221 protein-coding genes, 3 tRNA genes and 1 pseudogene (2 of these 225 running past the window's edge) are annotated in these 230,128 nt (G+C 64.3%); 123 read left to right on the top strand and 102 right to left on the bottom strand.

Annotated features, from left to right (window positions below; all coding sequences use genetic code 11):
• The 3 genes in view from AC1D75_RS03350 to AC1D75_RS03340 are tightly spaced (at most 9 nt apart) and all read left to right on the top strand, a layout consistent with a single transcriptional unit that may run on beyond the window.
• Positions 1-940: the final stretch of a DUF6049 family protein gene (locus AC1D75_RS03350; protein WP_495513888.1), read on the top strand. It extends 1,637 nt beyond the left edge of the window; the window shows 940 of its 2,577 coding nt (coding positions 1,638-2,577); its start codon lies beyond the left edge, outside the window; the stop codon is at positions 938-940.
• Complete coding sequence (gene murJ, locus AC1D75_RS03345; protein WP_495513887.1) at positions 937-4,815, top strand: murein biosynthesis integral membrane protein MurJ; 3,879 nt, start codon at positions 937-939, stop codon at positions 4,813-4,815. The genes AC1D75_RS03350 and murJ overlap by 4 nt, the downstream gene beginning before the upstream one ends.
• Positions 4,816-4,824: 9 nt before the next feature.
• The gene (locus tag AC1D75_RS03340; protein WP_495513886.1) at positions 4,825-5,439 is read left to right on the top strand and encodes a DNA-3-methyladenine glycosylase I; all 615 of its coding nucleotides are present in this window, start codon (positions 4,825-4,827) and stop codon (positions 5,437-5,439) included.
• Between the two features lie 7 nt (positions 5,440-5,446).
• Here AC1D75_RS03340 and AC1D75_RS03335 read toward each other — a convergent pair whose 3' ends face one another.
• On the bottom strand, positions 5,447-5,911 hold the full coding sequence (locus AC1D75_RS03335) for an NUDIX hydrolase (protein ID WP_495513885.1): 465 nt from the start codon (positions 5,909-5,911) through the stop codon (positions 5,447-5,449).
• 290 nt (positions 5,912-6,201) lie between these two features.
• Between AC1D75_RS03335 and AC1D75_RS03330 the strand changes: the two genes are divergently transcribed.
• Positions 6,202-7,113, top strand: a complete 912-nt coding sequence (locus AC1D75_RS03330) for a phosphodiesterase (RefSeq protein WP_495513884.1) — start codon at positions 6,202-6,204, stop codon at positions 7,111-7,113.
• A gap of 10 nt (positions 7,114-7,123) precedes the next feature.
• Here AC1D75_RS03330 and AC1D75_RS03325 read toward each other — a convergent pair whose 3' ends face one another.
• From AC1D75_RS03325 to AC1D75_RS03315, 3 genes are all read right to left on the bottom strand, one after another.
• Positions 7,124-8,560, bottom strand: coding sequence for a stealth family protein (locus tag AC1D75_RS03325; RefSeq protein WP_495515967.1), 1,437 nt, complete (start codon positions 8,558-8,560; stop codon positions 7,124-7,126).
• Positions 8,561-8,858: 298 nt separating this feature from the next.
• Complete coding sequence (locus tag AC1D75_RS03320) at positions 8,859-9,587, bottom strand: pyrimidine reductase family protein (RefSeq protein ID WP_495513883.1); 729 nt, start codon at positions 9,585-9,587, stop codon at positions 8,859-8,861.
• A complete protein-coding gene (locus AC1D75_RS03315) occupies positions 9,584-10,090 on the bottom strand; it encodes a flavin reductase family protein (RefSeq protein ID WP_495515966.1) in 507 nt (168 codons plus the stop codon). Before AC1D75_RS03315 ends, AC1D75_RS03320 begins: the two co-directional genes overlap by 4 nt.
• Before the next feature lie 174 nt (positions 10,091-10,264).
• Between AC1D75_RS03315 and sigM the strand changes: the two genes are divergently transcribed.
• Positions 10,265-10,855 (top strand): RNA polymerase sigma factor SigM, encoded by a 591-nt coding sequence (gene sigM / locus AC1D75_RS03310; protein WP_495513882.1) that lies wholly within the window; start codon positions 10,265-10,267, stop codon positions 10,853-10,855.
• On the opposite strand, the gene AC1D75_RS03305 is transcribed toward sigM, so the two are convergent.
• The gene (locus AC1D75_RS03305; RefSeq protein ID WP_495513881.1) at positions 10,850-11,584 is read right to left on the bottom strand and encodes a TetR/AcrR family transcriptional regulator; all 735 of its coding nucleotides are present in this window, start codon (positions 11,582-11,584) and stop codon (positions 10,850-10,852) included. The genes sigM and AC1D75_RS03305 overlap by 6 nt on opposite strands.
• 97 nt (positions 11,585-11,681) lie before the next feature.
• On the opposite strand from AC1D75_RS03305, the gene AC1D75_RS03300 reads away from it, so the two are divergent.
• The 3 genes from AC1D75_RS03300 (at position 11,682) to AC1D75_RS03290 (ending at position 14,614) form a co-directional block, all read left to right on the top strand.
• A complete protein-coding gene (locus AC1D75_RS03300) occupies positions 11,682-13,187 on the top strand; it encodes an MFS transporter (RefSeq protein WP_495513880.1) in 1,506 nt (501 codons plus the stop codon).
• 4 nt (positions 13,188-13,191) lie between these two features.
• Positions 13,192-13,758: a G/U mismatch-specific DNA glycosylase gene (gene mug, locus AC1D75_RS03295; protein ID WP_495513879.1), complete on the top strand. Its 567-nt coding sequence runs from the start codon at positions 13,192-13,194 to the stop codon at positions 13,756-13,758.
• Between the two features lie 88 nt (positions 13,759-13,846).
• Positions 13,847-14,614, top strand: a complete 768-nt coding sequence (locus AC1D75_RS03290; RefSeq protein WP_495513878.1) for an RsmA family anti-sigma factor — start codon at positions 13,847-13,849, stop codon at positions 14,612-14,614.
• Between the two features lie 171 nt (positions 14,615-14,785).
• Here the strand turns inward: AC1D75_RS03290 and AC1D75_RS03285 are convergent.
• Positions 14,786-15,292, bottom strand: a pseudogene (locus tag AC1D75_RS03285) (phosphatase PAP2 family protein); the annotation flags it as partial.
• A 210-nt stretch (positions 15,293-15,502) separates the two neighbouring features.
• Between AC1D75_RS03285 and trxB the strand changes: the two are divergent.
• From trxB to AC1D75_RS03270, 3 genes are all read left to right on the top strand, one after another.
• The gene (trxB, locus tag AC1D75_RS03280) at positions 15,503-16,504 is read left to right on the top strand and encodes a thioredoxin-disulfide reductase (protein ID WP_495513877.1); all 1,002 of its coding nucleotides are present in this window, start codon (positions 15,503-15,505) and stop codon (positions 16,502-16,504) included.
• A 67-nt stretch (positions 16,505-16,571) separates the two neighbouring features.
• Positions 16,572-16,904 (top strand): thioredoxin, encoded by a 333-nt coding sequence (trxA, locus tag AC1D75_RS03275; protein ID WP_495513876.1) that lies wholly within the window; start codon positions 16,572-16,574, stop codon positions 16,902-16,904.
• Positions 16,905-17,086: 182 nt separating this feature from the next.
• On the top strand, positions 17,087-18,265 hold the full coding sequence (locus tag AC1D75_RS03270; protein WP_495513875.1) for an N-acetylmuramoyl-L-alanine amidase: 1,179 nt from the start codon (positions 17,087-17,089) through the stop codon (positions 18,263-18,265).
• A gap of 58 nt (positions 18,266-18,323) precedes the next feature.
• Here the strand turns inward: AC1D75_RS03270 and AC1D75_RS03265 are convergent, their stop codons facing one another.
• The 9 genes from AC1D75_RS03265 to rpmH all read right to left on the bottom strand — a co-directional run bounded on the left by AC1D75_RS03265 (position 18,324) and on the right by rpmH (position 24,988).
• A complete protein-coding gene (locus AC1D75_RS03265; RefSeq protein WP_495513874.1) occupies positions 18,324-19,055 on the bottom strand; it encodes a hypothetical protein in 732 nt (243 codons plus the stop codon).
• Positions 19,056-19,275: 220 nt separating this feature from the next.
• Positions 19,276-20,328 (bottom strand): ParB/RepB/Spo0J family partition protein, encoded by a 1,053-nt coding sequence (locus AC1D75_RS03260; RefSeq protein ID WP_495515965.1) that lies wholly within the window; start codon positions 20,326-20,328, stop codon positions 19,276-19,278.
• Between the two features lie 98 nt (positions 20,329-20,426).
• The gene (locus tag AC1D75_RS03255) at positions 20,427-21,422 is read right to left on the bottom strand and encodes a ParA family protein (protein WP_495515964.1); all 996 of its coding nucleotides are present in this window, start codon (positions 21,420-21,422) and stop codon (positions 20,427-20,429) included.
• Positions 21,423-21,433: 11 nt separating this feature from the next.
• The gene (rsmG, locus tag AC1D75_RS03250) at positions 21,434-22,126 is read right to left on the bottom strand and encodes a 16S rRNA (guanine(527)-N(7))-methyltransferase RsmG (protein ID WP_495515963.1); all 693 of its coding nucleotides are present in this window, start codon (positions 22,124-22,126) and stop codon (positions 21,434-21,436) included.
• A gap of 134 nt (positions 22,127-22,260) precedes the next feature.
• Positions 22,261-22,830, bottom strand: coding sequence for a Jag family protein (locus AC1D75_RS03245; RefSeq protein ID WP_495513873.1), 570 nt, complete (start codon positions 22,828-22,830; stop codon positions 22,261-22,263).
• Positions 22,831-22,878: 48 nt separating this feature from the next.
• Positions 22,879-24,072: a membrane protein insertase YidC gene (yidC, locus tag AC1D75_RS03240; RefSeq protein ID WP_495513872.1), complete on the bottom strand. Its 1,194-nt coding sequence runs from the start codon at positions 24,070-24,072 to the stop codon at positions 22,879-22,881.
• Positions 24,073-24,076: 4 nt separating this feature from the next.
• Positions 24,077-24,433 carry a membrane protein insertion efficiency factor YidD gene (yidD, locus tag AC1D75_RS03235; RefSeq protein ID WP_495513871.1) on the bottom strand — a complete coding sequence of 119 codons (357 nt, stop codon included), beginning with the start codon at positions 24,431-24,433 and terminating at the stop codon, positions 24,077-24,079.
• Positions 24,433-24,801, bottom strand: coding sequence for a ribonuclease P protein component (rnpA, locus tag AC1D75_RS03230; RefSeq protein ID WP_495513870.1), 369 nt, complete (start codon positions 24,799-24,801; stop codon positions 24,433-24,435). Before rnpA ends, yidD begins: the two co-directional genes overlap by 1 nt.
• Before the next feature lie 43 nt (positions 24,802-24,844).
• The gene (rpmH, locus tag AC1D75_RS03225; protein ID WP_495513869.1) at positions 24,845-24,988 is read right to left on the bottom strand and encodes a 50S ribosomal protein L34; all 144 of its coding nucleotides are present in this window, start codon (positions 24,986-24,988) and stop codon (positions 24,845-24,847) included.
• Between the two features lie 443 nt (positions 24,989-25,431).
• Between rpmH and dnaA the strand changes: the two genes are divergently transcribed.
• The 11 genes from dnaA to AC1D75_RS03170 all read left to right on the top strand — a co-directional run bounded on the left by dnaA (position 25,432) and on the right by AC1D75_RS03170 (position 39,421).
• Positions 25,432-27,069: a chromosomal replication initiator protein DnaA gene (dnaA, locus tag AC1D75_RS03220; protein ID WP_495513868.1), complete on the top strand. Its 1,638-nt coding sequence runs from the start codon at positions 25,432-25,434 to the stop codon at positions 27,067-27,069.
• 653 nt (positions 27,070-27,722) lie between these two features.
• Positions 27,723-28,892 carry a DNA polymerase III subunit beta gene (dnaN, locus tag AC1D75_RS03215; protein ID WP_495513867.1) on the top strand — a complete coding sequence of 390 codons (1,170 nt, stop codon included), beginning with the start codon at positions 27,723-27,725 and terminating at the stop codon, positions 28,890-28,892.
• A 159-nt stretch (positions 28,893-29,051) separates the two neighbouring features.
• A complete protein-coding gene (gene gnd / locus AC1D75_RS03210) occupies positions 29,052-29,945 on the top strand; it encodes a phosphogluconate dehydrogenase (NAD(+)-dependent, decarboxylating) (protein WP_495513866.1) in 894 nt (297 codons plus the stop codon).
• Between the two features lie 20 nt (positions 29,946-29,965).
• A complete protein-coding gene (gene recF / locus AC1D75_RS03205) occupies positions 29,966-31,141 on the top strand; it encodes a DNA replication/repair protein RecF (protein WP_495513865.1) in 1,176 nt (391 codons plus the stop codon).
• Positions 31,138-31,734: a DUF721 family protein gene (locus AC1D75_RS03200; protein ID WP_495513864.1), complete on the top strand. Its 597-nt coding sequence runs from the start codon at positions 31,138-31,140 to the stop codon at positions 31,732-31,734. The genes recF and AC1D75_RS03200 overlap by 4 nt, the downstream gene beginning before the upstream one ends.
• 403 nt (positions 31,735-32,137) lie before the next feature.
• A complete protein-coding gene (gene gyrB / locus AC1D75_RS03195; protein WP_495515962.1) occupies positions 32,138-34,174 on the top strand; it encodes a DNA topoisomerase (ATP-hydrolyzing) subunit B in 2,037 nt (678 codons plus the stop codon).
• A 47-nt stretch (positions 34,175-34,221) separates the two neighbouring features.
• The gene (gyrA, locus tag AC1D75_RS03190; RefSeq protein WP_495513863.1) at positions 34,222-36,708 is read left to right on the top strand and encodes a DNA gyrase subunit A; all 2,487 of its coding nucleotides are present in this window, start codon (positions 34,222-34,224) and stop codon (positions 36,706-36,708) included.
• 100 nt (positions 36,709-36,808) lie between these two features.
• Positions 36,809-37,882, top strand: coding sequence for a DUF3566 domain-containing protein (locus AC1D75_RS03185; protein ID WP_495513862.1), 1,074 nt, complete (start codon positions 36,809-36,811; stop codon positions 37,880-37,882).
• 67 nt (positions 37,883-37,949) lie between these two features.
• A tRNA-Ile gene (locus AC1D75_RS03180) sits at positions 37,950-38,023 on the top strand.
• Between the two features lie 169 nt (positions 38,024-38,192).
• Positions 38,193-38,265: transfer RNA gene (locus tag AC1D75_RS03175), tRNA-Ala, on the top strand.
• Between the two features lie 229 nt (positions 38,266-38,494).
• On the top strand, positions 38,495-39,421 hold the full coding sequence (locus AC1D75_RS03170) for an LLM class F420-dependent oxidoreductase (RefSeq protein ID WP_495513861.1): 927 nt from the start codon (positions 38,495-38,497) through the stop codon (positions 39,419-39,421).
• A 105-nt stretch (positions 39,422-39,526) separates the two neighbouring features.
• Here the strand turns inward: AC1D75_RS03170 and AC1D75_RS03165 are convergent, their stop codons facing one another.
• Entirely contained in the window at positions 39,527-40,252 is a 726-nt protein-coding gene (locus AC1D75_RS03165; RefSeq protein WP_495513860.1) for a DUF4190 domain-containing protein, read from the bottom strand.
• A gap of 28 nt (positions 40,253-40,280) precedes the next feature.
• Positions 40,281-40,895: a hypothetical protein gene (locus tag AC1D75_RS03160; RefSeq protein ID WP_495513859.1), complete on the bottom strand. Its 615-nt coding sequence runs from the start codon at positions 40,893-40,895 to the stop codon at positions 40,281-40,283.
• 104 nt (positions 40,896-40,999) lie between these two features.
• On the opposite strand from AC1D75_RS03160, the gene AC1D75_RS03155 reads away from it, so the two are divergent.
• Together AC1D75_RS03155 and AC1D75_RS03150 are read left to right on the top strand one after the other, a co-directional pair.
• Entirely contained in the window at positions 41,000-41,536 is a 537-nt protein-coding gene (locus AC1D75_RS03155; protein ID WP_482136547.1) for a peptidylprolyl isomerase, read from the top strand.
• Positions 41,537-41,590: 54 nt separating this feature from the next.
• Positions 41,591-42,430: a rhomboid family intramembrane serine protease gene (locus tag AC1D75_RS03150; RefSeq protein ID WP_495513858.1), complete on the top strand. Its 840-nt coding sequence runs from the start codon at positions 41,591-41,593 to the stop codon at positions 42,428-42,430.
• 16 nt (positions 42,431-42,446) lie between these two features.
• On the opposite strand, the gene AC1D75_RS03145 is transcribed toward AC1D75_RS03150, so the two are convergent.
• Positions 42,447-42,908: a PH domain-containing protein gene (locus tag AC1D75_RS03145; RefSeq protein WP_495513857.1), complete on the bottom strand. Its 462-nt coding sequence runs from the start codon at positions 42,906-42,908 to the stop codon at positions 42,447-42,449.
• Between the two features lie 161 nt (positions 42,909-43,069).
• Positions 43,070-43,360 carry a cell division protein CrgA gene (crgA, locus tag AC1D75_RS03140; RefSeq protein WP_495513856.1) on the bottom strand — a complete coding sequence of 97 codons (291 nt, stop codon included), beginning with the start codon at positions 43,358-43,360 and terminating at the stop codon, positions 43,070-43,072.
• Positions 43,361-43,505: 145 nt separating this feature from the next.
• On the opposite strand from crgA, the gene AC1D75_RS03135 reads away from it, so the two are divergent.
• Positions 43,506-44,147: an aminodeoxychorismate/anthranilate synthase component II gene (locus AC1D75_RS03135; RefSeq protein ID WP_495515961.1), complete on the top strand. Its 642-nt coding sequence runs from the start codon at positions 43,506-43,508 to the stop codon at positions 44,145-44,147.
• A 30-nt stretch (positions 44,148-44,177) separates the two neighbouring features.
• Here AC1D75_RS03135 and AC1D75_RS03130 read toward each other — a convergent pair whose 3' ends face one another.
• The 4 genes from AC1D75_RS03130 to AC1D75_RS03115 all read right to left on the bottom strand — a co-directional run bounded on the left by AC1D75_RS03130 (position 44,178) and on the right by AC1D75_RS03115 (position 48,083).
• Entirely contained in the window at positions 44,178-44,720 is a 543-nt protein-coding gene (locus AC1D75_RS03130) for a hypothetical protein (protein WP_495513855.1), read from the bottom strand.
• Entirely contained in the window at positions 44,717-45,115 is a 399-nt protein-coding gene (locus AC1D75_RS03125; protein ID WP_495513854.1) for an MmcQ/YjbR family DNA-binding protein, read from the bottom strand. The genes AC1D75_RS03130 and AC1D75_RS03125 overlap by 4 nt, the downstream gene beginning before the upstream one ends.
• 228 nt (positions 45,116-45,343) lie before the next feature.
• Complete coding sequence (locus AC1D75_RS03120; protein ID WP_495513853.1) at positions 45,344-47,338, bottom strand: FAD-dependent oxidoreductase; 1,995 nt, start codon at positions 47,336-47,338, stop codon at positions 45,344-45,346.
• Between the two features lie 40 nt (positions 47,339-47,378).
• Positions 47,379-48,083 carry a maleate cis-trans isomerase family protein gene (locus tag AC1D75_RS03115; RefSeq protein WP_495513852.1) on the bottom strand — a complete coding sequence of 235 codons (705 nt, stop codon included), beginning with the start codon at positions 48,081-48,083 and terminating at the stop codon, positions 47,379-47,381.
• 232 nt (positions 48,084-48,315) lie between these two features.
• On the opposite strand from AC1D75_RS03115, the gene AC1D75_RS03110 reads away from it, so the two are divergent.
• Complete coding sequence (locus AC1D75_RS03110) at positions 48,316-49,143, top strand: TauD/TfdA dioxygenase family protein (protein ID WP_495513851.1); 828 nt, start codon at positions 48,316-48,318, stop codon at positions 49,141-49,143.
• Positions 49,144-49,189: 46 nt separating this feature from the next.
• Positions 49,190-49,978: an SDR family NAD(P)-dependent oxidoreductase gene (locus AC1D75_RS03105; protein ID WP_495513850.1), complete on the top strand. Its 789-nt coding sequence runs from the start codon at positions 49,190-49,192 to the stop codon at positions 49,976-49,978.
• 33 nt (positions 49,979-50,011) lie between these two features.
• Here the strand turns inward: AC1D75_RS03105 and AC1D75_RS03100 are convergent, their stop codons facing one another.
• Positions 50,012-51,487, bottom strand: a complete 1,476-nt coding sequence (locus tag AC1D75_RS03100; RefSeq protein ID WP_495513849.1) for an MFS transporter — start codon at positions 51,485-51,487, stop codon at positions 50,012-50,014.
• 254 nt (positions 51,488-51,741) lie between these two features.
• On the opposite strand from AC1D75_RS03100, the gene AC1D75_RS03095 reads away from it, so the two are divergent.
• The gene (locus AC1D75_RS03095; RefSeq protein WP_495513848.1) at positions 51,742-52,392 is read left to right on the top strand and encodes a TetR/AcrR family transcriptional regulator; all 651 of its coding nucleotides are present in this window, start codon (positions 51,742-51,744) and stop codon (positions 52,390-52,392) included.
• A gap of 111 nt (positions 52,393-52,503) precedes the next feature.
• On the opposite strand, the gene AC1D75_RS03090 is transcribed toward AC1D75_RS03095, so the two are convergent.
• The 8 genes from AC1D75_RS03090 to AC1D75_RS03055 all read right to left on the bottom strand — a co-directional run bounded on the left by AC1D75_RS03090 (position 52,504) and on the right by AC1D75_RS03055 (position 62,799).
• A complete protein-coding gene (locus AC1D75_RS03090) occupies positions 52,504-53,019 on the bottom strand; it encodes a DoxX family protein (protein ID WP_482136564.1) in 516 nt (171 codons plus the stop codon).
• 105 nt (positions 53,020-53,124) lie between these two features.
• Positions 53,125-55,026: a Stk1 family PASTA domain-containing Ser/Thr kinase gene (pknB, locus tag AC1D75_RS03085; RefSeq protein ID WP_495513847.1), complete on the bottom strand. Its 1,902-nt coding sequence runs from the start codon at positions 55,024-55,026 to the stop codon at positions 53,125-53,127.
• The gene (locus AC1D75_RS03080; protein ID WP_495513846.1) at positions 55,026-56,411 is read right to left on the bottom strand and encodes a protein kinase domain-containing protein; all 1,386 of its coding nucleotides are present in this window, start codon (positions 56,409-56,411) and stop codon (positions 55,026-55,028) included. Before AC1D75_RS03080 ends, pknB begins: the two co-directional genes overlap by 1 nt.
• 4 nt (positions 56,412-56,415) lie before the next feature.
• Positions 56,416-57,915 (bottom strand): peptidoglycan D,D-transpeptidase FtsI family protein, encoded by a 1,500-nt coding sequence (locus AC1D75_RS03075; protein ID WP_495513845.1) that lies wholly within the window; start codon positions 57,913-57,915, stop codon positions 56,416-56,418.
• On the bottom strand, positions 57,912-59,339 hold the full coding sequence (locus AC1D75_RS03070; RefSeq protein WP_495513844.1) for an FtsW/RodA/SpoVE family cell cycle protein: 1,428 nt from the start codon (positions 59,337-59,339) through the stop codon (positions 57,912-57,914). Before AC1D75_RS03070 ends, AC1D75_RS03075 begins: the two co-directional genes overlap by 4 nt.
• Positions 59,339-60,808 carry a PP2C family protein-serine/threonine phosphatase gene (locus AC1D75_RS03065; RefSeq protein WP_495513843.1) on the bottom strand — a complete coding sequence of 490 codons (1,470 nt, stop codon included), beginning with the start codon at positions 60,806-60,808 and terminating at the stop codon, positions 59,339-59,341. The genes AC1D75_RS03070 and AC1D75_RS03065 overlap by 1 nt, the downstream gene beginning before the upstream one ends.
• Entirely contained in the window at positions 60,805-61,266 is a 462-nt protein-coding gene (locus AC1D75_RS03060) for an FHA domain-containing protein FhaB/FipA (protein WP_495513842.1), read from the bottom strand. Before AC1D75_RS03060 ends, AC1D75_RS03065 begins: the two co-directional genes overlap by 4 nt.
• Before the next feature lie 156 nt (positions 61,267-61,422).
• Complete coding sequence (locus AC1D75_RS03055) at positions 61,423-62,799, bottom strand: FHA domain-containing protein (RefSeq protein ID WP_495513841.1); 1,377 nt, start codon at positions 62,797-62,799, stop codon at positions 61,423-61,425.
• Between the two features lie 369 nt (positions 62,800-63,168).
• Between AC1D75_RS03055 and AC1D75_RS03050 the strand changes: the two genes are divergently transcribed.
• The 5 genes from AC1D75_RS03050 (at position 63,169) to AC1D75_RS03030 (ending at position 68,905) form a co-directional block, all read left to right on the top strand.
• Positions 63,169-63,251 (top strand) — tRNA-Leu (locus AC1D75_RS03050).
• A gap of 691 nt (positions 63,252-63,942) precedes the next feature.
• Entirely contained in the window at positions 63,943-65,139 is a 1,197-nt protein-coding gene (locus AC1D75_RS03045; protein ID WP_495513840.1) for a CaiB/BaiF CoA transferase family protein, read from the top strand.
• Entirely contained in the window at positions 65,136-65,948 is an 813-nt protein-coding gene (locus AC1D75_RS03040) for a cyclase family protein (RefSeq protein WP_495513839.1), read from the top strand. The genes AC1D75_RS03045 and AC1D75_RS03040 overlap by 4 nt, the downstream gene beginning before the upstream one ends.
• Positions 65,945-67,387 (top strand): MmgE/PrpD family protein, encoded by a 1,443-nt coding sequence (locus AC1D75_RS03035; protein WP_495513838.1) that lies wholly within the window; start codon positions 65,945-65,947, stop codon positions 67,385-67,387. Before AC1D75_RS03040 ends, AC1D75_RS03035 begins: the two co-directional genes overlap by 4 nt.
• Before the next feature lie 45 nt (positions 67,388-67,432).
• Positions 67,433-68,905 carry a dihydroorotase gene (locus AC1D75_RS03030; protein ID WP_495513837.1) on the top strand — a complete coding sequence of 491 codons (1,473 nt, stop codon included), beginning with the start codon at positions 67,433-67,435 and terminating at the stop codon, positions 68,903-68,905.
• Between the two features lie 118 nt (positions 68,906-69,023).
• On the opposite strand, the gene AC1D75_RS03025 is transcribed toward AC1D75_RS03030, so the two are convergent.
• Both AC1D75_RS03025 and AC1D75_RS03020 read right to left on the bottom strand, forming a co-directional pair.
• Complete coding sequence (locus tag AC1D75_RS03025) at positions 69,024-69,875, bottom strand: HpcH/HpaI aldolase/citrate lyase family protein (RefSeq protein ID WP_495513836.1); 852 nt, start codon at positions 69,873-69,875, stop codon at positions 69,024-69,026.
• 18 nt (positions 69,876-69,893) lie between these two features.
• The gene (locus tag AC1D75_RS03020; protein ID WP_495513835.1) at positions 69,894-70,667 is read right to left on the bottom strand and encodes an IclR family transcriptional regulator; all 774 of its coding nucleotides are present in this window, start codon (positions 70,665-70,667) and stop codon (positions 69,894-69,896) included.
• A gap of 475 nt (positions 70,668-71,142) precedes the next feature.
• Here AC1D75_RS03020 and AC1D75_RS03015 point away from each other — a divergent pair, with 475 nt between their 5' ends.
• Genes AC1D75_RS03015 through AC1D75_RS02955 form a run of 13 tightly spaced genes read left to right on the top strand, consistent with a single transcriptional unit; the run spans position 71,143 to position 83,196 of the window.
• Entirely contained in the window at positions 71,143-72,363 is a 1,221-nt protein-coding gene (locus tag AC1D75_RS03015; RefSeq protein WP_495513834.1) for an ABC transporter substrate-binding protein, read from the top strand.
• Positions 72,360-73,379 (top strand): branched-chain amino acid ABC transporter permease, encoded by a 1,020-nt coding sequence (locus tag AC1D75_RS03010; protein WP_495513833.1) that lies wholly within the window; start codon positions 72,360-72,362, stop codon positions 73,377-73,379. The genes AC1D75_RS03015 and AC1D75_RS03010 overlap by 4 nt, the downstream gene beginning before the upstream one ends.
• Entirely contained in the window at positions 73,376-74,422 is a 1,047-nt protein-coding gene (locus AC1D75_RS03005) for a branched-chain amino acid ABC transporter permease (RefSeq protein WP_495513832.1), read from the top strand. Before AC1D75_RS03010 ends, AC1D75_RS03005 begins: the two co-directional genes overlap by 4 nt.
• Complete coding sequence (locus tag AC1D75_RS03000; RefSeq protein WP_482136589.1) at positions 74,419-75,150, top strand: ABC transporter ATP-binding protein; 732 nt, start codon at positions 74,419-74,421, stop codon at positions 75,148-75,150. Before AC1D75_RS03005 ends, AC1D75_RS03000 begins: the two co-directional genes overlap by 4 nt.
• Complete coding sequence (locus tag AC1D75_RS02995; RefSeq protein ID WP_482136590.1) at positions 75,143-75,844, top strand: ABC transporter ATP-binding protein; 702 nt, start codon at positions 75,143-75,145, stop codon at positions 75,842-75,844. The genes AC1D75_RS03000 and AC1D75_RS02995 overlap by 8 nt, the downstream gene beginning before the upstream one ends.
• 59 nt (positions 75,845-75,903) lie before the next feature.
• Positions 75,904-77,211 carry an MmgE/PrpD family protein gene (locus AC1D75_RS02990; protein WP_495515960.1) on the top strand — a complete coding sequence of 436 codons (1,308 nt, stop codon included), beginning with the start codon at positions 75,904-75,906 and terminating at the stop codon, positions 77,209-77,211.
• Positions 77,212-77,226: 15 nt separating this feature from the next.
• Entirely contained in the window at positions 77,227-77,865 is a 639-nt protein-coding gene (locus AC1D75_RS02985) for an aspartate/glutamate racemase family protein (protein WP_495513831.1), read from the top strand.
• A complete protein-coding gene (locus AC1D75_RS02980) occupies positions 77,862-79,223 on the top strand; it encodes an FAD-dependent oxidoreductase (RefSeq protein WP_495513830.1) in 1,362 nt (453 codons plus the stop codon). The genes AC1D75_RS02985 and AC1D75_RS02980 overlap by 4 nt, the downstream gene beginning before the upstream one ends.
• Positions 79,216-79,728 (top strand): hypothetical protein, encoded by a 513-nt coding sequence (locus AC1D75_RS02975; protein WP_495513829.1) that lies wholly within the window; start codon positions 79,216-79,218, stop codon positions 79,726-79,728. Before AC1D75_RS02980 ends, AC1D75_RS02975 begins: the two co-directional genes overlap by 8 nt.
• Positions 79,729-79,756: 28 nt before the next feature.
• The gene (locus AC1D75_RS02970; RefSeq protein WP_482136595.1) at positions 79,757-80,113 is read left to right on the top strand and encodes an EthD domain-containing protein; all 357 of its coding nucleotides are present in this window, start codon (positions 79,757-79,759) and stop codon (positions 80,111-80,113) included.
• Positions 80,110-80,859, top strand: a complete 750-nt coding sequence (locus tag AC1D75_RS02965) for a hypothetical protein (RefSeq protein WP_495513828.1) — start codon at positions 80,110-80,112, stop codon at positions 80,857-80,859. The genes AC1D75_RS02970 and AC1D75_RS02965 overlap by 4 nt, the downstream gene beginning before the upstream one ends.
• The gene (locus tag AC1D75_RS02960) at positions 80,856-81,818 is read left to right on the top strand and encodes an LLM class flavin-dependent oxidoreductase (RefSeq protein ID WP_495513827.1); all 963 of its coding nucleotides are present in this window, start codon (positions 80,856-80,858) and stop codon (positions 81,816-81,818) included. Before AC1D75_RS02965 ends, AC1D75_RS02960 begins: the two co-directional genes overlap by 4 nt.
• Before the next feature lie 4 nt (positions 81,819-81,822).
• Positions 81,823-83,196, top strand: a complete 1,374-nt coding sequence (locus AC1D75_RS02955; protein ID WP_495513826.1) for an MmgE/PrpD family protein — start codon at positions 81,823-81,825, stop codon at positions 83,194-83,196.
• A 13-nt stretch (positions 83,197-83,209) separates the two neighbouring features.
• Here the strand turns inward: AC1D75_RS02955 and AC1D75_RS02950 are convergent, their stop codons facing one another.
• Positions 83,210-83,980 (bottom strand): IclR family transcriptional regulator, encoded by a 771-nt coding sequence (locus AC1D75_RS02950; protein ID WP_495513825.1) that lies wholly within the window; start codon positions 83,978-83,980, stop codon positions 83,210-83,212.
• A 149-nt stretch (positions 83,981-84,129) separates the two neighbouring features.
• Here AC1D75_RS02950 and AC1D75_RS02945 point away from each other — a divergent pair, with 149 nt between their 5' ends.
• From AC1D75_RS02945 to AC1D75_RS02875, 15 genes are all read left to right on the top strand, one after another.
• Positions 84,130-84,489: a Dabb family protein gene (locus tag AC1D75_RS02945; protein WP_495513824.1), complete on the top strand. Its 360-nt coding sequence runs from the start codon at positions 84,130-84,132 to the stop codon at positions 84,487-84,489.
• Positions 84,489-85,157 carry an isochorismatase family protein gene (locus AC1D75_RS02940; protein WP_495513823.1) on the top strand — a complete coding sequence of 223 codons (669 nt, stop codon included), beginning with the start codon at positions 84,489-84,491 and terminating at the stop codon, positions 85,155-85,157. The genes AC1D75_RS02945 and AC1D75_RS02940 overlap by 1 nt, the downstream gene beginning before the upstream one ends.
• Before the next feature lie 354 nt (positions 85,158-85,511).
• Positions 85,512-86,582 carry a class I SAM-dependent methyltransferase gene (locus tag AC1D75_RS02935; protein ID WP_495513822.1) on the top strand — a complete coding sequence of 357 codons (1,071 nt, stop codon included), beginning with the start codon at positions 85,512-85,514 and terminating at the stop codon, positions 86,580-86,582.
• Complete coding sequence (locus AC1D75_RS02930) at positions 86,579-86,893, top strand: hypothetical protein (protein ID WP_495513821.1); 315 nt, start codon at positions 86,579-86,581, stop codon at positions 86,891-86,893. The genes AC1D75_RS02935 and AC1D75_RS02930 overlap by 4 nt, the downstream gene beginning before the upstream one ends.
• A 93-nt stretch (positions 86,894-86,986) precedes the next feature.
• Positions 86,987-88,549 (top strand): ABC transporter substrate-binding protein, encoded by a 1,563-nt coding sequence (locus AC1D75_RS02925; RefSeq protein WP_495513820.1) that lies wholly within the window; start codon positions 86,987-86,989, stop codon positions 88,547-88,549.
• A 59-nt stretch (positions 88,550-88,608) separates the two neighbouring features.
• Positions 88,609-89,667 (top strand): class I SAM-dependent methyltransferase, encoded by a 1,059-nt coding sequence (locus AC1D75_RS02920; RefSeq protein WP_495513819.1) that lies wholly within the window; start codon positions 88,609-88,611, stop codon positions 89,665-89,667.
• Positions 89,664-90,743 (top strand): ABC transporter ATP-binding protein, encoded by a 1,080-nt coding sequence (locus AC1D75_RS02915; protein ID WP_495513818.1) that lies wholly within the window; start codon positions 89,664-89,666, stop codon positions 90,741-90,743. The genes AC1D75_RS02920 and AC1D75_RS02915 overlap by 4 nt, the downstream gene beginning before the upstream one ends.
• Entirely contained in the window at positions 90,740-91,834 is a 1,095-nt protein-coding gene (locus AC1D75_RS02910) for an ABC transporter ATP-binding protein (RefSeq protein ID WP_495513817.1), read from the top strand. The genes AC1D75_RS02915 and AC1D75_RS02910 overlap by 4 nt, the downstream gene beginning before the upstream one ends.
• A gap of 13 nt (positions 91,835-91,847) precedes the next feature.
• On the top strand, positions 91,848-92,132 hold the full coding sequence (locus AC1D75_RS02905) for a hypothetical protein (RefSeq protein WP_495513816.1): 285 nt from the start codon (positions 91,848-91,850) through the stop codon (positions 92,130-92,132).
• On the top strand, positions 92,129-93,061 hold the full coding sequence (locus tag AC1D75_RS02900; RefSeq protein WP_495513815.1) for an ABC transporter permease: 933 nt from the start codon (positions 92,129-92,131) through the stop codon (positions 93,059-93,061). Before AC1D75_RS02905 ends, AC1D75_RS02900 begins: the two co-directional genes overlap by 4 nt.
• The gene (locus AC1D75_RS02895) at positions 93,058-93,969 is read left to right on the top strand and encodes an ABC transporter permease (protein WP_495513814.1); all 912 of its coding nucleotides are present in this window, start codon (positions 93,058-93,060) and stop codon (positions 93,967-93,969) included. The genes AC1D75_RS02900 and AC1D75_RS02895 overlap by 4 nt, the downstream gene beginning before the upstream one ends.
• Entirely contained in the window at positions 93,966-95,450 is a 1,485-nt protein-coding gene (locus tag AC1D75_RS02890) for an aldehyde dehydrogenase family protein (protein WP_495513813.1), read from the top strand. Before AC1D75_RS02895 ends, AC1D75_RS02890 begins: the two co-directional genes overlap by 4 nt.
• Positions 95,451-95,523: 73 nt before the next feature.
• Positions 95,524-97,260 (top strand): nitrilase-related carbon-nitrogen hydrolase, encoded by a 1,737-nt coding sequence (locus AC1D75_RS02885; RefSeq protein WP_495513812.1) that lies wholly within the window; start codon positions 95,524-95,526, stop codon positions 97,258-97,260.
• An 8-nt stretch (positions 97,261-97,268) separates the two neighbouring features.
• Positions 97,269-99,440 carry an FAD-dependent monooxygenase gene (locus AC1D75_RS02880; RefSeq protein ID WP_495513811.1) on the top strand — a complete coding sequence of 724 codons (2,172 nt, stop codon included), beginning with the start codon at positions 97,269-97,271 and terminating at the stop codon, positions 99,438-99,440.
• Complete coding sequence (locus AC1D75_RS02875; RefSeq protein WP_495513810.1) at positions 99,416-100,171, top strand: maleate cis-trans isomerase family protein; 756 nt, start codon at positions 99,416-99,418, stop codon at positions 100,169-100,171. The genes AC1D75_RS02880 and AC1D75_RS02875 overlap by 25 nt, the downstream gene beginning before the upstream one ends.
• 114 nt (positions 100,172-100,285) lie before the next feature.
• Here the strand turns inward: AC1D75_RS02875 and AC1D75_RS02870 are convergent, their stop codons facing one another.
• The 4 genes from AC1D75_RS02870 to AC1D75_RS02855 all read right to left on the bottom strand — a co-directional run bounded on the left by AC1D75_RS02870 (position 100,286) and on the right by AC1D75_RS02855 (position 103,335).
• Entirely contained in the window at positions 100,286-101,389 is a 1,104-nt protein-coding gene (locus tag AC1D75_RS02870) for an alpha/beta hydrolase (protein ID WP_495513809.1), read from the bottom strand.
• Between the two features lie 101 nt (positions 101,390-101,490).
• A complete protein-coding gene (locus AC1D75_RS02865) occupies positions 101,491-102,300 on the bottom strand; it encodes a cytochrome c oxidase assembly protein (RefSeq protein WP_495513808.1) in 810 nt (269 codons plus the stop codon).
• Positions 102,297-102,845: a DUF2243 domain-containing protein gene (locus AC1D75_RS02860; protein ID WP_495513807.1), complete on the bottom strand. Its 549-nt coding sequence runs from the start codon at positions 102,843-102,845 to the stop codon at positions 102,297-102,299. The genes AC1D75_RS02865 and AC1D75_RS02860 overlap by 4 nt, the downstream gene beginning before the upstream one ends.
• Positions 102,846-102,963: 118 nt before the next feature.
• A complete protein-coding gene (locus AC1D75_RS02855) occupies positions 102,964-103,335 on the bottom strand; it encodes a nuclear transport factor 2 family protein (protein ID WP_495513806.1) in 372 nt (123 codons plus the stop codon).
• A gap of 82 nt (positions 103,336-103,417) precedes the next feature.
• Between AC1D75_RS02855 and AC1D75_RS02850 the strand changes: the two genes are divergently transcribed.
• Entirely contained in the window at positions 103,418-103,909 is a 492-nt protein-coding gene (locus tag AC1D75_RS02850) for a winged helix-turn-helix transcriptional regulator (RefSeq protein WP_495513805.1), read from the top strand.
• A 6-nt stretch (positions 103,910-103,915) separates the two neighbouring features.
• On the opposite strand, the gene AC1D75_RS02845 is transcribed toward AC1D75_RS02850, so the two are convergent.
• Complete coding sequence (locus AC1D75_RS02845) at positions 103,916-105,244, bottom strand: lipase family protein (RefSeq protein ID WP_495513804.1); 1,329 nt, start codon at positions 105,242-105,244, stop codon at positions 103,916-103,918.
• Positions 105,241-106,515: a hypothetical protein gene (locus AC1D75_RS02840; protein WP_495513803.1), complete on the bottom strand. Its 1,275-nt coding sequence runs from the start codon at positions 106,513-106,515 to the stop codon at positions 105,241-105,243. Before AC1D75_RS02840 ends, AC1D75_RS02845 begins: the two co-directional genes overlap by 4 nt.
• Before the next feature lie 276 nt (positions 106,516-106,791).
• Between AC1D75_RS02840 and AC1D75_RS02835 the strand changes: the two genes are divergently transcribed.
• Entirely contained in the window at positions 106,792-107,484 is a 693-nt protein-coding gene (locus AC1D75_RS02835) for a hypothetical protein (protein ID WP_495513802.1), read from the top strand.
• A 22-nt stretch (positions 107,485-107,506) separates the two neighbouring features.
• Here the strand turns inward: AC1D75_RS02835 and AC1D75_RS02830 are convergent, their stop codons facing one another.
• From AC1D75_RS02830 to AC1D75_RS02810, 5 genes are all read right to left on the bottom strand, one after another.
• The gene (locus AC1D75_RS02830; RefSeq protein WP_495513801.1) at positions 107,507-108,952 is read right to left on the bottom strand and encodes a fatty acid desaturase family protein; all 1,446 of its coding nucleotides are present in this window, start codon (positions 108,950-108,952) and stop codon (positions 107,507-107,509) included.
• 14 nt (positions 108,953-108,966) lie between these two features.
• Positions 108,967-110,064, bottom strand: coding sequence for a ferredoxin reductase (locus AC1D75_RS02825; RefSeq protein ID WP_495513800.1), 1,098 nt, complete (start codon positions 110,062-110,064; stop codon positions 108,967-108,969).
• A 207-nt stretch (positions 110,065-110,271) separates the two neighbouring features.
• The gene (locus AC1D75_RS02820; protein WP_495513799.1) at positions 110,272-111,195 is read right to left on the bottom strand and encodes an SDR family oxidoreductase; all 924 of its coding nucleotides are present in this window, start codon (positions 111,193-111,195) and stop codon (positions 110,272-110,274) included.
• Between the two features lie 112 nt (positions 111,196-111,307).
• Complete coding sequence (locus AC1D75_RS02815; protein WP_495513798.1) at positions 111,308-112,681, bottom strand: MFS transporter; 1,374 nt, start codon at positions 112,679-112,681, stop codon at positions 111,308-111,310.
• Positions 112,682-112,706: 25 nt separating this feature from the next.
• On the bottom strand, positions 112,707-113,603 hold the full coding sequence (locus tag AC1D75_RS02810) for an alpha/beta fold hydrolase (protein WP_495513797.1): 897 nt from the start codon (positions 113,601-113,603) through the stop codon (positions 112,707-112,709).
• 126 nt (positions 113,604-113,729) lie between these two features.
• Here AC1D75_RS02810 and AC1D75_RS02805 point away from each other — a divergent pair, with 126 nt between their 5' ends.
• Positions 113,730-114,227, top strand: a complete 498-nt coding sequence (locus tag AC1D75_RS02805; protein ID WP_495513796.1) for a DUF6328 family protein — start codon at positions 113,730-113,732, stop codon at positions 114,225-114,227.
• A 14-nt stretch (positions 114,228-114,241) separates the two neighbouring features.
• Here the strand turns inward: AC1D75_RS02805 and AC1D75_RS02800 are convergent, their stop codons facing one another.
• Positions 114,242-114,400: a hypothetical protein gene (locus AC1D75_RS02800; protein ID WP_482136623.1), complete on the bottom strand. Its 159-nt coding sequence runs from the start codon at positions 114,398-114,400 to the stop codon at positions 114,242-114,244.
• 45 nt (positions 114,401-114,445) lie between these two features.
• On the opposite strand from AC1D75_RS02800, the gene AC1D75_RS02795 reads away from it, so the two are divergent.
• Positions 114,446-115,315 carry an SCO6745 family protein gene (locus AC1D75_RS02795; RefSeq protein WP_495513795.1) on the top strand — a complete coding sequence of 290 codons (870 nt, stop codon included), beginning with the start codon at positions 114,446-114,448 and terminating at the stop codon, positions 115,313-115,315.
• A 20-nt stretch (positions 115,316-115,335) separates the two neighbouring features.
• Entirely contained in the window at positions 115,336-115,737 is a 402-nt protein-coding gene (locus tag AC1D75_RS02790; RefSeq protein WP_495513794.1) for a nitroreductase family deazaflavin-dependent oxidoreductase, read from the top strand.
• A 15-nt stretch (positions 115,738-115,752) separates the two neighbouring features.
• Here AC1D75_RS02790 and AC1D75_RS02785 read toward each other — a convergent pair whose 3' ends face one another.
• Positions 115,753-116,160, bottom strand: a complete 408-nt coding sequence (locus AC1D75_RS02785; protein ID WP_495513793.1) for a YccF domain-containing protein — start codon at positions 116,158-116,160, stop codon at positions 115,753-115,755.
• A gap of 63 nt (positions 116,161-116,223) precedes the next feature.
• On the opposite strand from AC1D75_RS02785, the gene AC1D75_RS02780 reads away from it, so the two are divergent.
• Positions 116,224-116,439: a hypothetical protein gene (locus AC1D75_RS02780; RefSeq protein ID WP_495513792.1), complete on the top strand. Its 216-nt coding sequence runs from the start codon at positions 116,224-116,226 to the stop codon at positions 116,437-116,439.
• 6 nt (positions 116,440-116,445) lie between these two features.
• Here the strand turns inward: AC1D75_RS02780 and AC1D75_RS02775 are convergent, their stop codons facing one another.
• Together AC1D75_RS02775 and AC1D75_RS02770 are read right to left on the bottom strand one after the other, a co-directional pair.
• Complete coding sequence (locus tag AC1D75_RS02775; protein WP_495513791.1) at positions 116,446-117,090, bottom strand: response regulator; 645 nt, start codon at positions 117,088-117,090, stop codon at positions 116,446-116,448.
• Positions 117,078-118,199: a sensor histidine kinase gene (locus tag AC1D75_RS02770; RefSeq protein ID WP_495513790.1), complete on the bottom strand. Its 1,122-nt coding sequence runs from the start codon at positions 118,197-118,199 to the stop codon at positions 117,078-117,080. The genes AC1D75_RS02775 and AC1D75_RS02770 overlap by 13 nt, the downstream gene beginning before the upstream one ends.
• 264 nt (positions 118,200-118,463) lie before the next feature.
• On the opposite strand from AC1D75_RS02770, the gene AC1D75_RS02765 reads away from it, so the two are divergent.
• The 5 genes from AC1D75_RS02765 (at position 118,464) to AC1D75_RS02745 (ending at position 124,258) form a co-directional block, all read left to right on the top strand.
• Positions 118,464-120,614: an MMPL family transporter gene (locus AC1D75_RS02765; protein ID WP_495513789.1), complete on the top strand. Its 2,151-nt coding sequence runs from the start codon at positions 118,464-118,466 to the stop codon at positions 120,612-120,614.
• Between the two features lie 52 nt (positions 120,615-120,666).
• Positions 120,667-121,986: a helix-turn-helix domain-containing protein gene (locus tag AC1D75_RS02760; RefSeq protein WP_495513788.1), complete on the top strand. Its 1,320-nt coding sequence runs from the start codon at positions 120,667-120,669 to the stop codon at positions 121,984-121,986.
• A 293-nt stretch (positions 121,987-122,279) separates the two neighbouring features.
• The gene (locus AC1D75_RS02755; RefSeq protein ID WP_495513787.1) at positions 122,280-122,942 is read left to right on the top strand and encodes a DUF8020 domain-containing protein; all 663 of its coding nucleotides are present in this window, start codon (positions 122,280-122,282) and stop codon (positions 122,940-122,942) included.
• A 165-nt stretch (positions 122,943-123,107) separates the two neighbouring features.
• Positions 123,108-123,881: an SDR family NAD(P)-dependent oxidoreductase gene (locus AC1D75_RS02750; RefSeq protein WP_495513786.1), complete on the top strand. Its 774-nt coding sequence runs from the start codon at positions 123,108-123,110 to the stop codon at positions 123,879-123,881.
• A gap of 23 nt (positions 123,882-123,904) precedes the next feature.
• Positions 123,905-124,258 (top strand): Fe-S protein, encoded by a 354-nt coding sequence (locus AC1D75_RS02745; protein ID WP_495513785.1) that lies wholly within the window; start codon positions 123,905-123,907, stop codon positions 124,256-124,258.
• Here the strand turns inward: AC1D75_RS02745 and AC1D75_RS02740 are convergent.
• From AC1D75_RS02740 to AC1D75_RS02715, 6 genes are all read right to left on the bottom strand, one after another.
• Entirely contained in the window at positions 124,248-125,342 is a 1,095-nt protein-coding gene (locus AC1D75_RS02740) for an NAD(P)H-dependent amine dehydrogenase family protein (protein WP_495513784.1), read from the bottom strand. The two genes, AC1D75_RS02745 and AC1D75_RS02740, sit on opposite strands and share 11 nt — an antisense overlap.
• 60 nt (positions 125,343-125,402) lie before the next feature.
• Complete coding sequence (locus AC1D75_RS02735; protein WP_495513783.1) at positions 125,403-126,143, bottom strand: glucose 1-dehydrogenase; 741 nt, start codon at positions 126,141-126,143, stop codon at positions 125,403-125,405.
• A gap of 141 nt (positions 126,144-126,284) precedes the next feature.
• Entirely contained in the window at positions 126,285-126,947 is a 663-nt protein-coding gene (locus AC1D75_RS02730; RefSeq protein ID WP_495513782.1) for an alpha/beta hydrolase family protein, read from the bottom strand.
• Positions 126,948-127,033: 86 nt separating this feature from the next.
• A complete protein-coding gene (locus AC1D75_RS02725; RefSeq protein WP_495513781.1) occupies positions 127,034-127,834 on the bottom strand; it encodes a UbiA family prenyltransferase in 801 nt (266 codons plus the stop codon).
• Positions 127,835-127,852: 18 nt separating this feature from the next.
• Entirely contained in the window at positions 127,853-129,031 is a 1,179-nt protein-coding gene (locus AC1D75_RS02720; protein ID WP_495513780.1) for an alkaline phosphatase family protein, read from the bottom strand.
• A 49-nt stretch (positions 129,032-129,080) separates the two neighbouring features.
• Positions 129,081-129,734 carry a hypothetical protein gene (locus AC1D75_RS02715; protein ID WP_495513779.1) on the bottom strand — a complete coding sequence of 218 codons (654 nt, stop codon included), beginning with the start codon at positions 129,732-129,734 and terminating at the stop codon, positions 129,081-129,083.
• A gap of 161 nt (positions 129,735-129,895) precedes the next feature.
• On the opposite strand from AC1D75_RS02715, the gene exaC reads away from it, so the two are divergent.
• A complete protein-coding gene (exaC, locus tag AC1D75_RS02710; RefSeq protein ID WP_495513778.1) occupies positions 129,896-131,419 on the top strand; it encodes an acetaldehyde dehydrogenase ExaC in 1,524 nt (507 codons plus the stop codon).
• Between the two features lie 53 nt (positions 131,420-131,472).
• Entirely contained in the window at positions 131,473-131,883 is a 411-nt protein-coding gene (locus AC1D75_RS02705) for a DUF779 domain-containing protein (protein ID WP_482136641.1), read from the top strand.
• Positions 131,884-131,901: 18 nt separating this feature from the next.
• Here the strand turns inward: AC1D75_RS02705 and AC1D75_RS02700 are convergent, their stop codons facing one another.
• Positions 131,902-132,918: a serine hydrolase domain-containing protein gene (locus AC1D75_RS02700; protein ID WP_495513777.1), complete on the bottom strand. Its 1,017-nt coding sequence runs from the start codon at positions 132,916-132,918 to the stop codon at positions 131,902-131,904.
• 445 nt (positions 132,919-133,363) lie between these two features.
• Positions 133,364-133,873, bottom strand: coding sequence for a TetR/AcrR family transcriptional regulator (locus AC1D75_RS02695; RefSeq protein ID WP_495513776.1), 510 nt, complete (start codon positions 133,871-133,873; stop codon positions 133,364-133,366).
• A 142-nt stretch (positions 133,874-134,015) separates the two neighbouring features.
• On the opposite strand from AC1D75_RS02695, the gene AC1D75_RS02690 reads away from it, so the two are divergent.
• Together AC1D75_RS02690 and AC1D75_RS02685 are read left to right on the top strand one after the other, a co-directional pair.
• Positions 134,016-134,756 (top strand): SDR family oxidoreductase, encoded by a 741-nt coding sequence (locus AC1D75_RS02690; RefSeq protein WP_495513775.1) that lies wholly within the window; start codon positions 134,016-134,018, stop codon positions 134,754-134,756.
• 134 nt (positions 134,757-134,890) lie between these two features.
• Positions 134,891-136,006, top strand: a complete 1,116-nt coding sequence (locus tag AC1D75_RS02685) for an HPP family protein (protein WP_495515959.1) — start codon at positions 134,891-134,893, stop codon at positions 136,004-136,006.
• Here AC1D75_RS02685 and AC1D75_RS02680 read toward each other — a convergent pair.
• Positions 135,942-137,243, bottom strand: a complete 1,302-nt coding sequence (locus AC1D75_RS02680) for an MFS transporter (RefSeq protein WP_495513774.1) — start codon at positions 137,241-137,243, stop codon at positions 135,942-135,944. The genes AC1D75_RS02685 and AC1D75_RS02680 overlap by 65 nt on opposite strands.
• 39 nt (positions 137,244-137,282) lie before the next feature.
• Between AC1D75_RS02680 and AC1D75_RS02675 the strand changes: the two genes are divergently transcribed.
• Positions 137,283-138,167 (top strand): LysR family transcriptional regulator, encoded by an 885-nt coding sequence (locus tag AC1D75_RS02675; protein WP_495513773.1) that lies wholly within the window; start codon positions 137,283-137,285, stop codon positions 138,165-138,167.
• A gap of 12 nt (positions 138,168-138,179) precedes the next feature.
• Here the strand turns inward: AC1D75_RS02675 and AC1D75_RS02670 are convergent, their stop codons facing one another.
• The gene (locus AC1D75_RS02670; protein WP_495513772.1) at positions 138,180-138,590 is read right to left on the bottom strand and encodes a PPOX class F420-dependent oxidoreductase; all 411 of its coding nucleotides are present in this window, start codon (positions 138,588-138,590) and stop codon (positions 138,180-138,182) included.
• A gap of 88 nt (positions 138,591-138,678) precedes the next feature.
• The gene (locus tag AC1D75_RS02665) at positions 138,679-139,491 is read right to left on the bottom strand and encodes an SDR family oxidoreductase (protein WP_495513771.1); all 813 of its coding nucleotides are present in this window, start codon (positions 139,489-139,491) and stop codon (positions 138,679-138,681) included.
• Between the two features lie 299 nt (positions 139,492-139,790).
• Here AC1D75_RS02665 and AC1D75_RS02660 point away from each other — a divergent pair, with 299 nt between their 5' ends.
• The 6 genes from AC1D75_RS02660 (at position 139,791) to AC1D75_RS02635 (ending at position 146,498) form a co-directional block, all read left to right on the top strand.
• A complete protein-coding gene (locus tag AC1D75_RS02660; protein WP_495513770.1) occupies positions 139,791-140,501 on the top strand; it encodes an alpha/beta hydrolase in 711 nt (236 codons plus the stop codon).
• Between the two features lie 186 nt (positions 140,502-140,687).
• Complete coding sequence (locus tag AC1D75_RS02655) at positions 140,688-141,029, top strand: hypothetical protein (protein WP_495513769.1); 342 nt, start codon at positions 140,688-140,690, stop codon at positions 141,027-141,029.
• Positions 141,029-143,341 carry a TPR repeat domain-containing protein gene (locus tag AC1D75_RS02650; protein WP_495513768.1) on the top strand — a complete coding sequence of 771 codons (2,313 nt, stop codon included), beginning with the start codon at positions 141,029-141,031 and terminating at the stop codon, positions 143,339-143,341. Before AC1D75_RS02655 ends, AC1D75_RS02650 begins: the two co-directional genes overlap by 1 nt.
• Positions 143,342-143,429: 88 nt before the next feature.
• On the top strand, positions 143,430-144,140 hold the full coding sequence (locus tag AC1D75_RS02645) for a hypothetical protein (protein ID WP_495513767.1): 711 nt from the start codon (positions 143,430-143,432) through the stop codon (positions 144,138-144,140).
• 302 nt (positions 144,141-144,442) lie between these two features.
• Positions 144,443-145,069, top strand: coding sequence for a hypothetical protein (locus tag AC1D75_RS02640; protein ID WP_495513766.1), 627 nt, complete (start codon positions 144,443-144,445; stop codon positions 145,067-145,069).
• Positions 145,070-145,286: 217 nt separating this feature from the next.
• A complete protein-coding gene (locus AC1D75_RS02635; RefSeq protein WP_495513765.1) occupies positions 145,287-146,498 on the top strand; it encodes an HNH endonuclease in 1,212 nt (403 codons plus the stop codon).
• Between the two features lie 182 nt (positions 146,499-146,680).
• Here AC1D75_RS02635 and AC1D75_RS02630 read toward each other — a convergent pair whose 3' ends face one another.
• Entirely contained in the window at positions 146,681-147,634 is a 954-nt protein-coding gene (locus AC1D75_RS02630; protein WP_495513764.1) for an alpha/beta hydrolase family protein, read from the bottom strand.
• A gap of 176 nt (positions 147,635-147,810) precedes the next feature.
• Here AC1D75_RS02630 and AC1D75_RS02625 point away from each other — a divergent pair, with 176 nt between their 5' ends.
• The 8 genes from AC1D75_RS02625 to AC1D75_RS02590 all read left to right on the top strand — a co-directional run bounded on the left by AC1D75_RS02625 (position 147,811) and on the right by AC1D75_RS02590 (position 159,121).
• Positions 147,811-148,734 (top strand): ABC transporter ATP-binding protein, encoded by a 924-nt coding sequence (locus AC1D75_RS02625; protein ID WP_495513763.1) that lies wholly within the window; start codon positions 147,811-147,813, stop codon positions 148,732-148,734.
• On the top strand, positions 148,731-149,519 hold the full coding sequence (locus AC1D75_RS02620; protein WP_495513762.1) for an ABC transporter permease: 789 nt from the start codon (positions 148,731-148,733) through the stop codon (positions 149,517-149,519). The genes AC1D75_RS02625 and AC1D75_RS02620 overlap by 4 nt, the downstream gene beginning before the upstream one ends.
• Before the next feature lie 51 nt (positions 149,520-149,570).
• Entirely contained in the window at positions 149,571-149,867 is a 297-nt protein-coding gene (locus AC1D75_RS02615) for a putative quinol monooxygenase (protein WP_482136657.1), read from the top strand.
• A gap of 107 nt (positions 149,868-149,974) precedes the next feature.
• A complete protein-coding gene (locus tag AC1D75_RS02610) occupies positions 149,975-151,105 on the top strand; it encodes a sensor histidine kinase (RefSeq protein WP_495513761.1) in 1,131 nt (376 codons plus the stop codon).
• Positions 151,102-151,713 (top strand): response regulator transcription factor, encoded by a 612-nt coding sequence (locus tag AC1D75_RS02605; protein WP_495513760.1) that lies wholly within the window; start codon positions 151,102-151,104, stop codon positions 151,711-151,713. The genes AC1D75_RS02610 and AC1D75_RS02605 overlap by 4 nt, the downstream gene beginning before the upstream one ends.
• A gap of 355 nt (positions 151,714-152,068) precedes the next feature.
• Entirely contained in the window at positions 152,069-156,652 is a 4,584-nt protein-coding gene (gene gltB / locus AC1D75_RS02600) for a glutamate synthase large subunit (protein ID WP_495513759.1), read from the top strand.
• On the top strand, positions 156,645-158,111 hold the full coding sequence (locus AC1D75_RS02595; protein ID WP_495513758.1) for a glutamate synthase subunit beta: 1,467 nt from the start codon (positions 156,645-156,647) through the stop codon (positions 158,109-158,111). Before gltB ends, AC1D75_RS02595 begins: the two co-directional genes overlap by 8 nt.
• Positions 158,112-158,212: 101 nt before the next feature.
• A complete protein-coding gene (locus AC1D75_RS02590) occupies positions 158,213-159,121 on the top strand; it encodes a cutinase family protein (RefSeq protein WP_495513757.1) in 909 nt (302 codons plus the stop codon).
• A gap of 438 nt (positions 159,122-159,559) precedes the next feature.
• On the opposite strand, the gene AC1D75_RS02585 is transcribed toward AC1D75_RS02590, so the two are convergent.
• The 6 genes from AC1D75_RS02585 to lysX form a co-directional block, all read right to left on the bottom strand.
• Positions 159,560-160,408 (bottom strand): alpha/beta fold hydrolase, encoded by an 849-nt coding sequence (locus AC1D75_RS02585; protein ID WP_495513756.1) that lies wholly within the window; start codon positions 160,406-160,408, stop codon positions 159,560-159,562.
• 30 nt (positions 160,409-160,438) lie between these two features.
• On the bottom strand, positions 160,439-161,470 hold the full coding sequence (locus tag AC1D75_RS02580) for a hypothetical protein (protein WP_495513755.1): 1,032 nt from the start codon (positions 161,468-161,470) through the stop codon (positions 160,439-160,441).
• Positions 161,471-161,574: 104 nt separating this feature from the next.
• On the bottom strand, positions 161,575-163,008 hold the full coding sequence (locus tag AC1D75_RS02575; RefSeq protein ID WP_495513754.1) for a sensor histidine kinase: 1,434 nt from the start codon (positions 163,006-163,008) through the stop codon (positions 161,575-161,577).
• The gene (locus AC1D75_RS02570; RefSeq protein WP_495513753.1) at positions 163,005-163,670 is read right to left on the bottom strand and encodes a response regulator transcription factor; all 666 of its coding nucleotides are present in this window, start codon (positions 163,668-163,670) and stop codon (positions 163,005-163,007) included. Before AC1D75_RS02570 ends, AC1D75_RS02575 begins: the two co-directional genes overlap by 4 nt.
• Before the next feature lie 66 nt (positions 163,671-163,736).
• Positions 163,737-164,471, bottom strand: coding sequence for a hypothetical protein (locus tag AC1D75_RS02565; protein ID WP_495513752.1), 735 nt, complete (start codon positions 164,469-164,471; stop codon positions 163,737-163,739).
• A 17-nt stretch (positions 164,472-164,488) separates the two neighbouring features.
• Positions 164,489-167,839, bottom strand: a complete 3,351-nt coding sequence (gene lysX / locus AC1D75_RS02560) for a bifunctional lysylphosphatidylglycerol synthetase/lysine--tRNA ligase LysX (RefSeq protein WP_495513751.1) — start codon at positions 167,837-167,839, stop codon at positions 164,489-164,491.
• A 63-nt stretch (positions 167,840-167,902) separates the two neighbouring features.
• On the opposite strand from lysX, the gene AC1D75_RS02555 reads away from it, so the two are divergent.
• The 3 genes from AC1D75_RS02555 to AC1D75_RS02545 are packed head-to-tail and all read left to right on the top strand — an operon-like array spanning position 167,903 to position 170,227.
• Positions 167,903-168,124, top strand: coding sequence for an RNA-binding S4 domain-containing protein (locus tag AC1D75_RS02555; protein ID WP_495513750.1), 222 nt, complete (start codon positions 167,903-167,905; stop codon positions 168,122-168,124).
• A gap of 49 nt (positions 168,125-168,173) precedes the next feature.
• Positions 168,174-168,662 (top strand): ribonuclease E activity regulator RraA, encoded by a 489-nt coding sequence (gene rraA, locus AC1D75_RS02550; RefSeq protein ID WP_495513749.1) that lies wholly within the window; start codon positions 168,174-168,176, stop codon positions 168,660-168,662.
• 11 nt (positions 168,663-168,673) lie between these two features.
• On the top strand, positions 168,674-170,227 hold the full coding sequence (locus AC1D75_RS02545) for a succinic semialdehyde dehydrogenase (RefSeq protein WP_495513748.1): 1,554 nt from the start codon (positions 168,674-168,676) through the stop codon (positions 170,225-170,227).
• A gap of 35 nt (positions 170,228-170,262) precedes the next feature.
• On the opposite strand, the gene AC1D75_RS02540 is transcribed toward AC1D75_RS02545, so the two are convergent.
• The 6 genes from AC1D75_RS02540 to AC1D75_RS02515 all read right to left on the bottom strand — a co-directional run bounded on the left by AC1D75_RS02540 (position 170,263) and on the right by AC1D75_RS02515 (position 174,295).
• Complete coding sequence (locus tag AC1D75_RS02540) at positions 170,263-170,808, bottom strand: hypothetical protein (protein ID WP_495513747.1); 546 nt, start codon at positions 170,806-170,808, stop codon at positions 170,263-170,265.
• A 112-nt stretch (positions 170,809-170,920) separates the two neighbouring features.
• Positions 170,921-171,844 carry a copper resistance D family protein gene (locus AC1D75_RS02535; protein WP_495513746.1) on the bottom strand — a complete coding sequence of 308 codons (924 nt, stop codon included), beginning with the start codon at positions 171,842-171,844 and terminating at the stop codon, positions 170,921-170,923.
• 4 nt (positions 171,845-171,848) lie between these two features.
• Positions 171,849-172,361: a copper resistance CopC family protein gene (locus tag AC1D75_RS02530; protein WP_495513745.1), complete on the bottom strand. Its 513-nt coding sequence runs from the start codon at positions 172,359-172,361 to the stop codon at positions 171,849-171,851.
• Complete coding sequence (locus tag AC1D75_RS02525; RefSeq protein ID WP_495513744.1) at positions 172,358-173,044, bottom strand: YcnI family copper-binding membrane protein; 687 nt, start codon at positions 173,042-173,044, stop codon at positions 172,358-172,360. Before AC1D75_RS02525 ends, AC1D75_RS02530 begins: the two co-directional genes overlap by 4 nt.
• Positions 173,045-173,117: 73 nt before the next feature.
• Positions 173,118-173,489, bottom strand: coding sequence for a hypothetical protein (locus AC1D75_RS02520; RefSeq protein WP_495513743.1), 372 nt, complete (start codon positions 173,487-173,489; stop codon positions 173,118-173,120).
• Positions 173,490-173,599: 110 nt separating this feature from the next.
• Positions 173,600-174,295 carry a DUF6474 family protein gene (locus AC1D75_RS02515; RefSeq protein WP_495513742.1) on the bottom strand — a complete coding sequence of 232 codons (696 nt, stop codon included), beginning with the start codon at positions 174,293-174,295 and terminating at the stop codon, positions 173,600-173,602.
• A gap of 142 nt (positions 174,296-174,437) precedes the next feature.
• On the opposite strand from AC1D75_RS02515, the gene AC1D75_RS02510 reads away from it, so the two are divergent.
• A complete protein-coding gene (locus AC1D75_RS02510; RefSeq protein WP_495513741.1) occupies positions 174,438-176,075 on the top strand; it encodes a TM0106 family RecB-like putative nuclease in 1,638 nt (545 codons plus the stop codon).
• 37 nt (positions 176,076-176,112) lie between these two features.
• On the opposite strand, the gene AC1D75_RS02505 is transcribed toward AC1D75_RS02510, so the two are convergent.
• Complete coding sequence (locus AC1D75_RS02505; protein WP_495513740.1) at positions 176,113-176,943, bottom strand: hypothetical protein; 831 nt, start codon at positions 176,941-176,943, stop codon at positions 176,113-176,115.
• Positions 176,944-177,211: 268 nt separating this feature from the next.
• Here AC1D75_RS02505 and AC1D75_RS02500 point away from each other — a divergent pair, with 268 nt between their 5' ends.
• The 3 genes from AC1D75_RS02500 to AC1D75_RS02490 are packed head-to-tail and all read left to right on the top strand — an operon-like array spanning position 177,212 to position 179,431.
• Complete coding sequence (locus AC1D75_RS02500) at positions 177,212-177,745, top strand: helix-turn-helix domain-containing protein (RefSeq protein ID WP_495513739.1); 534 nt, start codon at positions 177,212-177,214, stop codon at positions 177,743-177,745.
• Between the two features lie 31 nt (positions 177,746-177,776).
• The gene (locus tag AC1D75_RS02495; protein WP_495513738.1) at positions 177,777-178,304 is read left to right on the top strand and encodes a hypothetical protein; all 528 of its coding nucleotides are present in this window, start codon (positions 177,777-177,779) and stop codon (positions 178,302-178,304) included.
• Positions 178,295-179,431 carry an MAB_1171c family putative transporter gene (locus AC1D75_RS02490; protein ID WP_495513737.1) on the top strand — a complete coding sequence of 379 codons (1,137 nt, stop codon included), beginning with the start codon at positions 178,295-178,297 and terminating at the stop codon, positions 179,429-179,431. The genes AC1D75_RS02495 and AC1D75_RS02490 overlap by 10 nt, the downstream gene beginning before the upstream one ends.
• A gap of 80 nt (positions 179,432-179,511) precedes the next feature.
• Here the strand turns inward: AC1D75_RS02490 and AC1D75_RS02485 are convergent, their stop codons facing one another.
• The 6 genes from AC1D75_RS02485 to AC1D75_RS02460 form a co-directional block, all read right to left on the bottom strand.
• Positions 179,512-180,531 (bottom strand): zinc-dependent alcohol dehydrogenase family protein, encoded by a 1,020-nt coding sequence (locus AC1D75_RS02485; protein ID WP_495513736.1) that lies wholly within the window; start codon positions 180,529-180,531, stop codon positions 179,512-179,514.
• Between the two features lie 171 nt (positions 180,532-180,702).
• Complete coding sequence (locus AC1D75_RS02480; RefSeq protein WP_495513735.1) at positions 180,703-181,464, bottom strand: SDR family NAD(P)-dependent oxidoreductase; 762 nt, start codon at positions 181,462-181,464, stop codon at positions 180,703-180,705.
• Positions 181,465-181,528: 64 nt separating this feature from the next.
• Entirely contained in the window at positions 181,529-182,257 is a 729-nt protein-coding gene (locus AC1D75_RS02475; protein WP_495513734.1) for a TMEM165/GDT1 family protein, read from the bottom strand.
• A 180-nt stretch (positions 182,258-182,437) separates the two neighbouring features.
• Complete coding sequence (locus tag AC1D75_RS02470; RefSeq protein WP_495513733.1) at positions 182,438-182,995, bottom strand: peptidase; 558 nt, start codon at positions 182,993-182,995, stop codon at positions 182,438-182,440.
• A 269-nt stretch (positions 182,996-183,264) separates the two neighbouring features.
• Positions 183,265-183,867 carry a superoxide dismutase gene (locus tag AC1D75_RS02465; protein WP_495513732.1) on the bottom strand — a complete coding sequence of 201 codons (603 nt, stop codon included), beginning with the start codon at positions 183,865-183,867 and terminating at the stop codon, positions 183,265-183,267.
• Positions 183,868-184,069: 202 nt separating this feature from the next.
• A complete protein-coding gene (locus AC1D75_RS02460; RefSeq protein ID WP_495513731.1) occupies positions 184,070-184,234 on the bottom strand; it encodes a hypothetical protein in 165 nt (54 codons plus the stop codon).
• 172 nt (positions 184,235-184,406) lie between these two features.
• On the opposite strand from AC1D75_RS02460, the gene AC1D75_RS02455 reads away from it, so the two are divergent.
• The 5 genes from AC1D75_RS02455 to AC1D75_RS02435 all read left to right on the top strand — a co-directional run bounded on the left by AC1D75_RS02455 (position 184,407) and on the right by AC1D75_RS02435 (position 192,609).
• On the top strand, positions 184,407-185,567 hold the full coding sequence (locus AC1D75_RS02455; protein ID WP_495513730.1) for an iron-containing alcohol dehydrogenase: 1,161 nt from the start codon (positions 184,407-184,409) through the stop codon (positions 185,565-185,567).
• Positions 185,568-185,707: 140 nt separating this feature from the next.
• Positions 185,708-187,261 carry a DUF3375 domain-containing protein gene (locus AC1D75_RS02450; protein ID WP_495513729.1) on the top strand — a complete coding sequence of 518 codons (1,554 nt, stop codon included), beginning with the start codon at positions 185,708-185,710 and terminating at the stop codon, positions 187,259-187,261.
• The gene (locus AC1D75_RS02445; protein ID WP_495513728.1) at positions 187,258-188,058 is read left to right on the top strand and encodes a DUF4194 domain-containing protein; all 801 of its coding nucleotides are present in this window, start codon (positions 187,258-187,260) and stop codon (positions 188,056-188,058) included. Before AC1D75_RS02450 ends, AC1D75_RS02445 begins: the two co-directional genes overlap by 4 nt.
• Positions 188,055-191,510, top strand: a complete 3,456-nt coding sequence (locus tag AC1D75_RS02440) for an ATP-binding protein (RefSeq protein WP_495513727.1) — start codon at positions 188,055-188,057, stop codon at positions 191,508-191,510. Before AC1D75_RS02445 ends, AC1D75_RS02440 begins: the two co-directional genes overlap by 4 nt.
• A gap of 16 nt (positions 191,511-191,526) precedes the next feature.
• Positions 191,527-192,609 (top strand): winged helix DNA-binding domain-containing protein, encoded by a 1,083-nt coding sequence (locus AC1D75_RS02435; RefSeq protein WP_495513726.1) that lies wholly within the window; start codon positions 191,527-191,529, stop codon positions 192,607-192,609.
• A gap of 5 nt (positions 192,610-192,614) precedes the next feature.
• Here the strand turns inward: AC1D75_RS02435 and AC1D75_RS02430 are convergent, their stop codons facing one another.
• The 5 genes from AC1D75_RS02430 to AC1D75_RS02410 all read right to left on the bottom strand — a co-directional run bounded on the left by AC1D75_RS02430 (position 192,615) and on the right by AC1D75_RS02410 (position 196,490).
• On the bottom strand, positions 192,615-193,094 hold the full coding sequence (locus tag AC1D75_RS02430; protein WP_495513725.1) for a hypothetical protein: 480 nt from the start codon (positions 193,092-193,094) through the stop codon (positions 192,615-192,617).
• A 110-nt stretch (positions 193,095-193,204) separates the two neighbouring features.
• On the bottom strand, positions 193,205-194,032 hold the full coding sequence (locus AC1D75_RS02425) for a helix-turn-helix domain-containing protein (protein WP_495513724.1): 828 nt from the start codon (positions 194,030-194,032) through the stop codon (positions 193,205-193,207).
• 13 nt (positions 194,033-194,045) lie between these two features.
• Positions 194,046-194,807 carry an ABC transporter permease gene (locus AC1D75_RS02420; RefSeq protein WP_495513723.1) on the bottom strand — a complete coding sequence of 254 codons (762 nt, stop codon included), beginning with the start codon at positions 194,805-194,807 and terminating at the stop codon, positions 194,046-194,048.
• A 9-nt stretch (positions 194,808-194,816) separates the two neighbouring features.
• Positions 194,817-195,629: an ABC transporter ATP-binding protein gene (locus AC1D75_RS02415; RefSeq protein ID WP_495513722.1), complete on the bottom strand. Its 813-nt coding sequence runs from the start codon at positions 195,627-195,629 to the stop codon at positions 194,817-194,819.
• Between the two features lie 117 nt (positions 195,630-195,746).
• Positions 195,747-196,490, bottom strand: a complete 744-nt coding sequence (locus tag AC1D75_RS02410; protein ID WP_495513721.1) for a VOC family protein — start codon at positions 196,488-196,490, stop codon at positions 195,747-195,749.
• A gap of 73 nt (positions 196,491-196,563) precedes the next feature.
• Between AC1D75_RS02410 and AC1D75_RS02405 the strand changes: the two genes are divergently transcribed.
• The 5 genes from AC1D75_RS02405 to AC1D75_RS02385 all read left to right on the top strand — a co-directional run bounded on the left by AC1D75_RS02405 (position 196,564) and on the right by AC1D75_RS02385 (position 201,154).
• Positions 196,564-197,430, top strand: a complete 867-nt coding sequence (locus tag AC1D75_RS02405) for a S49 family peptidase (RefSeq protein WP_495513720.1) — start codon at positions 196,564-196,566, stop codon at positions 197,428-197,430.
• Between the two features lie 594 nt (positions 197,431-198,024).
• Positions 198,025-198,387, top strand: a complete 363-nt coding sequence (locus AC1D75_RS02400; protein WP_495515958.1) for a rhodanese-like domain-containing protein — start codon at positions 198,025-198,027, stop codon at positions 198,385-198,387.
• On the top strand, positions 198,384-199,448 hold the full coding sequence (locus AC1D75_RS02395; RefSeq protein ID WP_495513719.1) for a DUF4328 domain-containing protein: 1,065 nt from the start codon (positions 198,384-198,386) through the stop codon (positions 199,446-199,448). Before AC1D75_RS02400 ends, AC1D75_RS02395 begins: the two co-directional genes overlap by 4 nt.
• Positions 199,376-200,230: a glycerophosphodiester phosphodiesterase gene (locus tag AC1D75_RS02390; protein WP_495513718.1), complete on the top strand. Its 855-nt coding sequence runs from the start codon at positions 199,376-199,378 to the stop codon at positions 200,228-200,230. Before AC1D75_RS02395 ends, AC1D75_RS02390 begins: the two co-directional genes overlap by 73 nt.
• A 9-nt stretch (positions 200,231-200,239) precedes the next feature.
• Positions 200,240-201,154, top strand: a complete 915-nt coding sequence (locus AC1D75_RS02385) for a DUF5926 family protein (protein ID WP_495513717.1) — start codon at positions 200,240-200,242, stop codon at positions 201,152-201,154.
• Between the two features lie 79 nt (positions 201,155-201,233).
• Here the strand turns inward: AC1D75_RS02385 and AC1D75_RS02380 are convergent, their stop codons facing one another.
• Positions 201,234-201,773, bottom strand: coding sequence for a ferritin (locus AC1D75_RS02380; RefSeq protein WP_495513716.1), 540 nt, complete (start codon positions 201,771-201,773; stop codon positions 201,234-201,236).
• Positions 201,774-202,382: 609 nt separating this feature from the next.
• Here AC1D75_RS02380 and AC1D75_RS02375 point away from each other — a divergent pair.
• Complete coding sequence (locus AC1D75_RS02375) at positions 202,383-203,582, top strand: lipase family protein (RefSeq protein ID WP_495513715.1); 1,200 nt, start codon at positions 202,383-202,385, stop codon at positions 203,580-203,582.
• Here AC1D75_RS02375 and AC1D75_RS02370 read toward each other — a convergent pair.
• The 5 genes from AC1D75_RS02370 to AC1D75_RS02350 all read right to left on the bottom strand — a co-directional run bounded on the left by AC1D75_RS02370 (position 203,568) and on the right by AC1D75_RS02350 (position 208,526).
• Entirely contained in the window at positions 203,568-204,977 is a 1,410-nt protein-coding gene (locus AC1D75_RS02370) for an MFS transporter (RefSeq protein WP_495513714.1), read from the bottom strand. The two genes, AC1D75_RS02375 and AC1D75_RS02370, sit on opposite strands and share 15 nt — an antisense overlap.
• Entirely contained in the window at positions 204,961-205,389 is a 429-nt protein-coding gene (locus AC1D75_RS02365) for a MarR family winged helix-turn-helix transcriptional regulator (protein WP_495513713.1), read from the bottom strand. The genes AC1D75_RS02370 and AC1D75_RS02365 overlap by 17 nt, the downstream gene beginning before the upstream one ends.
• A gap of 115 nt (positions 205,390-205,504) precedes the next feature.
• Complete coding sequence (locus tag AC1D75_RS02360; protein WP_495513712.1) at positions 205,505-206,908, bottom strand: LCP family protein; 1,404 nt, start codon at positions 206,906-206,908, stop codon at positions 205,505-205,507.
• 10 nt (positions 206,909-206,918) lie between these two features.
• The gene (locus AC1D75_RS02355; protein WP_495513711.1) at positions 206,919-207,725 is read right to left on the bottom strand and encodes a CPBP family intramembrane glutamic endopeptidase; all 807 of its coding nucleotides are present in this window, start codon (positions 207,723-207,725) and stop codon (positions 206,919-206,921) included.
• 36 nt (positions 207,726-207,761) lie between these two features.
• Positions 207,762-208,526, bottom strand: a complete 765-nt coding sequence (locus AC1D75_RS02350) for a DUF2470 domain-containing protein (RefSeq protein ID WP_495513710.1) — start codon at positions 208,524-208,526, stop codon at positions 207,762-207,764.
• Between the two features lie 111 nt (positions 208,527-208,637).
• Here AC1D75_RS02350 and pheA point away from each other — a divergent pair, with 111 nt between their 5' ends.
• Both pheA and AC1D75_RS02340 read left to right on the top strand, forming a co-directional pair.
• Positions 208,638-209,555, top strand: coding sequence for a prephenate dehydratase (gene pheA, locus AC1D75_RS02345; RefSeq protein WP_495513709.1), 918 nt, complete (start codon positions 208,638-208,640; stop codon positions 209,553-209,555).
• The gene (locus tag AC1D75_RS02340; protein WP_495513708.1) at positions 209,552-210,214 is read left to right on the top strand and encodes a histidine phosphatase family protein; all 663 of its coding nucleotides are present in this window, start codon (positions 209,552-209,554) and stop codon (positions 210,212-210,214) included. Before pheA ends, AC1D75_RS02340 begins: the two co-directional genes overlap by 4 nt.
• Positions 210,215-210,252: 38 nt before the next feature.
• On the opposite strand, the gene AC1D75_RS02335 is transcribed toward AC1D75_RS02340, so the two are convergent.
• Together AC1D75_RS02335 and AC1D75_RS02330 are read right to left on the bottom strand one after the other, a co-directional pair.
• Entirely contained in the window at positions 210,253-210,603 is a 351-nt protein-coding gene (locus AC1D75_RS02335) for a metallopeptidase family protein (protein WP_495513707.1), read from the bottom strand.
• A 3-nt stretch (positions 210,604-210,606) separates the two neighbouring features.
• Positions 210,607-211,803 (bottom strand): septum formation family protein, encoded by a 1,197-nt coding sequence (locus AC1D75_RS02330; protein WP_495513706.1) that lies wholly within the window; start codon positions 211,801-211,803, stop codon positions 210,607-210,609.
• Positions 211,804-211,985: 182 nt separating this feature from the next.
• Between AC1D75_RS02330 and AC1D75_RS02325 the strand changes: the two genes are divergently transcribed.
• Both AC1D75_RS02325 and serS read left to right on the top strand, forming a co-directional pair.
• Positions 211,986-212,327 carry an ankyrin repeat domain-containing protein gene (locus AC1D75_RS02325; protein ID WP_495515957.1) on the top strand — a complete coding sequence of 114 codons (342 nt, stop codon included), beginning with the start codon at positions 211,986-211,988 and terminating at the stop codon, positions 212,325-212,327.
• Between the two features lie 10 nt (positions 212,328-212,337).
• Positions 212,338-213,594, top strand: coding sequence for a serine--tRNA ligase (gene serS / locus AC1D75_RS02320; RefSeq protein WP_495513705.1), 1,257 nt, complete (start codon positions 212,338-212,340; stop codon positions 213,592-213,594).
• Positions 213,595-213,598: 4 nt separating this feature from the next.
• Here serS and AC1D75_RS02315 read toward each other — a convergent pair whose 3' ends face one another.
• Positions 213,599-214,018, bottom strand: a complete 420-nt coding sequence (locus AC1D75_RS02315) for a MerR family transcriptional regulator (RefSeq protein WP_495513704.1) — start codon at positions 214,016-214,018, stop codon at positions 213,599-213,601.
• Between the two features lie 32 nt (positions 214,019-214,050).
• Here AC1D75_RS02315 and AC1D75_RS02310 point away from each other — a divergent pair, with 32 nt between their 5' ends.
• The 3 genes from AC1D75_RS02310 to AC1D75_RS02300 all read left to right on the top strand — a co-directional run bounded on the left by AC1D75_RS02310 (position 214,051) and on the right by AC1D75_RS02300 (position 216,177).
• Positions 214,051-214,671 (top strand): NAD(P)H-dependent oxidoreductase, encoded by a 621-nt coding sequence (locus tag AC1D75_RS02310; protein WP_495513703.1) that lies wholly within the window; start codon positions 214,051-214,053, stop codon positions 214,669-214,671.
• 91 nt (positions 214,672-214,762) lie between these two features.
• The gene (locus tag AC1D75_RS02305) at positions 214,763-215,674 is read left to right on the top strand and encodes a hypothetical protein (RefSeq protein WP_495513702.1); all 912 of its coding nucleotides are present in this window, start codon (positions 214,763-214,765) and stop codon (positions 215,672-215,674) included.
• On the top strand, positions 215,671-216,177 hold the full coding sequence (locus AC1D75_RS02300; RefSeq protein WP_495513701.1) for a hypothetical protein: 507 nt from the start codon (positions 215,671-215,673) through the stop codon (positions 216,175-216,177). Before AC1D75_RS02305 ends, AC1D75_RS02300 begins: the two co-directional genes overlap by 4 nt.
• Before the next feature lie 15 nt (positions 216,178-216,192).
• Here AC1D75_RS02300 and AC1D75_RS02295 read toward each other — a convergent pair whose 3' ends face one another.
• Complete coding sequence (locus AC1D75_RS02295) at positions 216,193-216,834, bottom strand: endonuclease (RefSeq protein WP_495513700.1); 642 nt, start codon at positions 216,832-216,834, stop codon at positions 216,193-216,195.
• A gap of 191 nt (positions 216,835-217,025) precedes the next feature.
• On the opposite strand from AC1D75_RS02295, the gene AC1D75_RS02290 reads away from it, so the two are divergent.
• Positions 217,026-217,358: an HNH endonuclease gene (locus AC1D75_RS02290; RefSeq protein WP_495515956.1), complete on the top strand. Its 333-nt coding sequence runs from the start codon at positions 217,026-217,028 to the stop codon at positions 217,356-217,358.
• On the opposite strand, the gene AC1D75_RS02285 is transcribed toward AC1D75_RS02290, so the two are convergent.
• Positions 217,336-218,514 (bottom strand): zinc-dependent alcohol dehydrogenase, encoded by a 1,179-nt coding sequence (locus AC1D75_RS02285; RefSeq protein WP_495513699.1) that lies wholly within the window; start codon positions 218,512-218,514, stop codon positions 217,336-217,338. The genes AC1D75_RS02290 and AC1D75_RS02285 overlap by 23 nt on opposite strands.
• Positions 218,515-218,752: 238 nt before the next feature.
• On the opposite strand from AC1D75_RS02285, the gene AC1D75_RS02280 reads away from it, so the two are divergent.
• Together AC1D75_RS02280 and AC1D75_RS02275 are read left to right on the top strand one after the other, a co-directional pair.
• Positions 218,753-219,508 (top strand): SigB/SigF/SigG family RNA polymerase sigma factor, encoded by a 756-nt coding sequence (locus tag AC1D75_RS02280; protein WP_495515955.1) that lies wholly within the window; start codon positions 218,753-218,755, stop codon positions 219,506-219,508.
• A gap of 126 nt (positions 219,509-219,634) precedes the next feature.
• Positions 219,635-220,036 (top strand): ATP-binding protein, encoded by a 402-nt coding sequence (locus AC1D75_RS02275; protein WP_495513698.1) that lies wholly within the window; start codon positions 219,635-219,637, stop codon positions 220,034-220,036.
• Between the two features lie 33 nt (positions 220,037-220,069).
• Here the strand turns inward: AC1D75_RS02275 and AC1D75_RS02270 are convergent, their stop codons facing one another.
• Together AC1D75_RS02270 and AC1D75_RS02265 are read right to left on the bottom strand one after the other, a co-directional pair.
• Entirely contained in the window at positions 220,070-221,563 is a 1,494-nt protein-coding gene (locus tag AC1D75_RS02270; RefSeq protein WP_495513697.1) for an FAD-dependent oxidoreductase, read from the bottom strand.
• 102 nt (positions 221,564-221,665) lie between these two features.
• Positions 221,666-223,228, bottom strand: coding sequence for a Rieske 2Fe-2S domain-containing protein (locus AC1D75_RS02265; RefSeq protein WP_495513696.1), 1,563 nt, complete (start codon positions 223,226-223,228; stop codon positions 221,666-221,668).
• Between the two features lie 94 nt (positions 223,229-223,322).
• On the opposite strand from AC1D75_RS02265, the gene AC1D75_RS02260 reads away from it, so the two are divergent.
• Positions 223,323-224,093, top strand: coding sequence for a lysophospholipid acyltransferase family protein (locus tag AC1D75_RS02260; RefSeq protein ID WP_495513695.1), 771 nt, complete (start codon positions 223,323-223,325; stop codon positions 224,091-224,093).
• Here the strand turns inward: AC1D75_RS02260 and AC1D75_RS02255 are convergent.
• Positions 224,081-224,530, bottom strand: coding sequence for an ATP-binding protein (locus AC1D75_RS02255; RefSeq protein WP_495513694.1), 450 nt, complete (start codon positions 224,528-224,530; stop codon positions 224,081-224,083). The genes AC1D75_RS02260 and AC1D75_RS02255 overlap by 13 nt on opposite strands.
• A 47-nt stretch (positions 224,531-224,577) precedes the next feature.
• Positions 224,578-225,006, bottom strand: a complete 429-nt coding sequence (locus AC1D75_RS02250) for an STAS domain-containing protein (RefSeq protein WP_495513693.1) — start codon at positions 225,004-225,006, stop codon at positions 224,578-224,580.
• Positions 225,007-225,206: 200 nt separating this feature from the next.
• Between AC1D75_RS02250 and AC1D75_RS02245 the strand changes: the two genes are divergently transcribed.
• Both AC1D75_RS02245 and AC1D75_RS02240 read left to right on the top strand, forming a co-directional pair.
• The gene (locus tag AC1D75_RS02245) at positions 225,207-225,965 is read left to right on the top strand and encodes a lysophospholipid acyltransferase family protein (RefSeq protein ID WP_495513692.1); all 759 of its coding nucleotides are present in this window, start codon (positions 225,207-225,209) and stop codon (positions 225,963-225,965) included.
• 1 nt (position 225,966) lies between these two features.
• The gene (locus tag AC1D75_RS02240) at positions 225,967-226,797 is read left to right on the top strand and encodes an HAD family hydrolase (RefSeq protein WP_495513691.1); all 831 of its coding nucleotides are present in this window, start codon (positions 225,967-225,969) and stop codon (positions 226,795-226,797) included.
• 84 nt (positions 226,798-226,881) lie between these two features.
• Here AC1D75_RS02240 and AC1D75_RS02235 read toward each other — a convergent pair whose 3' ends face one another.
• A complete protein-coding gene (locus tag AC1D75_RS02235; RefSeq protein ID WP_495513690.1) occupies positions 226,882-228,936 on the bottom strand; it encodes an N-acetylmuramoyl-L-alanine amidase in 2,055 nt (684 codons plus the stop codon).
• 270 nt (positions 228,937-229,206) lie between these two features.
• Between AC1D75_RS02235 and AC1D75_RS02230 the strand changes: the two genes are divergently transcribed.
• A protein-coding gene (locus AC1D75_RS02230; protein WP_495513689.1) for a SpoIID/LytB domain-containing protein crosses the window boundary here: on the top strand, positions 229,207-230,128 show its 5' portion. The gene runs 713 nt beyond the window's last position; 922 of the gene's 1,635 nt are visible here — the first part of the coding sequence; it begins with the start codon at positions 229,207-229,209; its stop codon lies off the right edge, out of view.

Raw genomic sequence — 230,128 nt, 5'->3', positions numbered from 1 at the left:
GGCCGTGTTGTCCACGATGACCCAGCTGCTGACGTCCAACCTGGGTGTCCCGCGACCGCTCGAGACCCTAGGCGCCGACCTGACAGCCACCGCCACCGCACCGGCCGGGGCCCGACTGATCGCACCGGCAGGCGCCGAGATCACCGGCCCGCCGGAGCAGATCATCACCGCCGTCGGATCGGACACCACCCAGACCTGGGACCTGCAGGAGTCGATGGTCGCGCGGTCCGATGTCCCGATCACGCCGCAGGCGTACATGGCTCCGCTTCGTGAAGACCTGCTCCGTGCGATGGCATCGGTCTCGCCCCAGGATCAGCGGGCCGCCACGGAGGCCGGTGAGATGCGGACCTCTGCGGTGGCGATCACGATCGCGGGGATTCGCGGCGGCGTCGGCATCCTCGATCCCGGCGGCCGTTTCACCCTGGCCTCCGAACGGAGCCCGCTGCTGCTGGTCATCCGCAACGACCTCCCGGTCGCGATGCGTGCCCGTCTCTCGGTCTCGGCCCCGGCCGGGATGACGGTCGGGGACCTCGGCGTCATCGAGATACCGGCGCAGGGAACGCGGCAACTGCAGATCCCGACCCGGGCCGACCGCTCCAAATCCATGACCGTGCAGATCGGTTTGGTCACATCAAGCGGTGTCCCATTGGGTAGTCCGATCGAATTGTCAGTACATTCCAACGCATATGGACAACCGCTTTTCATCATCACGATCTGTGCCGGGGTGCTCCTGGTACTCCTCGCCGGCCGACGGCTCTGGCATCGATTCCGCGGCGAACCCGATCCCGCTGACCTCGACAGACCCGAACCAGACGAGCGCGAGCGTCTGATGGCCGACAGTCGCGCTCTCCACAGCGGGGGCATCGGCACCTGGGCTTCGCCGGAGCCAGGGCACCGGCCAGGAGACAACCCCGGACGGCCTGACGGGGACAATCGATGACCGATCAGCCACCACCACCCCCGCCGCCCCGGCGCCGGCCACCACCGCGGCCCATGCCGGGTCCGGGAACAGGTCCGCGCCCACCGTCGGGCCCACCACCGGGATTCCGGCCCGCACCCCACGGAGGTCCGGCGCCACAGCCACGACCTCCCGGCGACGCCCGACCGACTGCCGGTGACCCTGCGTCCACGCGTGGGCGGGTGAACCGGGCCACTGTGGCGCCGGTCACCGTCGACCCCAAGCCCGACGAGCCGACCGCCACCACGCCGCGTCAGCCGTCCGACGACAGCGTCATGCGAACCAGTGGTTCGATCGCGCTGGCCACCCTCGTCTCACGTATCACCGGTTTCGTCCGGACCGTCCTGGTGCTGGCCATGCTCGGTGCAGCGGTCGCGTCGTCGTTCCAGGCCGCCTACGTGCTGCCGAACATGATCGCCGAGGTTGTCCTCGGTGCGGTCCTGACCGCGATCGTCATCCCGGTCCTCGTCCGCGCCGAACGCGAAGACGCCGACGGGGGAGCCGGGTTCATCAACCGGATCTTCACCCTGACGGTCGTCTTACTCGGGGCCGCCACCCTCGTCGCGGTGATCGCTGCGCCGCTCCTGACCGCCCTGAATCTCGGTGACGGCAAGGTCAACCGGGATCTGGCGACCGGACTGGCCTACCTGCTGTTGCCCGCCATCCTGTTCTACGGACTGTCGGCCCTGTTCATCGCGATCCTGAACATGAAGGGCCTGTTCAAGCCGGGCGCCTGGGCACCGGTGCTCAACAACATCGTTCAGATCATCACCCTGATCGCCTATGCCGCCAGTCCCGGTGAGATCTCCCTGGACCCGGTCCGGATGGGCGATACCAAACTGCTGATCCTCGGTATCGGCACCACACTCGGCGTGGTCGCGCAGACGCTCATCCTCGTACCGGCGATCCGCCGCAGCGGTGTGAAACTGCGCCTGCAGTGGGGTCTGGACGACCGACTCCGCAAGTTCGGCAACATGGCCGTGGCGATCGTCCTGTACGTCGCGGTGTTGCAGGTCGGTCTGATCGTCACCTATCGGATCGCCTCGGCCGCGAGCGCGGACGGTGTCAGCGTCTACGCCACCCAGTGGCAGTTGTTGCAGTTGCCCTACGGCGTCCTGGGCGTGACGATCCTGACCGCGATCATGCCGCGACTGTCCCGCAACGCCGCCGCCGACGACACCCACGCGGTGATCGACGACCTGTCGCTCGCGACCCGCCTGACGATGGTCTCACTGGTTCCGGTCATCGCATTCATGACGTTCTTCGGTCCCGCCATCGGTGTGGCCGTCTTCAACTTCGGGAAGTTCAACGCAGAGACCGCCTCCCAATTGGGCAGTGTCCTGTCGTGGGGCGCGTTCACGATGATCCCGTACGCGATGACGCTCGTGCAGCTGCGTGTGTTCTATGCCCGCGAGGATGCCTGGACGCCGACCTACATGGTTGTCGGGATCACCGCGGTCAAGGTCGCCGCGTCGTACCTCGGCCCGGTGCTGTTCGACGACCCGGACGACATCATCCGCTGGCTCGCCCTGTCCAACGGTCTGGGCTATCTGGTCGGCGCCGTTGTCGGACACTTCCTGTTGCGCAGCCGCCTCGGTGGCGCCCGGATGACCAACGTCGGCCGAACCGTGTCGTGGACCCTGGTGGTCTCCGTCGGATGCAGCGCGCTGGTGTGGGCACTGGCCGAGATCTCCGGGCTCGACCAACTCTCCACCGATCACGGCAAATTGGGGTCGATCGCCTACCTCGGTCTGGTCGGGATCGTCACCATCTCACTGATCTACATCGTGCTGACATTGCTGCGAGTGCCCGACGTGCTGACCGTCGTGGTCGTGGTTCGACGTCTGCTTGGCCGCTTCATCCCGGCCATCGCACCGGCACCCGAACCCGAGACCGAGGGTGCGGCCACGATGACGGTCCAGTTCCCGCGGATCTCGGGCGAGGAGTCTGTTCCGTATTCTGGTCAGGTCGAAGTTATCCGACGCTTCGATCGGGGTACATCGAGCTGGCAGGCCTACACGGTCACAAGCGGCGGCGCTGCCGGAACCAACTTCCGTCAGCCACAAGACCTGCGGTATCGAAGGAAAGGAGTGGGTGCTTTGGGTAAACAGGATGCCGACAGCAAGTCGGTCGAGGCGCCCACGTCGCCACGCCCGTCCGTCGGTGCGCCGGGTCTCGATGAGACCGCGCAGATGAACCTCGCCGATGTGGCAGCAGCCGGCAAGGCCACACCCGAAGCGCCGACCGGGGCCCGTCCACCGGCGCCCGCCCGGCCGCGGGTTCGCCGGGGCCCCAGGCTCGTTCCGGGAGCTGCCGTCGCCGGCGGCCGGTACCGACTGCTGCAACACCACGGCGGATCGCGCGGTCTGCAGTTCTGGCAGGCCCGCGACATCAACCTCGACCGCGACGTGGCACTGACCTTTGTCGACGCCGAACAGGCCGCTCCGCTACCGGAAGCCGGTGTGCGGATCGATCCCCGTGACGAGGGCCCGCAGGCAGTGCTGTCGCGGACCCTGCGGCTCGGCCGGATCAACTCGCCCGGCATCGCGCGGGTCCTGGATGTGGTCCGCGGATCATCGGGCGGAATTGTTGTCGCCGAATGGATCCCCAGCTCGTCGCTGGCCGACGTCGCGAAGTCGAATCCGTCGCCGGTCGGCGCCGCTCGCGCGGTCCGCGCACTGGCCGCCGCGGCCGAGGCCGCACATCGCAACGGTGGCGCCCTGTCCATCGATCATCCCGAACGCGTCCGGATCAGCCAGGAGGGCAATGCTTTTCTGGCGTTCCCCGGTACGCTCGCCGACTCTGACAAGTCGTCGGACGTGCGCGGCCTCGGGGCTGTTCTCTACGCCCTCCTGCTGGCCCGCTGGCCGCTCGACGCCGAGACCGGGGTCGAACTCGCCACCAGCAGGCAATCAGCCGAACAGATCGGTGGTCTGGCGCCTGCCGCGCCGGGCAACGACGGTCTGCCACGTGAACCCCGGGCGCAGCGCCCCGACATCCCGTTCGAGATCTCCGCGGTCGCGGCCCGGGCCCTGGAGGGCAACAGCGGGATCCGCACCGCGGCCACGGTCCAGCACGTTCTCGACCAGGCAACGGTTCTCGACCAGCAGACCGACCTGATCGCCCAGGTCGGGACCGACGGCAAACCGGTGAACTCGTCGCCGCGCGCGACACCGAGGATGCTCGGTGGGGGCGGAGACGACGACACCAAGAAGCCGCGTTCGGTGCGCACCATGGCGATCCTGGCAGGCGCGGGATTGTTCATCCTCTTTCTCGTCATCGCGGTGGTCGTCTGGGCGACCAACGCTTTCGGCGGAGACGACGAGACCCCGGACATCGACTCGATCTTCTCCACCTCGGCAGGTCCGTCCGGTGAGGCGGCCCCACAGGCTCCGGCTCCGGCTCCGGCTGCAGCAGGACCGGTGGGCCTGACCGCCGTCACGATGCTCGACTACTCCGATCAGGTACCGGACGGCCGGACCAACCTGAACAACGTGATCAGCGGGCAGGCGCCGGCGTGGAAAACCGATGAGTATCGCGGTGGCGCCAAGTTCGGCAACCTCAAACCCGGTCTGGGCCTGATGTTCACCCTCGATCGGGATGCGACGCTCTCCGAGGTCATCGTGCGGTCACCGACGCCGGGCATGCAGCTGGAGATCCGCACCGCGAACTCCGTTCAGACGGCGTTCGAGGCCACCACACTGGTCGGGGCGGCCACGCTCGAGGGCCAGGAGACCCGGATCCCGATCAGCGACGCCAAGCCGGGGAAGTACGTCCTGGTATGGCTGACGTCCCTGCCACGCAACGACAGTGGGCGCTACCAGGGTGCCATCAGCCAAGTGTCGATGACGGGCTAGTACCCCGCTGTGACCGACGACCTGCCGGTGGGTGCGGTGCGCTGTGAGGATGGGCTGATCCGGCCCGCCTGGGCCGCACAGACGGGTTTGATGCGCGAGTACTACGACACCGAGTGGGGCATGCCGGTCTCCGGCGAGAACGCCCACTTCGAACGTCTTGCGCTGGAGGGGTTTCAGGCCGGACTGTCGTGGGCGACCATTCTGCGCAAACGTCCGGCGTTCCGGGAGGTCTTCGCCGACTTCGATGTCGACACCGTGGCCGGTTACGGGGAACCCGAGGTCGCCCGACTGCTCACCGACGCCCGCATCATCCGGCACCGGGGCAAGATCGAGGCCACCATCGGGAACGCACGGGCCGCCCAGAATCTGCGCGCCGACGGCGGTTTGGTCGACTTCCTCTGGTCGTACAAGCCGGAGACGACCCCGCGCCCGCGGACCATGGCCGAGGTGCCGACCACCTCGCCCGAGTCTGTTGCGATGTCCAAGGCATTGCGGGCAAAGGGTTTTCGATTCGTCGGCCCGACCACCATGTATGCGCTGATGGAGGCCATCGGGATCGTCGACACCCATTTGATGGACTCGTTCCGGCGGGGGAGTTCCGGCGTATGGACCGATCCCCACTAGTCGTCGGCTACCGCTGATCCGCTGCGCCGAGGCGACGGACGAGGTCGGCCAGGTTCGTCGGGAAGATCAGTTCGGTGCTGGACTCCAGCTCGGCTGGTGACCACCAGCGGTGGTCGAGGATCGTGTGCCGCTCGAGTTCGGTCCAGCCGATCGAATGCGGCTCGAATGCCGGCACGTACGCGACGAAATAGACCTCCACCTGATGGATGGGTTCCCCGGCGAAGACGACGTCGAACTCGCGGTGCATCACGGGCCCCGACATCACGTCCACCCGATGACCGGTTTCCTCGAACACCTCACGCCGGGCGGTCTGCTCATCGGTCTCGTCGCCTTCGCGGCCGCCCCCGGGGGTGAACCACCATGTCCCGCCTGACGAGTTCATCGGATCGACCCCACGGAACAGCAGGATTCGGCCGACCTCGTCGATCAGGATCATCCTCGCGGCCTGTCGACGACGTCCGGTCACTCCCATCGTCCACCCCCTTCCGGCGTTCACCAGCCTGCCAGACCCGATGCGGGCGCACTGAGCTCAGCCCCGGGATCTCGCTGCGAACCACCCGCCGTAACCGACCGTGCCGGCAGTCACCGGGCCACCGACGCGTCTCCGGAAGCAACCGCAGATGTTCATCTGCTGTCCTGGCGACGTCCGCGTTCAGGGTTTCTCGATGTGTTTCGCTAGTGTGTGTTGGTGACGGTTGTCAGCCCGGGCGTCCGCCCGACACAACCGCAGCAGCGCAGGGCCGATCGGAAGCGAGTGCGTTGATGGTGGCTCGAACGGCCGAATACCCCAGGCCGAATCACTGCATAGTGCACATCAGCGACACCCATCTGATCGACGGTGACGGCGATCTGTACGGCGGTGTCGACAGCAAGGCGCGGTTACGCCAGATCCTCACCGAACTCACCGGATCCGGTGTCGCGATCGATGCACTGGTCTTCACCGGTGACCTGACCGACAAAGGCGATCCACGCGCCTATGAGACGCTGCGCGGCATGGTCGAACCCGTCGCCGACCGGCTCGGAGCCGAGCTCATCTGGGCGATGGGCAATCATGACGATCGCGCCGTCTTCCGAGTGGAACTGCTCGACCAGCCGCCGGACACCGGGTCCATCGACATGGTGCACGACGTCGGCGGTCTGCGGATCATCACCCTGGACTCAACCGTCCCCGGCCTGCACCACGGCGAGGTGACCGACGCTCAACTCGCTTGGCTCACAGATCTTTTGGCGACACCTGCCGAACACGGCACCATTCTTGCGATGCACCACCCACCCGTGCCGTGTGTACTCGATCTCGCGGTCCTCGTAGAACTACGCGATCAGCACCGACTCGCAGATGTGTTGCAGGGCAGCGATGTCCGCTCCATCATTGCCGGACATCTGCACTATTCGACCAACGCGACGTTCGCCGGGATACCGGTCTCCGTGGCCGCAGCCACCTGCTACAACCAGGATCTCAACGTGCCGGCCGGGGCGATGCGCGGCCGCGACGGGGGACAAGGCTTCAACCTCATCCACGTCTACGACTCCACCGTCGTCCATTCAGCCGTACCCATCGGCACGTATGCGACTGTGGGCGAATATGTTTCACCCGACGAGACCGCGCGCCGACTGGCCGCAGCCGATATCCGGATCGCCGAGAGCACCCGGCGAAGCCCGGTCAGCCGGAACTAGCGTCGGGGCACTAGTCCGACGCCGCCCCTGCCGCCGTCTCCCATGGTGCGGCGATGGGGAAGTAGCGGTCGAGGAAGCCGATCACCGTCTGGGTGCGGAGTTCCAGATCGACCTCGGGGGTACTGCCGTCGTTGAGACAGAAGAAGTCGACGGCCCGCCGCGGCAGCATCTTCCCCATGGCCTTGAGTCCCGCCACGGCGGTCGTGTCGATGTACTTGACCTTGGCGTCTTTCTGCACCACAGCGCGACCGGTCATGAGCGCGTAGTAGTGGTACAGCGAATTGGTCACCGAGATATTCGAACTGGTGCGAAAAGCGCTGGCGGCGGTGGCGGCGAACTCCTCGGGGAATTCTTTTTCCATCTCCTGTAACACGCTCTTGCGCAACGGAGTTGCCGCATGTTCGAGGTGCCGCGTCGTCATCAGTCCGAATCGGTTCTGAAGCAAACGGCGGTTGACCCTGGCGGCATTCTCGAAACCACTGCGGTCGGCGTCGCTGTAGCCGAGTCCGATCCGCGTGGTCGCCTCGATGAACATGCTCACCCCTCCCGAGGAGAAGAACGCCTGCGGTCCGACCGGACGTCCGAAGAACATGTCGTCGTTGGAGTACAGGAAATGCTCGGACAACCCCGGGATGTGGTGGAGCTGGCTCTCGACGGCCTGAGAGTTGTGCGTCGGCAGAACCGACGTGTCGACGAAGAACTCCTCGCTCGGGACGAAGGTCACCCGAGGATCGTCGGCCAGCCACGCCGGGCGCGGTGAGTCGGTGGCGACGAAGATCCGGCGAATCCAGGGCGCGTACATGTGGACCGAGCGCAACGCATACTTCAGTTCGTCGATCTGGCGGTACCGCGCGGCCGACGCATCCCCTTCTCCGACAATGTAATTCTGCATTCGCTTGGCCCGCTGAGCCTGGAACTCCGCCGATGACCCGTCGACCCAGGAGAAGACGATGTCGATGTCGAAATTGATGTCGGAGGCATGTCCGGCGAACATGTTCTCGATGGTGGGCCAGGTCAGACCGTAGCGCTCGACGGTCCCACGGACGGCTTCGTCCGTCGGAATGGTCCGCCGGGTCAACGAATTCTCGATCGGCAGGGTGATCTCGGTGTCATCGAAAGACCACAGCTCTATCTGCACGGCGGTCGCAGCGCCGTAGTGCAGCCCGCTCTTCGGTTCGACGCGCGGTCGATAGAGCCGAAAGATTCTTGCTTTCGTGGATTGCGACAGTTTCCCATCGCCTACCAGTACCGCCTTACCCCGTTCTGCATCAACAGTTTTCGAGTAGAACGGTTCCCGCTCGCAAGCGGCGACCATTGCTGCCTTGAAGGCGGCGCGGTCCGGCCATGCGATCGCGATCACCGGTCGTTCGTCGTTGCCGCGCACCAGGAGGTAGGCGATCTCGGCAGCGTCGAGGACACCACGGATGAACAGCAGATCCTCGACCATCGCCTCTTGCGGAGTGGTCGACGAGATGGCGAGCGCGTACCGACCTTCGAAGCCCACGACGTTCGGCTGTTCCCGCAGGCGGGCCACCGACGCGGCAGACTCCCGGACGACCGATTCCGGGGTCTCCGGCTCGGGAGGGACGAGGTAGATCTCATGGGGTGCGGGGGATGAAGTGATGGCATTCCTTCCGGGGACGGCATACGGCCGAGAGATCCCCGGAATCTCACCAGTGTAGATCGTCTCCCGACCGCAGCCCGAATGCTGATCTCGATCCCGCTTGCGTAGGCGGCCCACCAGGTCAGCGAACGTATCTCAGGAACAAGAAATTGTCGTGTGCGAGGGCATGCGCGAGCGTCAGGCCACGCGGCTCGGCGAGTCGACCCACAGGGCGCGCCCGAGGGGTATGTTCTTGGAGCCCTGCGAATTTCGGCGCCACCGTCAAACACAATTCGTCGACCAGGTCGGCAGCGGCAAGCGCGTCCAGCAATGTCGGACCGCCCTCGCACAGAATGTGTTTCATCCCACGATCTTTCAGCGCCGCGATTGCCGCCGGAAGGTCGACGGACTCATCGCCGACAGCGATCACGTCGGCTCCGTAATCCTGCGCCCTGGTTCGCGCGCGGGTGGTCGTGACGATGATCGGCGGGGGAGTGGCACCTATCAGTCGTGAGGTTTCGGGTAAGACACCGGTATTGGTGACCACCGCGATCGGCGGTGCGGTCATCGCCCCGCGCTGTTCACGTACCCGCTGGTAGGCGTCTTTCAGGACCACCGGCCCGTAGTTCTCGGCACGCACGGTGCCGGCCCCGACCAACACCACGTCGGCGAAGATTCTCAGAGCCTTCAACAAGGCTTGGTCGGTGGCACCCGAGATCTGGCGTACCCGCCCGTCGAACGCCGCTTCCCCGTCCAGGCTCGTCACCATGTTCGCCCGGACACCCACGGGCGGATCCCCGTACCAGTCGACGGCCAGCGCCGTGATGTCCACCTCACCCGAGGGCAACAACCGAACCTTTGAATCGTTCATGCGTCGTGTCCTGGCTCGAGGTCTCGGACATCGGAGAAACTCACCAGTTCCTGGGTGGCCGCGGGCGTTGTCGCACCGTCAAACGGTTCCACCAGCATTCCTTCGTGGTCCCCGGCGTCGATTCTCCGGACGATTCGGCCGACGAACCACGCGGCCGCATCATCGAGGATCGGCAACCCATGCGGGCCTTCATGCCACTGGCATCGTTTGAACTTGTCCACCTCGTCGCCGGTTTCCGAACCGAACAGGCGCGCGAGGTCGAGGTCCTTACGAGCAAGGACATGCACGGCGAGATACTCCGCATCCTGAGCGACCCCAAAGGTGTGATTGCTCTTGGACACGCCGACGAAGAACCGGGACGGACTGATGCTGGCCTGGCTCGCAAAGCCGACCAGACAGCCTGCCATACGATCCGAAGCGCGGGTCGTCACAACAAACATCGGATAATTCAACTGGCCCACCAGCTGCTCGAAAGCGGGCTCAGAGGATTCCTTTTCATTCACCACTTGCTCATCCTTCGTCACACCAATCACAAACGTTCCTGGACACGTTCTGCTTGCAGTGTCTCCGGGTGGAGTAGAACGCAAACCTCACGGACTCATTTCCCCTGCCGACGGGGGGATACGGATTTGGCGTCTGCCATCGCGTGGAACGTTTGCCTCCATTAGTCTCCACCCATGGCCGAGTGGGGGGAGGTCTGTGGGGATGATGCACGGACTGATGAGGAATTGCTTGCGGCTCACGTGGAGGGGGACTCCGATGCGTTCGGGATACTGATCACGCGGTTGCGGGGTCATTTGTGGGCGGTTGCGCGCCGGACCTCGCATTCTGACGAGGATGCGGCGGACGCTCTGCAGGATGCACTGCTCAACGCACACCGGATGGCCCATCGGTTTCGGGCCGACGCCAAGGTCAGCTCGTGGATGCACCGCATCGTGGTCAACGCATGTCTCGACCGGATTCGCCACAACAAGTCGCGCCTGACAGTGCCGCTACCGGAGTTCGACATCTCCGAGCTGGCAGATCCTCACGACCAGCACGGTGACGTCGACCTGTCGGTCTCGATCGGCCGAGCCCTCGACGCCTTGCCTGCGGATCAGCGAGCAGCCATCGTGGCGGTCGACATCGAGGGATATTCGGTGGCCGAGGCATCGGCGATCCTGGGTGTGCCCACCGGGACGATCAAGAGTCGTTGTGCGCGGGGACGCGCCAAACTTGCTGTGGCGCTGGGACATCTGCGATCTTCGGCCGAAGAGGCCAACTCATAGGCTGTCCATCCGGGCCTCGAGGCCGGCAAAGATGACCTCGAGACCGAAGGTGAGTTCTTCTGTGTAGTAGTCGCCTGGCGTGTTCGCCTCGTCTGTCACCGCCTCGACCAGGTGCGGATAAACCTCGGGGGCAGCAAGTTTCACGATCGATGCCTCAAAGGCACCGTCGTCGGCGGTGACGCCGCGCTCCGTGACCGCACCCAACTGGATGGACTGGCGGACATGATTACGCACAAATCCGTCGACGAGCAGAAGGGACGACAATTTCTGTTGGCCCGACATCGATGTCCCGTCGAAGGCCCGGAGTCCACATTCGGTCCAGCTCAACAGATTTGGGGTGATCGGCGCGGTGTGCATCGGCGCCGTCACGATCCAGGATCGGGATAGGAACACCGTCGCGATCCCGCGCGCCCACCTCTCGAGTCGGGTGCGCCAGTCTCCGGTGGCGGTCAAGGCGGGATCGGCGCGGCCGAAGGCGACGTCGAGCATCACCTGCTGCAGTTCCTCCCGGGAATCGACATAGCGGTACAGCGACATCGTGGTGAGCCCGAGGACCTCCGCGACCGCCTTCATCGTGACCGAGTCCCAGCCCCGCTCATCGGCAAGCGCCACCGCCGCGGCTCCGATGTCTCCGATGGACAGCGACGGCTTGGGGCCTCGACGACCGAGGACCTCCCGTCCCCAGAGGAGCTGCATATGACGCGGCATCGGTCGATCGTCGGTGGTCATGAGGCGATCCTACTAACTGCTTGCCAGATACACAGTTAGCTGCCTAATATCCGTGTACCGCATAAACAGTATTGTTCGTACACAGTTTGGATACCGGATGCCCACCACCCGCTCACCGTGGCTCGCTCTCACGGCCCTGTGCCTCCCGATGCTCATCGTCTCGATGGATGTATCGGTCCTGTTCTTCGCTGTACCGTTCATCTCCGCAGATCTCGATCCGTCGCCCGCGCAACAACTCTGGATCTTCGACATCTACGGATTCGTCCTGGCCGGCCTGCTTCTGACCATGGGCGCGGTTGCCGACCGGGTCGGACATCGCCGCCTGCTGCTCATCGGGGCAATCGGCTTCAGCATTGCCTCGCTGCTCGCGGCCTATGCGACCAGCGCCGAGATGCTCATCGGGGCCCGGGCGCTCCTTGCCGTCTCCGGCGCCACACTGATGCCGTCGACGCTGGCCCTGGTCCGGCACATCTTCATCGACGACACCCAGCGAGCGAAAGCCGTCGCCACCTGGACCGCCGTGATGACCGGGGGAGTTGCGGTCGGCCCGATCATCAGTGGTGCACTGCTGGAACACTTCTGGTGGGGATCAGTGTTCCTGATCAACATTCCGGTGATGGTGCTGCTGCTCGTTGTGGCCCCGATCCTGCTCCCGGGTGACACCGGTGACCGGGCGCGTCGGATCGACATCGTGAGCTCCCTCCTGGCACTGGTCACCATCCTCCCGATCATCGAGGGCATCAAGACGCTCGCGTCCGACGGTTGGGGTCCGGTGCGCGTCGGCTATCTGGTTGTGGGAGTTGCTGCCGGCGTGATGTTCGTGCGCCGCCAACAGCACCTGGCCGAGCCACTGGTCGACCTGACCCAATTTTCCGATCGGCGCTTCTCCACCACCATCTGGATCAACATGATCGCCATGTTCGGCATCCTCGGCAACGCCATCATCGTTACGCAGTACCTGCAGTCGGTCCTCGGTCAGTCGCCGCTGGTCGCGGCACTCTGGAGTCTGCTGCCCTCGGTCGCAATCGCCTTTGTCGCACCATTGACCGCGATCCTGGCCACCCGGGTCGGTCGGCCGCCGGTGATGATCGGCGGGCTACTCGTGGCCGGTGGCGGCTTCGCAATATTGGCGATGTTCACCACAACCGACTCGCTGATCACCGGCCTGATCGGCGCGACATTCCTGGCCGGTGGTCTGGTCGCCACCAGTGCCATGGTCTACGACTACGTGGTCGGGGTTGCGCCCGCGGAGCGCGCGGGTGCCGTGGCCGGACTGCTGGAGACCACCACCGAACTCGGCGGAGCGCTCGGCATCGCGATCCTCGGCAGCGTCGTGAACATGGTGTACCGCAACACATTCGACTACTCGTACCCCGTGGACAACTCCGCGCGAGAGAGCCTGGGTGGTGCCCTCGCCGCAGTCCGGACATCATCTGTGGCAACCGGTGACGAGTTAGCGGCCGCGGCACGGACCGCGTTTGTGCACGGTTTCGTGGTTGCCTCGGTGGTCGGTGCAGTCGTTCTCGTACTCACCGCACTGGCCGCCATCCTCCTGCTCCGTCGACCCACCGACGCCGCGACTGCCCCGGCTGCGGTCTACTGAGGACATGGGTTTCACACACGCCGAACTCGAGTCGTATCGTGATGCAGTCATCCCGGACCTGGTCGGGCCCGACTGCCGACTGTTGTTCGTCGGGATCAATCCGGGATTGTGGACAGCTGCGACCGGTGCCCACTTCGCCCGCCCTGGCAACCGCTTCTATCCCGCGTTGGCCCGCGCCGGAATCGTCGATCGGGTGATCGACGCATCGGAGGGCTATCGCGAAGAGGATCGGAAACTGTTGTTGGACAGCGGTATCGGTATCACCAACCTCGTGCGTCGAGCAACGGCCCGTGCGGATGAGCTGACTCCCGAGGAACTCCAGACCGGTGGCGAAGAACTGATCGCGACGGTCCGCGCGGTGTCGCCGAAGATCATCGCAGTTGCCGGAATCACCGCATACCGCACCGCATTCGGGGAACGGAAGGCGGCGGTAGGTCTTCAGGATCGGACCATCGGCGACATCCCGGTGTGGGTTGTCCCCAACCCCAGCGGACTCAACGCCCACGCCACCATCGACTCACTTGCCGCCGACTACCGCGAGCCGGCCAGGGCCGCGGGAATCGTACGATGACAACTGGTCCACCGAACTTCCGATACCGAGGGAACCGACCGTGCCGCGACGACGTCCTAGCTGAGTATCGAGATGACTGGCCATCGAGATGACGAGGGAAGCAGGGGTCCGCACGATGTTCGGTATCGGCAACCGAGACCACCCAGACAGTGAGTTGCTCGACCCGCCCTACCCCGTAGATGTCATCGCTGACCTGCACGCGGGGGTATACCCCGAAGACTTCGCGAAACTGCTGAAACCTCGGGTACTCGCCGATCCGGACGCCGGTGCCATCTGGTCGGCGCTCGAGGCCACCACTGCCCAGTTGGCCGAGCTACCCGCCTCACCGATCCCGGTCCCGCCGTTCGCACAGGAGCGGATCGATCAAACACTGACTGCACTGGCCGAGGCCGACCGCGGGGGTGCACAGGTCACCTGGCTATCGCGCCGTCGCGGCGCCGTCGCGGCATCGCTCGCGGTAGCCGCCGCGGTGGTCGGGATCGCAGTCGCGGCCACCTTCTCCTTCACGGCCGATTCCCGGGACTCCGAGCGGGCTCCGGTGGCCACGGCCACCGAAGCCACCGACACCCTGACCCCCACCGGCCTGTCGACGGCCACACTTCTCAGCGTCCTCGGCAGCACCGAGAATGAGGGATTCGTGGATCAGGCAGCGCAGGATCGGTGTCTGCTCGCCAATCGAATCGCGCCGTCGACCCAAGTATTGGGGTCCGGATCAATCAACAACGCCGGCGGCCGTGCCGTGGTAATCCTGCTGGCCACCGGCACGATGGGGACGTTCGACGCGCTGGTCGTCGGGACCGACTGCACCACGGGGAACCCGGCGACGATCAGCCGCACCACCATCGGCGACAAGTGAGGCGATCGCCACTGCGGCGACCAGACCGACCGGGGCAACGGCCAGATGTCCGGTGGCCACAGCCCACACCAACGGTCCCACGGCTGCCACCAGGGCGGTGATCGCCCCGACCAGCAGACGATTGCCGCCGTGACTCCGTCCCCGTCCGGTCGACCCGGGCACCAGGTGCATGAGTGCGGCCGCCAGTAGCACCGAGCCGATGAGGTCGCTGGGACGGTGCCAACCCCAGACCATCAGATCCTGCGACACCAGGGTCAGCCACCCGACGCCGGCGATAGCCGCAACCGGAGCGATCGAACGGGGCGCGGCCCGCACGATCGCGGCCACACAACCAGCGGCGGCCGCAGCGTGACCGCTGGGGAAGGTGTTGGCCACCCATCCGAGCCCGTCGAAGTCGGGGCGGGTCAGCAGATCATCGCGCAGAAACTGCGTGAGCAGGATCCCGACAACCGGAAGCACAAGCAGCACAATAATACTGAGCCGACGGCGGGCCAGCAGACCCAATCCGATGATCGCCGTGGCCGACACCACCCACAACCTCAGGTCGGTGACCGAACCCAGACCGACAATGTGGGGGAGATCAGCAGTGGCACCGGTCCCGCGTAGGGATAGGAAGGCCCGTTGATCGGCCCGCTGACCGACTGCGGTGTGCACCGCGACCAGGTAGGTGGCGACCATTGCGGCCGTCAGCGATACGACCCACAACACCGACGACAGCGAGAGCTGTCCTCGGGATGCACGAAGTGGCGACGACCGATACATACGCTCCATGGTGCCGCAGAAGCCTGTGAGTCTTCTCAGGCGCTGCGTCACAACCGTGTCCGGGAACAGAAGCCCTTAGGCTGATGTTTATAAAGCTGTCACCCAGTGAAGGAAAGTGGAGCATCGATGACCTCAGCAGGTACCGACACCGTCTACGACGTGATCATCATCGGATCAGGTCCGGCCGGCTACACGGCAGCCGTTTACGCAGCTCGTGCGGATTTGTCGCCCGTTGTATTCGAGGGCACACAGTTCGGCGGCGCTTTGATGACCACCACTGAGGTCGAGAACTTCCCGGGCTTCCAGAAGGGTATCCAGGGTCCCGAGTTGATGGAGGAGATGCGCGAGCAGGCGATCCGTTTCGGCGCTGACCTGCGCATGGAGGACGTCGACGCAGTCCGCCTGACCGGCGACATCAAGGAGATCGACGCCGGTGGCGAGACCTATCGCGCCAAGGCGGTCATCCTCGCCATGGGGGCAGCGGCCCGTTACCTCGACGTACCCGGCGAGCAAGAACTGCTCGGACGTGGCGTTTCGGCCTGTGCGACCTGTGACGGCTTCTTCTTCCGCGACCAGGACATCGCCGTGATCGGCGGTGGCGACTCTGCGATGGAGGAGGCAACCTTCCTCACCAAGTTCGCACGCTCCGTCACCGTGATCCACCGTCGCGAGGAGTTCCGTGCGTCGAAGATCATGCTGGATCGGGCTCGCGCGAACGACAAGATCCGCTTTGTGACCAACACAACGATCGGTCGCGTTCTCGGTGAGACGTCGGTGACCGGCCTCGAGCTGGTCGACACCGTCACCGGTGAGACCTCGAACCTCGACGTGACCGGCATGTTCGTCGCGATCGGACACGACCCCCGCAGTGAACTGGTCAAGGGCCAGGTCGACCTCGATGCCGACGGCTATGTCCTGGTCGACGGTCGCACGACCTACACCTCGCTGCCCGGTGTCTTTGCGTCCGGCGACCTGGTTGATCACACCTATCAGCAGGCCATCACCGCCGCCGGCTCCGGATGCGCCGCGGCCATCGACGCCGAGCGCTGGCTCGCCGACCAGGCAGATTCGACCGCACCCGAAGTACCGGAAGCCGTCGGAGCAGTGTCGGCCGCCGCCGGGGCCTGAACCGCCCACCAATCGCAGGATCCGTTCATTTGAACGGCCTGCACGTAGCTGTGAAAAGGAGAACACAATGGGAGCAAACACCGTGGTCGTCACCGATGCCACGTTCAAGGAACAGGTACTCGGAGCCGACAAGCCGGTCCTCGTAGATTTCTGGGCCACCTGGTGCGGACCGTGCAAGATGGTCGCCCCGGTCCTCGAGGAGATCGCCGGCGAGAACTCCGGGAAGATCACCGTCGCCAAGCTCGACGTGGACCAGAACCCCAACGTGGCCAGGGACTTTCAGATCATGTCGATCCCGACCATGATTCTGTTCGAAGACGGTAAGCCCACCAAGACCATCGTTGGCGCGAAGGGCAAGGCAGCTCTGCTGCGCGAGCTCGACGGGGTCATCGGCAAGTAATATCGCCTCAGGGCGCAACGGCCAGACATCAGCAGCGTGACCTTAAAGGTTCCGTTCTGGTGCCTGGCCGTATTGGCTCTGTCATCCGATTGCTGAGACACTTGCAAACGAGTTCGTGTCCCGGCTCATCGAGGTCCGTATTGTCGTCAGTTCGTGTTGTTGTTAGAAGGAAGGCCACTCCGATGCCGTTGTTCCGGTTGGGGGATCACGGATCCGCTGTCGCCGAAATACGGGCAATCCTGACCAATCAGGGTTTGCTGGCCGACACCGTTCCCCTGTTGGGTCGTGTGGTCGATACAAACGGTTGGGCGCCGCCCGAAGCCGTCTTCGATGCCGAAACCGACCAGGCCGTTCGGGCATTTCAGCAGCAACGTGGCCTGCTTGTCGACGGAATCGTCGGCCCGGCCACCTTCGGAGCACTTCATGAGGCCTCGTATCGCCTCGGCGCCCGCGTTCTGTTCTATCAACTGTCGGCCCCCATGCACGGCGACGACGTGGCAACGCTGCAATCTCGACTGCAGAATCTCGGTTACTACACCGGCCTGGTCGACGGCCACTTCGGTGGCGACACCTACGCCGCGCTGTGCAACTACCAGAGCGAGTTCGGACTCAGTGCCGACGGCATCTGCGGACCGGCCACTTTGCGATCCCTGGAACTGCTCGGAACCCGTGTCACCGGTGGTTCTCCCCACGCCATTCGCGAAGAGGAGCACGTCCGTCGTCTCGGACCGCAGCTGTCCGGCAAACGCATTGTCATCGATCCCGGCTCCGGTGGTGACCATCCCGGTGCCGATCCGGCCGAATCGGCCATCGAAGCCGAGATCCTCTGGGATCTCGCGCGCCGTCTCGAGGGCCGGATGATCGCGGCAGGCATGGAGACCTTCCTGTCGCGTGCCGAGGATCAGAACCCGTCGGACGAAGAGCGCGCCGAGATCGCGAATTCCATTGGCGGCGATCTACTTATCGCGTTGCGCTGTGCGCACTACCCGAACAGCCTGGCCAGTGGTGTGGCCTGCTTCCACTTCGGAACCCCGCATGGATCGACGTCCACGATCGGCCGTTCGCTCTCGGGCTTCATCCAGCGCGAGATCGTTGCCAGAACCGAACTGCGAGACTGCCGCTCGCATGAACGTACCTGGGACATCCTGCGCCGCAGTCGGATGCCTGCGGTCCAGTTGGACATCGGCTACATCAGCAATCTTCACGACGCCACCGAGCTGAGCAACCCAGCGGTACGCGACACGATCGCGGAGGCAATTCTTGTCGCGGTCAAGCGCCTGTACCTTTTGGAACGCGACGACCAACCCACCGGCACCTACACGTTTGCCGGATTGCTCGCGTCCGAACAGATCCCGCGCTAGTCCAGGTTCCGCACCGGGTTGCACGGAACCCGTTCGGCCCCGGAAATATTCGAACGAGTCAGGGCTGAGTCAGCGCCGTAGTGTGCCCGCGTCGTCCAACGGTCACCGCGGTACGTTCCCGACCGGCCACGTCGATGGCGGCCATCACAACCAACTTCTCGAGTGCGCTCTCGACGCCGGCTTTCCAGCCGAGGTCGCTGTCGAGCTCCAGCCGCAACCGGGGGAAGCGGTGGTGTGCTGACACCACGTCGAAGCCTGATTCTTTGAGGAACTCCGCGTCGATCATGCAGCGCGGGCAAATGGTCTCGTCGCCGACGATCTCGCCGTTGCCCTGTTCCACGCTCAGGTCGGCGCGTTCGGATCGCACGATCCCGAACGCCTCGACCGCGCGCACTCCACGACGGGTGAGGTCGACGATGACAGCCCGCACCAGATCCTCGGCGGCATTGTCATGACCGGGGTCCACCCACATCGAGGAAAGGATCACAGCGTCGGCGGAAACCGGCGAAGTGGGGAAGAGGGCCGAGCGGGGGACGCTGAGTGGGGAACCGTAGAACGCGGCTCCGACCACCTTGCCGGTCTTGCGGTTGATCGCAACCTGTCCGCACGTGCCCCACTCGAGCAGGATCATCGAGACCCACGCCTCTTTGTCGAACTCGCTCGCGAAGGGTTCTCCACCCACCGTGTCGGGGATCAGCTTCGGTTGCATCTCCCAGAACACACAGCGCCGACCGTGCACGGGAAGTGACTCGAACCCGTCCATGGTGAGCGGCGTTATCGTTACCGACACGGACCCGCCGCCTCCTGAAAACACGTCATTGGACCAAATACTGCGAAGAACACGTCTCAGCATATGCGATGACGGAATCCAGTTCGCATCGAGCGATGGTGAACGCCAATTCTGTTGTCACAACACGTCTTTCATCAATATCAGAGCCTATTGTTCGCATTGTTGTCACTGTGACGTTTCACCCGCACCCACCGGTACCCGAGATTTCGCGGTGAATTTTCTAACTCTGCGCGATGATGTCCACCAGCCGCTCGAGATCGCCAACCGACCCGAATTCCACCGTAATCTTGCCTTTGCGCTTGCCCATCGCGACCGTCACGCGGGTATCGAGCTTGTCCGAAAGTCGCTCGGCCACGTCCTGCAGGCCCGGCATCTGCATCGGTTTGCGTTTCTGAGGAAGGGGAGTGGTCTTACCGTCGTCGCGGTTGGCCAACGTCACTGCTTCTTCGGTCGCACGCACCGACATACCCTCGGCAACAATCCGGGCCGCCAGAACTTCCTGTGCGTCCGCTCCGGCCTCGAGTGAGAGCAGCGCCCGCGCATGACCCGCCGACAGCACGCCTGCGGCAACCCGGCGCTGGACCGGGATGGGAAGGCGGAGCAGCCGGATCATGTTGGTGATCACCGGGCGTGAGCGCCCCAGTCGGCTCGCCAGTTCATCGTGGGTGACGCCGAACTCTTCGAGCAGCTGTTGGTACGCGGCTGCCTCTTCCAGAGGATTGAGCTGCACGCGGTGGATGTTCTCCAGCAGTGCGTCGCGCAGCATGTCGCCGTCGGCGGTCTCCCGGATGATTGCCGGGATCTTCTCCAGACCGGCTTCCTGGCTCGCTCGCCAACGGCGCTCACCCATGACGAGTTGGTACTCGGCAGTGCCTTCGGGTTCGGCCAGCCGGCGCACCACGATCGGCTGCATGAGCCCGAACTCGCGAATGGAGTGGACCAGTTCGGCCAATGCCTCTTCGTCGAACGCCGTCCGCGGCTGTTGCGGGTTGGGCTGAATCCGACTGGGTTCGATCTCTTCGTAGATCGCCCCCACATCATCGATTCCATCCGGATCGGTGATGGATGGGGGAGTGGGTACCGGAGCACTCGCCGTGTCTGTGCCGGTCGGCTTACCCTGTTTGTCGCCACTACCGGTGTCGCTGACGGTGTCGCCTGCGATGTCACCGGTGGACGATGCTGCCGTGGTACGGCCGCTACCGAACATCACGTCGGTGGCGGCCGAACCCATCTTCGGCCCGTCGGCGGGACCGGTGGGAATCAGTGCGGCCAGGCCACGTCCGAGACCACCTTTGCGTGGTGCGGCTTTTGCCGGCTTGGCGGCGCCCGTTGCTTTCGCGGGGTTCGCTTTCGCAGAGTTCTTGTTGTCGGTCACTGCCGGCCCTCCACATCTTCTCGTTCAGATCGCAACGCCAATTCACGACCGGCGTCCAGGTAACTCATTGCTCCACGTGAACCCGGGTCGTACTCGATGATCGTGCTGCCGTATCCCGGGGCCTCAGAGACCTTCACGCTGCGTGGAATGACGGCGTTGAGCACTCGGTCACCGAAGTGCGCACGGACGCTCTCAGCGACCTGATCGGCAAGCTTCGTCCGGCCGTCATACATCGTCAGGACCACGGTCGACACATGCAACGCGGGGTTCAGATGGGCCTGCACCAAGTTGATGTTCGAGAGCAACTGACTCACGCCCTCGAGAGCGTAGTACTCGCACTGGATCGGGATCAGGACCTCTTGGGCCGCGACCATCGCGTTGATCGTCAGCAGGCCGAGGGACGGCGGGCAGTCGATCAGGACGAAGTCGAAGTCATAGCGATCGAGCGTCTCGCGGTCGAGTGCATTCCGGAGGCGATTCTCACGGGCCACCATCGACACCAACTCGATCTCGGCGCCGGCCAGATCCAGTGTCGCCGGGACACAGAAGAGATTCTCGTTACTGGAGCTCTGGACGATGGTGTCTGCGAAATCGACCTCACCGATAAGGAGCTCGTACACCGACGGAACGCCCGAACGGTGATCCACACCGAGCGCCGTACTCGCGTTGCCCTGGGGATCGAGATCGATCACCAGGACCCGGAGCTGGTGGACCGCCAACGCTGCCGCCAGATTGACCGCCGTGGTGGTTTTGCCGACGCCGCCCTTCTGGTTGGCGATCGTGATGATCCGAGTGCGCGCGGGGCGGGGGAGGGAACCCGAACCTCCCGGCGTCAGTACCCGGCTGGCACGCTCGGCCGCCGCGGCAATAGGGGTGTCGTAGTGGGGTTGGGGTCTGGCCTCATATCCGGTGGTTTCACGTGAAACCGTTTCACGTGAAACATTCGGTTCATTGGACACGCTATCGCTCCTTCGGCTACGCCTACCGAACATTCTGCGCTCTGTCACCGACGTCCACCAATTCGAGTGGCAACAACAACTGTTGTCGGCGTTTCGAGTATCCCAGAACCACATGTCTCGACATGAAGGTTGGACAGTCCGATTCGCCCCAGGGTTCCCTGGTGCTCGGAAATCTCGTCCGCAGCCGACGATCCCTTGATCGCCATCAGTCGGCCGCCGGGCCGCAGTAGGGGAACGCACCACTTGGCCAACCGGTCCAGAGGGGCAACCGCTCGCGAGGTCACGACATCGGCACCCCCGACAATCTTCTTGACCGTCTTTTCCTCGGCACGCCCGCGGACGACTTGCACATCCAGACCGAGCTCCTCGATGACTTCCTCCAGAAAGGTCGCACGGCGCAACAGCGGCTCGACCAATGTCATCCGCACCGTCGGCTTGGCTATCGCCACGGCCACACCCGGCAAGCCGGCACCGCTGCCGATATCAACCACATTCTCGCCGTCGGTCAGGAGGTCTCCGATCACGGCGCAATTCAACACGTGACGGATCCACAGCCGGTCCACTTCCCGCGGTCCGATCAGCCCGCGCTCAACCCCGGCGCCGGCCAAGCTCGACCAATATCGTTCTGCGAGCGGTAAGCGTTCACCGAACACCGCTTGAGCGGCAGCCAACGTCTTCTCACCCTCGGGACCATCAAACTCTGCTGACAACGTCATCCTCCGTTTCACGTGAAACATCACCGCGTTCTTGGTGCGGGGCACCGAACGCGGACGAGCAAACTACATCGGTGTAACTAGTGCAGCACCAAACATCGACAACGCAATGGGCCCCGGCGAAACCGCCGGGGCCCATTGCATCAAACACTGGAAGATCAGGACTTGAGCACTACAACACGGCGGTTGGGCTCGGTGCCTTCGCTCTCGGAGTACACACCGTCGACAGCGGCGACCGCGTCGTGGACGATCTTGCGCTCGAAGGGGGACATGGCGTCGAGGGTCTCGCGCTCACCGGTCTCGAGGACACGCTCGGAAACCTCGGTACCCAGCTTGGCCAACCGCTCCCGACGATCAGCACGCCACCGAGCCACGTCCAGCATGAGCCGACTGCGATCACCGGTGGTGCGCTGCACCGCGAGCCGTGTCAGCTCCTGGAGCGCATCGAGGATCTCACCGTTCTTGCCGACCAGCTTCACGAGATCGGATCCACCGTCGATGCTGACGATCGCCCGATCCCCGTCGACATCAAGGTCGATGTCCCCGTCGAAATCGAGGACGTCGAGGAGCTGCTCGAGGTAGTCGCCGGCGATTTCGCCTTCTTCTACCAATCGCTCCTCATCGGACATCTCCGGCTCATCCGACGCCGAATCCTCGGTGGCAGTGTCATCGGCAGCAGTCTCATCGTTCACGTCTTCGACAGCGACGTCTTTGGTCTCTGCACTCATCGCAATACCTCGCTTTGTACTCTTCCGGGGAGCTGACCGCGCATTGTGTCAGCGCCTTTTCTTACGTCGTGGTTGGTTACCGCTCGGGCGTCCACCGGCAGGCTTCTTCGCATTGTTCGAAGCGGGGGAGCCGGCGGCCTTGGTCTTGTCGGGAGTCTTCTTGACACCCGGAGAATCCTTGGCCGCAGTCTTGCTGTCGTCCGCGACGATCTCATCATCGTCGGTGTCTGAGTCACCCTTGGACAGATCGACAGCGTCTACCTTGGCGGTGTCGGCCGCCTTACCCTTGGCAACGGGCTTTGCACCCGGCTTCGGCTTGGCGGACACAGCCGGCTTGGCGCCGGGTTTCGGTGCATTCTGCGACCGCTTCTCCAGCTTCGCAGCCTTCTCTTCTTCTTCTTCCTTTTCGATCCGACCGAAGACGAGGTGCTGCTGTCCGTAGGTCCAGAGGTTGTTCGAGACCCAGTAAAGGAGGATCGCGACGGGGAAGAAGGCACCGGACACCAGGATGCCCAGGGGGAAGACGTAGAGCGCGAGCTTGTTCATGATCCGCGTCTGCGGATTCTCCATCGCCGCTTCGCTCTGGCGTGCCACGGAGGCGCGAGAGTTCATGTGCGTCGCAATGGAGGAGATGATGACCAGGGGGATCACCAACATGATGATGTTCGCGCGGGTGAAGTCGATGACCCCGTTGGCGCTGAACGCCACCCATTCGGTCTCGGGCTGGCTGATTGCGGCCGACAGCGGCACACCGAACAGACGGGCGTCGAGGAAGTTCTGAACGAGTTCAGGACTGAAGATGTAGTTGGCGGTGTTCCGGGTCTCTTCGGCCGTCATACCCAACTGACCGAAACCGGTGCCCATCCGGTTGAACGAGCGCAACACGTGGAACAGACCGATGAACACCGGGATCTGCGCCAGCATCGGGAGGCAGCCCAGGAGTGGGTTGAACCCGTGTTCCTTCTGGAGCTTCTGCATCTCCTCGGTCATCTTGACCCGGTCTTTGCCGTACTTTTTGCGGATCGCCTGCATCTGCGGCTGGATCTCTTGCATCTTCCGCGTGGTGCGGATCTGCTTCACAAATGGCTTGTACAGGATGGCGCGAAGGGTGAAGACCAGGAAGATGACGGAGAGCGCCCACGAAATGCCGTCCCAGCCCGGAGTATCTGGCAGGACCTGGCTGAACAGCCAGTGCCACACCCACATGATTGCCGAAACCGGCCAGTAAATGAAATCGAGCACGTCGTCAGTTCCTCACTGTTACAACACAATTCGGCTCTGCAGCCGAAGAAGATCGGTCCAGATCCTGTTCGCTGCCCGATGTCGCATAATCATCGGGTTCAGCGCGGTGCTCCGGGATCGGGTCGTAGCCCGGTTTGTGCCAGGGTCCACATTTCGCAAGCCGCACGATGGACAGCAGACCGCCTCGGAAGAATCCGAACTCGGTCAGCGCCTCGACGGCGTAGGTACTACAGCTGGGTTCAAAACGGCAGGTCGGCAACCGCATGGGGGAGACCCATGTGCGATAGAGCTCGATCAGGAAGATGACAGCCCGGCGCGGCCACATCGCCACCACGTGACGAAAACCCGCTGCCGCGCTCATCACGCAGTCGATTCGATACGGCGTTGCGCCTTACTCAATGCACTGACAAGTTGCTGTTCCAACTCTGGCTCCGAACAGGTGGCACTACCGGGCAACGCCCGGACAACCACCATTGTGGTCGGCTCGCACTGGGCGAGCAACGACCGGCAGGCCGCACGCAGCCGGCGTGACACCGCGTGACGGGTCACGGAATTGCCCACCGTCTTGCCCACGATCAATCCGATTCGTGGTCCGCCGGTGGTGACAAAATCCGGGTGCGACGGCCTGTAAACATGCGCAACCACATCACGCCGACCAACCCGCACCCCATTTTTCAGAGTGCGGGTGAAGTCCGATCGCCGGGTGATCCGGTTGGGCGGAGCCAACACGAGTTGCTGCGGCCTGCTACGCGGGCTGCGGTTCCGTGCCGACTCAGGCCGTCAAGCTCGAGCGTCCCTTGCCGCGACGTGCATTGACGATCGCGCGTCCAGCGCGGGTACGCATACGCAACCGGAAGCCGTGCACACGTGAACGACGACGGTTGTTTGGTTGGAAAGTCCGCTTGCCCTTGGCCACGGCCAAATCTCCTCATGGTGATGGGCTCGCTTACACAATTTGAGCCCAGCTTGTTAATCGGTGGTCTGTTCGCTACCTCGAAGCATCGGACGAGCAAGCTACCTTTGTACGGGTTCGCTCACCGCAGCCGGAATCGACGTTTGGCGACCGTTCGAGACTACTGATGACGGGCGGGCGGGTCAAACCGCCGGAGAAAGTGCCGAACCGCCCCCGACCTGCGATATCGACGATCGACACGCCTCAGACCGACGGATTCTTGCCTTTACCTGCAACATGTGGTTTTCGGTTGTGACCCCTGACCAATGTCTGTTAACTTCACCGAAGCTATCCACCCGGGGCGGAATCGCGATCACCCATCTGGGGTTCGTTGTTGTCTCGCTGTTGTTCCACACCTGTGGATAACGGTGTGGACAATTGGTGACGAACCACCAGGAGGGATGACCATGCCAGCCGATTCCGATCACGATTCTTTCACGGTGATCTGGAACAAAGTCGTTACCGAGCTCAACGATGACAGCACCGGAAACCGACTTCCACTCTCGAAACAACAGAAGGCCTGGCTCTCGCTGGTCCGCCCGTTGACGCTTGCCGAGGGCTTTGCACTTCTGACCGTTCCGACCCAGCGTGTGCAGGAACAGATCGAACGCGGACTACGCGAGCCGATCGTGACCGCGCTGAGCCGGCATCTGGGCTATTCCGTCGACCTGGGTGTGCGGATCGACCCGATCGCCGCCGCCGACACCCTCTTCGATCCTTATGAGGCCGATCGGGCGAAATCCGAGCGGGCCGAGAACAAAAAGTCTGCCGGGCAGCCGGCAGTCGGTCCCGGGTCCGTCCCGCCAGGACCCGCCGGACCCGGTCAGGTTCCGACAGACCCCGCGGGACCCGCAGGCGTACGCGCCGAAGAGGGTGACGGCCGGTATCTGCAATCCGTACCGCCGCTCCCTCCCGAGACCTTCGCCTCCCGCGACCGTGATCTCGGTCGCACCGGGGCCGCCGAGTGGTCCGGGTATTTCTCCGCGGCATCGTCGAAGTCGGATTCGAGCGCCGACTCGAGCCTGAACTCGAAGTACACCTTCGACACCTTCGTCATCGGCGCCTCCAACCGCTTCGCGCACGCCGCGGCCGTGGCCATCGCCGAGGCTCCGGCCCGCGCATACAATCCGCTGTTCATCTGGGGTGAATCGGGACTGGGCAAGACACATCTGCTGCATGCCGCCGGTCACTACGCGCAGCGACTGTTCCCCGGTATGCGGGTGAAGTACGTCTCCACCGAAGAGTTCACCAACGACTTCATCAACTCGCTTCGTGATGACCGCCGGGTTGCATTCAAGCGCCGGTACCGCGACATGGATGTGCTGCTCGTCGACGACATCCAGTTCCTGGAAGGCAAAGAAGGTATCCAGGAAGAGTTCTTCCATACCTTCAACACCCTGCACAACGCGAACAAGCAGATCGTCGTTTCGTCCGATCGGCCTCCCAAACAGCTTGCAACACTTGAAGATCGACTCCGTACCCGCTTCGAATGGGGTCTGATCACCGATGTTCAGCCGCCGGAGCTCGAGACCCGAATCGCCATCTTGCGCAAGAAGGCGCAGATGGATCAGATCCGGGTACCCGACGATGTGCTCGAGCTGATCGCCTCGAAGATCGAGCGGAACATCCGAGAACTCGAAGGTGCGCTGATCCGCGTCACGGCGTTCGCCTCGTTGAATCACTCTGAACTCGACACCGCGCTGGCCGATGTGGTGCTCCAAGCCCTGCTACCGGACTCGGCAAGCCTGGAGATCACCGCAGCCACAATCCTCGCCGTCAACGCCGAGTACTTCGACATCAGTCTCGAGGAACTCCGCGGACCCGGTAAGACCCGGTCCATCGCGCAGGCCCGTCAGATCGCCATGTACCTCTGTCGTGAGCTCACGGACCTCTCACTGCCGAAGATCGGTGAGACCTTCGACCGTGACCACACAACCGTCATGTATGCCGACAAGAAGATCCGTAAGGAAATGGCCGAGCGCAGGCGCGTCTACGACCAGGTGCAGGAACTGACCGCGCGGATCAAACAGCGCTCACGTCGCTAGACAACAGCACTACAGAGAAGACCCCACAGTGGGCGGCCTGATGGCCGCCCACTGTTTTGTTGTGCGCCCCCGGGCCCACGGTCTGCGGCACGTGAGCGCCTGGTTCAACCGTCGTCGGGAGCAGTCATCAAACGGACGCACGACGCGTCCAAACCACCACACCCTCAACCTCTGGTCGAGACTTTGGATCCGTGCGATCTCACAAATCGGCGTCCGCCGCGTCGCCGCCAGCCTGTGTACAACTCCGTGGATAACTCCGAATTTCTGTGGATAAGCGGTGGACGTTTCCACAAACTCCGAGGTCTGTGCACATGCCGGCCATGTTGGTCCACCAGTCGCCAAGAATTCGCTACCAGCCCCTCAGCCGTCCTCACCTGGCAAATTTGGTACCTGTCCACAAATTCACAGCGCCTACTACGAATAAGAATTTATCTATCAACAAAACTCTTTAAAAGCAGTGCTGTGCACAAACTGCTCCACACGCGCTGCCGGCAAACCATCGGTCGATGTCTTCGAGCACCCCCATCGGCACCGAATACTTGGGATCCGCCTTAGAGTGGAGACCCTGACGCCTGCGCTCGTCGGATGTTCTGCGTCCGCAGGCAACCTGATGCGCATCGGAAAGTTCAATCAAGAAGGGCAAGCTGGAGACTATGAAGTTTCGGGTGACTCGTGACGAGTTTGCAGATTCGGTCGCGTGGGTTGCGCGCAGTCTGCCCAGCCGACCGCCGGTTCCGGTGCTCGGTGGAGTCCTGCTGACCGTGACCGATGCGGGTCTTTCCGTATCGGGATTCGATTTTGAGGTATCTGCGCAGGTCAACGTGTCAGCGGAGGTCGCTGATGAGGGCCAGGTCCTCGTCTCGGGCAAATTGTTGGCCGACATCACCCGTGCCCTGCCCGCCAAACCGGTCGACGTCCAGCTCGACGGCACCCGCGTTGCGATCGTCTGCGGTAGTGCAAAGTTCTCGCTGCCCACGATGCCCGTCGAGGATTACCCCCAGCTCCCGGACGTTCCCGACAAGACCGGATCGATCCCGGCGGATGTCTTCTCCGAGGCAATCACGCAGGTTGCCATCGCAGCCGGCCGCGACGACACGTTGCCGATGCTCACCGGAATCCGGCTCGAGATCGACGGCACGAAGGTTGTCCTGGCGGCCACTGACAGGTTCCGGCTCGCTGTCCGAGAGCTCACCTGGACCCCTGAGGTCCCCGACACGACCTCCGCGGTCCTGGTCCCGGCCAAGACGTTGTCGGAAGCGGCAAAAACCGCAGGAGCCGACGGCAGCTCTGCTGTGGGTTTGGCATTCGGTTCCGGTGGCAGCATCGGTGCCGACGGCCTTCTGGGCATCGTCGGTTCCGGACGACGGACAACCACCCGTCTCCTCGATGCCGAATTCCCGAAGTTCCGGCAGTTGTTGCCCGCGACTCACACCTCCGTCGCGTCGATCGAGATCGCGCCGCTGACCGAGGCCATCAAGCGTGTGGCCCTTGTCGCCGAGCGTGGCGCCCAGGTGCGTCTCGAGTTCGGTGAGGATTCGGTGCTTCTCACCGCCGGTGGCGATGACGCCGGCCGCGCCGAGGAGCAGGTCGACGTGAAGTTCTACGGTGAACCGCTCACCATCGCCTTCAATCCCGGATATCTGTTGGACGGACTGGGATCGCTGCACTCGTCGACGGTTGACTTCGGGTTCACCACCCCGTCGCGGCCCGCCGTGCTGCGTCCGGGCGCCGACAGTGAGCCATCCCCTGACGGCAACGGTGCCTACGCCGCCCCGAACAGCGAATACACATACCTGCTGATGCCGGTTCGTCTGCCTGGCTGAGTCGCCTGCTGACACGGTGTTCGGGGCGAGAATCTGCGCAGACCTGACCGAATCGGATCAGAATGAGGGAGGCGCAGACAGAGTCGAGTCAGACGATGAGCGTCGGCCCGGCGGAGATTGTCCGCGAGCACCGTGATCGGCACACAGATGGGGACGACCATGCAGATTGGTTTGGTGGGACTGGGAAAGATGGGTGGCTTCATGCGCACCCGGGTCCGCGACGCCGGCATCGAAGTGGTGGGCTACGACCCGAGACCGGAAGTCTCGGACGTGGCCTCGCTCACCGAACTCGCCAGTGCGCTCGCCGCTCCCCGGATCGTGTGGGTGATGGTGCCTGCGGGTGAACCGACACGCTCGACAGTGAGGGCACTGGCCGATGTCCTGTCTCCGGGAGATCTGGTCATCGACGGCGGCAACTCCAAATACACCGATGATGCAATCAATGCAGAACTGTTGGCCGCCAACGGAATCAAGTACATCGACTGTGGTGTATCGGGTGGTGTCTGGGGTCTGGAGAACGGCTACGGATTGATGTGCGGTGGCGCGAAGGAAGATGTGGAGAGGGCGATGCCCATCTTCGATGCGCTTCGCCCACCAGGAGAACGTGCCGATGGATTCGTCCATGCAGGCAAGGTCGGCGCCGGGCATTACGCCAAGATGGTGCACAACGGTATCGAATACGGACTGATGCACGCCTACGGCGAGGGCTACGAAATACTCGACGCCGAACCACTCATCGAAGACGTCACCGGAACCCTCCGTGCCTGGACCAACGGCACCGTGGTGCGCTCGTGGCTTCTCGAACTCTTGGTCAAAGCTCTCCAAGAGGACCCCGGATTGTCTGAAATGACGGACTACACAACAGATTCCGGCGAAGGAAAATGGACTGTCGAGGAAGCGGTCAAACATTCGGTGCCTGCCAACGTGATCTCCGCGGCCCTGTTCGCCCGCTTCGGTTCCCGTCAAGAAGGTGGTTCGCCCGCCCTCAAGGCGGTCTCGGCACTGCGTCAACAGTTCGGTGGACACTCGGTGGTCCAGAGGTCGACGACATGACCGGGAGTTGATCCGACGAGGTGTATGTCCGCAATCTGACGCTGCATGATTTCCGTTCCTGGGAACATGTGTCAGTCGAATTAACGCCCGGCACAACGCTTTTCGTCGGAAGAAACGGATTTGGCAAGACCAATCTACTCGAGGCCCTTTACTACCTGTCGGGCTTGCGATCGCATCGCGTCAGCACCGATCAGCCGTTGATCAGGTCTGGTGCGGAGCAGGCCAGGTTGTCCGCGACCGTGGAAAACGACGGCCGGGAATTGACAGTTGACCTGCTGATCGTCGCGTCCAAGGCCAACAAGGCCGCGATCAACGGTGCACCCCGCCGTCGTCCGCGGGACATCCTGGGGATCCTGCGCACCGTGATGTTCGCTCCGGAAGACCTGTCGCTGGTGCGCGGCGACCCGGGGGAGCGGCGACGATTCGCCGACGAACTCACCGCCGCTCGTGGCCCCCGGTGGGCGGCGGCCAAGGCCGACTACGATCGCGTGCTGCGGCAGCGGGCCGCTCTACTCAAGACCGCGTCGGCGGCGCTGCGTCGGGGTGGCGGCGAGGCCGACTCGGTCATCAGCACGCTCGATGTCTGGGATGCTCAGCTCGCCGAGTACGGGGCGCAGGTCACCGCGGCCCGAATAGATCTCGTCGCTGAACTCGGACCTCATGTGCGCCAGGCATATTCGACGATCGCTCCGCAGTCTCGGCCGGCATCGCTGCACTATCGTTCGTCGGTGTCGGAGAATGTCATCCCGGCCGACGGGGAGAAGGCCGACCTCGAGTACATCGAGGCAGTGATGCTGAACGATCTGTCGATGCTGCGTAAAAAAGAGATCGAACGGGGTGTCTGTCTGGTCGGACCCCACCGCGACGACATCGATCTGATGTTGGGCAATGAACCCGCAAAGGGGTTCGCCAGCCACGGAGAATCGTGGTCGATGGCGTTGTCGCTGCGACTGGGTTCGGTGGAACTGGCCCGTGCCGACGGGGTCGAACCGGTCCTCATGCTCGACGATGTGTTCGCCGAACTCGATGCCAAACGCCGGGAGAAGCTGGTCGAGGTGGCCGAAGGTGCCGAGCAGGTGTTGGTCACCGCGGCGGTGGCAGACGACATCCCGACGCAGATCGGTGGCCGCACCGTTGCGGTCAACATCGTCGAATCCGAAGGTGTCCGGACGTCAGAGTTGGTGGTGCAGGGATGAGCGAGAGCGATTCGAATCGACCTCCCGGTGGTGCCGACACGCCGCAGGGTGGTGAGTCCGGCAACAAAAACCCGGCCCCGAGCGGCTACGACATGGCCCGCAAGGCGCTCGAAGATGCTCGCGCAGCGGCCCGGGCCGCCGGAAAATCGGTTGGACAGGGCCGGGCGTCACCGGCCGCCCGCAAGCCCGGATCACGCCGACCCACCCGTCGCGGCTGGACCGGTGCCGGACCGGATCAGTACGACCCGCAGCCGTTCGGGCGGCTCGTGGGCGGTCTGGCCGGGCGTCGCGGCTGGAGCGACAAGATCAGCGAAGGTACCGTTTTCGGGTCCTGGGATCGCATCGTCGGCGAAGAAATTTCATCGCACGCTCAGCCAAAAGCATTGCAGGACAAAGTTTTGCATGTAACCGCTGAATCGACGGCCTGGGCCACCCAGTTGCGGTTGGTCCAGTCACAGATCATCGCGAAGATCGCGGCGGTGGTTGGCGACAATGTGGTGACCAGTCTGCGGATCACCGGCCCGCAGGCTCCGTCCTGGCGTAAGGGTGAGCGCCACGTACGCGGCCGCGGACCGCGGGACACCTACGGATAGAACCGGCAGCGGGGCCGATGTCGGCAAAGGGCGAGAAACCCGTCGCAACGAACGTTGGACCCCAAAGTTGTCGGTCAGACTAGGACTCTGTCGAAAAACTCCGCCAGAAGAGACGTGAGGGGTGCGGCAGGGCTATCTCTTGTCGCCTCACCCAGTAGTATGTAGAGAGTTGCCCCGAACCGGGGCAGACCGCCGCGTGGAGAACCCCCGGAACAGGCAGACATCTGTGACTGCCGGGTGCGTGCTGCGTGGTGAATCATTGGCGATGTAAGGAGCGGACGCACTCGTGGCCGACAGCACCGAACCCCAGCAACCGGCAGCCTCGGATCCGGCGAAGAACCCGGAACCGGCAAAGAAAGCCCCGGCAAAGAAGAAGGGGAACAGCGAATACGGTGCGGACTCGATCAGCATCCTCGAGGGTCTCGAGGCGGTCCGGAAACGGCCCGGTATGTATATCGGATCCACCGGAGAGCGAGGACTCCACCATCTGATCTGGGAAGTTGTCGACAACTCTGTCGATGAGGCGATGGCCGGATACGCCACGCGTGTCGATGTCACCCTGCGAGCCGATGGCGCCGTTCAGGTTGTTGACGACGGCCGTGGCATCCCGGTTCAGATGCACAAGACCGGAGTCCCCACCGTCGAGGTCGTCATGACCCAGTTGCACGCCGGTGGCAAGTTCGACTCCGATTCCTACGCTGTCTCCGGTGGTCTGCACGGCGTCGGTATCTCGGTGGTCAACGCGCTCTCGACCAAAGTCGAACTCGAGATTCAGCGTGACGGCTATTCGTGGTCGCAGACTTACAAGAACGCAATCCCGGAGCCACTGGTCAAGGGCGAGCCGTCCAAGAAGACCGGCACCCTGGTCCGCTACTGGGCCGATGACTCGATCTTCGAGACCACCGACTACAACTTCGACACCATCGCCCGACGACTACAGGAAATGGCCTTCCTCAACAAGGGTCTGACCATCACGCTGACAGATGAGCGTGCAGCCACCGTTGCGGTCGGTGATGCCGACGACGTCGACATCGCCGAGGCACCCAAGTCCGAAGACGAACTGGCCGAAGAGGCAGAGAACACCGAGCTCGCCGACGACGTCCCGGTCGACGCCGAGGGCAAGCCCGAGGTCCACAGCAAGAAGAGGCGCACCCGCACCTATCACTACCCCGGTGGTCTGGAAGACTTTGTGGCGCACCTGAACCGGACCAAGCAGGCGATCCACCAGTCGATCGTCGGCTTCACCGCCAAGGGAACCGGTCACGAGCTCGAAGTGGCCATGCAGTGGAACAACGGCTACGCCGAGTCGGTGCACACCTTCGCGAACACCATCAACACCCATGAGGGTGGTACCCACGAAGAGGGTTTCCGTGCCGCGCTGACCACCACCGTCAACCGCTACGCGCTGGACAAGAAACTGGTGAAGGAAAAAGACGGCAAACTCACCGGTGATGACATCCGTGAGGGTTTGGCCGCGGTCATCTCCGTGAAGGTCGCCGATCCCCAGTTCGAGGGCCAGACCAAGACCAAGCTCGGCAACACCGAGGTCAAGAGCTTTGTGCAGAAGGTGAGCAACGAACACCTCTCGCACTGGTTCGAGGCAAATCCCGCCGAGGCCAAGATCATCATCAAGAAGGCACTCGATTCCGCACAGGCTCGTCTCGCCGCCCGAAAAGCGCGAGAGTTGGTGCGCCGCAAGAGCGCAACCGACATCGGTGGTCTGCCGGGCAAGCTTGCCGATTGCCGCAGCAAGGATCCCAGCAAGTGTGAGGTCTACATCGTGGAGGGCGACTCGGCCGGCGGTAGCGCCAAATCCGGTCGAGATTCGATGTACCAGGCGATTCTGCCGCTGCGCGGAAAGATCATCAACGTCGAGAAGGCGCGGATCGACCGGGTTCTCAAGAACACCGAGGTCCAGTCGATCATCACAGCGTTCGGCACCGGTATCCACGACGAGTTCGACATCTCCAAACTCCGGTACCACAAGATCGTGCTGATGGCCGACGCCGACGTTGACGGACAACACATCTCGACCCTGCTGATGACGCTGCTGTTCCGCTTCATGCGTCCGCTAGTGGAGCACGGCCACGTCTATCTGGCACAGCCACCGCTGTACAAGCTCAAGTGGCAGAAGGGTGCGCCTGCGGAGTTCGCATATTCCGATCGTGAGCGGGATGGACTCCTCAAGGCAGGCGCTGAAGCCGGCAAGAAGATCAACAAAGAAGACGGCATCCAGCGCTACAAAGGTCTGGGCGAGATGAATGCGAAGGAACTGTGGGAAACCACGATGGATCCCGCGGTCCGAGTTCTCCGTCAAGTGACACTTGATGACGCTGCAGCCGCCGACGAGCTGTTCAGTGTGTTGATGGGTGAGGACGTGGTTGCGCGCCGCAGCTTCATCGCGCGCAACGCGAAAGACGTTCGCTTCCTGGACGTCTGACCGGCGTCGTCACTCACCCACCAGCCTGATACAACGAAAGCGAAACGATGACCGACACCACCTTGCCGCCCGACAGTGGCGAAGGCGACCGCATCGAACCGGTAGACATCCAGCAGGAGATGCAGCGCAGCTACATCGATTACGCGATGAGCGTGATCGTGGGCCGCGCCCTGCCCGAGGTCCGCGACGGCCTCAAGCCCGTACATCGCCGGTTGCTCTACGCCATGAACGACGCCGGATTCCGCCCGGACCGCAGCTACGTCAAGTCGGCCAAGCCGGTCGCCGAGACGATGGGTAACTATCACCCCCACGGTGATACCGCGATCTACGACGCGCTGGTCCGTCTGGCCCAGCCGTGGTCGATGCGTTACCCGCTCGTCGACGGCCAGGGCAACTTCGGTTCGCGTGGCAACGACGGCGCCGCCGCCATGCGTTACACCGAAGCGCGGCTGACGCCGCTCGCCATGGAGATGTTGCGTGACATCACCGAGGAGACAGTCGATTTCACGCCGAACTACGATGGCAAGACTCAGGAACCGACGGTATTGCCGTCGCGTATCCCGAACCTGCTGATCAATGGTTCGAGTGGTATCGCCGTGGGTATGGCCACCAACATCCCGCCGCACAACCTCGGTGAAGTGGCCAACGCCATTTTCTGGGCCCTGGACAACTACGAAGCCGACGAGGAAACCACCCTCGCCGCGTGTATGGATGCCATCAAGGGACCGGACTTTCCCACCTCGGGACTCATCGTGGGCGGTCAGGGTATTCGAGATGCCTACACCACCGGTCGTGGCAGTGTGCGGATGCGCGGTGTCGTGGAGATCGAAGAGAACAAGGGCTCGACCACCCTCGTCATCACCGAACTGCCGTACCAGGTGAACCCGGACAACATGATCCTGTCGATCGCCGAGCAGGTGAACGAAGGAAAACTCAAGGGCATCAGCAAGATTGATGACGAGTCTTCGGATCGTGTGGGTATGCGCATCGTGGTCACCCTGCGGCGTGACGCGGTGGCCAAGGTTGTTCTGAACAACCTCTACAAGCACAGTCAGCTGCAGACCAGTTTCGGTGTGAACATGTTGTCCATCGTCGACGGCGTACCGCGAACCCTGCGGTTGGACAGGATGATCCGGCTGTACGTGGCCCACCAGATCGAGGTCATCGTACGGCGCACCAGGTACCGCCTGCGCAAGGCCGAAGAGCGCGCCCACATCCTGCGTGGTCTGGTCAAAGCCCTTGACGCACTTGATGAAGTGATTGCACTCATCCGGCGTTCACAGACGGTTGATCTGGCCCGTACCGGATTGATCGACCTGCTCGACGTCGACGAGATCCAGGCCGACGCGATCCTGGCGATGCAGTTGCGGCGCCTCGCCGCCCTCGAGCGACAGAAGATCGTCGACGAGTTGGCGGAGATCGAAGTCGAGATTGCCGATTACCAGGACATCCTCGCCAGGCCTGAGCGTCAGCGCGCCATCGTGCGTGACGAATTGGCCGAGATCGTCGAAAAGTTCGCCGACGAGCGCCGGACGAAAATCATTGCCGCAGACGGTGATGTCTCGGACGAGGATCTGATCGCCCGTGAAGACGTCGTGGTCACGATCACCGAGACCGGTTACGCCAAGCGCACCAAAACCGATCTGTACCGCAGCCAGAAGCGTGGCGGCAAGGGCGTGCAGGGCGCGGGGCTGAAGCAGGACGACATCGTCCGGCACTTCTTCGTGTGCTCCACACACGACTGGATCCTGTTCTTCACCACCAAGGGCCGGGTCTACCGCGCGAAGGCATACGAACTCCCCGAGGCCAACCGCACCGCCCGCGGACAGCATGTCGCCAACCTGCTGGCCTTCCAGCCCGAGGAGCGCATCGCTCAGGTCATCCAGATCAAGAGCTACGAGGATGCCCCGTACCTGGTGCTGGCGACGCTCAACGGCCTGGTCAAGAAGTCCCGTCTGGTCGATTTCGATTCGAACCGTTCCGGCGGCATCTTCGCGATCAACCTGCGTGGCGAAGACGAACTCGTCGGTGCCCAGTTGTGCAGTGCCGAGGACGATCTCCTGCTGGTGTCGACCAAGGGCCAATCCATCCGGTTCTCCGCGACCGATGATGCGTTGCGGCCGATGGGTCGGCAGACCTCGGGTGTCCAGGGCATGCGCTTCAACGACGAGGACCAGTTGTTGTCGCTGAACGTGGTCCGCGAGGGCACCTATCTGCTGGTGGCGACTTCCGGTGGTTACGCCAAGCGCACCGCAATGGACGATTACCCGGTGCAGGGTCGTGGCGGCAAGGGTGTTCTGACCATCCAGTACGACAAACGTCGTGGTGCGCTGGTCGGTGCACTGATCGTCGACGACGACAGTGAGCTCTACGCGATCACCTCGGGCGGCGGCGTGATTCGTACCGCGGCCCGTCAGGTCCGCAAGGCCGGGCGCCAAACCAAGGGCGTCCGCCTGATGAACCTGGACGAAGGAACTACGCTCTTGGCTATTGCCCGTAACGCTGACTTGCCGGACGAACCGGTCGAGCAGTAGAGCGGGCCTGCTGGCCAGAAGTTGGCCAGGAGAGCTGTTGCACTGAACGGTCGGAGCAGGCGAAGTGCTCCGCGAGACGAAGCCGAAGGCAAAGGAACGCATGAGCACACCCAATGAGCCCACGGAACCCAACACCGAAGGCGACTCGGCCGGGACCCCTGGGCCAGTGCAAAAGCCGGCTTCGTCGAACGGGGCGGGCACCCCGGCCCCTGTTCCCGGGACCAATGGTGTTCGGCCTGCCGTCTCGGTGCAGGATCAACCGCCGCGGGGACCCGACACAGGTCCCACCAAGGCACAGACCGGCGGCGATGAGACGAAGGCGAACCCGGTGACACCGCCACCACCGGGACCGGTACAGGGTCGTCCGACAGGTACCGGTCCGGGTGGGGTGCCGCCGTGGCGGCGTGGCGGGGGCGGTGCTCCCGGTCCGGGTCAGCAACCTCCTCAGGGTCCGCCGGGTGGTCCGGGCAAGCCGCCGCCTCCGGCAGGCAGCCAACCGCCTCCGGGTGTTGCCTCACAGCAGCCTCCCGGTGTCCCGACGCAGGGTCGGGGTCCGGCCGGGCCGCCTCCCGGGCGTCCGTCCTCGGGTTCGGGCGCACCAGGGCAGGGGAGTGGTCCGCAGACCGTCAAACGTCCGGTGATCACCGGTACCGCGGCACCGAAACTGCTCGACGGCCCGACTCGGAACATCGATCGCCGGGATCTCGCCCAGGACGATCTTCCGGACCTCGATGCCATCCACCATCCCGAAGCCGCTCCGGCGCCGATACAGCCGATCTCAGCGGTCCCGGCGCACAGTCCTGTGGGTGCAGCCCTGCGTGCGTCGGTACAGCTGCGCCGGATCGACCCGTGGGCCGCGTTCAAGGTGTCGGCAGTGCTGTCGGTGGCGTCGTTCTTCGTCTGGATGATCGCGATCGGTGTGTTGTATCTCATCCTCGACGGCATGGGCGTCTGGGATCAGGTCAACAACTCCTTCGGAACCCTGGTGTCGAGCGACACCGAGACCGAGTCTTCGTTCGAGATCAGTGCCGGCGGTGTGTTCGGAATCGCAGCGTTGGTCGGGGCCGTGAACGTGGTGTTGTTCACAGCTTTGGCGACCGTCGGTTCGTTCATCTACAACCTGTCGTCCGATCTTGTCGGCGGGCTTGAGGTCACTCTTGCGGATCGCGACTAAACAGGGTCTTTGACCAGGCGTTTTGTTGTGTGGGGCCGACGTCGGGTAATCTCTGATTTCGGTTCAAGGGCCTATAGCTCAGGCGGTTAGAGCGCTTCGCTGATAACGAAGAGGTCGGAGGTTCAAGTCCTCCTAGGCCCACTGTGACCATGAGTCCACACCGCGGACGAAAACCCGAAAGGGACGTGATGAAGTTCGTTTTGATCACCGCCGCGGCACTGGCACTCATAGTCGCGAGCCTGCTTGCCGAGTCTCGTCGCAAGATGGAGATTTGGCACGGGCTGCCCGAAAGTCAGTGAGAACTGGCGCCGGGGCCTTAGCTCAGTTGGTAGAGCGCTGCCTTTGCAAGGCAGATGTCAGGAGTTCGAATCTCCTAGGCTCCACAGAAAAATGACCATCTTCCCGAATCGGGGAGGTGGTCATTTTTGTGTCTGTAGGTACTTCACAAACGCCGTCGGAATGTGAATTACGCAAATGTGATTGTTTCACGGGAAACATGCCCCGATTCAGAGCTGCACACCCCCTGAGAGCCGTTCTGAGGCCGCGCGAAGACGCACACCGCCTCACTGGCCGAGTTGCTGTCCGCAGGCCGCTCCGACAAGAGTGAGAGGCATGGAATTACGTGTCTTCGTCGAACCACAGCAGGGTGCCACCTACAGCGATCAGCTGGCAGTGGCCCAGACCGCAGAGGCAGCGGGTTACGGGGCCTTCTTCCGTTCCGACCACTACCTCGCGATGAACGCCGAGGGTCTGCCCGGACCGACGGATGCCTGGACCACACTCGCCGGCATCGCGCGGGAGACCTCCACGATCCGTCTCGGCACATTGGTCACCTCGGCGACCTTCCGCTACCCGGGACCGTTGGCGATCACCGTCGCTCAGGTCGACGAGATGTCGGGTGGTCGTGTGGACTTCGGTTTCGGCGCCGGCTGGTTCGAGGCCGAGCACGATGCGTACGCCATCCCGTTCCCGTCGCTCGGTAAGCGGTTCGACCGCCTCGAGGAGTCGCTGGCGATCATCACCGGCCTGTGGACGACACCGGTGGGCCAGACGTTCTCGTTCACCGGGGAGCACTACTCCGTGACCGATTCACCGGGACTGCCGAAACCCGTTCAGAGCCCGACACCGCCGATACTGCTCGGTGGTCAGGGCAAGAAGCGGACGCCGGCGCTGGCCGCTCAGTACGCCAGTGAGTTCAACGTCCCGTTTGTCTCGGCCCAGACGGCCCAGGAGATGTTCGGCCGCGTCCGGCAGGCCTGCACCGACCGGGGACGCTCACCCGACGAGCTGGTCTACTCGGCCGCGCTGGTCGTGTGTGCGGGCGCCGACGACGCCGAGGTCGCCCGCCGGGCGGCGAAGATCGGCCGGGACGTCGATGAACTCAAGGCCAACGGCCTGGCCGGATCCCCGGCCGAGATCGTGGACAAGATCGGGACCTTCGCGCAGGCCGGCGCATCGCGGATCTATCTCCAGGTGCTCGACATGGCAGACCTGGCGCACATCGACTACATCGCCGACAAGGTCATGCCTCAGCTCTGACCCGAAGATCCGCTCCACATACAACGATCCGCTCCACTTGCAGCGCACTGCAGGTGGAGCGGATCGCGGAAGATGAAGCGGATTGGAAGGCTGGTGAAACCTGGGTCAGCTGCCGGTGCCGACGATGTAGAGGTAGCCGCCCAGCACCAGCACGGAGGCCGCCAGGTAGAGGTAACCCACCCAGAGCGCAGCGATGGCAAACGCACTGCCCTGTTCTCCGCTGCGGCGGATCTGTGCACGTGCGATGTGGCCGCAGATGATCCCGGCGATGAACGTCACGCCGATCACCGACAGGACCAACGCCGCGATCGCGGTGCGGTTGGTCGTGTTAGCCCGCGAGGTTGGTGCGGGTGTCATCTGTGCTCCGGTTTCGTGATCCTCGACGGGGTCGGCGAGATAGGCGGCGGAGTAGTCGTCGTAGTTCTCATTGCGACGGTCCGCCGGGTCGTGGGTCTGTGAATATGCGTTGCCGGGCCCGGCGTCAGGCGAACCGATGCCGGCAGCGGGACCGCTCAGCGGGGCCGGGGATGGGTTTGATTGCCACGGTGGGCGCGGCTGTGGGCCGGATTGCCCCGGTCCGGGTCTGCCGGGGGCCGGCCGGTAGGGCGCACCCGGAGGCGGGCCGGATCCCGGCATGGGCGGTGGGATGCGATTCGGCGGCGGCTGATTGACCGACGGCGGACCCGGGCGTCCACCCTGCGGCGCAGGCCCCGTGCCGTGACGCGGGGGCTGCGGCCGATAGCCGGGAGGCGGTGCACCCTGAGGTCCTCGCTGCTCCCATGCGGGCACCGGCGCACTGCGCCGGGTTGGGTCCCCGTTCTCAACACTCACGAATCACACGGTACCCGTCTGCCCGGTGTCAGCTTTCCGTCTGTCCGTTCGATGACGGCGATGAAGGAGCGGGGACCGGTTCGACCTCGTCGGCAACCGGAACATCGGTCAGACGCGGGGGAGCGGCGGCCACCGAGGGCGGTGACGGACGGCGGCGACGGGAAATCGCGAACACGGCCGCACCCGCTGCGAGGGCACCGGCGGCGATGAGTGCGATCTTCAGCCGTCGTCGCGATGGCTTGATCGTTGCCACCTGCTCCGGCAGCGCGTCGGCCAGGCCGGTGCGCTGCAGACCCGAGACCACGGTCGGATTGGTGATCTGCACGGGGAAGGTGTCAGCGGCGCGGTGGCGGTATTCGTCGGTCAGCCGGCGGGCGTCCGCAGCAAGTTCCGCTTCTTTCGAATATGCCTGGGCTCCAAGTTTTTTGGCACCAGACCAGGCCGCTGCGCCGGTGCTGCGGGTGGCGAGGGCAGCAGAGTCGAAGGTCTTGCGGATGCCGATGCCACCCAATCCGAGTGATCCCAGGGTCACATTCGACAGACCTGCCAGGCTCTGGTGGGTACCGAGCCGCAGACGCTGACTCGAGGACAACGCGACCGCCTTGTCTCGCACAGCTTTCAGATCGGATTCGAGTGTGCTCATGAAAAAACTCCTCGGGTAGAACCAGCGGGATCGACTCCACACTAGTGCCACCGGTGGTGCGATCTGGCCGGTTGTGTCCGGGGCACCACGGCCGAAGTGGCACCATGGTGGGCGTGACCACAGCATTGAAAACCGCAACCGCGACCCTGCACACCAATAAAGGTGACATCAAGATCGCCCTGTTCGGTAACCACGCACCCAAGACGGTAGCGAACTTCACCGGCCTGGCAGACGGCTCCAAGGACTACTCGACGGCAAACGCCTCGGGTGGCGACAGTGGACCGTTCTACGACGGCGCCGTCTTCCACCGGATCATCTCCGGCTTCATGCTCCAGGGCGGTGACCCCACCGGAACCGGCACGGGTGGCCCCGGCTACCAGTTCGAAGACGAGTTCCACCCGGAGCTCACCTTCAGCCAGCCGTACCTGCTGGCGATGGCGAACGCCGGACCGGGCACCAACGGTTCGCAGTTCTTCATCACCCTGGGCCCCACCCCCCACCTGAACCGCAAGCACACCATCTTCGGTGTCGTCGAGGACGACGAGTCGAAGAAGGTCGTCGACGCGATCGGCAGTGTCGCCACCGATCGTCGTGACCGTCCGCTGGAGGATGTTGTCATCGAGCGGGTCACGATTTCCTGACCTGTTGTGACATACCAGCCCCCGGCCTCTCAATCGCCGTCTCCACCTACCCAGGTGTGCGTTCGGCACCCCGATCGGCCGACGGGACTGGCGTGTAGCCGGTGCGGGCGTCCGGCCTGCTCCGATTGTCTGACCCCGGCCGCAGTCGGCCAACACTGTGTCGACTGCGTCCGGGCCTCCGGCCGTCAGGTTCCCCGGGCCCGCACCATCGGTGCCAAGGTCGCCTGGGCCACCTACACCTTGATGGCGATCAACATCGCCCTGTTCGTGATCGTCGCCGCCCAGGCGAGGAGTCTCACCGACGTCGTGGCGTCGTCGCAGGTGTTCGCCGACGGCGCGCTCTGGGGGCCGTTCATGGCCTCGGGCGAATATTGGCGGTTGCTCACCGCCGGCTTCTTGCATTTCTCTCTGATCCACGTCGGGATCAACATGTTCTCGCTGTACATCCTGGGTCGCGACGTCGAGTTGACCCTGGGTACCGCACGTTTCGTCGGGATCTACCTGACCTCGTTGCTCGGTGGTAGCGCCGCGGTGATGCTGTTCGGCGACCCGTTGGCCATCAACGCCGGCGCCTCGGGAGCCATCTTCGGTTTGATGGGTGCCACGTTGGTCGTGGTGCTGAAGGCCAAGATCCCGGCCACCGGTCTGTTGGGCATCATCGCCCTGAACGTCGTGCTCTCGTTCACCATCCCGAACATCTCGATCTGGGCCCACTTCGGCGGCCTGGCATTCGGCGCCGCGGCGGCCGCAGGCATCGTCTACGGACCGGAGCTGCTGCCCACCCGATCACGCAATCCCCGCAATGCAGCGGCGGTGGGATTCCTGGCGATGGGCCTACTGATCGTGGTGGCACTGATCATCGGTGTCGTGAAAGCCCAGACGCTGACCTTCTGACGGATTGATCGAACCGCTATTTACGCTCTTCCACCGGTAGACCGGCCGCGCGCAGCGCGTCGGCCACATCGAGTGGGTTCGTGCCCAGATCCCAGCGTCCGTAGATGACCAGACGTTCCCCCTCGTGGGCCTGCTCATCATCCAGATCCAGTTCCAGATGCGGTACCCGGCGGCCGAACCGCGGGTACGTGAGCACCTGTGCCCGACGGACGTCGTCGAAGGAATAACTACACGTCCCCCGGAAAAGCGTGCGGACGTGTAGTTCGCGGCCTTCTACGGCCAGCTTCGGACGGATCCACAAACTCTGCCCGCCGAGCAGCAGAAGCAGCAGCGCGGCGATGAGCATCAGAGCCATGCCCGCCGCGTCGGTGCCGGAGAAAAGTCCGGCGCCGCCGAGGGCAATCCCACCGACCACCATCAGTGCACCCATCGGTGCTGGTGTTGCCCATTCCAGACGTGCGTTTACAGAGTTATCCACAGGCCTTATCCACATTGAGGATGAATTACACACATGTTGTTCCACAGCTGTGGATGAATGAAAGTGCTGTTCACCGCCACTTCACTCCACAGGGGTTATCCACACTGGGGATGAATTACACACATGGTGTTCCACAGCCTGTGAATCATTGAAGCTGCAGCTCAACGCCACTTCATCGTCATCACGAGACCGGCAACCATGAACCCGAATCCGATCAGGAAGTTCCACGAACCGAGCTCGTACATCCAGTTGAGGATCTTGCCGGGGGCGCCGAGGGACTCGGGCGTGGCGACAAGGTAGAAAACCATGAGCCAGGCCAGGCCCAGCAGCATCAGGCCGAGCATCACCGAAACGAAGATGGTGCCGGAGGGACCGGCCTTCACTTTCACCGGTGTGCGGCTGGCAGGGTTGATCGTGTAATCGGTCTTCTTGCGGACCTTTGACTTGGGCATGACTTCCTCGGTTCGCGGGTACAAACGTTTCCCTATAACCTAACCCACCCGTCGCCGGGTGCCGGAGTTCTGCGGCTACCCGGAAAGTGGGGTGAGCTCGCGGCATCGACCCAGGTAGCCTGTCGACGTGAACCCTGGCGCCCCTGTGCAGATCCTGGTTGTCGACAACTACGACAGCTTCGTCTACAACCTTGTCCAATATCTCGGACAACTCGGTGTCCATGCCCAGGTCTGGCGCAACGACGACGAGCGGCTGGCCGATCCAGCGGCCGCGGTGGCGCAATTCGATGGTGTGTTGCTCTCACCGGGACCGGGGACGCCGCAGCGCGCAGGCGCGACAATGTCGCTGGTGGGTGCCGCGGCCGCTGCCGGTACCCCCTTGCTCGGGGTCTGCCTGGGCCACCAGGCCATCGGCGCCGCGTTCGGCGCAACCGTCGACCGCGCACCGGAACTCCTACACGGCAAGACCTCTTTGGTGGCCCACAACAGTGAGGGTGTTCTGGCCGGCCTGCCGAACCCATTCATCGCCACCAGATATCACTCACTGACGGTGTTGCCGGAGACCATCCCGGACGAGTTGGTGGTGACCGCCCAGACCGATACCGGGATCGTGATGGCGATGCACCACCGCGAACTCCCTATCCATGGCGTTCAGTTCCATCCGGAGAGCGTGCTCACCCAGGGTGGCCATCGGATGCTCGCCAACTGGCTGACGGTGTGTGGCATGGCCGTACCCGATGGTCAGGTCAACACCCTCGAGGCACAGGTCGCCGCAGCGCTGGGCTGACGCCCGCCCGCGTCGGTCGGTGGCGTGACGTCACATCCGCGAGCGTCGGCCGGCGTGGATCGCCTGGCGCGACATGGCTGCCGATGCGTTGACGATCTGATCGCCGAAGCGCTCGAGTACAAATGCCTGGGTCGCGGCCAGGTGGGCTCGGGCCAGACGTTCGGCCTCGTCGGCACGTCCGGCTGCGATCTCCTCGACGAGGCGGCGGTGGGCGTGCACCGCACCTTCCGCTTCGTGTTCAGAGGGGTACTCGCCGTGCCGGGCGGGCTTCTGCCCACGCCTCTTCCTGGGCGGACCACAGGGCGACGCAGCTGCCGACGGCGTAACGAATGGTGGCGTTGGGTGTGAACGAGACGACCAGGTCGTGAAAGTCTCTGGCGGAGTTCGTGAATTCGACGCCACGTGTGAGGTGGCGTATCCACCTTGCAGAGCTCGCGCCTGCTCTGACCTGACGGCGATGATCCCTTCGTCCGGATCGTCGGTGACGATCAGGATGACCTGTCTCGCAACCTGGTTGACGTGCTGCAGCTTCTGGCCGGCGAGGTCGCAGGCGGGCGGGTCGCAGTCAGTCACCGACCGTCTTCGGGATCGACGGGCCGGCGAGATCTGGGCAGCGTGTCAACCACGAGTCTGTAGGATTCGGTCACCAGTTCCTCGACCAGACTCGTGTCGATGGAGTCGCCGGGAGCCAGCGTGATCCAGTGCCGCTTGTTCATGTGGTAACCGGCAGTGATGTCCGCGTAAGCCTCACGAAGGGCTGCGGCGTCGCTCGGGTCGGACTTGACGATCACGACCGGCTGGCCGGCCAGGTCCCGCATTTGGGAATCCTGCGGAACCTCGGTCATCAGCATGAACCATTTTTCGTGGACTCTGGCGGCCTTCCAGCCGGGTTCGAAGGGGTCCAGCGTGGTTGCCGGGAGGTTCTCAGCACACCTTTGGGCTGTGTTCTGCAGGGTTTTTCCGTCCATGGTCGCGAACCCCCTCATCAATACGGGCACAGCCGGAGCACTGACGGGGCCACGCTCTCGCTCGCCGCTGGGCTCTCTCTCGATGAACCCCCAATTTATCGGCACGCGCCCACGGTCCACACCGTATTGGGCGAACCTGTCAGCAACAGGCGCCGCCAGGCACCTCCCAACTCCCCCCGAGTTCGTTGCTGACAGGTTCACTTGTTTCGGCGGCGGCCTGGCGAGGGTTCAGAGGTTTCGGGCGGCCTGCTCGCCTTCCCAGATGGCGTTGAAGATTCGCCGCGGCGCCTGCGCGTCTCCGACCACCTGGACATCGACGCCGTTGCCGTCGAGCTCACGGGCCAGCGCATCGTCGGCGGTGTTGCCGAGAACCAGCACGATGGCGTCGATGTCGGTGAGAACCGAAGTCTCCTGTGTGTACACATCTTTCACCGTCACAGTGTCACCGTCGATCTCGGTCACCTCGGTTCCGGGAGTGAATGTCATTCCCGCCCTGCGTAGTTGCCCGAATGCGAACGGAAGGTCGTGGGCATCGGCGAAGGCGTGTCCGAGCTGGGGGTATTGCGAGACGATGTGTACCGGATGGCGTCGGCTGAGAAGGTACTCGGCGGTGACAAATGCTTGCCGGTCACCGGTGTCGTCGACGATCAGGACGCGGTGAGGTATTTCGGTGCGGCCGGTGAGGATGTCCGCGGGCGTGTAGACGTTCCACTGATCGGAGCCGGGTAGCGCCGAGGCCGACACCCAGCGGTCGGGATGACGCGATGTCCAGCCGTGCCGGATCGGTGTGGATCCGGTGGCGATCACCGCCGCGTCGTAGTGTCCGATGAGATCGTCTGCGCTCGCCCGGTGCCCGAGCGCGATCTTGACGTTGCTGCCTTCGAGTTGCGTTGTCAGCCAGTCGGTGACGCCCGACCACTCGCCGTACGAGTCGGCCTTCGCGATCAGTCCGACCTGCCCGCCGAGTCTGGATTCCTGCTCGAAAAGCGTCACCTCGTGGCCGAGTTCGGATGCCGTGAGGGCCGCACGCAGTCCCGCTGGTCCACCGCCGACGACCGCGACGGTGCGTGGCCGCCGAGATCTGACATCGTCGAGGGCGAATACGCGTTCGCGGCCGACCTTCGGATTGTGTATGCAGGCGAGTGGGCCTCGCGCGAACGAGGCGACGCACCAGTTCGAGCCGATGCAGGGCCGAATGGTGTCGGAGCGTCCCCGCTGGGCCTTCTCCGGCCAGCGCGGATCGGCGATGAGCTGGCGCGCCATACCGACGAATTGTGCTCTGCCCGTGGCGAGTACGTCTTCGGCCATTTCCGGTGTGGTGATGCGGCCGACCGCGACGACGGGCACCGAGACCGCCCGGGTGATCGCGGCGGTGTCGGCGACCTCGTATCCGGCGGGTCGGGCAGCAGATGTCCCATAGATCTGCATCCGGTCCAGATAGGTGCCCTGGCTGGTGGAGATGTAGTCGACGGCGCCCCAGCGCTCGATCTCGACGGCGATCTGGACCCAGTCGGCGTTGGTCAGACCGGCTGCGGAATCGCCGTCGCTACTGTTGAGCCGGATTCCGAGGATGCGGTCCGCGGGGACGGCCTGCCGGACCTCGTCGACGATCCGACGTACGATGCGCATCCGATTCTCGAATGAACCACCGTAAGCGTCGGTGCGATGATTGGTTGCCGGAGAAAGGAATTGACCGAGCAGGTAGCCGTGGGCCAGCCCGTGGACCTCGATACCGTCGACCCCGCCCTCGATCGCGTACCCGGCGGCCCGCACGTAGTGCGCCACCAGTTCGTCGATCTCGGGCAGCGACATCTCGTGGGGGATCTCGCGGTAGACCGTGTCGGGCACAGCGCTCGGTGCCCAGGTCGGCAGACGGCTGATGATCCCGTCGGTCTGCCTTCCCCGATGCCACAGTTGTGCCAGCAAAAGGGTTCCGTGTGGATGGACGGCCTGCACCACCGTGCGGTAACTGTCGACCACGGCGCTGTCGTAGGCGAGTATCACCCCGCGTCGCGGTTGGCTTGTCGGATGAACTGCCATGGCCTCCATGGTGATGACGCCGACGCCTCCGCGAGCACGTTCGGCGTAGTAGTCCGCGCTGGCGTCGGCGAACGTGCCGTCGGTGGAGAACTCCGTGGCATGTGCCGTCATCCAGACCCGGTTGCGGGCGGTGCGCGGCCCGAGGGCGATCGGCGAGAACAATGTGGGGTATTCGTGGGGCATGTGTGGCTCCAATACCTGGCCATCGGTGATGAACGTGCGGTCAGTGCTGCGCCAACAGCTGGCCGAAGCCCTCGATCTGGTCAGGGATTCCGTTGGTGCGCAGGGCATGCCAGTAGGTGGCGGTATTGACCGCGATCACCGGGAGGCCGAGCCGCTGTTCGGCGTCGGCCGCGATTGCTCCGGCACACATGTTGGCCCCGAACTGGACGATGGCACGCGGCCGGCTCTTCGAGAGGCGGTCGAATCCCTCCTGCACGGTTTCCCTTGTGGTGTGCGCGATCTGCACTGCGCTGGGGGCGCGCAGGTGGATGGCGTCGTGTAGCTGGTAGCCGCAGTTCTCGACGAACGTCCGCAGGTGCCCCTCGGAGACAGGTTGGTACGGCGTGAGCAGTGCGATCGGCCCGTCACTCACACCGAGTGCGCGCAGAGCGGCCGGTATCGCGTCGCCGGCATGGACGAGTCGCAGGTCTTCGCCGAACTTTGCTCGAAGTCGTTGCTGGATACCGGCACCCGCTTTGGGGTCGCCGTACACCGCCTCGATCGAGACGCCGAGGACGATGCAGTCCGGCTCACAGGTCAGGACCCGCTCGACGGCATCATCGAGTCCGCGATCGATGTCGCGAACCAACAGTTCGAAATCGTCGTCGTTGCTGGTGACCCGGTCGGGGATGTGGATGCGCCCGATGTGGTTGGTGACACCTGTAGGCCGCATGTCGTCGTATTCGGGCTGAACGACGGTATTCACCGAAGGTGTGACGACTCCTAATTTCAGTCGCCAACCCAACGCATCGACCATGAGCGATCTCCCTCGAGTGGTGGGGCCCTGAGTTGCCGACAGGCAATCGGTGTCCTTATTGCATACACGCTCAATCTCAATCCTAGCAAGGATTGAAATAGTTATGAGGAAGACCTACATTGCATACACATCCATTCATGACCGGCGGATTTGCTGCCGCAATGATGAAAAGGAGAGCGCGATGGCCACACTCACCACCCGCAAACTGACCGATGTCGTAGGCGCCGAGCTGCTCGACGTCGATATCGACCGCCTGCGCGACGACGACGAATTGCCAACGGCATGCATGGCCGCGCTGGAAGAACACGGCGTTCTGCTGCTGCGAGGTCTGCCCATCGACGACGAGGTGCAGGTTGAGTTCTGCCGGAAACTCGGTGATGTGGTGCAATTTCCCGCTTATCCGAATCCGGACGTCATGGAGATCAGTTTCGAGCCGTCGAATCCGAATGTGCGTTACTTCTCGAGCAACGACCATTGGCATTTCGACGGTTCGATGGACGAGACGCCTGCGAAAGCCGTGGCACTGACTGCGCATGTGCTCGCGAGCGACGGCGGTGAGACAGAGTTCAGCAGCACGTACGCGGCCTATGACGTGCTGACCGACGAAGAGAAGGAACGATATGCAGACCTGCGGGTATTGCATACGTTCGAGGCGATACAGCGACGCAGCTACCCGGACCCGACACCGGAACAGCTCGAGGACTGGGCCACGTGGCCCGAACGTGAACATCCGCTGGTGTGGGAACACCGGTCCGGGCGGCGGTCATTGGTCTTCGGGCACAGCGCCTCTCACGTCGTGGGAATGGACTTCGACGAGGGCCGCGCACTGCTTGCCGATCTGGAGAAGCGCGCCACCTCGCCGGATCGGGTGTTGCGGCACGAGTGGCAGGTGGGCGACATGGTCCTGTGGGACAACCTCGGCCTGCTGCATCGAGCCTGTCCTTTCGACCGGACCGAAGCGCGCCGGATGCATCGGACCACCCTTGCCGGAACCGAGCCGATCACCTGAGCAGCCACGGCACCCCCAGAGGCCACGACGTACAGAGGAACTGAACATGCAACTGAAAGACAAGGTCGCCGTCGTCACCGGGGCAGGCTCCGGGATCGGGAAGTCGATCGCGCACCGGTTCGCCGCAGAGGGGGCGAAGGTGTTGTGCGCGAGCATAACCGGACGCGCTCTCGACGTTGCCGAGGAGATCGGCGAGGGTGCGGTCGGCGTCCAGGCGGATATCAGCAAGGAGGAGGATGTCCAGCGCATGATCGCGACCGCGGAAGAATCGTTCGGGCGGGTCGACATCCTGGTCAACAACGCGGGCTTCGGCGGCACGATGATGCCCCTGCACCTGCAGAGCACCGAGGACTGGGACCGCGTTCACGATGTGAATTTGCGGGGGGTGTTCCTGTGCATGAAATACGGGGTTCTGTCGATGCTCGAGTCCGGCGGCGGATCCATCGTGAACATCTCTTCGATGACGGCCATGGTGGGCTTCAAACATCACGGTGTCTACGGGGCGGCCAAGGCAGGCGTCAATCAGCTGACCAAAACCGGGGCCCTCGACTACGTGGACAACAACATCCGGGTCAATGCGGTGTGCCCGGGGACGGTGTGGACGGGCTTGGTCGCCATGTCCAAGGAGCATCCGGTGCCACCTCCGGGAGCCACGCGGGTGCCGGGTATCCCGATGGATCGGTGGGGTATGCCCGAGGAAATAGCCTCGGCAGCATTGTTTTTCGCCAGCGACGCTTCTTCGTATGTCACCGGTGTCCTGATGCCGGCCGACGGTGGCTACTCGGTCGGGTTCTCGGGGATGGGTGCCGAGAAATCGGGGCGGACGCCTGCCTGATCCCCGGGTCCCCGGTCGAAGGCTGTGCATCCTTCAACGAGTCGAAGAGAGCGATTCGCTGTTCTCGCCTGCCGTGTTCACCTCGAGCTGGGCGGCGGAAATGCTGAACTTTGGGATGAACCAGGCGATTCCGAAGGAAAGCAGCGATGCCACGGCGCCGCAGGCCATGACGATGCGGAACGCGCTTTCGGTGGGAACGGTCGTCGAACCCAACGACATCGTCATCTGCGCCAGGATCACCCCGGCGATGGCACTGGCGAAAGATGTTCCGACAGAGCGCATCAACGTGTTGAAACTGTTGGCGGCACCGGTTTCGGCCGCCGGTACCGCACCCATGATCAGAGCAGGCATGGCGCCGTAGGCCAAACCGATGCCGAAGCCGACGATGATCGAGATGAGCACCATCTGCCAGATCGAGTGCATGAACATCACGCCGATTCCGTAGGCGATTGCCACGGCGATCGCGCCGAACATCAACGTGGTCTTGGGACCTCGGGTTGTCGTGATGTGCGCGGACAGCGGCGAGACCAGCATCATCATCAGTCCGGAGGGTGCCATCACGACTCCGGCGACCAGCATCGACTGCCCGAGGCCGTAGCCGGTGGCGGTTGGCAACTGTAAGACCTGGGGGAACACCAGACTCATCGAGAACATGGCGAACCCGAGAACGATGGAGGCCATGTTGGTGAAGAGCACCTGGGGTCGGACACTGACCCGCAGGTCGACCAGCGGTTGCGACACCCGTAGTTCCCACCAGGCCCAGATGACGAAGAACACTGCGGCCAGGATCGCCAAACCGATTGTCGTCGAAGAGGTCCAGCCCCAGTCGGCGCCCTTGGAGATCGCGAGCAGCATCGAGACCATCGCGACCGACAGTGACAGTGCCCCACCGAAGTCGAAGCTACCTCCGCTCCGCAAATTCGATTCGGGCACAACAACAATCACCAGCACGGTGGCGATGATGCCCATTGCGGCCGACGCCCAGAACAGAACGTGCCAGTTGGAGAACTCGGCGATCAGGGCCGAAACAGGTAGGCCCAGCGCACCGCCGACACCGAGTGAGGAACTCATGGTCGCGACGGCGCCGGGCAGCTTCTTGGCAGGCAGCATGTCGCGCATGACACTGATGCCCAGGGGGATGACACCGGCTGCCATGCCCTGCAGCGACCGGCCGATGATGAGGGTGACGATGTCGGAGGCCAGTGCGCAGACCATCGAACCGGCGATGAGTAGCGAGAAGCAGACCAGCAATATGCGGCGTTTGCCGAACATGTCGCCGAGGCGGCCCATCATCGGGACGGAGACACTGGCCGCGAGCAGGGTGGCGGTGATCGCCCAGGCGGTGTTGGACGCCGACGCGTCGAGTAGCCCGGGCAACAGGGGAATGATCGGAATGATCATGGTGTGGGTCAGGGCGGCGACCACACCGGAGAATGCCAGGACCGCGACGATGGCCGTCGGGTTGGTGTCGATGCGCTGGTCAGAGCCTGAGTTTTCGGCGGACGACATCGGCAGACTCCATCAGGCGTGCTTTCGAGAGCATCAATCAGTCAATTGACTTATCCAAAACTAGATCCTGATTGTGGTTCAGTCAACTGGCCGGGGGTGGAGGTGACCCATGTCATCGGGATCAAATATCGGGAACATTGCAAGCCGTTGCTAAATCAACTGATTGACCATGTGGCCGAATGACGGTTGAATGGCGTCAGGAACAGGGCTCATCCCATAGGTCCTGGCCTGAATCACAACGCGGAAGTGAGTCGATGACTGCGACGGCTGGATCAAAATCGACGCGTGCGGTGGCGACGCGCGAGCTCATCCTCACCGCTGCCGAACGACTCTTTGCCGAAGAGGGCGTCTTTGCGATTTCGAATCGCCAGGTGAGCGAGGCCGCGGGCCAAGGCAACAACGCGGCAGTGGGATACCACTTCGGCACCAAGACCGATCTGGTCCTGGCGATCGTCAACAAACACTCCCTGCAGATCGAGGAGTCCCGCGCGAAGCTGCTCGAGGAAACCGAGGGTTCCACCGACATCCGCGCGTGGATCTCGTGTCTCGTACGGCCGTCGACGCAGCACATGGCCGAGCTCGGCACGCCGAGCTGGTACGCCCGGTTCAATGCGCAGGTCCAGACCGATCCGTCCCTGCGGATGCTGGCTTATCAGCAGACCGAACGGGTGTCCCCGTCGTTGACTCCGATGGTGCAGGGCTTCGGGGCGACGCTTGCGCACCTGCCTGCGGACATCCGCGTCGCGCGCGCCACGATGGGACGACTGCTGATGACGCACATGTGTGCCGAACGCGAACTCCAGCTGGCGACCGACGACACGGCTGACACTGCGAGCTGGGACGACTTCGGAACCGATCTGATCGATGCCATGGCGGGTATGTGGACCGCGCCCGTGACCCGCTGAGCGCACCTCACACAACACAGGCCGACGACCCGATGAGGGTCGCCGGCCTGTGTTTTTGGTGCCCGGTGTTTTGGTGCCCGGCGTTTTGATGCCCTGTGTTTTGGTGTGTGGTTACTTGGAGACCGGCCGATGGAAGGCGGCGAGCTGCACGCCGGCGGCCGCCAGTCCCACACCCGCCGCCAGGGCGGCACCCTGGTTGGTGCTGAGCTTGCTGTCCAGACCCAGGGCGCGGTCGACGCTGAAACGGCCGGGTCCGATGGCGGCAAGGGCGACCGCGGCGGCAGCGAGGTTGGCGACGTACTCCCAGCCCTCCGAGGTGATGAAGAAGCCGTTGGGCTGATGCACCGAGCGGGCGGCGACCGCCATCGTGCCGACGACCGCGGCCGCGGCGAGCGGGGTCCCGGCTCCGGCGACGATCGCGGCCCCGGCCCCGACCTCCACCACGGCAGAGGCCTGCGCCTGCAGCTTCGGCTGACGGAAACCGATCGATCCGAACCATCCGGCGGTGCCTTCGAGGCTGCGGCCGTGCTTGATGCCGTGGGCGATCATGGTCCCGCCGATGGCGGCGCGAAGCAGCAACTGCACGGCGGTATGGTCGGATTTCGGTGCGCGGAACAGGCTAGTCATCGGTGCGGGACCCTTCGTTCGGTACGTGTGCGTCAAATCTCACTTATGAAGGGTGTACCACCCCGTCACACCTTCCGGCGCGGCGAGGGGCCGAACGGCCAGGTACTAGGGCAGCAGTGCAGCCCGACCGACGGTGATCGTGATCGCTCCGTCCTTGCGTGCCAAGGTCCCCGGTGACGGTGTCTGATCGAGAATCTTGCCGTCGTCGGAACTGCCGAGCGGGACGTTGCGCGGGACCGACGTGATGGTGCCGCGTTCCCATCCAGCCGTCGCCAGCTGTGTCTCTGCCTGGGCGGCAGTGCGCCCACGCAGATCGGGCACCACGTACATGTTGCCGCGACTGACCGTCACCTGGATGATGCTGCCTTCGTCCACCTCTTCGCCGGCGTTCGGTGAGGTACTGATGACCGTGCCCTGCGGCAGTTCGGAATCAGCCTCGATCGGTGAGATCTCCAGTCGAAGTTGCGTCAGATTGGTCCGTGCCTGTTGCAGTCGCTGACCGGTCAGGTCGGGCACGGTGACCAGGCGAGGCCCGGTTCCGACCTGCATGGTTATCAGGGTCGTGACCGTCTGGGTGCTGCGTGCCGGCGGGTCGGTGCCCACCACCTTGCCCTTGAGCTCAGCGGTGGAACTGACCTCGACCGATCTGACGTTGCCGAATCCGAGATTGTTCAGTTCAGCGGTCGCCAGATCCAGCGTGCGTCCCCTCACGTCGGGCACCTGCTGGCGCTGCGGACCGGCCGAGACGTACAGCGTCACCGTCGAGCCCTTGTCGGCCGATACGCCCTCACCAGGTGTGGTGCGTGTCGGATTGCCCTCGGGGACGGTGGCGCTCGGTTCATCGCGCTGGTTGACGCGGAAACCCATCGTCTCCAGTTCGGCTCGCGCGTCGGCCGCGGACATCTCCGTGACTCGTGGAATGGAGATCTGTGGCGTCTCGTCCGAAGCCCACGGCTGGATCAACAGCAACGTGACGGCCACGACCGCCAGGAGTGCAAGTGCGCTCATGGCCGCGTATTTAAGGGCCTTGTGACGCTTCGGCGGCGGATCGTCATCGCCGCGGCCAGGTGAGCCCGCGGCTCCGACCCGGGCAACCCGGGCACGGGGCCCGGTGTCGATCAGGGCGGTACGGTCCTCGTCGCTCATCACCATCGGCGCACTCGGTTTGCCGCCTGCGAGCACCTTGATCAGATCCGAACGCATCTCGGCGGCCGACTGGTAGCGGTTCGCCGGGTTCTTGCTCATCGCCTTGAGCACGATCGAGTCGAGCTCGGGTGGGATACCCGGGCGCACCGACGACGGGACGGGCGGATCCTCCCGGACGTGTTGATAGGCCACGGCCACGGGGGAGTCGCCGGTGAACGGGGGCTCTCCGGTGAGCAATTCGAAGAGCACACAACCCAGGGAATACACGTCGCTACGGGCGTCGACGCTCTCACCACGGGCTTGTTCGGGCGACAGGTACTGGGCGGTGCCGATGACCGCAGCCGTCTGGGTCATCGAGTTGCCGGTGTCCGACATGGCGCGGGCGATGCCGAAGTCCATCACCTTGACCGCACCGGACTTGTCGATCATGATGTTCGCCGGCTTCACGTCGCGATGGACGATGCCGTTCTGGTGCGAAAAGTGCAGGGCTGCAGCAACATCGGCGATCCAGGTCATTGCCTGCCGGGGGCTGACATGACCTTCGGCCCGCAGCACGTCGCGCAGGGTCTCGCCGTCGACGAACTCCATCACGATGAAAGGCAATGGCCCCTCGGGCGTTTCGGCCTCACCGGTGTCGAACACCGACACGATCGTCGGGTGATTCAGCGCCGCCGCATTCTGGGCCTCACGCCGGAAGCGGAGGTAGAACGTGGGGTCGCGGGCGAGGTCGGCGCGCAGGACCTTGATCGCGACGTCGCGATGCAGCAGCAGGTCGCGGGCCAGATGGACCTCGGACATGCCACCGAAACCGAGCGTCTCACCCAGTTCGTAGCGTTCTGAAACCTGCCTTGGGACAGCCATCAACCACCGTTCCCTGAATCAGGACCCGTGGTCGTGGTCGTGGACGCGTCGTCGTCTGGCCCGGAATCGGTCTCCTCACGGGCAGGCAACCCGGGGATCGAGATGGTCGGCAGCGTGAAGATCGGGCTTCGTTCCGTGGTGGTCGTGGTGGTCGGCTCCGGCGTGGTGGTGGTCGTGGTGTCCTCGGTGGTCGTCGTGGTTGTCGTGGTGGTCCGCGTGGTCGTGGTGGTTGTTTCCTCGGTGGTCCGCGGCACCGTGGTGGTGGTCGTCGTTGTCCGGGGCCTCGACGAACTCGGCGACGGGGTGTCGGGGTCGTCATTGGAGGACATCAACAGGAAGCCGACGGCGATGAGCGCTCCGAGGAGCAGCAGCACCGCGACAGCGGCCAGCGCCTTTTGTCCGCCAGACCATCCGTCCTGTGACCCGGGAGGCGGCGTCGCCGGACCTTTCGGAGGTGGGGTGGCCCGAACGGCGCTGGTGGTGGCAGGCGGAGCCATCGCCGCGGTGGCGGGACGGGACGCGGCAGCGGCCGTGCCGGGCGGTGGCGGACGACGGCCTGCACGCACCGCTGCGACGGCGTTGGCGAACTCGCCACCGTCGGAGTAGCGCTGATGGGGGTCCTTGGCCATCGTGATCTCGATGAGTTCACGGACGTTGGCAGGCAGATCCGTCGGTAGCGGCGGCGCTTCTTCGCGGATGTGTTTCATCGCGACGGTGATGGCGCCGTCCCCGAGGAACGGGCGGCGACCGGAGATCGCCTCGTAGCCGACGACTCCGAGCGAGTACACGTCCGATGCCGCGGTCGCATCCTCTCCGAGCGCCTGCTCGGGCGAGATGTACTGCGCAGTGCCCATGACCATGCCGGTCTGCGTGACCGGGGCGGCGTCGACGGCCTTGGCGATACCGAAGTCGGTGATCTTCACCTGACCGGTCGGGGTGATCAGGATGTTGCCGGGTTTGACGTCGCGATGGACCAGACCGGCATCGTGCGCGGCCTTGAGAGCCCGGCCGGTTTGTTCGAGCATGTCCAACGCGTTGTGCAACGACAGGCGCCCGACCCGCGACAACACCGCGTTGAGGGGCTCACCGTTGACCAGTTCCATCACCAGGTAGGCGACAGATCCGGCACCCGGGTCCTGCGCTTCGCCGTAGTCGAAGACGTTGGCGATGCCCGGATGATTCAGCTGGGCGGTGGTGCGGGCCTCGGTGCGGAAACGCTCGAGGAACTCGGGATCGTCGGAGAACTCAGCCTTGAGGACCTTCACGGCGACGCGGCGGCCCAGCCTGGTGTCCATGGTTTCCCACACCTGGCCCATGCCGCCGGTTGCGATCAGCCGCATCAGCCGATAACGGCCGGCGATGGTCGTCCCACCTTGCAAACTCACGCGGTCACCTCTCACCTACGAGCGCGTTGATGACCGCGCGCCCGATTGGAGCGGCCGAGGAGCCGCCCGTTGCCTGTAGTCCTCCATCGCCGTTCTCGACGATCACCGCAACCGCGACCTTGGCATTGCTCGACGGCCCGAACGCGATGTACCAGGCGAACGGGGTTTCGTCGGCGCCCTGGGTGTCGGAGTGTTCGGCTGTGCCGGTCTTCGAAGCGATCGGCACCGATCCGCCCGCACCCGTGGTGTTGCGCTCGGAATCGACCATCATCGCGGTCAGCGTGGCAGCTGTCTGCGCGGAGATCGGTTCGTTGAGTGCGTTCGGTCGGGTGGTGTGCAGTGTCTTGAGGTCGGGAGCCTGGAGTTTATCCACGAGATATGGCTGCATGCGAACTCCACCGTTGGCGATCGTTGCCGCGATCATCGCATTTTGGATCGGGGTGAAGCGGACATCGCGCTGGCCGATGGAGCTCTGGCCGAGTGCGGCGAGGTCCGGGATCGGGCCAACGGTGGACTCGGCGACCGGAAGCGGCGTGTTGGGCAGCTTGGCGTCGACGCCGAAGGCATTGGCCTGTTTCTTGACCGTCTCGACGGGATTCTGCAGCTTCGAGGTGGACAGGTCGACAAATGCCGTGTTGCACGAATACTCCAGCGCCTGGTGCATCGTGACGGTGCCACCACTGGAGGCCGGGCAGGTCTGGTTGCCGTAGTTGGTGAGCGAGGTCTGCGTCTGCGGCAGCACGATGCTGTTGTCGGCGGTCAGCCGGGTGTTCTCGTCGAGGCCCTCCTCCAGTGCCGCCGCGGCCGTGATCACCTTGAAGGTCGAGCCGGGTGGGTAGGTCTCGTTCAGCGCGCGGTTGAGCATCGGCTGGTAGCCGGTGGCGTCGGCGGGATTCCAGGCGGCCCACGCGTCTTCCCGCACGGTCGCGTCGTGGCTGGCCAGCAGGTTCGGGTTGTAACTGGGGGTGGAGACCATCGCCAGGATCGCGCCGGTGCTGGGATCGAGCGCAACCACCGCACCGCGACAGCCCCCGTTGCAGCCGGCCGTCATCTGTTCGTAGGCGACCTGCTGCGCCCGCGGGTTGATGGTGGTGATCACGTTGCCGCCGCGAGGGTCGCGGCCGGAGAACATGTCGGCGAACCGTTGCCCGAACAGCCGGTCGTCGTTGCCGTTGAGGAACGAGTCCTCGGCTTGTTCGAGGCCGGAGCTCCCGTACTGGAACGAGTAGTAACCGGTGACGGGCGCGTACGCGTCTGCCCACGGGTTCGGGTAGGTGCGCAGGTACTGCAGTCGATCGTCGGTGGGGACGGACTGGGCGATGACGTCGTTGCCCGCGGTGATCTGGCCCCGCTGGCGTGAGTACTCGTCGAGCAGGACCCGCTGGTTGCGGGGGTCGGCCCGGAGGTCGTCGGCCTTGAAGACCTGGACGTAGGTGGCGTTGATCAGCAGCGCGAGGATGATCACCATGACTGCCGTCACCACGCGACGGATGGGAATGTTCATGGGCGTTTCACCATTTGCGTGGGCGCATCTGCGATCGGTGTCGGTTTCTTCTTGGTCGGGTCGGGTTCACGCGCGGCGTTGGACACGCGGAGCAGCAGCGCCACCAAGATGTAGTTCGCCAGCAGCGAGGAACCACCATACGACATGAACGGCGTGGTCAGACCGGTCAGCGGGATCAGCTTGGTGACACCGCCGACGACAACGAACACCTGCATCACGATGGTGAACGCCAAGCCGGTGGCGAGGAGTTTGCCGAAGCTGTCGCGCACCATGATCCCGGTTCGCAGTCCGCGGGTGACCAGGATCAGATAGAGCATCAGGATCGCGGCCAGTCCGACCAGCCCGAGCTCTTCGCCGATCGTCGCGATGATGAAGTCGGTGTTGGCGAACGGCACGATGTTCGGGCGGCCAGAACCCAGACCGGTCCCGAACACACCACCGGTCGCCAGCCCGAACAATCCCTGCCCGACCTGATAGCCCTGGCCGTAGAAGTCGCTGAACGGGTCCTGCCAGATGCTGACCCGGACCTGGAGATGGGAGAACAACTGGTAGGCGAAGATTGCCCCGAGTGCGAACAGACTGACGCCGATGATGAGCCAGCTGACCCGTTCGGTCGCCACATAGAGCATCACCAGCATCGTGGAGAAGATCAGCAGCGACGTTCCCAGATCCGACTCGAATGCCAGCACGCCGATGGAGATGACCCAGGCGGCCAGCAGGGGACCGAGATCGCGGGCCCGGGGCAGGTCCATGCCGAGGAAGTGTTTACCCGCGGTGGTGAACAGGTCGCGTTTCGAGACCAGCAGGGACGCGGTGAAGATGATGATCAGGATCTTCGAGAACTCACCGGGCTGAATGTTGAACAGCGGTGTGCGGATCCAGATCTTCGAGCCGTTGATCTCCGACATCGACGACGGCAGGATCGCCGGGATGGCAAGGAAGATCAGGCCTCCGACACCGAGGATGTAGCTGTACCGCGACAACGTGCGGTGGTCGCGGATCAGGATCAGGACCGCCACGAACGCGATGATGCCCAGGACCGCCCACAGCACCTGTTGATCGGCGTCATGGGTGCGCTCGATGGGGCTGGCGGTCTCACCATTCTGTCCGGTGCCGAGATCGAGGCGGTGGATGATCACCAGGCCCAGCCCGTTCAGGGTCGCGACCAGCGGCAGGATCACCGGATCGGCGTAGGGCGCAAACCGGCGGACCACCAGGTGCGCCAACCCGAAGAGCAGCATGTAGGCACCGATGTACTTCGCGATATCCCAAGTGACACTTTGGGATTGAGCGACCTGCACCAGGATCAGCGCGGCGAAGACGATGACGGTGGACAGGCCGAGCAGGGCAAGCTCGAAGTTGCGTCCGGTGTAGGGCCGGGCGGGTCCCGATGCTGGTGTCTGAGTGACGGCGGCCTGTGACATCAGCGGCTCCGACAGTTCCCCGGCTGGGGCGCCGGTGTCGTCGACAGCGGCGGCATCGTGCTGGCCGTGCCGGATTGCGGAGCAACGGTTGTCGGTGTCGTCGAATCACCGGGCTGGGGTGTGCCCGGCTGGGGCGCCGGTGTCTGCGGTTGCGGCGTGATCGCCTCGGTGGACGCCGAAGCCTCTTCCGGACACAGCGGCAACAGGTTGTCCATCAGGTCGCGGACCTGGGATTCGGCGTCCCCGAGCGACACCGGGTCGCGGCCGTCGAGGGACGCCGGTGCGGTCCCGGTCAGGTCGGAGACCTTCAACGGCACGCAGTCGGCCGGCTGGTTGTCGTAGTCGGCCAGCGTGACGGTGGGGTTGTCGGTGTTCATGTCCTTGGTGCAGGTGATCTTGCTCAGCTCGTGCAGGCTCATCCCGAGGACCGAACCCTGTAGCCCGCGATAGACCACGACCTGGCCGTCGGATTGGCCCACGTAGTAATTCGACCGGACGATCGCGCGTCCGACGAACAGGCCACCGATCAGCAGGGCGATGATCGCCACGGCAACGCCCGCGAGGATCCATTTGCGACGCGGGTGTGCCTGCCGGGGTTCGGGTTCAGGTGTGCCGATCGTGGGTCGACGCGGGGTCTGCGCGGGTGGCCGCAACGCTGCCGCCCGCCCGGCAGAGGTGCTCGGATCCGGGACGTATTCCTGATCGTCGCCACCGGCCGCGCCACCGACGATCGGCCGGCTCTCGCCGTAATCGACATCGACGACGTCGGCGATGACCACGGTGACGTTGTCCGGACCGCCGCCTCGCAAGGCGAGTTCGATCAGCCGGTCGGCGCAGTCGCGGTGGTTCTCGACCGACAACATGGTGTCGCGGATCGTCTCTTCGCTGACCACGTCGGACAGTCCGTCGCTGCAGAGCAGATAGCGATCGCCTGCCCGTGCTTCACGCACGGTCAGCGTCGGTTCGACCTCGGTGCCGGTGAGCGCCCGCATGATCAGTGAGCGCTGCGGATGCGTGTGGGCTTCCTCGGCCGTGATCCGGCCTTCTTCGACGAGGGTCTGAACGAACGTGTCGTCACGAGTTATCTGGGTGAGCTGGCCGTCGCGCAACAGATATCCACGGGAATCACCGATATGGCAGAGCCCGAGCCGGGAACCGGCGAACAGGATCGCGGTCAGTGTGGTCCCCATGCCGTCGAGCTCGGGGGCTTCGGCGACCTGATCGGCGATCGCCTGATTGCCGCGCCGGGTGGCGGCGTCGAGTTTGGCGAGCAGGTCTCCGCCGGGTTCGTCGTCGTCGAGAGGACGCAGCGCCTGGATGACCAGTTGGCTGGCCACCTCACCGGCCGCGTGGCCGCCCATGCCATCGGCCAGGGCGAGTAGACGGGCACCGGCGTAGACCGAGTCTTCGTTGTTGGCGCGGACCAGGCCACGGTCGCTCCGCGCGATATAGCGCAACACCAATGTCACGGGCGCAACTCAATCACGGTTTTGCCCACGCGTACCGGAGTTGCCAGGGGCACCCGCACGGCGGTGGTGACTTTCGACCGATCGAGATAGGTGCCGTTGGTGGATCCGAGGTCCTCGACGTACCAGTCGTCACCACGGCGGATCAGGCGTGCGTGACGCTCGGAGGCGTATTCGTCGGTGAGGACAAGGGTGGAGTCGTCGGCCCGCCCCAGCAGGACGGGCTGGGTGCCGAGGGTGATGCGGGTATTGGCCAGCGCACCGTGTGTGACCACGAGATATCGGGCAGCGCCCTTGACTCGGGCCGGTGAGCCCTGGGTCCGACGTTCGAACCTGGTCGGTGGTCGTTGGCCCGTCGCGGCATAGACGTCGCTGCGGATAACCCGGAGCACAGCCCAGATCATCAGCCACAAGAGCAGCAGGAAACCGACACGCGTCAACTGCAGCACTATGCCTTGCACGTTTTCTCACCTCCTGGGCCAGCCATCAAAGTCCAGTGCATCTTATGGCCCAGTGGCCTCTATGTAGCTACTCGGATGTGTTTCCAACGCAAAGAAAGTGAGTCGGGTCATGCCGGGAACGGTGGCCGGAGCCCCCGCGCCCGTCGGGTGAGCGGTCTACTGGAAGCGAACGGTGATGTCGGAATGTCCGACGCGGATCCGGTCGCCGTCGGCCAATTCCCAGCTGCTGACCTGGACATCGTTGACCGTGGTGCCGTTCGTGGAGTTCAGGTCGTTGAGCAATGCGCTCGATCCGTCCCAGCGAATTTCTACGTGGCGCCGCGAGACGCCGGTGTCCGGGAGCCGGAACTGGGCGTCCTGGCCGCGACCGATCACATTGGAACCGTTACGCAATTGAAAGGTGCGGTTGCTGCCGTCTTCGAGCAGCAAGGTGATGGAGCTGGGCGCGTAGCCGGCAGGCGGTGCCGCGTAGCCCTGTCCGGCGTAGCCGCCCTGCTGATCCGGTGCGGCGTAACCCTGCTGGTCGCCGTAACCCTGGTCGTATCCGCCCTGCTGGTAACCCTGGTCGTATCCGGGCTGGGCGTAGCCGCCCTGCTGGCCGTAGGCGGGCTGCTGCTCGTAGCCGCCCTGCTGGTAGCCCTGGTCGTATCCGGGCTGCTGGGCGTAACCCTGGTCGTAGCCGCGCTGGTCGTATCCCTGCTGGTCCGGTGCGCCGGCGCCCGGCTGCTCGGCGGGGTAGCCCTGGTTGTAGCCGCCCTGCTGGTAGCCCTGGTCGTAACCGGGCTGCTGGGCGTAGCCGCCCTGCTGGCCGTAGGCGGGCTGCTGCTCGTATCCGCCCTGCTGGTAGCCCTGGTCGTATCCGGGCTGCTGGGCGTAACCCTGCTGGTCATACTCGTCCTGCCGGCTGTATGCCGCAGGCGCGGCATCGGCGTTCTGGTCTTCGGGCTGGTACGGCTGCTGACCGTAGCCGGGAGGCGGGTAGGAGCCCTGTTCGTAACCTCCGCGCTGGTCGTATCCGGAGTTCTTGGTCATGGGAACGGCTCCTACTGGTGGGATTCGGTTTGGTCCTGCGGGTTGCGGCCCTGCCTGCGGACGGGGCGGGGGCGGCCCGGGCGGGCCTACCTGTTGGTCACCCGGTGAGGGTACGGGCATCGGGCGGGCATCGGGGTTTACCGCACCTCGAGCCCGGAATTGACCCGTGTGCAGGGTGGGTGACTGGGCAAACTCGACAACCACTTCGCCATACGTCTGCCACCCGTTGTCTCGGATGAAGTTCTCGAGGTGCTTGGAGAACGTTTTGCGATTCAGCTCGTACTCCGCCGCCATCTCCTGATGGTCGGTCGAACTGACCACCAGGGTGTACGCGTTGGGTGCGAGTTTGCTGCCGTCGCCGAGGTCTTCGAGACGGTCTTCTGCCTCGCGCTGAAGCGCGTTCTCGACCTCTTGAGGTGCTACTTTGCCGCCGAAGACCCGGGCGAAGCCGTCATCTACCGCACCTTCTAGCTTGCGTTCGATTCTTTGCAGAATCCCCATCACCGACGACCTCCCTCCGCATTGTCAGCGTGTCGGCGTGCCAATCGTGCTTTTTGATGATAGCGACTCATCTGTTTCATGGGCACTCCAGGGAGAACATCTGCACCGTCCGCCACAGATGTCCCATATTCGTCTGTCCCATATTCGTCCCTCCAATATTGCAGTCATATCGAGCGGATGTCGCGCGGCGCGATACTAAATACAGTCACAGGGCCGCCACCGGCACGCACCGTTCAGGCACTACTCGACCTGCGAGGAGCGTGGCCCCAAACCAGCAACCGGTGAGCTGAACAGCGGATTTCTGTCCGGGTGACCAATCGTGTTAACGTCTCATAGTTCTTTTCGGAGAGATCCGGAGGGGGCAGCCACGGGCGAGTGGCGGAATGGCAGACGCGCTGGCTTCAGGTGCCAGTGTCCTTCGGGACGTGGGGGTTCAAGTCCCCCTTCGCCCACAAAGAGCAGTTCAGCTCACAAGCGGCACACAGGTCAGGTTGCAGAAATGCAGCCTGACCTTTTGCTTTCTCAGCAAACTCTGCTGGGACTGCCCCCGCTTTGGTTGAGTGCAGTGACTTGCCGGGGGCTCGGCTTCTCGACCCAAGCGTTCTAAAATGGCGCAAATGCCCAGTCTCACAGCGTGACTGGGCCAATGCCCGGCTGATCAATGCCGCCATGGAGTCGTTCTTCGCTCTCCTTCAGAAAAACATCCTCGATCGCCGCGTGCTTCAACAATGTTCCCGGCTCGACTCGAGGTAGAGATGCCGAACCGTGAAACGTCGAGCGACAGTCGCCGACATATCCAAAGTAGGACATCGATGGGTCTGTTGACATTCGAGTCAGACGATGCCGTGTGGGCGATGTCGGATCCGCTGCTGAGGTAGCCGTTTGCGGTTGAGCGGTGTTGCGAGCCAGGGCGAGTTGTCTGCGTTGCAGTCGCCGGGCTCGAGGCGCGATGGCCGGGCGAAGATAGTGCAACTGTTCCGTTCAGAGGAACAGTCAGGATAGGCCGATTGTCCTGGCAGTATCCGAATCGACGGAACGTTGAGCGGCCCATTAGTCGTCGGCGGTGCTTCCGGTCACAAAACGCGTGGTACGGTTTTCGCATCCTTAAACCCAGAGCGTTTCTCCCAAAGGAACGGAGTTGATGTGGCTTCTTCTGCACCGCTAGACGGTGTGCGAGTTCTCGACGTCTCGACGATCCTGGCCGGCCCGCTCGCCTGCCAGATCCTCGGCGACTTCGGTGCCGACGTCATCAAGATCGAGCACCCGCGCGACGGCGACAACATGCGCGGCCACGGCCGCAGCAAAGACGGCGTGCCGATCTGGTGGAAGGAGATCAGCCGCAACAAGCGCACCGTGGCCCTCGACCTCAAGGACCCGCGTGGCGGCGAGGTCTTCCGCAAGCTCGCCCGCACCGCTGACGTCATCGTCGAGAACTTCCGTCCCGGCACCTTCGAGCGGTGGGGACTCGGTCCCGACGTGCTGCTCGAGGAGAACCCCGGCCTGGTGATGGTCCGCCTCACCGGCTTCGGCCAGACCGGCCCGTACGCCTCGCGCGCCGGATTCGGCACCCTCGTCGAGGCGATGAGCGGTTTCGCGGCGGCCACCGGCCAGGCCGACGGCCCGCCGACGCTCCCGGCGTTCGGGCTGGCCGACAGCATCTGCGGCATCGCCGCGTCGAGCGCGGTCACGATGGCGCTGCGCCACCGCGACAAGACCGGCGAGGGCCAGGTCGTCGATATGAGTCTGCTCGAGCCGATCATGGCCGCCGTCGGCCCCGGCCCGACCGTCTACCAGCAACTCGGCGAGATCGGGCAGCGTCACGGCAACCGCTCCACCAACAACGCGCCGCGCAACATCTACGCCACCAGCGACGACGGCTGGGTTGCCGTCTCAACCAGCGCCCAGCGGATCGCCGAGCGCGTCATGGAGATCGTCGGCCACCCCGAGGTGATCGACGAGCCGTGGTTCGCCACCGGCGGTGGCCGCGCCGAGCACGTCGACATGCTCGACGACTACGTCGGCGGCTGGATCGCGCAGCGCACCCGCGACGAGGTCATAGCCGCGTTCACCGAGGCCGGCGCCGCGATCGGGCCGGTGTACGACGCGAAGGACATCGTCGAGGACCCGCACATCCGCGAGACCCAGATGCTCGTCGAGGTCGACGACGCGGACCTCGGTCCGATGCTGCAGCACAACGTCATGTGGCGGATGAGCAAGTCTCCCGGCGAGATCCGGTTCACCGGCCGTGACCTGGGCGAAGACACCGATGAAGTACTGACGGAGGTCGGTGTGAGCGCCGACCAGATCACCGAACTGAAGGAGAGTGGGGTCATCCGATGACCGATGCATTGCTCAACGCCGTCCAGCAGGGCACGGACGTCATAGACCTGGGACGCGAGCTGCGGGTCGGCATGCCGCAGTCGCCGAACCACCCGCAGTTCTGGCACACCCTGCCGCGCCGCCACGGTGACATGACGCGCGCCGACGGCGGCAGCGCCGCCAACGACATGATCACCATGGGCACCCACGTCGGCACCCACATCGACGCGCTCGCCCACGTCTCGCACGACGGCAAGATGTACGGCGACGTCGACGCCAAGCAAGCCGGTGTCGGCGGCAAGTACGTCGAGCTCGGCGTGCACACCATCGAGCCGATGATCCGCCGTGGTGTCCTGCTCGACGTCGCCGGACTCAAGGGCGTCGAGTGCCTCGACGGCGGCACAGAGATCACCGTCGCCGACCTGGATGCCGCAGAGGCCGCCGCGAAGGTCACCGTCGGCGAAGGTGACGTCGTCCTGATCCGCAGCGGATGGGGCAGCAAGTTCCCCGACGGCGCACCGTATGTCGGCGGCCCGACCGGCGTCCCCGGCGTGAGTGAGGCCGGGGCCCGCTGGCTCGCCGATCGCAAGATCCACGCGGCCGGCGCCGACACCATCGCTTTCGAGCGCCTCGCGCCGGGCGAGGGCCACGCCCTGCTGCCCGCACACCGCGTTCTGCTGGTGGAGAGCGGGATCTACATCATCGAGGCCATCGACCTGGAGAAGATCGCCGCCGCGGGCTGGGGCGAGTTCACCTTCGTCCTCGTCCCGATGCCGATCTTCGGCGCCACCGGCTCGCCGGTGCGTCCGCTGGCGGTGCGCAGCCGATGACAGAACTGACTCTCGCGCAGCAGCTCGCGAAGTTCGCGGTCGGCACGTCGTACGAGACACTGCCCGCCGACGTGGTGGAGAGCGTCAAGATGCGCGTGCTCGACACGCTCGGCATCGCGACCGCCGCCACCACGCTGGAGACCAGCCGCGCCGCCCGTGAGTGGGCGCGCCGCCAGGGCGTGGCCCGGGACGGCTACGGTACGTCGGGCATCGGTGTCATCGAGCCGCTGCCGGCCGCGCAGGCCGCGTTCGTCAACGGCGTGCTCGCGCACTCCCTCGACTACGACGACACCCACCTCCCGTCGGTTCTGCACCCGAGCGCCTCGGTGGTCCCCGCGGCCCTGGCCGCCGCCGAACAGGCCGGCGCCGACGGCCGCGCGGTGATCCGCGCGATCGCCGTCGGACTCGAGGTGTGCGTGCGCATCGGCATGGCCGGCTACGACCGTGAGGCCGGCAACTCGACGTTCTTCGAACACGGCCAGCACGCCACGTCGATCTGCGGTGCGATGGGCGCCTCGGTCGCCGCCGCTCTGCTCGACGGCGCCGACGAGAAGCGCATCGTCGACACGCTCGGCGTCGCCGCGTCGATGGCCTCGGGAATCATCGAGGCCAACCGCACCGGCGGCACCGTCAAGCGCATCCACTGCGGGTGGGCCGCGCACGCCGCGATCAGCGCCGCCGAACTCGTCGGCCTCGGACTGACCGGCCCGCCGACCGTCCTGGAGGGCCGCTTCGGCTTCTTCCAGGCGTGGCTGCACGGCACGTTCGACGCCTCGGAGATCACCGACGGACTCGGCACCGAGTGGGCCGTCCCGGGCATCTTCTTCAAGCCGTACCCGGCCAACCACTTCACGCACGCCGCCGTCGACGCCGCCGCCGCACTGCGTGGGCAGGGCATCGGCGTCGACGACGTCGTCGAGCTGATCCTGGGCGTCCCCGAGCAGAACAAGCGCACCATCGGCGAGCCGATCGAGGTCAAGCGCACGCCGGAGACCGGCTACATGGCGCAGTTCAGCGGACCGTACGCGGTGGCCATCGGCCTCCTCGGCGGCGGCGGACTGGGGGCGGGCCTGGATGACTACACCGACGAGCTGGCCGTCGATCCGCGTCGCCGCGAGATCATGGCCAAGGTGGACGTCGTCGTCGACGCCCGCTGCACGGAGATCTTCCCGGAGCAGTTCCCCGCGGTCCTGACCGCGCGGCTGACCGACGGCCGGGAGGTCGTGGCCGAAGTGCTCACGACACGGGGCGGGCCGGCACGGCCGCTGTCCTTCGAAGAATTGACCGCGAAGTTCCGGGACAACGCCCTGCGGGTGCTGTCGACCGACGAGGCGGACCAGTTGGCCGACACCTGTCGCCGACTGGACGACTGCGCCGATCTGCGAGGCCTGCTGGCTCCGCTCACCGGTATCGACGCACCGACCCCCGGCTCGCACTGACGAGCCCCACCAAGACTGATAGCCGAAGTTGAAGGAGCGAGAACAATGGCTGAATTCGATCTGGTCATCAAGGGCGCCCAGGTGGTGCGTCCCGGCAGTGAAACACCAGAGCTGCTCGACGTCGCCGTCTCCGGCGGCACATTCGCTGCGATCGAGGCGGACATCGACGCCGACCGCGCCGCCGAGGTCGTCGACGGCACCGGCAAGCACCTGTTTCCGGGCGTCGTCGACGTTCACCAGCACTGGGGCATCTACAACACGCTGTCCGAGGACGCTGCCACCGAGTCGAAGGCGTCCGCACAGGGCGGTGTCACCAGCGGCATCACCTACATGCGCACCGGTGCGTACTACTTGAACAAGACCGGCCCGTACAACGAGATCTTCCCGGAGGTCCTGGAGGCCACCAAGGGTCGCGCGTACACCGACTACGCGTTCCACATCGCTCCGATCACGAAGGAGCACATCGACGAGATCCCCGATCTGATCGGCAAGTTCGGCGTCCCGTCGTTCAAGATCTTCATGTTCTACGGCGCGCACGGCCTGCACGGCCGCTCGACCAACCAGGCGTCGTTCTTGATGCTGCCGGAAGACCAAACCTACGACGTTGCGCACTTCGAGTTCGTCATGCGTGGCATCGAAAAGGCCCGCCGCGACCCGCGTTTCGCGAAGGACAAGGACAACATCTCGCTGTCGCTGCACTGCGAGACGGCCGAGATCATGCGCGCCTACACCAAGCTGGTGGAGGACGAGGGCAAGCTCACCGGTCTGGAGGCCTACAGCGCTTCGCGTCCGCCGCACTCGGAGGGTCTGGCCATCACCATCGCGTCCTACCTGGCGCACGAGACCGAGCTGCCGAACATCAACCTGCTCCACCTCACCTCGCGTAAGGCGATCGAGGCGGCCATGACAATGCAGCAGGCGTTCCCGCACATCAATTTCCGTCGCGAGGTGACCGTCGGCCACCTGCTCGCGGACTTCAACACCGCTGCCCCGGGAGGCAAGGTGAACCCGCCGCTGCGTTCGCGAGACGACGTCGAGGCTCTGTGGGAGCACGTCATGGCGGGTAACTTCTCGTGGGTCACTTCCGACCACGCGTGCTGCAAGGACGAGGCCAAGTTCGGTGAGCCCCGCGAGGACGTATTCCTGCAGAAGTCGGGGTTCGGCGGCGCCGAGTACCTGCTCCCGGGCATGGTCAGCGAGGGCCGCAAGCGTGGCCTGAGCTACCCGCGCATCGCCGAGCTCGTCTGCAAGAACCCGGCCGACCGCTACGGCCTGGCGAACAAGGGCGACATCGCCGTCGGTTACGACGCGGATTTCTGCCTGCTCGACGACACCGTCGACTACACGGTGCGCGCCGCGGACTCGCTGTCGGTCCAGGAATACACCCCGTTCGAGGGCTTCAACCTGACCGCCAAGGTCACCGACACCTTCCTCCGCGGCAACGGCGTGTTCCGCGACGAGAAGATCGTCGGCGAGCCCGTCGGCCAGTTCGTCCGTCGTTCGGGCGTCGAGGCCTGATCCACGGCTGAACACCACGAGAAGGGGCGCGACCGGAATCCGGTCGCGCCCCTCTGCGTAGTCTGCGGCGATCCGGCACCGCAGTGGGGGCGCCGATGAGGTGAGGGTGTCGAGCGCGTCACGCGCGCTGCAGGGTCTCCTGCGCGGCGCGGATCACAGCACCGTCGATGAGTCGACCGTGGGCGTCTACGGTCACTCCGCCATCGGCGGCGGCAAAGCGGTCGAGGATGTCGCGTGCGGCGGCGACCGCGGCATCGCTCGGTGCCAGCACCTCGTGGATCACCGGGATCTGGCCCGGGTGGATCGCAGTGCGCGACCGGAAACCGAGTTCGACGAGCTCACGGGTGCTCCGGGCGAATGCGTCGAGGTCCCTGAAGTCGGTGGAGGTCGGTGCCACCGGCGCCGGCAGCCCGGCAGCGGCCGCGTTCAGCACGACCTGCGCCCGCAGGCCTGTCACGGCGGAGACGGTCGCGTCGCTGCGCGCCATGCGTAGATCGCCGAGCAGATCCACCTCGCCGACCGCGAACGTGGTGAGCCGCGGATGCCGCGCCAGCACCGGAAGATCGAGGATCGCGGCGGCGTCTTCGACGAGACCGACCACCGGGAGCCTGCCGACGCCGCGTTCGGACTCCAGCCGCTCCAGGAGTTCGCCGACGGCGTCGAGGATGGCCACCGAGCACTTGGCCAGCAGGATGCCCGACAGTGCCGGCCAGACGACGGCGTCGCAGTCGGCGTCGGCGAACGTCGGGTCGACGCGCACCCACGTCTGCGCGCCCTCGCTGCTCGATCCACGCCTGATGAGGAAGTCGCGGACCGCGGCGCGGGCGGCGCCCTTGTCGGCGAGGGGAACGGCGTCTTCCAGGTCGAGGACGACGGCGTCGGCGAGGCCTGCGACGGCCTTACCGAACAACGGCGGCTTGTTGGCGGGGACGTAGAGGAACGACCGGGGGAGCACAGCGGGTCCTTTCACGGAGGGCAGGAAGAAGCGTCAGGAGCGGATGCGCTCGGTGATCGCCCTGGCTGCGTCGACGACGAGGGCGCCGTGCGCCTGGTGCGAGTCGAAGTCGTACCGGAAGGCCGGGCCCGACGAACTGATCGAGCCCATCACGTTGCCCGCGGCGTCGAAGATCGGTGCGGCGATCGAGGCCGCGCCGGTGCCGCGTTCGTCGAGCGAGATCGCGTATCCGCGCTCGCGGATCTGGTCGAGTTCGCGCCGGTAGCCGTCCTCATCGAAGTCCGGATTGATCGACCGGAGGTCGTGCACGGCGTCGTCGATGAACGACCCCGGCAAGAACGCCAGGATCGCACGGCTGGACGCGCCGAAGTGTAGTGGCAGCCGGACGCCGATCTCCACGACCATCTTGACCTCCTGTGGCGACTCGACTTGATCGAGGTAGACGCGCTCCTTGCCGGTGAGCACCGACAGGGTGATCGTTTCCTGTGTCTCGTCGCGGAGTCGGCGCAGGATCGGCGCAGCCAGCGAGCGCACGTCGATCTGGCTGAACGCACGCGCCGACAGTGCCGCGGCCGCCGGACCGAGCATGTACTCGGAGGTGTCGGGCACCGTCTGTAGCAGCGAGCGGGCGACGAGGGAACGCAGGATGCGATGCACCACCGCCTTGCTCAACGACAGGCTTCGCGCGATCGCCGAGACACCGAGCGGGGCGTCCGACCGGGCGAACAGCAGCAGGACATCGGCCACGCGGTCGGCCGTCTCGGTGCCGCCAGGCGTGGCGGTGCCCATCGGGGTTGTCTCTGCCATCAAAGGCCTCCCTTTTGCCGTCGGCGAGAGCCGACACGGCGGTGATCGCCTCGTTGGCCCAGTCGGCGCCGCCGACTGACAGTAGCTTGGCAGGCTTGGCCGCAACGTCGGAGTAGGCGAGGCCAGGCACAGTCGCGGCCGGCACGTCGAGTGTGATCGCGACCGCACGGTTGGCGACCAGCGGTCGATGTGCCCGGCAAGCCGATTCCATCGGACTGTTTCTTCTATCGGAACGCTCGATTGCGGGTTCCGCCGATCTCATGTGTCGCACCCGATCTGCCGAGTTTCATGGAAATGTAGCTTTACCGCACCCTTTTCCACTGATTAAGAGTAACGCACGGCACATTTGAGGTGAGTGGCGTCACATGCTAGGTTGAGATTCATCGCGCATTACGTTCCGTCTAGCGGAACACTTGTCGGGTGTGTTGGATTCGGAGTCCGAGTAGGAATGGACGCCACGTCAGGAGCGGACGGAATGAGAAGAAGAAGGCTGGTGGCGGCACTCGCCGCCGCACTCGGTGCGGTACTGATAGCAGGCTGCGCCAGCGGGGTGGCCGACGACGACGAGATCGCGATCGGGACCCTGCACCCGCTCACCGGGGTCAACGCCGGCGACGGAGCTCAGCTGGAGAACGGCGCGAAGCTCGCGGTCGAGACCGTCAATGCCGCGGGCGGCATCAAATCGCTGGGTGGCAAGAGGCTCGTGATCGCCCCCGGCGACACCAAGGGGTCGGCCAAGACGGGGCAGAGCGAAGCGCAGCGCCTCGTCAGCAACGGCGTCGTCGCGATGATCGGCAGCTACCAGAGCGGGGTATGCGCCAACGTCGCTGTTGTCGCCGAGCGCAACGAGGTGCCTTATCTGATGGACATCTGCGGCGACAACTCGATCCTCGAGAACGGGTACGAGTACACCTTCCGCATGCAGCCGCCGAACTCGCGGTTCGGCGCGAGCACCGCCGACTACGTCAAGGAGGTGACCGATCAGGCCGGCACCGAGGTCACAACGGTCGCCTACCTGCACGAGAACACTGCCTTCGGCAACGGCGTGTCGGCGGCGTTCAAGGAGCGTGCTGCCGAGATCGGTCTGCCGATGGGCCCGGAGATCTCCTACGCCGCGGCGAGCGTCTCTGATCTCACCACCCAGATCGCACGGGTCAAGGCCAGCGGCGCCAACATCCTCGTCGTCTCCGGTTACTACCGCGACGGCGTGCTGGCAGCCAAGGCGGTCGCCACCGTGAAACCGCAGCTCGACGCGGTGATCGGCGCGGCAAACGGCGCGTTCGACCAGCCGCAGTTCCCGAAGGACGCCGGCGCCGCAGGCGATGGCTACTTCGATGTGAACTACCACATCAACGACAAGAGCAAGAAAGGTCAGGACTTCGTGCAAGCGTATGAAGAGCAGTTCCACGACACGCCTCGTACCGGAGCGGCTCTGGCCTACGACTCGGTGATGGTGATCGCCGCAGCGCTGGAGAAGGCCGGCTCCGACGACCCGAAGGCCGTGCGCGATGCTCTCGGCCAGACCGACGTGACCCCGGTGGTCTTGTCGGACGGCCCGGTGCGATTCGACGAGACCGGTGAGAACCTGTCGACCCTCCCCGTCCTCACGCAGGTCCTCGACGGAGCTCCATCCGTCGTGTACCCGCCGCAGTATGCGGTCAAGCCGATCGTGTTCCCGGCAGGACCGGGTCGATGAGCGCGCCGCATACGAGTGCGGAGGTGAGCTCGGACGAGGGCACCTTGAGCATCGGGGCCCGGGCGATCGCCGGCGTCAGGTCGTCGATTCCGTTGGCCGTGATGCTGGTGGTCCTCGTCGTCCTCTTCTGCGGGGCGCTCATCCGCTCCGGCAGTATGGCCGTCACCTGGCAGGCGGTACTCACAGGCATCATCACCGGCGGCGTCTACAGCCTGCTGGCCATGGGTCTGACGATGATCTTCGGTGTCCTCGACATCGTCAATTTCGCCCACGGCGCGTTCTTGACGGTCGGACTGTTTGTCACCTACCAGTTCGTCGAGTCGACCGGGATGAACCCGTACATCGCGCTGCCGCTCGCCATCGTGGCACTGTTCATCTTCGGCGTGGGAGTGCAGAGCCTCCTACTGCACCGCACCATGGGGGCGCTGGAGAGCCAGCTGCTGATCACCATCGGTCTGTCGTTGCTCATTGCCAACGTGCTGCTGATGATCTTCCGCGGCGATCCGCTGTCGGTGAGCCTGTCGTCCGATCCGGGCGTGAACATCTTCGGTGCGGTGGTCACCCGCTCACACATCATCGCGTTCGTCGGTGCGTTGGTTCTCGCCGGTCTGGTGTACCTGCTGCTCAACCGCACCTCGTACGGTCGCGCGATCCGCGCAGTCGCCGCCAGCCCGCAGGGCGCCGGCCTCGTCGGTATCAACGTCCGTTCGGTCTACGCGGTCACCTTCGGTCTGGGCGCGGCGTGCGCCGGTGCGGCGGGCATGCTCATCGCACCGTTCACCACGATCTCCCCGACCGCGGGCGAGCAGTTCAACATCCTGGCCTTCGTCGTGGTCGTCATGGGCGGCCTCGGCAACGTGATGGGCGCCCTCATCGGCGGTCTGATCGTGGGCCTCGTCGAGCAGCTCGGCGGTGTCGCGATCGTCGGTCAGAGCCCCCTGCTCGGCGTCTTCATCTTGTTCCTGCTGATCCTGTTGATCCGTCCGCAGGGCCTGTTCGGAGGTTCGAGCAAATGACCACCGCGCTCACCCGCATGCTGCCGAAGTCGCCGGTCGGCGCGAACGGCTCGCGTAACTGGACCCGCCCGCTGGTGTTCCTGGCGATCGTCGTGGTCGTCTCGGCGTTCACCCCGCTGGTCCTACCTGATGCCCGTCAGGCCGTGGCCATCAACATCCTCGTCATCGCGATGATGGCGACCGGCTGGAACCTGATGAGCGGCTACGGCGGCATGTTCAGCTTCGGCCACGCAGCGTTCTTCGGAATCGGCGCGTACACCGACGCCTATCTGATCGTCCACTTCGGCATCTCGCCGTGGATCTCGCTGTTCATCGGCGCCGCATTCGCGGCGCTGGTCGCGATGATCATCGGCTATGTTGCGTTCCGCTACAAGTTGCGCGCTGCGTACTTCGCCTTGGCGACGTTCGCGTTCGCCGAGATGCTCCGCCTGCTGGCCACCAACACCGACTTTCTCAACGGCACCGCGGGACTGCACGTCCCGCTACTCACGGACGACTCGTGGTGGATGCTGCAGTTCGACGCGAATGCGCCGCAGTACTTCTACATCGGCCTGGCCCTGCTGGTCATCTGCGTGCTGATCACGATGTGGTACCTGCGCTCGCGGCCGGGTATCTACACCGTCGCCATCCGCGACAACGAGGAGGCCGCCGACTCGCTGGGCGTCGACGTGATGCGCGTCAAGCTGACGACGATGGCGCTCTCGGCCGCGATCACCGCGGTCGCCGGAGTGTTCTACACCCAGTACTACATCTTCGTCGACCCGGATATCGCGTTCGGCAGCGAGCAATCGGTGCAGGCCATCACCCCGGCCGTCATCGGCGGCATCGCGACCATCGCCGGCCCGATCGTCGGGGCCCTGATCATCGGTCCGCTCAACGAGCTGACCGCCGAGTTGGGCCGCACCCCGCCGGGGTTCCTGGACTTCCTCGCCGGCCGCAGCGGCCTGGATGTGGTCGTCTACTCGATCCTGCTCATCCTCATCGTTCTGGTGCTGCCCAAGGGAATAGTCGGGACGATCAAGAACTGGTGGAGACAACGATGACCAACGTTCTCGAAGTACGGGGCATGAGCAAGTCGTTCAAGGGCGTGCACGCGCTGGCCGATGTCGAGCTCGATGTCCCCGAGGGCTCGATCGTCGGCGTGATCGGCCCGAACGGTGCAGGCAAGACAACTTTCTTCAACTGCATCACCGGCACCATCACCCCCGACACCGGCTCGGTCCGGATCTTCGGCAAGGACGCGACGGGGCTCTCGCCGCACCGCATCGCCCACGCCGGCGTCGGCCGCACCTTCCAGCTGATGCGCCCGTTCGGGACGATGACGGCACGGGAGAACGTGATCACCGCGGCGCTGACCAAAGGCGGCTCGCACAGTGTCGCGCAGAAGCGCGCCGACAAGGTCATCGAGGCGACCGGCATGGCCGAATGGGCCGACATGGTGTCCGACTCACTGCACACCGCCGCGCTCAAGCGACTGGAGCTGGCGCGCGTGCTGGCCCGCTCGCCCAAACTGCTGCTGCTCGACGAGGTTCTCGCCGGCCTGGTCCCGTCCGAGCGGACGCCGGTCGTCGAACTCCTCGCCGAACTTCGGGAACGCGAGGGCCTGAGCATGGTCTTCATCGAGCACATCATGGCCGCCGTCATGCGGCTGTCCGACTCGGTCGTGGTCTTCGACCGTGGCCGGGTGATCGCCTCCGGCAATCCCGAGGCGGTCGTTGCCGACCCGACTGTCCAAGAGGCCTACTTGGGAACGGAAATCGCTGATGCTTGAGATCGACAACATCACTGCCGGATACGGCAAGCTACAGATCCTGCACGATCTGAGCATCCACGTCGACGCGGGCGAGCTCGTCTCGGTGGTCGGCGCCAACGGCGCAGGCAAGACCACCATGCTCCGCGCCATCAGCGGACTCATCGAGACCCGCACCGGCGAGATCCGGTACGACGGCGCGAAGATCTCCGGGCTCAAGCCGCATCAGGTCGTGCGGCACCGGGTGATCCAGGTGTCCGAGGACCGCGACCTGTTCGGTCCGATGACGGTGGAGCAGAACCTGGTGCTGGGCGCGTGGACTCGCGACAAGAGCGCGGTCGACGAGGAGATGGGAAAGGTCTTCGAGCTGTTCCCGATCCTCAAGGAACGGCGCAAGCAGACCGCGCAGACCATGTCCGGCGGTCAGCAGCAGATGGTGGCGATCGGCCGCGCCCTGATGTCGCAGCCGAAGCTGCTGATGCTCGACGAGCCGTCGACCGGTCTGTCGCCCAAGCTCACCTGGGACGTTCTCAACGCCGCCGCGGCGATCCGGGAGACCGGCATCGGCGTGCTGCTCGTCGAGCAGAACGCGGCGCAGGCGCTCGCCATCTCCGACCGGGCGTATGTCCTGGAGAGCGGCAGCGTCGTCCTCGAGGGACCCGGTAAGGAATTGGCGGGCGACGAGCGAGTGCGGAAGGCCTACCTGGGGCTATGACCGAGCAGACGACGTCACTCGACGCCGACCAGCAGGCGGCGCTCGCTGCGGCGACGAGCCTGGGGACGTGGGCCGCAGACCTGACCTGGGGGTCGGTGCCAGCACCGGTGCGCGACCGGCTGCGGCTGGTGCTGTTGGACACTCTCGGCGTCACCATGCTCGGGGCGCGGCTGCCGGAGCGCGCCGGGCTGGTCGACGCGTGGACGCCGGGCGCCGGCGACGCCCCGCTGATCGGCGCGGGCGTGTCGACGTCGCCGGAGATCGCCGCGTGGGTCAATGCGACCGCGTTGGTGAGTCTGGAAATGGACGAGGGCAACAAGTTCGCCGGCGGACACCCTGCCGCGCATGGCTTTCCCGCGGTCCTTGCGCTCGCCGCGCAGCTCGACGCCGACGGTCCGTCGACCGCGGCCGCGCTCCTGGTGGCGTACGAGGTGGGTGCGCGGTACGGCCGCGCGTCAACCGCAGTTCCGGGACTGCACCCGCACGGCAACTGGGGCTTGACCGGGCCGGCCGCCGGCTGCGCCAAGCTCCTCGGGCTCGACGCCGCGGGCATCACCGCGGCCGTCGACGCGGCGAGCGGCATGCCGATCGCCGGACCGTTCTCAGCGGCACTCGACGGCAACCCGGTCCGCAACGAGTGGATGGGCGCGTGCAATATGTCCGGCCTCGCCGCGGCCCGGCTGGCCAAGGCCGGGATGGCGAACCCGACCGGAATCGCCGCCCACGGTCTCGGCCGTCTGCTCGGCACGTTCGACCCGGCCGTTCTGCTCGAGGAGCTGGGGGAGCGCTGGGACATCGGCCTGGGCTACTTCAAACGGCACGCGTCCTGTGCGTTCACCCATCCGGCCGCCGACGCGACCCTGGCGCTGCGTGAGCGGCTCGGCGACGCGGGGGTCGACGAGATCACCGGCGTCCGGGTCTCGACCTACTCCGCTGCGGCGAAGCTGCACCGCACCCGCTGGAACAACCGGCTCGCCGCGATGTTCTCCATCCCTTACGTGGTCGCGACCGCGCTCCTGCACGGCCGCGTGGCACCCGACGGTTTCGACTCATCGTCGACCCCGGAGTTCCTGGCCATGGCCGACCTCGTCGAGGTGGTCGCCGATCAGACGTTCGACGACCGGCTGCCCGACGATCGCGGCGCCGCCGTCGAGATCACCCTCGCCGACGGCCGCGTGCTGCGGGAGGAGACGGTCAATCCGATCGGTGACGCGGCCCGCGAACCGTTCGACCATGAGCGCACCGTCGCCCTGCTGCGCGATCTGCTCGGCGACGGCGACACCCTGGCCCGCGTCCTGGACGCTGCGGCGTCGCTGCCCGACGCGCGCGGCGTCCGTGCGGTGCTGCGCACCCTGACCAACCCCTGACCGGAGGAGTCCTACATGAAGATCTTCGCGACCACTCCGCTCCACGTCGGCGCCGACGAACTCGCGCGCCGTCAGCAGCGGTACGACACCATCGCGCCGGAAGGCGTCACGGTGACGCTGCACGACCTGCCCGACGGCGCGCCGACCAGCCTCGACTCGGCCGACGACATCGCGCGCTCGGACGAGTACGTGCACGCGGCGCTCGCCGGTGTGCCCGCCGAATTCGACGCCGTGATGCCCGACTGCGTCCTCGACCCGGCCGTCGCGCGCCTGCAGGACGAGCTCGACCGTCCGGTGATAGGCATCCTGCGCATGAACCTCGCCTACGCGGCGGCACTCGGCGCCCCGACCGGCGGCGTCGTCCGCAACGATGCGATCGCTGCCGAGATGCGGCGCGTCGCCGACGTGTACGGCTGGACGAAGTGGCTGACCGACGTGGAGGTCCTCGATCTGCCGTTCGACGCGGTCAGCGAGGGCCCCCAGTGGCAGGCACAGCTCGACGCCGCGGCCGTCTCGCTCGCTTCGCGTGGCGTGCGGTCGCTGCTCAACGGCTGCTCGGCCGTCGACGTCGACCCCGACCACCCGTCCGCAGTCCCGGTGGTCGACCCGGTGATCCGGGCCCTGGCACTCGTCGCAGCAGGAGGCAGGGCGTGACCGCCGAAGGACCCGACCTCGTCGTCGCCGGCGCAGGCGGCGGACTGATCGCCGCGCTGCGCGCCGCTCAGCTCGGCCTGGACGTCCTGCTGGTTGAGGCCAGCGAGCACTTCACCCGCGGCAACAACACCTCGATGTGCACCGCGATGATCCCGGGTGTGGACAGCCGGTTCCAGAGGGAGCTGGACATCGAGGACTCAGCGGACCTCTTCGCCGAGGACGTCGACCGCAAGACGAAGGGCACCGGCGATCAGCGTCTGGCGCGCACCCTGGCCGGGGTGAGCGGCGAGATGGTCGAATGGCTGGCCGACGAGGTCGGCCTGGAGATCTCGCTGATGACCGACATGCACTACCCGGGCCACTCGGTCGATCGCTGCCGCACCATCCCCGAACGGCACGGCAACGCGCTGATCGACCACCTGGCGCGGTCGGCCCGCAACCACGCGAACATCGACATCCTGGTGCCCGCGCGACTGACCGACGTCGAGCTCGACGACGACGGAAAGGTGTGCGCGGTCGTCGTCGCCAACCCGTCCGGCACCACCGAGCGCATCGAGACGCCCGCCGTGCTGCTGGCCACCAACGGCTTCGGCGCCGACCACACGATGGTCGAAGAGCACATGCCGGAGATCGCCTCGGCCATCTACCACGGCAGCGAGACCTCGCTCGGCGACGCGCTGCGCATCGGCACCGGACTCGGTGCGGCGTCGGCGTACCTCGACGCCTACCAGGGCCACGGTGCGCTCGCCGCCAAGTCTGCGACGCTGCTGGGCTGGGCGACGATCATGCACGGCGCGATCATGCTTGACACCACCGGTCGTCGCTTCGCAAAGGAGACGAGTGGTTACTCCGAGTTCGGTCCGTACCTGGCGCAGCGCCCGGGCGCGACGGGCTGGGTCGTCTTCGACCGCCGAGTCCACGACCTGTGCGAGCCGTTCACCGACTTCCGGCAGACCGTCGAGTCGGGCGCGGAAGTCTGGGCCGACGACGCCGCGGGCCTGGCCGAGGTCACCGGTCTGCCGGTGGAGGCCGTTGTCGCCGAGCTCGAAGAGTCGGCGCGCGCCGCGCGCGGTGAGATCGAGGACCGCTTCGGCCGTGAGTACGAGGCGCCCCTGCAGGCGCCGTACGCCGCTGTCCGCGTGGTGCCAGCGCTGTTTCATACGCAGGGCGGCCTCGTCGTCGACGAGAAGGCGCGCGTGGTCGACGCCGACGACAATCCGATCCCGGGTCTGTTCGCCTCCGGCGGCGCGGCGGCCGGGGTGTCCGGGCACGGTGCCGGCGGTTATCTGGCCGGCAACGGTCTGATGCCCGCGTTTGGCCTGGCGTACCTCGCGGCGACCGTGGTCGCCAATGGCTGATCTCACCGACGTCGAACGCGCCGCGCGGGAGTTCGTGCAGCGTGCGGCGGGTTTCGCGCAGGTGGTGACGTTCGGTCGCGCCGGAGAACCCGTCGGACGCACCACCAGCGCGTTCCTCGCCGATGACTGGACCGTCGAGATGGTCCAGCGCCGCGTGCACCGGCGCAACGCGCAGATCGAACGCGACCCGCGGGTGCTCGTCACCTGGGTCGGCTCGCCGTCGCCCGATTCGCAGAACGACTCGCCATGGACATTCGACCTCGGCTTGACTATTCCGCGCGTCGTGTTCGTCCGCGGCACCGCGCAGCTGCTCGATGCCGGCGAGACGTGGGACGTCTACCACCACCACACCGAACGGTTGCGCGCCGCGGGCCACGCGAAGGCGCCCCGGCGTGAGCGCGCCGAGATCGACGAGACCATGCGTGGGGTCCGGGTGACCCCGACCGGGATTCGCGTCGAGGGGTTCGGCGAGAGCGCAGAGGCCTTCGATCTCCCCATTCCATGACCGCAGTTGCAGTGAAGGGACCACACCGATGATCAAGGCACTTCTCGGTTACGACATCGTCGAGGGCGTCAGTGAAGAGGACTACGAGCGCTGGCTGTTCGACGTCCACGCACCGGATCTGCTGGCCAACCCGCACGTCGACCGCATCGTCTTCAACAAGATCCTGTATCCGGTGACGTCGGCGTCGGGCGGCACCGCGCAGATCCCGCCGAGCCAGAGTTTCTACCGGATCGCCGAGATGCACTTCGCCGACCACGACGCTTACCAGGCGTACCGGGCGTGGTTCGACGAGAACCCTTTGGCTGCCGAGCGCGGTCCGGCCGGACGCACCGACTTCAGGTTTTATCTGATCGGCGAGAGCACCGTGGTGGAGCGCGACCAGTGACAACCTTCGATGCGTCGAAGGTCGTGCTCGACGTCCCGGCGCCTGAAGTGACTGATCGCCTCGCGAATCTCGCGATGACCGTCTACTCGGCGGCCACCGTCTCCGGCGACACGGCCGAGGCGTTGGCCCGGTCGCTGCGGGCCGATGCGTTGGGCGAGCCGACCGCGGCAGAGTCGTCCTGGGCCGACCTCATCGCCGCCTCGACCGGGTTCCCGCTGCTCGGGACCGGGCGCGTGGCGCCGACGTATCCGGCGCTGATGTGGGACGGCGCACGTCTGGCGGCTGTGGCGCCCGACCGACGGTGGGCCCCGCTGCTCGCCGCGCTGGCCGCGGCACCGGCCGGTACCGGACTCGAGTGTGTCGGGCGGGCGGTGGTCGCCGGTCTCTGCGTGCTCGACGAGACCGACGACCTGCTGGGAACCGCACCGCTCGCATATCTGACGTCCGCGACGCTCGCCGCGGCGGCCGCCGCATCCCTCGTGGGGCCTGCGGAGGGAGCCGACCTGGCGTCGGTACTCGATCTCGCGGCGAGTCTGCAGGTGTTCACCCCGGGCGCCCGTCATGTCGGCTGGGCTGCGGGGCACGCGGCTGCCTCGGGGTGGCTGGCCGCGACGCTGCCCGCCGACGCGATCACTCCCATGCCGGGCAGCGTGGTGCACACGCTGTCTGCGGCGGCTGGTCGCCCGGTGGCGGCAGGCAACGACGCACCTCGCACCGTCGACGACTTGCTGGGACATCTGTCATGAGCGGACCACAGATCCTGCTCAATCTTGCGCGTCCGCGCGGCGTGCAGGACCCGCTGGTCGCGGCACAGCGTGCGGTGCGCGACGGCGCGGACGGCGTCGGGTTCGCCGACAGCCCGCGACTGTTCCCGGACCCGTTCCTGAGTGCGGCGAGCCTGCTCGGCTCCACCGATGCGGCCCTGTCGGGGCCGTGCGTCATGGGCTTGGGGCTGCACCATCCGAGCGTCGTCGCGCAGTCGTGCGCAACACTCGCCGACCAGTTTCCGGGCCGCGTGCTGACCGTCGTGGCCCGCGGCGAGAGTTCGCTGGCCAACGAAGGGCTCCCGGTACCGTCCCTGCGGGCGTACCGGGATCTGGCCGAGGAGTTCGTAGCCCGTCTCGACGACCTCGCGCCGCAGACCGGGCCGGTGCTGGGTGCTGGGTCGGGACCGCGCACCATCGAGGTGAACGCTCAGGTCGTGGGCGGTGTGCTGCTCGACGTGGGTGCTTCGGCGCCCGTCGTGGCACGTGCGGTTGCCACTGCACGTGCCGCCCGCCCGGACACCTCGTGCTGGCTGTTCCTGCGCGGCGTGGTGACCGCAGACGACGCGCAGGCGCGCGAGGCCGCTGCGCCGATACTCGGGTCGTGCGCGACTCGTCTGGTCAGTTCGCCTCAGTGGTTCGGCGTCGCCGACGACATGGTCGACCGGGTAGCGGCGGTCGCCGGGGCGCACGACTACCGCAGGCACGGGACTGTCGAGGCGTCTGCGGCGCAGGGCCAGGACCGGGAGGCGCAGGAGCTGGTCCGCGACCGTTTCCTGCTCACCGGCTCGGCCGACGAGATCGCAGCGCGCCTGCGTCCACTTGCCGATCTCGGCGTCGACGGTGTCGTGCTCGCCGGCGGCACCGCCGGCGTCGAAGACCGTCTGGCGGCCACCGTCTCGGCGGTGCGCGCGGGCCTGGCCCACAGTGGGAGGAGATGAAGAGATGACCGACTTGGTGCTCGATCTGGCTGCACTGGGCCGTTTTGTCGCCGACACCGATCGCTGCGATATCCCCGAGGAGACCTGGACGTTCGGGCGTCTGCTCCTGCTCGACTCGCTCGGCGCGTTGATCGGCGGCCTTCGATACCCAGCAGTTCAGCGGCTGGGCCAGACCCTGCAGATCGCCGACGAGGAGGCCGGCGGCGTGCCGTTCGCCTGGACGACGACGCTCGGCTCGGCGGCCACCTGGCTCGACGCCGACTCCGGCGGCTCGTTTCACCCGGCGGGCGCCCGGCTCCCACCTGTGCCGACTGCCCATCCCGCGCCTCACGTGCTGCCTGCGTTGCTGCACGCGCTCGCAAGCAAAGACGTCGACGACGATCCGGCAATCGCAGCCTTCGTCGTCGGGTGTGAGGTGGGTCTGCGGTTCGGCGTCGGAACGTCGTTGCGTCCGGGTCTGCACCCGCACGGCATCCACGGTCCGATTGCCGCCGCCGTCGCCATGAGTGCGCTCGCGGGCGCTGACGCAGAGCAGTCGACGCGAGCGATCGAACTGGGCGGTTCGCTGCCGCTGGCCGCCACGCTCGCCGTCCCTGTGCACGGCGGGACCGTGCGCAACCTGTGGACCGGCCTCGGCTCGTATTACGGTGCGCTCGCTGCCGCGTCCGCTGCGTCGGGGACCGTCGACGAGGGTCTGCTCCAGGCGCTCTACGACGGGGTCGTCACGACAGACACCGACGTCGACGAGATCACCGGGCAGCTGGGGGAGCGGTGGCGGGTACGCGACAGCTACCTGAAGCCGTACGCGTGCGCCCGTTGGGTCCACCCGACTCTCGACGCCCTGCAGATAGCGCTGGCCGCCGCGGGCGGTCCGGCGCCCTCGGACATCGTCGCGATCGACATCGAGACGTTCGCATTCGCGGCGTCCCTCGACAGCGACGGTGCCGAGTCGGATCTTCACGCCCGCTTCTCGATTCCGCGCTGCGTCGCCTCGGTGGTGCTCGACGGGCGCTTGGATGCCGACGGATTCCTACCCGGGCAGTTCGACCGGCCCGACATCGGCATGTTGGTCAATCGTGTGCGCCTACGCGAGGTTCCCGCATTCAGCGCCGAGCTGCCGACCAACCGCCCATCGCGAGTCACCGTCCGGACCGTGTCCGGGAACTTCACCGCCAAGGTCCGCAACGCACGTGGCAACCCCGGGTCGGCGCTGACCGTCGACGAGGTGGTCGAGAAGTTCCGCGGCAACGTCGGACAGTTCCTGCCCGTTGACGTCCTCGATCCGGTGATCGACACACTGACCGGCCCCGACACGCGCGGCTCCGCCACGACGACGCTGCGCGACCTCGCCGTCGCGGTCCGCTCGGCCGTCGTCTGACGGCGGTCTCGGATCAGGTACCGGTGAGCACCGCGGAGATCTCTTGTCCGGCTTCCCGGATCAACGTGATGATCCTCGTCCGGCGTTGGGCATCGGTACGGAAGATGGGTGCCGCCGTCCCGATCGACGCGACGACTTTGCCGTGCGAGGTGATGGCCGCCGCGGTACCCCAGATCCCGTCGTCGACCTCTTCGTAGCTTTCGGTCCAACCCTCCGCGCGGACAGCGTCGAGTGACTCGTGGCCAAGGAGGCTGGCCGACGCCGGATCCAGGGTCGGCAAGACCTTGGAGAGGTGTTCGTCGCGTTCACGAGGGGTCATGGATGCCAACAAGACTCGGGCCATAGATCCGCGATGCAGCGACATCGCCTGTCCCCGGTCGAACTGAAGTCGAACGGGGCGACGGGATTCGACGCGATCCACGCAGTAGACGGCGTCGCCGCTGCGGCGCGCGATCAACACGGTCTCGTCGACCTCGTCGCGGATACGGGTGATGTACGGAAGAGCGATGTCCATCAACGGTGGACGCGCGGCTTCGCAGGCCGCAGCGAGCCCGATCACCATGTCGGTGACGCGATATGCGCTGTCGGGTGCGCCTTCGAGTAATCCGACTTCACGCAACAATGCGACGTATCGATAAGTTGATGTCGCGGAGAGTTCGAGTTCGCTGGATAGTTCGGCGACTGTCCAAGTCGGGCGCTGCGCAGTGAAACACAACAACGTGTTGAGCAGTTTTCGACTGCTCCCGGCACCTGAGACGCGGTGCTCTGTCGAACCGTTGACCATCTGGCGTCATTCTCCTCAAGGATCGGGGGCTCGTACGAAACCCCCCACATCGGTTCTCAGTTCCCACATTATGCAGACGCCGAAGCCACCGAGTGAGGTGAAGCCAGCAATTTAACATTTCTACAATATGGTGGGGCTACAGTCGTATTTTGGCAATCAGTCCGCCGAGGTTCGGCGCAGAAGAAAGTGGGACCGGCATGTTCGTGCACCAGGGCACCCTGACACTACGTAGTGATGTCACCGCCGCGCAGATCGACGACATCATCAGCGGACTGCTCGACCTCCCGAACTCGATTCCCGAAGTTGCCGTCGCCCAGGTCGCGCGGGATGCGGGTCTTGCGCAGGGCAACGCGCACTTGACCTTTCGAATGAGCTTCGTCGATGCCGCGGCGTGGCAGGCCTACCGGGTCCATCCAGCGCATGTCTCGGTGATCAAAGACTTCATCGCCCCGGTGCTGGAGTCCAAGGCCTTTGTCCAGTACGACGAAGCGGCCATGGCCACCTCGTGATGGACACTTCCTCAGAGGAACGCGACGGGGGCAACACCGGCGCCGACGGTGAAACGAGCAGTTCCAGCGCGGGTTTCGGGGGGAGCCTGCAACTCGGAAACCGTCCGGCGCTGATCATCATCGATCCGGCTCAGGCGTACACCGAACCGTCGTCACCCCTGTATGCCGGTGTCGACGCCGCGGTGGATGCGATGATCGCGTTGCGTGAGCGGGCGGCAAGCGCCGGCATTCCGATCGTGTTCACGCGCGTCCACTACGCCGATGACACGGGGGCCCTTGGCGGTCGCTTCTACCAGAAGGTGCCGTCGCTGCGGTGCTTCGTTGAGGGTAATCCGCTGGGTGACTTCATCTCCGGCCTCGAGCCGCGCGACGGTGAGGTCGTGGTGACCAAGCACTATCCCAGCGCGTTCTTCGGGACAGACCTCGCCGCGGCCCTGCATGTCCGTGGAATCGACACCCTGCTGATCACGGGACTGTCGACGAGCGGTTGCGTTCGGGCGAGCACCATCGACGCCATGCAGCATGGATTCATCCCCGTGGTCGTCCGGGAGGCGGTCGGTGACCCGAACCCCGATGCCCACCGATCCAATCTGCGGGACATCGCCACCAAGTGCGGTGAGGTTCGATCGCTCGACGAGATCTACCGGTATTTGGACGATTTGGCCTGACGCCCCCGTCGGAAGTTTCCATATCGTGGGAATAGGCGGCGAATTCCAGCGCCGCAGACTTGATTTACGTAAAGGTTACAGAAGGCATGATGCGGATCGTTCGCCCCTGATCATGGGCGTTTCGCAGGCCGGAACGTTACTAAAAGACCGGGTCAGGGCCGTCGTCCGCACGATTTGGGCAGGATCCGAGCCCGCTCCGCCACCGCTTGTTCACACGTACGAAACATACGGTTAGTCATTTCCGTATGGTGGGTGCTGATCGACTTTTTGGGTATTGACGTTGTTAATCCAGCCACATAATCTCCTCGGTATCCACTATGTGGCGGAAGCGTTTCCGCATTGCGATAGGAACTTATGAACGTCGAGTTGGGCCAACAGGCACGAGCCAGCCTCCAGTTCCTCGGCGCTGTCCAGGAGTTCGCCGGTGGAACCCTGCAGAAGCGGGCGGCGCAGGAGTACGAGCGGGCCGTTCCGAATCCTCCGACCGAGCTCGACGATCAGCGCGAATCTGTGTATGCCGCACTTGAGAATTCGTCTGCCTGGGCCTTCGACAGGTTGCTGACCCGGTGGGTCGCCGAAGAGATCTACGTGCGCGCACTCCCGGCCATCGAGACGATCCGGCCCCAGACCGAGCAGTTCCTCGACGTGACGAGTCCGAGCGGATCCCTGACGCTCGACGCCGATCTGGTGCCGCCGGCCTACTGGGCGCACGGCTTCCACCTCACTCCAGGCGGGTGGGACGGACACGATCTGATGGGGCCCGCGATCTCCGAGCTCGCCTTTGCCTACGTGCTCAGTCCCGGCGGGGTAGGGGCGGTACGTACCGGTGAGAACCTGAACGACCAGCGCACCATGGTCGCCGCCGAGGCCCCACGCGAGAGTTACCGTCACATCGTCGAATTGGGTGCCAGCGGTGGGCGATACACCTTCAAGCTGCGCAACGCCTACCCGTCCGCTGCGATCACGGCCATCGAATTGTCCGAGACCGCCTTGCGGTTCGCCTATGCGCAGGCGTCGGTGGTCGATGCCGGGATCAACTGGGTACAGGCTGCCGCCGAGAACACCGGGCTGCCGGATGGCTGCGCCGATCTGGTCACCAGTTACACCCTCATGCACGAGGTCCCCGAAGAGGTGAACCGCCAGATCGTCGCCGAGGCCTTCCGCATTCTCGAAGCCGGTGGCGACCTGGTCATCAGTGAAATCGCGCCATACGAACACCATTCGGCGTTCCGGGCCGTGGTGCTCGACTGGGAGACCGAGAACAGAGGCGAACCGTACTGGCGTGAGGTGATGGCGATGGACCTCCCGGCCGCGCTCACCGAGGCCGGATTCGTCGACGTCGAAGCCTATGGCGTCGGTGGCGGGATCTATCCCTGGATCACCCGGGCACGAAAGCCCCTGACGACGAACGGAACCGCCAAATGAGCACCGTTGACACCCCAGCCGGCGAGCAGGCGGTCCGCCCCGACTATCTCGGTGACACCAAGACCGACGACCTGGCCCGGATGCTGTTGGAACTGACCTCTGAGGTCTGGGCCCTCCGCGACCGCAACGTCGTTCTCGAGCGACTCCTGACCGAACACGGCGTGCTGTCGGCAGGGGAGATCGATGCCTATCAGCCCGACGAACAGCTGGCCTCGGACCTGTTGGCACAGCGACGTTCTCTGGTTCGCCGGGTACTCGGTGCGGTGCTGCCCTCCGAAGAGCGCACCGCTGCCGCCCTGCGCGATCACTGACCCTTTCTCGGTTCTCCCATTCGTTCGGATCCGTCCAGGTAGGGCGGACCGTCGCCATCCTCATCACCCATCACACCCACCAGGAGTAGCCACATGTCGCTGCATTCTTCATCTTTCGGGATCTCGCGGGGCGCGAGTACCCGCCATCGCCTGCGCCGGCTCGGCACCGCGGGAATCGGCGTGATCGTCGCGACCGGACTGGTCAGCGCCTGCGCCCCCACCGAACAGTCCGCCGGTTCGAGTACCGACAGCATTGTGATCGGTACCTCGACCTCGATCAACCCGCTGACCGGTCTGAACTCGTCGTACCAGACGTACCAGTACAACGCGTTCGATTCGTTGGTGCGCTGGCTCGCCGACGACGAAGAGGCGCAGCCTCGTATCGCGACCGAGTGGACCAACGTCGACCCGCTCACCACCGACTTCACCATTCGCGATGGCGTGAAGTTCCATGACGGCACGACCTTGACGGCGCGTGATGTGGCGTTCTCGTTCAACGAGATCATCGCCGAGAAGTTCGTGACGGCGTCCAACCTCGCGAACATCGAAAGCGTCACCGCACTGGATGACTCCACCGTGCGGATCGTCACCAAGACGCCGGAACCGCTGCTGCTCAACATCGTTGCGCAGGTGTTCATCGTGCCGGAGGCAGCGTGGGAAGCCGCCGGTGGTGCAGACGGGTTTGCCGCCCACCCCATCGGCAGCGGACCTTACGAGATCACCGACTTCGACATCGAGAACTCGGTCACCTTCGAGGCATTCGACGATTTCTGGGGCGAGGCACCGGCAACCGATACGGTCGAACTGCGGTACTTCTCCGATTCCAGCGCGCTGGCCTCGGCCTTCGAGTCCGGACAACTGACGGTGGCGCACGAACTGCCGGGCGCATCGCTGCAGACACTGAAGGGCGATGACCGGTATGAGGTCACCGCATCGTTCAGCGGCAGCCAGAACATGTTCCAGTTCAACACGAACAAGGCGCCCTTCGACAACGAAAACGTCCGTCGCGCAGCCAACCTCGCCATCGATGCACCCGCTCTCATCGACGCGCTGACCTATGGGGCAGGCACACTCGAAGACGGCCAGTTGCCGATCGAGGGCGTCTTCGGCCACACCGACACCATCTCCCGTCCGGACTACAACCCCGACGAGGCCCGCAAACTGCTGACCCAGGCCGGCGCCGAGGGAACCCCGATCACCCTCTCCGGGATGTCTCTCTACCGGCCCCTGCTCGAAGCGATCGGTGGCCAGTTGGCCGAGGTCGGCTTCAAGCCGACGATCGAGGCGAACGAGACCGCGGTGTGGTTGCAGCAGTTCCGTTCGGGCACCGACGCCAACATCTTCTTCCGTGGCACCTCGTACACCGGCGTCTTCGACGCGGATCGTCCGTTCTCGTTCATCTCACAGGGCGAGCGCCCGTTGGTGAACGACCCGAAGTGGACCGAGCTGTACCAGGCCACCAAGACCGAGATGGATCGCGATGTGCGCGAACAGAAGCTGATCGCTGCGAGCCAGTACCTGTTCGACAAGAACTACGTGCTGTACACCTACGGACGTCCGTCGGTCGGAGCCGTTGTCGCCGGAACCTCCGGAGTCGATTTCGGTACCGGCATCATGCTGCAGTTCGACACCGTGTCGACCTCGTCGAACAGCTGACCCGACAAGCCGCAGCTGACCCGACAAGCTGCAGCTGACCTGAGAACGAAGGCAAATACATGAACACCACCACCCTTCCCGCCGGTGAGTTGATCGATCAGCGGGGTCGTGCCGAACTGGAGTTCCTGCAGGCATTGCGGGTCGGACTTGCGCCGTTGCGCAACAGGATCCGGGCGACCGTGCAGGAATCAGGAACCCTCGAGGCCCCATTCGTGGGTATCGAGGATCTGCGTGAACGGGTGGACGGTGTTCTGGCGGACAACGCCGATCATCGGATAGTCGGGGCCGTTCTCCGGTGGAGTCGCCAGGTGGCGACTCCCCGGGCGGCCGCGGCATTCGAACGTCGCCGCGAGGTCCTCGCGCCTCTGGCGGCCCCGGCCGGTGTCGTGATCGACACCGGCGAGAACCCGCCGCGGTATTGGGACTACGAGTTCCACGCCACGGCGGGGGGCTGGGATGGTCACCCGGACATGGGCTTCGTGCATCACGAGATGATCTATCATTTTCTGCTCAAGAAGATCTATCCGGGTGATCTCTTCGCCCAACGGCGGCAGGTGGCGGCCGCGGCACCGCGCGACGACTACCAGCGCATCGTCGATATGGGCTGTGGCACCGGGCAATACACGCTGCAGTTGGCAAAAGAGTATCCACAGGCCACGATCACGGCAGTTGATCTGTCGCGAACCCAGGCCCGCTATGCACTTCGGCGGGCGGAGGACGCCGGCGTGGCGATCACGGCCGTGCACGCCAACGCCGAGGCGACGGGCCTACCCGATGGCAGTGCCGATCTGGTGACGGCATTCATCCTTCACCACGAAATGCCGCCTCACGCAACGCGGAATACGTTCACCGAGGCCTTCCGGCTACTCGAACCGGGTGGGCACGTCCACTTCTCGGACGTAGCACCCTACGAGCAGCGATCTCCGTACCAGGCGTGGCTCGACGACTGGGATGCCGAACACGGAAATGAGCCGTGGTGGCGTACCGCCGCCACCCTCGACCTCGAAGCGGCGGCCCGTGCCGCCGGATTCGTCGATATCAAGCAACAAGCACTGGGCGCCGACGCCTACCCATGGGTCATCACCGCCACCAAGCCCCCACAGGAGCAACTGTCGTGAATCCCGCGCCTACCGTGGATGTTTCGAAACAAGAGACGGTCGCCGACATCGCGCTGTCGATGCGTGATCTCACCGTCCATCTGCCACGCAGTGACAGAGCAGACCTGCAAATCCTGCACGGAGTCGATCTGGAAGTTCCCACCGGAGCGGTGGTCGCGCTGGCAGGGGAGTCCGGGTCGGGAAAGTCCACGGCGATGCTGTCGGCGTTGCGACTTCTGCCCTGGGGCGCCAGGATCGGTGGCCACATCGAGGCGGCCGGCGTCGACGTGGTTGCTATGTCGAAGCGAGAGCTGCGGGAATTCCGGGCCCGCCACGCGCGGGTCGTGCTCCAGGATCCGTGGAGTTCCTTGCATCCCATGCACACGATCGGTTCTCAGCTCATCGAATCCGCGCGTTCGGGTGAACCCGGACTGTCGAAGTCGGCGGCCAAGGAACTCGCGGTGGACACCCTGACGCGGGTCGGGATCGCCGACCCCGAGGCACGGATGAAGACGTATCCGCATCAGATGTCGGGTGGTCAACTACAGCGCGTGGTGATCGCGATGGCCTTGGTCGCCAAACCGACTCTCCTCTTCTGCGACGAGCCGACCACCGCGCTCGACGTCACCACCCAGGCGCAGATCCTCGAGCTGCTCCGGACCCTCAATCGTGAGACCGGGCTGACGATCGTGATCGCCAGCCACGACCTCGACGTCATCGCAGGCATCGCCGATCGGCTGGTCGTGATGTACGCCGGGGCGGTCGTCGAGCAGGGTCCGGTCGAGGAATTGATGACCAAACCGCAGCATCCGTACACATGGGCGTTGCTGCAGACGGCACCCGAGCACAACCGGGGCCGACGGTTGCGGACCATCGAGGGTCGGCCGCCTGCCCTGGACAACCTGCCGTCCGGGTGCGCGTTCGCGCAGCGTTGCGACTTCGCGACCGTCGAGTGCGAAAGTACTCGTCCCCGTCTGCTGCCGCTGCCGTCATCTCCTGAGCACTCCACCGCCTGCCTGCGGGTGCAGCACGAATTCCCGTCCGGGGATCAAAACGCAACCGCGGCGGCCATCTCCGAAAAGAGCCTGACATCGTGAGCGAATCGAACACAGACTCCGGTGACGGCACGGTGCTGGACATCCAGGATCTGGTGCAACACTTCCCGGGTCCGGGCGGTACCACGGTCCGTGCGGTCGACGGGGTGTCGCTTCAGGTGCGGCGCGGTGAGACCGTCGGACTGGTCGGCGAATCCGGCAGCGGCAAAACAACTGTCGGGCGGGCGGCCTTGCGGCTGTACACGCCGACGGCCGGAAAGGTCGTGTTCGAGGGAACCGACGTCACCCGACTCAAGGGACGGGCACTGACCCGGGCGTTGCGGCAACGTAGCGCGATGGTCTTCCAGAACCCGTCGACCTCGCTGAACCCGTTTCTGCGGATCGAGGACGCGCTGGCCGAACCACTGATCGTCCACCGGGTCGGAGACCGTGACGAGCGTCGACGCCGCGTGGTCGAGACGCTGGATCTGGTGGGACTCGGTGGCGAGATGGGTTCGCGCTACCCACACGAACTCTCCGGAGGACAACGCCAGCGGGTTGGAATCGCTCGCGCCCTGATGCTGAATCCGGCGCTGATCGTCGCCGACGAGCCCACCGCGTCGCTGGACGTCTCGGTGCAGGCACAGGTGGTGAATCTGTTGCAGGACATCCAGGCCGAACGTGACCTCGGTTACCTGTTCATCAGCCACGACCTGGCACTGGTGCGGCATATCAGCCACCGGATCGCGGTCATGTATCTCGGACGTATCGTCGAAGTCGGCACCGCAGCAGAGGTTTTCGACGATCCACTGCATCCGTACGCGGCGTCGCTGGCCTCGATGCAACTCGCTCCCGACCAGCGAATCGTGCCCAAGGGCGACCTGCCATCACCCAGCAATCCGCCGTCGGGATGCCCCTTCCACCCGCGGTGCCCGATCGCACGGGACATCTGCGCCGTCGAACGGCCCGCTCTGGTCTCTGCCGATGACGTGCGCACTGATCGGCAGGTCGCATGCCACTTCCCGGGGGAACTCACCCTCTCCGAGAAGCCCGCCCACGCTGCCGTTCCCGCGGCACCACTCCCCACGTCGATGCGCAAAACACTGGCGGCCGGCAGTCCGGCATCGTCCGCGCTCACCGCGACCAGTAGTTAGGACCCCCCACACCATGCCCGGATTTGCCCGCGAGGATGCCCCGTACCTCACCGCGAGCGGTGACACCGACGCCCTGATGCGCATGATGCTCGAACTCGCTTCCGAGACATGGGTATTGCGCGACCGGTTGACGGTCATCGAGCACACCTTGGCCGGGGCAGGCATCGACCTGTCTGCGGTCGACCAACCGGTGAGCGACCCGGAACTGGCCGGCCTTCTTGCCGAACAGCGCAATCTGCTCACCGAGCGGCTGATGGCTGCGGCGAGTGGGGCTTCCCTGGGACCGGTTCAGCCATGAAGGTTTTGAACTACCTGGTCCGCAAGCTACTGCTGTTGGCGACGGTGATCGTCGGAGTGACCACATTCATCTTCATCCTCGTCCGGATGTCGGGCGATGCTGCCGAACTCATGTCACCGCCCGAGGCCAGCGAGGCCACGGTCGAGGCGACGCGAGTCCGCCTCGGTCTCGATTCCCCGGTCGTGATGCAATACCTCGACTCGCTGCGTGGTGCCTTCACCATGGACTTCGGAACCTCGTTCGTTTCCAAGCTCGATTCCGGCGCGCAAGCCTGGGCTCGGTTGGGACCGAGTCTGTCGCTTGTTATTCCGGCGTTGCTGCTGTCGGTGTTGCTGGCCGCAGTGGTCGGTGGATATGCGGCGCTGCACCAGGCCCAGACCCGGGGCCGGCTGCTGATGGCGGTCGCCTTTGTCCTGGACGGCATCCCGTACTTCATCACCGCGTTGCTGCTCGTGCTGGTCTTTGCGATCAACCTCGGTTGGTTGCCCGCCACCGGGGCCGGGGGCACGATCGGTCTGGTGCTGCCGATCATCGTCCTGACCATTCAGGGCTTCTCGACGCTCTCGCGGCTCGTGCGTGGACAGCTCATCGACGCGCTGGCACAGGGACCGGTGATCATGGCCAAGTCCAAAGGTCTGGCACCGAGGACGGTTCTGATCAAACATGCCTTCCCCCTCGCCATTCCACCGATCGTCGCCTTCCTCGGAATCCTCTTCTCGCTGTTGATCGGATCCCTGTTGATCCTGGAACCGATGCTCAACTATGCCGGTCTCGGACAACTACTGGTCCGTAGCGTCTCGGCGCGAGACTTTCCGACGGTGCAGGCTTGCGTCTTTGTCATCGCGGTCCTGATCACCCTGATGAACATTGCAATGGATGCCGTTGTGCATCTCCTCGATCCCCGACTCCGAGCAAAGGCGTCCTCATGAGCGCGACGACCACCACACCGCGCCGGTCGCAGGGCCGGGTCCGCGAAATCCTGGGCAAGGCCTGGTCGAATCCGGCCGGAAAGATCGGCTTCTGCCTGTTGGCTGTGCTGGTGATTCTCTCGGTCTTCGCACCGTTGATCGCGCCGCACGATCCGACCACACAGATTCTTGCCGATGCCGACACTCGGCCGATGTGGATGGGGGGTGAGGGCGGATACCTTCTCGGCACCGACTCACTCGGGCGAGATGTGTTCAGCCGCGTGCTCTATGGGCTGCGTTTGAGCCTGACCATCGGCGTGGTCACGGCCACCATCAGTGCGCTGCTCGGCCTGTTGCTCGGCGTACTCGCCGGATACTTCGAACGATTCATCGGACCCGCGCTCCTGCGCCTGGCCGACATCCAGTTCGCGATTCCGTTCATCGCGGTCGGCATCGCGCTGACCGCGGTCCTCGGTCCCGGCATCGTCACCCTCGTGGTCGTGCTGTCGGTGTGGTCCTGGACCATCTACGCGCGCACGATCGTGCGTTCGGTGTCGCAGGTGCGTCGTCTCGACTTCGTGGTCGCAGCTCGCACGCTTGGCGCATCGACATCCCGAATCATGCTGCGGCACATCGTGCCGAGCGTGATCGGACCGGTCATCGTGTTGTGGTCGGTCAGCGTGGGCGTGACCGTTCTGGCCGAGAGCGGATTGAGTCTGCTCGGTCTGGGCGTGCAGGCGCCCGGGTTCTCGCTGGGATCGATGTTGGGCGACGGACAGACCGCGTTGCGCCTGGCCTGGTGGTCGATTGCCTTCCCCGGTGTGGCATTGCTCTTGATCGTCCTGTCTTTCAACATGGTCGGCGACGCGATCCGCGATGCCCTGAACCCCGGCGCCCATGCCAAACCACAGAATCCGGAACTGACATGAGCCAGACGGTATCCGGCCCCCCGGACCTCGACGCGCTGTACGGACAGACGCCCGACGACGTCGCGGCGTGGATCGAAGGACTCGATCTCGCTCAGACCGTCGCGGGAATCAGTGTGCCTGCGACCTCGCAACGGCCGGTGCCCTTTCCGGCCACCGAAGAGGTCATCGCGCTGGCCCCGTTCGGCGACGCCGGCATCGTTGACACCGCGGTTGCCGCAGCGACGGCGGCAGCCCCGGACTGGCAGGCCATCTCGTGGGGACAGCGGCGAGCAGCGCTGTACCTGTTCGCCGGAGCACTCGATGAGGACGTCTTCACGCTGTCGATGCTGCTGGTTGCCGAGACGGGTCGCCCGCTGCGGCGATGTGTCAGCGAGGTGCTCAGTGCCGCGCGCTTCGTCCGCACGATCGCAGATACCGGTCAGATGGACACGGACATCGTCCATCCCGACAAATCGATCCGGTTGACCGGACGCCCTCTGGGTGTCGTCGGGGCCATAGCGCCGTGGAACTCGCCGGTGTTGCTCGCGGTGGTGAAGATCGCGAATGCCCTGATGGCCGGAAATACGATGGTGCTCAAGAGTTCACCGTTCACGCCGCTGTCGGGTTTGCGTTTCGGGATTCTGGCCAGGGAGATCTTTCCGGCGGGCGTCCTCAACGTGCTCAACGGTGGACACGAGGTCGGGGCGGCCATGGTCGCCCATCCCGGCGTGGCAAAGATCTCGTTCACCGGATCGACGGCGACGGGCAAGGTGATCGCAAGGGCTGCAGCAGATCAACTCAAGCGGATCACCCTCGAACTCGGCGGCAACGACGCCGCGATCGTGATGGCGGATGCCGACCTCGGTCGATTTGTCGAAACCGCGTCACAGGTGGGTCTGCTCAACTGCGGCGCGTTCTGCGCGGGTGTCAAGCGGATCTACGTCCACAGCAGTCGGGTCGACGACATGGTCGATCTCTTCGACAAACGGCTACGGCCAGTGCAACTCGGTGATCCGTTCGACATCACGACCGAGATGGGGCCGATGCAGAATCGTCCCCAGTATGAACGTGTGCTCGACCTGAATTCGGCCGCCCGCGCGGCAGGCGGCCGGGTCCACGGACATCGAGGACCGGTTCCGGAGCGCGGTCTGTTCATCGCACCGACGGTGGTGACGGGTCTGGCGTCCGATCACCGGCTCGTGGTCGAAGAACAGTTCGGTCCGGTGCTCCCGATCATCGCGTTCGATTCGATCGATGATGCTGTCGCCCAGGCGAATGCAAGCCAGTACGGACTGGGCGGTTCGGTATGGGGGACCGATGCCGAGGCTGCCGAGGCCGTGGCCACGCGGCTCGATGTCGGCTCGGCCTGGGTTAACCAGCACGGCGCCTTCGACGCCGCGATCCCGATGCCATTTGCCGGCCAATCCGGAATCGGTATCGACTACGGCGGATTCGGCGTGCACGAGCACAGTCAGCGCACGGTGGTGAACGTCGCGCGGTGAAGCATCCCGCATGGTGATGGCATCGCAAGCAGCGGTACTGTTACCCATATATTGGAAAGGCGATAACCATATTATGGAAATCAAAACTCTCGACTCGTTTGAGTCTCTCGGCGCGGACACTGTCCGGGTAGCTGCTGCACAGTTCTTCTCCGGCACCGATGTTGTTGCGAACACAGAACGGTGTGCCGCCTACATTCGCGCCGCCGCGGCGGTTGGTGCCCAGCTGATCGTGTTGCCGGAGAACAGCAATCGGCTGCGGAACTACGGCAGCCGGGAAGAGTGCCACGAACTCTCCGAGACACTCGAAGGCGAGTTCGTAGCCGGTCTGAAGCAGGCTTGTCGTGATGCCGGTATCCATGCGGTTGTCGGCGTGGACGTACGTGGCGCAACGGCGCCGGACGTCTACATTGCGTCGCTGCTGATCGGACCTACCGGGGACCTGCTGTATGTCCACCACAAGACCGTGTTCTGGGACTACGAGTACACGCTCTTCACACCCGGAAGCAAAGAGCTCGAGATCGTCGACACCGAGGTCGGCCTTCTCGGGCTGCTGATGTGTGCCGACGGCATCGTTCCTGATGTTCCCCGAGTATTGGGAACCATAGGCGCGCAGGTCTTCTGCAACTCCCTCAACTCCCGCGGACCCGACGAACTCCGGGTCCATGTGCCCCTGCGGGCCATGGAGAATCACGTGTGGCACATCGCGGCGAACACCGTCGGCGGCCCGGCCGACGCCTGGCCATGGATGGGCGGGTCGCAGATCGTCACTCCGACAGGCGAAACACTCGCCTGCGCCGGTGAGGAAGACGAAGGTCTGATCTGGGCCGACATCACTCCCGCCGACGCCGACAACAACGATGTACCGGGTTTCGCCGACGTGTTCGGCTGGCGCCGTCCGGACCTCTACGGCGACCTGATGAGCGAGCACGACTCGCTGCCCGTGGCTTCGATGCTCGGTCCGGTGGATCCGGAGCGACCTTCGCAGTTCCTTGATGTTGCGACGCTGCAGGTTTCGTACTTTCACAACCAGGAGTGGACGATAACCCGCGCGGTCGGGCAGATCGGCCACGCCGCTGCACAGGGTGCGACCCTTGGTGTGCTGCCGGAGCTGTTCTGCTTCAAGCCCGGCGAGGTGGCCGCGGATCCGGCCGCCGCCGCAGTGGTTTCCGAGCGGGTGCTCGAAACCATTCGCGCTGCGGCCAAGGAGCATTCGCTGTGGGTGGTGGTCAACCTCGTCGAAGAGTCCGTTGACGGTGGTTACCACAGCACCGCGTATCTGATCGATAACAGCGGCACCGTGGTCTTCCGGTACCGCAAGACCCACCTCGACCACGCAGATATGCAGTGGGCGCGCCCCGGTGACGCCATCGAGGTCGCCCATACCGAGATCGGGGCGATCGGGATGATGATCGGCTCGGAGGTATGGGTTCCCGAGGTGATGCGATTGCTGACCCTGCGGGGTGCCGAAGTCGTTGTGCATCCGGCGAACTGGGACCGGCGCGAGGCGCCCGAGATGGCCGCCACCGAGCGGACGGAAGAGAACCGCGTACACCTCGTATCGGTGAACCGGCTCGACAGCCCGGGGATCGTCGGCAGCCAGATCGTGCGCGCCGATCCGTTCATCCCGGGCCAGCCGATCGCGCTCATGCGCTATCCGTCCGCGCAGTGGACCAGGCACGGTTTTGAAGAACAGCTGATCGTCCGGCTCGATCTGCGGGAATCACATAACAAGATGATGGGATACCACCTGGATCCCGTCGGTAGCCGTCAACCACGGTTGTACGGACCACTGCTTGCCGAGAAGAGCTGAGACAGAACATGTCTGTGAACACAGAACGCACCATGGAGACGGTTGTGGTGGCCGGCATGGGGCCGGTGGGTATGGTCGCGGCCCTGAAGCTGGCCCAGATGGGTCACCAGGTGCTGGTCCTCGAGGCCGGTGACAGCTTGTCCGGTGAATCGCGGGCGTCCACCTTCCACCCGTCGACCCTCGAATTGCTCGAAGAACTCGGAGTTGTCGACGACCTGCTCGCGGTGGGTCTCGAGGCGCCGGTGTTCCAGTACCGGGAACGCGACGGCACGGTGCTCTCGGAGATGGACATGGGTCTGCTCAAGGGAGAGACCAAGTACCCGTACCGGATTCAGAGCGAGCAGGACAACCTGACCCGCATCATCCACGACGTCCTGGTGACGATGCCCAACGTGACGTTGCAGTTCTCCAGCCCGGTGGTGCGGGTCGAGCAGGGCCACGACCACACCCGGATCTTCTTGCCCGACACCGAACGCGACCGTCCGATCCTGACACGATGGTTGATCGCCGCTGATGGCGCGCAATCGGCGATCCGCAAGTCGCTCGGTGTCTCGTTCGAGGGACGGACCTATGACGAGCGTTTCCTGGTCATCTCGACGACCCACGAATTCCGCGACGACTTCGCAGATCTCGCGTACGTCTCGTACATCTCCGATCCGGAGGACTGGGGTGTGCTGCTGCGTACCCCCAACCACTGGCGTGCACTGTTCCCGATCCGGGACGCCGAGTCCGATGAGCAGGCCCTGGAGCCCGCAGCACTGGAAGCGCGGCTGCAGGGTATCGCGGCTCAGCCGACGGCGTACGACATCCCGCACGCATCCATTTACAAGGTGAACATGCGTGCGGCCGCGACATTCTCGGTCGGCCGCACGCTGCTCGCCGGCGACGCCGCCCACGTCAACAACCCGCTCGGTGGCATGGGTATGAACAGCGGTATCCACGATGCGTGGGCAGCTGCGCTGTGTGTCGACGCGGCATTGGACGACACCGACGACACCCATGCGGCAACGTTGTACAGCGAATTGCGTCGCGATGCCGCACTCAACCACGTGCAGGCCCAGGCGCAGAAGAACTACGACTCGATGCGTTCCGACGACGACGAGGCCCGGGCGGCCCGCGCCGACGAGCTCTCGGAGATGGACATCGAGTTGCTCGACAAGCGGGCTCACCTGCGTGCCTCGGCGATGTTCACCTCGCTGCGGATCACGTTGGGACGCTTGGCACGTGAGCTGCATGCGGTGCCGAAGACCGTTCGTCCCGCTGGGCGCGTGCTGTCGGAGAGGCTCTGCTATGGCCCCGTGATCGCTCCGGGGGTCTATGACGGGGTCACCGCACGCGCCGCCGTCGACGCAGGTTTCGGTGTCGCATATGTATCCGGGGCCGCCGTCTCGGCTACCGCGCTGGGCCGTCCGGATCTGGGATATCTCGGGCTGGCCGAGATGACCGAACAGGTCCGGCGCATGACCGCGGTCACCGACCTGGCGTTGATCGTCGACGGAGACACCGGCTATGGCGGTGTCCTGCAGGTCGGTGAGGCCGTCGAGCGTCTCGAGCGGGCCGGTGCGGCTGCCATCCAGTTCGAAGATCAACTGGCGCCCAAACGATGTGGGCATCTCGACGGTAAAGAACTGATCCCGGTCGAGGAGATGACGGCGAAGGTCGCGATGGCGGTGCGGAGCAGGCGCAGCGCGCTGGTGATCGCACGCACCGACGCGCTCGCGGTCGACGGTGAGGAGGCCGCAATTGCGAGGGTTCAAGCGTATGCGGCCGCCGGCGCAGACCTGATCTTTGTCGAGGGGGCATATGCCGAGACGCAACTGCGCCGTATTCGCGACGCGGTGCCGGGCGTGCCGCTGATGGTCAACCTGTCGGAGGCCGGTGATCACTCGGCGCTTCCGCCGGAGCGTGTTCTGGCCGAATGCGGTGTCGCCCTGATGATCTACCCGGTGGGCCCACTGCTGGCCGGGGCCGGTGCGGTCGCGCAGACGTACCGATCGATTCGTCGTACAGGGGCCTCGGGCCGGTCACATCAGGACTGGCAGGGCCTCACGGAACTGTTGGGCGTGGGTGCCGAGCTGGCAGCTGACGCCGAGGTCGGCCGGTGGGCGAAGGCCCAGCTGGTGCAGAGCACCACTTCAATCGAGAGGGACACACAATGGCAGGAACCGGTACACCAGTGATCACCAAGGGCAAGAAGTTCGGGCTGATCGTTCCCTCGACGAATACGTCGGTCGAGCGCGAGTTCCACCAGATCCGGTTGCAGGACTCGTCCTGGCACACCGGGCGGATCATGATCAAGGCCGTGGCCTTGGACTCCGCCGATGCGTTCGGGTTGTTTCGGGAGAACCTGAATGAGGCACTGCCCGCCGCGTTGGAGACGGTGATGACCGCCGACCCCGACTACATCGTGATGGGGATGTCGGCGGAAACCTTCTGGGGCGGAGTGGCAGGCAACGCGGAGTTCGAGGCCAACGTCCGCCGCCTGACCGGCCTGGGTGTGTCCACCGGAGCGACCGCGGCCGGCGAGGCACTGAAAGCGTTCGGGGCCCGTCGAATCGGCGTGATGACGCCTTACCAGCCTGTCGGTGATGAGCAGGTTCGTAAGTACTTCACCGAACTGGGCTTCGAGGTGGCAGGCGTGCACGGCCTGAAGTCGGCATCGGCCACATCGATCGCGGACGAGACCCCGGAAACCATCCGTGCGGGTTTCCTGGCCGTCGACGGTCCGGACGTCGACGCGCTGATCCAGTGTGGAACGAACCTGGAGGCGATGCAGGTCGCGGCCGACCTCGAGCGTGAACTCGGCAAGCCGGTGATCGCCATCAACCTCGCCACAGTCTGGCATGCATTGCGCGCGAACGGGATCAACGATCAGGTCGAGGGCTTCGGCTCGCTGCTGGCCAAGTTCTGACCCCTACACGCTTTCGACGACTGCAAATCCAGAAGCACACACTCCAGTCATAGGCACACGTTTAAACATGTGCTTATGACTGGTGCGTGTGCTTTTGTGGCGTGTCGCAAGCGTCTAGAGACCCAGTGCCTTCTCGAGTGTCGGCCATGCCTTCGGCAGTTGGTCTTTCCAATACGGCCACGCATGCACCCCGACCGGCTCGTACGTCACTGTCGCCGGAATACCCAGCTTGTCCAGACGATTTTCCATCGTCCGGGTGCAGTGATTCGAGCCGACCTCTATTGCACCGCCGACAATCGCGGTGTTCAAATAGTCGTCAGAATTCGGATCTTCATGCGGGCCTGTCAAGCCGTTGCCGACTGACATGTAGATGTGTTTGCCGCGCAATGCTCCTGCATTGAGGACGGAATCGTGCGCCTTCCATTGTTCGTTGCCGAACTCGCCCCAGATATTGCCCGGGTCGCCGCTCTGATGTGAAGCAGTGAGCTGGATGGAGAGACGGCCGACAGCATCAGTGGTCGAATAGCACCCGCTGAATGTCGCTACTCCGTCGTAGAGATTCGGATTCCTATGGGCCAGCATCATCGCTCCTTGCGCGCCCATGGAATTTCCGGCGATTGCGTTGACGCCATTGGTGTTCAAAGCGTTGTCGATCAGTGGTGGCAATTCTTTTGTTGCGAAGGTTTCCCACCTGTTCAGGCCGAGGACCGGGTCGATCTTCTCCCAGTCGGTGTACACACTCGAGCGCCCGCCATTGAGCATCACGACATTGACGTTTTTGTTTGCGAAGAAGCTCTTGGCACCAGCCTGGTACATCCAGCCACTGGCGTTGTCCCCGGCGCTCACCCCGTCGAGCATGTACAGCGTCGGACGCTTCACCGAATTGTCCGCGGGCAGCAGGACATCGAGTGTCACCGCACGGCGCAGTGCTGGTGATTCGACTTTGTACCGAACGTGCTTTCCGGATTCTCCGGTCTTTTCGATCGCCGGGACGAGGATGTCGTCGCGTAGAACCGGCGGCGGGCCGGGGTCATCTTGGAACGGTCCCGGTACTGTCGATCCGGAACCGACGCTGCCACTGCCCGAGCTGCCCAACCCCGGTGCGGCGCCGGAGACTCCACTGAACGTCAGTGTCGCAGCAGCGGCGATCGCTCCCACCGTGCCGAAGCGCACGGTGCTCCGCAATAGTGAATGAGCGGTTCGGATTTTATGGCCCATCGAATACCCCCAGGTAATGACTCAGTAAAGACTGAATCGAACATACCGCGCCCCCTTGGTTGAAGGCTGCTCGGAAGGGTCGGCTGCAATGATTATGTGGCTCAGTTGTGACTTTGCAGTGTGTGGGATCTGGCCGTAGTTTTCTGCGTCCGGTGGTCGGGTTTCCACGTGGCAAGTAGGGCGAGAGCCAAAAGAAGTTCGGCGATGTCGCCCCAGTAATACATGAGAGTCCCGCCATCCTGCAGTTCATTGGGCGGTGCGGGGACCTGTACATAGAGGTCGGCGTAGAGCAATTGAGAGATCACGGCGTGGCCGGCGATGGCCACACCGAGAACGACCAGACGTATCGGCACCGTCGGCCGGTCCGGTCCGGGGTCAGGGCCGGCGATCATCCAGGCGAACAGGTATCCGGCGATGAAGAAGTGCACGTGAATCACGCCGTGCACCATAGGATTGGCGTCGGCGAGCCCGAACAGCGGCGTGAAGTACAGCAACACCAACCCGCCGAGGTTCGCAGTGAGCAGGACAACCGGATTGGTCAGGACGCCTGCGGGTTTGGACCGCAACAGGTGGACCAGTGAGCGACCCCACCGCGGCGGGGCCGACCTCAAGACCAGTGTCATCGGCGCGGCCAGGACGAGTGCGAGTGGCGCGAACATGCCGATCAGCAGATGCCCGAGCATGTGGTCGCCGAAACTGTCTGACACCGATGGGCGCAGGGCGATGAGCAGGATCGCGATGCCGATCATGAAGCTTGTTGTGCGCCAGTGATTCCAGCCGCGAGGTTCCCGCGCACGTAGGACCGCGGCCGCCAGGTACACGCCGGCGACAACGGCCAAGGCGGTATAGGGGAGCGCCACGTCCCAGTCGAAACCGGGCTCTGCCGACGATTCGTGAGCCAGAGCGCTCATGTCGAGTGTTCCGCTGTGGGGACCTCCGGATCGCTGGGACGCACCGAACGCTGCAGCAGCCAGCCGGCCGCTATCAACACCGCGCCCAGGATCAGGAATCCTATGTCCCAGAGGGTTTGGTGTTCACCTCCGCGGACGTGGTGGATCGCGAGGATGTGATGGTCGATGACCCCCTCGACCAGGTTGAAGGCACCCCAACCCACCAGCACCCATCCCCACAGGGCGCGAGAAGTCCACAACCGGTGCCGAGAACTCGTCACCCGGGAGAAGAGCAGTGCCAACCCGATCAGGACGGCGAGCCAGGTGAACGTGTGGAAGAACCCGTCCCACAGGGTGTTGATCTTCAGTCCGTGAACGGTGTCGGAGGGGTAGTAACGCACGCCGATGTGGTCACTGTTGGTGCTGGTCAGCATGTGATGCCATTGCAAGATCTGATGTAGCAGGATGCCGTCGACGAACCCGCCGAGTCCGATGCCCAGCACCACACCGGGGAGTGTCAGCGATTTGGCCGTCGTTTCCACCATGGAGTCTGCGGATGTACTCATTCGGTCCCCTTCGGAGGCGGTGTCACCTGCGCCGATACACGTACTTCGTTCAGTTTAGGACGCTCGGGTGGGTGACACGGGTAGCCGATGGGGCGTGGTCGCAAACATCGAACGAGCGCTATCCAACAGCTGGTTGCTCGGCACTCGGGGTGATCGACAGGCGCGCGAGTCGACCGACGTCGTCGAGTTGGAACCGGAAGTCGAGGTCGACGAGACCTCCGGGAAAGTCTCCTTCGAGCCTGCAGCGGATCGACGTTTCGCCGGGGCGTGCGTTCTCGGCGGCAACCGGCGTTGTGGTGTAGGTGTATTCGCTTGCGACGCGATCGAGCCATGTCCTGATCTCGGCGGTGCCTCGGTAGTCGTGTCCGTCGTCGGCGACGTGTGCGTTGTCGGTGAAGAGGGCGGTCGCTGCAGTGCGGTCGCCACATTCGTTGAGAGTCATGTACGCACGGACGGCATCTGGGCAGTCGGCGATTGCGGGGTTTGTCATGGGAGTCTCCTTCGTAGTCACTGCTAAGTTAGAAGTGACTGTAACTGCTAAGTTAGCAGTAAGTCGAAGAAGGAGCGTCCGTATGGTGAGCAAGATCCGACTCGAGGACCGGGAGTGCCCGTTGTCGACGACACTGGGCGTGGTTGGCGAGTGGTGGACGGTGCTGATCCTGCATGACTGCTTCGACGGCTACTCACGCTTCGACGAGTTCCAGGCCAACATCGGTCTCTCGTCCAGCATGTTGACCAGTCGGCTGAAAGCTCTTGTCGAGTCCGGCATTCTCGATCGACGGCGCTATCAGGAGCGTCCGGACCGCTATGAATACGTGCTCACCGACCTGGGCCGGTCGCTACGACCCGTGCTTGTCGCGATGGCGGCATGGCGAAACGCGCAGCTGGCGCCGGAGGAGCGGTCGATGATCCTGGTCGACGCGCAGACGGGTCGCGAGATCGAACCCGTTGTTGTCGATGCGGCCACCGGCGAGCGCATTGATGGCCCCGGGTACGTGTATGCCGCCGGTCCCGCCGCCGGCGAGGTCATGCGCCGGCGATACGAGGGTGCGGTGCGGCAGTAACGCTGATCATTCCTTCAGGGTGCTGGCCATCCAGTCCACGGTTTGCATGCCGAACAGGTCGGTGCCCCATCCGTACAGGTTGGTCAGTGCGTTGAACATGCTGCAGTCGGTTGGCTGATAGCTGACGTCGGTTCCTCCGGCCCGATAGGTCGCGGTCAGGTCCCGCGCATCCTGGGCCGGGACCAATGACATCGGTGAATCATCGGCCACGCAGGACGTGATCAGCACCTTCGACTTCGGGGTCTTGGTTCCCAGCAGGTTGTCGTTGTAGACGTGCTGGAACTCTGGGATATCCGCCGGGTTCCGGCCGCCGGTGAACAGCGTGCGCAGCGGCAGGAACGGTGTCCCGAAGTAGGCGGGTGTCTGACACTGGGTCCGGAACACATCTGCCATCGCCCTACCGGCAGGAGTGAGCTTCTCGTCGATTTTCATCTCCGGATAGCGCGGTTCGAGACCGAGTAGCGTGGCAAACGCGAAACCCGAACCCACAGACCCGTCGGCGGTGCGAATGAAGTTGCGCTGGTTGACAACCATGCCTTCGAGCACGGTCGACTTCACGTTGAGTTCGGGTGCGTAGGTGGCTTGATTCTCGGCCGCAAATGCTGCGCCCACGCCGCCGCCCGCGATCCCGAAGATCGAGATCGGGGCGTCAGCACTCAGGCCGGCCTCGGGCAGGGCCAACGCGGCCCGCACCCCGTCGAGGTTCGCATTGCCGCCGAACTTTCCGGCAAAGACGCCGTGTGGCAATGGATCGCCGTCGTTACCGACGTCGGAGATCATCACAGCCAGACCTTTGCCGAAGATCTGACCCAGCGGTCCCAGTGCAGACCACGAGGAGCCGTCCATTGGAGCGCCGCCCGTCCACTGGGTGCTGGGATGGCAGTAGGCGCCGACGCTGTCGTTGGCTTCCTGATACGCGACAACGCCACGTTCTGAGTTCTTCTTGCCGTCGCGGGGAATCATCAGGATGCCGGTACTGATCTCGGCGCTGCCGTCGAGGTCGGTGGTGACGTACATCAGCTTGTATGCGTCGATATTGCCGGGACGAAACCCGGTGAACTGCACCGCAACCGGTTTGACCTTGAGGATGGTTCCCGGTTTCTCGTCGCCTCGAAGTCGCGGCTCGGCGTAGAACGGATCGCTTGCGGCCAGACCCTGGAAGATCTCGTCGGGGCTCGCAACACGGCCATCGGCGAACGTTCCGATGACATAGCCGTTGAAGACCTCACCCAAGTCCGGAGTCTGCACCGGTTCTGCGTGGGCCGCTGGGACATTCACCGACACTGCCACCAGTGCTGCCAGGAGGATCGACAGGGTTGCTGAAAGGGTTTTCACGACACACTCACCTTCGTACCGGCTGCCGCTGACTCCAGCAGTGCCGGGATGCTCATGATCGGACGGTGTGTTTCGAGCTGGGTTTCATAGGGCGTGCGCAAGATCCGTTCCAGAGCCGGCCAATCGTCGTTCACCAGAATCTTGTACTTCGGCAACAGTTCGGTGGTGATGTAGTCCCACCGCTCTTCGTATTGCGCCCAATTCCAGGTTGGCAGTGGGGTTGTCAGGATCGCGGTGCGTCCGTCGGCGAGACGGGTGCTGATCTCGATGGGCCGAAATGATCTCGGTGCAATGACACCTGCCACTGATGGGGAGCCGGCTACGGTGCTGACGTAGGTGATCGCCTCTCCGACATCGCCTTTGTAGGCACGGGTCTGATCCCACTGCGCCTTGATTACCTGACCTTGCTCACGTTGCAGCAGAAGCGCATTGCCCAGGGCGATCCGGTTGGGATCGTGTGACGCGATACCGCGCCAGGCGTCGAGGATGTCATCGCCGAACAGGCCTGCCGCCCGCATCTCTTCGAGTGGGGCAAGGCCGCCGACCACGTACGCGCGGTGCATGGGCATCAGGTCGCTGAAGATGTTCTTCTGCATCACCAGAATATTTCCGAGGATGACATGCAGATCGTCGGGACTCACCGTGGATCCGACGCGTGCGAGTGCCCGAAGCCCGGGCGGCAGTTGCTCGACGAGACCGGCGGCGGTCTGGTTTGCCTGCCCGACAATGGCATTGGCCAGACCCTGTAGCCTGCTCCAGTCGAAGACGTTGGCTGCGAGTTCGAAGTCGATGATCCCACCACCGAAGTCTGCGCCCACCTGGCCGGCCATCCCGGCCCACTGGAGTTCGCGGTGATTCAACTGGAGCTGTTCGTAGTAGGTGTACGACTTGATCAGATTCTGTCGATTGGCCTCGACCCCGAGTCGGGGATTCCACGAGGCCAGATCGATACCGGCGGCAGTTGTGGTCTCGACCAGCCAGTACTGGTAGAGCAACGCCGCGTAGCGGTTCGGTGCCACCGCCCCCGCGCGGGCCTGGTCGAGAAGGGTCCGTAGTTCTGCGGGATCAGTCGGCAACTCGGGGTTCACACCGCCAGGGCCGCGGGATGCGTCCCGATTTGTCAGCGGTAGATCGAGGTAGCGGTCCAGGCTCCGGGCCGGGTCGGCTTGGGCAACTCCTCCGACGCCGCAGAGGGTCATGAGGGCGGCGATGGCCACGACGCCCAGGCGCAGGAACGGCCGACGTAAATGAACGTCACGATCAAATATCATTTCTGTCTCATTTCGGCTCGCAATCTCGGTGAGACGATATGGCAGAACCGTCCCTAGTGATACCCGGGTGAAGTGGCGGTTGACGCATCGCTGCAGATCAGGGCCATCTACAGGATGTATATGTGACTCAATTCATAGATAGTTGCGGTTCTGGCGTCTGCCAAGTGGAGCGGGTCTGTGCTCAGAACGAGGGGCTGGTGATGTGGGTACAGACCCTTTGAACGCAACCGTGAGAGTCGAAGGCCCCGCAGGTGGAAATTCCGGCATGCTTGAGGGGTGGATGCGTTCTTTGAGTTCGTGGGCAGTTACTGGTGGTTGGTGTTTGTGTTCGGTGGCGCGATCGGTGGCGGCCTGAAGACGATCGGTGCGGCCAACGAGCGTCGTGCAGAACGCAGGCAAGAGCGGTATCGCCTCAAACAGCAGGCGAAGATCGCGGAGATCGAGGCATCCGGTCAAAAGCGGTTGGATGCCGAAGCCGTGCGACGGGACATCGCGAAGACCCTCGATGAGCACAACCAGACCGATGCGCGTTGGTTCGCCTACGAACTGGATGCTGCGACCCTGCTCGACTTCCCGATGATGATCGACCTGCGTGACCCGCTCACCATCGACTTCCACCGGGCGAAACGTAAGGCCGATCTGTTGCGGCCCGACAGCGGCGACGACCTCATCGAGGACAGCGAACGTCGGCGCGAATACCGCGACGCGGTGCACGAGTACGCCACCGCCTTCGACGTCGCCGAAACCGAGGCGAAGCGCCGTCGCCGGTCGGGTTTCACCGAGCCCGAGCAAGAGCGGCTGCGCCGCGGACAGAATCTGCTACATCTCGCGCAGGACAACGAGGCACCGCAGCATGAACGGCGCGCCGCATATGACAGGGCGCGTAAGGAACTCGACGGGTTGATCGTGTTGCCTGCCGCCACCACGCAACAGCTCGAACAGCGGGTCGCCGGTCAACTCGAGCGGTGACGACCCGCCACCGAGCCGGATGTCAGTCCCTGGGAGGCGGTGCCACCTCGACGCCACCGGACTCGTGTTCGGGGCCGGCGTCGGGGTGTCCCTCGGGTACTCGGTTCCGGAATTGTGCAGCCTCGCTGGGCCTCTCGGTGTCGACGGCGCTGTGTGGTGCCCGATGGTAGGGGCCGGGCTTGGGTCGCGCCTGTCCGCCGGGAAAAGCGAGACGGAAGATCGTCCGATGCACCTGTCCCCACTGGCTACCGAACGGACCTGAGTTGTAAGGCAATTCGTAGCGCTCGCAGATGTCCTTGACCTTCGGCGCCACTTCCGAGTATCGGGTGCTCGGCATGTCCGGGTAGAGGTGGTGCTCGACCTGGAAACCGAGGTTGCCGCTGATGACGTGGAACAGCGGACTGCCCTCGATGTTCGCCGAACCGAGCAACTGCCGGGCGTACCAACCCCCGCGGGTCTCGTTTAGAGTTTCTTCCTTGCTGAATGTGTAGGTCTGGTCCGGAAAGTGGCCGCAGAAGATGATCGCGTGCGCCCATACGTTGCGGATGATGTTGGCGGTGAAGTTCGCCGCGAGGGTCGCCAAGAACGTTTGCTCGACCCCGGGAAGCGTGCGATCCATCAGCTCGGCGGCCACTTTGGCGCGTTTACCGGACCCGGGCGCGCGACGCAGCCGGTTCGCCAACCGCGACTTCCTGGGTTGATCGATGCGCCCGCCCGACCCGAGTTGTGTCAGGGCAAAGGCTCCGGCACTGATCGTCGGCCAGCCGATGTAGTCCTTGATCACCTGTCGCCGCATCTTGACGCCGATGCCCTTGAGGTCGTGCCAGAGTTCCGACATCGACTTCTCGCCCTTGCGAATGGCGTCGAGGTCGAGGTCGTGCAGCGCGACACCCCACTCGAAGAAAGCGGTCAGCAGCACGTTGTAGAACGGTTGCGCGAGGTACACCGGGTTCCAGGGCTGGTGGGGATCGATCCGCATGATCTCGTAGCCCAGATCCTTGTCCTTCCCCCGGATGTTGGTGAAGGTGTGATGGATGTAGTTGTGCGAGTGTTTCCATGCTTCGGCCGTGGACGCGGTGTCCCAATCCCAGACCGAGGAGTGGATGTCGGGGTCGTTCATCCAGTCCCACTGTCCGTGCATGACGTTGTGGCCGATCTCCATGTTCTCGAGAATCTTCGCCATTCCCAGGCATGCGGTGCCGGCGACCCAGGACACCTTCGACCTCGATCCCAGCAAGAGCACCCGGCCGGCGACGGCCAGATTCCGCTGGGTGGCGATCACGTTCTTGATGTACTGCCGGTCGCGTTCCCCGAGGTCTCCGTAGACCTCGTCGTGGATTGCGTCGAACTCTTTGCCCAGCATTTCTATGGTTTCGTCGGACAGATGTGCGAGCGGGTTCTGCACGTCTTCGGTCCGGGCTCCGGTTGATCCGGGGCGGGTTCTGCCCTTGGCTTCGTCGATGGTCATGACTCTCCTTCGATCTACAGGTCGATTTCGATGTCGCCTTCGGCGCTGTTCACACAGATCCGCACCGAGGCACCGGCCGGCTCGCTGACTTCACCGGTACGCAGGTCTCGTAGACTTCCCGACTTCACCGTGCCCACACACGTATGGCAGATGCCGATTCTGCAGCCGTACTTGAGTTCGAGGCCGGCATCTTCCCCCGCAGCCAGAATCGTCTGTCCCGGTTCGCATTTGGCATCGGTCTTGCTGCGGACGAACCGCACCGCGCCACCCTCTCCGGCACCCGCGGCACCGCCGATGATGGGCTGGAACCGCTCGAAATGGATGCGCTCCGCGGCGTCGTTGCTCTCCCAGTGTTCGACGAGGGTATCGAGCATTTCGCCCGGCCCCGAGCACATGGCCTCACGTTCCCGCCAATCCGGGCACAACTCGTCGAGATCTTCGGGTTTGAGGCGGCCATCCTCGCCGGTGAGTCGGATGGTCAAGTGCAACCCGTCCTGGCGCTGATCCATCTCACGCAGGTCGCGGTGGAACATCACCTGCGATTCGGTGCGGGCCGAGTGGATCACCACCACGTCTCTCATGGCGTCGTTGTGGTCCAGGCTGCGCAACATGCTCATGATCGGCGTGATGCCGCTACCGGCGCTGATGAAGAGCAGCTTGTCCGGACACGGGTCGGGGAGTGTGAACACACCTTCGATCTCGCCGAGCCGGACGATTTCACCCGGGCGGATCTTTCGCACGAGATACGGCGAGACCACACCGTTCTCGACGAGCTTGGGAGTGACTGCGATCAGGCCGTCCCTCGGCTCGGGATCGGACGTCAATGAGTAGGCCCGCCAATGGAACACGCCATCGATCACCACGCCGAGGCGTACGTACTGGCCCGGCAGATGACCTGGCCACTCGTATCCGGGCCTGATCCACACCGTGGCGGCGTCCGAGCCCTCGTGCCGGACCTCTTCGATGCGACCGCGCAACTCCCGCGTGGTCCACAGCGGGTTGATCATCTCGAGGTAATCGTCGGGCTGCAACGGACTGAACAGGTGGCTTATTGCCCGGAGCGCTTTTCGGCGCAAAGCCGGGACCTGAGGCTTGGCTCCGCGTTCAGCCACGACTGCCCCGCTTTGCCGTGGACAACTCTTTGCTCGATGGCTTGCTCACGTGGACAACCCCCCGGGGTCCGGTTCGTGCATCCTACGATGCACGAAACTTGTCGGTCACCTGTTCGGCGACTCGGCAGGTACAGCTGCAAACTCAACCGAACAGACCGGTGGTTACCCCGTTCGCGATGTCCGAAACATCGTCCGGAAACAATTTTGTCAAGAATTGTCGGCCGGCTGCGATGCGGCGTCGGCCGAGGCCGGTGGCACGACGCCCGTTGCCAGATTGCGTGCACTGGTGAATCGGCCGAGCTTCGCGGTCTGCTGGTCCATCAGTTCGAGGTCCGCCGACAATTTCTCGAGTACTCGACGATTGACCGTGAGGGAAGCGAGCACGGGCTTGAGCCAGCGCGCGAGGCCGACCCAGCCGGGCACGTAAACACGACGCTTGCGCCGTTCGATGCCGCGAACGAACGCGTCGACACATTTTTCCAGCGGCACCACCGCGCTCAGCGGGCCGGGCAACGAGGTGAGGACGTCGTTGAATGCGGGCAGATCTCGCTGACTGTCGCGCACCAGGGGGGTGTCGATCCACGACATGTGCGCGCTGCCCACCGCGACCCCATGATGGGTGATCTCGAACCGCAGGGCGTTGGCAAAATTCTCGATTCCGGCCTTGCTGGTGCTGTACGCCGCCGATCCCGGGATCGCGCCATAGGCGGCCATCGACGACACCACCAGTACGTAACCCCGCCGCTCGATCACATGGGGCAGGGCCGCCCTTACGGTATGGAAGACCCCGTTGATGTTGACGTCGATGACGCGGCGAAAGGTCACCGGATCGACGTGCAGGACCGATCCGTAGCTCGCGATACCGGCGCCGGCCAGGACCACATCGATCCCACCGAAAGCACTCACGCCGGTCTCCACAGCCGCCTGCACTGCCGCCAGATCGGTCACGTCGGCGACCGCGGAGACGGCCGTCCCGGGGCCGAGTTCGACGGTGAGTTGGTCCAAGGACCTCTCGTCGACGTCGACGAGGATCACCTTCGCTCCGCGAGCGGCCAGCGCGCGGGCTGTTGCCGCACCGATCCCGCTCGCCGCCCCGGTGATGAGAACCACCTTGTTGCGCAGTGTCGCCATGGTTGCCGTCCTTTGCCGAGAGTGAGGGATTGATCCCTTGCAGGCGCAGACAGCCTAAGTCGCCCCTACCGCGGGCGGCGGGAGTAGTCGACTACCCCATTCCCGAAATGACCTACCCCGACTGCGGAACGCGCTTGCTCAGGAGCCAGGCGCCGATGCCCACCGCAGCAAAAACCACGGACACAGTGATGAGGGTCAGTGCAAATCCCTGATCGCCGCCGCCGTAGACGGCCATCAGAGCGACACTGACCGCGCTGCCGACGGAGAAACCCAGGTACCGCAGCACCATGTTGAAAGCCATTGCACTGCCGGTTTCTTCGCTCGGAACATGCGGAATGATGAGCACCGCAAGCGACGAGAAACTGAATCCGCTACCCAACCCCCCGATCGCCATCCAGAGCACTGCCCACGCGACATGGTCATGGACAAGGGCCACACCCAGCGTCGAGCACATGAAGATCGCGCAGCCCAAGGGCAGCACCAGGTCTGGGCCGAATCTGTCCACGGCCGCCAATGACATACGGCTGCCGACGACGCTCATCAGCGAATACGGTGTCAACATCAACCCGGCCACCGAGAGCGACTGATCCAGTCCCCAGTCGGGGTTCTGCACGAGCACGATGACAAGCGTGAGCAGCGTGTACATCGCGATACCGCCGCCTGCAGCAACAAGGTTCGGTGCTGCCACGCCGGGCCGGACCGCGAGTCGGAGATCGACAAGTGGTTGGTCGCAGCGCAGCGTCCACACGATCCACAGCGCAAAAGCAGCGACCCCGACGCCGGCCAACAAGAGCGTGCGAGGTGCCAGCCAACCCCAGCTCTCGCCGTGGCTGACCGCGAGCAGGAACGTGGCGGTACCGCTCGACAACAGCACCGCACCAATCCAATCCACCGACATCCGGGTGGACGACGTGCGCGACGGGGGTATGTACCGCAGGGCCATGAGCAGCGTTACCGCGCTGAGAGTTGCGCCCAGCCAGTACGCCGCATGCAACCCCCACAGATGGGCCACCGTTGCGGTGATCGGATAGCCGAGGCCGGCCCCGGCTATGCCCGTCACCGACAGCAACGCGATCGCCGACGCCAGCTGTCGCGGGGCAAACGATTCACGGGCAACCGCCATCGCGAGGGGTACCAGCGCCAGGCCAACCCCCTGCATCGTCCGGCCGATCACCAGAGCCTCGAAACCCAGTGGCAGAGCAGACAGTACGGATCCGGCGGTCACGATGCCGAGGCCGATCAGGATCGTCGGGCGTCGCCAGGAATCACCACCGAGCCGGCCCAGGACCGGCGTTGCAATGGCGGCCATCAGCATTGTCGCGGTGAGCGTCCATTGGGCCTGGGTGATCTCCACGTCGTAATCCGTCGAGATCTTCGGCACCAGCGGCGCGCCGAGACTGCTGACGATGGACGTGATGGTGGTGACCAGTCCCAGGGTGAACAGCAGGATGCCGTACCGGGGCGGTGGTGTGTCTTTCGCGGTCATCGAGGGGAGAAGCCGACGAGCAGTCTCACCGTTCGGATTCCCACTGCGCCAGGATGGTTCGCAGAACACTGACCAGTGGCAGGGGTTGATCCATCATCGGGTGATGGCCCGCGTCGGGAAGGTCGACCACGGTGGCCGGATTGGCGAACAGCCCGGCGATCTCTTGGGCCATCTCGGGACTGACCATCCCCAGCTCGCACCGGATGTACAGCGACGGGGTCACGATCTTGCCGAGCAGTTCACGAAGATTCACCAGGTGCCCGGCTTCGTGCCGTTTGCGGAACATCTCCGGATCGAACTTCCACATCCACCCGGCGTCGGTCTTCCTCACCGATTCTTCGGCGACGTGCCCGGCGACGTAGGGCAGCAGGACATCCTGCCGTGGTTCGGTCCGGAACCGGACACAGATCTCGTCCCTGTCCGCGTAGGCCTTGGGGACACGGGCGAGCTGCCGGATGATGATCTCCTCCGGCGGCTCGTCGAACAGGGGTGAGTCGATGATGACCAGGCCTGCGGTGGCATCGGTGTGCAATGCACCGAGTACCGCTGTGACCCAGCCACCCATGCTGTGCCCGACCACGTATGGCTTACCGGCGATGCCACCGGCCTTGGCTGCCTCGAGAACCTCGGTGGTCCAGCCGTCCATCGGGTACTGCTCGCGGATTTCGCTGTCACCGTGCCCGGACAGGTCGACCGCGACCACGCGATGTGCCGACGCGAGGAGTGGGGCAATGTGGTCCCACCAGCCCGAATGCGCGGAGCCGCCGTGAACCAGCACCACCCCGGGTCGGCCCTCGTCGCCCCAGCAGCGAAGGTGCACACGGGCGCCGACGATCTCGACATCACGGTGTTCGGGTTTCTGGGCCAGCGCGGCGGCAAACCAACGCGGCTCCGTGATCGGGCTGGGTGTATCGGCCGTCATCGCTCACTCCTTTGCCGCGCAAATATTCGTCAAGCCTATCGACCAGCGAGAACCGGTTGTTTGTCGGGACGCAACTTCCGGTTCGAGGGGGTTGCCCTGCGGGGCAGGTGCGCCCACGATGAGCCGATGACCGGAGATCTCGATGACGACGACGAATGGGATCGCGAAGTACGCAACGAAACGCCCATGCAGCGTCTCGACCGCAACTGGTCGAGCTTGCTGCAGGAACTCCGCGTCGTTCAGACCGGTGTGCAGATACTCACCGGGTTCCTTCTCACGGTGCCGTTTCAGGACCTTTTCTATACACAAGACGCCGTCTTCCAGGGCGTCTACCTCGCCACGGTCTCGGCTTCCGTCAGCGCAACTGTGCTGCTGCTGGCACCTGCGGCGATGCACCGCATCCTTTTTCGTCGACATCGACTGCGGGAGTTGGTGTTCGCCGCACAACGCTTTGCTCTCGGCGGATTGATCTTCCTGGGCTTGGCGCTGACCGGGGTCATGATGATGGTGTTCGAGCTGGTGATCAGCCGATCGGCTGGCTGGATCGCCGGTGGGGTGGCGGTGCTGGTCTTCACCAATTTCTGGTTTGTCTTCCCGTGGCGGTATCGCCGCCGCGACCAGTGATGCGGACCGGCGATTCAGTCGTCTTTGTTTTTGTCGTCGTCCTTGTGGACGAGCTCAGGTGCGACCTCCCGCGTGGCCATTCCGCCGGTACCGCCCTCATCGACAGGGCCGGGTCGACCACCTTTGGGTTCGTCGTCCTTGGTGCGCTTCGAGTCCTTCTTTTTGTCGGTCATCGTTAAAGGGTAGGCGCTCCGCAACTGCGGTGGCATGCTCGATTGATGGCCATCGACCTGCCCACCGCCCGGCGATTGTGGCGATTGCTCGAACCTCTGCACGCCGTCACCTATTTCTCCGACGAAACCCGTGAGGCGCTCTCGGCCGCCGGTTACCGGGGGTTCTGGATGGGCTACTTCGCCGCTCGGGCCGCCCCGCTCGGGCCGGTGGGACCCGAGATCGTCACGGCGCTGTTCTACAACTTCGCGCCGTCGCACGTGGCCAGGGCCATCCCGGACGCCTGGGATTTCGCACCACCGGAAACCGCGCTGCGGGTCCGGGAGGACGCCGCGGTGGCGACGCTGTCCCGGATGCTCGGCGACGGCGCCGCCGACGCCATCGACCGAGTGGTCGCGTTGCTGTATCCGGTCGCGGACAACGCAGATCTCGGTGGGCGGGCACTGTTTGCCGCGAACGCGGCGCTGCCCTGGCCGACAGACCGGGTCGGCGCCCTGTGGCACGCGGCGACCCTGTTGCGCGAACACCGGGGTGACGGCCATGTCGCCGCCCTGACCACGGCCGGGATCACCGGACGGGAAGCCGGTGTCCTGCATGCCATCGCGACGGCGATCCCACGCTCGGTTCTCGACGCGGGCCGTCAGTACACCGACGAGGAATGGGAGTCGCTGACGGCACGGCTGGCAGATCGGGGGCTCCTCGAACTCTCCGGCGCCATCACGCCTGCGGGCCGCGCCCTCAAGGCCGAGATCGAGAACACGACCGATCGGCTCGCCGCGCCCGCGTACGCGCAGCTGACCGATAGTGCCGTCGATGATCTGACGACGTCACTGATGGAACTCACCAAGGTGGTGGTGGCAAGCGGGGAATTCCCGTCGGCGAACCCCATCGGCCTTGATCTCGACGATGTGGGCTGATCAGCCATACACTCTGCGCCATGGGTTTCAACGACGACATCATCGCCGAGTTCCGTGCCAACGACGGCAAGGTCGGTGGCAACTTCGAGGGTGCGCCGATGTTGCTGCTGCACCACAAGGGTGTCAAGAGCGGCAAGGATTTCGTCACGCCGTTGGTGTATCAGGCGGGTGAGGGCGCCAAGTACGTCTTTGCCAGCGCCGCGGGCAGCGACAAAGACCCCCAGTGGTTCCGCAACGTCAAAGCCAATCCCCACACCACCATCGAGGTCGGTGGCGACACCATCGCAGTGACGGCTTCAGAGGTCACCGGTGCTGAGCGGGATCGGATCTACGCGCAGCAGGCATCGGTCATGCCCGGTTTCGCCGACTACGAGAAGAAGACCACCCGGGTCATCCCGGTGGTTGCATTGACGCCGGCCTGAGGCGCTCGGCGCCGCTCAGCGGGCCGTCTGCGGCGGGACCAGTGCGCCGCTGTCGGTGTCGACGATCTCTGCGCCGAGCGGGAGCAGTGACACCGGGATCATCTTGAAGCTGGCGATACCCAGCGGGATGCCAATGATGGTCAGGCACATCGCGATACCGGTCGCGATATGTCCAAGGGCCAGCCAGATTCCGGCGAAGATGAGCCAGATGACATTGCCGATCGCCGATCCCACACCGGCCGTGGGTTTACGGATCACTGTTCGACCGAACGGCCAGAGTGCGTATGCCGCGATCCGGAACGAGGCGATACCGAACGGGATGGTGATGATCAGAATGCAGCAGATGATGCCGGCGACGACGTATCCCAGCGCCATCCAGAATCCACAGAGCACAAGCCAAATGACGTTCAGGATGGTCTTCACTTCACCCATTGTGCCAAAGTTGTCCAATTCAGTTCGGGCGAATGAATATTCGGGAGCGTGGCGATGAGGTTCGGCCTGCGAGAGGTCCTGTGGTCGGTGGCGGTCACGGGGATCGTGTTGATTCGCCTGGTCACGACGCTGAGTACCGCTCTGCTGATCATGGGATGGATCATCGTGGCGGTTCGATCCGGTCTGAACAACGATTGGTTGTGGCCCTCGATCATCTCCGGGGCGCTCCTCGCCGCCAGCACGCTGCTGTACAACGTCGCGAGAGGCTGAGCGGGACTACACGCCGAGGTAGGCCAGAACCGCGAGCACCCGGCGATTGTCGTCGGCCGACACCGGCAGGTCGAGCTTGGTGAAGATGCTGTTGGAGTGTTTGCTCACGGCTTTCTCCGTCACGGACATCGCCTCGGCGATCGCCGCGTTCGACCGGCCTTCGGCCATCAACGACAAGACTTCTCGTTCGCGTGCCGAGAGGCGATCTAGCGGTCCGTCGGAGCGCTGCCCGGTCAACAGTTGCGCCACCACCTCGGGGTCGAGAACCGTGCCACCACCGGAGACCTGGCGGACGGCGTCGATGAATCCGGCCACGTTGGCGACCCGATCCTTGAGTAGATAGCCGACCGCGCCTTCGCCGCTCTCGAGCAACTCGCGGGCATAGAGCTGCTCCACGTACTGCGAGAGAACCAGAACGGGGAAGCCGGGGCGCTGACGGCGAATCTTGATGGCTGCCTGGAGGCCCTCGTCGGTGAAGGTCGGTGGCATCCGGACATCGAGTACGGCCAGATCGACGGAGTCGTCGGAGAGTGCCGCATCGAGTTCGGTGGCGTTGTCGACCGCGGCGACCACATCCATCTGATGGGCGGCGAGTATGCGCGAGAGGCCGTCACGCAACAGGGCGTGGTCTTCGGCGATCACGACGCGCATGGCACCTCCATGGAGATGATCGTCGGACCACCGACAGGACTGTGGACATACAGTGACCCGTCCATCGCCTTCAGCCGCTGGGTGACACCGTGCAAACCCGATCCGGTGGCGACTGCGCCACCGATCCCATCGTCACCGACCTCGACCCTGAGCACGCCCTCGAAGATACCCATGGAGATCCAGGCGTTCCGGGCGCGGGCATGTTTACCGACGTTGGCAAGGGCCTCGGCCACCGCAAAATACACGGCATTCTCCATCGCGGCGGGAAGACGTTCTTTGACACCGAGATTCAAGGTCATCGGGATCGGCAGGTCGAGTGCCAGTGCCTCGACGGCAGGTCCCACTCCGCGGTCGGCGAGTACCGGTGGATGTATGCCGCGCACCACCGAACGGAGGTCGCCGAGCGCCGCGGTCGCCGACGCCCTCGCCTCGGCCATCAGTTGTTTGGCGGCCACCGGGTCTTTGTCGACCTGACTTTCGGCCAAACCGATGGTCATGCCGAGTGCGGCCAGGCGGGCCTGGGCCCCATCATGGAGATCCCGTTCGACGCGTCGCAGTTCAGCTGCGGCCGAATCGACTGTCGCAGCGCGGGATTCGGTCACCTCGTGTACCCGGGCCTCCAATACCTCGGCGCGGCTGCGGTTCAGGACACCCAAATCCATGGCGGCACGCGCCTTCATCAGCGGTTCGACAAACGGGATCAAAACCAGCGTGGCGGTGAAGATCACGCCGACAAGCGAGATCACAAAACCGATGGTGGACGCCAGCGCCAGCCATCCGAGGTCCCGCCAGCGCAACGAATCCGCACTCCACACCGAGAGCAGATGAAGGATCCCGTGGCGGTTGCCCGCGGGCTTGTAGTCACCGGGGCGCCACGGACGATCGAGCACTCCGGCCCCCATCCGCCGGTGCAGGTCGCACAAGGCGCCGGTGATCGGAACCAATCCCCACAGCGCCAGTGCTCCCACGGAGATCAGAACCAGTGGTATCGCAACGACCTGCACTATGAACAGCACCAATGCGACCGGCGCCAACAGGGCGGTGCACAGGGCGTACATCGCTGCCCGCAACCACCGGATGACGAGCGTCGGTTCTTTCTCGGAGTTCACCGCTTCCTCTCTGACCCCCACCGGACCGCGTCACGACTTCTCGCCGGGCTGCATCTCCAACTGTGGTGCAAGAACTTCATGGTGCCGCGATCCCTGTGACAAAACAGTAGTGCTGGGTCCACCCCGGTGGTGGGTTATTTCGCCGCGATCGGGGGTTTACCGCTCCTGACCTGGTCGGCTCGGCCGGACAGAGTTGTAGCTGGCCCGGTGACCGCCGGGCAATCCATCTGAGGTGCCAGGGCATCTCAAGCATCAGGAGCTCACATGAGACAGATGACCCGAGGGCCACAGGCGGTGGCTCGGTGGAGTGCGCACAATCCTTGGCGCGCAATCGGACTCTGGTTGGCACTGGTGGTGCTTGCAGTGTCGTTCAGCGCGCTGATCCCCACCCAGGAGACCGACGACGCCGACTATCGCGTCGGTCAGTCCGGGACAGCCGATGCGATGATCCACGACGCCGGGCTCGCCGCACCCGACACCGAGTTCGTCCTGATCGCCGGCGACCAGGATGATGCGGTGGTCGCCGCCGCCGAGCTGCGCGACCAACTCGCCGGCTCCACCGAGGTGCAGGAGGTGGCAGTCCCGGTGGAATCACCGGATGGGTCGACGCTTTTGACCTCGATCTCGCTGCGGGCGCCCCCGGGCGATGAGGACCCGACGATCGCCGACATCAACGCAGCAGTAACCGCGGTCCGCGCGGAACACCCGAACCTCCAGTTCGGGCAGACCGGTGACGTCACGCTCGACGAGGCGATCAACGAGCGGGTCGGCGAAGACCTGGTCTCGGCCGAGATCATCAGCATCCCGATCACGCTGGGCATCATGCTCTTTGCGTTCGGAGCCCTGATCGCCGCAGGTATCCCGGTGTTGCTGGCCATCACGTCGGTGGTCGCGACCATCGGCATCTACGCGCCGATTTCCTACCTCCTGCCCTCTGAATCCACCGCGTCGTCGATGGTGCTGTTGATCGGTATGGCTGTGGGCGTGGACTATTCGTTGTTCTACCTGAAACGAGAACGCGAGGAACGGCGTAAAGGGCACAACACGCTCGACGCTGTGGAGACCGCTGCGGCCACCTCGGGGCACTCGATTGTCGTCTCCGGCGTTGCGGTGATCGCTTCACTGGCGGGTTTGTACGTCCTGGGCAACGCAACGTTCAATTCGCTTGCCACCGCCGCCATCATCGTGGTCGCGGTTGCGGTGATCGGTTCGCTTACGGTCTTGCCTGCTCTGCTGGTCAAGTTCGGACGATGGGTCGATCGTCCACGGGTGCCATTGCTTTGGCGCCTCAACAACCGCATCGGTGAGGGCGGGATCAGCTCACGCATCATCGGGCCGGTCGTCACTCGGCCGGTGATTGCATTGGTCGCCGGACTGGCGGTGATGCTGGCATTGGCTATCCCCGCCTTGACCATGACCCTGCGCAGCGGCGGTCTGGACACGCTGCCGCAGGACATCCCCGCGGTTGCGGTGGCGCAGCAACTCGATAGCGAGTTCCCATCTGAAGGCTCGTCAGCCAATGTTGTTGTCTCCGGCGGTGATCCGGCCGCTGTGTCTGCAGCGTTGACCGATGTGGGTGAGGCCGCGACCGAGAGTGGGGCCTGGACCATCTCGCAGGAGCCGTTGAGCTCGGCGTCGGGGACCACCACCGAACTCCGGCTCGCCAGCACCTTCGAACAGGGTGATACCAAGTCCGACGACGCCATGCTGGACCTGCGCAACACGATCGTGCCCGACCGCGTGGACGGAATCGACGACGCCGAGTTCGCGGTGGGTGGTCAGATCGCCGAACAATACGACTCGACGAAGGCGTTGTCGGACGGGCTGCCGATCGTGGTCGCGGTGATCCTGACGCTGACCATGCTGATGCTGGTGGTGACGTTCCGGAGCCCGGTGATCGCATTGGTCTCCACCGCCTTGAACCTGATGTCCGTCGGCGCGGCGTTCGGTGTGCTCGCGCTGGTGTTCCAGCACAGCTGGGCCGAGGGGATACTCGACTTCACCTCCAACGGGACCGTCGTCGAGTGGATTCCGATGTTCCTGCTGGCGGTACTCGTCGGATTGTCGATGGATTACCACGTGTTCGTGCTCAGCCGGATCCGCGAGGGCATCAACAACGGGCTGCCCCCGACCGTTGCGGTGCGCGCGGGCGTCACCCAGACCGCCGGGGTGGTGACCAGTGCCGCACTGGTCATGGTGTCGGTGTTCGCCTTGTTCGCCGCGCAGAGCATGGTCGAGATGAAACAGATGGGTGTGGGCCTGGCGGTGGCCATTCTCATCGACGCGACGATCGTGCGACTGGTGCTGTTGCCATCGATATTGGTGCTGCTCGGGAACCGCGCCTGGTGGCCGCGGCGCATCCGGAGCGACGAACCGGTGGCACCAGATCGGGAGGTCGCACCTGTGAGGACGTGACGTGGTGCACACTTGAGGATGTCGGGGCTCGAGGCGAAACGGAGGCGACGCGGTGAGTGAGTTGCAGACACCTCCCCGCGACTTCTGGTCGGCGCTGGAACCAGGTGAGGATCCCGCTGCACGGCTGGCGCAAGTACGCCGAGCCCATGAACTCTTTGTGCAGACCGGCACGATGTCCCCGGCCACCGGCCGCACCTCGGTGCGGTCGGTTGTCCGGGATTCGTGGATGCGATCGGCCAAAGGTGGCGTCAACCCTTCCGGGATGACGGACGACAACAGCATGTCGTGGAACGACTTCCTCGAGTACCGCAACGGTCATCCGATGGCCGCCGCGTACCCGCTGGTTCGTTCGCTCATGCTCGATGAGGTTTCCGATTCCGGCGTGGTGGTGGCACTCACCGATGACGTGGGTCGGTTGTTGTGGGTAGAGGGTGACCACAAAGCGAGAGATCAGGCCGGCGACATCAACTTTGTCGAAGGGGCGTTGTGGGCGGAGCAGGTCGCCGGCACCAACGCCCCAGGTCTGGCTCTTGAGGTCGATCACGGGGTGCAGATATTCGGGGCCGAACATTTTGCGGTGCGGGTGCAGGACTGGAACTGCGTGGCAGCGCCGGTGCACGACCCGGTGACGGGCGCGGTGATCGGTGTCATCGACGTGACCGGTGGCGAGCGGGTGGCCACCCCGTTCGCGTTGTCGATGGTGAAGTCGGTGGTCGCCGCGGTCGAGGGGGAGTTGCGGATCCGGTCGCTCACCGGCGAAGGACCGCGATCGGATCGGTCCGGCAGCCCGAGTTTGCGGGTGCTGGACGGTGATCGGTATTTCTGGCGGCTTCCCGGCAGGCCTGCGATGCGGCTGTCCCGTCGGCACGCCGAAATCCTGGTACTGCTCGGTGAATATCCCGGGGGACTGGGCACCGAACAGATCGCGACCATGCTCGCCGACGACGGTGTGGACCCGGTGACGGTCCGCGCGGAGATCTCCCGGTTGCGACGCGACCTCGGTCCCGATGTTGTCGAGTCCCGGCCGTATCGGCTCACCGCACCCATCGATTCCGACCTCGGTCAGGTGCGTCGGATGCTGCGGACCGGTGAAATCACCCGAGCCATCGAGACTTTCGGCCGCGGCGGACTACTGAGGGTGTCGAAGGCCCCTGGGATCGCCGATGTCTTCGAAGAACTCAAAGAGGATGTCCGCTCGGTCGTGTTGACGTCCGGCGACCCGGAGTTGTTGCGGGCCTGGACGGCCTCGACGCATGGTCGCGAAGATCTGACGGCCTGGCGCCGCTGGGGTCAGATGTTGGCCCCTGGCCACCGGGACGAGGCGTTGGTCCGAGGCCGGCTTCGATTGCTCGACCGCCGTTTCGGCATCTGATCTGAACCTTCTCGCCCGCGTCTTCCACTGGTGTGCCGATCCCGAAATCTGGCATTTGATGCGCCGAAATTGGTTGTCGAACACCATCTTTGAATTCCGCTGTACCTTTCGTCGGGTTTCGAAGCGATGTTCACCTGTCGGCCGGTGATTGTTCTCAGGGAGTTGGGCAGCGGCCGGGGGAATCGGCGTTTACTTCATCTCGCATCCAGTTCTCCGCCAGAGACGCTGGCGCGCAGTCGAACATGTCCGTTTCGAGCCCGGCGTTCGCCGGTGCCGACCGAGGGGAATTGCACATGAAGTTCAGGAACAGACTGGTGGCCGTGTCGGTGTTGGTGGTCGCATCGATGAGTGTTGCGTTCGGCGGCGCATACGCCGATCCGGCTCCGGCCCCGACCGAGGGTGCGAACTGGAAGGCGACCCGTGAAGGATCGTCGGTGATCGTCACCACCGACAACGGCTCACTGGCCAAAGAAGGCAATCTGCTCGTGCTGCATGACAAGCAGGGCAACGTCGTGGAATCGGTTCCACTGAAACTGGCCATCGATGATTTCCAGCATCCGGTCAATGCGCAGGTGACACCTGCGTCGGCGAAGTTGTCGGTGGACACCAATCCGTTCGCCGCGACGTTCGCTCCGGTCCGTCACAATGTGGATCTGCCTGCAGCTGTTGCGAGCGTGAAGGACAACATCACCCTCACCGCTGCCATCGGCGGATTCCTCGGTGCCGCAACCGGACTGGTCGGCGGTTGCCTACTGGGTGCCGTTGCTGCGGGCGTCGTTTCAGCACCCGTTGTGCTGCTGTTCGGTGCCGGACCGTTGGCCGGCTGCATCGGTGGCGCGCTCCTACTCGGATCGGCCGCCTCACTGGCCGGTACCGCGGTCGGCGGGCTTGGGGCCGTAGCTGCCAATGTCGGGCCGTTCATTCAGCTGCTCAACGCTCCACCAAAGGCGAAGTAGTCGGCCCGACCGGCCCCCGCTTCGCCTCTCATAAGCCAGGTCCGCCCGGACGATTCGGGCGGGCCTGGCGCTCTTCGTGCAGATCAGCGTTCGAATTGGAATCACACTCCCAATATCCAGAATGATATTCTGGACAGAACTGAGGATCGACTGTTGGGAGAGCATGTGACAAATGCGGCGGACAACCTGGCCGGGCGCCGGATCATCGTGACGGGCGGCGCCAGCGGGATGGGTGCGGGACTCGTTCGCGCTTTGCCGTCGCTCGGTGCGTCGGTGGTGTCGCTCGACAGTGCGGCGGACGAGGGCAGTGCCATTGCCTCCGAAGCCGGGGTCCGGTTCATCGCCTGCGACGTCAGTGATCCGTCCGACGTGACCACTGCGGTGTCGGCGGCGGTCGAATATCTCGGTGGGCTCGATGTGCTGGTTCATGCGGCCGGCATCGCCCCGGGTGCACCGGCAGGCGAGTTGCCCATCGAGCAGTGGAACCTGGCGATGGCGGTCAACGCGACCGGCACGTTCTTGATGAATCAGGCAGTGTTACCGGCGCTGATCGAGGCCGGTGGTGGCCGGATCATCAACTTCGCATCGGCAGCCGGGATCACGGGCTATCCGGGTAAAGCGGCCTACGCGGCATCCAAAGGGGCAGTGGTCGCCTGGACGCGCACGGTGGCGCTGGAATGGGCGACCCACGGAATCACGGTCAACGCCATCGCGCCCGCCATCTGGACGCCGATGTATGACCGCACCCGCGCATCGATGACGCCGGAACAGTTGGCGGCACACGACGTGAGTATGGCGAAAACCGTTCCGCTGGGCGGCAGGCTCGGCGATATCGACCGCGACCTGGTGCCGGTGGTCGCCTTCCTGGCCGGTCCTGGTTCGGGTTTCATGACGGGGCAGATCTACTCCGTCGACGGCGGCAAACTGATGCTTCGTTGAGGAACCGTGGTTAAGCTGCCTCCATGGATCTACTACGCAACGTCGTAATACTTCTGCACATCGTCGGTTTCGCGGTCACCTTCGGTGCCTGGGTGGCCGAAGCGGCCTCGCGTCGATTCCGGACCACCCGGGTGATGGAGTATGGGCTGCTGCTCTCACTCCTGACCGGTGTGGCACTGGCCGCGCCCTGGCCCGCGGGGATCGACCTCAACTACCCGAAAATCGGCGTGAAGTTGGTGATCCTGGTGGTGCTCGGCGCGGTCCTGGGCATGGGGAGCGCGCGTCAGCGGCGCACCGGCGAGCCCGTCCCGCGGCCGCTCTTCTATGCGGTGGGCGCGCTGTCGCTGCTGGCCGCCGGTATCGCCGTCATCTGGTGATGTCGGCGGACTGACCTACGTAGAGTCCACGCCCGGTGACGAGCGGCAGATCCAGTGTGGTGCGGATGCCGGGATCTGCGGCGATCACGGCGGGGATGGCGTTCACGATGCGGCCGGCCGCAGCAACGATCGCGGCGTGGTTGTGGTCGCCTTTGATACTGGTCGGGCAGATGTCCACGGTGTAGTTGGGCTCGCCGATGATCTCCACCCGGTAGGAACCGCCCTCCTGGGCGGGGCGTGCCCAGTCCGGACGAAGGTCGTCACGCAGTCTGGTGACGTGTTCGACGACGATGGCGGAGTGCCCGTCGACCTTGCCGTGGATCTCGAAACGCATGGCGGCGACCGTCCCCTTCTCGATCCGTCCGACGGCAACGTCGAACGCCTCGGGCGCGGGTTCGAGCTCGAAGTTCTCGGTGATCTCGTCGACCTCGATGCCGAGACCGGCCGCGAGCTGGCGAATCGTTGTGCCCCAGGTGAAACCGAGGATGCCGGGCTGAAAGAGGATCGGCAGCTCGTCGAGAGGCTTACCGAATCCCATTACATCGAACATCACGATCGCGCCGTCGTAGGTGGCGTAGTCGGCGATCTCCATGACGCGGACCTGCTCGATCCTTTGGCAGGTGCCGGCCAGCGCCAGTGGGATCAGGTCGTTGGCGAAACCGGGGTCGACACCCGTGATGAATATGCTGGAATTGCCTTGTTGCGCCGATGCCTGGACCCGGTCGATGTTCTTGTCGGGCAGCAACTGCCACGGGTACTGCAGGATCACCGGCGCCGAACCGACCACATCGACGCCGGCTTCGAGGATCTTCTGACAGTCCCTGAGTGCATCGCCGGTACGGGTGTCACCCATCGCGCAGTACACAACGCAGTCGGGCTTCGTTGCCAGCACCGCGTCGATGTCGCCAACCGCGGTGATGCCGGTGGTGATCTCGAGACCGGCCAGTTCGCCGGCGTCTTTACCCACCTTGGACTCCGTGGAGACACCCACCGCGGTGAGTTCGTAGTCCGGGCTCTCAATGAGCTGGGTCAATGCCAGGCGACCGACATTGCCGGTGCCGATGTGGGCGACGCGAATGGACATCGATGTTTCCTCGTAACCTGTGGTGCGAACGATGGTCGGCACCGACGTGCCGCTGATCCCTTACAGGGTTTTGTGCGGTACGTCCGTCACCAGTCCGCCGTCCACGACGAACTCGGTGCCGGTCGCATAGGACGATTCGTCACTCGCAAGGAACAAGACGAACGTCGAGATCTCGTCTGACGTGCCCGGTCGGCCGAGCGGGATGGTCACCAGATCATCCGGGAACTTCTCCGTCATGGGCGTCCGGATCATCCCGGGATGCAACGAATTGACCCGGATGTTGTGTGGAGCCAGTTCCAGCGCAACGGATTTCGCGAGCCCACGGACGGCCCATTTCGTGGCGACGTAGCCGTGGGCCCACGGTGCTCCGCGGAGGCCCTCGATCGACGAAACGTTGATCATCGACCCGCCACCGGCGGCGATCATCGGATCCGTCGACGCCTGCATCCCGAAGAACGTGCCCGTGAGATTGACGTCGATGATCTTCTGCCACTTGTCGTGCTTGAAGCCCTGGATGGAGCTGCCGTTGGCGATACCGGCGTTGTTGACCAGTACGTTCAGCTTGCCGAACTCGCCGACAGCGGTGCCGACCGCGGCTTCCCACTGATCAAACTGCGACACATCGAGGTGGACATAGCGCGCTGCGTCGCCGAGCTCGTCGGCCAGCGCCTTGCCCTCGTCGTCCAAGATGTCGCCGATCACGACCTTCGCGCCTTCGGCGACGAGTAGGCGTGCATGCGAGGCACCCATCCCGCGAGCGCCGCCACTGATGATTGCAACTTTTCCGTCCACGCGTCCCATGGGGCGTCACGCTACCTGCATCGTCGGACACGTGTCCAGACTTTCGTCTGAACTACTGTCGGATCCCGTCGACGCTCTTTGTACCGAGGTGGGTTCAGTTCGCCCGCTCAACCCCTGACGCTCGGCGGTTATCGACTCACATCAACCGGCGATCCGTGTCGCGATCTCGGCGGCGAGGGCCAGCGACGCGGGGTCGTCGGTTGCGACGTATCGATCGGCAGCGGCGTCATATGCAGCGCCGGCTATTGAACCGTGATCGGCGTCGAGCTCGACCAATTCGACCGGCCACGACCACTTTTCGAGTGTTGCCGCGAATTTCCGGCTTGCTGCCGACGGTACGGCGTCGTCGCGCACGCCGTGTAGCAGGGTGAACGGCACCCGCTGTGCGGACTGCGGGGGTTGTTTCGGCAGGTGCTCGCCGGTGATCGGGTCCGTGGCCATGAAAGCACCGGCCAGGCAGATCGTTCGAAGGATTCCGAGATCGAAGTCGCCGGCGTGGATGGTCAGGCTCGCAGCCGCCAGACCTCCGAGGGACCAACCGACGAGGACGATGCCGTCCGTGCCACCGCGCCGGCCTGCGGCGAATCGGGCAGAGGCGAGCAGATCAGACCGTCCGTTGTCCGTGGCATGCGAATCCCAGTCGGGTGCGATGACGTGGAGGCCGCGATCGGCCACCAGTTCGGCAAGTGGCCGCACCGCCGTGCGCGCGTCGGTTTGCATTCCGTGCCAGAGCAATACGGTTTGTGATGCGGGGTCGCCGAACACATCGGCCAACCGGCCAGGGGCATATTCGATCGTCTCCATGCCTCGAGTCTGCCTGACCGCGGAGTTGGTCGAAGCGAAACCTCACGCCCGCGGTATTGAATGGCGTCGGCTTCAAGGTGGTGTGGTCACGCCAGGATCAGCATGGTGACGTCGACCGCGGCGATGGCGATGGCGCCGTAGAGCGGAGTCCGGCCGGGACCCCGCAGCGTCACCAGCGCAATGGCAACGACCACTGCCAGACCCGCCCACATCCACAACTGCTGTGAGTTGGCGACCACCGCGATGGCAGTGGCACCGACGAGCAGGGCGGCTGCGACGTACGGGATCCGGCGGGCGCCCAGGACGTGGGGGAGGCCCCGGACCCCGGTGGCGTCGTCGTCGCCGAGGTCGGGTGCGACGTTCAGCAGATGACCGCCGACACCGAGCAATCCACTGACCGCGACCATCCACAGCGGTGGCAGATCATTCGGGTCTGCGGTCAAGGCGACGATCACCGGCAGTGAACCGAAGGCGACGAAGTAGGGGAGCCATGACATGACCGTCGACTTGAGTCCGAAGTTGTAGGCCAGGGCAGAGCCGACACCGAACACCAGGTGCACCGTGCCTGCCGCCAACCCGCATGCCATCGATGCCACCACGCAGACGATGGCCGCCACCGCGACGGCCGATCTCGCGGTCGTCAGGCTCAGGTCTCCGGACACCAGTGGTTTCTCTGTCCGCCCGACCTGTCGGTCCCGGTCGAGGTCGATGAGATCGTTGCTCCAGCCGATGAGGAGCTGACCGCTGAACAGGGCGACCGTCAACACTGCAAGCGAGCCCACATCCAGGCCGACGGCGACGCCGAGCGCCGCGGTCAGCAGTGTCACCGCTGCCGATGGGACCACGTGCCCGGCTGCCAGCAGTGCGGCCACCGGTTTCATCGCCATGGGCCTGCACCTTTCCGTTTATCGGCCGAGGCCGCGGATCACGATCGCGGGGACGAGTTGTTCGGCACTGTCCCACGAACCGTGGTTGCCGACAAGCATCGACTCGAACGGTTCGACGGCCGAGCGGATCATTGCGGTGTCGCCACGGGCGGCGGCGACCACGTCACCGATCCTCACGCGCACATTGCCGCGGATCGAGTCGCCGAACCAGCCGGCATCGATCGCGTCGTCACGGCTCAGCACGGTCGCCCGGTCGGCGAGCATGCTCTGCCAGGCGATCTGGACGTCTTCTGCGGCACCGCCTTCGGCGTACACGTGACGCACCCGGGCTTCTCCGGCGATGGCGGTGGTGCCCGCGGTGAGTTCGGGATGCAGGTCGATGTCGAAACGCCCCTGCACTGTGTTGACCATGCCGTGATCGCCGGTGATGACCAGGGCGCGACCCGAAGGCAACTGCTCCGCGAGCTGGCCGACCATGGTGTCAATCAGGCGTAGCTGCTCACGCCAGGACGGTGAGCCGGGGCCGTCGAGGTGTCCGGCCAGATCGAGTCCGCCGTAGTAGGCGTAGCCGAGTGTGGCTGCGGACGTGGACATCTCGGCGAGGATCGCAGCACGTAGGTCGTCGAGATGCTCGGCAACGATCATCCTGTCGGCTCCGCGTAGCGCCGCCCGCGACAACCCGGAGTCGACGTGCAGCGCGGGCACGATCTGCCGCGTGGTGAAACCCTGTGCCCGGCATTTCTCGAAAATCGTTGCGGTGGGTTGAAAATCTTCGGGAACAACGGTTTTGGTGAGTCCGTGGTCGTAGTGGCCGTGGACGCACCAGCGCAGGGAGTTGAGGATCGGCGCTTCGGGCTTGAGTCCGCCGGCACCCGCGCGGAAGGTGTACCCGAAGATGCCGTGCGTGCCCGCCGCGCGTCCGGTGGACAGGCTGGTGAGGCTGACCGCGGTGGTGGCGGGAAATCCGGCCGCCACGGTGGTGGAGTTGTCCATCGCCGCGGCATTGAGATGGGGTGCATCGCGTGGGTGCGCGGCAACCAGTTCCGCCCCGAGCCCGTCGATCAGCAGCAGTGTCGCGGATTGCGCGGGCACCATCTTGAGGTGGTTGTCGAGGTCGGCGGCGCCGAGGGAAGCCGCCATCGATTCGAGGACGGCGGACAGGGGCGGCAGGCTGTGGCGCGGATCGAGATCACTCATCGTCGATCACGCTACGTGTGCACGAAGATGCTTCGGGCATGGCAGGGCGTCACCGCGAGCTCGTGTCTGCGCCGCGCGGCAGTGAGATCAGGGATGCGGCGAGGAAGCACAGCGCGCCGATGAAGGTGCCGCCCTGGTCGAGCAGTGGCGCGATCGGCTCGCCAGAGGCGTCCACGTATGCACCGACCGCGGAGAAGCCGAACGCGATCGACCCGACGGTGTTCAGGATCGTCGCCGACCAGCCGGGTGCATCGGGCTCGTCGCGATGCCGGTAGAGGCGAACGGCGTAGACCGCCAGTCCCGAGCTGATGAGGAAGGCGATCGAACCGTAGACGTCCGGCCGCCAGACGAACCGGTCCTCGTCGACGATCGAGTGCACCACCAGGGCGGCACCGGTACTGATGTTGAAGGCGAGGGTGCCCACCTGCTGCACTGCGGCCGACAACCACTCGGAGATGTGGACCTCTCGACCGGCCTTTCGTGACCCGGCAATGGGCTGCGCAGCACCCCGCAACCGTCCGCAGAGCTGGAGCTGGACGAACGCGGCGAATGTGAAGAACCAGGAGCCGACGAAAAAGGAGCTGTTGGACACCGTCGATCCGGCCCAGTCGGCGAATCCGGGCGCCGAGCCCAGTGCGAAGAGTGCCGACCCGATCGCAAATCCCCAGCATTCGGTACGCGCTGAGTGGCGGATCACGTGCATCAGACTAGCCGGTGTCTCGGAAAAAGGGGCTCTGAGCACCGAAGATCGTGGTTGCAACCCGGATGCAACGGAAGCACTCGTACTGTGTGTCTTAGGTCACATGGGTGGCCGAACGCCGCGCGTCGCTCACCCGTAGGCAACCAGGCGAAGAGGAGCTCAGCATGACCGTTTATGCCAACCCCGGAACACCCGGCGCCGTGATGAACTACGAATCACGGTACGAGAATTGGATCGGTGGCCAGTGGACGCCGCCGGTCAAGGGGCAGTACTTCGAGAACCCGTCGCCGGTCACCGGCAAGACGTTCTGTGAGGTTGCCCGGTCGACGTCCGAGGACATCGACCTAGCTCTCGACGCGGCCCACAAGGCTGCCCCGGCGTGGGGCAAGACCTCGGTCGCCGAGCGGTCGCTGGCCCTGCTCCGCATCGCAGACCGGATGGAGGAGAACCTCGAGAAGATCGCCGTCGCCGAGTCGTGGGACAACGGCAAGGCCGTTCGCGAAACCCTCGCCGCCGACATTCCGCTCGCCATCGACCACTTCCGCTACTTCGCAGGCGCGTTGCGCGCTCAGCAGGGTTCGCTCTCCCAGATCGACGAAGACACCGTCGCGTATCACTTCCACGAGCCGCTGGGCGTTGTCGGCCAGATCATCCCGTGGAACTTCCCGATCCTGATGGCCGTGTGGAAGCTGGCTCCCGCGCTGGCCGCAGGCAACGCGGTGGTCCTCAAGCCGGCCGAGCAGACACCGGCCTCGATCCTGTTCCTCGTCGAACTGATCAAGGACCTGCTGCCCGCCGGTGTCCTGAACATCGTCAACGGCTTCGGTGTGGAGGCCGGCAAGCCGCTGGCTTCGAGCAATCGGATCCGCAAGATCGCGTTCACCGGCGAGACCACCACCGGACGTCTGATCATGCAGTACGCCTCGGAGAACATCATCCCGGTGACCTTGGAGCTCGGTGGCAAGAGCCCCAACATCTTCTTCGCGGACGTGATGGCGGAGGACGACGGTTTCCGGAACCGCGCGCTGGAGGGCTTCACGATGTTTGCCCTCAACCAGGGCGAGGTCTGCACGTGTCCGAGCCGGGCGCTGATCCAGGAATCGATCTACGACGAGTTCATCGACCTCGCGGTGGAGCGGACCAAGAAGATCAAGCAGGGCAACCCGCTCGACACCGACACCATGATGGGTGCGCAGGCGTCGAACGACCAGTTCGAGAAGATCGCCTCGTACCTCGCGATCGGCAAGGAAGAGGGCGCTAAGGTCCTGACCGGAGGCGAAACCGTCACGCTGGAAGGCGATCTCGCGGGTGGTTACTACATCCAGCCGACCATCTTTGCCGGAACCAACCGGATGCGGATCTTCCAGGAGGAGATCTTCGGTCCGGTGTTGTCGGTGACCAAGTTCTCCGACTACGCCGACGCGATGTCGATCGCCAACGACACGTTGTACGGACTCGGCGCCGGAGTGTGGACGCGTGATGGTGCCACCGCCTACCGCGCGGGACGCGAGATCCAGGCCGGCCGGGTGTGGACCAACACCTACCACGACTACCCGGCACACGCGGCCTTCGGCGGCTACAAGCAGTCCGGCATCGGGCGCGAGAACCACCTGATGATGCTCGAGCACTATCAGCAGACCAAGAACCTGCTGGTGGGTTACGCCCAGGATGCCAAGGGATTCTTCTGATCCACCAGGCATCACCAAGCGCAACAAGCTATTTCATCAGAAAGTGATCTGTGATGACTCCTACTGATCGAGTCGTCGCGACTGAATCCGCCGTGGAGCTCTTGACCAAGTTGTCGGAGCTCCACGGCGGCCTCATGATCCACCAGTCCGGTGGATGTTGTGACGGCAGCGCGCCCATGTGTTACCCGGTAGGGGAGTTTCGTGTCGGCAGCCGAGACGTGCTGCTCGGCGAGATCGAACTCCCGGAACCGCTGCCTGCGGTGCGGGTCTGGATCCAGGGTGACCAATACGAACTGTGGAAACACACCCAGCTCATCCTCGACGTGGTGCCCGGACGTGGTGCCGGATTCAGCCTCGAGGCACCCGAAGGCGTTCGATTCCTCGCCCGCTCCAGGGTCTTCGACGAAGCCGAGAACACCTGGCTCGACGCCTGCCCACCGCGCACGGGCGCCGACGTCACCTGAGCGACGAGGTTACGCCATCTATTCGGCTTCTTTGATCCATCTCGTTGCGTACATCGTGGTCGGGCCAAAGAACTCGTGGACGACGTCATCGACTGTGTTCAAGCCGTTTTCACTGTTGGTCATGATCATCACGCTGCGTCCGGTCGCGGGGTACGCGATGAAAAAGGCCTTGTATGCGCCGTTGTCACCCCAGTGCCAGATCGCGTCCCCGAGTTCGTTGGTTTGCAGCCCGATACCGAGCCCCCACTTGACGTGGTCGATCGCTTCCTTGTCGCTGCCACCATGGTCGGCGCTACCCGCCGCGGTGAACATCATGTCGCGGGTGCCGGGTGTGAGCCCTTCGCCCCCGAGGAGCGCGCCGCGGATGAACTTGTTGTAGTCGGTCGCCGTGGTCCGCAGGGTGTACGCGACGTTCGCCCGGGGGAAGTTTCGGACGGGTTTCGGGGTGCCGTCCGCGGTGTGGCCGACGGACGTGACCGTGTCGAAGGCTGGGTTGGTGACGAGGTCGCTGCCTTTCATCCCGAACCGGTCGAAGACCCGCTTCCGGACCAGTTGTTCGAAGGGTGTCCCGGTCAGCGACTCTACGGTCTTCTGTAGGTAGTAGAAGCCCTCTCCGGAGTACGACCACTGGGTTCCGGGCTCGAAAATGGTTCCTACCGGCGTGGTTTCGAACTCTGGACTCGACGGCCCGGTCGCCCAGTTCGGCAGACCGGAGGTGTGCGACAGCACCATTCTCCCGGTGATCCGTTTCGCAGCCGGGTCTGCCGCGATCCGCGGATAGTCGAAGTAGTCCGACAGCGGGCGGTCGAGATCGAGAACGCCCTCGTCCACCAGTTGGAGCACGACGTACGAGGCCACTACCTTCGTCAGCGACGCCGCTTCGAATACCGTATCGGAAGTCACCGGGCTGCCCGTGGCAACACTCGATACCCCGTAGTTGAACACACGCTCGGATCTGCGGTCCGAATAGATGACTTGGGCGCCGGGAACGCCTTGCTTGATCAAGGCAGCGTTGATCCGCTGTGCGACAGCCACATACGAGTCGTTTGCCGAGGATCCGGAAGATCCGAGAGAGCCAAGCCAGCCCGGGGTGCTGGACGTGTCGGCCAGGGCCGGAGCAGCAATTGATGCGGAGAGCGCAATTGTAGTGGAAAGGGCCACAGCGAGAACAGGTACCAGTACCTTGTGTTGGACAGACTTCAATTGACACCTTTGGACGATTGGTCGACGGACTCGCTGATTCTAGGGCGGGCCGGAGCCGAGATTGCCCCTGTTAACCAGATCCTTACCTACGCAAACGAGATTGAAACAAACAGTCAATTCCGTCGTTCTTCCTGCCACACAACAGGTCCCAAGTGTGCTGCATCACTGTACGGTTGGGAGCCAAATAGCTCCTTCTATGAAGTGGCATCGGCTCGAAGCGGATATAAAGTTGCCGGACTGGCTCGACGCCTGCCCACCGCGTCGGTTCGACGATGTCTCAACGAGGCGGGCGCAGGCCGTCGAGCACAACGGTGAGTAGATGGCGTGCGCGAGTTGGCCATTCGGACGCCTCGAGGCGGGTGAGGTAGCCGATCAGCAGTATGACGTCGCGGGCGTCCACGTCGGGCCGGATGCTTCCGTCGACCTTGCCTGCGTCTAGGAGCAGCGTCAGTGCTTTACCGATCGGCCCGAGGCTGTGCGCTGAAAGATCTTGCCAAACAGCCACTTCCACGGCCGCGAAAATCCACCGTTTGATCTGGGCGTAGTCGGCGACCCGGTCGAACCACAGCGCCAGGGCCACGGTCGGCTCGTTCTCGGCCAGGAGTGCCGGGGCGGCGGCAACCAGCTGTTCGACCTCGACGCGATAGACCTCGGTGAGTAGATCTTCTCTGGTCGGGAAGTGGCGATAGAGCGTGCCCTGGCCGACCCCGGCCTGCTTGGCGATTGCGTTGAGTTGTAACTCATCTGAGGTTGCGATGAACTCCCGCGCGGCATCGATGATGCGCATGCGGTTCTCGGTTGCGTCGGCTCTTCGGCGGGAGGAGGTCATCGGGTCCCAACCGTACTCGACTGGCTAAGCGGACACGTGTCCGCTACGGTTGAACTCACCTAAGCGGACACGTGTCCGGTACAAGTGAGGGAGTTCTCGTATGTCAGATCTGAGTGGCAAAGTTGTCGCGATAACCGGCGCAAGCAGTGGCATTGGTGAGTCCACTGCCCGCCTGCTCGCCGAGCGTGGAGCAGCGGTGGTGCTCGGCGCCCGTCGTGTCGATCGACTGGCGACAATTGTGGACGACATCAATGCTCGAGGCGGTCGTGCGATTGCCTGCACAACGGATGTGACCATCCCGGACCATCTCAAACGTCTTGTCGCACGGGCCGTAGAGAAATACGGTCGCCTCGACGTACTGGTGAGCAACGCGGGTATCAGCAAGATCGGGCCGGTCGCAGACCTTGATGTCGAGGGTTGGTCAGCGATGATCGACGTGAACGTTCGAGGTGTGCTGCACGGAATCGCGGCTGCATTGCCGGTCTTTCGGGACCAGGGAGAAGGACATCTCGTCACAACGGTGTCGACGTCCGGTTTGAAGATCGTCCCGAATCAGGCGGTGTACGCAGGCACGAAGAATGCGGTCCGGACCCTGCTCGAGGCGCTTCGACAGGAATCGACCGACGGCGTGCTGAGGACGACATCGATCTCGCCGGGCATGGTCAGCACCGATCTCGCCGATTCGATCAGCAACGACGAAGTACGGGCACAGATCAGGCGGAGTATGAGCGACTTCGGTCTCGACCCGGCGGCCGTCGCCCGCGCCATCGCGTTTGCCATCGAGCAACCCCGAGACGTGGAGATCGGCGACATCGTCCTTCGTCCGACGTTGCAAGCCTAGGAGCTACAACCAAGGGCCCTTCCAGTGGCGCGTTGGCGGTCGCATATTCTGCCCGCAGCACCCCGGAAGGAACGTTGAGCAGTGATACAGGATAAGCAGTGACCGCGCTCCGGCCGGTCACGTTCCACTCGGTGATGCGTGGTTTGGGCCCTTCCGCTGCCGCTGGTCAACCGCGCGAGATGTTTCGGGCGGGACTCGGCATCTTGATCGGCCTGGGTGTGGTCGGGTTGATGCTGCTGGTGCCGGGTGTGGATCAAGAGCTCGGGCTGTACATGATCGCGCCGTTCGGTGCGACAGCCGTTCTGGTGTTCGCGGCACCGAGTAGTCCACTGGCGCAACCCTGGCCCGCAGTTGTCGGTAATACGATCTCCGCGGTTGTCGGTGTCGCCGTGACCCTGCTGGTACCCGATGTGACGTTGCGGATCGCGCTTGCCGTCGGGCTGGCGGTGGCTGCGATGATCCTGGTGCGCGCGGTGCACCCGCCTGCAGGCGCGGTCGCGATGACGGCCGCATTGTCTCCGGATGCCGTTGATGCCTTGGGATTTCGGTTCGCTCTCGCGCCTGTCGCCGCCGGTACCGTCCTGCTCGTGGTCCTTGCGGCGGCGTATGGGCGCGCGACCGGAAGGCACTATCCGTTCCGGCAGTTCGATGAAGCTCCGCCACCCGCGGAAAGACTTGGTCTCAGCGAAGACGAGCTGTCCGGAATCCTTCAGCACTATCGGCAGACGCTGAACCTTGGCGTCGCCGACCTTGCCCGGTTGATCGGCGCGGCAGAACTGCAGGCCGCGAGTCATCGGACCGGGCCGTTGAAGGCCGACGACGTCATGTCTCGCGACCTGGTGACCGTGCAGCCGGATGCAACGCTCGATGATCTTGCGGAACTGTTTCGGCTGCACGGGTTCACGTCATTGCCGGTGGTGGATCATGGCGGCGGATTCCTCGGGGTCGTCTTTCAGATTCACTTGATAGTTCGGCTCCAGGATCCGGAAGCGCGCGGAGGATTCGGGAAGCCGACGCTTCGGTGGGCAGATCGCCGTGGGGAGGTGATCAGGGCGCGCGACATCATGGCAGTGGAACCGGCCGTCGCGTCACCGACGACACCGGTCGCGGCAATGCTGCCGTTGCTTTCCGAGAGTGGTTGCGAGGCAGTGCCGGTCCTCGATGGCAGGGCACTGGTCGGCATCGTCACCCAGACCGACCTGATCGCGGCTCTGGCGCGGCAGACCCTGATCGGACCAGTGCCGCTGTGAGGATGACACCGACCATCAGGAATGCCGCGACATAGCCGGCCACCGCTGCCCAACCCCCGGCCGCATAGGCAAGACCGCCCAGCGCTCCAACCAGGGAAGCCCCGATGTAGTAGCTGAGCACATACAGGGATGACGCCTCGCCACGGTGCTGTGTGGCGCGCGCACCCACCCAGGCGCTCGCCACCGAGTGTGCGGCGAAAAAGCCTGCCGTGAAAAGGGATATACCGATCAGGATGGTCGGCAGCCAGTCGGGCAGGCTCAATGCCAGGCCGGTGATCATGACCCCGATGGCAATGACCAGCACTCGGCGCCTGCCCCAGGAATCGGCCATCCGCCCGGCGACGGCGGACGAGATCGTTCCGGACAGATACAGGGTGAAGACCAGTCCGGCCAAGATCACCGGGAGGTTGAACGGACTGGCGATCAGCCGATATCCGAGGAAGTTGTAGACGGTCACAAACCCGCCCATCAGGACAAACGCCAGGCCGAACAGACATAGCAGGGGTGTGTCACGCAGGTGGACGGCCAGGTTGCGAAGCGTCTTCCGTGGCGAAACCCGCTGGGGAACGAAGTTATTCGATTCCGGAACCAGTTTGATGAACGCCACCGCGAATCCCAGGGCGACCAGAGACGCCAACTGTAGCGCCCATTGCCAGGCGGTGATGTCGATCGCCAGGGTGGGGATCATCCGCCCGGCCAAGCCGCCGATCGTGTTGCCTGCGACGTACGTTCCCATCGCTGTGCCCAGGGCACGCCCATCGATCTCTTCGGCAAGATAGGCCATCGCGACTGCGGGAACCCCTGCGCACAACAAACCCTGGAGCGCCCGGCCGGTAAGCAAGATCTCGAACGTCGGACTCCAGGGCAGAACAAGTCCCAGCAGGGCGGCGCTCACCGCTGAAATCGACATCACCCGCACCCGGCCGAAACGTTCGGACAGCACACTTGCCGGGATGATGGCGACGGCCAATAGGCCGGTGCTGACCGAGATGGCCAGAGCAGACGTCGCCGGCGAAACTCCGTAGTGCTCCGAGAAGACCGGAAGCAGACCCTGCACGTAGTAGAGGGTCATGAAGGTCGCCGTGCCGGCTGAAAAGAGGGCAAGGGCGGCTCGCCGATAGCCCGGGTCGCCGAGACGATATCCCGCAGGCTGAACTTTGGACTGTGGGGCGGATGTGTCGGATGCGCTCACTGTGTCTACGGTTCCAGGTGACCGATCCAAAAGGAAATGAATCATATGATGATCTCTAATGCCCTGAGCGCATAAGGAGGACGGATGGCTGCGGACTGGTTCATCACGCTCGCCGAATTGCAGAACGTCTCGGCCGCGGCCCGTCGGCTCCACCTGGCCCAACCGACGCTGTCCCGGATGCTCGGCCGTCTCGAGCGTGAGGTCGGGGTGGCACTGTTCGATCGGCACGCCAAACGGTTGCAACTCAATGCGTTCGGGGAGATCTATCTTCGCCATCGTCGTCGTGCGGTGGCAGAGATGGATAGCGCGCGGTATGAGATCGCCCAGTTGGCCGACCCGGTCGAAGGGTCGATCGACTTGGCATTTCTGCATTCGTTCGGAGTCTGGCTGGTACCCAGCCTGATTGGCGACTTTCGGCGCGAACGGTCGTCGAGGGTGGCGTTCACCCTCACGCAGGGTGCCGCCGGTCCGGTGATCGAGCGGGTGCTCACCGGGCCCGCGGACATTGCTGTCGTGTCGCCGCGTCCTCTCACCACCGACGTCGGGTGGTCGCCGATCATGCGGCAGCGGTTGGCGCTGGCGGTTCCCGCGGACCACCCGCTGGCGGTGCGCGATGAGATAACCGTTGCCGAGGCGAGCGAGGAGTCGTTCATCACGGTGGCACCGGGCTACGGAATGCGGCGGATCCTCGAAGAGCTCTGTGCCGACGCCGATTTCCGTCCCAACATCACGTTTGAGACCACCGAACTCGGAACGGTTGCAGGCCTGGTGGCCGCCGGATTGGGGGTGTCGATCCTTCCGGTCGAGGGCAATCCGCAGCTACCCCCTGGGGTTGTGCTCATTCCCTTTGTCGGAGAGGAAACATCCCGCGAAGTGGGGCTGATCTGGAAACGCGACAGTGCAATGAGTCCGGCGGCATCTCGATTTCGGGACTTTGTCACCGAGTGGGCGCGGTCGACGGAGACCTGATCGACGAGATCCTCAGGCCGCGATGTTGCGCTTCTTGGGCCGGATGCGGTGCGGATCGACATCGGAATCCTCTTCGGCGAGCCCGAAGGAAATGATCCGCGTCGGGTGGATGCGGATGATCGGCCCCGCGGCGCTGCGTGGTTCGACCTGCTCAGCGGTGCCACGGATCTCGAGGCAGCGCACCCGCCAGGGGTTCCGGGAGGCGATATCGTCGACCACGAATGCGACCGTGGGATTGACGGCGAGATTCTTGTACTTCTGACTTGCCGCCATGTTGAACCCGGTGATGTCGATTGTGCCGAGGTCGATGTTGCACGTGAAACCAACAGGATTCACCTGTGGGTTTCCTCCTGGCTGGAGCGTCGCCAAACGTCCGAGATCCTGCGTCGCCAGGTATTCGATCTCGTCGTCTGTGAACGTCATCTTGTTCCCCATCTCGTCGTCGGCAGAGTTGCCGCCAACAGTTTCCGACTTCAAGCGCGCTTGAAGTCAACCCGAGATGGGGCGGCCGCTACATGGACTTCACGGCTGCAACGGCGCCGCCGTCGACGAGGAGGTCGATGCCGCTGATGAAGGTCGCGGTGGGGCCGAGCAGGAAGGCGACGGCAGCGGCGATGTCGTCGGCGGTGCCGAGCCGTTTGGTGGCCGAGAGGTCGACCATCATGCGCATACCTGCACCGCTTTCACTGGCAAGTTCCTGTTGTCCCATCGAGGTCGAGATGACGCCGGGGCTGACGGAGTTGATGCGTGCACCGCGTGCACCCCACTGCCCGCTTGCAGCCTGCACTCGAAGTGTGTTGGCGCGCTTGGCAATGGAATAGTTGAGGCCGGGGTCGATGTCGGTGCGCAGGAACGGCAGTTGCAGCAGCTCGGTGGTCGGGGTGCGGGCGAGGGCCTTTTCCTGCTCCCCGTTGAGCCCGCCACCGCCGAGGTATCCGGCCATGCTCGAGATCACCACGCCGGCACCGCCGGGCGCGATGATCTGCCCGAAAGCGTCGAGCGACAGTGCGACCCCGAGAAGGTCGACCTTCAGGATGGATTCCGAATTTGCTTGTGTCGGAGACAGTCCGGCGGTGTGGACGACCTCGGTGACGGCACCGAGTGAGGCCGCGGTGTCGGCAAGGCCGGCCACCGATTCCGGATGCCCGACATCGACCTGCTGGGTCGTCACCGAATGACCTTCGTCGCTGAGGGTTCTGGCTGCGGCAGCGAGGGTTTCGGTGTTGAAGTCTGCGAGCAGAATGTGCTTGCCCGGACCCTGTCTGCGGGCGACCGCGAGACCCATTCCGCCGACGCCGATGACAACCAGCACGTTCTTGTCCATCGCTGCACTCCTGTCTATTCGAAGGCGGCCAGGTCGCCGCCTCCTCTGACCTGTCGACGATCGACTGCACCGTGTGCGCGAACCAATTGCCGATGCTCTGCACGCTACTGCTTCCGTCGGGCATCAGCGCAAGTTGGCAGGAGGAGAACACGAAACCCAAGCCCATCATGACGATTTCGATACCCGCGGGTGACGAGAAAACGCCGCGGGCCCGCTCCCGGGTGCATAGGTTGTCGTTTGACCACCTACGCGTCCGGGTGCCCGCGTCGGGCCTCAACTGAGCAGAGTCGGAGATCTCGATGGCTACCTTTGTGCTGGTACACGGCGGCGGACATGGTGGCTGGTGCTACCAAGCGGTCGCGCGCCTGCTTCGGTCTGCGGGCCACGACGTCTACACGCCGACACTGACCGGTCTGGGTGAGAGGTCGCACCTGGTGTCCAAGGATGTGAACCTCGACGTCCAGATCACCGACGTGGTCAACGTTTTGGAGTTCGAGGATCTGCACGACGTGATCCTGGTGGGCCACAGCTACGGCGGAATGATCATCACCGGGGTTGCAGATCGCGCCACCGCGCGGATCGGTCATCTGGTCTACCTCGATGCCGCCAATCCGGAGAACGGTCAATCGCTTGCCGACGTCGCAGGCCTGCTGATGGAGGCATCCCGGTCGGTCGGGCGAGTGGTCGACGGTGTCGAACACGTGCTGTTCCCGGGCACCGATCCGATGGGGTACTACGGCGTGACCGACCCCGATCAGATCGCCTGGATGAAGCCGAAACTCACCCCGCATCCGTGGGCTTGTTTCGAGCAGAAGTTGTTGCTGGACAATGAATCCGCCGTGCGTGAGATTCCGCAGTCACACATCGTGTGTACCGCGACCCTTCCGTTCCGCGACGTGGCCGCGTTGCAGGCCGCATCCGACGGGCGGGTGTGGGACATCGATACCGGCCACGACCTGATGATCTCGGAACCCGAAAAGGTGACAGAAATGCTGCTTCGGGTGGTCTAGGCCGTCAACTTCGTCGTCGGGAGCAGGTGCGGAGGGAAACCCCTCTTTGTGGCCATCCTGGGGGCCGAACGTGGCCTGATGTTCTGCCCAACGGGTGAGCTGGGCTGGTCAAACACCTGTGATCGACACCTATACTCGATCCGAATCGCGTGGCCGGGGGGTCTGGCCTGCAGTGGGGGTATTGAGATGAGCAATTTTCAGGCTGATGTCGACGAGTTGGTACGGCTTGGCGGGGTCTTGCATGGACTGGCGGCGGAAGCGGCCGCCTTGCGGGTCGGACCGGCCGCCGGCCCGTATTCGTCTGTTCAAGGAGGAATCCTGGCATCGGTCACCGAAGCATCCTCGATCTCGGGTGATCTGATCGATGGTGCACTCGTGCCTGCCCTGGACGAACGTCTGGGCGAGACCGGGGACGTGATGATCAACGTCGCTGCCCAGTTCCGAGCCGTAGACGAACAGGCGGCAGCCAATCTCGCGTCGACATTCACTGCAGCAACCGGTGACTGGAACCCGGAGGAACCCGTCTGATGGTGACCAGATCACAACTGGCGGCGTTCAACCCGGCGACGCTGACCAGCATTGCTGATGCCTGGACCGCGTTGGGTGTCAGTGCAGAAGCCTTGTTCGAGCGGTATCAGGCCGGCGTTACGAGAGCGGGCGAAGTCTATTGGGAGGGTACGACCGCTGAAGCCGTTCAGGCTCGCGCAACCGCGGATAAGACCGCCGTCGGAACGGTCGCGGATGCGCTCGACGCGGTGGCGACGACGGCGCGGCAGGGCTTCTACGAGATCGATGCACCGTTGCAGCGCGCCAGGGCCGCCATTCTGGCCGCAGAGACCGACGGGTTCACAGTCTCGGAATCTCTGGTGATCACCGACAGTGAGTCCGATCCTGACGATGACCGGGTCGCCCTGCTCGCTGAACGTGCACGGGAGTTGAACGACGCCGTCACCGCGACCGTCAATGCCGATGAGTCCGTCAAGGGGCAGTTGTCCGGCGCGCGTGAAGGACTCACGGCGACGTTCACCTCGGCCGCCACCTCGGGCGGGGGACAGGGTCGGGTTGACGGTCGGGCCCTGGCCAACGACCCCTCCGCGTTGACTCCGGAGCAACTGCGGCGCATCCAAGAAAGCGCGCACCTGACTGACGCGCAACTCGATGCACTCGCTCGCGGCGAAACCGCTGCCATCCCGGCATCGCAGATGGAGTACCTGAATCAGCTGAGTACGGCGCTGGACGGCAAGTCACCGGAGGAGATTCAAGACCTGCTTTCGAAGTTGTCGCCGGGTAACCAAGCAGCAGTGGCCAATTCGCTGCAGATTCTGTCGAACGAGAAGGTGACCGCCTCAGTGCGCGGCGATGTGGAGGTTCCGACCAACGGTGGACTCGACTGGTTGCCGACTGGGATGAAGGAATCACTGACCCGAGATGATCTGACGGTCATCGGCTTTGAGACCGTCGGAAGCAGCGTGCTACCGAGCGTGGCTCTGAATGGCGTCGCCGACAACAAGGCGATCGCCGGAATCGTTGCGAAGGGCGACGGTAGGTATCAGAGCGGCACCGCGCTCGACAGCGCACTGCTCGACGTCGGGCGACAGTACCTGGATGCACAGGTTGCGCACGAGCAGAGTCCGAACAGCAAGTTCGAGTACTTCACCGTGGATGGACGTGGCACTCAGGACATGGCGATCACCGAAGAAATCTTCAGCGCGGTGGGCGGCGACAAGATTGCTGTCGCAGCGGCAGTGGATGATTCGGGCAATGGTGGTGACTTTGTGAAGGATGTGCTTGCGCACAACTGGACTGACGATGGCAAGGCAGCGTCGACGCTCTTTCAGTTCAACGAAGGCGACGCGACGATTGAAGACCATGCCAATGCGAACGATGTTGCGACAGCGACCCGTACAGGAAATATCATGGAAGCCGTTGCCCGTGCAGCCAGCACTGATGCGGCTTGGGAGTACCTGAGGAACGTGCCAGGTGCCGACCAACAATCGGCTGGACAACTCAACCCTGAACTAATGCAAACAGTTGCCAGCAGTATGAGCCCCTACGTGGGAATTATGGCGGGTGGTGGCAGCGACATTGTCGACGGCTTTGACCCGGGGGGATGGTCAGACCCTGATGGGAATCTGAACTTCTTCGGCTCGGCAAATGTGTTCGCTTTGATGAACACGGATGCAGTGGCAGGGACCACGTTTACGCAAGCCGTAATCGGGGAGCAACTGGCGGCCGAAGGGCGATATGCATCCGACCCATCGTCACCCCTTGCGGAAGGAAATCTGTTGAAGGTTGGGGCCCTACTCGGTCTCACGGATAAAGGCATGCTTCTCGCGATGCAGGATCAGTATAACGACGAGGCCGCCCACGAGGAAGAAATATATGCACGGAAAGAAGGTGCATTCACAGGATTGATGGAAGTACTGTCCTTCGGGGTGGACAAGGTTCCCGGCGGGGAGTTTATAAATCTGGCGAAGGATGCGTCGGGTGACATTTTGCAGGAGGCAGTTATTGGCGCGGAGCCAGGCGATCCTAGAGAATCGGCCGTAAGCGGACCAAACTTCTCTCGTCAGGCGTACAACATACTGAATGTGACTCCCGACTTACCTCCCGAATTTAGACTCAAATACCGAGAGTTCTTCGATGGCCAAGGCAAGTTGATGAGCTGGGACGAGGTGGTTGACAGTGGACTGCCTGTGACTTCCGCGGCGGCGGGATACGACAGCATGCTCCAGGAAGTGTACAAAAGTGAGACTGTTGTCCAGAACATCCGGAACGGATACAGCGACGCAATACGCGACCACACAAAGAGTGACGACAAGGACTCCGATGGCGGTTAGTCGGGTTTGGCGGGTTGCAATCCTCACGGCGTGCAGTGCTTTGGCCGTGACGGCGTGTGGTGATGGGGCCGATTCCTCACCAACGTCGTTGAAGTCTGAGAGGTTTACAAACTTCACGCCACATATCTGGTCGGCGGAATCCGGTATCGATTTGTTTGGTCGCGGATCGGAGTTGATACGGGCGGCGAGTGAAGCCGGGTTCTATTGGCCCGCTATTGAAGAAATTGATGATTACTACCCGGGATTCATTTCGGCTTTGGTTCCGGAACAAGGCAACTTTGCTCGCACTCGTTGGGAGACTCGAGCGGAGTATCTGGACGCGCTCGACGAGACAATGTTCCTTCATATTGCGGACTATTCTGAGAGTGAATCGCGGGTGGCAGCGACGGTATGCCACTACACGCTTCACTCGACGCCGGGATCTAACGAGGTCGACCCCCCGAGCCGCGCATATCGGATCGTTTTGGAGAACGTAGGCGAGTCAAAGGGGACGCCGGGCGTGGTCGACCATGACGCGGCGCACGGTTCAGAGGAACAACAGACACCATCGTGGAATGTCTTCGGGTCGTGGAAGATCAGGCTGGGGCAGGTCTTCTTTGGTGGGACCAAGGAGGCTCCGACCAAAGATGGGTTCTTCATTCCGCAGGAGTGCCGAGATTGGTGGGCGGAGAGGTTTCCAGGATTGGCACCGTTGGAACCCGGATCCCCTTATCAGACACAACCACCGGGGTTTGTAGCGCCGGTGATGCCGGTGGGAGTGCAGTTTCCGGGCTGGATCGGGCCTTCGAACGTGGCGTAGTCGGTGAGGGCCCCGGGTTTGTTCCTGGGGAGGAGGCAATTCAGGGGGATGAAGTTGGGCAGAAATCGTGGCTGGCTGGTGAGCTTCGCCAGTGATCAGTAACCGAGAGCCAGGGGAGTCCGATGGTGGTTAGTCGGGTTTGGCGGTTAGCGACCCTCGCCGCGTGCGCAGTCCTGGGCGCGGCTGCATGTGGAGAACCGGATGTAGAGCGATTGTCGGCCGAGCCTGAATCATTCAGCAACTTCACGCCACATGTGTGGTCGGCGGAATCTGGTATCGATTTGTTTGGTCGTGGATCGGAGTTGATACGGGCGGCGAGTGAAGCGGGCTTCTACTGGCCTGCGATCGAAGAGATCGATGACTACTTCCCTGGTTTCACGGGCGCTCTGGCTCCTGGGCAGGAACCCTTCACACTCGCCCGTTGGGAGGACCGATCAGAGTATCTCGCTCCGATCGACGAAACGGTCTTCTTGCATATCGCCGACTACTCAGAAACGGACACAGTGATATCGGCGTCGGTCTGTAGTTACATGCTGCACTCGATTCCGGGGGTGGACGATGTAAATCCGCCGACCGGTGTGGATCGAATCGTGTTGGAGAACGTTGGCGGTTCAACGGGCGCGGCCGGTGTGGAAGATGTCGATCCGGATCGCGGAACCGAAGAGCAGCGGGCACCATCATGGAATGTGTTCGGGCCATCGATGATTCGGTTGGGTAAGCCGATCTTTGGCGGTACCGAAGAGGCGCCGCGGGACGACGGTCTCTTTGCTCCGCAGGAGTGCCGAGATTGGTGGGCGGAGAGATTTCCGGGACTGACGCACCCGGATCCTGATTCGCCGTATCAAGAACAGCGTCCCGGGTTTGTAGCGCCGGTGATGCCGGTGGGCGTTCAGTATCCGGGTTGGATCGGGCCTTCGAGCGTGGCGTAGGGGCTTGAGCCGCCAAACTCGCCCCGTAATGGTGTGGCACTCACAGGATCTCGTTCGGAATGTTCAGTACAGCCCGGGAAAATACTCCTTGCGAATGTATGTTCGATTGGGTACGGTGGAGTCAGTCGACCACAAGTACGACGTATCTGACGCCTTCCCCGCAGAGACACTTCGGTCGACGCCCCCGGTTTGTTCTCTCCTTGGAAGGTGCTGTGCTATGCGACTTCTCGAGATGGTCGACGATTTGGTTGACCTGGTCTTACCCGATGATGCAACTGCCACGCTGGGTATGGCGAAGGATCTGATCACCTTGCGCAATGCGGCCGAGCATCAGCTCGCGGTGTGTGCTGCGGTGATCGACGAGTCGGGAATGGCGCGTAAGGCTGGGTCGACAACAGCAAAGTTGTTGCAGGCCAACGGTGCTGCACCAGTATCGGCCTACCGCTGGTTACGCATCAGCGCAGGTTTGACGGGTCTGGATCGTACCACCGGCTATTCACGGGACGGGTTCCTGTCCTCCGAACACGTGGACGCGGTGGTCAAGGGCGTCGCCCATATCGTCGGCCGGTCCGAGGATCCGGTGACACCCGAACGGCAGGTTGGCTTTGAGCGGAAACTGCTGAACCACGCCATTTCCGGAGCCGCACCAGCTGAGATCGGTGCAGAGGCCCGCGCGCTGGGTAACGAGGTGGCCAGGGACACCGGTGGTCCACCACCGGCTGAGGACCGGTCGCTGAACAGTCTGGAGTATGCAGTCCGTGAGGGCCGCTGTGTCGGTTCGTTCGATGTTGATGCGGTGATCGGGGAAAAGTTGTTCTCCGCGTTGGACTTCTGGTCCAAAGCGCGCCCTGAACCTGATGGCTCGGATGACAATCGAAGCCCCACCCAACGCCGCGCAGATGCGCTGCACCAGTTATTGGATTGCGGCGGCGGGGGGCAAACACTGGTGTCGGCGCCGCGGACCGAGGTGATGGTCACCGTGCCCGCCGACCATCCCGAGGCTGCCTCGCTGCCCTGGATGGGTCCGGTCACCGAAGCCACCGCCGCAATGTTGGCCTGCGATTCATCGATTACCACGATCACCCTAGACGGACAGGAAGTCCCGGTCGATCTGAGTCCGCCGAAACGGTTGTTCAAGGGTTTGGTCCGCAAAGCGATCATCATTCGCGACACCTGCTGCATCAAGTGTGGTGCGAAGGCCGGTTGGTCGGACTGCCACCACATCGTGCACTTTGTCGACGGCGGCCTCACCACTCTGGAAAACGGGTGCCTGCTGTGCCGCACCTGCCACATGGCCGTTCACAACACCGACTGGGACGTCATCATGGGCACCGACGGACACCCGTGGATGATCCCACCCGCCGACATCGACCCACAGCGAAAACCTTTACCGGCCTACAACCGGCGAACCCTGACCCTCGCCGCCTGACCGACGATCATCCCGGATCCGCTGCCGCAACGAGATATTGGCAGCGGCCGACGAGCCATCTCCATCAGTCGCATCCGACCACGCGTCGGGACCGCGCACGAACTCTTGACAACTCCACAGTGTGAACGAGCATTGGTGCTGCCGTCCGGCGGCCGGGCGGCAGCACCAATACGCATCTTGATCTAGTCCGCGTATGACTCGTCGAGTTCAGCGATGGTCTTCTGTGACGAATCGGTGATGATGTCGAGGATGTTGCCGTACTCCGGTGAGTCGGAACTGACGATGGAAACGTGGTCTTCGCCCTTCAACAGGACCAGCTCGCCGATGCCGCGGCGGCGGTCGACCTCTTTGATGTACCGCTCCGACAGGATCGGTGGCACCAGGGTGTCGGCTGTGCCGTGGACCGCGATCACCGGCATGGTGACGTCGACGTTCTGGATGGGATCGACGGAGGCGTAACGATCGGGAACCTCTTGCGGTGTGCCGCCGAGGACGGTCACGATGCGGTCATTGCCGTGATTGGCGGCGTAGACCATGTCCAGCGGCCCGGCCAAGGAGACAACCCGCGTCGGACGGAATTTGGGACTGTGGCCGACCTCGTTGGCGTTCAGTTGGTTTCGGGTCCCTGCCCACATGGCCAACTGTGCGCCTGCGCTGTGGCCGACCACCAACTCATCATCGACGGTGATCTGTGGGAACTGCTTGTCGATTTCCGGTACGAAGTCGAGGGCGTTGGCGACGTCGGTGAAAGTGGTCGGCCAGCCACCTCCGGATCCGACGCGGCGGTACTCGATGTTGTAGACGGCCATACCGCGTTCGGCCAGGTCCAGCGCGTACGGACGCATGGTCTGCGCATCGAGCGCGGACTTCCATGAGCCCCCGTGGATCAGGACGACGAGCGGCGTCGAATCAGTCGTCTGCTCGCCGGCGGGCAAGTAGAGATCGCCCCAGTTCTGGTCGGGGTCGGCACTGGGGGAGGTGTCGTATGCGAGTCGGTGAACGGTGATCTCGCCGAGCGTTTCCGCGGTCGACGATGGTGTGGACACCGGGTTTGAATCCGTGTCGGAACACGCAACCGCCACGACGATCACACCGATGAATCCAATGGCACTGGCCACCGTTCTGGATAGCTTCATGTGAATAAGTAAATCGCGGCCGGCTGCGGGAGCTCTCATAAGGCTGGTGTTTTGTAATCGCTAACAACAATGAATTGATGTGGATCCGGGAGTGCCTCTCGCACAATGACATTTGTCATGTCGGATTCATGACATCGACAGTGTGATGACTGTGGTAATCAGTGCATGATCAATTCATGAGCACAACAGCGATTGAATTGCGTGGGCTGACAAAGTCCTTCGCCTCATCCGGCGGGCCGGTGCGGGCCGTCGATGGTGTTGATCTGCAGATCAATGCCGGGGAGGTGGTGGCGTTTCTCGGCCCGAATGGGGCGGGTAAGACGAGCACCATCGACATGATCCTCGGACTGTCCCAACCTCAGTCGGGAGATGTCAGCATCTTCGGGCTCAAACCGTCCGTCGCCGCCGGCAGCGGACGAATTGCCGCAGTGATGCAAACCGGCGGCCTCCTACCGGATTTCACGGTCTCCGAAACGGTCCGGGTGGTTGCTGCGTCCTTCGGTATCAGCTCATTCGGCCATGTCATGGAACGGGCGGGACTCACCGCCATCGCCGATCGCCAGGTCTCGAAATGTTCTGGCGGTGAGCAACAGCGGTTGAAGTTCGCGTTGGCGCTGTTGCCCGACCCGGATCTGATCGTCCTCGACGAGCCGACCGCCGGAATGGATGTCGAATCGCGCCGCAACTTCTGGGCGACCATGCGAGCCGACGCCAAGAACGGCCGGACCGTGGTGTTTGCGACCCATTATCTGGAAGAAGCCGACGACTTCGCCGACCGAATCGTGATGATGGCCCACGGCCGAATTGTTGCCGATGGTTCGGCTGCGAGCATCCGGGCACAGGCCAGCGGCCGCAGCGTTTCGGCAGTTCTCGGCGGCGACGATCTGGCCCGCACAGTGGCGAAGTTTCCTGAATTGGCCGACGTCTCTGATCGTGGGGGCCGAGTCTTCTTGCGTACGCAGGACTCTGACGAGCTCGCCCGGTATCTGCTCACCGAGACCGGGGCGCGTGATGTCGAGATCACCTCGCACAACCTCGAGGACGCCTTTGTCGCACTCACCAGTGAAGCCCCGCAGAACCTCGAGAGGATCAAACGATGACCACCCTTACTCCCCCCGCCGGCGGGCTCTTGCGTGGCTTCTCCCTCACCTACATAAGCCTTGACCTGCAGCGGATACTGCGGAATCGGCGTGCGCTGATCTTCACCATCGCGATTCCGACCCTGATGTATGTGATCTTCGGGGCCACCGCCAGCGACAGCGGTGACAAGATCGGCAGCGCGAACACCGCCGCCTACGTGCTGATCCATATGGCGGTGTACGGCGCGATCCTGGCCACCACGACCACCGCCGCATCTGTTGCAATCGAACAGCAGGCCGGTTGGACGCGAACACTGTTGATGACTCCGCTGACTCCGGCGTCCTACGTGCTGTCGAAGGTGGCTGTTGCCCTCACGGTGGCAGCGATGCCACTGGTGTTGTTGTCGGTGGTCGGCGTCTTCACCGGTGCCAAAGCGCCGGTGGGGCTGTGGATCCTTTCGATACTGCTCGGATGGCTCGGATCGGCGTTGTTTGCGGCCTTCGGACTGGCCGTCGGCTTTGCCTTGCGGAGCGATGCCGCAACTCAGGTGCTCGGTGGCGTGCTCACCCTGTTGGCCTTCGCGGGCAACCTGTTTGTCCCTCTCAAGGGCGCAATGCTGACGTTCTCGATGTTCACCCCGATGTTCGGAATCGGGACACTGGCGAACTATCCGCTCACCGGCGGCGAGACGGCGGACGGCGACCACATCTCATTGCTCGTGGTATTCGCCAACATCGTGGTGTGGGGCGCCATCTTCGGATACGCCGCAATTCACTACTACCGCAAAAGCACGACGCGACAATAGGTAAGTTCAGGTGGGCAACAACTACATCCATCAGAAAGCGGAGACATCGACATGTCATTGATCGCACTTCTCGATCTCAAGTTCAAGGCTGAATCCCTCGACGACGCCAGGACCGTGATGAAGCGGGTTCTCGCGGAAACCAGGGCATTCGAAGGATGCGAAGGTGTCGAGGTGCTGATCGATCAGGCCGACCCGGCTCACTTTCTGGCTGTTGAACGCTGGGCATCCGCCGAGCACGATGCGAAATACCGGGAGTTCCGGGCGGGCGAGGGCGCGATCACCGATCTCGGGCCGCTGCTGGCCGGCCGGCCGGCTCTGACCGTCTACCAGGCTGACAGCGATATCTGAACACTGTCGCTGGGCGCAAGATCTGGTGCCTCGGTGCGGGCGGTCTCATTGACCGTCCGCACCGAGGCGTTCAAACCACATCGATGTCGTCTCGGTAGGACTATCCGATGTCGAGACTGACGAATGACTGGTTCCGTGCCTGGCGCGACGGCCGTTGGCCCTTCGCGGCGGTGTGGTTGTTGTTTCTGGCCTACCCCATCGCGGAGACGGTGACGGCGACGTCTCTGAGTTTCTCCGTCCGGGTTTCTGGCCTCGTCGCATTGGGCGTCTTTGCGCTGGGCTATCTGTTGTCCTGCGTTTACCTGATCAACGATCTGGACCGGACCACCGGCAGTTGGCGCCGCGGGGCAATTGCCGGGTTCCTGTTACTCGCCGCCATCGCAGGCATGATGACGACCATCCTCCATGAGGAGGTCTTTGCGTTGGCGCCGTATCTGATGGCGTTGGCCTCCTTCGCCTTTCCGTTGCCGGTGGCAGTCGCGGTATGTGTGCTGCTGATGGGCGCCGCCGTGCTCGTGCCCGAGCTACTGGACGATTGGCAGATCGACACCGGAATCGTGTTGATGTTATTGGTGATCGGACCGGTGTTGCTGACGGTGCGGATGCTCCGAACCAGGGAAGAGTTGCGGGGAGAAGCCGCTGCGACTGCCCGCCGACTCGACGAACAACTCGCCATCATCGGGGAGAGGGAACGGGTGGCACGCGATGTACACGACATACTCGGTCATTCGCTGACCGTGTTGACAATCAAGGCCGAACTCGCAGGCCGGCTGGTCGATGTCGACAGTGCTGCCGCCAAAGTCGAGATCGCCGACCTGCACCGGATCTCCCGTGAGGCCCTTGCGGCGGTCCGGACAACGGTGGGTGGCTTGCGTTCTCCGGATCTCGATTCGGAATTGCTCTCGGCGCGTACAGCTTTGATGGCCGCGCAGATCATCCCTGAGCTCCCTTCGGACACATCGGTCGTGCGCGCCGAGAATCGCACCCTGTTTGCCTGGGCGCTGCGTGAGGCCATCACCAATGTCGTCCGGCATTCAAGTGCGTCGTCGTGCCGAGTCACGCTGTCGCCCAGCATGATCTGCGTGATCGATGACGGCGTCGGACAGGCCGGTGCCGGTATCGGGAACGGTCTACGCGGACTGCGCGAACGTGTCGAGGCGGTCGGTGGGCTATTGGTGCTGGAGGGCAGTGACGGTACAGCTGTCCGGGTCTCGGTCGAACAAGGAGACATGGTTTGAGTGAGATCAGGCTGCTGGTCGCCGACGATCAGGCGTTGGTGCGCGGCGCGCTGGCCGCGCTGCTGAACCTGGAGTCGGATCTGACCGTGGTCGCTCAGGTGGGTCGGGGCGACGAGGTGCTCGAGGCGGCCCGGACCCACGCCTGCGATGTCTGCCTGCTCGATATCGAGATGCCCGGGATGGACGGAATCGAGGTGGCGAGCATCCTTCGGCGGGAACTGCCGTCCGTCCGCACCCTGATCGTGACGACATTCGGCAGGCCCGGCTACCTGCGCCGAGCCGTTGAAGCAGGCGCCTCAGGGTTTGTTGTCAAAGACACCCCATCCGCGGACCTGGCCGATGCGGTACGTCGGGTCCATGCCGGACTCCGGGTTATCGACCCCACGCTCGCGACCGAGAGCCTGGCCACCGGAGGCAACCCGCTGACCGAACGGGAACAGGACGTGTTGCGGCTGGCGTTGACGGGTGCGCCCGTCATCGAGATCGCTGCCCAGGTGCACCTGTCGGCGGGAACAGTGCGCAATTACCTGTCCAGTGCGATCGGCAAGACGGGGACCGGCTCCAGGCTGCAGGCCGCGCGGATGGCCCAGAAGCACGGTTGGCTCTGAACGGAGATGCCCGGCCCGGTTGTGATGTAGCCGACAATCGGGGGTTCGGCAGCAGCGGGAATCGCTCGGCGGGAGCCGGCAGGGGCGATCTTTTACCGGGCGCGATTTCAATCCGGCGTGGGTGCCGTGAGAAAATAATTCGATGTTTGTTGCCGGGGTGATCCTCCGTGCAATGATCAGCGATCATCTGTGGTCAGCAACGGCGCTGGCTAGAGCATGTGGGACTTGGCCTACGGGCACGTAAGTGCAGGTGGAACAGTCTTTAGGTTTACCTTAACTGGTTTGCCCGTCCCACGTGCGTAACCACTGCTGAAACGGTGCGCTCCGACTGAGCGCGATGTTAAGGGCGAAAAGTATGAAGCACGCTCCCGGCCCGATTGGGCTCTACGACCCGCAGAACGAGCACGACTCCTGCGGTGTTGCCTTTGTTGTCGACATGCATGGTCGGCGTAGCCGCGACATCGTCGACAAGGCGATCTCGGCCCTGGTGAACCTCGAACATCGTGGCGCTGCCGGCGCCGAGCCGAACACCGGTGACGGTGCCGGGATCATGATCCAGGTTCCCGACCGCTTCTTCCGCGCGGTTGTCGACTTCGAACTGCCTGCCGAGGGCTCGTATGCCACCGGCATGGCCTTCCTGCCGCAGGGTTCGGCCGACGCCAAGACCGCTTGCGATGGTGTCGAGAAGATCGTGACGTCCGAGGGCCTGACCGTCCTGGGCTGGCGTGATGTTCCCATCGAAGAGGCTTCGCTTGGCGCGCTGGCGCGTGACGCCATGCCGACCTTCCGCCAGATCTTCATCGCGGGAGAGAGCGGCGACAACCTGGAGCGGCGCGCGTATGTGGTGCGCAAGCGGGTTGAGACCGAACTCGGCAGCAAGGGCGCCGGACAGGACGGACCCGGTCGCGAGACCGTCTACTTCCCAAGTCTTTCCGGCCGTACCTTCGTCTACAAGGGCATGCTGACCACCCCGCAGCTGCGTGGTTTCTACATCGACCTGCAAGACGATCGGGTCGAAAGCGCACTGGGCCTGGTCCATTCGCGCTTCTCCACCAACACGTTCCCGAGCTGGCCGCTGGCCCACCCCTTCCGTCGCGTTGCCCACAACGGTGAGATCAACACCGCAACCGGCAACGAGAACTGGATGCGGGCCCGCGAGGCGCTCATCGACACCAGCGTCTTCGGAGAAGGCACCGCGGAGAAGATCTTCCCCGTGGTCACCGAGGGTGCCTCCGACACCGCGCGCTTCGACGAGGTCCTCGAACTCCTGCACCTCGGCGGGCGCAGCCTGCCGCACGCGGTCCTGATGATGATCCCGGAAGCCTGGGAGCGTCACGAGTCGATGAAGCCGGAGCACCGGGCGTTCTACGAGTACCACTCGACTCTCATGGAGGCATGGGACGGACCGGCATCGGTCTGCTTCACCGACGGCACCCTGATCGGTGCGGTCCTCGACCGCAACGGCCTGCGCCCGAGCCGCATCTGGGTCACCAAAGACGGACTGGTCGTCATGGCCTCGGAGGTCGGTGTCCTCGACATCGACCACGGAGACGTGGTGCAGAAGCTGCGCCTGAAGCCGGGCCGGATGTTCCTGGTGGACACCGCCGCCGGCCGCATCGTCGACGATGCCGAGATCAAGGACGAGCTCGCCGCCGCGCACCCGTACCAGCAGTGGCTCGACGAGGGCATGAAGCACCTCGACGACCTGCCCGGTGAGCCGCACACCCACATGGCCCATGACCGGGTCAAGCTGCGTCAGCAGGTGTTCGGATACACCACCGAGGACATCAGCCTGCTCATCGAGCCGATGGCCCGCACCGGCGCCGAGGCGATCGGATCGATGGGCACCGACACGCCCATCGCCGTGCTCTCGAAGCGTTCGCGGATGCTGTTCGACTACTTCCAGCAGATGTTCGCGCAGGTCACCAACCCGCCGCTGGACGCGATCCGCGAAGAGGTCGTCACCAGCATCGGCGGCACGATCGGTCGTGAGGCCGATCTGCTGAACCCGGGTCCCGAGTCGTGCAAGCAGATCGTGCTGCCGCAGCCGATCCTCGACAACGACAACCTGGCCAAGCTGGTGCGTCTGGGCGAGGACGAGCGGTACGCCGACTACCGCAGTGTGCAGATCCGTGGCCTGTATCCGGTTGCCGAAGGTGGCGCCGGACTGCGTAAGGCCATCGATGATGTCCGCACACAGGTGTCCGCGGCGATCGCCGACGGCGCCCGTCTGGTTGTCCTCTCGGATCGCGAGTCCGACGAGACCCTCGCCCCGATTCCGTCGTTGCTGTTGGTCTCGGCTGTGCACCATCACCTGGTCCGGGAAAAGACCCGCACCCAGGTCGGCCTGCTGGTGGAGGCCGGTGACGCCCGCGAGGTGCATCACATGGCCGCGCTGGTCGGTTTCGGTGTGGCCGCGATCAACCCGTACATGGCGCTGGAGACCATCGAGGATCTCGCGCTGCGCGGTGTCCTGGGCGGGCTGGACTACAAGACGGCCCAGAAGAACTACATCAAGGCCGCAGGCAAGGGCGTCCTCAAGGTGATGTCGAAGATGGGCATCTCCACGTTGGCGTCGTACACCGGAGCCCAGCTGTTCCAGGTCATCGGCATCGACCAGGAAACCGTCGACGAGTACTTCACCGGGCTGCGGTCCCACCTCGGTGGCATCGGTCTCGATGAGATCGCCGGCGAGGTTGCCGTCCGCCATGCCGTGGCGTTCACCGACCGTCCCGAAGAGCGCGCACATCGCGAGCTCGAGGTCGGCGGCGAGTACCAGTGGCGTCGCGAAGGCGAATACCACCTGTTCAACCCGGACACCGTCTTCAAGCTGCAGCACTCCACCCGCACCGGCCAGTACTCGGTGTTCAAGGAGTACACGAAGCTCGTCGACGACCAGTCCAAGCAGATCGCTTCGCTGCGTGGTCTTTTCGACTTCAACTTCGGCGACCGTGATCCGATCCCGATCGATCGGGTCGAGCCGGCCAGCGAGATCGTCAAGCGCTTCTCGACCGGTGCGATGAGCTTCGGCTCCATCTCGGCCGAGGCGCACGAGACCCTCGCGATCGCGATGAACCGTCTCGGTGGTCGTTCCAACTCCGGCGAGGGCGGCGAGAACGTTCGTCGTTTCGAGCCGGACGAGAACGGCGACTGGCGTCGCAGTGCCATCAAGCAGGTCGCGTCGGGGCGTTTCGGCGTCAACTCGCACTACCTGACCAACTGCACCGACATCCAGATCAAGATGGCCCAGGGTGCGAAACCCGGTGAGGGCGGCCAGCTTCCGCCGCACAAGGTGTATCCGTGGGTCGCCGAGGTCCGGGGTTCGACCCCCGGTGTCGGCCTGATCTCGCCGCCGCCACACCACGACATCTATTCGATCGAGGATCTCGCTCAGCTGATCCACGACCTGAAGAACGCGAATCCGGAAGCTCGGATTCACGTGAAACTTGTGTCCGAGGTTGGCGTCGGAACGGTCGCCGCGGGTGTGTCGAAGGCACACGCCGACGTGGTGCTGATCTCCGGCCACGACGGCGGTACCGGAGCCACGCCACTGACATCCGAGAAGCATGCAGGCGGTCCCTGGGAACTCGGCCTTGCCGAAACCCAGCAGACGTTGCTGCTCAACGGACTTCGTGACCGCATCGTGGTGCAGGTCGACGGCCAGCTCAAGACCGGTCGCGACGTGGTTGTCGCTGCTCTGCTCGGTGGCGAGGAGTTCGGTTTCGCCACCGCACCATTGGTGGTTGCAGGCTGCGTGATGATGCGTGTCTGCCACCTCGACACCTGCCCCGTGGGTGTCGCGACGCAGAACCCATTGCTGCGCGAGCGGTTCACCGGCAAGCCCGAGTTCGTCGAGAACTTCTTCATGTACATCGCCGAAGAGGTCCGGGAACTGCTGGCTCGCCTGGGCTTCCGCACCCTGCAGGATGCTGTTGGCCAGGTGCAGATGCTCGACACCGCCAAGGCACTGGACCACTGGAAGTCGGCGAAGGCGGGCAAGCTCGACCTGTCGCCGATCCTGGTGCAGCCGGATTCGCCCTTCATGAACCAGGACCTGTACTGCTCCGGCAGCCAGGACCACGCGCTGGACAAGGCACTCGATCAGCAATTGATCGCCCAGGCCCGTTCCGCGATCGACAAGGGCGAGCGCGTGGCCTTCACGTCGAAGATCGCCAACGTCAACCGCACGGTCGGCACGATGCTCGGCCACGAGATCACCAAGAACTACGGTGCCAACGGACTGCCTGACGGCACCGTGATCATCGACTTCACGGGTTCGGCAGGCAACAGCTTCGGCGCGTTTGTGCCCAAGGGTGTGACGCTGCGGCTCAAGGGTGACGCCAACGACTTCGTCGGCAAGGGTCTGTCGGGTGGCCGCATCGTGGTCGCACCTGCAGACAATGCCCCCGAAGGCTTTGTGGCAGAAGAGAACATCATCGCGGGCAACGTGATCGGATTCGGCGCCACCGGCGGCGAGATCCTGCTTCGCGGAGTGGTCGGCGAACGATTCTGCGTACGTAACTCCGGTGTCACCGCGGTGGTCGAGGGTGTTGGCGACCACGGTTGTGAGTACATGACCGGTGGACGCGTGGTGGTCCTCGGATCGACCGGACGCAACTTCGCGGCCGGCATGTCCGGTGGTATCGCGTATGTCTACGACCCCGAAGGCGCATTGGCGGCGAATCTGAACACCGAACTCGTTCAGCCCGAACCGCTCGAAGCCGATGACCTCGAGTTCCTCGAGGGAATCGTGAACAAGCATCGAAACGAGACCGGTTCGCCGGTCGCACAGGCGATCCTGGACGACTGGGCAAACAAGGCCCAGAACTTCGTCAAGGTGATGCCACGTGATTACAAGCGTGTGTTGCTGGCCATCGCGGCAGCAGAGAAGGATGGACGCAGCGTGGACGAGGCAGTTATGGAGGCCGCACGTGGCTGATCAGCGAGGTTTCATCAAGCACCCGAAACGGGAACTGCCGCAGCGTCGGCCGGTACCGCTGCGCCTGATGGACTGGAAAGAGGTCTACGAGGATTTCGACAAGAACACCCTCAAGACCCAGGCCAGCCGTTGCATGGATTGCGGTATCCCGTTCTGCCACAACGGCTGCCCCTTGGCCAACCTCATTCCCGAGTGGAATGACCTGGTCTACAAGGATCGCTGGGCCGACGGCATCGACCGGTTGCACGCCACCAACAACTTCCCGGAGTTCACCGGGCGGCTGTGCCCGGCGCCATGTGAGGCGTCGTGCGTGCTGGGGATCAACCAGCCCGCAGTGACGATCAAGCAGGTCGAACTCGAGCTCATCGAGAATGCGTTCGACGAGAACTGGGTCGAGCCGGTGCTGCCGTCGAAGAAGACCGGCAAGTCGGTTGCGGTCGTCGGCTCGGGCCCGGCGGGCCTGGCTGCGGCACAGCAGCTCACCCGCGCCGGCCACGACGTCACCGTCTTCGAGCGGGCCGATCGGATCGGTGGCCTGCTGCGGTACGGCATCCCCGAGTTCAAGATGGAGAAGATCTTCATCGACCGCCGACTCCAGCAGATGGAGGCCGAGGGGACCACGTTCCGTACCGGTGTCAACGTCGGTGTCGACCTCACCGTCGATCAGCTGCGTGCCGATTTCGACTCGGTGATCCTCTGCAACGGCTCCACCGTGGGTCGCGATCTGCCGATCCCCGGACGCGAACTCTCCGGCATCCATCAGGCGATGGAGTTCCTGCCCTGGGCCAACCGGGTGCAGCAGGGCGACGACGTGCTCGATGCGGACGGTCAGCCGCCGATCACCGCAAAGGGCAAGAAGGTCATCATCATCGGCGGTGGCGACACCGGTGCCGACTGCCTCGGTACCTCGCTCCGTCAGGGCGCCGAGATCGTGCATCAGTTCGAGATCATGCCGCGTCCCCCGGAGGAGCGCGCAGATTCGACTCCGTGGCCGACCTACCCGCTCATGTTCCGCGTCTCGTCGGCACACGAAGAGGGCGGCGAGCGTGTCTTCTCCGTGAACACTGAGGAGTTCCTCGGTGAAGACGGACGGGTCACCGGGTTGAAGGCGCATGAGGTCGTGATGAACGCCGGACGCTTCGAGAAGGTCGAGGGCAGCGAGTTCGAGCTCGAGGCCGATCTGGTCCTGCTGGCCATGGGCTTTGTTGGTCCCGAGCGCGGCGACTTCCTCGACAAGCTCGGTGTTGCCTACAACGAGCGTGGAAACGTCAAGCGTGACAACAACTTCGAGTCGACCGTGCCCGGCGTGTTCGTGGCCGGAGATGCCGGACGCGGGCAGTCGCTGATCGTCTGGGCGATTGCTGAGGGACGGTCGGCAGCAGCTGCCGCCGACACGTACCTGACCGGTTCCTCGTTGCTGCCGACGCCGATCGAACCGACGCAGGCACCTCAGCGATAGGTGATGCGAAATCCTCTCGGGCCTGAGAGGATGTGCACGGGCGGGGAGCGATATCAGATCGTTACCATGCTTCGTGTTTTCGGATCAGCGGAGGAAACGGCATGCGGTTGCGTCGATGGGTCAGTGCGTTCGCGGCGGGGGTACTGGCAGCGGGAACGCTGACGGGACTGTCCACTCCGATTGCCGGGGCTGATCCCGAGGACTGCCCGGAGCTCTACGTGTTGGCAATCCCCGGAACCTGGGAGAAATCGGCTGACGCTCAGATCCGGGGGATGCTCGCGTATCCGACCACGGGTCTGGGTTCAGAAACGAGAACCCAGCTCGTCGGGTACAACGCCACCGCCTTCCCCTGGGAAGACGGCGGCAGCATCTACGGTGAGTCCAAGGCGCAGGCCGTGGCCAACGCCGAAGGTCTGGCGGTCGTGATGACCAATCGGTGCCCCGGCACCAAGGTCGCGCTGATCGGTTACAGCCAGGGCGCGGACGCGGCGGGCGATGTGGCCGCCGACATCGGCAGCGGGCGAGGCGTCATCTCGCCTGCCAAGTTCGCCGGTGCCGTCCTCATCTCTGATCCCCGAAGGTCGAAGCAGGACACGCTGATCGGGCCGAAGCTGAGCGGCGAGGGCAACGGCGGACCGCGACAGGGTGGATTCGGCTGGGTCAAGAACCGCACCTTCACCATCTGCGAGCCGAACGACCAGTACTGCAACGTGCCCCGCGACTACTACGTCTCCCGGATCATCGGCTACCTCGCCGAAACCAGTGATCCGAACCCGGATCAGGTTGCCCAGTACCAACTCGAAGCCGCGGCGATCGTCGGTGAATTGATCACCCGGGGTGGTCCGGGTGCACTCGTCGATGAACTGAGCAACGACAAGGCCCGAGCGCAGATCGTCGCCTTTGACAAGTTCCTGCAGTCGGGTTCCCACGGCAGCTATGCCGACTTCGAGGTGCAGCCCGGAGTGAGCGCACTGCAATGGGCACAGAACTTCCTCGCGGGTCTCGCCTAGCTCCAGGCAGTCCGCGCGTGTGGCTGTTGGGGCAGATGTGACTCGCCCGCGTGTTGTCCGAAGAATCGGAAGTTTGCCGGCGTAATGTGATCTACGCAACATTGTGGACCGCATTGAGGTGCTGACCTGCGAAGAGTAACGACGCAACCGGTCAACACGACACATGGCACAGACGAACGATGGAGACAGGCAAGCGTAATGGCAGGCCATATCCAGTATCGTGAATACTTTCCGCTGTAGTAAAACAGGATGTGATCAGTCGTGAAACTGGCGAACTCCCGCACCCGTCGCCGGACTCAAATTCTTGGGATGACCCCACACCTTTTCGGGACGAATGGACTGATTGCCCATCGTCGGCTGGCCCGGATGTATCCCGAAGACGGCGAGCGGCTGGCGACTTCGGCAGATCTTCGCCAGTTCAACCTCTGATCGTTCGGTTCAGCTCTTGATCACGCGGTCCGCGAACTCGGCGATCACCTCTGCGGTGACCCCGGGTTGCTGGACCACAAAGTAGTGTCGCGCCGGACTCAACGCCCGGTACTCGGCACCCAGCTGCGCCGCATACCGGCGCTGCTTCCATTCCCAATAGATCCTGACCGGGGTACGCCGACCCGAAACCGCTGACACGACCAGCGTCGGAGCGTGCAACTCGGCTGTCCGACGCAAACCGGTCAACTCGGAATTGAGTACCCCGAACGCGGTCTGCTCCACCAGTAGCGCACGGGGATAGTTCTTTCCGCCGAACACATCCGCGATCCAGGCCTTCTGTTCATCATCGAACCCGTCCGGCGCTCCGGGATATGTGGCGATCGCATGACCGACGACCCCGGCGGAGCGGGGCAGCGGCAGCTTGTTGATCACGGTCGCCGCCGTATGCGCGAACCGGTTGCTCAAACCCGGCGGCACCACCTGCAGCGGCACCACCACATACGAACCGTCGAGCATGATCACACCCGCGACCCGTTCGGGTCTGCTGCGCGCATATGCCTCGGCGTACAGCGACGCGAGCGAATGTCCGACCACCAGAACCGGCTCGATGATGCCGAGGGTGTCGAGGATTTGATCGATGCGTTCGACTTCGGCGGCGAGTGACGGGACCTCGCCTTCGGGCAACGGCTCGGAGTAGCCGTAACCCGGACGGTCGTAGCGGATGATCGTCCACCGATCGTTGAGCAGGTCGGTCGTCTGATCGAAGTCGAACCAGTTGCCGCCCAACGCCGCCAGATACAACAGCGGTGGGCCCTGGCCATCGACCACCACATGGGTCCTCAGGCCGGCAATGGTCATAAAACTCCCGGGTGGCTGCACTCGGCCAGCTTAGGTGGCGACGGTCTTGCTTGTCCGTCGCGCTGAACCCGTGAGCCCGGCGATCACGAAGAGAACCACCAGAGAGGCCAAGGCCCCGTATCCGATTGCCTTGGCGGTGGTCACCGCAGAGGCTTCGATGGCAGGTCCGGGCTGATCGGGTTCAGCGACCTCGGGCTCATCGACCGTCAGCGACTCGGTTGCTCGTTTCAGGTCGTCACCGATCGAGGTGAGGACGCCGCCGAGCTGGTCCACACCTCCGGTCACCTGCTCGGCGGCAGCAACTGCGTCGGTTCGGGCGTCGGCCAGCGTTGTCAGACCGTCGCGGAGTTCGACCGCCGACGTGTGTGCCGAAGAGATGGCGCTGTTGGCCGATGCCGCCGATGTTTTCACCGAGGTACCGAGATCTTTCAGGGAGGTCTGCAACCCCGCCACCGAATCGAGATCAGCCGATAGGGCTCGCGCCGATGTCTGCATCGCCAGCAAACTGTCCCGGGTTTCCTTGGCTCCAGGTGCCTGGACCGTGTTCAGTGTGGTCAGCAGCGGGGTGATGATCTGGTCGAATTGCGTGGCGACCGCAGACAGATTCTGAACCTCGCCAACGGCGTTGCCTGCCGAGGTGGTCGCTGTCGCGATCTGATCGGCCGCGACCGTCAGATCGGGAGCAGTGCCGAGCGCCTGCACGAGTTGATCGGCGCCGAGTCTCGCAGTGTCGATGGAATCGAATATCTGGCGGGCGCTCGAGGTCACCGTGCTGATTCCAGAGGAGGCGCTGGTTGCTGCGCCAGACAGAAATCCGAACAGCAGCTGTGCTTCCTGCAGCGAGGTCCGCGCCGAATCGACCTTCTCCGTTTCGACGTTCCCCGAGTCGGGTCCGGTGGGCGGGGCCGTCGGCGCCGGGGTGTACATCATGGCGAAAATCAGTGTGCCGGTGCAGATGCCGATCAGGACGACCGTCAGGAATATGGGGGCGGACCCGAAAAGCCGGGTGGTCCAGCGTGAACCGGTTCGCCACAGCCGGACAAGAGGGTCTGGGAGGTGCAACGGTCGTCCTTGTCGTCGGCGTGGTACCTGCGGCACCGATTGTTCCGCGGCACACGCGAGCACACCATGCCAACCTCGCCGTCACCCACCGCGGAAGCTGACGATCAGCTGACGGTTTCATCGGCAGTGGGGAGAATCACCGTCACGACCGTACCCACGCCGGGCTCGGACGTCACCGTGGTCGTTCCGTTGTGGGCCTCGACGATTGCTTTGACGATCGCGAGCCCCAGGCCCGAGTGACCTTGTGTCCGTGCGCCGCCGGGTTCTGCGCGCCAGAATCGGTCGAACAAGTTCTCCAGCTGCTCGGGCCGGATCCCATCTCCGTGGTCGCGTACCTCAACTCGGATATCTGCCCCTACCGACACCAGGACATTGATCGGCCGGTCGGCAGGCGTGTGCTCCTGAGCATTACCGATGATGTTGCCGAACACCTGACGGAGACGATGCGGATCGCCCAGGATCCGGGCCGGACCCGTGCACTGGAAGGAGATCTCTCGTTCCGGTGTGACGACACGGGCATCGGAAACCACTTCGCGGACAAGATCGCCCACATCCATCCGGGTCAGCTCGAGCGGCACTCCGGCATCGGTGCGGGCCAGCAAGGTCATCTCGTCGAGCAGGAAGCGCATCCGCCCGGTCTCCGCCTCGAGCCGGGCCACCATCAGATCGATGTCGTCCGCACTGGTGAGCCCGCCCTGCAGATAGTGATCGATCCACGAACTCATCGTGGTGACCGGCGCCCGGAGTTCATGGGACGCGTCCGCGACAAAGTTACGCATGCGGTCCTCAGCATCCTGGCGCGCGGCGAATGCTGCTTCGAATGCGGTTGCCAGAGCGATGATCTCGGCGCCCGAGTCCGACCGGGCAACCTGCGACACGACCGTCTGCATGTCGTCGCCCGCCGGGGTGGCGGCAGCGTCGGCCATCACCTCCAACGGCCGTAAGCCGCGCCGCAACAGGTATGCGCCGAATCCGCCGACCACTATCATCGACGCGACCGCCCCGGCGACGGTATACCAGAGCAGGCGTTCGACGAGTAGATCGTTGTCGCGTTGATCGAGGCCGATGATCAGATCTGTGACTTCCACGGTCGACGTGTTGTCGACGATGACGATCCCGGGCGCCGGAATACGGGTGACGGCGAAATGCTCCGATCCCACGGTGATCCGTTTTGCCTGGCCGACCGGGAGGTCGGCCGTCGCGCGGACGAACATCGCTCGTTCGTCTGACGTGACATCGCTGCCTGCCGATCCGATCATGTGGCCTTGTCCGGCGGAATCGACGACGACAAATACTGCAAGGGAAGGAAGTAGGGCCGCCACCTGCTGGGCCGGAACCTCGATGGGTGAGACCGCTGACAGTGCGGCCTCGATGCGATCTGACGTATTGATCAGTTGCGCGGCGGCGCGATCCTCGAGGTAGTCGCGGACCAGGACCACGCTGAGCAGCGGCGCGACGAGCGTTATGACAACGGTCAGCAGTCCCAGGGTCACGCCGAGGCGGAAACGGAGAGTGCGCGGAGTCCGACGGCTGCTCACCGAGCGGCGTCCAACGTGTATCCGAATCCGCGAACCGTGTGTAGGAGCCGGGGATGCTCGGCGTTGTCGATTTTGCGCCTGATGTTGGACACGAAGCGTTCGACGACGTTCCCGTCCCGCCCGAAATCGTAGCCCCAGATCTGATCCATGATCTGGGATTTGGACATGACGTGTCCGGCGTTCACCATCAGATACTCGACCAAGCGGAACTCGGTGGCCGACAAAGAGATCGGAGTTCCGCCGCGGGTCAGCCGCCGGGCGCTGCGATCCATTCGGAGATCGCCCACCTGTAAGACAACCTGAGGCAGACCAGGCGAACCGGCGCGGCGGACCAACGCGTCTATCCGGGCAAGTAACTCGGCCATGCTGAACGGTTTCGTCAGATAGTCGTCCCCGCCGAGTCGAAGGCCACGAACCCGGTCCTCGATCGCGCTCCGGGCGGTCAGGAACAACACCGGGGTGTGTTCGTCGCGGCTGCGAATCAACTGCACCACTTCGAAACCGTCGAGGCCGGGCAGCATGACGTCGAGGATGACCACATCAAACGACTCGGCCAAAGCCTTCATGGCGTCGGTTCCAGTGGGCGCGGACGTCACCTGGTAGCCGCTGAACTCAAGCGATGAGGTGACGATCTCGGTCAGCTCCGGGTCGTCATCGATCATCAAGACCCGTGGTGACGGGTCCTGATCGTCGCATGTCGTGTCGGTGTGGACCATCGCGATCGGAGCCTACCTGCGTCCGCCCACCAGGTCGCGCATCTGATCCCGTCGATCGACGTACTTCCCGTATCGACGGCCGGCCCTATCGATCTTTGCCGGCGAATAAAAGCGCCTGGCCCAGTACGAATCGGGATGGGCCAGGCGGATCGAGCCGAAGAACCCCAGGAGTGGTACCGGCAAACCGATCAGGCCGGTGGCGACCTTGCCCTTCAACAAACAGATGACCGTATAGAGCAGGTGGACCACTACGCCCACCGCGACCAGGGTGCCGCCCAAGGCATTGGAGTGCGGTTCGTTCTCGCCGATGGGGGAGGTGGCGATCAGCATGGCCAGGCCCACCACGGCTGCGATCATCACCGCGTCGATGGACTTGCGGCCCTCCTCGGACCAATAGACGTCCTCGAGGTGCAACCACAGAGCGAACTCGTCGAGGGCCAGCGCCGCCCCGATCCCGAACAGGGCGGCGAGCACCTCAACCCATGGGGCCTCCGGCCGGAATCTGAATTCGAGCAGCGCGGCGACGAGAACCAGCAGGATGCCCCACACCTGGTGGTGGATGTGGACGCCACCGATGTAGATGTCGTTCACCGGACCCGAGTCGCGCTCACCGGCCGGGTTGTCCTTGCGGGCCTTGATCGAGAGCGTCACCCGCCGAGTGATCCCATACGCGATGATGAAGCCGATCAAGGCCGCCAGTGCTGCAGAGCGGCCGGTCTCGACAATGTGTGTGTGAAACCAATTCACGACTAGTTCGAACCGCTCTACTTGGGTTTCGCGAGAGGGAACGCGAGCGTCTCGCGGATCGACTGCCCGGTCAGGAGCATGACGATCCGGTCAACACCGATACCAAGGCCGCCGGTCGGCATCATCCCGTGTTCGAGGGCCTGCAAGAAGTCCTCGTCGAGTTCCATCGCCTCGGGATCACCGCCTGCCGCGAGCAACGACTGCTCGGTGAGACGTTTGCGCTGCTCCACCGGATCGGTGAGTTCGGTGTAGGCCGTGCCCAATTCGACACCCCAGGCCACCAGGTCCCAGCGTTCGGTGACACCCGGAATGGTCCGGTGCTGACGGGTCAGCGGCGACACCGACGTCGGGAAGTCCTTGTAGAACGTCGGGAACGTGGTCTGGTCCTCGACGAGGTGCTCGTACATCTCGAGCGCCACCTGGCCGGCGTCCCAGTCGTTGCGGTACGCGATCTCGTGCTTGTCGCAGAGTTCTTTGAGGTACTCGACCTCGGAGTACGGGGTGACCTCTTCGCCGATCGCCTCGGACACCGCGCCGTGCAGGGTCTTCACCGGCCACTCACCGGAGATGTCGACCTTCTCGATCTCCCCGTCTTTGCCTTCGATGTAGACCACCTGCTCGCCGTGTGCGGCGATCGCGGCGTTCTGGATCATCTGCCGGGTCAGATGCAACATCCGGTCGTAATCACTGTGTGCCTCATAGGCTTCGAGGCTGGTGAACTCCGGGTTGTGCTTGAAGTCCACACCTTCGTTGCGGAAGTTGCGGCCCATCTCGAACACCCGCTCCATACCGCCGACACACAGCCGCTTGAGGTAGAGCTCGGGTGCGATGCGCAGGTAGAGATCGAGATCGTAGGCGTTGATGTGGGTGCGGAAAGGTGCCGCGTTGGCGCCACCGTGGATCTGCTGCAGGATCGGTGTCTCGACCTCCAGGTAGTCACGGCCGGAAAGGAAGTCGCGCATCGACTTCACGATCGCGCTGTGGACCCGCATCAGTTCACGGGCGCGTGGATTGACGGTCAGGTCCACATACCGCTGGCGCACCCGGGCTTCGGGATCGGTCAGTCCACTCCACTTGTCCGGCAACGGGTGCAGGCACTTGCCGAGCATCCGCCAGTCCTTGGCGAGCAGCGACAACTCGCCCTTGCGGCTACGCCCGACGGTGCCGCTGACCTCGATCAGGTCGCCGAGATCGACGGTTCCGGCCAGGTCCAGCGTGTCGGGTTTGAGTGCAGCCGAATCCACGAGGACCTGCATGTCGCCACTCCAGTCGCGCACATCGCAGAACACCACCTTGCCGAAGTCGCGCATCCGGATGACCCGTCCCGCGATGCGGCCGGTGGTGCCCTCGGGTGCGGCCACGGCCTCGGCGATGGTGTGCGTCGGCGGATAGGCAGGCGGGTACGGATCGATCCCGGCGGCGGTGAGCTCTTCGAGCTTGGCCAGCCGCACCCGGACCTGCTCGGGGCGGCGCGGGCCGCGATGCTCTCTCTCGCCTTCACTTTCGATCAGTTTGGCGATCTGCTCGATATCCACGCCCGGTGGGACCGACGACGAGCCGCCCGTGAAGTCGCCGCCCCTGTCGAACTTGGGCAGCTTCACAAAACCTTCGTTGACCACCGCCGCCAGACCAACGCGCGGCACGGTGCGGGCGTCCTCGAAACAGAGGAAACGGGGCACCCATTCGGGCTGGTACTTGGCGTTCGACTTGTAGAGCGACTCCATCTGCACATACTTCGAGGCAAAGGTCAGCGCGCCGTACATCGCCCGCATGACCGGGCCGGCACCGATGGTGCCGCCTTCTTCGAAGACCGTGCGGAAGGCCGCGAAGTTCATCGAGATGTAAAGGATCCCGAATGCCTCTGCGTTCTCGGCGAATTCGGTCACCATCGTCTCGGTGAGTCCGTTGATCGAATCATGGTCGCGCCGCATCACATCGAGCGAGGCGCCGGTCGTGCCCCAGGGCACGAACGACAACATGCCGACGACCTTCTCGTCGTTGGTCCCCGCATTCTGAACGGCTTCGACCAGGATCGACCGCCCGTCCTTGGGGTCGCCGAGGCGGCCGAGGGCCATCGAGAAGCCGCGCTCCTCATCGGTGTCCCGCCAGGCATCGGCGCGAGCGATCATGGTGGACATCTGTTCTGGCGTCAGATCCTCGTGACGGCAGATCCGGACGGTGATGCCCGCACGCTTGGTGCGCGCCACCGATTGCCGGACCGCCTTCATGTCAGGCCCGTTGAGGTTGTAGCCGCGGGCGTGGATGATGGCCTCGTCGCCGATGTTGAGCGTTTTGAGGCCTGCGGCATCCCAGTGTTCGGCGCCGGTGACACTGACCCCGATCGCTCCGGGATGCCAGCCGTACCTGTCACAGATCTTCAGGAACTCGGCGATCGCGTCCGGCCAATACTTCTTGTCGCCGACGGGATCTCCGCCTGCCATCGCGGTGCCGACCTCGACGCGGTAGGTGATCGCGGCCAATCCGTTGGGGGCGAACACCACTGCTTTGTCGTGCCGCGTCGAGAAGTGGGCCAGTGAATCGTCGCCGCTGTATCCGTCGATCAACAGCCGGATCAGGCGTTCGTCATCCGGGGTCATCGAGTTGTCGGAGCGCTGTGAGCGGAACAGGATCAGCGCGGCCGCGATGAGCGCAAGGGCCCCGAGAACACCGAGCAGGGTGTCGATCGGCTGATACGAGTGGTACTTGTCGTAGTCGGTCGAGATGTCGACGGAACCAAACGTCACAACATGATTGATCGCATACGGCAAACGGTGGGACTGCGGGAGTGTGTTCGGCCAGATCTCGACGAGTGCCCAGCCGATGAGCGATGCGGCGACCAGGCCGGCGACCAGAACTCCCAGGGCGCGCCAGATCGCTCCGCGCCGGACCTTTGTGTAGAACTGCTGGTAGCTGGCAACGAGATACACCAGGGCCAGCAACTGGAACGCCAGGCCGATGAAGATGTTGAGCCGGACCACGGCGTTGACGCCGTTCTCGGATGCCAGCGGTTCGAACAGGTAGACAACGTTGGCCGTACCGAACAGCAGGATGTAGGCAACGGTCAGCCACCATGCGATGCGCTTGCGGGAGGCGAGCGCAAAAGCCAAGAGCGCCAGCACAAGAGCCCATGCCAGGCTGGTGTCAGGCGCCGAGACGATGTAGTTGTCGATGTAGTCGCGCGGTACTTCGGTGAGGCGGCGGAACTGATACGAAAGGCTGCTGATCAGGGAGATCCCGGCCAGAACGCCGACAACCCAACTGGTGTACCGGGGAGCATTCCGGAACCATCCCGCAGGCGGTGTCAATCTGGATGGTCTGGCAATGGGTGAGCTTGTCTCGGAGATGGTTTCGGGTGTTTCGACGCTCACAGGTGGGTGCCTTTCCGCAGCTGGTCCGTCACAACGTTAACGTGCGGGTGAGATGATTGGATCGTGAGCCGACAAACAGTTCCGATCCGTGATGACTCAATCCGTCTGGGCCAGTTCCTGAAACTGGCCAATCTCATCGAATCCGGGGCCGAGGCCAAGGAGGTGATCGCCGACGGCCTGGTCAGTGTCAACGGTGAAGTCGAGACCCGCCGTGGGCGTCAGCTTGTCATCGGCGACGTCGTTGAGATCGGCGGCTTCGAAGCCGCCGTTGGTGCGCCCGACTGATCGGTGCCTTTATTACCCGTCAGTAGGAAGTGTCGTTAGGCTGATGGACATGAGCGAAACGACGTTTGTAGCAACCGCCGACCTCGTCGACGAGATCGGCCCGGATGTCCGCAGCTGTGATGTCCAGTTCACGCAGTTCGGCGGCACCCGGGAGTTCGTCGGACCTGTCACCACGGTCAAGTGTTTCCAGGACAACGCGCTCCTGAAATCGATCCTCTCCGAGCCCGGCAACGGGGGCGTCCTGGTGATCGACGGGGCGAACTCGCTGCACACCGCGCTGGTCGGCGACGTGATCGCCGAACTCGGCCGCAGCAATGGATGGTCGGGGATCATCATCAACGGAGCCATCCGGGATTCGAAGATGATCGGGGCGATGGACATCGGCGTCAAGGCGCTCGGAACCAACCCCCGCAAGTCGACCAAGAGCGGCGTCGGCGAGCGCGATGTCCCGATCGAACTCGGTGGCGTCACCTTCAATCCGGGCGACCTGGCCTACAGCGATGATGACGGCATCGTCCTCGTCGCACCCGCGGAGTAGGGGACAGCATCATGGCGAAACCTGATCAGAGCACCTTTGACCGGCTCCGTGGGCTGGTCGCGATCGACGATGCCGACGCGCGGCCGACCCGGCCGGTGCTCGAGGCGTTCAGTGGCACCGAGATGACGACGATCCCGGTGGGCACTGCCGACGACGTCACCGTCGCATTCGAGAAGGCACGGATCGCGCAGGCGGACTGGTCGAAGCTCTGGCCGCGGGACCGGGCACAGATCCTGACCGATTTTGCCGACCTGGTGATGAAGAACCGCGACGCCCTGGCCGACATGGCGCAGGCCGAAACCGGCAAAGCTCGCGGATACGCCCAGGAAGAAGTGCTGGACGTAGCGATGACCGCCCGGCACTACGCCAAGACCGGCCCGAAACTGCTGGCTGCGGGCAGGGTCAAGGGAATGCTCCCGATCGTCACCGACACCCGGGTGCGCTATCAGGCCAAAGGTGTGGTCGGGGTGATCTCGCCATGGAATTACCCGATGACGCTGGCGGTGTCCGACGGACTGGCGGCGCTGATGGCAGGCAACGGGGTGGTCCTCAAGCCCGACAGCCAGACCCCGTACTGTGCACTCGCGGTGGTCGAACTGCTGTACCGCGCCGGTCTGCCTCGTGAGCTGTTCGCCGTGGTACCCGGACCGGGTTCGGTGGTCGGCCAGGCGATCGTGGCCCACGCCGACTATCTGATGTTCACCGGTTCCTCGGCCACCGGCGCACAGCTCGCCGAACAGGCCGGTCGCCGGCTCATCGGATTCTCCGCCGAACTCGGCGGCAAGAACCCGATGATCATCACCAAGACCGCCGACATCGACAAGGCCGTCGAGGGGGCGGTGCGCGCGTCGTATTCCAACTCGGGACAGCTCTGCATCTCGATCGAACGGATCTACATCGAGAACTCTGCAGCCCCCGACTTCGCCGCCAAGTTCGCACGCCGGGTTGCGGCGATGTCCATCGGTGATGCCTACGACTTCTCAACCGAGATGGGATCGCTGGCGTCCGCCGCGCAGGTCGACGCGATTGAATCGCACGTCGAAGACGCCAAGGCCAAAGGGGCCACCGTCCTGGCCGGTGGTCGGCGACGTCCGGATCTCGGCCCGTTCTTCTACGAGCCGACGGTGTTGGCCGGTGTGGAAGAGGGCATGGCCTGTTACGCCGAGGAGACGTTCGGTCCGCTGGTCTCGCTCTATCCGGTCGAATCGGTCGACGAAGCGATCGAACGTGCCAATGACACCGAATACGGCTTGAACGCAAGCGTTTTTGCCGGTTCCTCGGAAGAGGCGCGGAGGATTGCCGCAGAACTACGCGCAGGCACCGTCAACATCAATGAGGGCTACGCGGCCGCCTGGGGATCGACTGCGGCCCCGATGGGTGGCATGGGTAAGTCAGGTGTCGGACGTCGTCACGGTGCCGAGGGACTCCTGAAATACACCGAACCGCAGACCGTTGCCGAGCAACGCTTCATCGGCCTGGGCGGCATCAAAGGTGTTCCGCGAGCGCTGTTCATGCGGATCGTTCCGACGTTCATCAAGTCACTGAAGTTGTTGCCCGGTCGCTGATCTCTCGGCGACAGGGCCGGCACAACTGGAGGTTCTCAGCGGGGGCGACGACGGCGGAACAGCACGACGGCGACGGCCAGGACCGCTGCGATCAGCCAGGCCAACTGTTTGCCTCCGCCGGACCGGGTGGCAGGCAGCGGGGTCGGTTCGGTCTGCTTGAGGGCGGTGAACCGAGACGGCTGTGCCGTGGTGGGGACAGCGGGCGGTTCGGCCTGCGGTTCGGTGTGCGCGACCGGTGTGGGCGGCACCGTTGCGGGCGGTTCTGCCGGTCCGTTGGCGGCCACCGCCTGGGCCGGGGTCGACTTCGGCGGGGCCGTGTTGCGGGGCTTGTCGGGACCGCGCCGGACCGGCGGTTTCTGGGGGCCTGCCTTTTTCGCCGCAGTTTTCTTGGCAGGTGCTTTCTTTGCCGGGATCTTTTTGGCGGGGGCCTTTGCGGCAGGCGTTTTCTTGGCGGCGGACTTCTTGGCCGGAGCCTTTTTCGCCGGTGTCTTCTTCGGCTCCGGCTGGTTCGGTACCGACGGGTGCTCGGGCGTACCGTCCGGTTGCGGCTCGGATGCGGGCTGTGGATCCGGGTCTGCCATGCGGGCGTCGCTCCTTCGCGGGATCGGCGAACAGTTGTTTCAGCGGGGGCTGGGCCGCCGCTCCGTCGGCGGGTGCGTGCTGACAATCATGCCTGCCTGCAGCGCCGTCGGCTCAGTTGGGTGCGGTCGACCCCAGGGCTGCGGCCAGACCGATCACCACGGCCATGGTCAGTACCTCGGCAACGGCGAAACGGAGAGAGGAGGTTTCGGGAAGTCGATGGCCGGCGGCTGCCGGTAGCCAGCGTTTGCGGAGATAAATGGCCGACATCAGCAGGATCACCAGACCGGTTGATTTCGCGATCAGAATCCGCCCGTACCCGGTCGTCCAGAGCGCCGGCAGTGAGTCGAGCTGCAGGACCGCGGCAACAACACCGCTGCACACCAGGGCGAGCACACACCACTGTGCCTGCAGAGAAAATCTGGGAAGACCCAGCGCCCAGGCCTTCCGGCCCCTGGCGGTCAGGGCCAGCGCGATCAGGGCCCCGCACCACCACGAGGCGGCGAGCACATGGATCGCCAATGCCGCGGCACCACCGGTCTGTTGTCGCAGATGTCCCGTGATCGGCTCGATGACCACACCGAGGGCGGCCACGGCTGCCGCGGCCTCCGGTGCGACGAGGTTCGGTCGGCGGATCCAGACGATCGCCGCGACACAGATCCCGACGGCGCACCCGGCACCGATGATGGCGGGGGTGGTGCCGCCGGCCCGCACGAAGTCGCGGACACCGATGTCGGCGGCGGACTGCCCGACACGCTCGGCGGCATGCAACCAGGATGCGATCAGTGCGGAGACGGCCCACAGACCGGCGGCAACGGACATCAGCCGCAGGGCAGCGGGGTCGGTGGGGTCGCCGCCGAGGAGTCGAAGGCCGGTCAATCCGAGGACGGTCATGGCGGCCACCAGGGCGACCGCCTGGGCGAGCGCCTCGGGCTCGGGTCCGGCCGGGTGCGCCACCAGCGCGGCCAGCAGCACGCCACCACACGCCGCGGGTACGGCACCGAGCAACCACTCGCGCCGCGCCGTACCCGCAGTCATGCGTCTACTTCTTGCGCTGCGGTCGAAGCGCAAATGCCAGACCGCCGGCAAACAGCACCACCGCACCGACGATGAACGGCCACACCGGGACTCCCGATGACGATGAACCGCCATCGTCGACCGCGGCGCCGGGCTTGCCCTGGCCTTCGGTGGTCAGGGTGAACGTCAGCCGGCCTTCCACCGGGTGGCCGTCAGCCGACGTCACGCGGTAGTTGACGGTGTACACGCCCACGGGCCCCAACTCGGAGACCGGTGCACTCATCGTGCTGCCGGTGACCGTGGCTTCGCCGGACTGCCAGTAGTGCTCGTCCGGCCCGACCACGGTCAAGCTCGGAAAGCTCTCCTGCATCGGTTCGTTGAAGGTCAGTGTCACCCTCGACGGCCCGACCGCCAGCGACGCGCCATCGGCGGGATCGGAGCTGACCAACGCTGCATGCGCCGACGCGACCGGCGCGGTGGCGATACCCGCCAGCACCGTGAGGATCAACGCGCCGAGGAGCAAGCCTGCCCGCCTCACCGGCGTGAGCGCAGCACTGCGCCGATGCCGATGCCGATACCCAATGCGCCCAACGCGATTCCGATACCACCGAGCCAGCGGGCGGTGTTGTCTTCCTCATGCTCGGAGTCATCGGAGTGTGCGTTGTCGCCATCGGCCGAACCTCCGTGGCCGTGGCCGTCGGCGGATTCTGCACCCAGCGTCACGGTCGGGGCCGGCTTGTCGGGCTCGGGCTCACCTTCGACGGTGGGCTGATCCCAGTTGACGACCTCTCCGTCGGAATAGGTCTGCACCGCCGGGAATTCGACGGTCTCCTGCTTGGGCAGGGGGCCGGCCGACAGCGGGAACTGCATGAACTCACCGGGCGCGATGCCCGGATTGCCCTCGACCACGCTCCAGGTCACGGACGTCGCTTCTTCGGTGGTGGCGTCCTTGGTGATTTCTGCGATCCACCCCGGAATGGGCTCGGTGCGAGCCGATTTCAGATTCGGCAGGGTGACCCTCACCGAGACGGTGTTGGCGGTGTCGGATTCGTTCGGAACCCGGAAATTGACGACGCCGTAACCGCCCTGGGTGAGGTTTTCGCCGACGGCGCTCACATGAGCCGAAGCCGAACCGACGCCGAGCAGTGTGCCGGCCCCGACGAGTGCCGTGGTGGCGATGCCGGCGCCGATGAGCCGGGCCCGCCGTGAGAATGAAGACATGCGTGATTCCTTTGGTCGAGATGAGGTGTCATCACCCGATCTCGATGTCGGGTGATGAATGTGGCGAGTGGAATCAGATCGCCGGTGGACCTCGAACCCCGATGCCTCCGGGGGCGATCAGGGCGATCAGTGGCTCAGGGGCCGGAGTTTGTTGCGCGCCTGGTCGATTGCGGTCCGTGATCGGCACGCCGATCAGGAACTCGAGCGCCCGCAGGACGGAGGTGATCACCTGATACAGGCGGCCGGCGCCGGAAATCAGCAAGGCGCACAAAGGAATTGCGACGAGGTGCGTGATCAGCATCGCGCCGGTGTTGCTCTGGTGTGACATCGCAGCCGGCTCGGCGGCCGCGGTGAGGCAGACGTGTGCGGCGACCTGGGTGCCGGTCAGCAGGACCAGGAGTCCGGCCGCGGTGGTCAGCTGCCTGCTCAGGGCGCCGGCGGCCACGCCGAGCAGGATCAGCAGGAGGAGCCCCGGGGTGCCCGGGAGATGGCCCGACGCCGCACCGTGGGCGGCGACCGCCAGCGCCGGTGCGGTGAGAGCAACCGCCAGAGGAGTCAGGGGCGCACCCCGAGTCGGGCCAGCAGATCGGCGTCGATGGCTTCGAGTTCCCGCGAGATGGCCGTGTGGGCGCTACGGCGTCGCGCGGCAGGCATGGTCTCGGCGGCGGTGACCGCGGTCGACAGATCCGACAGGCGCTGATTCATGATCGTCGTGAACGTCTTGGTCTCGGCGTCCGCGGGGTGCTTGGCGGCCAAGGCCTGCAGTGACTCGTTGGCGCCTGCGATCCGGGCGGACAGCGCCGCGCCATGGCCGCTGTATTTGTTCAGTTCGGCAATGGGCACCCCGGCCCGATCGGCCTGGATGCGATTGATCTGCTCGCGGGCCGCGGTGCCGGCGCGGTAGGCCACCGGCACGAGCACCGGGGACAGGACCTTCGCGACAGACAGGTAACGCTTCACGCGGGTGGGCGAGAGCAGTTTGCCGTCGGCAACAGCCTTGGCGTTCGCCTGGGCGATCTTCAGATTGGTCGAGTTGGTCGCCTTGGTGAGCTTGGCGGCATTCTTCTCGGACTTCGACCGGGACTTCTGCGCCTTCTTGGCGAGCTTGCGCTGTTGCTTGAGCTCGGCCTGGGCGAACTTTCGTCCGGATTTGTCTTTGAGGCGCACTTCGAGTTTGGCCTTCGCCTTCAGTGCCTTGGCCTGGGCTTTGCGCTCTGCCCGCTTGATGCGTCCCGACTTGAACAGACCCATACGGTTCAGACCCTCTCGTAGTGACCACCCGCCCCGGCGCCAACGCAGGCGGCTTGCACAATTGTCGTGCAGTTGCGGTACAAGCATTACATAGCGTGGGTCCGGCGGATGCACCGCTGACGGACACGGGAGGATGATGTGGATGGCAATTCGTTCATCGGTGCCATCTGGCCCGAAAAGACCCCCGCTGCTCAGTCCTCGTGATCTGAGTGGCTGCGAGCATCGACTCGCCCGCGATTCCCTCTATCCCAAGGTGGAGTCGGTCCAGGAGGACCCGTCGGTCGCGGTGCGCAAAGAGGCGGCCGCCGCGCACCGCGAGCGTGTCCGGGACATGCTGCACGGACTACACGCCACCGAGTTGCACCGCTGGGCCGACGTCTCTTCAGGCCGGACGGCGCGTGCACGGGCGAAGTCGACCGTCTCTGCGATGAACGCGGGCGCCAAGTGGATCTGGGGCGCCGCCCTGCCCGACGATCCAGAATCCGGACGTCGGGGCTGGGCGGAAATGCTCATCCAAATCGACACGGGTTATGTGCCGGTCATCGTGGTCAATCACAAATCGTTTGATCCGGGGGCCGGTGCGGTCACCAGCCCGGTGTGGACGTGGCAGCCGTCGGTGGACGAGACCCGCAAGGTTCGTGGCAACTCTCGCGACACCACCCGCCTGGCGCATCTGTATCGCATGCTGCAGAAATTGGGCTTGGCGGCGACGACCCCGACCGGCGGTGTCATCGGTCTGGACCCCACGGCGATGGTGGTCCACGACCTCACCGACGCCGTGGTGCGCTACGACGACCTCCTGCGGCGCAGGCTGGGCATCGCACGCGGCAAGGTCTCAACCGCCCCGTCGCGGATCGGGGAGTGCCGTAACTGCGTCTGGTGGAGTGCCTGCGGGCCCGAACTCGAGCAGGCCCACGACGTGAGCCTGGTGGTCAACGGGAATCTCACCCAGATGCTCGCGACGGTCGGGGTACGGACCATCGACCAACTCGCCGGGTACGACGGACCGCTTCCCGAAGGGTTGTCGAGTCTGGACGATCCGATCCTCTCGGCGCGGGCCTATCTGGCGGATGTGAAATTGGTTCGCCGGATGCCCGATGTCGAGGTGGTGCGGGCCGACGTCGAGATCGACATCGACATGGAGAGCTATCAGGACGACGGTGCATATCTGTGGGGCACGCTCCTGACCGACAACACCGATCCGTCGCGCCCGGTGCGCTACATCCCGTTTGTCACCTGGACGCCGCTGCCGACCGTGGACGAAGCGCGATCCTTCGCCGAGTTCTGGGGGTGGCTGATGACGGAACTACAGACTGCTATTGCAAATGGCAAATCATTCGCGGCATATTGCTATTCGCAGCAGGCCGAGAACAGGTGGCTGCTGGGTTCCGCCGATCGATTTGCCGGACACCCGGGTATTCCGACGCGCGACGAGGTCACCGCATTCATCAACTCCGAACACTGGGTCGATATCTACGAGGCGGTCAGTCGCAATTTCCTGAGCCCCGAAGGAAAAGGTCTCAAGAAAATTGCCCCCCATGCGGGCTTCACGTGGCGCGACGACGAGGCCGGTGGAGAGGCATCGATGCAGTGGTATCGCCGGGCGGTCGGACTCGACGGTGACGATGTCGACCACACCCAGCGCGTGCGGTTGCTCGAATACAACGAGGACGACGTCCGTGCCACGAAGGCGTTGCGTGAGTGGATGGATGGTGGGGGAGCACAGCACATTCCGCTGGGGTCGGAGCTACCGGCGCCCGCCCCTGCGTCCGATCGCTGACTTCCGGGCCCGCGAATCCGGAGCGGCAGTGGGTTTGTCAGCTCCGAAGTGAGCCGCGCAGTGATTCGAGGAACGAGCCACTTCCCAGTAGTGCGAGCGCCCCCAGGACGAACAGGCCCGCAGGCGCTAGATCGCGTGCGGTATCGGCGCCGATGCAGCCGCCCGAATCGGTGGTTCCCAGAAGGCATTGCGCGGAGGTCGTCACCGGATCGATGGCGGTGATCACGGGTGCGGCGGTCGTCGGGGCCGGATTCTGTGGCTGTGGATCCGGGCGGGGTGCCGTCGGGGCGGGGATGTCTGTCGCGGGTTCGACCGTCGGAATGGATTCGACCGCAACGCCACCGCCGGTGGCGACGCCGCTTGCCGTCTCGCCGCCTCCCGTCTCGCCGCCTCCCGTCCCACCGCCTCCCGTTCCACCGCCGGTCGGCGCGAGCGGGGCGATGCCGACGTCCTGGCGTTCGGGTGTTGGCGGAGTGCTCGGCTTCGGGAGCTGTCCCGGGGGCCTGGTCGAGGTCTGCAGCGAATTGCTGTCGGACGATGTCGATGTGGCGCCACCACCGCCGGCCGGTGGGTTGTAGGTCGGGGCCGGAGGCCGGGTCTGCGTTGTCGGGGTGCTCGGATGCGTCGTCCCCGGATCGACGGGCACCTCGGTGCCGGCGGATGGTTCGGTCTCGCTTGGCGGACCGGTTTCGTTTGTGATCCGGGTTGGCGAGGGTTGATGCCCGCAGTTCGACCATGCCGGGTTGCAGTGCGCGGAAGCCGCGGAATTGGTCACCAGCAGGGAAATACCGCCGATGAGAAGAGCGCACATTCCGAGAAATGCCGACCACCGCAGGGTGCTCACACGGCGCGCGCGATGCTTCGGCATCCGTCCTCCAGGTTGGCTTCCGCAAATCAGCTATTGAAATTTTCGCCTGTACACGGTTTATTCAGGTGGGCAAGTCAGCGTCGACTCCGCCCAAACCGGAAAAATCATGCATCCCCCGGAGCGCCTGAACCTGATTGGCAGCTAATTTGCAGTAAGCTACCATATGGCAAACAGGGCATACGGCGTAGTGAATTTTCCGAACTGCTAGCCGTTCGTGCTGCGGCGATCGGCCTCACAGAGGGACACCTTGATGCGTGTGGAGCATGGAATGACTGAGAATGTGGAACCGGTAGATCCAGAGACGACCACGTTCGACCCGGGTCTGTTCGCCCGGCGACTCGAAGAGCTGTTTCGGACCGTACCCGGGCCCAACGGTCGCGCCTACAGCGCCAAAGCCATCGCCAATCGGTCGACCGAACTCGGATTCCGACTCGGAGAGTCGTACTTGAGCCAACTGCGGTCCGGTAAGGCGAAGTCGCCTTCCTTCCGCACGGTCGAGGGCATATCGGCGGCGTTCGGTGTGGACGTCCACTATTTCCTCGAAGACCGCGCTGCCCAGCGCACCCGCGACCAGATCGACCTCATGCGCCTGCAGGCCGACACCAACGTGCAGTTGGCGGCGTTCCGTCTCGCCGGCTTGTCGAGTGATTCGGTGACGGTCGTCAACGAACTGATCAAGGTGCTTCGCGTCCAGCAGGGTCTGCCCGCAGATCCTCCGGATCTGTTGAAGTCCTCGGAACCCGAACTCGGCCACGGCCACTCGGGGCTGCGCGTTGTCGAGAGGCATGAAGCCGCCGACTAGGTTTTGACCGGGGGCGGTACCGTACGGGGTCATGCGGTCCGAAAGAGCTCTGCGGACGCTGTGTCGCCGCGAGCTGGCCGATCTGTTGCTCGATCTGCCGCTCGACGCCGAACAGCTGTGTCGGTTGTACGGCGAGAAGCGTGGGCGGGCCATCAAGATCATCGCGCACCCGCTTCCGGTCGGGATGCCGAACGGTGTCTGGATGATGGCCGAGGACGCCGACTACTTCTTCTACCAGGCCAGCACCACCAAACTTCACCGCGATCAGATCGTCGTCCACGAGTTCGGGCACCTGATCGCCGGTCATCAGATCCTCGGTTCTGATCCCTCGGTGCTGGCCGGTGGTGCTCTGTCGTCCACTGGTGGCGACGGACAACCCCTTCAGGATGCCCTGAGCCGTACCTGTTACTCCGATGAGCGTGAGTGGGAAGCCGAGATGCTGGCCACGATCATCAGGGAATGGGCGGCGAAGGCTGTGCAAGGCGTCGGACGATCGGCTAGACATGGGGGATTGCGCGGTATTCAGAGCGTGCTCGGGGGGCATTCGGGATGGTTGTAGGTGTTGTCAACGCTGCCGCGTTGGCGATCTTCGCCGTCGCGCTGTGCTGGCGCATCGATCAGATCCGGCGAGAGCGTGCCGGCCTCCAACCACTTGCGTTGACGGTGGCCGTCGCCGCGATGACGTTGGCATTTGTCGACACCAACACGCAGGTGCGCGAGTGGCTCGATTCGGCTCTTTTCACCGGGGCCGGCCGGGTGTTGTTCTATTGCCTGTCGGCCGTCGGGGTGGCCGCACTGGTGGTCGTCTTCTTCTTCGGGACCGCGGAGAGCGGTCGTCGGCGCCGTGCCGGAATGGAAGCGGTGCCACTGGTTGTCGCAATGATCGGGCTCAACGTCGCGATGCTGGCAACCCCGACCCCGGTGCGGACCAGGGTCGTGTCGGAGTGGACAGTCCAGCACATCGGTTTTGCGTTGTTCTTCGTCATCGCCGGCTGCTATCTCGTCTACGCGCTCGGCGCCTGTGTGGTGTCGATCGCGCGCTACGTGGGCGTGGCGGAAGGCTATCTGCGCCACTCGCTGATCGCCTTGCTGGCAGGTTTGACGATGGTCGGCGCCGGCGCGTTCATCCAGACGGTCTTTGTGGTGTCGGCCGGGCTCGATCTGTTCAATCTTCCGGTGCTGCTGACGATCGCCGGCGTGATCTCGGCGGTGGGTGCGGTGTTGTTCCTTACCGGGATCTCCTACCCGATGGTGCGGGCGCGGTGGATGACGCTGCGCCACGACATCCGCCATCGACGTCACCATCGAGAACTCGAAACGCTCTGGACCCTGACCACTTCTGCGATACCCGAGGTGGTCCTGCCGCCGCGAACCGGCAAGCACGTCGAGGGCTCGATCAACCTGTTGTACCAACGTCGGGTCATCGAGATCCGGGACGCGGTTGTGCAACTGAGTCCGTACCTGCCGGAAGACTTCGACAGTCGGCCCGTCTCCGATCAGGCCGACGCCATGCGCACTGCCGTCGACACCTACCGGGAGGCCGGCGGTTCGTCCGGTGCCGTTCGCGAGGTGCTCGCCGGGGCGGCCGACGACCTCGACTCCGATGCCAGGCCGCTACGACGACTCTCGCGGGAGTTGGATCGCGTGGCTCCCGGAACCGCCCGGGTACGACATCGGGCGGCCTAGCCCGGTGTGCGCCGAACGCGACTTCCATTGGTGAATATGTTGTCGGACTGGGATTTTCATTCGCCGCGATCGATTCCGCGTCAGACGGTCAACAAGACCTTGGTGGCCCGGCGCTCGCTCATGGCTAGGTAACCTTCGGCGGCCTGTTCGAGCGGCAAGGTGAGATCGAAGACCTTGCCGGGGTCGATGGTGCGGTTCCAGATGAGGTCGATCAGTTCGGGTAGGAAGCGGCGCACCGGTGCCGGTCCGCCGTGCAGGTGAATCTCGGCGAAGAACAAATCCAGTCCGGGGAGTTCGACGTCGTGGGAGACACCGACGTACCCGACGTGGCCTCCGGGACGGGTGGAGCCGATGGCCTGCATCATCGATTGTTGTGTGCCCACCGCCTCGACGACCGAGTGTGCGCCCAGACCGCCGGTGAGTTCCTTGATCTTCGCGACGCCGTCGTCCCCGCGCTCTTCGACGATGTCGGTGGCGCCGAATTCCCGGGCCAGGGCCTGGCGGTCGGCGTGACGGCTCATGGCGATGATCCGATCGGCGCCGAGCTCTTTGGCAGCCAGGACTGCGAGCAGGCCGACGGCGCCGTCACCGACAACCGCCACGGTTTTACCCGGTCCGGCCTCGGCAGCGACGGCACCGAACCATCCGGTGCCCAGGACGTCGGAGGCCGCGAGTAGCGATGGGACCAGATCCGGGTCGGGTTGACCGGGTGTGGCGACGAGTGTTCCGTCGGCAAGCGGGATGCGGGCGTACTCGGCTTGGGTGCCGATCGCGCCGATGGGGATTGCGTTCACGCACCGGGATTGGTAGCCGGCGCGACAGATCTCGCAGGTGTTGTCCGAGGCGAAGAATGACCCGACGACGAAATCGCCGACCGAAAGATCCTCCACCGAGTCGCCGATGTGCGTGACCGTACCGACGTACTCATGCCCCATGGGCATGTGATCGGCGGGGTCATCGCCGCGGTAGGGCCACAGGTCCGATCCGCAGACGCAGGTCGCCGCGAGACGAATGATCGCGTCGGTCGGCTCGACGACCACCGGGTCCGGACGTTCTTCGACCTGTACATCACCGGGCTGGTTCAGAATGACTCCACGCATGGCTATCTCCTCGATCGGGGGTGTATCTCCACACAACCAGCATCCGGTGGGCGGGGGGAGTCCCTCAAGAAAGATTTCGCGCCCATGATGGCCTCCGGGGCCCGGTCGGGAAAACACAGGAAGCCGGGCCCTGTGAAGGACCCGGCTCCTGCTGTTGATCTGAGGTGGTGGCTAGCGCGGAGCCATCCGCAGCGCGCCATCCATCCGGATGGTCTCGCCGTTCAGGTAGTCGTGGTCGACGATGAATGCCGCGAGCTTGGCGTAGTCCTGCGGATCGCCGAGACGCTTCGGGAACGGGATGCCCGCTTCCAGGGTCTTCTTGAATTCCGGGGTGATGCCGTCGAGCATCGGGGTGTTGATCGTGCCGGGAGCGATGGTGCACACCCGGACACCCACCTGGGCGAGGTCGCGGGCCGCGGTGATGGTCATCGCGTGCACGCCACCCTTGGAGGCGGTGTAGGCGATCTGGCCGATCTGGCCTTCGAAGGCTGCCACGGATGCGGTGTTGATGATGACGCCGCGCTGGTCGTTTTCGTCGACCGGCTCCTGGCTCTGCATGCGGTTGGCGGCCAGGCGCATCACGTTGAACGTGCCGAGCAGGTTGATCTCGATGATCTTGCGGAAGAGTTCGAGCTCGTGCGGACCTTTTTTGGTCAGGATGCGGCTGGCCCAGCCGACACCGGCGCAGTTGACGGCAACCCGCAGCGGGGCACCGGACTCTGCGATGGTGTCGAGAGCGGCTTCGACGTCGGCTTCGCTGGTGACGTCAGCGGCCAGGAGGGTGACACCCTCTACCGGCTCGGCCTTGTCGATAGACGGCTGCAGATCCAGCCCGAAGACAACCGCGCCCGCATCGGCGAAACGCTTGGCGGTGGCTGCGCCCAGACCTGAGGCTCCACCGGTGACCAATACTGCTGATCCTGAGATCTCCACGACTTGATGCCGTCCCTTCGATGAGTGTCCACGGGGAACGTCCTAGACCCCGCGTCTATACACCCTAGTCAGAGACTTTCGTGGCAGCCCGGTCGGCTGCTCCCTGGTTGCCTCGGGCCAACTCCGCGGCTTCCTCGCGGCGGGCCTTGATCAACCAGACGCCGACCACTGTGATGATCGCGACCAGGCTGATCGTCGCGATGGTGATGGTGAGATCGTCGGCGCTGATCAGACCGTCGATGGTCAGCCAGGCGGCGAACACGAAGAAGAGTGCCGCGGCGCCGATGGCGATCGTCTTCTCCGGCAGGCGACGGCCCAGCATCGCACCGACGCCGATCGCCAGGGCGTCGGCGGCGACCATGCCGATGGTCGATCCGATCCACACGCCGAGCCAGTTCTTGTCGGTCGAGAGGGTGATGGTCGCGAGCATCGTCTTGTCGCCGAGTTCGGCGAGGAAGAACGATGCGATCACGGCGAACAACACGGACTTGGTGACACGGTCGGCCTTGACCGATTCGTCGTCGTCGAGGCTGTCGCCGCGGACGGTCCAGAAGCCGAAGACCAGCATCGCCAGGCCGCCGACGATCGTGAGCAGATCGGAGGGGATGGACAAACCAAGGAAATGGCCGACCCCGACCGACACCGCGTGCACAAGGGTTGTCGCGATGGTGATGCCCGCGAGCACCACCCACCAGCGGTACTTCAGCGCATAGGTCATCGCCATCAGCTGGGACTTGTCGCCGAGTTCGGCCACGAAGATCACGCCGAAGCTGACCAGGAATGCGGTAATCACTTAGCCAACGTAAACGGCATTCTCATATTTGCGCAAGTGATTGTTCACCCGTATCGATGCAGGTAGGGTGCCCTTTTTTGAATGTTAGGCTACCCGAAACTTAGGTTTCCCTAACCCGTGCTTCCCGGCACGGACCACCGCGTGGGTCCTGACGTGCGCGGACTTCGTGATCCGGGTTACTCAGGCGGCGAGCAACATCGCGAGAACCGCGGTGTCGGGGTCGGTACCGAGATCGACGCCGATCTGATTTCGCATCATGACGACGGTCCCGTCGGCCTCTGCCTCGGCCCAGCCCGCGCGATGATCGAGTCCGAGTTCAGGGAGACCCGGAAGCAGCACACAACCCGACGCGACGTCGGAACATTCCGGCAGGGACGGCTTGGTCTCCGAGGGCGGATGGAGCATCAGCAGTGCAGGCGGCGGAGTCGTGAAGTGCCCGGATTCGGCGAAGCTGTTGTCGAAGACGCTACCCACCGCGAGCATCAGGCCGACCGTGTCCGGATCGCAGGCTTCGGGCCGATCTTCGATGACGCTGAAAACGGTCGTGGTCCGAAGGAATCCGGGCCGGCACGCGATGCGGACCGAGGCGACCAGCGTCTGTGTCCATTCCAGGGTGGTATCCGGCCAGCGGCCGGAGATCAGGATGCCACGCAGTTCACCCTCCTGATGAAAGGGCGTGAGGCCGATCGGTTTCAGTCCGGACCGCGGTGCATGGTGGCCGGTGGCGTCCTCGTTCATGGTGACCTCCTGTTGCCGGAAGTGAATGTCACTGCTTGGGTCGCCTTTGACCGGTTCGCGATGCATATCGCGGTGTTGCGGAGCTGTCGGTTTTGCGGAGCTGTACTGGAAGCATGCCCGGTAAACGGTTGGCACACAAGCCGACTCGACTGCCAAACAGCAGGTTGCGGAGAAGTGTCGCCCGCGGACGCCAAACGGCGACCATCCCCCGGCTGGGGGAGATCGCCGTTCGAGTAGAACTGCCGCAGTTTCCTGCCGGATCTACGGGATCAAGCGGTCGCCTTGGCGAAACGCTCAGCAGCGTCGGCCCAGTTGACGATGTTCCACCAAGCCTTGATGTAGTCGGGCTTGACGTTCTGGTAGTCCAGGTAGAAGGCGTGCTCCCACATGTCCAGCAGCACGATGGGGGTCTGGTTCGGCGGGATGTTGCCGCTCTGATCGGTGAGCTGCAGGATCACGAGCTGGCCGATGAAAGCGTCGTACGCCAGGATGGCCCAGCCGCTGCCCTGCAGGGTGGCTGCGGCGGCGGTGAAGTGGGCGCGGAACTTGTCGAAGCTGCCGAACTGATCGTCGATGGCTGCGGCCAGCTCACCTTCGGGCTTGTCTCCTCCGTTGGGGGACAGGTTCTTCCAGAAGATGGAGTGGTTGGTGTGGCCACCGAGGTGGAAGGCCAGCGTCTTGCTCAGGCCTGCGACCTTGTCTGCGATCGTGCCGTCTTCACGTGCCTCGGCCAGTTTGCCGAGCGTGGCGTTGAGACCGGCAACGTAGGTGGCATGGTGCTTGCTGTGGTGCAGCTCCATGATCCTGCCGGAGATGTGCGGCTCAAGAGCTGCGTAGTCATAGTCGAGTTCCGGCAAGGTGTAGTCAGACACGATGTTCCTCTCACTATCTGGGGACCCGTCGTCCCCGCTTGGTAGTCGGCGCGCTGGGCATTTAAGGGACTTACCCAATTGAACGCAGTTCTACCCTTCCGTAGGCGGTTGGGATGTGCAATACCGCACGCCGAATGCACCTCAAGCCCGGTTGAGGTTTGAGGTGTCCGTTTGTGGCGGTCTACAGGCCGTGGACCAGCGGTTATGCGAAGAAGATGAGGATCAGCAGGAGCGCAAGGAGGGCAACGATGCTGAGGCTTGTGGTGACACACCGGGTCGCGACATTGATGGGTTCGGACCCCGGCCACGCGCTTCGGCGACGCTCGAACCGTCGGGCGCCTGCGCCTGAGCTGGTCGAGGATGCCACCCGATCTCCTGCCGTCAGCAATCAGCTTTTTCGACCCGAAGTGACTGTGGTCACACGGGCTTTGTGTCGCACAGCTAAACACGTCTGCTCCCGCGACTCAACCCGAACGGGTAAATCGGCACCCTTGTTGTGACCGGGAGATCCCGATCGGGCGGGTGGTTAGGATTACCCGATGATCAGCTCCATCGCACTGCCGCGAGAGATCCGCATCGGAGCCGGGGCGATAGATCAGCTACCTGATGTGATCGTCGGACTCGGGGCTCGTCGACCACTCCTGATCACCGACGGTTTCCTGTCTTCGCAGGGTGCGCCAGAACGCGTCGTGCGGGCGCTGGAGGCTGCCGGACTCGACGCCGACTACTTCGACGGAACCGTTCCCGATCCCACCACCGCATCGCTGGAATCGGGGCTGCGGGCGGTCCGCGATCACGGGGCGGACCTGTTGATCGGTTTCGGTGGCGGCAGCCCGATGGACACGGCGAAGGCATTGGCTCTGCTCGCGGTCCGCAACGGCACGATGCGCGACTACAAGGCCCCACTGCGCAACGATGCGCCGGGATTGCCGGTGGTGGCCGTGCCGACCACCGCGGGAAGTGGATCCGAGGCCACACAGTTCACGATCATCACCGACAGTGAGAGCGACGAGAAGATGCTTTGCATCGGACGCGCGTTCTTGCCGGTCGCGGCGATCGTCGACTACGAGCTGACGCTGTCGATGCCCGCCCGGCTCACCGCCGACACGGGTATCGACGCGCTCACCCATGCCGTGGAGGCGTATGTCAGCCGGAAGAACAACACGTTCTCCGACGACTTCTGCCTGCGAGCGATCGCGGCGATCGGCGGGCACCTGCGACGGGTGTATGCCGACGGTTCGGATCGCGACGCCAGGTCGGCGATGATGCAGGCGGCACTCCATGCCGGTATCGCCTTCTCGAACTCGTCCGTGGCGCTGGTCCACGGCATGAGCAGGCCCATCGGCGCGCACTTCCACCTCGCGCACGGTCTGTCGAACGCCATGCTGTTCGCGGCGGTGACCCGGTTTTCGCTGGAGGGCGCCACCGAGCGCTACGCGGACTGCGCTCGCGCGCTGGGCTGTGCCACGGCGACCGACTCCGATCAACGCGCAGCGGGTCTGCTCGTCGACGAACTCACCAGGCTGTCGGAGGAGCTGGCGGTCCCCACCCCGGAGCGCAGCGGTATCGCGCCGGAGCGTTGGGACGACTTGATCCCGCTGATGGCGCGCCAGGCGATCGAGTCGGGTTCCCCGGCCAACAACCCGCGGATCCCGTCGGCAGCAGAGATCGAGAAGCTCTACGCGGAGATCTACCGGTGAGGGTGATCACCGGCTGACACGCGTGGTCTTCAGCGTGCCGAACCGGCAACTATCATCGCCTGCGGGCAACCTGCGAGGGTTGCCGCGCGTCCAAACCTGGACCACCGAAACACACGACGTTGCCGAACCGAGGGGGACACATGGCACGGCCCACTGCCGCGCAACTGTATGCCGCCTACGGTGACAACGCCGATAGTGACGTCACACTGCGGCTCCTGCGTTCCCGCAATGCGGTGCCGTACCTCGCGATCATGGCGGCACGGCTGGCCGACGGGCAGGTCGACGGCGATCACCTTGCGGCCGGCATCGAGAAGGACCTCGACGACCTGGCCGGGCACTGGACCGATCGTGGCTGGGAATTGCCGACGCCGGACGACCTCCTCGACCGGTGGGTGCGAGCCGGATACCTGGCGCGCACACTCCAGAACGATTCGACCATCGAGCGCTATCAACTCACCCGGGGTGCCACCCAGGCCATCGCGCAGGTGCAGGCGGTTCGGCAGAACCGTACGGTGGCCACCGAGACCGTGCTCGAACTCGTGATGTCGCGGCTGTCCAACATCGCGGTGTCGATCGATCCAGACCCGGGCGAGCACATCCGAGACATCGACCGCAAGATCGCCGAATTGTCCAGGCGGCGCGACGAATTGGCCGCCGGTGCGGTGCCGGTGGTCGATACCCGTCGGGTGCTCGATGACATTCGGATGGTCAGTTCACTCGCCGAACGCATGCCCGCCGACATCATCGGATACGGCGAGAAGATGCGCGAGAACTCGCGGGCACTGTTGACCACCGGCATCGATGCCGAGCAGGGATCGCACGCCGACGTACTCAACCGCATGTTCGACGGCCATGACGCACTGGCCGATTCGGACGAGGGCAAGGCTTTCGACACCTTCTACACGCTCATCGCCGATCACCGCCTGCGAGAGGATCTGGAGTCGAGCATCGAGCGGATCGCCACCGGGTTGCCGAATCTGCCGCCCGACCTCCTCGACACCTTGACCGGGTTCATCGACCGCATGTGGGATGAGGTGCAGGCGGTCGACGAGGTACGCGGGCAGGTCTACCGGCGCATCAACACCTTCGTCAAAGACGGTGACTTCCTGCACTACCGCGCGTTGCGGGCGCAGATCGCCGATGCCCAGCGGGCCGCGATGGCCGCGTTCACCGAAGCCGGTCCGGGCCGCGACATGGGAATCGAGGTGCCCATGAGTGCTGCGGTCACCAATTCCGTTGGCGCACTGATATTCCACGACGGCATCGTCGAGTCGCCGGGTGCGGTCGCCGACACCGCAGGTGAGATCAGCATCAACCCCGTCGACCTGGTGGGTGTGGAGTCGATCGACTGGCATTCACTGACCGATGCGGTCAACGAGGCGCTGAGCATCGGCCCGGCGGGCATCGACGAGGTACTCGCCCGGTTGCCGAAAGCCCGGACCGGTGACGTGGTCGGCATCTGGTCGCTGGCCCAGCGTCACGGCGCCACCGACAATGACAGCACCGTCACCGTTTTGGCCCACACCGCCCGTGGACTGCGTGAAATCTACTTACCCGCAGTGCGATTCACCAGCGCGCTACCCGATCCGATCACGGCGTTGCCGCACGAGGTCATGCACTTGCTCGACGAGCCGAGTACCGATGACACCGCCCCCAACGCATCCGCCCCCAGTTCCACCAGGAGAGGTCGATGACCACATCGGAAGATCAGGTCCCCGAACACGCGGACGCACCACAAGGTGAGGCGGAGCAGGACGGCGACGACCTGTTCGTCGACTCCCCCGAAGCATTCGAGGCGCCTCCGGTCGACCTGTCCCACTTCGCATTCGACGGATCAGTGCCGGTCGGGAGCATCAGCGAGGCCCGGGTCGACGCGCGATTCGAGGGCGATACCTCGGCGCTGCCCGCACCGGTCTGTTATGCCTTGCAAGAACTTGTTGCCGCGGCGCATGTTTCGGTGCGATCACGCAACTGGAAGACGATCGAGATCCATGAAGAGGTCATCCGGTCGAGGCTGTCGGAGCTGAACCTGCAGCTGGAGATCAATCGGGAACACAAGTACGCGTTCACCAGGCAGGTCTCGGAGAACGACCCGAGGCAGCGCAACATCCTGCGGGCGCAGACGCTGACGTTGGCGGCTTCGGTGCTGGCGCTGTTCCTCCGCCAGAAGTACCTGACCAGTGCCGACGAGTCGGTGGTGGTCGAACGTGGCGAGATCATCGACCACATGCTCACTTACAAGCCGGTGTCGGATACGGACGAGGCCGGGTTCGTCAAACGTATCGACGCCGCGATCAATCAGCTCGAATCCCGCAAGATCATCAGGGCACTTCCGGGCACCGACCGCTATGTGGTGCTGGGTGTGATCGCCTCCCTGCTCGGACCGGAGCAGGTGGCCGCGTACACGGAGGCGTATCGACGCCTGGCCGGTGACTACGAGGAGGCCGGTACCGACCTGGCTGAACTCGATGACCAGGAGCGCACATCATGACCGAGATCCTGGAACGTGACGAGGCGGGCAACGTAGCCCGACCATCCGAACCGGCAGGCAAGCGCACGCTCAACATCGGGCAGTTCCGTTTGACCAGACTCCAAATGGTCAACTGGGGCACGTTCGACGGATACAAGGACTACCCGATCGACGAGCGCGGCGTGATGCTGACGGGCCCGTCGGGGTCGGGTAAGTCGTCGATGATGGACGGCCACTCGGTGGTCCTTCTGCCCACCTACGACCAGGTGTTCAACGCATCAGCCGACCTCACCGCAAAGGGCGCCAAGAAGGCGGCCCGTTCGATGGCCGACTACGTGCGGGGTGCATGGGCGGAGAACGACGATCGCTACAACCAGTCGCAGGTTCAGTACCTGCGCGCCGACGGTGCCACCTGGTCGGCGATCGCGGCCACCTACGACAACGGTGCCGGGTCGGCGACGACCGCGGTTGCGATCAAGTGGTTCCCCGGTTCGGGTACCGACGGCAGTTCGCTGCGGTCGTGGTACCAGTTGCATGACGGGCACTGGGATCTGTTGTCGCTCAATGCCTGGGCCCAAAGCGGTTTCGACATCCGGCGTTTCCGGACCAGTAATCCGACAGTCGAGTGTTTCGACGTGCAGAGCGCCTATCAGGAGGCCCTGCGCCGGCGGGTGGGCATCGGCCAGTCGTCGGCCGCGCTGTCGCTGATGGGTAAGGCCAAGGCGATGAAAAACGTCGGCGACCTCAACCTGTTCATCCGTACCTACATGCTCGATCGCCCGGAAACCTACGCGAAGGCCGAGCGGTTGGTGGAGAACTTCACCCAACTCGACGAGGCGTACCAGGCCGCGGCGCGCGCGAATGCACAGGAACAGGTGTTGCGCCCGATCCCCGAGGCGTGGAAAACCTATTGCAGCGCAGAGGAATCCACCACCAGGGCGGGCACGTTGCTTGGCCCGCCGATGCGTGGATTCATGCGCGAGCATCGGATGACGTTGTTGCAGGAGCGACTCGACCGGATCGACGCCGACCGGTTGCGCCTGGACAACGAGGTCGCCAATTGGGAGAACCTGGCCGACGAACGTGAAGAACGCCACGGGTCCCTGCGTGATCAGCTGACGTCCGAGAAGGGTGAGCTGACCACGCTGGAATCGGAACTGAAATCGTTCGAACAGCAGGTGACCGCACGGAACCGGGCCTATGAGCGCTACTCCACATTGGTGGGTGGGCTCGGTGAGCAGACCCCCGAGACCCAGGATGAGTTCGCGGCCTTGAGGTTGCGGGCACCGGAGATCGCCCGGGCGGCAAGGGAATCGGCAGAGCGTCTCGCGACGTCGGCGCATGCGTTCTTCACCGCCGAGACCGATGCGCGCCGCGCGTACGAAGGTGCGGTCGAAGAACTGTCGAGCCTCAACACCCGCCGGTCGCTGCTGCCCCGTGAAGTGCTCGGGCAGCGTGACGGGATCGCGCAGGCCACCGGTGTGCCGCCCGAGGATCTTCCGTTTGCCGCCGAACTCATCGACGTCGACCCCGAGGAAAAGGACCGCTGGGCCGGCGCCGCCGAGCGGGTGCTCCGTGGCCTCGGTATGACGATGCTCGTGCCGGAGACCCACCGGCGGACGATCGGCGACTTCGTCAACCGCACCAACCTCGGCGGTGTGCTGGAATACCGCGTCTACCAAGAGAATGCGTCCTCGTCGGGCGCACCTGTACCCGGATCGCTCGCGGAGAAGCTCCTGGTCGACCGTCGCCACCCGGCGGGGTCGTGGCTGGCGAATGTGGTGGCGCACAGCGCCGAACACATGTGCGTCGATCTGCCTGCCCAACTCGAGAACCATCTGTTGGCGGTGACGCCGCAGGGTCTGGTGAAGTCCGGCCGCGACCGCTTCCGTAAGGACGACCGCCGGTCGGTGTCGGACCGTACCCAGTGGATCCTCGGATCGAACACCGACGGCAAACGCGCTGCCCTCGAGGAGTCTCGGGATCACCTCGAAGCGGTGTACCGCGAGGCGCGTCAGGCTGCCCAGGACAAACGAGATCTGTTGGAGCAGAACCGGGAACGCGCGAAGAATGCCGATTCGCTGGCCGGATATGCATCGTGGGCCGAACTCAACTGGTGGTCGTCGCAGCGCGATGCCGACGAGTTGAACACCCGCATCGACCGGGTCCGCGAGAACCGCGTCGACCTCGCCGAACTCGAAGAGCAGGTCGAGATCGCGCGCGCCGACTGGCGTGAGGCCGTGGCCCGGGTGGGCGCACTCGGTGATCAGTTGGGCCACATCGGATCTGACTGGGACCGGTGGTTTGCCGAGTTCGAGCAGGTCAAGGCCGAGAACTTCAAGATCGACGACGGAGACCGCGGGTACCTCGCAGAGGTGCTCGCCGAGACCCTGTCCGCGGGTGGCAAGACACTGACCCTCGACAACTACGGCGAGGTGCGTTCGGATCTGCGCAACGCTTTGGAAGCGATTGTCGGCAAGGCGAATGCCGAACGCGATGGCGCGGAGAACAAGGTTGTGCGGGCGGCGGAGGCCTTCTTGCGGGAATGGCCCGAGGCGTCGGCGAACCTGAGTGCCACCATCGAGTACGCCGCCGATCTGGTGTCCATCCACACCAGCCTCGTCGAGCACGGTCTGGCCTCCACGCAGCAACGCTTCCGGCAGCTGATCACCACGGACATCAGCCATTCGGTGTCGAATCTGTACAAGGAGATCACCGACACCAACAAGCGCATCACACGCGGTATCGCCGAGGTCAACCTCGGACTACACCGAGTGGACTTCAACGAGGGCACGTATCTGCAGATCGCGCAGTTGCACAACCCCACCGACGAGTCCCGTGAGTTCGCCAAGATCGTCGACCAGATGATCCGGGATGCCCCGGCTGCCAAGGGCGGTGACGGCGCGGTGCTGGCCCGCCAGTTCTATCGCATCCGCGATCTGGTGGCCCGGCTCACCGGTACCGATGCCGAGAGCCGTCGCTGGTGCGACAACGTCCTCGACGTCCGCAACAGCTACACGTTCTATGGCAAGGAGCTCGCGGCCGGTGCACCTGCGGACGATCCACCGGTGCACACCTACCGCAACACCGCATCCAACTCCGGTGGTGAGCAGGAGAAGCTGGTGGCGTTCTGTTTGGCTGCGGCGCTGAGCTATTCATTGAGCCACGGTGGTCACGAGGCGAAGGGGCAGGCGGACCTCGATCCGAGACCCAGCTTCGCTCCGCTGATGTTGGATGAGGCGTTCAGCAAGTCCGATGAGACGTTCAGCTCGCAGTCGTTGCGGGCGTTCGAGCAGTTCGGATTTCAGCTGATCATCGCGGCCCCGATCCGCATGGTCGGTATCGTCGAACCCTTCATCGGCCAGGTCATCCTGGTGGACAAGCAGATCGGTGAAACCGGGGCTCGCTCCGACGCCCGGGCCGCCACGTTCGGTGAGTTGGCCGATGCGCGGGCCTCGGGTGGACGCAAGTAGAGAACGGGCGGACAGCATGGCCGGATCGATCAGTCTGCGGCAGTGGAACCGGACGTTGCTGCAACGGCAGCACCTCCTCGAGCGGATTGATGAGGATGTGCTCGACGTCCTCGATCGGTGCGTGGGGTTGCAGTCCCAGGATCCCAAGGTCGCGTTCTACGGATTGTGGTCACGGATAGCCGATTTCGACCCGGCGGACCTCGATGAGTTGATGACCGGTCGCGAGGTGGTGCGGATGGCACTGCTGCGCAGCACGGTTTTTCTCATGGACGCCGAAGATGCGCGCTGGGTACGACCGCTGGCCCAGGCGAGCATGGACGGCGAGATGCGGAACAACCATGTCAAGCATCTGGCCGGCGCCGATCCCGAGGACGTGGCCCAGCACGGACGTGAGTTGCTCAGCGGCACAAAACTTTCCGTGAAAGAGCTCAGCGCCTCCCTGGCGCAGCGGTGGCCGGATGCCGTCGCCGCATCCCTGGCCACCGTGGTCCGCTGCCTGGTCCCGCTGGTCCAGGTGCCGCCGCGGGGAACGTGGCAGGGTTCGGCGACGACCACCTACAGCCTCTACGACGACTGGTGTGGGCCCGGCGAGTCGGCGGTGACGGGGGACGAGGCGGTCAAGGATCTCATCCGCCTGTACCTGCGCGGGTTCGGTCCCGCGACGATCAAGGGGATAGGGAGCTGGGCGGGCATTACGCGGCTTCGTCCCGTCGTCGAGGCGATGGAAGCCGATTGGGAGCTGGACAAGCTGACCGGTCCGGGAGGCGAGGAACTGTTCGACCTCGCAGGTATCGCCCTTGCCGACGAAACCCTGCCCGCACCGGCCCGTCTGGTGGCGCCCTTCGACAACATCGTTGTCTCACAGGGAACCGACCGCCGTCGTGTTGTCGATGACGAGGTGTTCCCGCATCTGGTCACCCCCAACGGAAGATCACCTGGATTCGTGTTGGTCGACGGCCGGGTGGCCGGTACCTGGAAGCCGGTGAAGGACGGGAAGAACACCGCCATCGACGTCAACTATCTGGTCAAGGTGTCGGCGTCCGAGAAGCGGGGTGTGGAGTCAGAACGCGAACAGCTCACCGCGTTCTGCAACGCCTGACCCTCTTACTGCACCTGCATGGTCCCCGAGCAAGATGTCGACGGGATCGCCCACAGGGCGTTGCGGTTGACCGCGGAGAAGGTGAAGTCGACGGTGCCCGCGCCGGTGTTGAGATCGAAGGTGGGGCCTGAAACGTAGGCGCTGATGCGGGCGGTGTCGAAGGTCGTCCCGGCGCGGCCGGTGTTCCGGTTCCGCCAGTCCAGACGGCCGATCGAGTCATAGCTGAGGTCGCGGGAGAAGATCGCCCAGTTGGTGGAGACGTCACGCACGGCGGCGTTCACCCGCCCGGGACCGGTCGGGTAGACGAACAACCGCGCGGTACTGAACGGCTGGTCGACGATATAGGGGCTCACACCCCAACAGCGGGTCATCGGGACAACGGTCTCCGCGGAGGCCTGTCCGGCACCGATGGTGCCGATTCCGATCGTGGCGGCGAGCGCAAACAAAGCCGCGGCGGCGTTACGCCGGATGTTGTGGTGAGCCATCGTGCCTGTCTCCTATGCGTCGAGGTGAAACCCGGTCGAGCTCGAAACGTGCGGTGAATGTGCTGGGTCTATCGCCGGTGCAACCGAAACTGTTCCGGCCGGGCCGGAATTCATTCACCTGAATGACCGGCGCCACCTGAATGACCGCTGAGTGGCGCCACTGCGGTGCTCAGCCGGTCGGCCGGGATGCGTTCGATACGGGTCCATCCCTTCCAGCCTCGCGCTTCCAGTTCAGCCAGAATCGGTTTCACGATCGGTGCGGCTTCGAACGTGGTCGCGTCCAGAAGTTTGATGAACGGATCGTCGAAACCATCGACCTCGTACTCGCCGGCCTCCACCGCGCGGATCATCTGGCGCTCGATGATGTCGGCGACCTCGAAGATCCGCGGATCGTCGGTCTGCCAGTCGAATGCGCCGCTGAGCATCGTGTAGAGCCGGACGATGTCTGGGTCGTCGAGCTCTTTCTGCTTCATGACGATGACATCGTCGATCTGGTCTGGTACCTGAGCGGCGATCATGATCCAGGCGTCGCGCTCCATCTCGATGTAACGTTCCGCGAGGCCGAGCCCGCGCAACCGGTCGAGGTAGTCGACCACGCTCTGCGGTATCGCCAGATGCTCGCCTGCGGCCAGCCGGGTGAGCCGCTTGCGGGTGTCCTGCAGCCGGCGGATCTCGGCACGCAGCTTCTTGTCGATCTCCCCGAGACCCTCGGTAAACTCGTCCGCGTCGGCGTCGAGCAGTTCTTCCACCCGGGCCAGCGGCACACCGGCATCGGCCAGCGTGTGGATCCGGATCAGGGTCACCACCGCGGCGGCGTCGTAGATCCGGTAACCGGAGTGGTCGCGTTCGGGCTCCGGTAGCAGCCCGATCTTGTGGTAGTGCCGGATCGCCCGCACCGTCACTCCCGCGTAGGTCGCCAACTGGCTGATGGTGAGCATGGTTCAGCCTGCCTCAGCTGGTCTTCCGGCGGAAGGTGATGGTCGCGAAGAGATATGCCAGGACACCGATCCCGACGCACCAGGCCACTGCGATCCACATGTCGCTACCGACGGACCCGCCGGCCAACAGATCACGGAGCGTATTGACGATCGAAGTCACCGGTTGATTCTCGGCGAACCACCGCACCGGGCCGGGCATGGTCTCGGTCGGCGCAAACGCCGAGCTGAGGAACGGCAGGAAGATGAGCGGGTAGGCGAACACGCTCGCGCCCTCCACCGTCGTCGCGGTGAGGCCGGGGATCACCGCGATCCAGGTCAGCGCGAGGGTGAACAGCAGCAGGATGGCAATCACCCCGAGCCAGGCCAGAATGCCTGCGTCTGAGCGGAACCCCATCAGCAGGGCTACGCCCACCACGATCACCAACGAGATCGCGTTGGCGACGAGTGAGGTCAGAACATGTGCCCACAGCACCCCCGACCGTGCGATCGGCATGGACCGGAAGCGTTCGAAAATTCCGCCCCGCACGTCCTGGAAGAGCCGGAATGCGGTGTAGGAGATACCAGAGGCGATCGTGATGAGCAGAATGCCGGGAAGCATGTAGTCGATGTAGTCGACCGAGCCGGTGTCGATTGCGCCGCCGAATACGTAGACGAACATCAGCATCAACGCGATCGGCATGAGTGCGGTCGTGATGATGGTGTCGATGCTGCGCGTGACATGACGCAGCGTCCGTCCGGTGAGAACGGCGGTGTCGGCGATGGATTGGGTGACCATGATCGTTCCCTACGTGGTGGTCGAGTGGGTGGGGGTGGCGGCGTCGGCGCGTTTGCCTCCATCGCCGACGACCGCAAAGAAGACGTCTTCGAGCGTTGGCTGCTTCTCGACGTACTCGACCTCGGTGGGTGGCAGCAGAGCCTTGAGTTCGGCGAGGGTGCCGTTGACGATGATCCGTCCGTGATGCAGGATCGCGATCCGGTCGGCGAGATGCTCGGCCTCTTCCAGATGCTGCGTTGTGAGCAGTACCGTCGTGCCGCGCCCGGCGAGGCTCTTCACGGTGTCCCACACCTCGATACGTGCCTCGGGGTCGAGTCCGGTTGTTGGTTCGTCCAGGAAGATCACCGGTGGATCCCCGATCAGGCTCATGGCGATGTCGATGCGGCGGCGCATGCCACCCGAGTATGTCGAGACCCTTCGCCCGGCCGCTTCGGTCAGTGAAAAGCGTTGCAGAAGAGCCTCTGCCGTTGCGCCCGGATTCTTGACGTGCCGGAGCCTCGCGATGAGGGCGAGGTTCTCCCGGCCGGTCAGGATCTCATCAACCGCGGCGAACTGTCCGGTGAGGCTGATCGACTTGCGTACCTCGTCGGCCTGCGACGCGGTGTCGAAGCCGTTGACGCGGGCTGAACCCGCGTCGGCCGCCAGGAGCGTCGACAGGATCTTCACGACGGTCGTCTTACCCGCACCGTTCGAGCCGAGCAACGCGAAGACGCTGCCCCGCGCGACATCGAAGTCCACGCCCCGCAGTACCTCGAGTTTCCCGAACGATTTTTCAAGTCCCTGCACAGCAATCGCCGGGCCGGTGCTCGGTGCTGGTGTCATCGTCTATCTCCTTTCGCAGGAAGCGGTTCCGATCTGTGCGGAAGCTTCTGCGACAAGGATGGAGGGTTGACCCTGCGTCAAGGTCAAGCGTTCGAGGCGTGATTTACGATCGGCGCTTCACTGCGCCAGATTCCCGGACCGCGGGTTGCGGTGGGTGATGCAGTAGCGCCGTCCGATCGGATCTTCCATCACCGTCCAGAAGCGTTGGTGTTCGACCACTTTGGCGCCCCAGCCCTCGTGTCGCGCCACCTCTTCTTCGGGGTGGGTGCTCGCCAGATCCAGGTGACCACCGATGTGCCGGGATCTCACCCGCTGCAACATGATGCGCAACGGCATCTCGTCGGGGCGGCGCAGATTACGGAACTCCGGTAGCAGGCCCTGCCGCCACGGCCAGGTGGTCAGCGCCGCCCAGAAGTCGCACTCGATGTCGTAGTCGGCGGCGGGGACGTCGATGGAGACCTGATCGATGATGCTGATCGTGTCACCCGGCCAGCGGATCGGGCGGGAGCGACGGCTTTCGCCCTGCCAGGGGATCAGACAGAAGCTGAAGCCGCCGGGTGAACGCAGGACCACGACGTCGGGATTCTTCGAGACGATCGTGGCGCCGAGCGCACTGGCCCGGCCGATCGACTCGGTCAGATCGTCGACGTGCAGATCCAGATGCACGCCACCATCGCCGGAATCGATCCGTTGGACCCGCAGGTGGGGGTCACCGTTGAACGGTTCGAGCGAGGCGAACTCGCGGTGGGCGCCGCGGGCCGGTGACACCGTGCTGCCGGCGATCGCGCGCCAGAACGTCACTTCGTCGCTGAAACTCTCGCGCGGGAAGTCTAAGAAGACGGAGAGCCATCGGACTGTCATATAGGCCAGTGTGGGGGGTCGGGGTCGGCGCTGCCCCCTCATTCCGGCGGACGAGTCCGCTTACTGTGGACTGATGGGTCCCTTGAAGAAGATCGCACGCAGGATGGCAAAGGCGCACGCCGACAAGGTTGCAGTTGTGCGCCTGGAAGGGATCATCGGTGGGATCGGGCCCGGTCGTCACGGGCTGACCGCGGAAAATCTCGAATCGAACCTGACTCGGGCGTTCGAGACCGAACGACTCAAAGCGGTGGTCCTGGTGATCAATTCACCCGGGGGATCACCGACGCAGTCGGAGTACATCGCGGAGCGCATCAGGCAGCTGTCGTCGGAGAAGGGCGTGCGCGTCATGGCCTTCTGCGAGGACGTCGCGGCCTCGGGCGGGTACTGGATCGCCTGCGCCGCTGACGAGATCTATGCGGCGCACACGTCGATCGTCGGTTCGATCGGGGTGGTCTCGTCAGGCTTCGGCCTGCAGGACCTGATCAGCCGGGTCGGGGTGGAGCGCCGGGTCCATACCGCCGGTGAGAACAAGTCCCGGCTCGACCCGTTCACCCCGGAGAAGCCCGAGGACGTCGCCTGGTTGCGCGGTCTGCAGGACGACCTCCACGGCGCCTTCATCACGTGGGTGCGACAGCGCCGCGGCACCAAACTCGTGGGGACCGACGCGGACCTGTTCAACGGCGATGTCTGGGTGGGACGCGCGGCGGTCGATGTGGGACTCGTCGACGGTATCGGTGTCCTCCGGTCGGTGATGGCCGAGCGGTTCCCCGATGCCGAACTGGAGATCATCGCCCCGCCGAAGCCGCTGTTGGCCCGAATCGCCGGATTGGCGTCGGACACCACGATGGCCGGAACGAGCGCCGAAGCGGTTGACGGATTCGTCGGCGGTGCCATCTCAGCGGTCGAGCGCCGCGCCCAGTGGATGCGATTCGGACTCTAGTGCCCCGAGTCAGAAGTCCTTTTGCAGTCTCCGGCGTTCGATCGGCGCCTGCCAGCGTTGTCATCGGCTGTGCCGAAGGCGCACGTCTTCGACATGGATAGCTCCGCTATGCCTCCCTCTTCCGCCTTGCCGGCCACCCATCGCTCCACCGGATACAAGCAAGAAACTTCTGACTCGCGACACCAGATCCGTCCCCCGTCCGGGGCCTGAATGCAAACCCGCTGGTGGTGCAGAAGTGACGGGTGGGTTGTGGATAAATGGGCAGGCGGATTGTGATCGCCTGTGAGTAGCCGACGGACGTAGTCCGAAAGTTATCCACAGGCACCCCCTAATGTGCTGGTTCAGCCGGTGCCGACCAACGCTCAACCTGTGGATGAGGCTGTGGAAACTGTGGAGAAGTTATCAACAAACGTGACCGTAGAGTGAACGGGATCACAATTTCAGTTGAAGCTGGTCACACAACATGTCAGATGCTCAATCGCCGACCCTGATTCGGCACGGAATTGAACAAAATGAAGGGCCTGTGGATAACTTGTTGATAAGTCCCAGCCCGTGCCGGACGGCCACCGTGCGTGCCACCATGGTCGAGTGAGTATGTCGGAAATCCCTTCGGTACCCGTAACCGAGCTGCCTGCCGATTTTGTCGGCGAGACCAATGCGATTCTGTTGGACGTGCGTGAGCCCGACGAATGGGCGGAGGGTCATACGCCCGGTGCCCTCCATATCCCTCTCGGGGATGTGCCCGCCCGCATCGACGAAATCGACCCGGATGCAGACCTTTACGTCATCTGCCATTCCGGCGGTCGGTCCGCGCGGGTGCTCGGCTACCTGATGCAGCGGGGATTCCAGGGCGCCAACGTCATCGGCGGCATGGTGTCCTGGGCGCAGTCCGGCCGACCGTTGGAATACGGATCGGGTGCAGGGGGAGCCAGCCCTGACCCTGGGAACTCCCCGTGAGCAGACCCACCGGAGCACCGCCGGCACGGGATTACTGCCCGAATTGCCGCATCGCGGGTCCGCACGATCCCAGTCGTCCCCGTTGTCCCCGGTGCAACGGTCCGCTCACCCCGCTGGACGCCTACGGCCGGATCGCGCGGCCCGGGGCCGCTCCCGGTGCACAGTCGAGTGCTTCCAGCCCCCCGATGACGCAGGCCGAGCGTGACCACACCTATGTTCCGGCCCGGACCACCGGAGTCGGCACATCACGTCCGGCACCTCGGCCCCAGCGTCGCGTGAAGTGGGTGGCATCGATGCCGGGGGCGGCGCGGGTGGCAGGTCGACGGCGGGTGGCCGCGGAGCCGACACCCACCCCCCACTACGACCGCAACCCCGGTTGGGGTCTGGTGGACACCCCGCTTTCCGAGCCGGTCGAACCGGAAAAGACGTACATCGAACGGATGGCGGAGAAGTTACCCCGGTTACTCATTGCCTCTGCGGTCGTTCTCACACTCGCCGCGCTCGCTCAGACCTGGCTGTACGTGCTGCTCGTGATCAATCTGGACGCCCCGATCAGCTACGCGATGGTGGTGGCGGCCCGGACCGCGGTCATCGCCACCGGGGTGGCCGCGGTCGGCATGATGATCGCGTGCCTGTTCGCGCTCGCGGGCTGGCTGATGGAGGAGCGTCGTCTGGCTTACGGGCGCCATGATCAGCGGGATCCCCGCTCGCCCGAGCAGATCATGTTGGGCTGCTGGATCCCGATCCTGAACCTGGTCAAGCCGTTGGCGTTCTTCCGTGAGCTCCTCGATCGCCGGGATGATCTGCTTCCCGACTACACGGGGAAGCGACTGTGGTGGTTATGGGCGGGTTGGCTGGTTGTCAACGCGCTGGTGGTCACCGGGGTCGGCATCCGGATCTTCGCCGACACCCTGGTGTGGCAGTCCAACGCGCTGGTGCTGGTGATCGTCTCCGATTTGTTCAGTGCGCTGTTCGCGGTGGCACTGTGGTGGACCATCACCCGGCTCCTGGCGCGGGAAGCGCCGGTAACGGTCCCGAAGCGGTTCGTGGTCGCGGCATGAGTGACACGCCGAGAGTGGTCCGACAGGAGAAGCCTGCGGTCGTTGCGCATCGCGGCGCCTCGGGCCATCGGCCCGAACACACACTCGCGGCGTATGAACTCGCTTTGGAACAGGGCGCCGACGGGCTCGAATGCGACGTGCGCCTGACCGCCGACCACGAGTTGGTCTGCGTGCACGACCGCACCATCGATCGCACCTCGGACGGTTCCGGTGTGGTCAGTGAACTCACCCTTGCCCAGCTCCGGGAGTACAACTTCGGTGCCCGGCACAGTTCGGGTCTGCAGGCCGAGATCCTCACACTGCCCCAATTGCTGTCGCTGACGCTCGACTGGAAGCGGCCGGTGCGGCTGTTCATCGAGACCAAACACCCGGTGCGATTCGGCGGGCTGGTGGAGCAGTTGCTGCTCGCCGAGCTGCAGCGATTCGGTGTCGCAAGCCCGGCATCGGCCGACCACAGCCGGGCGGTGGTGATCTCGTTCTCCACCGCAGGCGTCTGGCGGATCCGCCGCAACGCCCCGATGCTGCCAACGGTTCTGCTGGGTGACACCGCCCGCTTCCTCGGCGGCAGTGCGGCGACGGCAGTGGGTGCAACCGCGATCGGGCCGTCGATCTCCACACTGCGTGAACATCCCGATGCCGTCGACCGAGCGGCGGCTGCGGGTCGCGCGACCTACTGCTGGACCGTCGACGAACGCCGCGACGCCACGTTCTGCGCCGATCTGGGCGTCGGGTGGATCGCAACCAACTACCCCGACCGGGTCCGGGGTTGGCTCGCTGCGTAAGTTCGGGGCGTGGCAAAGAAGAGTAAACGTGGCAGTGGTCCACGCCCCGGTAGTAATCGCGCCGAGCGGGTGGCAGCCCGGAAAGAGCGGCAGGCCGAGGCAGTAGCGTCGGTGCCCCGTCCATTCGCAGGCCTTGCCGCCGAATGCGACCTGGTGGCGCTGCGTTCGTTCGTGGCCTCCGCGACCGCGGACCTGCCACTGATCACACCGGGTGCCAACCCGGTCCGGCTGGTCACGGTCCTGCCCGGGGCCGGTCCCGCGCTGGTGCGCGACGAGGATTCCGCGACTGTCGGTCTGGTCGCGTTGCAGACTCAGCCCGAACCCGAAGATCCGGGCCATGCGCTGGCCGCGGCGATCCAGTGGGCGACCGAAAGTGCTGCCGGAGATTCGCTTTCACAGGTCGAGACAGATGACTCGAAGTCACTGACCGAGGTGCTCGATCCGGCCAAGTCGCTGACGATCACCGTCCACGACGACTTCAACTGGTGGATCGAGGGGCAGACCGACCCGGCTCCCCAGATCAAGGCGATGATCGAGCAGGCCAATGCCGCGATACATCCGACCGCACGCCTGGAAGGCGATTTCGTCGGTGCCCCCTGGTGGGTCGACGCCGGTGAACGTGCCCATCTGCGCTGGGTTCGGCCCGAGGACGAAGACGAGATGATGGCTGCCCTGGCACGCGTACATGCCGCCGGTGGCCTGACGCTGGGCGAAGGGTCGCGTTTTGCCGGCTCGTTCCGCACGCACGGACTTCTGGTTCCGGTATTCGACCTCGACCGCGAACTGCATGCCCAGGAATGGACCGCAGGCGCCGAGAGGTTCAACCAACAGCTCAATGACGCCCTGGCCACCGACGCCGAGCTGACCAGCGAGGAGCGCCGGTCCCGCGACGGGATCCGGGCACGCCAGGTCACACTGCGCTAAGACTCGCGACAGCAGTCCAGACAAAACAAAGCGGGCCCGACCGGATCAGATCCGTCGGGCCCGCTTTGTGGTGGAGGAATTACAGGCTGCCACCGGCAACCGCCGGAGCCGTCGCGTCGGGCGCGCCGGCCTTGGCGATCTCTCTGGCGACAAAGTTCTCGAGATCGAACAGGTTGCCATCGCAACGCTGCGCGATGGTCTGCAGGGTGCGCATGGTGGCGACCTCTTCGAGTTGTTCCTTGAGGAACCACTGCATGAACTGCTCGCCGAGGTAGTCACCCTCGTCGCGGGCGGCCTTGGCCAGCGCGACGACCTGGTCGGTGACGTGCTGTTCCTGTGCCAGGGCCAGCTTGATCGGCGCCCGGAAGTCGGCGAAGTTGTTCTCCGGCTGATCGATGCCCGGGGTGTAGACGGGCAGATCGCGGTCGAGGAAGTACTGCGTGATCATCATCGCGTGGTTGCGCTCTTCAGCGGCCTGCGCGTAGAAGTGCGCGGCCAGCTGGGGCAGGTCTTCGCTGTCGTAGTACGTGGCCACCGCGATGTACTGCTGCGCCGAAGAAAATTCATTGCGAATCTGGTCATGCAGGAGCTCATGGAAATGCGTACGTTTGGTGCTCATGTCAACGAGCGTAGGTGCAGGTCAAAGCCGTTGTCATCCAAGCTCGTCCTTACTTAGGGTGACTTATCCAAAGTGTCCGAAGGAAAGGATTACCTTGGCTGACAGGGCATTACGCGATAGAAGTTGACCAAGGCTATCCAAACCATCTCGCCGGCTGCGGTCTGCGATCGGCGCCGAGCCGTGGGTGATGACCGGTCAAAAGTGTTGTCCGGGTGAATGTTACGAATCCCAGTGGACCGGGTCGGGCGACGGGGAGAGGAGGGCGCTGTGGCAAGAATTGCGATTCTGGTTGTGGCCCCGCTGATCTGGAACATGTTCTCACTCGGGGGCACGGATCTGCTGTGGTGTGGTCGGGATCTCACCTCGAGCCGGTCGGAGAATTGTCGATGTGGCCCTCGGCTGTCCTGTGGGCCGGAGGTTGTCACCGCCGCTCAGCGACGGTCGAGTGACTCGACGGAGTGATCCCGGTCACCGGGGTTCCCGGTCAGTGGAATCGTCTCCACGCCCGAACCCGCCTCGATGCAGGATGGGCAGCGCTGTAGATCGGTGAAGCGAAGCATTTGATCGGGACCCACTGCTGTGCTCCCGGCGAACGGGGAGGGATTGTCGATGAACAATGTCCGGAAGAAGCGCTCGACCGGTGCGACGCGGAGCATTCTCGCGCTGTGCACGGTCATGTCGATCGCTGCGTGCTCCAGCGGTGGCTCCGACGATGACAACACGTCGGGGGCGGACTTGTCGCCGGGAACGCTGGTGACGTCGCATGACCTCACCGAGTCGGCTGCCCTTCCCAGTGCCGCGCGGAATCAACGCATCACCTACATGTCCCAAAATGTCTCCGGTGAACCGATTCTGGTGTCGGGGGTGGTCGCCATCCCCACTACGCCCGCTCCGGAAGGGGGCTGGCCGGTGGTGAGCTGGGCCCATGGAACGACCGGCGTGGCCGATGCCTGTGCCCCGTCCGCGGATACCCCGAACGGTCCGGTGCATGACACCGTCGATGTGGTGAGCAAGACACTCGACCAGTGGGTCAGCAGCGGGTACGTCGTGGTCCAGACGGATTACGAGGGTATCGGCACCCCGGGTGGTCATCCGTATATGAACGGCACCAGCGAAGCCAACGCGGTGACCGACATCGTCCGTGCCGCACGGCAAGTGGACGACAACGTCGGCAAGGATTGGTTCGCGGTGGGGCACAGTCAGGGTGGCCAGGCGGTGGTCTTCACCTCCGAGATCGGCCCGGACCGGGCACCGGAGCTGAACTTGAAGGGGGCGGTGTCGATCGCTCCCGGAAACGGGACCGGCAAGATCCCGGAGATGGTCGCCACCGGAGACCCTTTGATGGCCCCGGGAGTGCCGTTTGTCCCGATCATTCTTCTCGGCTTACAGGCCGTTGATCCGACGATCGTTCCCGAAGAGCTGCTCACCGAGCAGGCCCGGCCGCTGCTGGAGGCGGCCCGGACGGGATGTCTGGCAGCGGTGCGGGCGGTGCCACCGATACCCGTCGACCAGATCTTCCGCGAGGGTGCCGACCTGACGCCGCTGGCAGCGAATCTGAACGAGCAGGAACTGGCGACGGTGACCCCGCAGGTGCCGACGCTGTTCGCTCAGGGGACGGCAGATGTCCTTGTCCCACAGGCGAGTACGACCGCGGCGGTCAAGGATTTCTGCGCGAAGGGATCGGACGTCGAGTTCAAGGTGTACGAGGGTGCCGACCATCGGGGCGCCATCGCGGCCTCGTTTGACGATGCACACGATTTCGCGTCGAGGATGCTGGCCGGTGACGCCGTGGGGTCAGGGGCCTGTTGACCTTTGTGTTTTCGACAGCACATGGTTGATGACCAGCGCGGCAAACACCACGGCGCAGCCGATGGATCCGATTCCGAGTGCCAATTCGATGCCGTGTTCGGTCGGGTGGAGGTCGGTGTTCATATGCGCGGCGAGGACAGCCCCTGACAGAGCGCTGCCGAAGGCTCCGCCGACGGTTCGCAGAACCTGATTGAAGCTCACGGCACTGCCGAGCGCGGTGTCGGCAACACTTCTTGTGATCAGTGCGGGCATCGCCGCGTAGGCGGTACCCATGCCGATACCGAATCCGAGCATGCCGATCAGGATCTCCCACAGGGAGTTGTGATCGAGCCACAGGTGCACGCTCGAGATGGTGAAGATGCCGGCGCCGACGAGTAGCAGCGTGCGAACGCGGATCCGGTGGGATATCAGTCGGACCACCCGGTTTGCGCCGAAACTGCCAACAGATAGGGGAAGCATCACGAATCCGGCCCAGAACAGCGGCAGCGCGATCCCGTATCCGGTCGTTTCCGGAGCCTGGGCGATGAGGCTGATGATCGACAGGCTGATGTACATCGCGGCGCCGAGTCCTATCGCCGTACTGTTGGCCACCAACACATCCGGGGTCCTCAGGACACGAAGGTTGATCAGCGGATGTGGCACACGGAGTTCGACGAAGCACCACAAAGTCAGAATGGCGGCCGCCGAGCCGAAGAAGCCCAGCGTCGGTGGAGCGATCCAGCCCCAGCCCGAGCCCTCACTGATGGCGAGCAGCAGGCATGACAGGCCGGCACCGATGAGTACGGCGCCGGTGAAATCAAACGGTGCGCGCGGCGCGCGTTCGTCGGGACCATCGGGCACGATCCGCCAGACCACGGCTATCGCGACCACCAGGAACAGTGCGGCGAACCAGAAGGCGAAACGGAAGCCCAGCAACGAGGCAAGGATGCCCGTCAGCGGATAGCCCACACCCAAACCTGTTGCGACGGTGACGGATAGGCTCGATATTCCGGCCCGGACCTTGTCTTCTTCGAGGTACCGCCGGGCCAATGCGATCGTCACCGGCACGATTCCGTAGCTCAACCCCTGTAGCGCTCTGCCGAGCAGGAACACGATGAAGTTCGGTGCGGCGGCCGCCAGGATCGAGCCGACGAGAATGCAGACGAGCGACCCGATGAGAAGCCGCTTCTTGTGCGGGCCATCGCTCAGGCGGCCCATGATCGGTGTCGAGATCGCGCCGACCAGGAGATTGATCGTGAGCATCCACTGTGCAGTGCTCACCTCGACGTCCAGTTCGTGCGAGATGGTCGGGACGAGCAACATGCCGAGCGAGCTCACGACTGCGGTGGTGAGAGCGGCAAACACCAAGGCCGACGAGAGCCTTGGATGCACCCGGGTTTCAGTCGAGATTGTCATCGGTCACCAGTTTGTGGAGTATCGGGATGAGTGCCTCGAGTGCCTTCTGTTCGTCGTCGTCGAGTCGGGCGGCGATGGCCTCGTTCAACCAATCCGCGCCGATCGCCCGTTCTTTGGCGAGCCGGGTGCGGCCGGCTTCGGTGATGTCGATCCAGATCCGGCGGCGGTCGTTCTCATCGGGCGTGCGAACGATCAACTCGAGGGCTTCGAGTTCCCGCACCGCGGTGGTGATCGCCTGGGGACTGACCTTTTGGGACGTGGCGAGCGTGGAGGCCGACATCGGGCCGTGTTTCGAGAGGTCGGCGAGAATGCCGATCTTGCCCACCGAGATCGTTCGATCGGCGGTGAGGCGGCGCCAGAGGGGATGGAGCGCTTCGCGGAGTTGCTGGGCGGTGGACTGCGTGGACGGCATTTGACCAAATATACAACCAAATTGATCAATCTGATTGACTAAATTGGGTTGTGTTTGTCACTCGCGCTGCCTCGGCCCCGATGGGCCCCATTCTGAAATCAGCGGCGGATAGGGCTCAACCGGTCTGAAGTAGTTCCGGCGGAACCTCTTTACCGTCGGCGATGGTCTTGAAGAACTGAGTTGTGTTGTCGCCCCACTCCAATGAATCGCCGTCGTCGGTGAAGACCGGCCCGGCGTTCGGGGTGGTGACGGTGACCGGGTCGCTGCGCAGCGCCCAGGCCAGCCGGGCCAGGTGCCAGAGGTGATCACTCTTGTCGACGGTCAGGGAGTCCACGACACCGTTGACCAGCGGCCAGAAGCGGAACGGGTTGAGGACCGTCGAGGCGCTGGTCGCCTTCTGCATCAACGCGGCCATGAACTTCCGCTGATTCACCACGCGGGTGAGATCGGCATTGGCAAACGCGCGGGTGCGGACGAAGCCCAGTGCCTCACGCCCATTGAGTGTTTGGCAGCCGGCCTGCAGGTTGATCCCGGCCAGCGGGTCGTTGATCGGTGCGTCCAGGCACATCTCGATGCCCCCGACGGCGTCGACGATCTTGTCGAAGCCACCGAATCCGATCTCCGCGTAGTGGTCGATGCGGAGCCCGGTGTTGGTTTCGATGGTCTGCACCAACAGTTGTGGGCCACCGATCGCGAAGGCGGCGTTGATCTTGTGTGCGCCGTTGTCCGGGATGTCGACGTAGAGGTCGCGGGGGATCGAGATGATCATCGGTTTTCCGCCGGAGCCGTAGTGCACCAGCATGACCGTGTCGGTCCGCGAACCCTCACTGTCGCCGGTGGACAGGGCGGCGCGCTCGGCTTCGCTCAAGCCTTCGCGCGAGTCGGATCCGACCAGCAGCCAGGTGCTTCCCGCACTGCTCGCCACGCGGCCCGCGTAGTTCGACAACGCGTCGACCCGGTGGAGCTTGGTATCGAAGTAGACGAGCAATCCGACCGTGCCGAGCACCATGACGAGCAGCAGGATCAACAGGGTGCGAAGGATCGGGATGCGGCGGCGACGTGTGCGCTCCGGTGGACGCGTCGGCCCCGGCGTGACCCGGCGAGGTGGTCCCTGCGGCGGCTTGGGGGGCTGGCGGTTGTAGGCCACGATCGGCGGCGGCGGACGCTGCGCCGGCCGAGCCGTGCGGGTTTCCGGACTCTCTGCCTGCGACCAGGCCCGAGGTGGTTGGTAACCGGGGTCGGCCGGCTGCGGTGGACCGACCCGGGTGGCCGGTGGCGGAGCATGCTGCGGCCTGGCGGGACCCTGCTGGGGTGATCCCTGATGCGGCGGTCCCTGCTGCGGTGGACGTTGCCCGGCGGGCTGTGCCGGCCCGCGCTGCGGAGGTGGTCCGGTCGGGCCCGGCATCATGCGCCGGGTGCGTCCATTCGCAGGCGGTGATGCGGGCGGGGGAAAAGAACCCTGATCGGGACGCCGCGCACCGCCGGGGCGGCGGATGAAGGGCTCGTCCTGGTCAGTCATTGCACAGACTCTAGTCAAGCCAGCTGAGATGATCTCTCAGGACCGCATAGCCGACAAAGGCGACGGTGTCGATCAACGCGTGCCCGATGATCAGTGGCCACACCCGGCCGGTGCGTTGGAACACCCGGCCGTAGACCAGGCCCATCAGCACGTTTCCGAACCCGGCGCCGAGACCCTGGTACAGGTGATACCCGCCGCGCAGCACCGCCGAGAACAGCAGGCTGCGATTTTCGGTCCAACCCAGTTGGCGCAGCCGGGTGATGAGATAGGCCACAACGAGCAGCTCTTCGGCCGCGGAGTTCGCGATGGCCGAGAACACCAGCATCGGCAGGCGCCAGAAGGTCTCGTTGAGATCTGACGGCACCACCTGGACATTGAGGTCCATGGCGCGGGCGATGACGTACAGGCCCAGGCCGGGGATGCCGATGATCGCGGCCAGGCCCATGCCGAGCGGGATGTCGAACTTGGCGCGTAGTGCGGGTAACCCGATGCGCGCCAACGGAACTCCGGCCCGCCAGATCAGGTAGACGGCGAGCGCCGCGATACCGAAGAGTTTGGTCGCAGAGAGCAGTTGCCGGAAGAAGTCGATCGCATCGAGTTCGGACGAGCTGACGTTCAGTGCCACGGAGCTGCCGCTGATACCGGGCTCCGACATCGCCTTTTCGACCAGAGAAAGCGCCGATGAGACCGCCGACAGCCCGAACGTCAGGACCAGGACGATGGTGATCTCGATCCCGATGGCGCGTCGCGCGGTCGGGTCGGTGACGACTTCCGGCTGCGCCGGACGTGCCGGTTGTAGCCACGGGCGCAGGTTCACCCGGTTGAGGTTACTGACGGGTGGCGCGGTGTGGCGTCAGCCTTGGCCGGGCAGGCTGTTCAGGAACGGGCATCCGGCCAGGGTTCGGATCGCCCGGGACAGCTCGGGGAGGTCGCTGACCGGTCGAGGGAATGACAGTCGAACGTCGGAGTCGCTTTCGGAACCCTCGACGCGGAAGCGGATGCCGAAGCGGTCGATACCGAGTGGGCGGACCCGGCCGTCGCGCAATTCGACAGGGAGCCGATTGCTCAGCGCGGTGATCATGTCTGCGTGATCGGTGTCCATGTGCGCGATCCAGTCGGCTTCGAACTCCCAGAAGGGGTCGGGATCGGCGTGGGCGAGGTCGGTGGACGCCACCGAGGCGGCGCCGGAGCTGTTGGCCAGGACCGCGGAGGACAGGCCCAGGCGGAGCAGTGAGAATCCGTGGCCGATGTCGAGCAGGCCGGGCGACGGGTGGTCGGTGGCGATCTCGCAGGCGAGGTCGCGTTCGAGATCGGAGGGAACCGAATGCAGGGTGCCGTTGAGCCAGATGAGGGAACGGACCTGTTCGCGCAGCGCGATGGGGGCCATATCGGTGACCTCCACCATTGCGGGGAGTCCGGCGCTGCCTGCCTGCCATGCCAATGCGCAGGCGGCGCTGTCGGAGGGGACCATGACGAACGCCTGCGAGTCGTACAGATGCACCATCGTGACCGGTGCGGGCTCGCTGCCCTCGATCGCGAGCATCGCGTCCGTCACGTGCATACATGCGGTGCGGATGAACTCGGCATCGGTGGGGCGGTCGATCGCTGTTTTTGTCATCTACGGTCCTCGGTGATTCGGTTCACGCTGTGTAGGTAAAGCTACCCTAACCACGCGACCCGATCGAAGGCAAGCCTCAATTTGCATTACCCGCTGCCGTAACCTCGGAACGTGCCTGCGATCGCCTACTTCGGCCCATCCGGAACGTTCACCGAGATGGCCCTCGACCGTCTGTTGATCGAGAACCCGTGGCTCACCGCCGACGGTGAACTGGAACGGATCAGCGCCAACAGCCCCGGTGCCACGTTGAGTCTGGTTCGCAAGGGCCAGGCCCGATACGGGTGCGTGCCCATCGAGAGTTCGATCGAGGGCTCGGTGCCTGCAACGCTGGATGCCCTGATCAAGGGCAGCCGGCTGCAGATCTTTGCCGAGACGGTGCTCGATATCGCATTCACCCTGGCCGCTCGCGACGAGGTGGCGCCCGGGGACATCAAGACGATCGGGGCGTATCCGGTGGCGGCGGCGCAGGTTCGTGAAACGCTGGCCACGCGTTTCCCCGATGCCCAGGTGGTGACGAGTGCGTCGAACGCGGCGGCGGCCAAGGATGCGGCCGACGGGGTCGTCGATGCCGCCGTGACCACCCCGGTGGCGGCCCGCCTTCATCAACTTCACGACATCGCCACCGGCATCGTCGACTCCGACGATGCCAACACCCGGTTCGTCCTGGTCGGCAAGCCTGGGCCGGTGCCGGCGCGTACCGGGCAGGACCGCACCTCTGTGACGCTGGACCTGCCGAATGTCCCGGGTTCGCTGATGTCGGCGATGTACGAGTTCGCCAGCCGGGGTATCGATCTCACCCGCATCGAATCGCGGCCCCGGCACACCGGAGGGTTCTATTTCAACCTCGATGTCGTCGGGCACCTCGATGATTCGCCGATCGCCGAGGCGTTGGGTGCGTTGTACCGCCGGGTTCCCGCGTTGCATTTCCTGGGCTCGTGGCCGTCGGCCCGGCCCAACGGAACGCCGCCGCCCCGTCATGCGGCGAGTGATCGTTGGCTCGAATCGATTCGGTTGGGTCTGGAGCCATGAGCCGGTTGTATCTGGTCCGCCACGGCGAGACCACGTCGAATGTGTTGCAGCGCTTGGATACGGCGTTGCCAGGGGCCAATCTGACTGATTTCGGCGCGCGACAAGCCGTGCGTTACGCGCTCGAACGTCCGAAACCCGATAGCCCCGTACTCATTTCGTCGGCGGCCTCGCGCGCGCAACAGACGGCTGAACTGATCGGCTCGGTGTGGTCGGTGCAGAATCAGGTGCGCGACGGGCTCTTCGAGGTACAGGTCGGCGACCTCGAGGACCAGACCTCCGAGGAATCGCATCAGGTTTTCGCGAAAACCGTACGCAGTTGGTTCGAGGGCCAGACCGGGGTCCGCATCCCCGGGGGTGAGTCACTCGACGACGTGTACGCGCGGTACCTGCCGGTCATCGACGACATCGTCGAGGAGTACCTCGTCGATCCTGATGCGCCGGATGTCCACCTGGTCAGCCATGGTGCGGCGATCCGGCTCATCGCGGCCCGCCTGGTGAACATGCCTGCTGAGTTCGCGCTCAAACATCACCTGAAGAACACCGGCTCAATCGAATTGGAGCGCACCGCCGACGGCTGGACGTGCACGCGGTGGGGCCTGGAGCTGCCGCCGTTCCACACGACCGATCCGGCCGAGCTCGCCCGCGACCCGATGGGCTGAACCAGCCGCGTCCGCGGATTTCGTCGCTCCGGAGGTGTTCAGCCCCAGCCGTTGGCGTGGAGCCAATCGTCGGAGATCCCGAAATGATGCGCGATTTCGTGTACGACCGTGATCGCGACCTCGGAGATGACCTGCTCTTCGTCCTCGCACATGGCGAGTATCGGATCGCGGTAGATCGTGATGGTGTCCGGCAGGGTGCCGCCGTAGTGGCTGTCCCGTTCGGTCAGCGCAATGCCGAAGTACAGCCCGAGCAGATCAGGTTCTTCGTCGTTGAAGGGCTCGACGAGGATCACCACGTTGTTCATCGCGGCGGCAAGATCTTCGGGGATGGTGTCGAGGGCGTCGGAGACAAGGTTCTCGAAGTCCTTGTCGGTCATCGCAACCGGCATCGATCACCCGCCGCCGGCTGGGGCTGGGACCTCGAGTGTTGGATTGACCTCTACGCCCGGCGGCAGCGGCACCGGTGTCGGGACGATGCGGCCGTCGGAATCTTCGGCCGTCGGTACCGGGACCTGACCATTGATCAACAAATCTCCCCTGGCGTCGCCGACGAGGGTCGCGAATCCGCCCGCATCAGGTAATCCGATGTAGCATACCGAAGTTCGGCTCCCGGCCATCCAGCTCGTCTCCGCCAGGGTCGACCATTGCAGGTTGAGTGTGGTCTGGGCGAGTCGGTCGGCACCACCGAGGAACTGGTCGGTCAGACCCGGGCAGGTCGCCGCCAGATACGCGTTCTGCGCCTCGAGGTTCGGCCATGGCAGACCTGATGCGGGACCTCCGAACTCGACGCCGAGGTCGACAACCCCGGTCACCTGAAACGCGTGGGGTTCGGAGCAATCCACCGGATCGGTGGGTTTACGGGTCTCGGGATCGATTCCGATGCAGGTGCCCACCGGCCATTGCTGGGCCTGGTCCAGGTCGCGGACGAACCCGGTGAACGGCGCGAGTGTGCCGGTGGTGCCGGACAACTGCAGTCCACACCGCAGGCTGCGCTCCCCGTTGTTCCACTGCTCTTCCGAGGGATACATCAGATTGACGGTGAAGCGGCCGGCCGGGTCGAGCTTGCCGCCGAGGTAGTTGTTGACAATCGTCGGGCAGTACTCGTCGCGGATCGTGTTGAACTGGTCGGGTCCGGGCCAAGGGGCGTCCTCACCGAACTGCACACCCGGGTACACGGAGGTGTCAACGGCACCGGCCACCTCGAACATGTGCTCGGTGTTGCAGTCGACCAGGGACTGATCGGTCAGATCGGCCAGCGGCCAGGACAGGCAATCCCCGGCCTGCGATTCGGAGAACGGCGTGGACTCCGGCGTCGGTTTCGTGTCCCCGACCTCATCGCGCTGTACCTTGCCTGCGTCATCGAAACCACCGAACAGCCCGACCACTGCAGCGCAGACCACTGCGCCCACGAGTATCGCCGCGAGCAAGACCCGGACGGGGTGCTCGTGCATCAGCTGTCCGATGCGACCTCGCCGACTCCTCACCGAGGAGTTGGCGCCCTCACGCGAGCCCGAATCGCCGCCTTCGTCCGAGGCGGAAGAGTCTCCCTCGGGTGGGGCGGAATCGTCACCTTCTTGCCTGTCAGCCATCGGTGTCCATCATGCCCTTGTCGGCGGGCGCCGTGGCCGGATGGGGCGACAACCGGGCGGCCCGGGTCGGCAGCGGGCGCTATCGTCGGCTCATGGACCCGAATGTGCACGGCGAATCGGCCGATCCGAAGAACCCCGACAACACCGAGCCGCCCGCCGAGGTGGCCGAACTGGCCGGCCGGATGTTCGCCATGGCGCGTTCCGGTGACCTGGCGATGCTGCAGTACATAGATGCGGGCGTGCCGGTGAATCTGACCAACCAGTCCGGCGACACCGTGCTGATGCTGGCGGCTTATCACGGCCACGCGGAAGTGGTGAAAGGCCTGTTGGAGCGAGGTGCGGACGTTGATCGCCCCAACGACAAGAATCAGACCCCGCTGGCCGGTGCGGTGTTCAAGTCACACGACGAGGTGGTTCGGGCGCTGATCGATGGGGGTGCCGATCCGGACGCGGGGACGCCGACGGCCCGAGACGCAGCCCACATGTTCGGCCGCGAAGATTACCTCGGTTTGCTCGGCAAGTAGGGTTTCACACGTGATCGACCTGAAGATTCTGCGTGAGCATCCTGATGTTGTCCGGGCTTCCCAGCGCACGCGCGGTCAGGACCCGGCGTTGGTCGACGTGCTGCTCGCCGCCGACACCGACCGCCGTGCCGCCATCGTGGAAGCGGATCAGCTGCGTTCCGAGCAGAAAGACCTCGGAAAGCTGATCGGAAAGGCTCCGGCCGACGAGAAGCAGGCGCTGTTGGCCAAGGGCAAGGAACTGGCCGAGCGGGTCAAGGCCGCCCACGCCCGCGAAAGTGCCGCCAACGACAAGATGGTCGCCGCGCACCGCGCGATCAACAACATCGTCGCCCCGCAGGCGCCTGCCGGTGGAGAACAGGACTTCGTCCTGCTGGAGACCGTCGGCGAGATCCCGCAGATCGAGAACCCGAAAGATCACCTCGAACTCGGTGAGAGTCTGGGACTGATCGACATGGAGCGCGGCGCGAAGGTCTCGGGATCGCGCTTCTACTTCCTCACCGGTGCAGGCGCCATGCTGCAGCTCGGGCTTCTGCAGCTCGCCGCGCAGAAGGCGACAGCAAACGGTTTCACGATGATGATCCCACCGGTCCTTGTTCGCCCAGAGGTCATGGAGGGCACCGGATTCCTCGGCGAACATTCGGCCGAGGTCTACCACCTGCCGGACGATGACCTTTACCTCGTCGGAACCTCTGAGGTGCCGATGGCCGGCTATCACATGAACGAGATCCTCGACCTGTCCGACGGCCCCAAGCGGTACGCCGGGTGGTCGAGCTGCTTCCGCCGTGAGGCAGGCAGCTACGGCAAGGACACCCGGGGAATCATCCGTGTCCATCAGTTCGACAAGGTCGAGGGATTCATCTACTGCCGCCCCGAAGAAGCCGAGGCCGAGCACGAAAAGATCCTGGGCTGGCAGAAGGAAATGCTGGCCGCCATCGAAGTGCCGTATCGGGTGATCGACGTCGCCGGTGGTGACCTCGGTTCGTCTGCGGCCCGCAAGTTCGACTGTGAGGCCTGGGTTCCCACCCAGAACACCTATCGCGAGCTGACCTCGACCTCGAACTGCACCACCTACCAGGCCCGACGGCTGCAGGTGCGGTACCGCGGTGAGAACGGCAAGCCGCAGATCGCGGCAACACTCAACGGCACTCTGGCCACCACGCGCTGGATCGTGGCGATCCTCGAGAATCATCAGCAACCCGACGGCAGCGTGCGGGTCCCGGAAGCCTTGGTGCCTTTTGTTGGCACCGAGGTGCTCACACCGCGCTAGAGATTCACGCCCCGAGCACGGGCTCGTTCTCGTCGACGACTTCGGCGCGCAACTCGTCGAGACGATCCCGGTACTCGGTGAGCTGATCGATCCGTGCCGAGAGCTGGTCACGACGATTGCCCATCAACAGCAATGCCGCGGCGCGATCGGCGTCGTCGACGCGACTGGGCTCAGCGCAGATGGCCTCGATGATCTGACCTGCTTCGGCGAGGGTGAGCCCTGCCGCGAGCAGACAGCGGACGTCCTCGACAATGCGGACGTCTTCCTCGTCGTAGATCCGGTACCGGTTTGCCGTGCGCTGCGGTTTGAGCACCCCGGCGCGTTCGTAGTGGCGAACCATCCGTGGGGTCGCCCCGGTCCGAGCGCAGAGTTCGCCGATCCGAAATGCCCCGCGCTCAGGTGAACTTGGTGTTGGAGTTGACATTGACATTGATGTCAGACATTACCGTCGGGCGCATGACTTCGACAGTGCTGATCGTGACCACGCACCCGGACCGCTCGTCGGAAACATGGCGCCTGACCGAGGCGTTGGCGGCAGGTGTCACCGAGGCGGGTGGCATTCCCCGTATCCACGACCTGTGGCAGACCGGCTTTCAGCCGACATTCGGTCCCGCCGACCTCGCCGCGTTCCGCCGACAGAAACCACCACCGCAGGATGTGCTCGCCGAGCAGCAACTCATCGAACAGGTGGACGCCGTCGTCGCGGTGTTCCCGGTCTACTGGTGGTCGGTCCCGGCACTGCTCGCCGGTTGGATCGAGCGAGTGTTCACCGCCGGTTGGGCCTATGAGGACAACGAGGATGTGACCGGGTTCCGCACCGCGGTACCCGATCTGCACTTTGTCGGGGTCGCTGGAGTGGGCGAGGACACCTTCGTCCGACGCGGCTACCACGCATCACTGTCCACACGCCTACTCGGCGGTCTCGCAGACTATTCGGGGATCACCACGGCGAGCCTGACCCTCCTTTACGACAGCCATGCCGAACAGTCCGACGTACACGTCCGACGGCTACGGGAGGCTCACGAGGCAGGGTTGAAGATCACTACGGCGATCAGTCCTTGCCCACAGCACGCGTAACCCGTGGAAGCGGAGGTGGATTCGGATCGATCTGCGGGTTTCACGCATCGGGTAGAGGCAGATTCGGCTCTTTGCCGCCATACTGCTGAGCATGATCATCGGAGTTCTGGCGGCGCTGTTCGCGTGCGTGGCCTACGGCGTCTCGTCTGTGATGCAGGCGTACGGTGCCCGGCAGTCCAAACAGAAGGCAGTGGCCGACGGACTGGAGGGCTTCGAGACCGAATCCGGCGCCCCGTCCATGAAGTCGACCATCGCCGCAGCGTTGACGTTGGCTTTCATCGTCGGAACCTGTTTGGACGTATTCGGTTTCATCGGCGGCGCGGTCTCGGCCCGGTTGGTCCCGTTGTTCCTTTCGCAGACGATCATCAGCGCCAACCTGGTGGTGACCGCGGTCCTCGGCATCTTCGTGCTGGGAATCAACCTGCATCGCCGCGACTGGATTGCGATCACCGTTGTGATCCTGGCGTTGTTCGCATTGGGCTTCTCGGCTGAACCCGAGGGCACCGGCCACGACTCCGCGTGGTTCCATTGGGGCTTGTTGGCGATCACGATGGTTCTCATGGCGGGCTCGATCGGCCTGATCCAGTGGCTCGGCTCCAAAGCGGCCATCGCCGCCGGTCTTTGCGCCGGAACGATGTTCGGCGTGGTGGCGATTTCGGTACGGGTCATGGACGGTATCTCCGACTTCGACATCGTTGAGATCCTGGCGGACCCGGCCGCTTACGCTCTGGTGATATCCGGTATCGGTGGCTTCTACCTGCATACCGTTGCGCTGCAATTGGGTTCGGTCAACGGTGCCACCGCGGCCCTGGTGGTCGGTGAGACAGTGATTCCCGGGCTGGTCGGTATCATCTGGCTCGGCGACAATGCCCTCCCGGGCCGGACCTGGTTGGCTGTACTCGGATTCGTCTTTGCAGTCATCGGGGCTGTTGCGGTCGCCTGGTCCGGGGCGGTGGAGGCCAGTGCAGAAGCAGAGCGAGGCGGAGAGAAGGCAGTGGCATGAGTACGTCCATGTATGAGCGATCAACGAAGATGGTGCGGTTCGACCAACTGTCGATGGCGATGACAGAAGAGCTCGCGAAGCATTCTGCAAGCCAGCAGTTGGTGCTTGCCGACGACATGCCTGCCTGGCTCACCCACAGTGTCAATCAGCCGTCGCAGTCGGTTCTCGGAAAGCTGTTCGGGACCAGGGCCAACGCCACTGACGAAGACTCCGAACACGATGTCCTGGTGGTACTGCACACCACGCATCTCCTGGTGGTGACCGCTGGTGAGAATCGTGGTACCGCAGCACTTTCGGTACCCCTGTCGCAGGCCTCGGCGCGGGTCGGCGGTGCCCTGGAGGATTCGTTCTCCGCGGTGGAGGATTCCGGCATCACCATCGGCGGGTTCCCCGGCGACCACGGCCAGCCCGGCACGTTCTACATCGGCCTCGGACCCGAACCGGCAGGAGCCGAGTGCGCGGAGGCGATCAGGGCTGCGATCACCGACGCCAAGAATCCCTGAGACGCAACGCTGCGCTCACGTGGACAAAGATTCTCGCAGTTCCTTGTCGAGTGAGGCCCGGACAAGTGCAGCGGCGAACTGCGCGGTGGAGCCGGGGGCGAGATCGGCCAGTTCATCGGGATCGTCCGGCAGCCCGAGATCTTCGGCGGCGCTGCGCGCCTTTTTGTCGAAGTAAGGGGCCGCCCACGGCCATACGTCCTGGACCTCGCGGAGGAAGATGTCGGCTCCGACCGGACCCAGCCCGTTGAACTCCTGCAGCAGTTCTCGAGTCCGGGCAACGTCTTTGTCGGCGGCCTCCGCGAGTTTGCGTAGATCGCCGGCGTAGGTATCTCGCAACCGGTGCGACAACTCGTTCAGCCTTGTCGCGGTGCTCTCGTCGTAGCGCACGTAGTGCCCACGGCCGAGCGCCTTGATGATGTCGGCTCGGTGGGCCTCGATCACGGCCTTCGGACTTCGTAGTCCGGCACCGAACAGCTCGCGCGCGGCGGCCACGGCGATATCGGCCGATATCCGGGCGCTCAACAACATTGTCAGAACAAGTAGTTGGAAGAGTGGCGCCGGGGTGTCACGCAGTTCTATCCCGGCCGCTTCCGCGTAGGTCGGGCCGGCCCGTTTGCTGAGTTCGGCAGCGATGGAACGTTGTTGTCTGGTGGTCACTGCGCCTCCTCGGGTCCGCCTGCGCACCTGCAGGCGGCAACGTCGGTTCTTTCCTTGTGGATATCCGGTCGACCGGCGGAGCCCCAATGTGCGCGCCCGGCGGTATCGGTGCCGCGGAGCACAATAGGATCGACCACGTGCCGGTCAATCGAAGTCGCAAGGCCAGATACGCGCGAAAGCGAAAGCGGCGGATGGATGCCGTCGAGCATGACCTGAGCCCTGAGCAGTGGACCGAACTGAAAAATGCCTGGGGTGGTTGCGCCTACTGCGGTGCGACCGACAAACCGCTGCAACGTGATTGCGTCCTACCGATCTCCAGGGGTGGCCGCTACACCATCGACAACATCGCACCGGCCTGCGGCTCGTGCAACGCCAGCAAATGCAACGACGAGGTCACCGGGTGGCTGCGGCGCAAGAAACTCGACGAGCGCGCATTCCTGGAGCGCCACATAGAGATCAGCGCAGCGATGCGCATCTCTCACCCGGAGGACTCCGCGTCGGTTACGGATGCAGCAGGATCTTGACGGCTCCGTCCTGCTTCTTCTGAAAGATCTCGTATGCGTGGGGTGCCTGCTCCAATGACAATTCGTGTGTGGCAAACGTATCCACGCCCAGCGGATCGTCGTCGGTGAGCAGCGGCATGATGTCGTCGACCCACCGCTTGACGTTGGCCTGTCCCATCCTCATCGTGATCTGCTTGTCGAACATCGTTCCGAGGGGGAGCGGATCCATGTCGCCTCCGTAGACCCCGATCAGTGAGACCGTGCCGCCACGTCGCACCGCGTCGAGGGCGGTGTAGACCGCACTGAGACGGTCCACGCCGGCAGTCTTGAACAGCGGTTGGGCGATGGCGTCGGGCAGCATGCCGGTCATCGTCTGAATCACCTTGGCCCCCAGCGCGCCGTGCGCTTCCGCACCGACCGCGTCGATGACCGAATCGGTTCCGCGGCCATCGGTCCGGTCTCGGATGATCTCGGCGATGTTGTCGTGGCGCGACAGGTCGATGGTGTCGATCCCGCGTGCCCGCGCCCGTTCGAGCCGTTCGGGGACGAGGTCAACAGCGGTGACCTGATAGCCCTTGTGGGCTGCCACTCGCGCGGCCATGTCACCGATCGGACCGAGTCCGAGGACGGTGACCGAGCCGCCGTCGGGGATGTTGGCGTACTCCACCGATTGCCACGCGGTGGGCAATACGTCGGAGAGATATACGAATCGCGAATCCGACGGACCCTCCGGCACTTTGATGTGCGTGAAGTCCGCATGGGGGACCCGGAGGTACTCCGCCTGCGCGCCGGGCACCTGACCATAGAGTTTGGAAAAGCCGAACAGGGCCGCACCCCGTCCCTGAGAGGTCACCTGTGTGGTCTCGCACTGTGTGGGCAGTTGATGGTTGCACATGTGGCAAGTCCCACAGGCGATCTGAAACGGGATGACAACCCGATCCCCGACGGACAGGTTCTTGACCGCCGAGCCGACCTCGACCACCTTTCCCATCGGTTCGTGCCCGAGGATGTCTCCGGCACTCATGAACGGTCCGAATATCTCGTAGAGATGGAGATCTGATCCACAGATGTTGGTCGTCGTCAGCGAAATGATCGCGTCTGTCGGATCTTCGATCTTCGGGTCGGGCACGGTCTCGACGCGCACATCGCGCTTGCCTTGCCAAGTCACTGCTCTCATATCGTCTCCTTGTTACGGCGAACTTCAGGTCATCCGGCCCCCGGTCTGCAAGTACCCCTCGGACGCGGGGCGCAATCACGATGTGGATGTGGGCACCAGGGATGACAGAGTGGGGGTTTGAGAAGTACTCGCAACGGGTAAGTCGGGCGAGTGAGAAGACGATTGCGTGGATGGGACAGTATTGGACCGATCTGAATCCAAGGGCCGCACCTCAGACGACTATTCCGATGTTGTCGGCATGATCGAGCGGCTGCGAGCGGGTGATCCCGATGCTCCTGGGACCGACCGTCTCCGCGATGACGTGATCACGCGGTGCCTACCGTTGGCCGAGAACATCGCACGTCGCTTCGGCGGTCGCGGTGAGAATCACGACGACCTGGTGCAGGTTGCCCGCCTCGGTCTCGTGAATGCGGTGGATCGCTTCAATCCAGACCACGGTTCGGAGTTCGTGTCGTTCGCCGTGCCGACGATCATGGGCGAGGTGCGCAGGCACTTCCGTGACGCCGCGTGGGCGACCCGAGTTCCCCGGCGTCTCAAGGAACTTCACAAGTCGATCAACGACGCCTCGGAGGATTTGTCGCACAGGCTGGGGCGATCGCCGTCGGCGAGTGAGATCGCAGTCGAACTCGGGCTCGATGTCGCCGAGGTGACGGAGGGTTTGCTCGCCAGAGGGGCGTATCAAGCACTCTCGACCGATTCCGGCGCCGCGGACGACGAGATCGGGGCACCGCTGCTCGAGACGATCGGTGAAGAGGATCCGGAGTACTCTCACGTCGAAAGTTACGTCATGATCCGGCCGGCCTTGGCCAAGCTCACGGAACGGGAGCGGCGGATCCTGGTGCTCCGGTTCTTCGGTTCGCAAACACAGACCGAGATCGCCAAACAGTTGGGCATCTCACAAATGCATGTGTCGCGAATCCTGTCGAGCACTCTGAAGAAGCTCCGTGAGGACCTCGGGCCAACCGAGACCGACATCAGTTCATTGCTGGGATGAGCGCGGTGATTGGCAATCAACTGCATGGGTACACGACCAAAGAGTCGAGGAAAGGGTTGTCGCAGTGATGGAACGGGTACATCGAACCTGGCGGGGTAACCTGCCGGGCAAAGGGGGAAATACGTAGTGGGTGACGTTGTGGACATCGATGGAATCGCAGTGGCTCCGGTGAGCATCCGGGTCAGAGCCGATGAAACGCAGGTACCGATGGTGCGGGCGATAGCCGAGACGTTGGCCGTGCTTGCGGACTTCTCGCTCGACGAGGTGGCCGACATCAAACTGGCAGTTGACGAAGCGGCGTCGTCGATCATCGGCTGTGCAGGCCCGGAAGCCGAACTCATCATCGGATTCACCACTTCTGACCGCGACTTCCGCGCCGTTGTCCAGTCGTGGGTACCGGTCTCGAAAAGCCTGTCACAAACCGGATTCGGATGGCATGTCCTTCAGACGCTCACCAACTCCGTCACCGTGTACGAGGGCGCCGTTGACAACGGTGGACGCCTGGTAGCCATCGAACTCTCGAAATAGCTCGAAATAGCCAGACCCCCATGCGGTCGCTGATCAGTTGAGCCGGTGCAGCGGTGAGGTGGCAGGTCCTTCGAGGATCTCGCCATCGTGGCGGAAGCGCGACCCGTGAAGTGGGCAATCCCAGGATGATTCGGCGTCATTCCACTTCAGGATTCCGAAGAGATGCGGACAGATGGCGGAAACCCGGTGTTGTCTGCCGCCCACGGTGCAGACCCCTACCGGCTGTGCGCCGTCCCTGCGAACCTCTCCCGTGCCCTCGGCGGCCGATGCGTGCGACTCCGGTGAACCGGCAATCGCGGCGCCAACCCAACCCTTGACCAACTCCAGTCCTACGGCACCGTTGATCATAGCGGCGGTGGGTAGTCCTGAAATCTGTTGGTAACGAGAAGAATTGAACGCACCCGCCCAGGATTTTCGGGTTCCGTGCAATTGCCCGGACAGCATGAGTGCGGCCGCGATGCCGTTCGACATCCCCCATTTGGCGTACCCCGTGGCCACCACGATGTTGTCGTGCCCGGGGACGAGCGGTCCGACATAGGGCAACTCGTCGATGGAGACATAATCCTGTGCAGACCAGCGAGCTCGCAGGCGGGCGGTCGGAAATGATTGCGTGGTCCATTCGAGGAGTTCGGCGACCAGGGATTGTTCAGATCGCGTCCGGCCGACGGTGTGGCCTGCCCCGCCGGTGAGCAACACCTCGCCCTCTGCGGTCGGAACGGTACGGATCGACCGCGACGGCTGGTCGGCTGAGAGGAACATCCCGCTGGGAAGTTCTTCGGATACGTCGAAGGCGGCGGTGTAGGACCTCTCGGGGTGGAGCCGCGCAAAGTACCCACCACGATCGAGAATTGGTGTGCCGGTGGCCAATACGATTGTGCCCGCGCGTACATCGCCCTGATCGGTGCCCAACACCTGGTCGCCGCGATCGGTTCGTACCGACCGCACCCGGACGTTCTCGAAGATGTCGGTGCCGTGCGCTTGTGCCTCTGCGACGAGAACCGCCAACACGTCCATCGGGTCGAACTGGGCCTGATCCTGCAAGACCACTGCCGAGCGCGCCGGGAATGCCGTGTCGAGCTGGTCCACACGTTGAACCGGCAATCCCGCACGTCGTGCGACCCGGAACTCCGCTTCGACGGCCTCGATACCGTCGTCGGATTGGGCGTAGGTGTATGCGTCCCTGAGTTGAAACGCGGCACCCTTGTCGCGCATCAGATCGAGCAACCATCGCTGACCCTCGAAGTTGGCCTCGACATACCGTCTGACGGTGTCGCCAGTGTGTTTGGCCGCAATGCTCGAGAGCCGCGTGCCCTGCAGCAGGCTGAGTTTTGCGGTGGTATTGCCCGTGGCACCGAAACCCACATGGCGAGCTTCCAGTACCGCTACCTGTGCACCGGCCCGTGACAGTAGTGACGCGGTGGCCAGCCCGGTGATCCCACCCCCGACCACGACGTATTCGTAGCGGGCGTCGGTGACTGCTCCCGAGGGCGTCTCGACATTGACTCGGTCACGCCAGAATGAGGACACCGGATCGCCATACCCCGATGACGGACCGATCAAACCCGCTGCGATCCGGTCCGATGGTGGCGTATTCGACCGGTGCTCGCCGATCAGACCGGAATCCGGCGGCTAGTCGACCTTGCTGCTGCGGAGTTCGTGACCCTTCGAGGTCAGGCAACGGCCGCTGCGCAGGTCCCACGACCAGCCGTGCAGGTTGCAGGTGAGTTTCTCTCCCTCGATGACACCGAACTTGCTCAGATCGGCCTTCAGGTGGGGGCAGCGTCGCTGGATCTCCCAGCCGTCCTTCACGATTGACGACGAATCATCATGTGCCTCGGCAAACCATCCGTCCGCGTAGGCAATTCGCTCATCGGTCAGACACTTGAAGAAGGTGTAGAGGTATTCGTTGTATCCGCCGATGCGCCACGTGGTGAACCGGGTCGAGAGGAAGATCGTGTTCACCCAGTCGGGTTCGTTGTCCCGCAGAACGGTCCGGACCAACTCGGGTGCGATCCGGAAGCCGTACCGGTACTTGCCCTCGTTCTCCTTCGGTTCACGGACCGTGCGGTTCGGGAAGTCGAGAACGACTGTCTCGTCGCCCATCACAAGTCCGACGGGGTAACCGATCCCGTCGCAGATCTGATCACTCTGCGCCATGATCGGCTCGAAGAGCGACTTGAGGGGGTCGAGTAGTGGCTCACCTTCGGCCGGTGCCCAGGTTGCCTTCTGTGCGGCGATGACCGGGGCGAACTTCACCGCCATCTTGTCGAGGTAGCCGGCCTTGTTCTTGCCGAACACCTGTTCCGGCGGATACGGATGGCTGATCTCGTCGAGTTGTGAACCGGTGAACTCGGCGGTGGACCCGGACACCATCATCAACCCGCGATGCTTGACGCCGTCGTCGGTGCCGTGTTCCTTCATCTGATCGAGGAACGTCTCCTGATCAGGGAAGATGCTGGTTGGGTCGTTCTCGATGTCGTTGAGGTACCGCAGCTCCTCGTCGAGGAACATCGGCGGTCCGGCCGAGGGCACGACCCAGGTGGCGTCGACCTGTTCGATGTACGACCGTGCGCGGTCCATGCCGCGCTGGCGCTTTTGCGCCGCGAAGTTGGCCTTCGAACGCTTCGGGATGTCATAGACCATCGGATACCAGATCGCGCCCGAGTACTGCAGCATGTGGACATCGATGTGGCCGAACTGCTCGGTGATGACGTCGAGGTCGACCGGCCGGGCGTCGTTCATGTTGAACACGGTGGTCTGACCATCGGAAACGACGATCCCGCTGTCCCCGATTGGGCCGTCGGCAGGCGCGCGCAACGCCACGATCATGATGTCGAGGCTGCCCTTGTCATTGGTGATCGTGGTCTTCACCGAGTCCTCGGTCTCCACGAACTTGTGGAAACCGAGTTCTTCCAGCGCCCGCCTCAGGTCGGGAACCGGGTAGTCGGGTAGCAGGACGGTCGCGTCTTTGTTGACGTTGTCCCGCAGATTCTGCTCGTCGAAGTGGTCCTTGTGCAGGTGACTGACGTAGAGGTAGTCGCAGTCGCCCAGGGCCTTCCAGTCCAAGTCACTGTTGTCCGGAAATGGGATCCACGACGCAAAGTATGCGGGGTTGACCCATGGGTCACACAGGAGGGACCCCGCTGCCGTCTGGATGTGGAATCCTGCGTGTCCAACGCTCGTGACCTGCACGTACTGCCTCCAAAATTGTGGTGCTCTTGCTGCGTTCCCCAGAGTATCGACCGCATGGGGATGGCCACCTGCCAGCCAACGCTAAGCTCGCGGAATGGAACCGGTCTACGACACAGTCATCGCCCTGGCCCGTTCGTTGTGGGCGGCCGAAGGGCTGACGTTCACGGTAACCGGAGTCGAGAATGTACCGAAAACCGGCGGTGCGGTGATCGCGATCAACCACACCGGCTACCTCGACTTCACGTACGCCGGGCTGCCCGCTTTTCTGGCGGGCAAACGCAAGGTCCGATTCATGGCCAAAAAAGAGGTCTTCGACAACAAGATCAGCGGACCGATCATGCGCAGCCTCCGGCACATCCCGGTTGATCGTGGCGCAGGCGCCGAAAGCTATCGGGCCGCGGTCGACTACTTGCGGTCCGGCGAACTCGTTGGTGTGTATCCCGAGGCCACCATCAGCCGCAGTTTCGAGATCAAGGCGCTCAAGTCGGGTGCGGCCCGGATGGCACACGAGGCAGGCGTGCCGATCGTTCCGACCGTGATCTGGGGTGCCCAGCGGGTGTGGACCAAGGGCCATCCCAAGCGGCTGGGCCGGACCAACATCCCCATCTCGATCGGGGTTGGCAAGCCCGTCGACGCAAGCGGTGATCCGGCCGCGGTCACCGCGGAGTTGCACAGGGTGATGGGCGAGCTGTTGCTGGAACTGCAGGAGTCGTACGGCCCGCATCCGCAGGGCGAGTTCTGGGTTCCGGCGCGTCTGGGCGGCGGTGCGCCGACGCTGGCGGAAGCGAATCAGATGGACGCCGATGAGCAGGCCGAGAAGGCTGCCAAACGTGCCGCGCGGTCTGAAGCCGGTCACGGCGGCTGAGGTCTCGGAGAATCACGACCGACGTTCCATTCCAGGATGACGGTGGTGCCGAACGCGGTCGGGTTGATGCGCGGGTGATCGGAGAGCGCCTGCATCAACGGGATGCCTCGTCCACGTAACCCCGCGAAGGACGATGCCTTGGCCTCTTGCCAATGGCCGTGGTCTTGAACGGTGACGCTGAGAAGGTAGTCATACCGGTCATAGGTGGCGCGCAAGTTCATCGTCCCCGGTCCGGCCAGATGCGCATATGCGTGTTCCACGGCGTTGGCCAGGGCTTCGTACACAGCAAGGGTGATGGCGTCGGCATGGTGGTTGGCCTCGGGGACCTCGTCCTGCAGCCAGCTCGCCAGGTGTTGCCGAAGCCGAGTAGCCGATGCGGGATCGGCAGTCACGTCGGTGAACGCGAGCTGTGGGTTCTCGATCGGCAGGTTCGTCATGGTTCGGTCGCCATCCACCCTTCGGTGTTACCCAGGGGGATTGGGTTTTATGCGGTGTAGGGGTCGGAGCGGCGTTCTTCACCCAATTGAGCGACAGCTTCGTCCACCGTGGCGTACATGGTGACGGTCTGATCCAGCCCGACCAGGTGCATGGGCCGGGCAGTGGCAGGTCCGTCGGCCACCACGGCCAGGCGTCCGGTCGGTGCGATGTTCTCGTGCGCCGTGACCAGTGCCGTCATGCCTGCCGACGACAGGAAGTCGACGGCCGAGATGTCGATGATGAGTCCGGTGGGGACCCCACTGATCGCTTCGCTGACGGCGTCGGACAACTGCGGGACGGTCAGTACGTCGATACTGCCGCGCACGGTCAGTACAACCAGCCCGCCATGGCGGTCGGCGGCGATGGTCAGTCCGGTGCCGGCGGGTAGATCGTTGTCTTCACGAGTGTGATTCGACTGTTTGTCGATCGAGTCCATCGAAACCCCTTGTGCCGTGTGTCAGATGAACGTGGCGGCTCCTCCTGAACCGAACCTCGTCAATATTTGCACAGTTGATGTTGGCCGCGCCGCAGTCCCGGGTGGGGATGACGCTGTGGTGCTGGACACGCGGAAGGTCAGGTGCGCGACGTCGCGGAAATCGAACCGCGCCTTCGCGACGCTGAATTAGGCTGTCCGCCATGGAACCGGTATTCCGGGCGCTCGAAATGACCGCGAAGACGCTGGTCAGGGCGCAGGGATTGAAGCTCGAGTTCGTCGACCTGGACAAGCTGCCCGCCCGCGGTGGGGTGGTGTTGGCGATCAATCACACGGGCTATCTCGACTTCCTGCCTGCTGCGCTGGGTGTTCACCGTTGCGGCAGGCGCGTGCGCTTCATGATCAAGTCGGAGATGGAGAAGATCGCCATCATGCGTTTTCTGATCAAACACACCAAGACGGTGTCGGTTGATCGATCCGCGGGCGCCCAGGCCTACGAGATCGCGGTGCAAACCCTTCGCAGTGGGGAAGTGGTCGGCGTCTATCCCGAGGCGACGATCAGTCGGAGTTTCGAGATCAAGGGATTCAAGTCGGGTGCGGCGCGGATGTCGATCGATGCGCAGGCTCCGATCGTGCCGGTGATCGTCTGGGGAGCCCAACGCATCGCGACCAAGGGCGGTCCGCGCAATCTGGGACGCACCAGGATTCCGGTCGTCGTCGCGTTCGGGGACCCGATTGCGCCGCCGGTGGTCGGTACCGCGACCACTGACGCGCTGATCACCACGCTGAAGCAGACCATGCAGGGCATGCTGCTCGAGGTTCAGGAGCGGTATGGCGACCACCCGGCCGGGGCGTATTGGGTTCCGGCCCGCCTCGGCGGGAGCGCCCCGACGCTGGAGGAGGCCGAGGCGATGGACATGGCCGACGCTGCCGCGCGGTTGGCGAAAAGGCAAAATGGATGAAATGCCGCCCCCGGAGTTCGTAGGTCCGCCCACACTGATCGCCAGCGATGTCGATGGCACGCTCATCGACGACAACAACCTGGTGCCCGAATTGGTGCGCACGATGATCAACAAGGCGACCGCCGCCGGTGCCACCTTCGTGATCGCCACCGGACGTCCGCCCCGATGGATCGCCGAGATCACCGACCAACTCGACGTCGAACCGTATGCGGTGTGCGCCAACGGCGCGATCGTCTATGACGTCGCGACCGACCGCATCCTGCACTCGCAAACCCTCGGTGCATCCGTGCTCGAGAAGCTGGCCGATTTTGCGTACCAACAGATCCCCGGATGCGGACTGGCGGTGGAGAGGGTCGGCAAGAGCGCCCACGACGCCGCGACCCCACCGTTCGTGGCGACGTCGGGTTACCAGCACGCCTGGCTCAACCCGGATCACATCGAGATGAGTGAAGCCGATGTGCTGTCGCAGGAAGCGGTGAAGCTGCTGGTGCGCCGTCCGGAGATGACCAGCGATGAGATGGCCCGCCGGATGGCCGCGGTCGTCGGCGATCTCGCAGACGTCACGTACTCCACCGACAACGGCTTGATCGAACTCGCGGCGCCCGGGGTCAGCAAGGCCAGTGGCCTTCAGGTGCTCGCCCGCCTACGTGGTCTGCCGGTCGACGCATCGGTGGCTTTTGGTGACATGCCCAACGACATCGAGATGTTGCGTTGGGCGACACGAGGCTTCGCAATGGCCGACGGACATCAGGCCGCCATCGACGCGGCCGACGAGATCGCTCCCGACAACAACGTCGGCGGCGTTGGCCAGGTTCTGGCCCGCTGGTTCTGACCTAAAAGAAATCCGCACCACCTGCCTGCGTACGCGCCGGTTGCAACCGGCGCGCATGAAGGCAGATGGCGCGGATTTTCAGGGTCAGGCAGGCGGTGCGGTCGTCGCCAGGTCGCGCTGCTGGTTGTAGCTGTTGTTGAACTCGTCGATGTAGATGCGCAGCACCTCGACGATGCCGGTGATCAGGTTGAAGATCAACGTTCCGCCCTGGAACGACTGGCTGATGCCCTGCGGTCCGGAGGTTTCGCCCGACGTCGGCAGGCCCAGGGATCCGGTCTCGAATCCCAGTGCCGCCCAGGCCGTCTCGATCGCGCCCTGGATCACCTGTGCGCCGGTGGCCTCGGACCAGTAGATCTTGCCGTTCTCGAAGTCGACGTACTTGGCGGTGCCGTCAGGGGTGGTCTGCTCGACGGTTGTCGCGTTGCCGAGCTCGCCGGAGGGACCGCCGGTTGCCATCCACTGCTGGGCGATGGCGCCGGTGTCGGTGGTGGACAGGACCTGCGGATTGGCGGTCGGCAACTGGCCGTTGCCCGCGGCGATCGCGCGGATCTGCGGCAGTGCGTCGTAGCCGAACTGGCCGGGGCAATCGGTGCTGTAGAAGTCGCGGTGACCACTGATCATCGACACCGTTGCCGTCTCACCGGCGGCGTACAGGCCACCCGGGAATCCGATGGAGACCAGCGAACTCTGTCCATTCGGATCGAGTCCGGCGAGCCGCAGCTTCCATCCGAGGAAGGTTCCGGCCGCGTTGATCATCTCGGCGCTCGGCTGGACCTCGTTGAGGTTGCCCATCATCGCCAGGCCCATGGTGTCCTCGTTGAACCCGCCGGTGTGGACGCCCTGGACGTTTTTGTCGAGTCCACCGGCCGTGCCCTCGAAGGTCTGGCCGTACTTGTCGACGAGCACGTTGTATCCGATGTCGCACCAGCCCAGCGTCTGCGCGTGGTAGGCGTAGATGCCGCGGACGATCTCGGCGGACTGCTCTGGGGTGTAGTCGTTCGAGCCGGCCGTGTGGTGAACGACCGTGTCCGCCAACGTGGCGTCGTATGTCGGCTCCGAGCAGCGCAGCGATTCATCGGCACCCCACTGGGCGCGGGAGATCACCTGCGGGACACCGGGAAGTGCCGGTGCGGCAGGAGGTATGACCTCTGCGACAGGTGCTTGACCTTCTGCGGCAGGCGCGCTCGTCCCGGGCGAGATCAGTGCGGCACTGATCGATGACAGGGCCTGCATCAGATCCTGTTGGGGTGCACCGGTGGTGGTCAGCAACGGCTGGTCCTTGGGCGTGAACACGCGGGGCGCGATCTCGCCGGGAGCGACTGTCGATGTCGGGATCGAGGTGTCGGTGCGCTGCGGTACCGGAGGTGTGGTGAACGTGGAGGTCGTCGACGATTGGGTTCCGGCAGCGGGGTCGGCAGGCGAGCTGCCCGGAACGGCAACGCCGCCGTTGGTGACGGCGATCTGGATGACGTTCGCCTTGCCGATCCAAACCGGTTCGGTGCCTTGCTTGTTCGGGTCCTTGTCGCTGACGCCGTCGATCTTGTCGGCCGAGAGCCACGGGCCCCACGACCCATCGGGTGCCTTGGCGCGGATGTACGCGGTGGTGTCGGCCAGTCCGTCCCAGGTCAGTCCGACCATCGAGAAGGGGGTGTCCTGGCTGATCTCTTTGACCAGTGCACCCTCGGGTGCGGCGGGTTCGGCCGGTGCGCCGCCAGAAGGAGTGGTTGTCCCCGGAACCGTGGACTCCGGGACGGTGGTGGCGGGGGCGGTGGTCGACGGGAGGAGGTCGCTCGGGATCAAACCGCTCGGGATCTCCAGCGGGATGTCGGGTAGGTCGATCCCGGAGATGTCGATCGGAGGGAGTGTCACACCCACATCTGCCAGACCTGACTTCACCAGGTTGAGAACAAGCGTCGGGACGTCGTTCAGGCTGACCTGGTTGATGGTCGTCGGGGTGATTGACTGGGCGGTTGGCGCATCACTGGGATCAACAGCGAGGTTCGGTGCACTGCCCCCGACCAGGATGGCGACCGGGCTTGCGACGACGACGGCGGCAACAGTGCCCAGGACGATCGAGGGTTTGGGGCGGCGATAGCGCACGTAGTTCTCCTTGTTTGTCGCACTGGTCGAGCTGGTCATCACCGACGTGTGAGGGCACGCCAAAGCGGGCGTCCTGCGCAACGTCGACTTCCCCTTCGACTTGTTAGACCGGCAAATCGTGTCTTTTGTAAGGCCCGAAGTCCACGACCTCGCCCGGCGTGGCGTGAAACTCGTGATGCTGTTGTTATGTCCTGTGACTTTTGTGGCTCGGAAATAGCAACTACTGTCACTTCAGTCCCACTAGTCACATTGCGTGCTCATGCGTGTGTGTGAAGCCGCAGTGGGCGGAACTGTTGTGAAGGGACAGCCATGCCGCGTATCCCAGGCCTGTACACCACTCGACCCATTGGGGGCCGGGCTGCGTACGGTGCCCGGTTGCGGCGGCCTGCAGTGGCCGGGGTGGCCCTGTTGATTGCCGTCGGAGCCGCCGGATGGGTGGTTCCGCGGGTTGTCGAAGCAGATGTTTCGCTTGCGGTCGGTGGCGAGGTGACGCTGATCGGGCACGGAAACGGGCACGGCCGCGGCATGGGCCAGTGGGGCGCGTTTGGTTATGCCAAACAGGGTTGGACCTCGACTCAGATCTTGGGTCACTATTACGGCGGCACCACCGCGGGGAAGGTGGACAACGTCGACGTCTCGGTAATTCTCACAGGCGAGTCGTCGGTCAATGTCTTCGCGGACGCCGGAATGAGGGTTGGTGATGTGGCGGTGGCACCTGGGCAGGCCGTGAGTCTGTCGGGTTCCACCGCCGCCATCACCACCGGCTGCGGCGGTCCAGTGGTTCAATCCGTTGAACTTCCACGGTCCCTGGTCTCACCGATCACCCCGGGCCCGGGACGCCCGCTACCGGAACTGCTCCGGATGTGTGGCTCCGATCAGACCTTCCGTGGCTCGCTCGGTTTTGACGGCGACAACGTGATCAACGTGGTTCCGCTCGATGACTACGTCAAAGGTGTTGTGCCCGAGGAGAGCATCGTGGCCTGGGCCGATGAGGGTGGTGCCGAGGCGCTCAAGGCGCAGGCCGTCGCCGCCCGTACCTATGCACTGGCCTCGATGGACATCAGCAAACCGATCGACGACACCATGAACTCTCAGGTCTACGGCGGATTCGACGCCGAAGACCCCCGCTCCAACATCGCGGTCGACGCCACCGCCGGAGAGATCCTGCTCAAGGACGGAAAACCGGCGTTCACCGAATTCTCCTCCTCCACCGGCGGCGCAACCGACGGAC

This window comes from Williamsia sp. Y712 (assembly GCF_059445525.1).
This window is presented reverse-complemented; position numbering and strand designations above follow the sequence as displayed.

Bases quoted from the DNA above. Each gene is read 5' to 3' on its own strand.
- murJ (WP_495513887.1), top strand. From the start codon at position 937: ATGACCGATCAGCCACCACCACCCCCGCCGCCCCGGCGCCGGCCACCA.
- AC1D75_RS03335 (WP_495513885.1), bottom strand. From the start codon at position 5,911: ATGGGAGTGACCGGACGTCGTCGACAGGCCGCGAGGATGATCCTGATC.
- AC1D75_RS03330 (WP_495513884.1), top strand. From the start codon at position 6,202: ATGGTGGCTCGAACGGCCGAATACCCCAGGCCGAATCACTGCATAGTG.
- AC1D75_RS03325 (WP_495515967.1), bottom strand. From the start codon at position 8,560: ATGGTCGAGGATCTGCTGTTCATCCGTGGTGTCCTCGACGCTGCCGAG.
- AC1D75_RS03320 (WP_495513883.1), bottom strand. From the start codon at position 9,587: ATGAACGATTCAAAGGTTCGGTTGTTGCCCTCGGGTGAGGTGGACATC.
- sigM (WP_495513882.1), top strand. From the start codon at position 10,265: ATGGCCGAGTGGGGGGAGGTCTGTGGGGATGATGCACGGACTGATGAG.
- AC1D75_RS03305 (WP_495513881.1), bottom strand. From the start codon at position 11,584: ATGACCACCGACGATCGACCGATGCCGCGTCATATGCAGCTCCTCTGG.
- AC1D75_RS03300 (WP_495513880.1), top strand. From the start codon at position 11,682: ATGCCCACCACCCGCTCACCGTGGCTCGCTCTCACGGCCCTGTGCCTC.
- mug (WP_495513879.1), top strand. From the start codon at position 13,192: ATGGGTTTCACACACGCCGAACTCGAGTCGTATCGTGATGCAGTCATC.
- AC1D75_RS03290 (WP_495513878.1), top strand. From the start codon at position 13,847: ATGACGAGGGAAGCAGGGGTCCGCACGATGTTCGGTATCGGCAACCGA.
- trxB (WP_495513877.1), top strand. From the start codon at position 15,503: ATGACCTCAGCAGGTACCGACACCGTCTACGACGTGATCATCATCGGA.
- trxA (WP_495513876.1), top strand. From the start codon at position 16,572: ATGGGAGCAAACACCGTGGTCGTCACCGATGCCACGTTCAAGGAACAG.
- AC1D75_RS03270 (WP_495513875.1), top strand. From the start codon at position 17,087: ATGCCGTTGTTCCGGTTGGGGGATCACGGATCCGCTGTCGCCGAAATA.
- AC1D75_RS03255 (WP_495515964.1), bottom strand. From the start codon at position 21,422: ATGTTCGGTAGGCGTAGCCGAAGGAGCGATAGCGTGTCCAATGAACCG.
- rsmG (WP_495515963.1), bottom strand. From the start codon at position 22,126: ATGTTTCACGTGAAACGGAGGATGACGTTGTCAGCAGAGTTTGATGGT.
- AC1D75_RS03245 (WP_495513873.1), bottom strand. From the start codon at position 22,830: ATGAGTGCAGAGACCAAAGACGTCGCTGTCGAAGACGTGAACGATGAG.
- yidD (WP_495513871.1), bottom strand. From the start codon at position 24,433: ATGAGCGCGGCAGCGGGTTTTCGTCACGTGGTGGCGATGTGGCCGCGC.
- dnaA (WP_495513868.1), top strand. From the start codon at position 25,432: ATGCCAGCCGATTCCGATCACGATTCTTTCACGGTGATCTGGAACAAA.
- dnaN (WP_495513867.1), top strand. From the start codon at position 27,723: ATGAAGTTTCGGGTGACTCGTGACGAGTTTGCAGATTCGGTCGCGTGG.
- gnd (WP_495513866.1), top strand. From the start codon at position 29,052: ATGCAGATTGGTTTGGTGGGACTGGGAAAGATGGGTGGCTTCATGCGC.
- AC1D75_RS03200 (WP_495513864.1), top strand. From the start codon at position 31,138: ATGAGCGAGAGCGATTCGAATCGACCTCCCGGTGGTGCCGACACGCCG.
- gyrA (WP_495513863.1), top strand. From the start codon at position 34,222: ATGACCGACACCACCTTGCCGCCCGACAGTGGCGAAGGCGACCGCATC.
- AC1D75_RS03185 (WP_495513862.1), top strand. From the start codon at position 36,809: ATGAGCACACCCAATGAGCCCACGGAACCCAACACCGAAGGCGACTCG.
- AC1D75_RS03170 (WP_495513861.1), top strand. From the start codon at position 38,495: ATGGAATTACGTGTCTTCGTCGAACCACAGCAGGGTGCCACCTACAGC.
- AC1D75_RS03160 (WP_495513859.1), bottom strand. From the start codon at position 40,895: ATGAGCACACTCGAATCCGATCTGAAAGCTGTGCGAGACAAGGCGGTC.
- AC1D75_RS03155 (WP_482136547.1), top strand. From the start codon at position 41,000: ATGGTGGGCGTGACCACAGCATTGAAAACCGCAACCGCGACCCTGCAC.
- crgA (WP_495513856.1), bottom strand. From the start codon at position 43,360: ATGCCCAAGTCAAAGGTCCGCAAGAAGACCGATTACACGATCAACCCT.
- AC1D75_RS03125 (WP_495513854.1), bottom strand. From the start codon at position 45,115: ATGGACGGAAAAACCCTGCAGAACACAGCCCAAAGGTGTGCTGAGAAC.
- AC1D75_RS03120 (WP_495513853.1), bottom strand. From the start codon at position 47,338: ATGCCCCACGAATACCCCACATTGTTCTCGCCGATCGCCCTCGGGCCG.
- AC1D75_RS03110 (WP_495513851.1), top strand. From the start codon at position 48,316: ATGGCCACACTCACCACCCGCAAACTGACCGATGTCGTAGGCGCCGAG.
- AC1D75_RS03105 (WP_495513850.1), top strand. From the start codon at position 49,190: ATGCAACTGAAAGACAAGGTCGCCGTCGTCACCGGGGCAGGCTCCGGG.
- AC1D75_RS03100 (WP_495513849.1), bottom strand. From the start codon at position 51,487: ATGTCGTCCGCCGAAAACTCAGGCTCTGACCAGCGCATCGACACCAAC.
- AC1D75_RS03095 (WP_495513848.1), top strand. From the start codon at position 51,742: ATGACTGCGACGGCTGGATCAAAATCGACGCGTGCGGTGGCGACGCGC.
- AC1D75_RS03090 (WP_482136564.1), bottom strand. From the start codon at position 53,019: ATGACTAGCCTGTTCCGCGCACCGAAATCCGACCATACCGCCGTGCAG.
- pknB (WP_495513847.1), bottom strand. From the start codon at position 55,026: ATGGCTGTCCCAAGGCAGGTTTCAGAACGCTACGAACTGGGTGAGACG.
- AC1D75_RS03075 (WP_495513845.1), bottom strand. From the start codon at position 57,915: ATGAACATTCCCATCCGTCGCGTGGTGACGGCAGTCATGGTGATCATC.
- AC1D75_RS03070 (WP_495513844.1), bottom strand. From the start codon at position 59,339: ATGTCACAGGCCGCCGTCACTCAGACACCAGCATCGGGACCCGCCCGG.
- AC1D75_RS03055 (WP_495513841.1), bottom strand. From the start codon at position 62,799: ATGGGGATTCTGCAAAGAATCGAACGCAAGCTAGAAGGTGCGGTAGAT.
- AC1D75_RS03040 (WP_495513839.1), top strand. From the start codon at position 65,136: ATGACCGATGCATTGCTCAACGCCGTCCAGCAGGGCACGGACGTCATA.
- AC1D75_RS03035 (WP_495513838.1), top strand. From the start codon at position 65,945: ATGACAGAACTGACTCTCGCGCAGCAGCTCGCGAAGTTCGCGGTCGGC.
- AC1D75_RS03030 (WP_495513837.1), top strand. From the start codon at position 67,433: ATGGCTGAATTCGATCTGGTCATCAAGGGCGCCCAGGTGGTGCGTCCC.
- AC1D75_RS03020 (WP_495513835.1), bottom strand. From the start codon at position 70,667: ATGGCAGAGACAACCCCGATGGGCACCGCCACGCCTGGCGGCACCGAG.
- AC1D75_RS03015 (WP_495513834.1), top strand. From the start codon at position 71,143: ATGAGAAGAAGAAGGCTGGTGGCGGCACTCGCCGCCGCACTCGGTGCG.
- AC1D75_RS03010 (WP_495513833.1), top strand. From the start codon at position 72,360: ATGAGCGCGCCGCATACGAGTGCGGAGGTGAGCTCGGACGAGGGCACC.
- AC1D75_RS03005 (WP_495513832.1), top strand. From the start codon at position 73,376: ATGACCACCGCGCTCACCCGCATGCTGCCGAAGTCGCCGGTCGGCGCG.
- AC1D75_RS03000 (WP_482136589.1), top strand. From the start codon at position 74,419: ATGACCAACGTTCTCGAAGTACGGGGCATGAGCAAGTCGTTCAAGGGC.
- AC1D75_RS02995 (WP_482136590.1), top strand. From the start codon at position 75,143: ATGCTTGAGATCGACAACATCACTGCCGGATACGGCAAGCTACAGATC.
- AC1D75_RS02985 (WP_495513831.1), top strand. From the start codon at position 77,227: ATGAAGATCTTCGCGACCACTCCGCTCCACGTCGGCGCCGACGAACTC.
- AC1D75_RS02975 (WP_495513829.1), top strand. From the start codon at position 79,216: ATGGCTGATCTCACCGACGTCGAACGCGCCGCGCGGGAGTTCGTGCAG.
- AC1D75_RS02970 (WP_482136595.1), top strand. From the start codon at position 79,757: ATGATCAAGGCACTTCTCGGTTACGACATCGTCGAGGGCGTCAGTGAA.
- AC1D75_RS02960 (WP_495513827.1), top strand. From the start codon at position 80,856: ATGAGCGGACCACAGATCCTGCTCAATCTTGCGCGTCCGCGCGGCGTG.
- AC1D75_RS02955 (WP_495513826.1), top strand. From the start codon at position 81,823: ATGACCGACTTGGTGCTCGATCTGGCTGCACTGGGCCGTTTTGTCGCC.
- AC1D75_RS02950 (WP_495513825.1), bottom strand. From the start codon at position 83,980: ATGGTCAACGGTTCGACAGAGCACCGCGTCTCAGGTGCCGGGAGCAGT.
- AC1D75_RS02940 (WP_495513823.1), top strand. From the start codon at position 84,489: ATGGACACTTCCTCAGAGGAACGCGACGGGGGCAACACCGGCGCCGAC.
- AC1D75_RS02935 (WP_495513822.1), top strand. From the start codon at position 85,512: ATGAACGTCGAGTTGGGCCAACAGGCACGAGCCAGCCTCCAGTTCCTC.
- AC1D75_RS02930 (WP_495513821.1), top strand. From the start codon at position 86,579: ATGAGCACCGTTGACACCCCAGCCGGCGAGCAGGCGGTCCGCCCCGAC.
- AC1D75_RS02925 (WP_495513820.1), top strand. From the start codon at position 86,987: ATGTCGCTGCATTCTTCATCTTTCGGGATCTCGCGGGGCGCGAGTACC.
- AC1D75_RS02920 (WP_495513819.1), top strand. From the start codon at position 88,609: ATGAACACCACCACCCTTCCCGCCGGTGAGTTGATCGATCAGCGGGGT.
- AC1D75_RS02905 (WP_495513816.1), top strand. From the start codon at position 91,848: ATGCCCGGATTTGCCCGCGAGGATGCCCCGTACCTCACCGCGAGCGGT.
- AC1D75_RS02900 (WP_495513815.1), top strand. From the start codon at position 92,129: ATGAAGGTTTTGAACTACCTGGTCCGCAAGCTACTGCTGTTGGCGACG.
- AC1D75_RS02895 (WP_495513814.1), top strand. From the start codon at position 93,058: ATGAGCGCGACGACCACCACACCGCGCCGGTCGCAGGGCCGGGTCCGC.
- AC1D75_RS02890 (WP_495513813.1), top strand. From the start codon at position 93,966: ATGAGCCAGACGGTATCCGGCCCCCCGGACCTCGACGCGCTGTACGGA.
- AC1D75_RS02885 (WP_495513812.1), top strand. From the start codon at position 95,524: ATGGAAATCAAAACTCTCGACTCGTTTGAGTCTCTCGGCGCGGACACT.
- AC1D75_RS02880 (WP_495513811.1), top strand. From the start codon at position 97,269: ATGTCTGTGAACACAGAACGCACCATGGAGACGGTTGTGGTGGCCGGC.
- AC1D75_RS02875 (WP_495513810.1), top strand. From the start codon at position 99,416: ATGGCAGGAACCGGTACACCAGTGATCACCAAGGGCAAGAAGTTCGGG.
- AC1D75_RS02870 (WP_495513809.1), bottom strand. From the start codon at position 101,389: ATGGGCCATAAAATCCGAACCGCTCATTCACTATTGCGGAGCACCGTG.
- AC1D75_RS02865 (WP_495513808.1), bottom strand. From the start codon at position 102,300: ATGAGCGCTCTGGCTCACGAATCGTCGGCAGAGCCCGGTTTCGACTGG.
- AC1D75_RS02860 (WP_495513807.1), bottom strand. From the start codon at position 102,845: ATGAGTACATCCGCAGACTCCATGGTGGAAACGACGGCCAAATCGCTG.
- AC1D75_RS02855 (WP_495513806.1), bottom strand. From the start codon at position 103,335: ATGACAAACCCCGCAATCGCCGACTGCCCAGATGCCGTCCGTGCGTAC.
- AC1D75_RS02850 (WP_495513805.1), top strand. From the start codon at position 103,418: ATGGTGAGCAAGATCCGACTCGAGGACCGGGAGTGCCCGTTGTCGACG.
- AC1D75_RS02840 (WP_495513803.1), bottom strand. From the start codon at position 106,515: ATGATATTTGATCGTGACGTTCATTTACGTCGGCCGTTCCTGCGCCTG.
- AC1D75_RS02830 (WP_495513801.1), bottom strand. From the start codon at position 108,952: ATGACCATCGACGAAGCCAAGGGCAGAACCCGCCCCGGATCAACCGGA.
- AC1D75_RS02820 (WP_495513799.1), bottom strand. From the start codon at position 111,195: ATGGCGACACTGCGCAACAAGGTGGTTCTCATCACCGGGGCGGCGAGC.
- AC1D75_RS02815 (WP_495513798.1), bottom strand. From the start codon at position 112,681: ATGACCGCGAAAGACACACCACCGCCCCGGTACGGCATCCTGCTGTTC.
- AC1D75_RS02810 (WP_495513797.1), bottom strand. From the start codon at position 113,603: ATGACGGCCGATACACCCAGCCCGATCACGGAGCCGCGTTGGTTTGCC.
- AC1D75_RS02805 (WP_495513796.1), top strand. From the start codon at position 113,730: ATGACCGGAGATCTCGATGACGACGACGAATGGGATCGCGAAGTACGC.
- AC1D75_RS02800 (WP_482136623.1), bottom strand. From the start codon at position 114,400: ATGACCGACAAAAAGAAGGACTCGAAGCGCACCAAGGACGACGAACCC.
- AC1D75_RS02795 (WP_495513795.1), top strand. From the start codon at position 114,446: ATGGCCATCGACCTGCCCACCGCCCGGCGATTGTGGCGATTGCTCGAA.
- AC1D75_RS02790 (WP_495513794.1), top strand. From the start codon at position 115,336: ATGGGTTTCAACGACGACATCATCGCCGAGTTCCGTGCCAACGACGGC.
- AC1D75_RS02780 (WP_495513792.1), top strand. From the start codon at position 116,224: ATGAGGTTCGGCCTGCGAGAGGTCCTGTGGTCGGTGGCGGTCACGGGG.
- AC1D75_RS02775 (WP_495513791.1), bottom strand. From the start codon at position 117,090: ATGCGCGTCGTGATCGCCGAAGACCACGCCCTGTTGCGTGACGGCCTC.
- AC1D75_RS02765 (WP_495513789.1), top strand. From the start codon at position 118,464: ATGAGACAGATGACCCGAGGGCCACAGGCGGTGGCTCGGTGGAGTGCG.
- AC1D75_RS02755 (WP_495513787.1), top strand. From the start codon at position 122,280: ATGAAGTTCAGGAACAGACTGGTGGCCGTGTCGGTGTTGGTGGTCGCA.
- AC1D75_RS02745 (WP_495513785.1), top strand. From the start codon at position 123,905: ATGGATCTACTACGCAACGTCGTAATACTTCTGCACATCGTCGGTTTC.
- AC1D75_RS02740 (WP_495513784.1), bottom strand. From the start codon at position 125,342: ATGTCCATTCGCGTCGCCCACATCGGCACCGGCAATGTCGGTCGCCTG.
- AC1D75_RS02735 (WP_495513783.1), bottom strand. From the start codon at position 126,143: ATGGGACGCGTGGACGGAAAAGTTGCAATCATCAGTGGCGGCGCTCGC.
- AC1D75_RS02730 (WP_495513782.1), bottom strand. From the start codon at position 126,947: ATGGAGACGATCGAATATGCCCCTGGCCGGTTGGCCGATGTGTTCGGC.
- AC1D75_RS02725 (WP_495513781.1), bottom strand. From the start codon at position 127,834: ATGGCGATGAAACCGGTGGCCGCACTGCTGGCAGCCGGGCACGTGGTC.
- AC1D75_RS02720 (WP_495513780.1), bottom strand. From the start codon at position 129,031: ATGAGTGATCTCGATCCGCGCCACAGCCTGCCGCCCCTGTCCGCCGTC.
- AC1D75_RS02715 (WP_495513779.1), bottom strand. From the start codon at position 129,734: ATGCACGTGATCCGCCACTCAGCGCGTACCGAATGCTGGGGATTTGCG.
- exaC (WP_495513778.1), top strand. From the start codon at position 129,896: ATGACCGTTTATGCCAACCCCGGAACACCCGGCGCCGTGATGAACTAC.
- AC1D75_RS02705 (WP_482136641.1), top strand. From the start codon at position 131,473: ATGACTCCTACTGATCGAGTCGTCGCGACTGAATCCGCCGTGGAGCTC.
- AC1D75_RS02695 (WP_495513776.1), bottom strand. From the start codon at position 133,873: ATGCGCATCATCGATGCCGCGCGGGAGTTCATCGCAACCTCAGATGAG.
- AC1D75_RS02690 (WP_495513775.1), top strand. From the start codon at position 134,016: ATGTCAGATCTGAGTGGCAAAGTTGTCGCGATAACCGGCGCAAGCAGT.
- AC1D75_RS02685 (WP_495515959.1), top strand. From the start codon at position 134,891: ATGCGTGGTTTGGGCCCTTCCGCTGCCGCTGGTCAACCGCGCGAGATG.
- AC1D75_RS02680 (WP_495513774.1), bottom strand. From the start codon at position 137,243: ATGATTCATTTCCTTTTGGATCGGTCACCTGGAACCGTAGACACAGTG.
- AC1D75_RS02675 (WP_495513773.1), top strand. From the start codon at position 137,283: ATGGCTGCGGACTGGTTCATCACGCTCGCCGAATTGCAGAACGTCTCG.
- AC1D75_RS02670 (WP_495513772.1), bottom strand. From the start codon at position 138,590: ATGACGTTCACAGACGACGAGATCGAATACCTGGCGACGCAGGATCTC.
- AC1D75_RS02665 (WP_495513771.1), bottom strand. From the start codon at position 139,491: ATGGACAAGAACGTGCTGGTTGTCATCGGCGTCGGCGGAATGGGTCTC.
- AC1D75_RS02660 (WP_495513770.1), top strand. From the start codon at position 139,791: ATGGCTACCTTTGTGCTGGTACACGGCGGCGGACATGGTGGCTGGTGC.
- AC1D75_RS02655 (WP_495513769.1), top strand. From the start codon at position 140,688: ATGAGCAATTTTCAGGCTGATGTCGACGAGTTGGTACGGCTTGGCGGG.
- AC1D75_RS02650 (WP_495513768.1), top strand. From the start codon at position 141,029: ATGGTGACCAGATCACAACTGGCGGCGTTCAACCCGGCGACGCTGACC.
- AC1D75_RS02635 (WP_495513765.1), top strand. From the start codon at position 145,287: ATGCGACTTCTCGAGATGGTCGACGATTTGGTTGACCTGGTCTTACCC.
- AC1D75_RS02630 (WP_495513764.1), bottom strand. From the start codon at position 147,634: ATGAAGCTATCCAGAACGGTGGCCAGTGCCATTGGATTCATCGGTGTG.
- AC1D75_RS02625 (WP_495513763.1), top strand. From the start codon at position 147,811: ATGAGCACAACAGCGATTGAATTGCGTGGGCTGACAAAGTCCTTCGCC.
- AC1D75_RS02620 (WP_495513762.1), top strand. From the start codon at position 148,731: ATGACCACCCTTACTCCCCCCGCCGGCGGGCTCTTGCGTGGCTTCTCC.
- AC1D75_RS02615 (WP_482136657.1), top strand. From the start codon at position 149,571: ATGTCATTGATCGCACTTCTCGATCTCAAGTTCAAGGCTGAATCCCTC.
- AC1D75_RS02610 (WP_495513761.1), top strand. From the start codon at position 149,975: ATGTCGAGACTGACGAATGACTGGTTCCGTGCCTGGCGCGACGGCCGT.
- gltB (WP_495513759.1), top strand. From the start codon at position 152,069: ATGAAGCACGCTCCCGGCCCGATTGGGCTCTACGACCCGCAGAACGAG.
- AC1D75_RS02590 (WP_495513757.1), top strand. From the start codon at position 158,213: ATGCGGTTGCGTCGATGGGTCAGTGCGTTCGCGGCGGGGGTACTGGCA.
- AC1D75_RS02585 (WP_495513756.1), bottom strand. From the start codon at position 160,408: ATGACCATTGCCGGCCTGAGGACCCATGTGGTGGTCGATGGCCAGGGC.
- AC1D75_RS02570 (WP_495513753.1), bottom strand. From the start codon at position 163,670: ATGATCGATGACGACCCGGAGCTGACCGAGATCGTCACCTCATCGCTT.
- rraA (WP_495513749.1), top strand. From the start codon at position 168,174: ATGAGCGAAACGACGTTTGTAGCAACCGCCGACCTCGTCGACGAGATC.
- AC1D75_RS02545 (WP_495513748.1), top strand. From the start codon at position 168,674: ATGGCGAAACCTGATCAGAGCACCTTTGACCGGCTCCGTGGGCTGGTC.
- AC1D75_RS02540 (WP_495513747.1), bottom strand. From the start codon at position 170,808: ATGGCAGACCCGGATCCACAGCCCGCATCCGAGCCGCAACCGGACGGT.
- AC1D75_RS02535 (WP_495513746.1), bottom strand. From the start codon at position 171,844: ATGACTGCGGGTACGGCGCGGCGCGAGTGGTTGCTCGGTGCCGTACCC.
- AC1D75_RS02525 (WP_495513744.1), bottom strand. From the start codon at position 173,044: ATGTCTTCATTCTCACGGCGGGCCCGGCTCATCGGCGCCGGCATCGCC.
- AC1D75_RS02515 (WP_495513742.1), bottom strand. From the start codon at position 174,295: ATGGGTCTGTTCAAGTCGGGACGCATCAAGCGGGCAGAGCGCAAAGCC.
- AC1D75_RS02510 (WP_495513741.1), top strand. From the start codon at position 174,438: ATGGCAATTCGTTCATCGGTGCCATCTGGCCCGAAAAGACCCCCGCTG.
- AC1D75_RS02505 (WP_495513740.1), bottom strand. From the start codon at position 176,943: ATGCCGAAGCATCGCGCGCGCCGTGTGAGCACCCTGCGGTGGTCGGCA.
- AC1D75_RS02500 (WP_495513739.1), top strand. From the start codon at position 177,212: ATGACTGAGAATGTGGAACCGGTAGATCCAGAGACGACCACGTTCGAC.
- AC1D75_RS02495 (WP_495513738.1), top strand. From the start codon at position 177,777: ATGCGGTCCGAAAGAGCTCTGCGGACGCTGTGTCGCCGCGAGCTGGCC.
- AC1D75_RS02490 (WP_495513737.1), top strand. From the start codon at position 178,295: ATGGTTGTAGGTGTTGTCAACGCTGCCGCGTTGGCGATCTTCGCCGTC.
- AC1D75_RS02485 (WP_495513736.1), bottom strand. From the start codon at position 180,531: ATGCGTGGAGTCATTCTGAACCAGCCCGGTGATGTACAGGTCGAAGAA.
- AC1D75_RS02470 (WP_495513733.1), bottom strand. From the start codon at position 182,995: ATGAACGAGGACGCCACCGGCCACCATGCACCGCGGTCCGGACTGAAA.
- AC1D75_RS02455 (WP_495513730.1), top strand. From the start codon at position 184,407: ATGATCAGCTCCATCGCACTGCCGCGAGAGATCCGCATCGGAGCCGGG.
- AC1D75_RS02450 (WP_495513729.1), top strand. From the start codon at position 185,708: ATGGCACGGCCCACTGCCGCGCAACTGTATGCCGCCTACGGTGACAAC.
- AC1D75_RS02445 (WP_495513728.1), top strand. From the start codon at position 187,258: ATGACCACATCGGAAGATCAGGTCCCCGAACACGCGGACGCACCACAA.
- AC1D75_RS02440 (WP_495513727.1), top strand. From the start codon at position 188,055: ATGACCGAGATCCTGGAACGTGACGAGGCGGGCAACGTAGCCCGACCA.
- AC1D75_RS02435 (WP_495513726.1), top strand. From the start codon at position 191,527: ATGGCCGGATCGATCAGTCTGCGGCAGTGGAACCGGACGTTGCTGCAA.
- AC1D75_RS02430 (WP_495513725.1), bottom strand. From the start codon at position 193,094: ATGGCTCACCACAACATCCGGCGTAACGCCGCCGCGGCTTTGTTTGCG.
- AC1D75_RS02425 (WP_495513724.1), bottom strand. From the start codon at position 194,032: ATGCTCACCATCAGCCAGTTGGCGACCTACGCGGGAGTGACGGTGCGG.
- AC1D75_RS02420 (WP_495513723.1), bottom strand. From the start codon at position 194,807: ATGGTCACCCAATCCATCGCCGACACCGCCGTTCTCACCGGACGGACG.
- AC1D75_RS02415 (WP_495513722.1), bottom strand. From the start codon at position 195,629: ATGACACCAGCACCGAGCACCGGCCCGGCGATTGCTGTGCAGGGACTT.
- AC1D75_RS02410 (WP_495513721.1), bottom strand. From the start codon at position 196,490: ATGACAGTCCGATGGCTCTCCGTCTTCTTAGACTTCCCGCGCGAGAGT.
- AC1D75_RS02405 (WP_495513720.1), top strand. From the start codon at position 196,564: ATGGGTCCCTTGAAGAAGATCGCACGCAGGATGGCAAAGGCGCACGCC.
- AC1D75_RS02400 (WP_495515958.1), top strand. From the start codon at position 198,025: ATGTCGGAAATCCCTTCGGTACCCGTAACCGAGCTGCCTGCCGATTTT.
- AC1D75_RS02380 (WP_495513716.1), bottom strand. From the start codon at position 201,773: ATGAGCACCAAACGTACGCATTTCCATGAGCTCCTGCATGACCAGATT.
- AC1D75_RS02375 (WP_495513715.1), top strand. From the start codon at position 202,383: ATGAACAATGTCCGGAAGAAGCGCTCGACCGGTGCGACGCGGAGCATT.
- AC1D75_RS02370 (WP_495513714.1), bottom strand. From the start codon at position 204,977: ATGACAATCTCGACTGAAACCCGGGTGCATCCAAGGCTCTCGTCGGCC.
- AC1D75_RS02365 (WP_495513713.1), bottom strand. From the start codon at position 205,389: ATGCCGTCCACGCAGTCCACCGCCCAGCAACTCCGCGAAGCGCTCCAT.
- AC1D75_RS02360 (WP_495513712.1), bottom strand. From the start codon at position 206,908: ATGACTGACCAGGACGAGCCCTTCATCCGCCGCCCCGGCGGTGCGCGG.
- AC1D75_RS02350 (WP_495513710.1), bottom strand. From the start codon at position 208,526: ATGACAAAAACAGCGATCGACCGCCCCACCGATGCCGAGTTCATCCGC.
- AC1D75_RS02340 (WP_495513708.1), top strand. From the start codon at position 209,552: ATGAGCCGGTTGTATCTGGTCCGCCACGGCGAGACCACGTCGAATGTG.
- AC1D75_RS02335 (WP_495513707.1), bottom strand. From the start codon at position 210,603: ATGCCGGTTGCGATGACCGACAAGGACTTCGAGAACCTTGTCTCCGAC.
- AC1D75_RS02330 (WP_495513706.1), bottom strand. From the start codon at position 211,803: ATGGCTGACAGGCAAGAAGGTGACGATTCCGCCCCACCCGAGGGAGAC.
- AC1D75_RS02325 (WP_495515957.1), top strand. From the start codon at position 211,986: ATGTTCGCCATGGCGCGTTCCGGTGACCTGGCGATGCTGCAGTACATA.
- AC1D75_RS02315 (WP_495513704.1), bottom strand. From the start codon at position 214,018: ATGTCAACTCCAACACCAAGTTCACCTGAGCGCGGGGCATTTCGGATC.
- AC1D75_RS02310 (WP_495513703.1), top strand. From the start codon at position 214,051: ATGACTTCGACAGTGCTGATCGTGACCACGCACCCGGACCGCTCGTCG.
- AC1D75_RS02305 (WP_495513702.1), top strand. From the start codon at position 214,763: ATGATCATCGGAGTTCTGGCGGCGCTGTTCGCGTGCGTGGCCTACGGC.
- AC1D75_RS02300 (WP_495513701.1), top strand. From the start codon at position 215,671: ATGAGTACGTCCATGTATGAGCGATCAACGAAGATGGTGCGGTTCGAC.
- AC1D75_RS02290 (WP_495515956.1), top strand. From the start codon at position 217,026: ATGGATGCCGTCGAGCATGACCTGAGCCCTGAGCAGTGGACCGAACTG.
- AC1D75_RS02285 (WP_495513699.1), bottom strand. From the start codon at position 218,514: ATGAGAGCAGTGACTTGGCAAGGCAAGCGCGATGTGCGCGTCGAGACC.
- AC1D75_RS02280 (WP_495515955.1), top strand. From the start codon at position 218,753: ATGATCGAGCGGCTGCGAGCGGGTGATCCCGATGCTCCTGGGACCGAC.
- AC1D75_RS02260 (WP_495513695.1), top strand. From the start codon at position 223,323: ATGGAACCGGTCTACGACACAGTCATCGCCCTGGCCCGTTCGTTGTGG.
- AC1D75_RS02255 (WP_495513694.1), bottom strand. From the start codon at position 224,530: ATGACGAACCTGCCGATCGAGAACCCACAGCTCGCGTTCACCGACGTG.
- AC1D75_RS02250 (WP_495513693.1), bottom strand. From the start codon at position 225,006: ATGGACTCGATCGACAAACAGTCGAATCACACTCGTGAAGACAACGAT.
- AC1D75_RS02245 (WP_495513692.1), top strand. From the start codon at position 225,207: ATGGAACCGGTATTCCGGGCGCTCGAAATGACCGCGAAGACGCTGGTC.
- AC1D75_RS02240 (WP_495513691.1), top strand. From the start codon at position 225,967: ATGCCGCCCCCGGAGTTCGTAGGTCCGCCCACACTGATCGCCAGCGAT.
- AC1D75_RS02235 (WP_495513690.1), bottom strand. From the start codon at position 228,936: ATGACCAGCTCGACCAGTGCGACAAACAAGGAGAACTACGTGCGCTAT.